We start from the raw sequence: 230,686 nt of genomic DNA on the forward strand, positions 1-230,686 counted from the left end.
GAAAAACCATAATATCATGATGCCAGGGTCAAAAGGTCTAAGCCCACATGAGCTTGCTCATAAGTGGGCGTAAGACCTTGGGACCCGCCCCGATATGAGCATAAAAGTGGGATGTATATCCCACGATATGCGAATAGCGGGTAGGATTGTGGAAGTGCGAAGCACGTAACAATCCGTAGGCATCATATTTAGGGCTTTTGACCCCAACATCATATCATAAGGGAGCATAAGGGTATGGGACAGGAAACAGAACAGAAAAACGCGCTGTCTGTAAAAACAGGCCGCGGGGAGAGCTATACCATCTATTTTGAACACGATTTCGGACGTCTGGCAGAGGTCCTGGAGGCGGACTGCGCCATCTCCGGGCGTAAGCTCTGCATCGTCACGGATTCCACCGTTGCAGAGCTGTATCTGGAGGCAGTGCAGACGGCGCTGGAAGGAAAGTGCCTTGCGCTGACTTCCTTTGTTTTTCCGGCAGGAGAGCAGAGCAAGACGCTGGATACGGTGCGCAGCCTGTATGAAAAGCTGATTCTGGAGCATTTTGAGCGCAGAGATATGCTGCTTGCCCTCGGAGGAGGCGTTGTCGGCGATCTGACCGGCTTTGCCGCCGCTACCTATCTGCGCGGCATTGCCTTTGCCCAGGTACCCACCACGCTGCTTGCCCAGGTGGACAGCAGTATCGGCGGAAAAACAGGCGTTGATTTCGACAGCTATAAAAATATGGTTGGCGCTTTTCATCAGCCCTCCCTGGTATATATGAATGCGCAGACGCTCTCCACCCTTTCGGAGCAGCAGTTTGCCTGCGGCATGGGGGAGGTCCTGAAGCACGGACTTATCCGCAGCGATTCCTACTACACCTGGCTGATTGAGCATATCAGCGAGATTTCGGAGCGCGACCCGGATACCCTGCTGGAAATGGTAATGGAAAGCTGCCGCATTAAGCGCGCTGTCGTCGAGAAGGACCCGACCGAGAAGGGTGAGCGGGCGCTTCTTAATTTCGGTCACACCATCGGGCACGCCATCGAAAAAGTAAAGTCACCGGAGCTTCTTCACGGGCAGTGCGTGGCGCTCGGCTGTGTTGCCGCCGCCTACATTTCCTTTAAGCGCGGTCTGCTTTCCACCGAGGAATTTTATGAAATCCGCGATATGAACGTCGGCTTTGATTTGATGTTCTCCGTGGAGGATATTAATCCGCAGGAGATTCTCGCCATTACAAAATCCGATAAAAAGATGGATAAGGGCTGCGTAAAGTTTATTCTTCTGAAAAAAATCGGAAAGGCGTTCATCGATACCACCGTTACCGATGAAGAGATTCTGGAGGCGGTTGATTTTATCTTATATAAAGAGACAAACGACTGACATCCCTGTTTTCTCCGGAGGGCGGGGGTGGCCGTTAAGAGTACATTTTTATGTTACATTACATTTAAGGAGGCTTCTGCATGGAAAAACATCCGGCAGGAAAAAAGAAGGCGGTCTTTTCTGCGGCTGTTTTGTCCGCTGCGCTGCTTGCGGCAGACCAGCTCACGAAATATCTTGCCGTCCGTTATCTGAAGGGAGCGGAGGATATCATACTGATTCCCGGCGTTTTTCAGCTTTCCTATCTGGAAAATACCGGCGCCGCCTGGGGCATGTTCGGCGGTATGCAGTGGGTGTTCCTGCTTCTTACCGCTCTGATTATCGCCGGGGTCTGCTATCTCTGGCACAAGGTGCCCTTTGAGAGGAAATATCGTGCTTTCCGGATCTTGAGCGCCATATTTCTTGCCGGTGCCGTCGGAAATGCCATCGACCGGCTGTTTCGCGGCTATGTGGTTGATTTCTTTTATTTCAGCCTCATCAATTTTCCGGTGTTTAATGTGGCGGACTGTTATGTCACGGTTTCTCTTGTGCTCCTGCTGATTATTTACCGAAACGAGGATTTTTCATGGATGAACAAAAAATCTTAACTGAACAGCTCCATGCACAGAAAACATCGGATGCAGAATTCAGCACTCAGAAAATTTTAATCGTGGAACCGGACGCTGTTCCGGAAAGAATTGATAAATATCTTTCCGAAAGATTGTCCGGCTCCCGTTCTTTTCTGCAGAAATTATTGAAGGAGAACCGGGTATCCGCAGGCGGCGTGCCGGTGAAAGCAAGCTACCGCATCTGCGCCGGGGACGTCATCCGCGTGGATATTCCCGCGCAGAGCGAGCCGGATATTCTGGCGGAGGATATCCCGCTGGATATTCTCTATGAGGACGACGACCTGCTGGTCGTCAACAAGCCGAAGGGCATGGTCGTCCATCCGGGCGCCGGGCACTACAGTCATACGCTGGTCAATGCGCTGATGTATCACTGCCGGGACAATCTCTCCGGCATCAACGGCGTTCTGCGCCCCGGCATCGTCCACCGCATCGACCAGAACACCACCGGCTCCCTGCTGGTCTGCAAGAATGATTTTTCACACAATTTCATCGCCGGTCAGCTCAAAGAGCATTCCATCACCCGCAGGTACCGGGCTATCGTGCACGGGAAAATTTCTTCGGACGGTACGGTCAACGCGCCTATCGGGCGTCATCCGGTGGAACGGAAGAAAATGGCGGTCAACGAAAAAAACGGCAAGCCTGCCGTCACTCATTATCGTGTGCTGGAGCAGTTTGAGAAGTTTACTTATATCGAATGTGTCCTGGAAACCGGCAGAACGCACCAGATTCGCGTGCACATGAGCAGTATCCACCATCCCATTCTCGGCGATGATGTGTATGGTCCCGCCAGATGCCCGTTTCCCGGTCTGCAGGGACAGACACTGCATGCGCAGGTGCTCGGCTTTATACACCCGCGCACCGGTGAATATATGGAATTTTCCGCGCCGCTCCCGCAATACTTTGAGGAGTTGCTTGAGAAGCTGCGTCAGATGTAAATCTGCTTTGTGAAGCGAATTTTAAATGGATTTGCAATGTAGATTTTAAATGGATTTGCGAAAGATAGCGTGAACGGCATAAATAATGTAAAATTTCATAAAATATATGTACAATTTTCAAGTTTTGTTGTATAATATACCCAACTACTGATTTTGAAATCAGACAGCGGCGGACGCGCTCCGCTTATGTGTAACAGAAAGGAGAATTATTATGGCATGTAAATCAGTAATCACCATCGGAAGACAATATGGAAGCGGCGGAAGAGAGATAGGGCAGAAGCTCGCTGCGCTTCTCGGTATAAAATGTTACGACAATGAGCTTCTGGACCGCGCGGCAAAGGAAAGCGGCATCTGCCAGGAGCTGTTTGAAAATCACGATGAAAAACCGACAAACAGCTTTTTATATTCTCTTGTAATGGATACCTATTCTATGGGCTACGCCTCGGCGGCGCTTTCGGGAATGCCGATTAACCATAAGGTTTTTCTGGCGCAGTTCAACGCCATCAAAAAAATCGCGGATGAGGGTCCCTGCGTAATGGTCGGACGCTGTGCGGATTATGCGCTTGACGACTACCCGAACCGCATTTCCGTTTTTATTTACAGCACTATGGAAAAGCGTATCCGCAGAATTGCCGGAAAATATAATTTTACCGATGCAAAAGCTAAGGATGTCATCACCAAAACCGACAAGCAGCGCGCAAGCTACTACAATTATTACACAAATAAGCGCTGGGGCGATATTGGAAGCTACGAGCTCTGCATCGACAGCGGAATGCTCGGTATCGACGGCACAGTGGAACTGCTGCATCAGTTTGTTGAAAAACGCGAAGCACTTATGGAAAAGAAATAAACGGATTTCGAAGATTTTCCAGCAGATATTCTGTGAGAATAAAAATCGGATGTTTCGAAAAATAAGCACCAGGGGATATTTTGCAATATGAAATTTGTAATTCAACGGGTAACAGAATGCTCGGTAACAGTTGACGGAAAAGTAATCGGGGCTATCGGAAAGGGTTTTCTGGTACTGATTGGCGCCGGAAGAGAGGACACCCGCGCAAACGCCGACGCGCTGGTCAAAAAAATGATTGGACTGCGCATTTTTGAGGATGCCAACGGAAAAACAAATCTTTCTCTGAAGGATGTGGACGGCAGCCTTTTGCTGGTATCGCAGTTTACGCTCTATGCAAACTGTAAAAAAGGAAACCGCCCCAGCTTTATTGAGGCGGGAGAACCAGAGATGGCTGAAGAGCTTTATAACTATGTCATTGAGGAATGCAGAAAGCAGGTGCCGGTTGTTGAAACCGGTTCCTTCGGCGCCGATATGAAGGTAGCGCTGGTGAATGACGGACCTTTCACCATTATTCTGGAAAATTGAAAATGTAGTAAAAACAGATTTGCGGGCTCCGATAACGAGCCCGCTTTTTTAAATACGATTTTTATTATATTATGTCCTCTGCGGATATATTGACAGAGAATGTTTTTATTAATTGTTTACATAATATTATTATGCAAACTTATGGTTCCCGCAGATGAACAGCAGAAGCAGCACTGCGCCTGCGCTGGTCATCCATCGCTGCATAATGCTTCTTTGTCGTATTTACATCCTTATGTCCGAGAACATCCGCCACCAGATAAATATCATTCGTTTCCTGGTACAGACTGGTTCCGTAGGTACTGCGAAGCTTGTGCGGCGTAATCTTTTTGGTGGTGGTAATCTGCCGGGCATATTTTTTTACGAGATTTTCGACCGCCTGCACGCCGATCCGTTTTCGCTGCGTGGAAAGAAACAGCGCGTTTTCGCTGCCGGCTACCGGCGTGATGCCGCAGCGTTCTTCCAGATAATCCCGCAGAGCTTTTTCGACCTCATCACCAAAATAGACGACCATTTCATTGCCGCCTTTGCGGACCACCTTTATGCCGTTGTTTTTGAAGTCAACGTCGCCGATATCCAGCCCGACGCACTCGGACACACGGATTCCTGTGCCAAGAAGAAGCGTGACAAGCGCGAGGTCCCGCCTTTTTGTTTTCTCCCAGTAAACTTTTTTCTGTCCGGACAGGGAATCGCCCGCATGTTCGATATAATCCAGCAGAGACGCCGTTTCGTCCGTATCCAGACGCACAATCGCCTTATCATGGATTTTAGGCATATCCACAAGCAGCGTCGGATTCGTTTTTATCATTTCCCGCTTAAAATAATAAGCATAAAACCCGCGCAAAGCGACCATTTTGCGTTTCAGGGCACGTTCGCCGTTTGTCTTCAGACCGTCCTCAGACTGATATACCTTTAAATATTCCAGATATTCCTCAATATCGACCGGTTTGATTTTATCCAGAATATCCAGCGTGATGTCCGTCATTTCTTTGCCGCGCAGCGATGGATTTTCCTCCAGCAAAAACTGAAAAAAAACGCGGATATCATATGCATAAGAAATTCTGGTGCGCGTCGATGTGGTCGGCTCAATAGCACGGAAATAATCCCTGGCAAATCCAGGCATGGTTTTTAATATTTCACGCATACGCAAAGTATTATCTACCTTTACCTGTTCGTGGTAAGTCAGTTGATTTTTATCCATATTTAATGATTCCTTTCAAAAATAAGCCTTTTTCGCATATATTCGCATATATCTATTGGAAAAACTGTGGTTTGTCGTATAGATATATGCATACCTATAAAATACCACATCCACTCTTTAGTTGTCAATCTGTTTTATTTTTTTCTGTCAAAACGGATTGACAACTAAAGAAATTATAGAGCATCGATTAAATCCGTATCTACTTTTTCACATCCGAGTAATACGGAATCGTCAGAACCTGTCCGTATTGCAGAGTTGCCCCCAGATGGTTAATTTCTTTTATCTCGCGAATATATTCGTTGATACTCCGGTATTCTTCCGTAATATGTTCCGTAGCGATGTCCCACAGCGTGTCACCGCGCTCCACACGGACCTCTGTATAATATTTATAGGTCTGCGGTCGCTCCGCCAGCGCACTGAAATTATGAAACAGGATGGATACGGAAAGCGAAAGAACCACCATCGCGCAGATGGATGCTATTCTTCTGTTTCTCTGAATCCGGCGTCTCTGAAGTATTCTCTCTTTTCTTGTTCTGCTCATAAGTATCTCCCTCACCTTTCCCCTTAAGTAAATCAGAACCTGTGTTCGATAGTTTGATTATATAATCAGAACAGATGTTTGTCAATATATTTTCGAACAAATTTTCGATATTTAGGATATAGGAAACACTGATAAAGTATGATAGAATGTGTAAAGGGGAAGGATATTGAAAGCGCAGACTACATATTATTTCTTTTCGTCCAGCAGCATTACCCCGTCTGCAGGATTATGGTCAATCGCACCTACAATACGGTGCGGAAGATAAGGTTCCTCCAGATAAGCAATATCCTCCTCAGTCAGTTTTACTGCAAGCCTATTTTTTTGCAAATGTTAATCTGCGTTGCTTGCGGCAACGGGCAGTTCAGCCTACAATAGAGGTAACAATTAAAAGAAAGGAGGCTATCCCCGATGCTCAGCGAAAACATTAAAGCAATCAGAAAATCAAAGGGGCTTTCACAGCAGGAACTTGCCGTCAGACTGAATGTCGTGCGTCAGACAGTTTCCAAGTGGGAGCAGGGACTATCAGTTCCCGATTCTGATGTGTTAATCTCCTTATCGGAAGTGCTTGAGACACCCGTAAGCACACTGCTGGGAGAAACCGTTATGGAAACAGAGGCGGATACTTTAAAAGCCATTTCAGAAAAACTGGAGGTGATAAATCTGCAGCTTGCACAGAGAAAAAGCACAAGAAGAAAAATTATTTACTGGTCACTTATTTCGTTATGTGCCATCCTGGTAATCGTTTTTGCAGTTTTACTGGAATTAGAAAGTCCTTATCTGGGATGGAATTACAGTGACCCCGAAACCGCTGTTCTCGGAGTGTTATTTCACTCGTTTGAATGGCTGTTTATCAGATTCGCACCGATTATCCTTGCCGGTGCAACCGCCGGAATTATCTTAACACGCAAAAGAGAATAATATCATTTTTAATTCAGGATACTACCTGGATTGATGTCTGCAAAGACTGAATCAAAAACGAATAGCAGACCCGGTAGAGCCAGCGGGCGACAGGAAGAACGGACTCTCATCTGTCGCCCACAGCCCCGAAGACATGGAGCGACGACACATTCAAAGCATTCAAAGCTTGCGCATATGGCGGGCGGGGAATGCCCTGTCGGCGCTGCGGGAAACATAAAATGTTGCCGCTCTTTTTTGTTGCTTTTTGTTTCTGTACCACTGCTCATTGCGACTGGCAGCTTACGTATTTTGCAGTTTTATAGATTGCTCATAATATTGAATCTTTTCATCTAAATTTTGTAAGTATCCGTTCCATTTCCGCTGCTGTTCTAAAACATAGCGCCTGTGCAGTCTGAGTATACTTATTCTCTCCGGCATTGTACTATCACCCATATAACGTAATTCCGAATATTGTTGTATATCTTTTAAAAGCATACCCGTTTCCTTCAGACGACGGATAAATTTAATCCATTCAACATCACTGTCAGCATAATCACGCCGACCATTTTTATCACGTATAACTTTTATCAATTTCATTTTTTCGTAATAGCGCAATGTACTTTCCGGCAAATTAGTTTTTTCAGAAATTTCTCCTATTGTCATTTTCATATCACCTCAAAAAAGTATTGACTTAAACTATGGTTTAAGTAGTATGCTCTAGATTATAAAATAAAAAGGAAGGAAAAACAATATGAGTAAAACACGTTTTGAACTGGGAACAGAAAAATTAATGGAGATAGACGGCGCTGGAGGAGAAAATGTTATTAATACTTTGGCAGGCATAGCACCGGACGTGGGAAAATACATAGTCGAATTTGCGTTCGGTGACATTTATTCACGAAAAGAGCTCAGCCTGCAGGAACGGGAAATGATAACAATAGCGTGCCTGTTAACGGCAGGCGGGTGTGAACCGCAGTTAGAAGTGCATATAAATGGCTCTCTTAATGTCGGGACAGTACCCGAAAAAATTATCGAAACCTTTATCCAGTGTATTCCCTATACCGGTTTTCCAAGAGTGCTGAATGCAATTTTTATCGCAAAGAAAGTATTTGCTGAAAGACATATTCATATTATGGATGAAACCAGATAGGGATAAAAATTATATGTATGGCAGGAGAACAGATTTTCTCCTGCCTTTGCCTGTATTCCGGCTGCAGGCAGACTGGTGTGCAGCATTTTGTTCACATCTCCTGCGTATAGACCTTTTTCCAAAAATCAATTAAAGCAATAACTTCTTTCTCGATTTCGTCTGGTACGATACGATTTGAACGATATTTTTTCAGCATATATCCATCTATAGCGTAAAATATTTCAGTATACATTGTTTTTATATCAATGTCTTTCCGAAATTTTGATGTGTCTATTTTCTCAAGCACGGTCATTTCACTTGCTCTGCTGATATCATTATAATTTTCCTGAACAGATTTTTGTATTTCCGGAATCGTTTCATAATATGCTCTCAGCGAAAAAGAATATAAATACGGATACTCACGCATAAGCGAACACTTCGACAATAAACTCCTTTTCAGCATTTCGAAAAAATCATCCGTTTCCAGCGTTTTGTATTCTCTGACGGCTTTCCTTGTTGTCTCAACAGCGTTCGTCCACAGGTACATATATAATTCTTTTTTGTTTCTAAAATAGTGAAAAAGCAGCGCTTTTGAAATACCGCCCTCGTCCGCGATTTCCGACATGGGTGCTTTTTTGTAGCAGTTTTCAGAAAACACTTTATAAGCAGCGTTTATGATGCGCCGCTGTTTTTCTGGTGGAAGTTTGAAAAACCTGTCATTCATACATATATATTCTCCCTATTGACCGTAACGGTTACTGTAAAGCATATTATATATCTGTTGACCGTTTTTGAGAAGAATGACGAAATACAATACATGGGCTCATAAAAGCTTTTTTTCCTTGCATTTTTGCTTATAAATCTCTTTCAAATCATCAATAGCCATTGTAACGTCAAGCGTATGAAAACCGGGCCAGCATTCACTCATTGTTTCGGCATCAGCAATTTTAAATATTTCATGACTATATTCTCCCGTGTAGTAATGCCAGTAGCGATACGTATATCCTGTCCAATACATTATTTCCAAAGAATAAGTTGCACCAGCCTTTTTAAGCCCGCAAACTTCATCATTTAGTTCCTCAAGAATATATTCTTCACCTGCCCATTGTAAGCGGTCATAGACGTCATCAAGAGCAGCAGCAGTTTTGCTGTTCATAAAAGATTCTATAAACGCCGGGCAATCCAGTCCGGTTGTCAGTGCAAGTTCAAATAATCTGCCCTGTATATCGCAGAGTTGACGCTTTTCCAGTGTAAGATTTTCCATTCTATTCACCCGCCTCTAATATTTCATCTCACCCGCCTCTAATATTTCATCAAAAAACCGACCCTCACGACGATATTTCCGACAAATTTCCTCTGCCATTGCAATGCCTTTTGAACGGTTGGCTTCACTTTCCTGTTTTAGTTTATCCCGGTCATTTTGGGTGAGTACCTGCTCATCAAGAATTTTTATTTTTCCACAGGCCTTTTCTGTTAAAGCTACATATTGCTTACCAGGCTTCAACGCCGAAAGGCTGTTGATTAGTGCCATATCCGTAATTTCTCCATTGAAAAAACGGTCCAGAACAACGAACATTCTATCGTTAGCAATATAGCCGATAACCATATCACAGTCTTTGGTTAAATTTGCAAAACGATGATAGATAGCTGAATGTCTTACGGATTCCATTTTGCCTCGATTGTATGCAATTAATAATGCCCAATCCAGCCCCACTTCTACATCAAGAATTTTAAGTTCAGATAAACTGACACTTAACGTGTATATTCTGGCATCAGGATAATTGCAAATTAAAGTAAGCGGCTGGGACCGGTCAGTTCCCATATAAAACCCTTTTCCAAAATCGCAGCGTTTCCGGCTTATAGGGGCAATATTACCACAAATTCCCGATTTGGAACCATGATAAAGAGTTACCGTTTCATCCGTTTTGATAATATGATTTCCTTCAAACTGAGAGAAATCAATTTTGTTAATTTCCTTTATAATCCGGGAGTTTTTCATGGTGACCTCCTTAAATCATGGTATAACATATGAAATACTGAAATTTTTCTTTTATGACACAGTTTTGTTCATATTCTTTGCAGGGACGGGCTTTAGGAAATACCAGTCTGCACAGGCTGCAAAAATGCCTTCTTTGCTTTTTCGATTCCCGGTCCCATGACCGCCATTGTGCGCTCATAAGAAGCCTGCGCTTCCTCGCGGATACCGGTGATGCCTGTCGTGCTCTCGATATTTGCCGCATCATCCAGCGGCAGAATATAGTATTTGGAGCCGCTCTCGTCGGAATAACGGTATACCCAGGTCGGCAGCAAGTCGACATCTGTCAGCGATACCTTTCCGCTGCTGTCCTGGTGCAGGTGCAGGGTAATCATCGCCCCGTCCTCCGTGTGCCCCGTGGGCATCTCATCCATCAGATAGGTGCGCTGATTGCTGAGAGCATTTCCCTCGGAATACGCCACAAACATCTTTTCCCCGCTCTGGGAGGTCAGCACGTCTACCGGCTGCTCGCAGTGCGGATGCCCGCCGATGATCGCATTGACGCCGAGATCACATAATTTCTGTGCAATCTCATCCTGGTACTGCGCTTCTTCAAGCTGATATTCCGTTCCCCAGTGCATATTCGCAATGATAAACTGCGCGCCCTCCGCCTTCATGGCGCGGATATTTTCTTCCATTTCCGCATAAAACGGTTCCAGATTATCGTAATCAAAGGAATTTAAAAGCGGCGCATCAGCCGTCTCCAGAATCATTCCGTTAATGCTTTTGTCGGGACCGCCCGTTACATTCGTCGTCTCATAGACATAATCGGTGAATCCCACCTTAATGCCGTCGATATCGGCTATGTAATAATGCTTTTCCTGTTCATTTTTGCGTATACCGGTATAAGCGATGCCCTTTTCTTCATAGACCTCCATTGTGCGCGTAAAGCCGTAGGACCACGCATCATAGATATGGTTTGTCGCAAGCATCTGCAGATCTACCCCGCTGTCACGGATATTTTCAATAATCACATCCGGCGATTTAAAATTGGGATAGCCGGAGTAGCCAAGCTCTTCCCCGCCGAGTGCTCCCTCAAATTCGCAGGTCATAAAATCCGGCGCGCTGTAATACGGGGTGATAAATCTGTAAACAGAGGAAAAATCATAGTTTCCCTCCGCATCCGGATAGGAATCGATAAACGGGGAATGCAGCAGCATACAGCCGGTGCTTCCGATGGTAATGTCCTTTTCCGCATAGAGCTGCTCCGTTTCCGTCGCAGGCTCCGCAGGGGCTTCTGTCTCCCGCAGCGCCGACAGAGCGTTTCCCGCCATATGCGCAAGCCTTGAGATTCCTGTGCCAAGCAGCAGAATTACCGCCGCCGCGCACACGAAAGCTCCTGCTCCCTTCAGTACCGTCTGCAGCAGCTCTTTTCTGCGGTACCGCTTAAACTCCTCCGCCGATAATGTTTTTCTCAGCTTTTCTCTTTTTCTTTTTGCCTTCTTTGCGCGCAGCCGGTATTCACAGTACAAATCCTCCAGCCAGTAGCCAAGGTCTGCAAATTTATCCGCGATTTTTCCCGCAATCTTTCCTGCCCGCTTTTTCCACGTTTGTTTCATAACTCATTTCATCTTTCCGGGGCGTTCCTGCGTGATGGCACCTGCGTCAGCGCGCATGTCCCTGTGTACTTTTTTTGTTATCCGGCAATTTCCAGCAATTCCCGGATATCGTGTATTTCATAGGTGATGTTCATTCCGGCAGGAGCCTGTTTTCTTTCCGGATTGTACCAGCAGGTGTCCAGACCGGCGTTGATGCCGCCCGTAATATCCGCTGTCAGAGAATCTCCGACCATCAGCGCGCGCTCCTTCTGAAATCCCGGAATCTGCGCAAATACATAGTCAAAATATTCCTTCTGCGGCTTTGGGAAGCCCACCTCCTCGGAAACAAAAATCCCCTTCACCAGCTTATCCAGGCCGCTGATGGCAAACCGGCTGTACTGTGTGGCGGCAACGCCGTTCGTCACAATATATAAATCGTGTGTTTCTTTAAGCTTTCTGCAGACCTCATCGGCGTGCGCTATCAGAAAGCCGCCCTTTCCCAGCTCTTCATGATATGTGCGGCGCACCGCATCCGGGTCCGCCGTAATGTCAAGCGCCCTGAAAAGACGCCGGAAACGCTCAACAAGCAGGGTGTCCTTGTCGAAAACACCCTGCTCAAATTCTTCCCAGCATTTTTTATTAATGCCAGAATAAAGCGCTAAAATTTCTTCGCTGAACGGAAGCTGATGACAACGCAGAGCGTTTTCCAGCCCCTGCGCTTCCGCTCTCTTAAAATCAAGAAGCGTCTCATCCGCATCCAGAAATAATGTCTGATATTTCATATATGCCTCGCAAAACCGCTGACCGTATCCGCCGGGTGCATTTTCCGTTTCCGGAATCCGCCGCCCGCCGGATGCGCGCTCCTGCTTAATGATGGAACAGGCGGATGCCGGTAAACGCCATTACCATTCCGTATTTATTGCAGCATTCAATCACCGCGTCGTCCCGCACGGAGCCGCCCGGCTGCGCAATGTATTTTACGCCGCTCTTGTGCGCGCGCTCAATATTGTCGCTGAACGGGAAGAATGCGTCAGAGCCGAGCGTCACGCCGTCCATCTGGTCGAGCCATGCCCGCTTCTCTTCTCTTGTGAACACCTCCGGCTTCGTCTTAAACACCTTCTGCCATGCGCCGTCTGCCAGCACGTCCATGTATTCCTCGCCGATATAAACATCGATGGCGTTATCGCGGTCCGCGCGGCGGATGCCGTCGATAAATGGAAGATTCATCACCTTCGGGCACTGGCGCAGCAGCCAGTTGTCCGCCTTCTGTCCGGCAAGTCTTGTGCAGTGTACGCGGGACTGCTGTCCTGCTCCGATACCGATCGCCTGTCCGTCCTTTACGAAGCAGACGGAATTGGACTGCGTATATTTCAGCGTAATGAGTGCGATTTTCATATCGCGCGCCGCATCTTCGGGGAGTTCTTTATTTTCTGTGACGATATTGGAGAGCAGCGCGTCGTTGATCGGCAGCTCCTGTCGTCCCTGCTCGAAGGTCACACCGAATACCTGCTTGTGCTCAATCGGCGCCGGCACATAATTTTCGTCAATCTGGATGACATTGTAATTGCCGTTCTTTTTCGTTTTCAGAATCTCCAGCGCCTCCTCCGTATAGCCCGGAGCGATTACGCCGTCGGAGACCTCGCGCTTGATCAGCATGGCGGTGTCTCTGTCACAGGTATCGGAAAGAGCAATAAAATCGCCGAAGGACGACATTCTGTCTGCCCCGCGCGCCCGCGCATAGGCACATGCCAGCGGAGACAGTTCGCCGCAGTCGTCCACCCAGTAAATTTTTGCCAGCGTCTCCGTGAGCGGAAGCCCGATTGCCGCGCCCGCCGGGGAAACATGCTTAAAGGAAGTCGCCGCCGGAAGCCCGGTCGCCTTTTTCAGCTCACGCACAAGCTGCCAGCCGTTCAGCGCATCCAGAAAATTGATATAGCCCGGCTTTCCGCAGAGCACCGTAACAGGAAGTTCTCCCTCCTCCATATAAATGCGGGACGGCTTCTGATTCGGGTTACAACCATATTTTAACTGCAGTTCTTTCATACTCTTACATCCTCGCTTTCTATTATCTGACGGGGCAAAATGCCGCGCTCTGCCTGCGCAGAAAATACCGACAATTATGCCCCTGTAAATTTAGTGGTTTTTATTTACGATTTTTGTCTCATATTTTCCGGTAGCAATGTCAATAAAACGCACGAAAAGAGACACCTTGTTATCTTCATTCAGGCTGCTCCAGAGCATGTCCGTAAATTCCGCTATATCATCGGGAATCGTCACCGGCTTCGGCTCTCCGGAAAAGCTCGGAAGCGGATTGCCGTCGCACTGATAGGTGTGGATAAAATGCCCCTCGCCCGCCTTTGGATTTTCAAAGGCAAAGGTGAATCGCTGGCAGCTTTCCGGGTCTCCCTGGTTGCTTTTCAGAATAGACATCGCATAGTTGTATTTTCCATCCTCTATATGCATGATTCCGGAAATACGCGGTGTGTAATTCGGCGCGTCCGGTTCAAACTCGCGGCTGCGCAGGGACTGCTCAAATGTAAGCTGATGGTCCATCCCCTCATAAATCGTATCGGTCTGGTCGCCGTTTGTCACGATTGTCTTGTTGCCGAGCACGCGGACCGGCGCATAGATGATGAGGCTTGGGTCGGTGAGCTTCGCCGGGTCGAACGCCTGCGTGCGGATGCCCTCTCCGTCCTCCACAAACACCCGGTTGCGGCTGTTTTCACTTCTGCCCATAATGAAATAGGCTGCCACAGCCTTTGTGCCATCCGCGGATTTTCCGATTACAATACCTCTTCCGGGATAAGCGTTGCTTTTCAGTTCCTGTTCCAGTGATAATCTGCTCATAATCTGCTCCTTTCTGATATATAAAAACCGCCTGAGGACCTGCTTCGTCAACAGCGGTCGCCCAGGCGGTCGGCATCAGGATAACGTTGTACTCCCCGCAGGTAATCCTGCTTTTTCCGCCAGTCGTACAACTGCTTTCTTGATTATAACGTATTTTTCCGGAATACTCAACTGATTTTTAAAAATGTTATGATGCCAGGGTCAAAAGGTCTGAGCCCACATGAGCCAGCTCTATAGTGGGTGTAAGACCTTGGGACCCGCCCCGATATGAGCATAAAAGTGGGATGTATATCCCACGATATGCGAATAGCGGATAGGATTGTGGGAGTGCGAAGCACGTAACAATCCGTAGGCATCATATCACGTAGTTATCTCCCATTTCCTGCTGCCACTGTGCCAGATCCTCCAGGGTGTATTTGTCCACGACGCCGCGGATTGCTTCGTCCAGCTCCCGCCAGAGGCGCAGCGTGACGCACTGCTCCTGCCGCGGGCAGAGATTCGGTTCATCCTCCAGACACGCCACCGGGGCAAGGCTGCCTTCCGTCAGCCGTAGAATCATGCCTACTGTATAATCCTTCGGCTGTCTGGCAAGACGGTATCCGCCCTGCGGCCCGCGGATGCTCTTTAAATAGCCTGCTTTTGAAAGAATTGTGACGATCTGTTCCATGTATTTTACAGATATTTCCTGTCTTTTCGCAATGTCCTTTACCCGGACCGGTTCGCTTCCGCCCATCACGGCAATGTCCAGCATGATGCGGAGCGCGTATCTTCCTTTAGTCGAAATCTTCATAGCCATCTCCTTTTCCCACTTAACCAATATAAATATAGTACAATAAGAGCCGGATTTTGTCAAACTGTATCTTTTCCGAACAAAGTTTCTGAACTTTTGTTTGCATTTTGAAAAAAAATATTATATACTATAAAAAACAGCATCAGAATGCTTTGTGTTGAGAACGAAGGACGGAGGTTCCCTTTATGGCATACGGAAAAATTACGAAAAAACAATCAGAAATTCTGGAATACATAAAAAGTGAAATTTTAAACAGAGGCTTCCCGCCGGCAGTGCGGGAGATATGCGAGGCGGTCAACTTAAAATCCACCTCCTCCGTGCACTCCCATCTGGAGACGCTGGAGAAAAACGGCTATATCCGCCGCGACCCGACCAAGCCCCGCGCTATCGAGATTATTGACGATAATTTCAATCTCGTGCGCCGCGAGGTGGTAAACGTGCCGATTGTCGGACGCGTTGCGGCAGGCGAGCCCATCCTCGCCGTGGAAAACATCGAGAGCTATTTCCCGATTCCGGCTGAATTTATGCCGAACGCACAGACCTTTATGCTCACCGTGCAGGGAGAAAGCATGATAAACGCCGGTATTTTTGACGGCGACCAGATTCTTGTGCAGGAGCAGTCCGTCGCAAACAACGGCGATATGGTTGTGGCGCTCGTGGAAGATTCCGCCACCGTAAAAACCTTTTACAAAGAAGACGGTTACTACCGTCTGCAGCCGGAAAATGACAATATGGACCCCATCATTGTGCGCGGAGAGCTTCAGATACTCGGCAAGGTCATCGGTGTATTCCGCTTTCTCTCCTGAGCAGAAGCGTACCCTCACAAAACAGATACCCCGGAATGCTTTTTTTTCAAAAGCCCTCCGGGGATATTTTTTGCGCGACAGTTTAATCTTCCTCGATATGGTCAAGCCCCTGTGCGATAATCGTCCGCACATGGTCGTCGGCAAGGGAATAGAATATCGATTTTCCCTCGCGGCGGCTTTTCACCAGCTTGTTCTGCTTCAGAATCCGGAGCTGATGCGAAATAGCGGACTGCGTCATATTCAGGGCTCTGGCAAGGTCGCACACGCAGACCTCCGCCTCAAATAACACGAACAAAATCCTTATGCGCGTGGAATCGCCGAAAACTTTGTAAAGCTCCGCAAGATTGTAAAGCAGCTCCTCCGGCGGCATTTTCTCATTGACAATCTTCAGCAGCTCCTCATGTACCTCGACTGTCTCGCAGCATTCCATTTCCATATTCTTTTCCGTCATTTTCCATCCCCTTCCCTGTTATCCCTGCACAGACGGCTTAGTTACAGATTCTTCACATACAGCGTGCGGATGGCGTTCAGCACCGCCAGAACCATAACGCCTACGTCTGCGAAAATGGCAATCCACATATTTGCAATACCGAGCGCGCCCAGTACCAGGCAAATCAGCTTTACGCCGATCGCAAAGTAAATATTTTCGTATACAATCCGCAGGCACTTTCTGGAAATGCGGATTGCTTTCGCGATTTTCAGCGGGTCATCGTCCATCAGAACAACATCCGCCGCCTCGATCGCAGCGTCCGAGCCGAGTGCGCCCATCGCAATACCGATGTCCGCTCTTGAGAGCACCGGCGCATCATTGATACCGTCTCCGACAAACGCCAGAGAGGTTTTCGGCTTCTTTTCCTTCAGAAGCTTTTCTACCATAGAAACCTTGTCACCCGGCAGCAGCTCGCTGTATACCTCGCTGATACCAAGCTCCGCAGCCACCTGGTCCGCCACCTTTTTCGAATCGCCCGTCAGCATGACGGTTTTTGACACGCCCGCCTGCTTCAGCGCCTGGATGGCTTCCTTTGCATGAGGCTTGATGATATCCGAGATTACAATGTGTCCGGCGTATTCCCCGTCAATCGCCAGATGGACAATCGTGCCGACGCTATGACAGTCGTGGTAATTGACACCGATACGCTTCATCAGCTTGCTGTTTCCGGCGGCTACCGTTCTGCCGTCCACCTTTGCAATCACGCCGTTTCCGCTGATTTCCTGCACATCGGATACACGGCTCTGGTCAATATGCTTTCCGTAAGCCTTCTGCAGACTTTTGCTGATTGGATGCGTGGAGCGGCATTCTGCCAGCGCCGCGTATTCCAGCAGCGCGCTCTGCTCCATCGTATTATGATGAATGCCAGCCACCTCAAAGACGCCCTGCGTCATCGTTCCGGTCTTGTCAAACACAACGCAGTCTGTCTTGGAGAGCGTCTCCAGATAATTGGAGCCCTTCACAAGAACACCTGCATTGCTCGCGCCGCCGATTCCGGCAAAGAAACTGAGCGGAATACTGATAACCAGCGCGCACGGACAACTGATAACCAGGAAGGTCAGCGCACGCATAATCCACTCTGTCCACTCCGGGGACAGCCCCAGAAAGAGCATCCGCACAAGCGGCGGCAGAATCGCAAGCGCCACAGCGCTGTAGCACACCGCCGGCGTGTAGTAGCGGGCAAATTTCGTGATAAAGTTTTCCGAGCGCGATTTTCTGGAACTGGAATTTTCCACCAGTTCGAGAATCTTCGAGACAGTGGATTCTCCAAATTCCTTTGTCGTGCGAATCTTAATCAGACCGCTCATATTGATGCAGCCGCTGATGATTTCATCGCCCGCGGATGCCTCGCGCGGAAGGCTTTCACCTGTCAGCGCGCTGGTATTGAGCGTCGTGCTTCCCTCCAGGATAACGCCGTCTATCGGCACCTTTTCTCCCGGCTGTACCACAATGACATCGCCGATTGCGACCTCATCCGGGTCCACCTTTTCCAGACTGCCGTCAGCCTGCTCCACATTGGCGTAATCCGGACGGATATCCATCAGCTCGCTGATATTCCGGCGGCTTTTTCCGACAGCGTAGCTCTGGAACAGCTCGCCGATCTGATAAAACAGCATAACGGCAACGCCTTCCACATACTCTCCCAGTATGATTGCGCCGATCGTAGCCACCGCCATCAGGAAGTTTTCATCGAAAACCTGTTTGTTTTTAATGCCCTTCAGCGCCTTCTTCAGAATATCACCGCCGATGATCAGATACGGTATCATATAAAGCGCCAGCCGCAGATAACCCTCCACCGGAAGCAGACTGAGTATTACCATCAAAAGCGCTGAAACAATAATCCGCAGCAATACCTTTTTCTGTTTTTTGGTCAATGAAATCACGCTCCCATTCTCTATCTATATATCCCGTAAAAACTACGGACTTTCTTCCACTTTTATGCTCATGCGGGTACCGCTCTGTACCCTGGCATCAGAAATAAATCTCGCAGTCGTCCTCTACCTTTTTGCAGTTCTTCAGAACCTCCTGCATAACTGTTTTCGGCTCCTGCCCCTCTTCAAATTCCACAATCATCTTCAGAGTCATGAAATTTACGGTGGCATTCTTTACACCCGCCGTGTTCTTTGCAGCCTCCTCCATCTTGTTTGCGCAGTTTGCACAGTCAACCTCAATCTTGTACGTTTTCTTCATGATACGTTCCATCCCTTCGTTCTTATTTTATCATATGAACATTTATTCATATGTTTGATTTGATTATAGCATGGTTCCGGGAAATGTCAACAAAAAAATAACGTTTTACAGAAAAATCTGCAAAACGTTATTCTGGTTTCCATAACATTTTTATGACAACTCATCTGCTGTGATGAATTTGCCGTCTCTCCAGATGCGCTCCAGATCATAGAACAGCCGGTTTTCTGCGTCAAATACATGCACAATAATATCGCCGTAATCCAGCAGTATCCAGTTTGCGCTCTGGTACCCCTCCACCTGGCGGCTGTGATACCCTGCTTTGCCAAGCGTCTCTTCCACGTTATCTACCAGCGCCTGCACCTGGTTTTTGTTCATGCCGCTCGCGATAACAAAATAATCCGCCAGCACAGACACCTCTGTGATGTCGATAATTTTCACGTCCTCCGCTTTTTTATCCTCCAGCGCGGCAACCGCAAGCTTCACCATCGTTTTCGATTTTGTCAGGTCCATGACCTCCCTCCTTTCTTTCTGTTTAATCCAGTACCTGCTTTTTATAATATTCATACGCTCTCATCGTCATGCTGTCAACATTTTTTGGAGAATTTCTCAGATATGCCAGCGTGTCCGACAGAATCTTAAAAAGCGCAAGGTCGATATCCTTAAAAGCCAGCTTACGCACATCGGCGAGGTCGGGCGCCTTGGTGCGCATCGGCTCGATGTAATCCGCGATAAAAATAATCTTGTCGAGCTGGCTCATCGCCGGTTTCCCAGTCGTATGACACTCTATCGCCTCCAGAATTTCCGTATCTTCGATGCCGTATTTCGTCTGCGCGATATACGCGCCCACCTTCGCATGCAGCAGGAACGGGCTTTTCTGCTCCGCCTCCGTCATCGGAATCCCGTTTTTCTGACAGATTTTCACCTTCTTGGCGTCCGGCATACATTTCGCACAGTCGTGCAGCAGTCCGGCGACCTGCGCCTTTTCAATATCCTCTCCGTAGCGCATGGCGAGCGCCGCCGCCGTGTACATCACGCCCTCCGTATGCTCAAAGCGTCCGGCATCGAGATATTTTTTCAGCGTTTTTTTCATCTTTGGAATATTATACATTGCCATCTGCTCCCTGCTGATAGAGTTTCGTATCATGAATATAACGGAGAACCGCGTCCGGCACATAGTAGCGCGCCGATTTTCCCTCTGCGATCCACTCGCGCAGCATCTGCGAAGATATATCGAGGTTGGGCGTGGAAAGCACCCTTATCTTCGCGCCGTAGAGCTTTTCCAGACGCTCTGCTGTCAGCTCCAGCTCCGTTTCGTTTACGTGGTCGCGGGTAGCCACCACCAGCGTGGCAAGCTGTGCAATACGCTCCGGATTCTTCCAGTTCTCAAAACTGAACAGGGAATCCGCTCCCATGATAAAGTAGTATTCGGTATCCGGATGCTCCGCGCAGAGCCGCTCCAGCGTCTCCCGCGTATAGGTATATCCTTCCTCATGCGCCTCGGCAAGCGAAAGTGTGAAATGCGGATTTCCGGCGATCGCCAGACGCACCATTTCAATGCGCTCCAAAAGTGCGGCTCTTCCGCGCCGGTCCGGCTTATGCGGGGGATTTCCTGACGGCATAAACAATACATTCTCAAGCTGAAACTGTTCGTATGCACGCTCTCCGAGAATCAGATGCCCGACATGAACCGGGTCGAACGTGCCTCCCATGATGCCCACTCTTCGCTTCTCCATATAGTCCTCCTGTTACTTCGGCAGTACGATTTTCTTCTTCTCGTCCTTGCCCTCTTTGTATAAAACAATCTTCTTTCCGATCACCTGCACGACCTGGGAGCGTGTCCGCTCCGCCATCATCTGTGCGATTTCCTTCGGGTCATCCGTGCAGTTCTGAAGAACGCTGACCTTAATCAGCTCCCTGGCATCCAGCGCCTCCTGGATCGCCTTTGTATTTTCCGGCGTAAGGCTGCTCTTTCCGATCTGAAAGATCGGCTCCATTGTCATCGCCAGGCTTTTTAAATATGCTCTCTGCTTACTTGTCATAGCTGCTCCTTATTTGTAATAATCAAAGGCAAGACCGTACATCCGGACGGTATCGCCCTCCTCGATGCCCGCTTCCTCCAGCGCGTCCAGAATGCCGGTATCCTTTAAAAACTTCTGGAAAAAGAGAAAGCCCTTCTCGGATTCCAGATTGGTGTAGCCGAGCATTTTTTCGATGCGCGGTCCCTCCACCAGAAAGGTATGCTCCTCTTCTGTCGATTTTTCCACGGTAAACGGCAGATTCTCATCCAGAAACATCTCCTCCGGGAAAAACTCCTGTCCGAAGGTAATCGTCTCCTGCGGAAGCTCATCCAGAAGCGTGCGCACGTAGTAAAGCAGCTCCTTTAATCCCTGTCCGCTGACGGCGGAAATGGGAAATACCTTTATCCCCTGCGGTTCAAATTCATCCCTCAGACGCTTTACCGGGTCTTCTCCTTCTGTGTAAATGGCATCCACCTTGTTGGCGGCAATCACCTGCGGACGTCCGGCGAGCTCCGCATTGTAGGCGCGCAGCTCATGATTGATTTTATAAACGTCGTCTACAGGGTCGCGTCCTTCCGTGGAGGCGGCGTCGACCAGATGAATCATCACACGCGTCCGCTCGATATGGCGCAGAAATTCGTGTCCGAGCCCCGCACCCTCCGAGGCGCCCTCGATCAGTCCCGGAATATCGGCAATCACGAAGCCCTTTCCCTCCAGGTCGACCACGCCGAGATTGGGGGAGAGCGTCGTAAAATGATAGTTTGCTATCTTCGGTCTGGCGTTCGTCACCCGCGACAGCAGCGTCGATTTTCCGACATTCGGAAACCCTATCAGCCCGACATCCGCGATTACCTTCAGCTCCAGCGTGACCTCCAGCTCCCGCGCCGGTTTGCCCGGCTGCGCGTACTTCGGTACCTGCATGGTCGGCGTGGCGAAATTCATATTGCCAAGTCCGCCTTTGCCGCCCTTTAAAATAACCTGGCGCAGATTGTCCCCGGACATATCGGCAATCACCTTTCCGCTTTCCGCTTCTTTGATTACGGTGCCCTCCGGCACCTTCAGTATGATATCCTTTCCGTTTGCTCCGTGCTGGCGCCGCTTGTTGCCGTTCTCTCCCGGCTCCGCGGAAAATTTTCTCCGGTAACGGTAGTCGCCCAGGGTCGTCATGCCCTTATCTACCTCAAAAATCACGTCGCCGCCCTTGCCGCCGTCGCCGCCGTCCGGACCGCCCGCCGCGACGTACAGCTCCCGGCGGAAGCTTACGTGCCCGTCGCCGCCCTTGCCGGAGCATATGATAATTTTTGCTCTGTCTGCAAACATAGTAACCTCACTCTTCTGATAATCCGGACAGATAAACTTGTCTGTTTTCTTCCGGCGTCCATTCATCCCGCATTTTCCGGCATACGGAGCCTTATCCTTATAGAGAAAAAGGGTTCAAACCATGCGATTTGAACCCCGAACATTATTCTACCGGAAGGACAGAAACCTGTTTCTTGTCGCGTCCCTTTCTCTGGAATCTTACGATGCCGTCAGCCGTTGCATACAGTGTATCATCACCGCCGCGTCCTACATTTAAGCCCGGATGAATCTTTGTTCCGCGCTGTCTGTAAAGAATGTTGCCAGCCTTTACAAACTGTCCGTCTGCTCTTTTCGCGCCTAATCTCTTGGACTCGGAATCTCTGCCGTTCTTGGTAGAGCCGACACCCTTTTTATGAGCGAAAATCTGAAGGTTCATATTTAACATGTCCTACACCTCCTTGAATGTAAGTCTGATATACTCATTACCGTATGTTTCCTGAATATCCTGCAAGCCGGAAATCATCGAATCCAGCAGAAGCGCCGTCTGCCCGGAAATGCTGCCGTTTAAGCTGCAGCGAAGAAGTCCTTCGTCTGAGGAAGCGGTGACACTGTCCCCGGTAAAGCGCTCAATCGAATTGACCGCATTTACTGTGAGCGCAGAAACCGCCGCACAGATAATATCGTAGCCTTCCTCTGCATAACCGGCATGTCCCTCGCAGGTGAAGCCTTTATAATTGCCGGATTCTTTATAAACGGTTATCTTAATCATAAAAATTAACCGTTGATCTTTTCAATCTTAACCTGCGTGTACTGCTGTCTGTGACCGTTTTTCTTGTGGTAACCGGTTTTTCTCTTGTACTTGTAAACGATTACTTTTTTTGCCTTGCCGTTCTTGACAACGCTCGCAGTAACGGTTGCACCTGCTACATCAGCGCCTACCTTCAGTCCGTCGTTGCTGACTGCAAGTACCTGGTCAAATGTAACAGTTTCGCCAGCTTCTACACCAAGCTTCTCTACGTTAATGATATCGCCCTCGGCTACTTTGTACTGTTTACCACCTGTTGCAATAATTGCGTACATATGGCACCTCCTATTATCATTACTCGCTAAATACGGTGGTTATCTGCATAACACTTAAACCTCTTTACGCGGCATACGTTAGTATCTTAGCATATGCCCCGGTATTCGTCAAGCAGTTTTATAAATTCTGTTCTATTTTTAATGAAAATCCTTCATATATCCCAACTGGTATCTCTTCATCAAAAGAATATTCTTCCATAGTGTCTCTTTCAAAGTTATATATTGTGACAAATTCTCTTTCCGGATCTGCCACCCAGTATTCTCTGACTCCTGCCGTCCGATATTTAAACAGTTTCTTATAATAATCCATTTGTCTGCTGCTGGGAGAAACAATCTCAATGATCCAATCCGGAGCACCGTTACATCCTTTATCTGTGATCTTATTTTTATCACAGATAACCGATAGATCTGGTTCTACATAATTTTTATCATTTTCATTTAAGAATACAGCAAAAGGCGCAGGAAATACTTCACATTTACCATTTTGACTTTGAATATAGTTTCCAATTTCTCTATCAAAAAAATGTACCAGTCGCTGGTGTTTTGTATTTGGCGGAGCCATATAATAAATTTTTCCATCGATCAACTCTGCACGCTCCCCTTCTGGTAATGCATAAATATCATCTATTGTATAAATTTCTTCTTTTTTTAATGCATCCATCCTTACATCTCCCTGACAGGCACTTATCCAAGTGCGAAGTTAAAGTATAAAACAAGTATACAGGATTTGAAAAAAAGTGTAAATAGAAAGTAGGGATATTCAGCTCTTTTTTACAGGATGTTTTGCGTTGACATATTCTGTAGTCTGTGATATTCTGGGTTCATCAAAAAACGTTTCCGGAAGCGTTCTCTTTGTTTCCGGAGTATCTGAGGAGATTTTTTATGAGCTGGACAAGAAGGGTTATTTGCTTATTTAAAGGGAACATCTGATTCTTTCCGGCTACCAGTCTGCCCTTTTCCGGGCAATGTCCAATATTTGAAATTATAAAAACTTATGAGTAAATCCTGCGTACAGAACAGTCAGGGAGTATTTATGTGTGCCCGGACTGCGGTTATTACGCATGGAATACTATATTTTACACAGAGGGAGATTAAGACAATGAATATAAAGAAACAGACAGGATTATTGTACCTGTATGAGGCAATTATCTGCTTTCGCATGGTGGATGTTGTCTGGGTGATTTTTCTGCTGGGGAGAGGGTATTCTCTGGCGGAGGTCGGCATTGCGGAGGGAATTTTTCATGTGACCAGCATGATTTTTGAGATTCCCAGCGGGATGGCGGCGGATTTATGCGGAAGGAAGCGGACGCTGGTGCTGTCCGGGATAATGGGAATGCTCTCGTGCATCTTTATGATGCTGGACGGTTTTCGCGGATGGATTTATGTGGGAATGATATTTTCGGCGCTGAGCCTGAATCTGGCGTCCGGAACGGAGGAGGCGCTGCTTTACGACAGTCTTCTGGAGGCGGGCTGCGCGCAGCGCTACGGACAGGTCCGCTCGCGCAGCAGCGTAATCGGACGGATTTCCAGTGCACTTTCCTGCATGGCAAGTCCGGTGGCGATAGCGGCGGGGTTCCGTTATACATACCTGGGCTCTGCACTGCTGGATCTTGGAAGTGCGCTTGCCGCGCTTGGCATGAGCGAACCACAGGTGACAGAGGAGCAGAAAAACCGCCGGGCATATACCTTAAAAGAAAACAGAAAGCGGCTGATAAAGCATGTGCAGACAACGCTTATATTTATCAGAGAGCATCCGAAAATAATGGGAAAGCTTTTCGCCAACGGAGCGCTCGGCTGTCCCTGCTTTCTGATAATGATGTATCTGCAGGAGCATCTGGTAAACTGCGGCTGGCCACAGGAATTTATCGGGATTCCGATGCTTTTGATTCCGCTGGCGGGCGCATTGGGAGCGTGGCTGGCATCAAGAAATAAAAAACCGCTTTTTAAAATGGTGATATTGCTCGGACTCTTAAGTGGCGCCGGAATCTGTCTGACCGGCAGCTCTGTGCTCTGGCTGTCTCTGACAGGCGCCTGCATCGTGCGCGTCTGCGAGGGCTTTGCGGAAATTGCGGTCAGTGAGGATGTCAACCGCCAGTTTACGAGCGACCAGCGGGCAACGCTTGTCAGTGTGGACAGTATGATTTATTCCATGCTGATGGTAGTCGCCAGCCCGGTGACCGGATTTCTGGGAAGCAGATACGGCGTGCAGGCAATCTTTGTCGTGATGGGCGTCATCCTTCTGACCGCTGTCTGCGTGCTGGGATGGCTGTACCGCAGAAAAAACAAATGCCACCGCTAAAACAGATGATGCCGCCTTGAAAGATAAAAAAATTTTTGCCGGACCACAGGAATTTGCGGTCCGGCAGGAAAAGACTTCCAGCTACAAAACCGGTTCGATGACCGCCCGGAAGTATTTATCCAGCTCCTCCGGCGTCTGCTTCATCCGTCCTTTTATCCACCAGAGCGCCATTTCCACAAAGCTGCCGGAGATATGATTGACCAGAAAATCCTGCGGGATATCCATATTATGCTTTCTGTTCTGGTTTACAAACTGCGTCTGTATCAGTTCGTTCAGGCTGTCCTTGAAATACCGCAGAAACAGTCCGCTGCTTTCGCCGGAAAGCAGACCGAGGATATTATAATCATTTTCCTGCAGATGCTGCAGTAAATGACAGAATACGGATTCCGGCACATTTCTGTCCGAATACAGACCGTGTGTATGGCTGCAGTCCATTGCGCTGCTGATGATATGTCCGAAAAGCTCCTCGCAAAGGGCCTTCAGCAGGTCGTCCTTCGTCTCAAAATGTGCGTAAAATGTCGTCCGCCCCACGTTAGCGGCGTCAATGATTTCCTGCACAGTAATTTTCCCGTAGCTTTTTTCTGCCAGAAGGGCGCTGAATGCCGAAAAAATAGCCGCCCTTGTCTTCTGCTGTCTTCTGTCCATAAAAATCCTTTCTGCAAAATTCCGTATAAATGTTTCTGTTTGAATTTTTCTGTACAAGCCTTTTTATATCAGGTCTTTCCGTACAGATTTTCCAAAATGTTCCGTATGAAACATCCAAAAAAGATTATCCGTTGTATCCGGCTCTTTTCTTTTCTAAAATAAAAGAGAACAAAATGTTTGTTATCAGATTTATTGTACGGTAACTACAGACTGCTGTCAAGAGACGGACTGCGGAAAGACCTGCAGCACACCAGGCGCACATCCACGCGCGATAAACACACCGGTCCGCAGCAGAGGAAAGGAAGGATATCAAATGATAAAAAAGATAAATGATTTTCTGGCGGGACTGCCTATGACGATTATCGCCGGCATATTTTTGCTGATGGACCTGGTTCCGCATCTGGCAAACCCCTCCGGCGGAGGGAACGCGCATCCGTCCTTTCTGCCGTTTGACCCTGCCTGGGTAACGGTTGTCATCTGCGGTATCCCGCTTTTGTATCTCGCCGTATGGCGGATCATTCACAATCCCGGCATCCGCAAAATATCTTCCGCTCTTCTGATTTGTATCGCCATGTTTGCCGCTATCGCCATCGGGGATCTGTTCGCGGCGGGTGAGGTCGTATTCATCATGGCGGTCGGCGCGCTCCTGGAGGAGGCGACCACCAGACGGGCAAAAAAAGGACTGAAAAATCTGCTTAGTCTCGCTCCGGCAAAGGGACGCAGGCTGAAGGACGGAAAGGAAGAAATGATACCGGCAGAGAAAATACAGCCGGGAGATATCCTGCGCATCCTGCCCGGCGAGACAGTCCCGGCCGACGGAATCATCCTGCGCGGCGAAACGTCGGTCGACCAGTCCGTTATGACGGGGGAATCCCTGCCGGTCGACAAGAGCGCCGGCGAAGAAGTCTTCTGCGGCACCATCAACTGCTTTGGCTCCGTTGATATTTCAGTGACAAAAGCAGGCGAAGACAGCTCTCTGCAGAAGCTGATACGCATGGTGCAGGATGCGGAGAACAAACAGGCGCCCACGCAGCGGCTTGCCGATAAAGCCGCCAGCTATCTGGTGCCTGTCGCCCTGCTTATCGCGGTTCTGTCCTATGTGTTCACCGGAAATATCATTACCGCGGTAACGGTTCTGGTCGTATTCTGTCCCTGCGCCCTTGTGCTGGCGACGCCGACCGCTGTCATGGCGGCAATCGGACAGGCGACCCGGCACGGCGTTATCATCAAATCCGGCGAGGCTCTGGAAAAAATGGGAAAGGTGGATACCATCGCCTTCGATAAGACCGGAACCCTGACGTATGGGCGTCTTAACGTCAGCGATATCCTGTCCTTCGATGAGAAAGTCGGCGAAGCAGAGCTGCTCTTTCTTGCCGCTTCCGCCGAATCCAGAAGCGAGCATCCGCTGGGAAAGGCGATTGTGACCTGTGCCAGAGAGAAAAACGTGCCGCTGACAGAACCGTCCGATTTCCGGATGACTACCGGCAGGGGCATTTTTGCCCGGATTCATGACCGCAGACTGCTTTGCGGCAATGAAAAATTTCTTGCGAAAAACGGCGTTCCAGTGGATGATGGCATACAGCCCGCACTGCAGCGGCTGCGTGCCCAGGGAAAAGCCTCTGTTCTTGTGGCGGAAAATCAGAAATGTATCGGCGTTATCGGGCTTTCCGACGTGCTGCGCCCGGAGGCAGAGGACATGGTTTACTGTCTGTCGGCTATGCACATCCGCAGCGTGCTGCTGACCGGCGACAGTAAACAGGCCGCCGGATATTTTGCAGAACAGACCGGCATTACCAGTGTCTGCCCGGAGCTTCTGCCGGAAGAAAAGGTGCAGAATATTGAAAACTTGCAGAGTACCGGTTATACGGTCTGCATGATCGGGGACGGCGTCAACGATGCGCCGGCGCTGAAAGCGGCGGATGTAAGCGTGGCGATGGGAAGTATGGGAAGTGATATTGCGGTGGAAGCGGCGGATATCGCTCTTATGAGCGATAATCTCGCCAGAATTCCTTATCTGAAACGGCTGTCCGACGTGACTGTCCGGACGATTAAATTCTGCATCACGCTGTCCATGTGCATCAACTTTGCCGCGATTATCCTGTCGCTTATGCAGGTGCTGACGCCGACTACCGGGGCTCTTGTGCACAATGCGGGTTCCTGCCTTGTGGTACTGATTGCCGCATTTTCTCCGCAAGCGGCTTCTGCACGCGTTTCCTCGTAACCTCGGCAAGACCGAGCGGCGTGATATCGACGGCATACGCCTTTACCGGGTCCTTCTGCAGCTCCGCATCCAGTGCGGCGAGCAGACGCTGCTCCTCCTCTTTGCTGTCCATATTGATAAAATCAATCAGAATGATGCCGGAGAGGTTGCGCAGCCGTATCTGGCGCGCCGCCTCGCGCGCCGCCTCCAGATTTATCTTCCGGAAGGTCTCGGAGGCTTTTTTTCCGCGCTCGCATTTCCCGGTGTTCACATCGATTGCCGTCAGCGCCTCCGTTGGCTGGATGACAAGATAAGCGCCGGATTTCAGCCAGACGCGCTCGCGAAGGGCTTCCTCAAACGCCCCTTCCAGAGAATACAGCTTATAAAGCGGCAGCAGGCGGTCCTCATAAAAGGACAGCTTCTCGGCATCCGCCGGAAGGTTTTCCGCAAGATATGCCTGCAGCCGGTCGTAAAGCCCCTGGTCGTCGGTCAGAATCTCCTCACATTCCGTCTGGCGGATATCCTTCAGATGCGCCAGCCAGGCGGCAGGACTGCGGTAAAGGCAGCTTTTGCAGGTACGATACCTCGCCGTCCGGCAGATATCTTCAAAACGCTTTGCCAGCGTTTCTGCCTCCCGGAGGATTTCCTCCTCTTCTGCTTCTGCTGCATTTGTGCGCAGAATCCAGCCAAAATTCCCCTCCGGAAGTCTCCCGGCAATCTGCTGCAGCCGTTCCCGCTCTGCCTTTGCAAGCTTCGCGGAAATGCCCGTCTGCGTTTTTCCGGAGGTCAGCACCAGATATTTTCCCGGAAAGGAAATATTCGCCGTTACCGTCGGCGCTTTCGTTTTCACGCCCTCGCGCGCAATCTGTACCAGCAGCTCATCCCCCGCCACCAGACGCGGGGAATTTGTTTTATTTGTAAAATAAGGCTCCGCCTTTTCAGAAAGCGGCAGATAGCAGGAAATCCCGTCTTCTATCTCCACAAACGCCGCCTGGATATTTTTGACGACATTTTTCACCTTGCCAATATATATGTTGCCGGGAAGCGGCGTCTCTGTCTCCCTGTCAAAGGAGAGCTCCGCTGCCCTGCCGTCCAGGTACAGCGCAGTGGCTATCCCGTCCCATAATCTCGTGATAATCAGCTTATTCTTCAATGTCTTCTCCCAGATTCTCCAGAGGAACAAAGGTATGTTCCTCTTCCCCGGTATCGGCGTACAGCTCGTCGCGGTTCACCAGCAGCGCAAACTCCGGCATCTCCCATCCGATAAATCCGGCAAACGCCTGCAGCACCAGCTCCGGTTTTAAGTTTGCCGCGCTCCCCGCCGCAAGCTGCATACAGATTTTCCCGTCCCGGCATTCGCCGCGGTAAATCATCGGGCGGATATCCTCTTCCTTCTCACGTTTCTTCGTTTTTTTGCAGACGATAATCTGCTCCTGGGCAAGGAACGCCTCCCAGGACGCCTGCCATCCCTGCGGCGGCTCGCAGCCCTCGCGGAAAGCTACTGTAAAATCCGCCGCCGCCACGAGAGACATCGCCTTAGAAGCCTTTCCCTCCTCTATCCGGCGGAAGCTCGTCACGTGAACGCCCTCCACCATCACAGCATTTAAGCGCCGCAGTGCTTCCTGCGAGGAAACGGGCGTTTTAATTTCAATATCCACATACTCGCTGTCGCTGGTCATCCCCACGCCGAGCGGCAATGCAAAGGACATCACCATGTGCGGGCTGAAGCCTTCGGTAAAGGCGATATCGATTTCCGCCCGGCGCAGAACCTTCTGGAAGAAGCGCATCATATCAAGATGCCCGATGAATTTCATCGCGCCGTGTTTGGAAAATTTAATTCTTATCTTCAAAACAGACACCTCCTCCATAACATGCTGCTCCGCATCCGGCACATTTGCTGCGGCAGTTTTCCGTCACCTTTTCCTCGTGCGCGCGCTGCCACTCGCGCTTTAAAAACGCCTTGCTCACGCCGATATTGATGAAATCCCACGGCAGAATCTCTTCCGTATCGCGCTCGCGCACCGTATAAAAGGCCGGATCGACGCCGGTATGCTCATATGCCTGCTCCCAGTATTCCCTGTGAAAGGTCTCCGTCCAGGCGTCGTAGAGCGCGCCGTTTTTGTAGGCGTCCAGGATAACCGCACCCACCCGGCGGTCGCCGCGCGCCAGGAGACCTTCCAGCACCGTAACGTCCGCCTCGTGCCAGTTGTAGCGGATACTTCTGTAATTTTTCTGTTCCTTCATCTCGTGATTGACAGTGCGGGCGCTGCCAAGGAAAGCGTCCCTGGTGTACATCGGCGCCCACTGGAACGGCGTAAACGGCTTTGGCACGAAAAAGGACGTGCTGACCGTAATCTGGCATTTTCCGTTGCGCTTTTCCTTCGGAACCTCGTAGTAGCGCTCGGCAATCTTCTCAGCCAGATGGGCGATTGCCTTGCGGTCCTCCTCCGTCTCGGTCGGCAGTCCGAGCATGAAATACAGCTTGACCTTGTTCCAGCCGCCCTCGAACGCCTGTCCGGCGCCGTTCAGGATGACCTCCTCCGTCAGCCCCTTGTTGATAACGTCGCGCAGACGCTGGGAGCCTGCCTCCGGCGCAAAGGTGAGACTGCTCTTGCGCACGTCCTGCACCTTGCTCATAACGTCGAGCGAAAAGGCGTCGATGCGCAGAGAAGGCAGAGAAATATTGATGCCGCGCTGACGGCACTCGTCGATCAGATAGGTGACAAGCTCCTCCAGCTGGGAATAATCGCTGGAGCTTAAGGAACTTAATGAGATCTCCTCATGACCGGTATTTTTCAGCATCGCCTCCGCTGTTTTTTTGAGCATTTCCACGTCGCGCTCTCTGGTCGGCCGGTAGAGCATTCCCGCCTGGCAGAAACGGCAGCCGCGGATACAGCCGCGCTGGATCTCCAGCACCACGCGGTCCTGCGTCGCCTTGATAAAGGGAACCACCGGCGCCTGCGGATACACCGATTCTGAAAGATCCATGACAATCTGCTTTTCCACCGTCTCCGGCACACCCGGTGTGTTCGGCGCAAACGAAGCAATGGTTCCGTCCTCCTTATAGGTGACATCGTAGAGGGACGGCACGTAAATACCCGGCAGCGAAGCCGCGGCAACCAGAAATTCCCGGCGGCTCTTTCCGGCGGCGCGGTATTCCTTATAAAGATTAATCAGCTCGTCGTACACTGTCTCTCCCTCGCCGATATAGAACATATCAAAAAAGTCCGCCAGCGGCTCCGGATTGTAGGTGCAGGGTCCGCCGCCGATTACAACCGGGCAGTCCTCCCCGCGCTCCGCCGCCAGCAGCGGAATCTGGCTCAGCTCCAGAACCTGCAGGATATTGGTATAACACATCTCATACTGGATGGTAATACCGAGGAAATCAAACTCCTTTACCGAATCCTGCGATTCCAGCGCGAACAGCGGGATATGCTGTTTCCGCATAATTTCATCAAGGTCCGTCCACGGGGAATATACGCGCTCGCACCAGACATCCTCCCGGCGGTTGAACATGTCGTAGAGAATCTGGATGCCAAGGTGTGACATCCCGATCTCGTAGACGTCGGGAAAGCACATACAGAAACGGACATCCACCTTTTCCCTGTCCTTCATCACCGCGTTTACCTCGTTGCCGATATAGCGCGCCGGTTTCTCAATTTTCAGTAATATTTCATCACGCAAAGCTAGTTTCCGCATAAAGCTCCTTTCATTCATTACGTTCTGTTTATGACATGAGACACAGGAACCTGATGTTGTAAAGAGCAGCACAACAGGTTCCTGTATCGCACATCAACTCATCATATTGTAAGCTTTTAGGGGAAGGAATTCAAGCAAATCTTTTTCCGGAATAAAAAATATCCCCCAGAGCGGCTGCTCTGAAGGACAACGTCATTATTTTAATCCCTTACATAACGGAATCAGGCACAGTAAAATCACAATACCCACAAGCCCGATAATAACTCCCGGAATCATGTTGTTCCACACCATGCAGAAGCACATTCCAACACCTAAAGCAAGCGCTCCCACTATGCCGATTACTGCTGTCAGCACCGCTTTTCCTGTGATTTTGATCGGCGCCATATGCTCCATTTTTCTCCAGACAAAAACGGTGATCAGCGCAAAAACCAGCCCGACGCATCCTACAACAATCCCCGGTTTAAAGGCGTTCCATTCTTCAATCAGTGCCATGCACATTCCCAGTGCGAAGAAAATAACGCTGATCGTTCCCAAAATCGTTGCTACAAAACTGCTTTTTTTCATTACTCAAATCCTCCTGTTTGATATTGATTATTTTTTATGTAAGGATTATATGATTGTTTTATTTATACTGTGTTTGAGAATTGTTTGAATTATATTAATTGTTAAAAAAAGAGCCGTTCCAAATGAACAGCTCCCGCACAATTTCTTTATAAAAGGGCGTGACCCTTTTCACAGATCTGGTAGATCTCCTCCAGTTTTTCTTCAATCATCGGCTCATATTTCTCTTTTTTCTTTTCCACCAGCCGCCGGTACAGAAAATAGGGAAGAATCCATCCGATAAATGCCGGTATGGCAAGAAGGACACACAGCCAGATAATCGGCGGTGTATGGACGACCGCAAAGGTGGAACCCGCCATGAACGCCGTACCGATGATTCCTGTTACCAGCGCCCATACTGTAGGCATCCGGGTTTTCGCCTCTTCCATCACTTCGATTTCATGAGTACAGGCTTCAAAATTTCTCTGCAGCCTCGTCAGTTCCATCTTATTTACAATCTTACGGTTCCGCTTCATGCGGAGCGTGACGTTGTGAGAGACGGGGCGGATGTTTTCCGAAGGCTGCACTGTTTCCTCCATCTCCCATCCAAAGTTCTCATAGCAGTCTGCATACATGGATGCCTGCTCTCTGGGAACCGTAACCTCTTTATATTCATAACCGATATATTCTTTCTTTTCCCGCATTATCTTTCCTCCGTTTCCATTCTGCTGTCCGCAGGAATCAGCGGAAGGGTTACCGTAAATACCGACCCTTTCCCCGCGGTGCTTTCCACAGTAATGCTTCCGTCCGACAACTGCAGGATTCGTTTTACCAGTGCAAGCCCCAGACCATTCCCCTGTGTGGAATGGGAAGCATCTCCCTGATAAAACTTGTCAAACACATGCTTTACCGTCTCTTCATCCATGCCGCATCCGGTATCTGCCACGGAAACCGTGACATTCTCCCCATCAGAAACCTGTGAAAGCGTGATTGTTCCTCCAGATGGCGTAAACTTTACCGCATTCGATAAAAGATTCGTCCATACCAGTTCCAGCAGCCCTTCGTCCGCCATGATCGTTACCCGTTCTTCCAGCTCCGCCTCAAATTCAATGTTTTTTTCCTCCCATTGATTCTCAAACTGCAGCGCACAGTCACTGAGCTGCCTGCACAGATCATAGCTTTGGGATACCGGCTGGATGACCTGCTTTTCCAGCTTATTCAGCTTCAGCATATTCGTGATCAGATTTCCAAGCCGCTCAGAAGAGCGCAGAATGTTCCGGGTACATTCCCTCCGGGTTTCTTTTGGCAGCTCTTCTTTTTCCAGAAGCTGTGCATTGGTGTAGATCACAGAGAGCGGCGTCTTGAATTCATGGGACACATCGGAAAAAAAGTCTGTTTTCATCGTCTCCATGCTTCCCAATTCTTCTACCATCTTATTGAAATCCATAATCATGACGTCCAGGTAATCCCATTTGTCCGGCGTGTTCATGGTCGGTACGTAGACGGAAAAATCTCCGTTGGCCACAAGACTGGTAGCTTTCGCCAGTGTCTGCATCGGGACTTCGTAAGCCTTTTCCATCCGGTAACGGGTATAGCGTGTCACGCCGCCTGCCACCAGCGCCCAGTAAACTAATGGTATGAGTATCTGCAGCCACCAGCTGAAATTTTCTTCCTCTCCCAGAACAACCAGCCCCATATGCACCCCGGACATCAGAAGCAGTATCACAAAAAGCACTGCAAAAAGAGATACCGGGAAACGGGACTGACGGACTTTTTCCACGCTTTTTCTTCTATCCCCTGTCCCTGTCATTTCAGCACCGCCTTATATCCCAGTCCACGGACTGTTTTAATCTCAAACCCGTTGCAGCCGGAGAATTTGTCCCGGAGCTTTGTAATATACACGTCCACCGCCCGCAGGCTGGTATCGCTGTCCACGCCCCAGAACTCATCCATAAGCTGCGCCCTTGAAAATGTTTTGTTTGGGTAAGAAAGCAGTTTATAAAGAATGTTAAATTCCCTGGTCGTCACGGGAATTTCTTCCCCGCCCGCAGCTGCCGTCATCGCGTCTCCGTCCAGCTCCAGATTTCCCACCTCCAGCTTCCGCCTTGTTTCAATATTCGCCCTGCGAAGAAGCGCCCGTACACGCAGGAGAAGCTCATCCAGCTCCAATGGCTTTACCATGTAATCATCGATTCCAATCTGGAACCCTTTCTGTTTGGAAGGCAGGTCGTCCTTCGCAGACATAAACAGGATCGGAATATGGCGGTTTACCCTCCGGACCGTCTCCGCAAATTCAAACCCGTCAATTTCCGGCATCATAATATCAGAAATAATCAGGTCATACAGATTATTATACATTTCGTCATAAGCTTCTCTTGCCCGCAGACATCCTTTTACCTGAAAACCGCTGTCGCTTAAGTATGTACATACCGTCTGGTTTAATTTTACGTCATCTTCCACTACAAGAATCTTTACCACGTTCTCTTACCTCCCGTTTTTTATTCCAGTTTTTATATCGCCTATCTGTACCGTTGTCCGGATGAGCATCCCAGCCTGTGGCACAGAAAGGTCTGCAAATACCTATATCAAAAGCAAAAAGGATGGAACTGCAATCAGCAGGGTAGGGATTGGCGGCAAAAAACACAGTTTTTTGATGGATCTAAAAATCTTCTGTAAATCCATTTTACACCTCACATAAAAGAAAATCTACCGATTCTTTGCCGCTACTATACCCTGCCTTTGTTCATGTTTTGTTTGAGAAATGTTTCAGAATTATTAATTTTTAGATTTTAGCGGCATCCAGAAATTGATGCGACTGCGGGAACAACCGCAACTGCTTTTTTATAAGCCGCTCCCCCTTTCTTTAGCCTCTGTAATCCATCTGTAAGCACTTCTTTCGGGCAGGCGACATTCAACCTCAAAAAGTTTGCTCCGCTTTTCCCGTATTGCCTACCTTCCGATACATAAAGCCCTGTGGTGTCCCGCAGATACCTTGCAAACTCTGTGGCATCTCCGGAAAGTTCCCTGCAATCCAGCCACATAAGGTATGTTGCTTCTGACGCGACCGGCTTTATTTCCCCGATTTGTTCTTCTAGGAAGGCTTTCGCATACTGTTTATTTTCTTCCAGATATTCTCTCAGCGCATCCAGCCACGGGGCGCCTTTTGTAAATGCCGCCACCGCCGCCTGCACCGCAAACGCATTTGGCTCTGCCACCTCGTCTGTATTGACTGCACGGTACATTTTATTTCGCAATCCCTCATTTGGGACAAAAACTGCCGCCGTCTGAAGCCCTGCCAGGTTAAATGCTTTTGTGGGCGCGATACAGGTAATACTGATTTCCCGGCAGTCCTCTGAAGCTGATGCAAACGGAACATATTCCTTTCCCGGCGCAGTCAGGTCACAGTGGATTTCATCAGAAAGAACGATTACATGATGCTTCCTGCACAGTCCGCCGATTCTTGCAAGGGTTTCTCTGCTCCAGATTTTTCCCACCGGATTATGCGGATTGCAGAGAATCATCATGGTGGTCTGCGGGTCTGCCAGATCCTTTTCCAGCCTTTCAAAATCAATCTCATATGCCCCGTCTTTATACCTCAGAGGGCTTTCCAGTACGGTTCTTCCATTATTGACAATCGAATTGAAAAAGATATTGTAAACCGGCGTCTGCACAAGAATCTTTTCGCCCGGCGTTGTCAGCTTTCTCACTGCGCTTGAAATAGCAGGCACCACGCCGGTCACAAACATCAGCCACTCTTTCCTGATTTGAAAATGATGGCGCTTACTCCACCAGTCCTGGTATGCCTGATACCACTCATCCGGTATGACAGAATATCCGAAAACGCCATGCTCTGCCCGCTCTGTAATCGCTTTTCTGATTTCCGGGGCAGTCTGAAAATCCATGTCCGCCACCCACATGGGAAGCTCTCCATCCTTCACATCCCATTTCATGGAATTGCTGTTTTTTCTGTCGATTATTTCATCAAAGTCATACTTCATTTCTGAACATCTCCTTATATGATTCCATTCTATCCATTACAAATCGTATCACAAACGATTCTTGTTTTACTTACATCTACCTTATCCTTCTCCAGCGTCAGCTCGCCAATGTAATCTGCCCGAATCGTTCCTGCTGCGGGATTTAAAACACTTTCGATTCCGCCCACGATCTCCGCGTCTACCGTGGAATACTCGAAGGCAAGCGTAGTATTTAACAGGCGGCAGTTTTTCATCACCAGATTGTCGATGTAACACATCCCCTGCAGGCTTTCAATGGTACAGTTGATGAGCGTCAGATTCTTTGCGTTCCATCCCAGGTATTCACCGCAGATATAAGAATCATACACGGTCACATTTTCGCTGTTCCAAAAGGCGTCTTTGGACAACAGCCTTGCATTGTGGATTTCCACATTTTCTGCACCGTCAAAAGAATAGTTACCTGTCAGACGGAAATTCCGGATTACCATGTTCCGGCTGTTCATGGCAAAATAATCGCCCTTAGCCATCACATCCTCCATTTCCACTCCATCGCAGTTCCAGAGCGTCTCCGACGCATTCGGCAGATCTACATGGGAAAGCTTCACACGGCGGCACCGGCGGAAATTCTTCGGCGCCTCGATCAGAGAATTTCCCACAGTAATATCCTCCGTATACCAGACGCCTGCTCTCCCCATTTCCAGCCAGGAACAATCTTTTACATAAATGTTCTTCGCATACCACAAAGGATATTTCCACTGGAACATACTCCCATAAAGCTCAATATCCCGGCTCTCCTTAAGCGGAGATTCTCCATCCGCAAAAATAGTATCGTATATTTTAAGATTCTGTCCGCCGAATAAGGCTCTTTCTCCTGTCAGTCTCTGCTGCCGGATCTCTTTGTTTTTTTCTGCATTCATCGTCTTACCGTCTCCTCTTCGTTTCTATGTTTGCAACTGTCTTTCCTATGATCTGATTATAAATCATGTCTCTTCATATATCCAATACTTATGTAAAATACCGGTTAATGCTTACTAAGCATAATTCATAGTTCTGCAATCCTCAGCATAATTAAAAAACGTCCATCGGACGTTTTCGTCGTATGCATGGCAAAAAAAAAGAGAATGAAAAAAGAAAGTAACTGCCTCTTGCGTCCCGCCGCCGGATAAGTTATAGTTAATTTATCAGAACAGCACGCTGTTTTTCCCATACATTATCCAGGAAAGGATGTGATACAATGTCATTACCTCAGACTCAAATTTATACAGAAGCTGATTATTACAACCTGCCGGAAAATGTCCGGGCAGAACTCATTGACGGGAACCTGATATATAACCAGGCCGCCCCTTCCAGAATCCACCAGACGATACTTATGGAGCTTGCCGGAACTATCCGGGATTATCTTAAATTAAAAGGTGGACCCTGCCGGGTATATCCCGCCCCGTTCGCTGTCCGGCTGAGAGAGGACAGGCAAACCATAGTGGAGCCGGATATAAGTGTTATTTGCGACCGCAGCAAACTTACAGACCGCGGATGCACCGGCGCGCCCGACTGGATTATTGAAATCGTTTCTCCCAGTAATTCAAGTCATGATTATGTTCTAAAACTGAATCTTTATGCAAATGCCGGTGTCCGTGAATATTGGATCGTTGATCCTGTCAGGGAAAGTATATTTGTATACTATCTGGAGCAGGCACATTTCAAAGCGGAAGCTCACACCTTCCAGGAACAAATCAGGGTTAATATCTACGATGATTTTTATATTGACTTTGCCAGTCTGGATTTATAACATAACATTCTGCTTTTCAAACACCTGCATTTCCTGTGTGTCGGAAATGCAGGTGTTTTTGTGCGCCCGACGGCGCAAAAAAACAGGCAGAGACAGGTAGTTCCCATCTCTGCCGATTATAGTTATTCTGACAAAGCCCGGCGTTTCTCCGTTTCAGGAGAAGCCTGCGGCTCCTTTGCTCTACCAGGTTAATTCCAGATACAGATCCTTGTACTGCTTCGCGGAATTATCCCAGGAGAAGTTTTTGTCCATATCTCTCTGAACCATCTCATCCCAGCACCAGCGGTTTGTGAAGTACAGTGTCTTCGCGCGGTTGATCGCATCCAGCAGCAGACCGGCGTCGTAGTTATCGAAGGTAAAGCCGTTTCCGGTATTTGTGTACATATTGTACGGCTCTACGGTATCCTTCAGACCGCCCGTCTCGCGCACGATCGGCACTGTGCCATAATGCATGGCGATAAGCTGTGTCAGACCGCACGGCTCAAACTGGGACGGTACCAGGAATGCGTCCGCGCCCGCGTAAATCCTGTGCGCTCTCGTCTCATCGTACATGATATTCGAGCAGACATTTCCCTTATACGCATTTTCGTAGTAGCGGAAGGAATCCTCGTACATGGCGTCGCCGGTTCCCAGAACAACGATCTGCGTGTGCTCATCCATGATCTGCGGGATGATCGCATTGATCAGGTCAAGTCCCTTCTGGTTCGTCAGTCTGGAAATCAGACCGATGACGAATTTATGGTCATCCTGCACCAGACCCAGCTCTTCCTGCAGCCTGCGCTTGTTCTCTTTTTTCTTCTCCAGCACGTTTGTGATGTCATAATTTACATACAGTCTGTCGTCGGTCGCTGTATTCCAGATATCGTAGTCGATACCGTTGACAATGCCTCTCAGCTTTCCGGAATGATATCTTAAATGTGCATCCAGGTTTTCCCCGTAGTACGGCGTCTGGATCTCCCAGGCATAGGTGTTGCTTACGGTCGTGATGATGTTGGAGTAGGTCAGACCGCCTTTCATCATGTTTGCATCCTGGTAGCCCTCCTTGAGCGCATCCTTATTGAACACATAATCCGGCAGACCGGACCAGTAGCGGATCGTCGGGATGTTGTAAACGCCCTGGAAGCGCAGATTGTGAATGGTGAGGATGGTCTTTGCGGAAGCCAGCTTCGAGGTCTCAAACAGTGTTCTTAAATATACCGGTACCAGAGCTGCCTGCCAGTCGTGACAGTGGATGATGTTCGGTATCCAGTCCATGTAATTGAGCGCCGCCAGCGCCGCCTTTGCAAAGAAGCAGTATTTCGGGATGTCGTCAACCAGGTTCGTGTACGGATTTCCGCTGCTGAAAAATTCCTCGTTATCGATGAAATCATATACCACGCCGTCCCAGACATATTCCATGATGCCCACATAGAACGACCTGCCGTCTGCGCACAGATCCATTTCAAAGGAGCCGCGATAAACCATCTTCTCCTGATACTTCCACGGGATACATTTGTAGCGCGGAAGGATTACCTTGACATCGCAGTTCTGCTTTACAAGTGCCTTGGGCAGTGCGTACATTACGTCGCCCAGACCGCCCGTCTTTACAAACGGATAGCACTCCGAGCCGATGAACGCAATACTTCTGCGCGGCGTGGTGTATACCTCGTAGGTCGGCTCCTCAGCCTTTACCTCTTCTGCAACCGGTTCTTCTGCTTTTACTTCCTCTGCAGCAGGCGCTTCTGTTTTTGCCTCTTCCACAACCGGTGTCTCTGCTTTTACTTCTTCCACAGCAGGTGCTTCTGTTTTTGCCTCTTCCATAGCAGGTGCTTCTGTTTTTGCTTCTTCAACCACAGGCGTTTCTGCCTTTGCTTCTTCTGCAACAGGCGCTGCAGCCGGTTTCTCAGCCTTCGTTTCTTCCGCAGCAGGTGCTTTTGCCTTTACCTCTTCCGCAGCAGGCGCTGCCTTCGACTTTCTTGTTCTGGTGGTTTTTGTCGCCTTAGCCTTCGGCTTTTCTTCCTTTACCGGCTCCTCTTTTGCTGCTTCGCTCTTCGCAGCCTCCGTCTTACCTGTCTTTTTCTCCGGCTCCGCCGCTTTTTCTTCTTTTACTGCCTTTGCTGTTTTCGTTGCTTTTGTCGTTCTTGTTGTTTTTGCTTTCGGCTTCTCTGCTTTTGCCGGTTCTGCCTTTGGCTCTTCTGCTTTTGCCGGTTCCACTTTTGCTTCTTCGGTTTTCGCCGGTTCCGCTTTTGCTTCTTCTGCTTTCACCGATTCCGCTTTTGGCTCTTCTGCTTTCGCCGGTTCTGCCTTTACTGCCTCTGCTTTTGCCGGCTTTGCCTTTGGCTCTTCGGCTTTCACCGGTTCTGTCTTTACTTCCTCCGCCTTTACCGGCGCTGCTTTTTCTGTTTTCGCTGTCTTTGCAGCTCTTGTTGTTTTCGCTTTCGGTTTTTCTTCCTTAGCCGGCTCCGCCTTCGGTTCTTCTGCCTTTACTTCTTTTGCCTTTACTTCTTTTACTTCTTCTGCCGCTTTCACCGGCTCCTCTTTTGCTTTCTTCACCGGTTCAGCTTTTGCCGCTTCCGCCGCGATACTCTCTGCCGGAGCTTCCTTGCTGTTCACCGTTTCTGCTTTCTTTCTTGCCATATAGCACCTCCAAAATAATCTATCTATTCTTAATTTCAGTATTCAATATTACAAGTCATAAATAATTGTATCATAAATACTATGCAAAGGCAAATAGCAGAATCAAAAAAAAGAATTTTTAAAAAAGTATTTTCCCTCATTTCATGTGCAGGTTATCCAGCTAACTTCTGTTTTGTATCTTCGTAGTATAGTCCTCAGCAACATCTTCCTCTACATCGTCCTCAGTAGACATGAGCGGCGCTGGGCTGTGCGTCTGGGCAAGATGTGCCAGATTTCTGATTCGCCGCTGCACTGACTGGACGATTATCTGAATCCGGTAATCATCCATATAATCCCTTGCACCCTCTGCTGACAAAACTTCCGTAATCAGCTCACCTATATCGGAAAGCCGGCCAAAGTCGATCCAGTCAAAAGAGGTTACCAGCCGGATCTGCTCCGCATGATGCTTTTTGAAAGGCTTGCAGATCACCTCTTGTTCCAATTTTATCTGGGCCGGGATTTTATCATAGCCCAGGGATGATCCGCTGTCATAAATGGGAGCCATCCCGATCCATTCCAGGGTTTCTGCATTCCGAAGGACGCCAAAGTTGTTCAGATGGCGATCCTCATTGGCAATAATATAATCCAGCACAAGCATCCGGTCAAGGAAAGGGACTACATCAGGGATGCCGAGGTTCTTGCAGCAGTCTACGAAATGCTGATATACGGAGGTGTTGTTGCTGCGCTTTCTGCTCTGGATAATGCGCCAGGCCGGGATAAGTTCCGTGTTCTCATCCACGAAATCCTCGCATACTGAATAAGGAGCGCCCTTATTCCAGGTTACCGTATAAGGTACATGGGGGATACCAAGCCGCTCCATAATTCCCGATGCGATCACCTCGTTAAAGGGCTGCTGGCGGAATGGGTTGGAGCCGCCTTTGATGAGGCAGCGTTTCCCGTTTATGATCTTCCATCTTTTTTTCAGGTTGCCATCCGAGGTATTGTCCGGAGAGCTTAAGTTCAGACCGTCCGCCTTTTTTCCCTCGCCAAACAGGATATCTCCGATATCCTCGGAGAAATCATGATAAAAAAAGTTAATATCATCCCATGTGAGCTTCGCATCCGCCGGGCAGATCCAATACTGATCGGACAAACTGAGTCCATAACAATGGACAAGCAGCATCTTCGTGCTGGTAATCTCCAGTGTTTCCAGAGCTTCCCGCACACCGGACCGGCTGGCTGGAATGGAACGATCCGTCCACCAGGCATTCATGGCCACCCGGTCTGCCATTTCCTTACGTACCGGGATTCCTACAGGCAGATGCTCCGGCGCGTAAACGGTTCCAATCTTTTGTATAAATCCCGTAGCGTCATCCAGTTCGACTTCCGCTACGGCAAGGCGTTTATGCATCAGTGTGCATTTCAACCATGTCACCTCATTTCGTATTTCCGTTTTTCTCCCTCTGGCGGGAGCGGAAAGCTCCGTTCTCCGACCATTGATGCTTCACGGTACATTATGCCCCCAATTAGCCCCTTTCGTCAATGGGCGTTTCTATCAAAAAAAGAAAGCGAAACACCACTGAAAGTGCTCCGCCTTCTTCTTTTTTTGCGTTTATTTTGTCGCCGATGTGAAACCGGCAATGCCGTTATAAACGCCTGTGATGATATTTACGCAGGTCTCCATTCCGAGCGCCCCGCTGTCCAGCGCGATATGATAGTGGGAGGCATTTCCCCACTCCATGTCGGTATAGTGCTGGTAATATGCCTTTCTGCGCTCATCTTTATCCTTCAGACGCTTTTCGGGCGTCTCCTCGCGCTCCCCGTATACCTCCACGATACGCTTTGCACGGAACGCCATATCCGCGTGAATAAAAACAGGCAGCAGGCTCGCCCTGCTCCTTAATGTACTCCGCGTCAAACCCCGTCTCCAACGCAATCCGTTCGATAATCTCTGAGTCGTAGCAGGGAATGCCCAGCTTCTGCGCCGTCTCCTTTCCAATGGTGCGTCCGCCGCTGCCAAATTCACGGCTGATGGTAATAATTTTGCTGCTCATGTTGTACCCTCCTTTATATGATAAATTGCCCGGCAAATAAGCCTCCATCTGTTTTTTGCGCCTGCTTATCCGTTCGCTTCCTTCAGCTTTCCGGCCTGCTGCGTATCGCTGCTCAGCTCCCGCCAGGTCTGACGGATTACCACAAGAGCCACGAGGAAGGTCAGAATATCAGCCGCCGGGAAGGAATACAAAAGTCCGTCCAGCCCGAAGAATATTGGCAGAATAACCGGCAGCGCCACGCCGAGAATAATCTCTCTCGTCAGTGAGATCAGCGTGGACTGCACCGCTTTTCCAAGCGCCTGCAGGTAGATAAAGGTACCCTTGTTCAGCGTTGCCAGCGGCATCATGCACAGGTAAATACGGAAGCTCTTCACGGCGAAATCCGTATAGTAAGCGCTCTCATTCGCCGCACCGAAGATGCCGATAAGCTGCTTCGGAAACAGCTCCACGATCAGCAGCGCAATCACACCGAGAATAACCTCGCCCGCCAGCAGATAAACGAATAATTGCTTCGCGCGGTCCTTCCGCTTCGCGCCGATATTGTAGCCGACCACCGGAATGCAGCCCGCCGCCATGCCGACCGCGACGGAAATGGCAATCTGGAAAAATTTCATGACAATGCCCAGCACCGCCAGAGGAATCTGCGCATATTCCGCCTGCGAAAAGACAGGGTCCAGCGCTCCGTATTTCGTACACATATTCTGGACTGCCGCCATAGACACCACCAGCGATGCCTGAGAGAGAAAGCTGGTGATGCCGAGCACCAGGAATTTCCGTATCAAAGTGCCGTTCAGAGTAAAGCTGCTCTTCTCCAGCTTTACCGCTTTCATATGAAACAGATACCAGACGGAAAGCGCCGCCGTCAGTATCTGACCGGCAACAGTTGCGATAGCTGCGCCCTTCATACCCATGCGCAGCGGGAAAATCAGAACCGGGTCCAGGATGATATTGGTAATCGCGCCCGATACGGTGGCAACCATTGCAAATTTCGGGCTTCCGTCAGAACGGATAATCGGATTTAACGCCTGCCCGAACATGTAAAACGGCACGCCGAGGGAAATCCAGAAGAAATATTCTCTTGCGTTCACATAAGTCTGCTCGTTTACTTTTCCGCCGAAAAATGTCAGAATCGGCTCCATCGCAATCAGATAAACCGCTGTCAGCAGAATGCTGGCGGCAATGCAGAGAATGATGGCGTTGCCGATACTCTGGTGAGCATCTTTTTTTCTGTCTGCGCCAAGACTGATGCTGACGAAGGCGCAGCAGCCGTCGCCAATCATCACCGCTATGGCAAGCGCTACCACTGTCAGCGGAAATACAACCGTGTTCGCCGCATTTCCATAAGAGCCAAGATAATCGGCATTTGCAATAAAAATCTGGTCCACGATGTTATACAGCGCGGCAACCAGCAGGGAAATGATGCAGGGAATGGAATACTTCCGCATCAGCTTCCCGATTTTTTCTGTTTCAAGAAAAGTGTTTGATTTTTGTTCCATGATGTCCTCCTTACTACTGATGTCGCATCTTACAGAAAGGGTCCGTAAGATAAAAAATGTGCGGCATTGAGCTGGATTTACGCCTGCCCAGGCCACACACTGCAAAAAAATAACGGGCAGAATAACTGGATTTACGCAGTTACGCTACTCGTTATTATTATTTTAGCTTTTTTGTTCCGGTTTGTCAAACGAAAATTTTCACCGGTGGGACAGCTCTTCCGCAATGTCCTCCCAGCTCACCCCGCGCTCCGCCATCAGTACCATCATATGATACAGAAAGTCGCTGATCTCGTACTTGATTTCCTCCGGGTTCGGATTCTTTGCGGCGATGATGATCTCCGTCGCCTCTTCCCCCAGCTTTTTCAGAATCTTGTCGATGCCCTTGTCAAACAGATAATTGGTGTAGGAGCCCTCCTTCGGGTTCTGCTTCCGGTCCTGTATCACATTCATGACATCCTCCAGCACCGTCTCCGTGCTGCGGTACGACGACTGCTGCGCAACCACATCCCGGTAGAAGCAGCTTTTGTTTCCCGTATGGCACGCCGCGCCCACCTGCTGTACCTTCGCGAGCAGCGTGTCATTATCGCAGTCCAGTGAAATCTGTCTTACAAACTGATAGTGCCCGGAGGTCTCCCCCTTCAGCCAGAGCTGCTGGCGGCTTCTGCTGAAATACGTCATCCGCCCGGTCATCAGCGTCTGATGAAACGCCTCCTCATTCATATAGGCAAGCATCAGCACCTGCTTTGTCTGGTAATCCTGGACGATCACCGGCACCAGTCCGTCCGCATTCGGCTTCAGGTCGCTCCAGGAAAACGCACTCTCCAGCGACTGCACGCAGACGCCCATCTCCATCATGCTTTTGCGCAGGGATGGAAAATCCATTTCCGGTGTAACACGCGTTGATACGCCCACCACCTTATCCAGCTTCAGCAGCGCGCAGATGCGCTCCGGCTGCAGCTCGGAAAACACCGGGATAGCGCGCAGGGAAATATTGTTCACCGCCTCGTAAATGTGACGGTTGTCGCCGAACAGCAGCGCGACGGACGCAAATTTTTCCAGATGCTCATTGCTTTTGGTAAGCGCCGAAAAATCATTGATGCAGACGCCGATTTTCTCTTTTCCGAAGCGTTTGGACACCTCCTCCAGCATGTCGGCGTTGCCCTGCTTCGACATATTCAGAAACGCGCAGGAGCAGCCCGCATAAAGCATCTTTTTCACATCCTCCACGCGGTTCATATGACCGCCGCCGATCAGCGGAATCTCCACCGCCCGGCTGATTCTGCGGATAACATCCAGATTCGCCTCATGCTCCGCATCGCTGTCCGATAAATCAAAAATAATCAGACCGTCTGCTCCGTTTTTTTCATAAAATTCCGCGATCTGCACGGCGTCCCCGTCAGAAAACAGATGACTGTTTTTCAGCCCGGTGACCGCCTTCTCATTTTTCAGAAAAATATGTGTATATAATTTCTTGTTCTTCATATTCCTTCCCCCGTGTACTTTCTACAAGGTTCCTTTTGTTGATAACACGCCGGCAATCCGGTCGTCCGTCGTGGTCGCCATGTCGAGCGCCTTCGCAAACGCCTTAAAGGCGCATTCCGCGATGTGGTGATTGTTTATCCCGGAAAACTGCTTAAAATGCAGATTCATCCCGGCGGAATAGGAAACCGCGTAAAAGAATTCCCGCACCATTTCCGTATCCATATCGCCGATTTTTTCCGCGGTAAAGGTGAGGTCCGATTCCAGATACGGCCTGCCGGAAAGGTCCACCGCGCAGAGCACCAGCGCGTCATCCATCGGCAGAATGGCGTGACCGAACCTGCGGATGCCCTCCTTGTCGCCGACTGCTTTTTTTATCGCTTCGCCGAGCACGATACCGGTATCCTCAATGGTATGGTGGGAATCCACCTCCACATCGCCGCGGATTTTCGCGTTCAGATCAAACAGACCGTGCCGGGCAAAGCCGTCCAGCATGTGGTCAAAAAAAGGAATCCCGGATTCCACGCTGCACGCTCCGCTCCCGTCAATATTTAACGTCAGTCTGATACTTGTCTCCTTTGTTTCCCTCTGCACTGCTGCTATTCTGTCCGGCATAGGCTCATCCTCCCGTATTTCCTGTTTCTATAGGGACATTATAATCACAAACAATCCCCTTGTCAAACGCTATCCGCGTTATGGTCCGCTCAGTTGGCAGTCCCAGCTGTTGTTCACTACGTTCCCGGTAACCTCCAGCCTCAGACAACTTACCGCCTGGGACTGAAACGCACTTCCATTACAGACAAATCCTCCTCGATTTTTAAAAATACCTTAATTTTTCAAAGCAATCTATACAATTTGACCTCCCTGTGCTATACTGCAAGAGAAAGAGAACGTATTCGAAAGGAGAATATTATGAAGAAAAAATTACTCGCAACTGTATTGGCATTCAGCGTATGCAGCGTACCATTCGGCGCATATGCGGAAGATGCGTCTGCGGACGTAACCGCAGAATCTCTGATGGAGGCGGAGCAGGAAGCAGTTGCAAACGTGTCCTCCATGTCACTTGGCATGAGCATGAATATGGACGCCGCAATGGAGATTTCTTCGGACGGCGCCGCAGCCTCCTCTCTCGGCATCGCGATGACCGGTGATTTTGATGTGAAAACCATCCTCGACCCGATGCAGATGGAAATGACCGGCACCTACAATGTTTCCGTTATGGGACAGACCATTGCTATGGACATGGATATGTACATGCTCGTCTCCGAGGACGGAAGCACGGTGGACACCTACGCAAAAGCAGTCGTGGGCGGCGACGACAGCGGCTGGGAGCATCAGCAGACCTCTCTTACGGAGATTCTGGATACCTTTGGCGTGAGCAGCCTCGATGACCTGAAGACGCTGGATATGCAGGATGTCCTGCCGGACGGCGTGGAGCTTGACTGGGATGTAACGGAAAACAGCGACAGCTATACCCTGTCCACTGCTCTTATGTTCAGCCAGTTTATGCCGCTGGTTGAGGCTTCTCTGGAAAGCGCCGGAGAGAGCATGGACAGCATCGTGGAAGCTCTGATGGACAGCCTGGGAATGAATCTTTCCTACACTCTCGACAAGGAATCCAGCCTGCCGGTTACCATGCACATGGACTTCAACAACTCTGACCTGTCCATCTTTGACGGACTGATTACCTCCATAATGGCGGAGAGCATGACCACGGACGGCGAAACCGATTCCTCCGACATGCAGTGCAGACTGATTCTGAACGATTTATCCATTGATGCCGCATACACCTATGATGATGTAACGGAAATCACTGTTCCGGCGGACGCGCTTGCCACCGAAATCACGGACCCGTCAGAAGAGCTGCAGGATGTACTGGACGAGGCAATAGAGGACTCCAGCGAAGCAGCGTCTGAGGATGCGGCGGAGGATACCGCTGAGGCAGAATCAGAAACAGAAGCCTAAGCCGGAATCACATGATACGTTCCTGCTGCTGCAGAATACCGGTAACAGGAAAGATTCACAGAATTGTTACAAATAGCGGCTGCCGCACAATCGCGGCAGCCCTTTTTTGTCCGTTATGTCTGATTTCTGTTTTTGCGCCCTGTCCTGCCGTCTGTCCCGGTTATTCCTCCTCAAAGCGCACATGGATGGAATTGGCGTGCGCCGTGAGCTGCTCCGCTTTTGCAAAGGTCTCAATATCCTCATGAATCTCTTCCAGCGCCTCCCGCGAATAGTAGACAATGCTGGATTTTTTGATGAAATCATCCACACTCAGCGGAGAGAAAAATCTTGCCGTTCCATTGGTCGGCAGCACATGATTCGGACCGGCAAAATAATCGCCCAGCGGCTCGCTGCTGTATGGTCCGATAAAGATTGCCCCGGCATTGCGGATCTTCGTCATCACCTCAAAGGGATTTTCCGTCATAATTTCCAGATGCTCGGAAGCAATCTCGTTTGCCGCCGCGATCGCCGCTTCCAGATCGTCCGCCACCAGAATGTAGCCGAAATTATCGAGCGATTTCTGAATAATCTCCTTCCGGGAGAGCTTTGCGACAAACTGCTCCACCTCCTGGGAGACCTTTTCGGCCAGCGCGCGGCTGGTCGTAATCAGAATGGCGGACGCCATTTCGTCATGCTCTGCCTGCGAGAGCAGATCTGCCGCCACATAGCGCGGATTGGCGCTCTCATCGGCAAGCACAAGAATCTCGCTCGGTCCCGCGATAGAATCAATGTTTACAAAGCCGTATACCGCTTTTTTGGCGAGCGCCACATAGATGTTGCCCGGTCCCACGATCTTGTCCACCTTCGGGATGGACGCCGTTCCGAAAGCGAGCGCCGCAATCGCCTGGGCGCCGCCCACCTTGTATACCGCGTCCGCACCGGCTTCCTTCGCAGCGACCAGTGTTGTCGGATTGACCTTCCCTTCTGCATTACAGGGCGTCGTCATAATGATTTCCCCGACACCCGCCACCTTTGCCGGAACAATATTCATCAGCACGGAGGACGGATACGCCGCCTTTCCGCCCGGTACATACACGCCGACGCGCGCCAGCGCAGAAATCTTCTGTCCGAGCATGGTGCCATCCGGTCTGCTGTCAAACCAGCTATAGCGCTTCTGCTTTTCGTGATAAGCGCGGATATTTACCAGTGCTTTGCGGATGACCGCCAGGAGCTGGCCGTCCACCTCCCGGTACGCCTGCGCAATCTCCTCCTCCGTCACCCGGATGTTTTCCGCCGTGACTTCTGCGCCGTCAAACTGTTTTGTATAGGCAAAAACCGCCTCATCCCCGCGCGTGCGGACATTTTCCACGATCGCGGCAACGCGCCCCTCGTATTCCCCGTAATTCTGCGGGCTGCGCTTTAATAAATTATCCAGAAGATTCTGCCTGCTCTCTTCTGTCAAAGTAACGATTCTCATCTGATTCACCTCTTCTGCAAAATTTTCCTGCGCTCACGGACTCTTCCGGCGTGCTCATACCATTTACGCAACGCTTCTTCCGTTCACGCAGCTTCTCCCTGCTCCCTACAGCGCATCCTTCAGCGCGTTCAGTATCTTTGTGATACGCGCGCTCTCCATCTGCATACTGACACGGTTCACCACCACGCGGGCGGAAAGCGGGCAGACCTCCTCCAGGACCTCCAGACCGTTTTCACGCAGGGTGGAGCCGGTCTCCACGATATCCACAATCACCTCGGAGAGACCGACAAGCGGCGCCAGCTCGATGGAGCCGTTCAGTTTGATAATCTCGACGGTCTGATGCTTTTTATTATAGAAATATTCCTTCGCAATGTGCGGATATTTCGTTGCCACCCGTATCTGTTCCTGGTGCAGAAGAAGCTCCTTCGCCCCCTCCGGTCCGCAGACGCACATCCGGCATTTTCCAAAGCCCAGATCCAGCACCTCGTAAAGCTTGCGCCCCTCCTCGTCGATGGTATCCTTTCCGACCACTCCGATATCGGCGGCGCCGTACTCCACATAGGTGGGAACATCCGGTCCCTTCGCCAGGAAAAATTTTAATTTGTATTCTTCATTTGTAAAAATCAGTTTTCTGGTATCCGGGTCCTTCATTTCCTCGCAGGTAATCCCGCATTTTTCCAGAAGCTCCAGTGTCTGTCTGGCAAGCCGCCCCTTCGTGAGGGCAAATGTAAGATATCTCATACGCGTTCCTCCAGCTTCAGCACAACGGCTTTTCCCTCTGCGCGGAGCGCCTGTGCTCTTTTGATCGCCGCTTCCTGCTCCGCCTTTGTGTAACGGATTTCCACCGGCGGCTCCTCCATCTCCGGCGCGATATTCTGCCGTTCCAGCGCGGCAAGCAGCTCATCCGCCACGACTACGAACCCGATGGACGGCGCGTTTTTGCCGAAATGGGCAAGCAGGTTATCATAGCGGCCGCCCTTCACCACCGCATCCCCGGTTCCAAAGGTGTAGCCTCTGAAAAAGATACCGGTATAATAATTGTAGCGGCTGAGCATGCTCAGGTCAAAGCTGATATACCGTGTCACACCGTAAAACTCCAGAATCTGATAAATTTCCTTCAGACGGGCGATGGCGTGTCTGGCGCTTTCATTGCAGGAGAGCGCATATGCTTTTTCCAGAATCTCCACGGAGCCGTACAGCGACGGAAGCGAAAGCAGCGCTTCCTTCTGCCGCTCTCCCATTTCCATGCCGGCCAGCAGGCTCTCCACCCCGAACAGATTCCGGTTTGAGATAAAGTCCTTCAGCTCGCACTCCGTCTCCTCCGGAATATCCACATCCTTCAGAATGCTCTTAAAATATTCTACCTGCCCGATGCTGATCTGAAATTCCTCCAGACCGGCTTTTTTCAGACAGTCCACCACCATCGCAATGATTTCCGCATCCGCCTGCGCGTTGTCCGCGCCAATCATCTCCGCGCCGATGTGCGTATTTTCCTTCAGACGCCCCTGGTAGCTGGAATGATTGATAAAGGTTTTTCCCTCATAGCAGAGACGGAGCACCTCCTGCCCGTCGTTAAAATACTTCGATACCGCCCGCGCAATGGACGGCGTGATATCCGGGCGCAGCACAAGCGTATTGCCCTCCCTGTCGAAGAACTTGTACAGCTCGCGCGAAGGAATTGTACCGACATCACTTCCGAAGACATCAAAAAATTCAAAGGTCGGCGTCTCGATATCCCGGCAGCCGTAGGATTTCAGCACATCGTGCAAATCCTTCTGCAGCCGCAGCTTTCGCTCGCATTCTCCGTTGTATATATCGCGGACGCCCTCCGGCGTATGTAATAATCTCTGATTCATCATTCTCTCCATATCCTTTTCCAGAGCGCCTCTGCCTTTCTTTTCCGGGCTGTGCTCTCCCCCGGCTGCAGGGTGCCCCGTTTTGCATATTTCCTGCCCGGCACTTTAGCGTGGTACCGTGCTAATCTGTGAAATCACCTGTTTATTATACTACAGAAAGACGGATTGTCAATCCCTTTTCCATATCATTTCCATCATTACCGCCACGGGTGTTATCTTTTCAGCAGGTCCTTCTGCAGCCCCTCCAGGTAGGGAATCAGCACGCCGTGACCGCGGTGCAGCAAGTATTCCCGGTCCAGCTCCTCGTAGCGGAAGCTCTTGCGCCCGCCCGCTTCCATCCGCTCCCAGAACCGTCTGATATCCGCAAAGGGCAGATAAAAGACCTCGTCCCGGCTGGTGAAATATACAATCAGAAAGGATACGCCGCCCTGCTTTTCAAATTCCTCCATAAAGTGCATCTGATGGGGATGGATGTTCTGCAGCGCAAAGGTATCCGACGTGCACTCCTTCGCGTCAAAGCAGACGGCGACGCCCTGCACGCAGCCGATATAGTCTACCGTACTTTTCTGGTCAAAGTACGCCAGGGTGATATGACGGTTTTCCTTATCAATTTTGAGCGGGGTAATCGGAGTCGGTATCTTCTGAATCAGCGCGAGCCCCTTTTCCTGATACGTTTCGTTCGACCGGTTAATCAAATCCTCCAGGAGGGAGCCGCGCAGCCCCCGCGAGTTCCAGGTTGCCATTGTATTTCTCCTCCCATCGTTATCGGAATTCTGTCTGCCGCCAGGCGTCTGTATCCGCGGTATCGCAGCCGGCGTCCGCCAGTATTTTCCGGAAATTTTCCGGCAGAGGCGCAATAAATTCCTGCCCGGAAAGCCGCGAAAGCGTGCCCGTCAGCGGCGGCATTTTCATCTGGAAAGCATGCAGAAGCTGCCCCTTTAAATGATATGTTTTCTCATAATATACATTTTTCCTGCGGTCACCGTACTTCCCGTCCCCGATAATGGGATGACCGATGCCGGACAGATGCGCGCGAATCTGATGCGCCCGCCCGGTAATCAGCCAGATTTTCAGAAGCGTCACTTTTCCATCCGTCCAGAGCGGCACATACTGTGTGGAAATCGGCTTTGCTTCCTTATCTCCCATATCGGTCGCACAGATTTTCACCTTATTTGCCGCCTCATCCTTCACAAGAAATCCCTCCAGGCGCGCTCCCTTTGTAAGAGAACCGGACACAAGACAGAGATAATACTTGTGCAGACTGCGGTCCTTCAGCGCCTCCGCCATCGCCTGCAGACCGGCAAGGCTTTTGCCCGCAAGTAAAAGACCGCTCGTATTGCGGTCCAGACGGTTGCAGATGGACGGGTGGAAGGTCCTTAGCTCCTGCGCCGAAATCTGTCCCGTCTCCAGCAGATAAGATAGAAAATATTCGTTCGCAGACACATCCTCCGGGCGGCTCTTCTGCGAGAGCATTCCTGCCGGCTTGTTTAAGACCAGAATATCGCCATCTTCATAGATAATCTGCTCCTTTGTCAGCGCTCCGGTATGTCTGATGGGCGGCGCCTCTTCCCCGGCGGAGAACTTTTCATACGTCTCATCCGACAGGAAAATGCGGATGCAGTCCTCCTTTGCCGTGATTTCATTTCCGGAAGCCTTTTTCCCGTTCAGTGTGATATTTTTCTTGCGCAGCATCTTATACAGAAAACTCTTCGGCGCCTGGCAAAGATAGCGGGCAAGCAGCTTGTCCAGACGCTGTCCGGCTTCGTTTTCCCGCACGATAATTTCCTTCATAATTCCTCCATGCTCACAGGCAGATGCAGAGAAAAACATGCTTCACAAGCTCATCCCTGGTCGCGTCCGGATAGCGCTCATCCGGCTTGAACGGAGTGGACGCTTCCAGCTCCTCCCGGTTTGCGTACAGCTCATCCACGCGGCGCAGAAACGCCTTCTGCTCCGTGAAAATTTTTACGTTGGAGCGATAACCGTTTCCCTGCAGAATCTTTTTGATATGCTGCTGGACAAATTCCTTATCCACCTTTGCGTCCTCGCTGTAGCAGACGACGTTCTGCCCGCAGATCACCACGCACGGCAGCGGATAATTTTTCTTCTCCGAGCTGACTGTTGTCTCGTAGAGCGCCGTCAGATCTCTGACATGCTCAGAAAACAGCTCATAAAGCTCCGGCTTCATCGGCTTCTGCATACACATCACAATCATGCTGACCGCGCACTTGCTCGCCGGCAGACAGCCCATGATCGCCACGAACGTGAACAGATTTTTCCGGGTGCCTGTCTGGAGATAGCCGGTGACAAAAATCAGAATCGGTATGGCGAACAGCCCAATCGTCATCAGAATCCGTTTTTTCTTCTCGTAATTGATGTAACCGTAGGTTCCCTTTGCTTTTTTCTTCATCATTTATTTCGCCTTCTTATGTACATTTCGGATAGTTTTCTTCTTTGTGCGTCCGCCGGACGCCTTTCCTGTGCCGGAGGCTTTCTTTGCCGGGCCGCCGGCGTCCTTTCCCGGTCGCGGACGAATCAGGCATTTCTTATCAAAGCCGATAAGGTCTGTCCGCCCGGCGCGGATAAGCGCCTCCTTCACGAGCTCATAGTTTTTGGGATTGCGGTACTGGATCAGCGCGCGCTGCATCGCTTTTTCGTGCGGATTTACCGGCACATAGACCTTTTCCATCGTGCGCGGGTCGACGCCGGTATAATACATGCAGGTGGAGATGGTGGAGGGCGTCGGGTAAAAATCCTGCACCTGCTCCGGCATATAGCCAAGGTCGCGCAGATATTCGGCAAGCTCCACCGCCTCCTTCATGGTGGAGCCGGGATGCGAGGACATCAGATACGGCACCAGAAACTGATTCTTGCCGCACTGCTCGTTCAGCGTCTGATATTTTTTTACAAACCGGCGGTAGACCTCGTTTTCCGGCTTGCCCATTTTTTCAAGCACCGCGTCTGCCACATGCTCCGGTGCAACTTTCAGCTGCCCGCTCACGTGATATTCCACCAGCTCCCGGAAAAACGTGTCGTCCTTATCCGCCAGCAGATAATCAAAGCGGATGCCGGATCGGATAAACACCTTTTTCACATTTGGCAGCGCGCGCAGCTTTCTGAGAAGCGCCAGGTAATCGCTGTGGTCGGCAATCAGATTTTTGCAGGGCTTCGGGAACAGGCACTGTTTTTTGGGGCAGGCTCCCTTTGTGAGCTGCTTCTTACATGCCGGCTGGCGGAAATTGGCGGTCGGTCCGCCCACGTCGTGGATGTATCCCTTAAAATCCTTATCGTATATAAATTTTTCCGCTTCCGCGAGCAGCGATTCATGGCTGCGCGTCTGGATAATTCTTCCCTGATGGAAGGTCAGCGCACAGAAGCTGCAGCCTCCGAAGCAGCCGCGGTTGCTGATAAGGGAATACTTCACTTCCTCGATTGCCGGCACCCCGCCGTCCTTTTCATAGGACGGATGATACGTTCTCTGATACGGCAGCGCATACACCCGGTCCATTTCCGCCTGCGTAAGCGGCTTCTGCGGCGGATTCTGCACCACATAAACGCCATTCGGGTATGGCTCGATAAGACGCTTTGCGGAGAACGGGTCCGTGTTGCAGTACTGCGTGTAAAAGCTTCTCGCATAATTGAGCCTGTCCGCCTTCAGCTCGTCGTAGGAATACAGCAGCTCGCTGTCATACACGCCGGAAATATCCTTCGTTTTATAGACGGTCCCGTCAATGAACGTGATATCCCGCACTGCGATCCCGGCGGCAAGCGCGTCGGCAATCTCCACGATACACCGCTCTCCCATCCCATAGGACAACAAATCCGCCCCGGAATCCAGCAGGATGGAGCGTTTCAGGGAATCCGACCAGTAATCGTAGTGCGCCAGTCTGCGCAGGCTTGCCTCGATGCCGCCGATGATAATGGGCGTGTTCCGGAAGGTACGGCGGATCAGATTGCTGTAGACGACGGTCGCGTGGTCCGGACGCTTTCCCATCACACCGCCCGGCGTAAAAGCATCCGTCTGTCTGCGTTTTTTAGACACGCTGTAGTGATTGACCATTGAATCCATATTCCCGGAGGAAACGAGAAAGCCCAGCCGCGGCTCTCCCAGAATGGCAATGCTTTTGTCATCCTTCCAGTCCGGCTGCGCGATAATTCCCACACGGTAGCCGTTTGCCTCCAGCACGCGGCTGATGATCGCATGGGCAAAGGAGGGATGGTCCACATAGGCGTCCCCGGTCACAAGTACAAAATCAAGCTGCTGTATCCCCGCCGCCTCCATATCCGCCCTTGAGACCGGCAAAAATCCGTTATTCATGTGCCTCCCCTTTCCGTATATCCGAAGCTGCCAGGCTGTGCAGCGCTTCTGTTTCTTCCTGCGTGAGCAGACGGCTTCCGCCCGCCTGCAGATTTTCATCAAGCGTCAGGCTTCCCATGCGCAGGCGCTTCAGATAAAGCACCGGCTTTCCGATTGCCGCAAACATCCGCTTCACCTGGTGATACTTGCCCTCATGGATGGTCACGCGCACCTCCGATTCCTGTCCGGCAGCGAGTATTTCCAGTTCAGCGGGCATCGTCGGGCGTTTTTCCCCGATATCGATTCCCTCCTGAAACCGACGGATATCCTCCGCCGTCACCTCTCCCTGCACGCGCGCATAATACGTCTTGTCCACATGCCATCCGGGTGCCAGCAGCCGGTGCGCAAGTTCACCGTCGTTTGTGATGAGCAGAAGCCCTTCCGTATCCAGATCAAGCCGCCCGACCGGAAACAGATCCTTTTTCCGTGCCGAAGAAATATAATCCATCACTGTCGGATAGCGCGCATCCCGCACCGCTGTCACACAGCCTGCCGGCTTATACAGCATATGATATTCGTATCTTGTATAAACCACCGGCGCTCCGTCCAGACAGATAACGTCCTTATCAGCATCCACCTTACTGTCTGCACTCTTACAGACAGCGCCGTTTACCGTCACCCGCCCTTTGCGGATGGCATTTTTTACTTCGCTGCGCGTACCGGCGCCGGTTGCCGCCAGCAGCTTATCCAGTCTGATTGTTTCCATCTGTCACATCTCCATCCGTCCGGCGCTAATTCATCCGCCAGCCGGCATAGTATTTGTTTTTCAGCGTGCCGCCGCTGTGCTTTGCCCAGCCGAGCGGAAATCCGTCCGTGCACACCAGTATCCAGCCGCTGTCCGCCTCTGCGGCTTCCTCCGCTGTCAGCGAAACCGTCTCACCCTTCAGATAACGCACAGTGCGCGTATCCTCCGCCGCAAAAGAAATGCTGTTTTTCACTTCCCGCTGTTTCAGATACATGGCGAGCGCCTGCGACGGCTCAAAACCGTGCTGACGGCATTCTCCCAGAAACAGTCCGGTGCGCAGATAGCGGAGCCTCCGGTCGACGTCCGCCTGCGGCGGCAGCGCATATAACCGCTCCTTTATAGAAAGGAACCGCCAGCCGGCAAACTCCTTTTTCAGATAACGCCCGGAAAATTCCTGCCACTGCGCGGGCGCCTTTAAACCGGGCGTCCCGCCGGAAGTTTTTTCTTTGGAAAATACCGCCGTATTCCCGGCGCCTTTTCTCTCATGGATTGCCCTCATACTGTTAAAAGCTTCTTCCCTGTCCGCGTTGTCCGGGGTATTGCCTGACAGCTTCTCAAGCACCGCGGCGAAATGTCCCTCGCCCTTCACACGGTGCGGATAGAGGCGCACGCAGCCCGCCAGCATTTCCGGGATGTCCTCTCCTCCGGGAACCTCTGTTTTTACCAGACGCAATTCGGGATGGTCCGCCAGCAGCGCCAGGACCGTCTCTTCATTTTCCTGCTCCGAAAAGGTGCAGGTGGAATACACCATCCTGCCGCCCGGCCGCAGCATCGCCGCCGCAGCCTCCACAATTTCCCGCTGCAGCGGCGCATAATATGCCGGTCCGTGCGCTTCGTAAGCTTTTTTCATGGAGGGCTCCCTGCGCAGCATCCCTTCCCCGGAGCAGGGGGCATCCACCAGAATCCTGTCAAAATACGCCGGATAAATCTTCTGCAGTTTTTGTGGCGCCTCACTGCACACAAGCACATTTCCGACGCCATGCTGCTCCAGATTTTTTAAAAGCGCCTTCGCGCGGGACGCGCTGATGTCATTGGCAACCAGCACGCCCTCTCCCGCCAGACGGCTTCCGAGCTCCGTCGCTTTTCCGCCGGGCGCCGCACATAAATCCAGTATCCGCTCTCCCGGCTCTGCTTCCAGCAGTGCCGCCGGAAGCATGGCGCTCGGCTCCTGCACATAGTACAGCCCCGCATAGTAATAGGGATGCCTGGTCACCTGCGCATCTTTCGTTACTAAGAAACGTCCATTGGACGTTTCCGTCGTATGCATAGCATCTAAAAAACGTCCATCGGACGTTTCTGTCGTATGCATGGAAACATAAAAGCCGTTCCTGGTCCAGGGAACCGGCATAACCGGAAACGGGCAGATTTCCAGAAAGTGCTCTGTGGAAATCTTTCCGGTATTCACCCGGATTCCCTGCACAGGCGTCTGTGAAAGGCTCTCCAGATATTCCGGATACGCTTCTTTCAGCAGGCGTTTCATATTTTCCCGGAAATTTTCCGGCAGCTCTGTTTTTCTGTTCTGTTCCCTCTGTATTTCCATGTCTCTGTCGTTTTCCCTCTGCTGTTTTTCCTTTTCTGCCATCCTTCTGCTGTTCTGTCTCCTGCATTTTTTGTTTTCCGGCTGCGTACCCGGCATTCTTCAGGGCGTTTCTTTGCCGGAGAAATTCAGCTCCTGCGCCCGGTACCCCTCGGAAATCAGATCAAGCTGCCGGTGAAAACGCTCCAGCTTTTCCAGGTCGTTTTCCCCGTACACCTCGTAGAATTCCTCCTGGATTTTGGAGATTTCCCGCTTGTTGGCATACTTGTAGAGATTCTGTATGTTGTTTAAAATCTCCGCCACCAGATTTGTCTGATGCTGCATGGAATTCTGGGCGTCCATGATCTCGTCGCGCACCGAGGACATTTCACTGTCCAGCACAACAATAGCGTCCGCCGATTTCAGCAGCTTCTCACGCAGATGGTCCGGGATATTCTGCTTATATTTGTACTGCAGGGAGTGCTCGATGGTGGACCAGAAATTCATCCCCATCGTGCGTATCTGTATCTCCGCCTGTATCGTTTTCGGGCCGCTCATCAGCTCCACCCCGTAATTTACAATGACGTGATAGCTGCGGTAGCCGCTCGTTTTCGCGTGGGTGACATAATCCTTTTCATGCTTTACCGTCATGTCCCTGCGGCTGCGAATCATGTTTACCACCTTCGGGATATCCTCCACAAACTGGCAGATAATGCGGATACCGGCGATGTCCTCCATCCGCTCCTCGATCTCCGCCATTTCAATCTGCTTCTTCTGCATCTTATCCAGAATGCTGGAAATCGTCTTTACCCGTCCCGTAACCTGTTCGATCGGGCAATACAGCCCGCGCGATTTATACTCATAACGTAAATGTTCAAATTTTGTGGTCAGTTCCCTTACCGCTAAATCGTATGGATCTAACAAATCTCTCCAAATCTGTATTTCCATGCTGCTTTCCTGCCTTTTATATGTTATAAAAATTCGTTTTCCGGCAGTTCTAATCCCCGCCGTATATAAATAAAGTATAACACATCCCTTCCCCCCGTTCAACTTATTCAGTCTCACAGAGAGGTTATTCATGAAAAATTTATATTTCAGTATTCTGGCTGCCCTGGCATTTTTCTTTGTACTTCTTTTCCCGCAGGAGAGCTTTTCCGCCGCCAGCTCCGGACTGCTGCTCTGGTACGAAACCCTTGTTCCCACGCTGCTTCCGGTCATGATTCTCTCGCATCTGCTCCTCTCATCGGGACTTGCCCTCCGTCTCTCGCGGCGCATCTGCCGTCCGCTGACAGCGCTCCTGTCCATCTCGCCCGGCGGCGTCTACGCCCTCCTTGCCGGATTTCTCTGCGGATGCCCGATGGGAGCAAAGGTTCTCTCCGAGCTCAGAAAAAACGGGCAGATTTCGCAGGCGGAAGCCTCCTACCTTGCCGCATTCGTCAATAATGTCAGTCCCGCTTTTCTGACAAATTTTCTGGTGATAAATCATCTGCAGTCCACCAGTCTGGTTATGCCGACGCTTGTCATCCTGCTTGGCGCGCCGCTGCTGTACGGGCTCTTTTCCAACCACCGCTACCGCGTGCGCGCCAGACAGACACAAAAGGCAATGTATGCGGAAGCAGCGCATACGGAACCGACGTGCACCAGGCAGGCACAGAAAGAAACACATACGGAAGCAGCGCACACGGAAACGACGCGCGCCAGACAGATGCAAAAGGCAGCATATGCAGAAGCAGCGCATACCGGGGCGGCGCCAAAAAGAACCTGTGACGTTGTGCACTCCCCGGCTGACAGCGGCGAAAAAAACAAGGCACCCGCCACGGCAATTACGTTTGTCATGGTCGATGCCTCAATTACAGACAGTATCTGCAGTATCACAAAGCTTGGCGGCTACATTCTCCTGTTTGCCGTTTTTACCGCAATGATTGACGCACTGCCGCTGCATTCTCCCTTTCTTACAGCGGTTCTCGCCGGCATTACGGAAATCAGCGGCGGCATCCACCGGCTTTCGCAGCTTGCGCTGCCCTTTCCCGTAAAATACCTCCTGCTGATTGCGGCGTCCGCCTTCGGTGGTCTGTGCTGCATGGCACAGTCCGCGCAGATGCTCGCCTGTATCAGTCTGCCTCTGCGAAGCTATCTCGCCGCCAGAGCATCCATCACCGTCATCGCGGTCCTGATGGCGCTCTGTTATATCCTCTGAGGAGAGAGATCACTGCTCCTCCTCGTATTCCTCGTCCTCTTCATCCAGCGCCGCAGCCGCATAATTGGATGCAGCACCCGCCTGCGGGGACAGCTCCTGGCGGTTTTTGGTCACAATGTCATAGCAGGACTGCAGAGAGCTCATAAAGGTATTATACTTCGCGCCCACCGTCTCTGTCGCATGGCTCATGATCTGCTCCAGATTCGCCAGCATATCATCCGTATAGCTGATGGCGCTCATGCGGATATTGTTCGCGTCCTGCGTGGCATTGTCCAGAATTTCCTGCGCCTGCTGACGCGTCTGCTCCAGAAGCGTGTTCGCCTGCTTCATTGCCTCCTGCATAACCTCGTTATCCTGCACCATCTGTGCCTGCTTCTCCTGCGCTTCCGCCATGATCGCGTCCGCCTTCGTCTGCGCGTCGGCAAGGATAGCGTCCTTGTTGCTGATGATCTTCTGATAACGCTTAATCTCGTCCGGTGTCTTCATGCGGAGCTCGCGGAGCAGTTCCTCCAGCTCCTCCTTATTTACCACGATTTTTGTAGAAGACAGCGGCTGAAATTTACAACTGTCCACATACTCTTCGATTTCTTCGATAATCTGTTCAATTCTGCTGCTCATGATTTTTTTCTCCTTATTAATTTATTTATTTTCTGGATGCATCTTCTCAAGGATTGCCCTCACAACCCCGGAAGGAACAAACTTACTGATATCTCCTCCATAATATGCAACCTCCTTAACGGTAGAAGAGCTTAAATAAGCATATTCCAGACTGGTCGTCAGAAAAATGGTGTCAATATCCGGCGCCATAATGCGGTTTGTCTGCGCCATCTGAAGTTCATAATCGAAATCTGTAATAGCGCGCAGCCCTCTGACAAGAAACTGCGCGTCGCATTTCTTTACAAAATCAATGGAAAGTCCGGTGAACGCCTCCACGCGGACATTACTCATATCTTTTGTTACTTCAAGTAGTATCTTAACACGTTCCAGCGAAGAAAACAACGGCTTTTTATTATTATTCTGTAAAACACCGACGATCAGCTCGTCCACGAGCGCCGCCGAGCGACGGATAATATCCAGATGCCCGAAGGTAACCGGGTCAAAGCTGCCAGGGTAAACGGCTCTTTTCATGATGTACTCCCCTCAGTTTTTTTCATAAAAATATGCGCATTTGTCTTGTATTTCTTGTATTTTAACAGGGAATAGCCAAGCCCGTCCAGATAGTCGAACGCCGTGTCCAGCGCCGCCTCTGTAATAATCAGCGTCTGCGCATCCGCCAGGGAAGAGTCTGCCAGCATTTCCAGCACTTCCCGCTCCAGACCCTGCCGGTACGGCGGGTCCATAAAGATAATATCGAAGGGTTTTTCCCCTTCCATTTTCCGAAGCGCGCTGCAGACATCCGTCTGCATCAGCACCGCGCGGTCCTTAAGACGGGTAAAAGACAGGTTCTGCTGGATGCACTGCGCCGCTCTCCGGTTATGCTCCACAAAAACGGCACTTTCTGCCCCGCGGCTTAATGCTTCGATGCCGATGGCTCCGCTTCCGGAAAACAAATCCAGAAAACGGCATCCCGGTATCTGCGCATTCAGCATATTAAACAGTGTTTCCTTAATGCGGTCCGTCGTCGGCCGGGTATCCATTCCCTCCACCGTCTTCAGCGCAAGCCGTCTTGCCGTCCCCGCAATCACTCTCATATCTCATCTCTCCCGTCCACGGAATCATTCATGCCCACACATCATGAAGTCCGCAAAAGCTACTCGTGCTCGCTCATCACATAGCCCGCAAGATTGTAGGCGTGGTCACTGATGCGCTCCAGGTTGCTTAAAATATCCAGAAACGCAACGCCATTGGTCGGATTGCAAAGCTGCTTTGACAGACGCTCGATATGCTTGTCGCGCAGCTCTTCCTCCATGTCGTCCACCTTTTCCTCGTATTTTCCAACCAGAGCCGCATCCTCGATGCTGATTTTTCTTCTGGCATTGATGGCGCACGAAAAAGCATCCTTGACCAGTCCCATAATCTCCGCCATCTCACCGAGCGCCTCCTGTGAAAAGCTGACGCGCTCGCCGCCCTCCTTCACATCGATGATCTCCACGATATTCTCCACATGGTCTCCCACGCGCTCAATATCGCTGACGGAGTAAAACAGATTCTTGACAATATCATGCTGCTCCACCGTGAGCGACAGATTATCAATTTCCACCAGATACTCTGTAATCAGCTCCTCCATCGCATTGATGGTCTTTTCGGTCTCATAGATTTTCTTTACAAGCTCCCCGTCAAAGCTCATGACCACCTTACAGGCATTGCAGAGATTTTCTGACGTAATCTCGCCCATGTGCACCACTTCCTTGACGGCATTTTCCACGGCGAAATCCGGGGATTTTAAGATACGCCGGTCCAGATGACGCAGCGTAACGGTTTTCTCGTCGTCGGCAGCAACATCCGCTCCCGCGTCCTCTTTCACCACCATACCGGAAAGTGCGACCAGCTTCTCCGCAAACGGGAAGAGCATGATGGTACAGGCAACCTTAAATCCGGTGTGGAAGATGGAAATTCCGACACTGTCGATGCTCCGGTGCGCAAGCTCCGGAAAAAACAGAAAGAAAACATAGCACAGCGTGCCGAATACCACCGCTCCGATGATGTTGTAAATCAGATGTATCGCCGCTACCCTCTTCGCGTTTCTGCTTGTGCCGAAGCTGGAGAGAATGGCAGTCAGACAGGAGCCGATATTCGAGCCGAGGCTGATGTATATCGCCGCGCCCGTTGTGACAGCCCCGCTTGTCGCCGCAAGCGTCTGGAGCACACCCACCGAAGCGGACGAGCTCTGCATGATTGCCGTGATGATGGTTCCGATTGCGATGCCGAGCAGCGGATTGTTTCCGAACATGATAAAGGCATCCGCGATAATCGGCAGATCCATATATTTCTTCGCCGAACCGCCCATAAAATCAAGACCGATAAAGAGCAGACCGAGACCGATGAGGATTTCCCCGTAGATCTGCTTCTTCGGCTTTTTGGCAAACATAATCAGAAACGCTCCGATGCCGACCATCAGAGGCGCATAAAGGGAAGGCGAGAGCGCCTTAAAGCTGTCCCCTACCTGTCCGAGCGATACAATCCACGCCGTAATGCAGGTACCGATATTGGCGCCCATAACGATGCCGACTGCCTGACTTAAATTCATGATCCCGGCATTGACAAAGCCGATCACCATGACTGTGGTAGCTCCGCTGCTCTGGATGATCGCCGTCAGCGCCGCGCCGACCAGCACGGCAACCAGACGGTTGTTGGTCAGAATTCCCAGCAGCTCCTGCATCTTGCTGCCGGCAGACTTCTGGATACCGGACGACATTCCGTGCATCCCGTACAGAAACATACCCAGTCCGCCGACAAAGGTAAACAAATTTGAAATGTCATCAATCGACATATGTAGCCTCCCTCGTACTCCGAAATGGAATCATTTGTGCTTTACGGGCATCCTGTCAGATGATGCTCCGCCATTCCAGGTCGCCGTGGTCCAGTCCGAGAATCAGGGACTCAGCCGTCGCAATGTTCGTCGCAATCGGGATATTGTATTTATCGCAGCATCTGGTAATCCGCTCGATATCCGCCTGACGCGGGTCCTGTATAATCGGATTATAGAAGAAAATTACCATATCCATGCTGTTGCGCTCAATCATTTCCGTAAACTGCTTGTCTCCGCCGACGCTGCCCGGCAGGAATTTGTGGACCTTCAGCTTGGTCACTTCCTCGATTCTCCGCCCGGTGATGCCTGTCGCATACAGCTCATGCTTGCTCAGAATCCGTTTATATGCCAGGCAGAAGTTTTCCATCAGACTTTTTTTACTGTTGTGTGCGATTACCCCAATATTCATTTTTCGCTTCCTTTCAAAAAACCCCAAAATATCAAATTGATTATAACATATTTATAAGAAATAGCAAATATATTTTTTTACAGAGAAAAGCCCGGATTTTCTCCGGGCTCCTCTCCTTTTTATCTGCGCTTCTTTTTAGAGCATGGTTGTGCCGTTCTGCGCGGACATCTGTTTTTCCTGTGCTTCAATCATTTTCTTAACCATATATCCGCCTACGGAACCGTTCTGTCTGGATGTCAGATTGCCGTTGTATCCGTCTGTTAACGGTACGCCGAGCTCGCTCGCAACTTCAAATTTGAAACGGTCCAGTGCTCCCTTCGCCTCCGGTACTGCTGCTGTGTTAGAAGATTTACTTGACATAAAATTTACGCCTCCTTTGCATTTTATCTGCAATCTTTTCGTTTGTTTTTTTGTGTGTTTTTCGATTGCAGTGATAGTATATGAAATTCTCCGGAATATAAACTGGCAGTTAATGTAAAAAAAGCGTTTCTCATATGTCACAGCAGACAGAGGGCGCAGAACCGTTTTCGCGTACGAAAAAACGTCCACCGGACGCTTTTGTCGTATGCATGGCAACAAAAAAAATCCCGCAGAAGCGGGATCTTCTGCCGCACAGAGGCGGCGTTTCTCTGACGTCTTTACAGCTCCACGCTGCCGGTAACGTCTCCGTTGATTACAAAATAAGCTTTGCCCTCTTCCGGTTTCAGATAAATGGTAACGGAAGCCATATCGCCAACCTTTTTTTTCAGCTCTTTGGTCCAGTATTCCTTTACCTTCTTCATAACATCGGCGTAATCCGTTTCTCTTCCGGCAAACTGCAGAATAACCGTCTCTTTCAGCGCCGCCTTTTTCGCCGGAGCCTTCTTTGCAGCCGGTTTTTCCTCAGCCGCATTCACGGTCTTTTCCTCTGCCTCCACCTTTGCCGCGGCCGGTTTTACTGTTTTCTTTTCCGTCTTTGCGGCAGTCGTTTTTGCTGTCTTTGCTGTCTTTTCCTCTGCCGCTGCGGCAGCTTCCTTTACAGCCGTTCTTCTTGCAGCCATTTTCATATCCTCCTGATAATCCGCTTATTTAAAGCATTTTTCGTCATATTTTTGATGTCACGATGACTATACACCCAGCCCGGCAAAATAGCAATGCTTTTTTTCATGTTTCAAAAAGTTTGTGGAAATTTTAAATTTTTCTGTTTTACAGATTTAATTTTTTCAGCTCATTTGACAGATAATTTTCCAGCTTATTGTGCAACTCTGCGTTTTCGGGTGCCTGCAGAGCCGAATCATGCTTCAAAATCACGTCTGCCGCTTCGCAGGCATTCTGCAGGATTTTAGCGTCTGCAAAGACGTCCGCGAGCTTAAATTCCATCAGACCGCTCTGACGCACGCCCAGGATATCGCCCGGACCGCGCAGCTTTAAGTCCTCCGACGCGATGAAAAATCCGTCGTTGGAGTGATTTAAAATCTCCAGGCGCTTTCTTGTTTTTTCATTATCCGTGGAGGAAATCATGATGCAGTACGACTGCGCCTTTCCTCTTCCCACTCTGCCGCGGAGCTGGTGGAGCTGCGCCAGCCCGAAGCGCTCGGCGTTCTCAATCATCATGACCGTCGCGTTCGGTACATTGACGCCCACCTCCACGACCGTCGTCGATACCAGCACCTGGATATCCCCGCACAGAAAACGCTCCATCACCTCATTTTTTTCCTTCGGCTTCATTTTTCCGTGCAGATATTCTATCCGGATATCCTCCGGCATTACCTCCCTCAGCCGTTCTGTATAGGAAATAACGTCCTCCGCCTCAATCTGTTCATTTTCCTCCACCATCGGACAGATGATATATGCCTGGTGTCCGAGACGGATTTCCTTTTCAATAAAATGATATGCTTTTTTCCGGTAAGTGGTATTCACCACGCAGTTTTTTATCGGCAGACGGCTTTTCGGCAGCTCATCGATAACGGAAATTTCCAGATCACCGTACAGAATGACGGCAAGCGTGCGCGGAATCGGCGTGGCGCTCATAACGAGCGTGTGCGGCTCTGCACCCTTTTCTCCCAGAAGCTCCCTCTGACGCACGCCGAAGCGGTGCTGCTCGTCCGTAATGACAAGCCCCATGCGCTTATACTGCACCTTTTCCTGAATCAGCGCATGGGTGCCGATAATCATATCCGCCTCGCCGGAGGCTATTTTTTCACAGGCGACCCGCTTTTCCCTGGCGGTCATGGAGCCGGTGAGCAGAACGGGACAGAAACGCAGATGCTGCGCTTCTATCAGCTCCGTCATGGAATCAAAATGCTGGCGTGCGAGCACCTCCGTCGGCACCATCAGCGCGCTCTGCAGTCCGTTTTCCGCCGCCAGAATCATTGCCAGAAATGCCAGGATCGTCTTTCCGGAGCCGACGTCCCCCTGAATCAGACGCGCCGCAACCTTCTCGCCCGTCATATCGCGCTGGATATCCTCCCAGACGCGCTGCTGCGCCCCGGTGAGCTCATATCCCAGATTGCGGATAACCGTATCCGTCAGCGGCGTCCGCCGGATGGTATACGGATTTTTCGCCTGTTCGTGCTGCTCCTTGAACTGGCGCAGCGCCAGTATAAACAGAAAAAACTCATCAAACACCAGCCGCCGTCTGGCAATCTTCATATGCTGTTCATCCTGCGGAAAATGGATTTCCTCAATGGCGTTTCTGTAATCCGCAAGCTGATAGCGCCTGCGGATATCCTCCGGCAGATAATCCCCGGAAAGCTCCATGCCGTCCAGCGCCTGCCGGACTGTTTTTGAGACAAGCTGATTTGTTAGTCCCTTTGTCAGCACATAGACAGGCTGCAGCTCTGCAAGAAGCTTCTGATACTGCTCCGGCGTATAAATGGCGGGCTGTTCCAGGAAAAGATTTGCTCCCTTCTGCACGATTCTGCCGCAGAATACATGATAGCCGCCCGGCTTTATGGTGTTGCGCAGATATGGCATGTTATACCAGCGCACGCCGATAGCGCCCGCCTTATCGCACAGAACGGCGGACACAATCTGCATCCGCTTTACGTACTGTACGGTAAGCGTGCGCTCCGGCGCCGCATAAATGGCAATCTCCCTGCCCTCCTTTACCTGCGAGGTATCCGTAATTTCCGGAAAGCGCCGGTAGGTGCGGGGATAATAAGAAAGCAGGTCGCCAAGATTGCGGATACCTGCCTTCTCAAATACAAGTTTTGTCTTTTCGCCAATGCCCTTCAATTCATCAAGGGGCGTTTTCTGATTCATAAAACGAAAATCCTTCCTTATCTGTTAAAGCTACTCTACAGAAACCACGTAGTAGTAAATCGGCTGTCCGCCGGAATATACCTCGACCTCACAGTCCGGATACTTTTCCTTCAGCTCTTTGCCGACCGCCTGCGCGTCCTCCTCCGTAACATCCGAGCCGTAGTAAACGCTGATAAGCTCGGAATCCTCGTCCATCATCAGGCTGACCGTCTCCTCTGTGACAGCCGCGATGTCATTGCCGACCGCAAGGATGGAGTGGTCGCCGATACCCATAATGTCGCCCTCGTGGATCGTCTTGTCGTCAATATGCGTATCGCGCACAGCATAAGTAATCTGTCCTGTTTTGATCATGGACAGCCCCTCTGTCATCGCCTCTTTGTTTTCCTCCGCAGATTTGTCCGGCGCAAAATTAATGATTGCGGAGATACCCTGCGGCACGGTCCTCGTCGGAATCACGACGATCTGCTTGTCCTTTGTGAGCGCCTGCGCCTGGTTTGCCGCCAGAATGATATTTTTATTGTTCGGCAGGATATAAATGGTGTCCGCGTTTACCTGGTCGATAGCGTTCAGCATATCCTCCGTGCTCGGATTCATCGTCTGACCGCCCTCAATCAGATAGTCCACGCCGAGACCTTTGAAAATCTCACCGATTCCCTCACCGATCGACACGGAGATAAAGCCGTTTTCCTTGTGCGGCATCGCCGGTTTCTCCGGTTTTTCCGCCTTAGCCTCCTCCTGCGCGTGTTTCGAAGCATCCTTGATCAGCTTTTCCTGATGCTCCTCACGCATATTGTCTATCTTCATCCGGGACAGCTCGCCGTAGGTGAGCGCCTTTGTGATGGCAACGCCCGGTTCGTTCGTGTGCACATGTACTTTTACGATATCCTCATCCGCCACCACGACGATGGAATCACCGATGCTCTCAAGGAAAGCCTTGAAGGCAAGCTCTTCCGCCTCATCCATCGGCTTGCGGGTCCGGATGATAAATTCGGTACAGTAACCGAATTTGATTTCCGCCTGGGCTTCCACGGAAACCTCCGCACCGGCGCCGGAGGTCTTCTCCTGCCCCTCGATAACATAGTTTACCTCTTTGCCCAGATATGCGTCGAAGGCGCCTTTGAGCACCTGGATCAGACCCTGTCCGCCGGAATCCACCACACCTGCTTCCTTCAGCACCGGAAGCAGCTCCGGGGTCTGTGCCAGCACTTCCTCCGCGTGAGCGAGCGCGCCGCCAAGCACCTCTTCCATTTCGGCACCCTCAGACGCCAGCTCGGACGCTTTTTCCGCAAAGCCCTTTGCAACGGTGAGAATAGTTCCCTCCTTCGGCTTCATAACAGCCTTGTACGCCGTCGCAACTGCTTTCTGGAATGCCTCCACGATCAGCTCTGTCGTAATCTCCTTCTCATATTTAATTACCTTTGTAAAGCCTCTTAAAAGTTGGGAAAGAATAACGCCGGAATTTCCGCGCGCCCCGCGCAGAGACCCCGATGAAATTGCCTTTGCCAGCGTTTCTAAATTTAATTCCTCCAGGGAAGCGACTTCCTTCGCTGCCGACATAATCGTCAGCGTCATATTTGTTCCGGTATCTCCATCCGGAACCGGAAAAACGTTTAATTCGTTGATCCACTCCTTATTTGCTTCCAGGTTGCTGGCACCAGCCAAAAACATTTTTGCGCACAGTTGTGCGTCGATTGTATTTCTACCCACTTCCGAGTTCCTCCTTAATCAATCACTCTTACGCCTTCTACGGCAATATTTATTTTATCGATCTCCATACCGGTAAATTCCTCCACCTGGTACTTTACATTGCTTATCAGATTTTCCGCCACTGCAGAAATGCTGACACCGTAAGAGACGATGACATGAAAATCCAGAGAAATCCGGTTGTCCTCACCAACGGTGACATTAATACCGTGTTTTAAGCTGTCACGCTTCAAAAGTCTTACAAGACCATCCTTCATGCTTACCGCCGCCATGCCGACGATTCCGAAGCATTCCACGGCAACGCTGCCCGCATAGGTTGCAATAACATCTTTATCAATGGAGATGGTCCCCAGTGCATTATCCATACGACCTTTCATATTCATACCTCCAAATTTCATATGACTGATGCCAGGACAGACGAAAATCCGGCTGCATCGGGAAACAGATTTATTTGCTCCCGGCATCATGTATCTACAGTATAACAAGTTTTCCGCAAAAAGGAAACATCTTTTTTCAAATTCTACTTGCAAATTCAAATGGATTCTGTTAAAATACCATTGTTGTCAGTCTGTACATAACAGTATAGGCGAGTAAGGTATAAGGAGGTGCTGTCATGGCCAGATGTGCAATTTGTGATAAGGGCGCTCATTTCGGAAACAACGTGAGCCACTCTCATAGAAGATCCAACAGGATGTGGAAATCCAACATCAAGTCAGTAAAAGTTAAAGTAAACGGAGCCGCTAAGAAGATGTACGTTTGTACTTCCTGCTTAAGGTCCGGTAAAGTAGAAAGAGCATAATGTAAGGTATTTACAGACACCGCCTGGATGGGCGGTGTTTTTTTTGCCGTGCAGACGACAAAAACGTCCACCGGACGTTTTTCGTCAGCACATAAACAGGTTATAGCCTGCCAGGAGAAAAGAAAAAATCAGAAGAACCGTGATAAAGGAATTGGATATAAACAGGGAAATCAGCATCCCCGCCGCTATCCAGAACAAGGTATAGCCCGCAATCCGTTTCATATATGTTCTCCCGACTTTTTCTATTATTCTATGCAGTTTTCCGTAAAATGTTCCTGGCAGGCAGCGGTATGCTGCCTACAGAATTTACCACCCGGATAATAGCCCGTCCGGATGCAGAATGGCTTAGTTGTCTGTATCGCTGCCATCCTCAGAGCCGTCTGCTTTATCCGCACCGGAGGCTGCGCTGCCCGTGCTGCTTCCCGTACCGGATGCCGTGCTGCTTCCCGCGCCCGACGCAAATCCGTTTCCGGAGGTAAAGCGGTTCACAAAATCCGGCACCATATCGAGCACCTTTGTCAGACCGTCCTGGTTGCGCACATTTACCAGACGCGAGGTGCCGTTCTGGATGACAAGCACCGCGCTCGGCATCATCTTGCAGCCCATGCCGCCACCGCCGTTATTTTTCTGCTTGGTGCTGCTCTCCTGTCCTTCAAATGCAGCCGCCGCCACGCCGAAGGATACATCCACCAGCGGCAGAATGATGGTATCGCCCACCGTGATCGCATCGCCAACTACTGTTTTGGAATGAATAAAGCCGTCCATTCCCTTGAACAGTGATTCTACCTTTGACTGAAAATTGTTTTCTGATGCCATTTTTGTTCCTCCTTTATTTTCACTCTGAATTTCCTGTTATGAGTTTCTCTCTGTAACGGTTTTTCCGGTATGCCGCCCTTTTTCCGCAGCATCCGGCAGGTATTTGCAGCCGCACTGTTCACCCGGCGCCTTTTTATGACCGGCTGCCCAGCAGCCTTCTTATACGTTTGATGGTAATCCGGACGTGCTTATCCAGCAGAAGCGCCAGCACTGTTTTTACCATATGGCATGCGCGGATATGTCCTTTCAGAAAAATTCTGCCCTCCAGTACCGGCTTCGTAAAGTCCGCTTCCACGATGATACGGTTTCCCGCCGCCACCTGAAGAATGCTTAAGATACCGAGAAGCTGTCCTGTATCGGCCGGGTCGTCCAGTCCGAACAATACGTTTCCCTCTATCTTTTTCGGGAAATAGTGCCGGAGAAGATAACGGATTTCTTTTTTTACATGCTGCAGAGCTTCCTGTGTATGGACATCGTACCATAGTTTCTTATAATATTCCAGTCTCGATTTCAGTTTCTCGATGCTCTGCCTGATATTCCGTATTTTTTCCAGAAACAGACGGAAGCTATTCTTTATTTTTTCAAAAAATTCCCGCAGTCTGCCAAAAATACCTGCGCGCGGCTGCTCCTCCTGCGGTTCATCCACCGGTCCTTCTTCCGGTTCGTCTCCCGGTGATGAAGGTTCGTTTCCAGGCTCTTCCTCCGATTTATCCACCGGTTTATCTTGCGATTCATCCACTGGTTTATCCTCCGGAGGGATAGACGTTCCAGATGATGAAGATTCCTCTTCCGGAGGTGCGGTTTTACCATCCGGTGATGTAGCTTCCTCTTCCGGCGATGCGGTTTTACCATCCGGTGATGCGGCTTCATCATCCGGCGGCACACAGGGTTCCGTTTTCTCTGTGTCCTCCTCTGGCAAAGCTTTTTTCCCTCCGGCATCTTTTTTCCTGCTCCGGGTCTTTTTTTTCTTCTCCCCGATAACCGTGTATCCGCATATTTTCACACAAATCTGCGGCTTTCCCTCCCGGTACTCTATGCTGACGGAAAGAAGATGCAGCAGCCAGGTAATCCGCGCGGAGGCTGACAGCTTTTCTGTTTTTTCCGCCGACGCCTGGTAGCGGATGGGTACAAACAGAAGCAGCAGTGCCGCCGCCAGCAGAAGAAGCAGCAGAATGCCCAGCAGAATAAACGGTATTTTCAGTATCGTCAAAAATATATGTAGCATTTTTCCACCTGCCGCCTACTTTCTGAACCGAAACAATTTTCGCTTCTTTAACTTTTCCATCGGATATTCATAAACCATATCTTCTCCGTCCGGCACACGCTCCCGCAGGAACCTGCGGACATCAAAATCACCATTTTTACGGTAAGCATCGAGCGCAATGCCGGTGGCAAGCTCCACCGCCTCGTGCCAGCCTCTGGCGGCGCCGACAATCAGCGGACAGTGCCCGTGCAGAACCGGCTGGAGCAGAGCATCCGCCAGAAAAATATCAAAGAGATCCTTCTCATTGGCCGCCAGGGTAATGAGGTATACATCTGGCATCCCGACGCCGGTCTCCGTATTTTTGATAAGCTGCTCCCTGCTCTTTTTTAATTTCTCACCGATATATAGCTTCTGATACCATTTCATAATTATATCCTTGCCACTTTTTTACAGTTTAATCGATTGCAGAGAAAGGGATTGTCGCATAACTCTGCAGCAACCCCTTACCCACTTAATAATGTTTCTTTGTTCCCCACAAATTTGCTTTTTTCAGCGATAGATACTCGTCGTATGCGCGCTCCAGCATCGTCCGCTCATTGGCAAATTTTAACAGATGGTATGCCTCATGGTATTTGTAATACCCTGAGTCCACAAAGTGTTCTTCGCGCTGTGGTTTGCTATAATAACTTTCCGAACGCATCAGGTACCAGTGTACATCCTTTTCCACCACATCCTCCGGCACATTGAAAGAATACTGGCTTTTCCCGATATACTTTACAATGTTCGCCTTCACGCCGGTTTCCTCCAGAACCTCGCGCAGCGCAGTGTCCCGGTACTCTTCACCGACCTCTACTGTCCCCTTCGGCAATACCCAGCCCTCATATTTGTTCTTATAGCTCTTGAACAAAAGCAATATCTTGCCCCGAAATATTACCACACCGCCACAGCTCGTTGCCTCAATCATTGCAATTCCTCCTGTTGTGCGTTGTGTTCCTTTGCTGGTCTTAGTATACCGCTTTTTTCAAAAATCCGCAACTCTTTCTTATGAATCCTTACCACTGATTATTATAGTAGGCGTCAAACACCGCTTTCGCAATCGGAACTGCCGCCGCGCTTCCGGTGCCGCCGTCCTCCGCAATCACGCTCACCACAATGTCCGGATCTTCGACATTGGAGAAGCCGACAAACCAGGAATGTGTGGAATATTCCGCTTCCTGGCCGGTGTTTCCGTTTACCTCATACTCTGCGGAACCGGTCTTTCCCGCTACCGTGTAGCTGTCGTTCCACAAATAAGAGCCGGTACCGCCCTCCACAACACTCTGCATATAGCTCTTTAAAATATCCGCCTCCTGCGCGGAAATGATCCGCTTATATTCGATCGGCTTTGTTTCGTTTACTTCCACGCCTTCCGTATTTTCCACGCGCTGTACAAAATACGGATACATCATAACGCCGTCATTAGCGATCGTGCTGACGATCAGTGCCATATGGAACGGGGAAACCAGCGTATCTCCCTGCCCGATGGAGGTCGTCATGATATCGCCGTAGGACGAATTGCTGTTCAGCACAAACTGGCTGCTGCTGTACGGCATCAGAGTCGGCAAATCGCCGTTAAACAAAAACTTTTCACAGAGGTCGCCAAATTTATCCAGGTCAAGCTGCAGTCCGATGTTGGCAAACGAAGTATTGCAGGAATGCTGGAAGGACTGCTGCAGATTCTCATAGCCGTGTACCTCTCCGTCATAGCACTGGATGGTCACATCGTTCTGCGTGATATATCCGTCGCACTGGAAGGTGTAATTCTCATAATCATTCCCCGCCTCATGCTCCTGGATATACTCAAGCGCCGTCAGAATCTTAAAGGTAGAACCCGGCGGATAGAGTCCCTGCGTCGCGCGGTTTAAGAGCGGACTGTGCGCATCCTCCGCGATTAAGTATTCCCACTGCTCCTCCATCGCATTCGGGTCAAAATCCGGATGCGATACCATCGCCAGCACCGCGCCGGTATCCGGCTCCATCACAACGACCGCGCCGCGGTATGCGCCCAGCGCCGTCGACGCCGCCTGCTGCAGGCGCGTATCCAGCGTGAGGATCAGACTGTCTCCCCGCACTTTTTCGTTGTTCACGCCCTTGCCCACCTGGTCGACAATCGAGGTATTTGACGTCAGCAGATCACTGTTGTACATCGCCTCAATGCCGGACTTTCCGTTCGTGGTATAGCCCACTACATGGGCAAACGTACTGCCGTAGGGGTAGATGCGCGTCTCATTTCCGTCGGCGTCCACATCCGTTCCGGCAAGCACCTCGCCGTCCGCCGAATATATTGAACCGCGCACGACGTACTGCTTCTGTTCCTCCGCCTTGGTGTTGTTCGGATTCGCCTTCAGCTCATCAGAAAGCGAGATCTGAAAATATGCCATATAACCGACAAGCGCCAGAAACATGGCGGAAAACATATACGCCACCCGCCCGTACACCCGGTTCCGCTGTTTCTTTGAAACCGGCTTCTCCGGCGGCGGCAGCTCTTTATCCTCCGGAAGCGGCGGTATCTGATACGGGTCCCCGTTCTGTCCGTTCCGGTACCCGTCCTCTCCCTGCCGCTGCGTCAGAAATTCGGGGACCTCCACCTCATGCTCCGAAAAATCTCCGGGATTCCAGTTCCCTTTCCCTGTCTCTTTCAATTTGCTCCTCCTCGTCTTCACGCAGAATATAAAGTCCCTGTATAATCGAAAACATCAGAACGGTACTCAGCATGGAGCTTCCGCCGTAGCTGACAAGCGGCAGCGTCACACCGGTCATCGGGATAAACTTCATCGCTCCGCCAATCGTCAGAAATACCTGCACTGCATACATGGTGCCAAGACCAAGCGCCACCAGCCGGTAAAAGCGGTTGGAAAGCCGCATGGCAATGTTTACAAACATGATATAGCAGCTCATGCAGATAAGAATCAGACAGATGGCAAAAATACCGCCCAGCTCCTCCGCAATCGCCGCAAACATGAAATCCTGCTCCACGATCGGGATATTATCCGGGCTGCCCTGCATCAGACCGGTACCAAACCAGCCGCCCGCCGCGATGGAAAAAAGCGACTGCGCCACCTGATAGCCCTGATTTGCATAGTCTGCAAACGGATCCTGCCATATCTGCACACGCACGCGCACATGGGAGAACAGATGATACGCTCCCACCGCCGCCACAGAGCCGGCGCCAAGCCCGGCGAACAGATACAGACAGTTCCGCGTCGCCACATACAGCATAATCAGATACGTGATGAAAAAAATCAGCGCGCTTCCAAGGTCAGTCGAATAAACCAGAATCAGCACATGCAGCGCCGCCACCACCGTGGCTATCACAATATCACGGAACCGCTTTGCCTTGCCGAGCATACCGGCAATGGCAAACACGAAAATAATCTTTACAAATTCCGACGGCTGTACACTGATGCCTCCAAAAGAAAAGCCAAGCTTCGAACCGTAGGTTTCATTCGCCGCCACCGCCACAATTCCGAGCATTCCGATACCGGCCGCCGCATACAGCCAGGTCCATTTCGTCAGGATCCGCACCTTGCGGATGATGACCGGAACGACCAGCCCCACCGCGGTGGACGCCGCCACGATCTGAAACTGCTTCAGAGCCTGCTCGTAGGAGAGCCGTGTGAGCATGATAAAACCGACCGTGATCAGCATACACATATGGTTCACGACCAGCTTTGACGCCCGCGGATACAGATTGCGGAAAAAGACCAGCGTCGCCGCAAGATAGATAAACTGCGCGCCGTAAAAGAAGAGCAGCTCCGTCTCCTCCGTCTGCAGATACATCACCATAAACGCGATGAAATGTATGATAAACATCATCAGATTCTGCTGCAGAAATAAAAATTCCTTATCCTCCTCATCCTTTTTTCCAAAGACAAGGAAACTCTGCATCGTATAAATCGTCATCAATATCAGAATAGCATATCTTGAAAACTGAATAATTAAATTTACCACGTTTTTACCTATTCCACTCCGCGCTCGAAGTGTCCCCTTGTAAACTCTTTGTGTGCTCTGTCCGCCGTCTCTCTTTGGAAGAATACTCCGGCATAGGTTCCGGCGATCTGCCGCGCCTCCCTGGGCTCTTCCGTCGTAAACTGCAGGCGGATGCTCTGCGGATGCAGCCTGCGGATATCCTCCGCATTTCCCGCCAGCTGAAGCGGCGCGCTGTTATAGATGATATTATAGCAGAACGGGCAGACATTTCTGACTGCAAACAGCTTCTGCTTCCGGTCCTTCAGATAAAGCAGCGACGGCTTTTTTGTACAGCCGGTGCTGTTCTTTCTCTGACATTGTGCGGAAACCATCAGCGGCTGATAGCCGTACACGATCAGCTCGCTCTCCCCGCAGCCCCGCACGTTCAGCTCCCTGCGGTTTAATTCCACCGGAGCCGTATCAAAAAGGAGCTGCGCCTCCTTCCAGAAAAGATGTGCTTCCCGGTTGAAGGTGTATAGATTCCAGTCCGCCGCCAGAGACTTCGGATACGCCTTTTCTTTTAAAAAGGCATATTCCTCCTGGCTGCGGATGAGCAGACCGTCGTATGCCGCCAGCGTATCGAGCGCTTCCCTTCCCTGATAATAGGAAAGCGCCTGCGCCCGGAAAATCCACGGCATAATATAAAAGCAGCGTTTTCCAGCCTCGTGACAGAGAGCAATCTGCCTGCGGGAAGAGGAAAGAAAATCCTCCCTGTTCTCAAAAGCACTGCAGTCCAGATAAATCGTCTGAAGCTCCGGCACATTGCAGAGCGCTTTCACAAGCGCCAGATTTTCCACGGAAGCGGACATGCGCATCGTCCCGCCGATTCTCTCCCATGAAGACTGTTCTTCCACCTCTGCGCCATATGTTATCCCGGCAGTCTGCGCCGTCTCCGGAATATCAGACTGCTTCACGCTGCCCTGGCGCTCTGACCGGGTTACGGATATCTCTGCGCCGCCCCGGCTCTTTTCGCCAGGCTTCCGGTATCTCCCGTCCGGGCGCCGGTACGCTGCCAGAATGTCCTCTTTTAATGCTGCGATAGCATCCCGGCGCAGTTCATTGAGCGCCTGCACCGGCAGAAACACATCCTCCTCCGCCTCAATTTCCAGATGTTCAAAAACAAATCCGCTGCCGCCTGTCTTTCGCATCTGTTTTTCAATTCCGTCCGCCGTAAGCGGGCGGTTCTGCGCTTTCTGCGGCTGCATTCCCTCTGCCGTAACAGTATGTCCATCATAAGACAAGCTTAGTATAGCAGGTTTTTTCTTTGAAAGTATTAATTTCCCATTAAATTTTTCCGGAAATTCCCTGTCAAGGTATTCCCGTTTCAGTTCCTGCAGCAGTTTTTCGTTATCCGTACAGTAATTGGACTGTCCGGGCGACATCATGCCGGGACCGTTCTGCCGGCGGTAATAACCGTCTGAGAAGCCGCCGCGGCTGTACAGATTCTGCAGCTCCTGCAGGTCCTCCCTGCGCACCTGGAATTTTTTCTGTGGATTTTCCAGATAACGGTCCAGATAACGACGGTAAATCCGCACCACGCCCGCCGCGTATTCCGGGCTTTTCATCCGTCCCTCGATTTTCATGGAATAAACGCCGCTTTCGATAAGCTGCGGGAGCAGTTCCAGCGTGCAGATATCCTTGGGACTGAGCAGATACTGCTTCTGCGTTTTGTTCAGCCGCTTTCCGTTTTCGTATAAATCGTAGGGAAGCCTGCACGGCTGCGCGCATCTTCCGCGGTTGCCGCTTCTTCCCCCGATCATGCTGCTCAGGAGGCACTGTCCCGAATAGCAGAAGCAGAGCGCTCCATGAATAAAGCTCTCGATTTCGATATCCACGCTCTCATGGATGCTGCGTATTTCCGCAAGCGACAGCTCGCGCGCCGTCACGACCCGCGTTGCGCCAAGACCTTTCAGAAATTCAGCTCCATAGGGACCTGTGATTCCCATCTGGGTGCTGGCGTGGATGTCCAGTTCCGGAAACATGTCCCGGATATAGCGGAGCACTCCAAAATCCTGCACGATTACAGCATCCATTCCCTCCCGGTAATACGGATTCAGATAAGCATATAATTCCTCCAGCTCCTCATCCTTCAGAAGCGTGTTCACCGTCAGATACAGCCTGCGTTTTTTGGTGTGCGCATAATCAATGGCGCGCTTCAGCAAATCCTCGTCCGGATTATCGGCATAGGCGCGTGCACCAAAACGGCTGCCGCCGATATAGACTGCATCCGCGCCCGCCGCGATCGCCGCCGTCATGCTTTCATAGGAACCGGCCGGAGCCAGCAGTTCTGCTTTCATAAAATCCTCCTGTGAAAAGAGAATCCCGCCTGCGGGATTCTCATAATCCGTTACTGTTTCTTCAATTCGTCCAGCTTTCTCTGCATGTCCATCAGATTATGCTTGAGGTCAAAGATTTCCTTGTCTCTGGCGGCGATATGGTCCTCCAGAATCTCCACCTGTTTTTTTGCTTTGAAGTAGTCATCCGCAATATTAAGCTGCATTAAAATATTTTTGCGGTCGTCGGACTGCCTGCGGTAGCTGTCCAGCTTCTTAAATTCCGCCAGCTTGCTGTTGATATAATAGGAAACCCTCTGTATATATTCTTCGCTCTCATAGCCGCTGATCATAAGAATTTTTCCGTCTATCACAACCTGTATCTGGTTCTTTTTTGACATGCCGTTTCCTCCCGATGATATCTTTCCAATATCCGTTCTTTTGTTTTTCCCACAACCTGGTTACAGTATACCCGACTTTTCCTGTAATTGCAAGTTAAGATGATGATAAGCTTTCTCCGTCGCCACGCGCCCCCGCGGCGTCCGGTTGATAAAGCCGTTTTTCAGCAGATACGGCTCGTAGACATCCTCGATGGTGCCGGCATCCTCCCCGATCGTCGCCGCCAGCGTATCCAGACCGACCGGCCCGCCGGAAAATTTTTCAATCAGCGTAAGCAGCAGATTTCTGTCCGTCACGTCCAGTCCGTAGCGGTCGACCTCCAGCAGATCCAGCGCGAAGCATGCAATATCCTTTGTGATATTTCCATCGTATTTTACCTGCGCGAAATCGCGCACGCGCTTCAGCAGACGGTTGGCAAGCCGCGGCGTGCCGCGTGAGCGCTTTGCCAGCTCCTCTGCTCCCCCGGCGTCGATTTCCACGCCAAGTGCCTTCGCGGAATGGCAGATAATGGTGGAAAGCTCTTCTACCGTATAATATTCCAGATGATGGATAACGCCGAACCGGTCGCGCAGCGGAGCCGTCAAAAGACCAGCGCGCGTGGTCGCCCCCACCAGCGTAAAACGCGGAAGCTCCAGACGGATGGAACGCGCCGTCGCTCCCTTTCCAATCATAATATCAATGGCATAATCCTCCATCGCCGGGTAGAGCACCTCCTCCACCTGGCGGTTGAGACGGTGGATCTCATCCACAAAAAGGACGTCGCCCTCCTGGAGGTTATTCAGAATCGCCGCCATCTCGCCCGGCTTTTCAATCGCAGGACCGGAGGTCACTTTCATATTTACACCCATTTCATTGGCTATAATTCCCGCAAGCGTCGTTTTGCCAAGTCCCGGCGGTCCGTAAAACAGGACGTGGTCCAGGGAATCGCCGCGCTGCTTTGCCGCCTCGATATAAATTTTCAGATTTTGCTTTGCTTTTTCCTGCCCGATGTATTCGTCGAGGGTTTTCGGACGGAGACTTGGCTCTATCCTGGCATCCTCCTCCATCACCTCGGTCTCGATGATTCGTTTTTTCATGCTGCTCTCCTGTTATACTTTCCGTTTCCCGCCATGTTCTGTGCAGGAAATCCTGCCGCCATCCAAAGACCGGCAGCTATCATTTTTAGAAAGAGATATGCTTCAGCGCTGCTCTCAGGATATCCTCGGTACTCATATCCTCCGTGGCGTGCACCGCCTTTACTGCTTTCAGCGCGTCGCTTCCGGCATATCCGAGCGCCACCAGCGCCTGCACCGCCTCGCTCTGTGTTTCGTTCGGGGCGGCGGCAGCCGCCGCGGTATTTTCCGCCAGCTTCTGCTCAAAGGTATCCTGCAGACTGAATTTGTCCTTCAGCTCCAGAATCAGCTTCTGCGCGGTCTTTTTTCCGATGCCCGGCGCCGCGGAAATTGCCTTGATATCGTCCGCAAGCACGGCAAACCGCAGCTCGTTTGCGGAAATGGCTGTCAGAACGCCCTGCGCCGCTTTCGGACCGATTCCGTTTACCTTCAGCAGCATCCGGAAAATCTCCAGGTCGTCCTTCGAGAGAAAACCGTAAAGCTGGATGGCATCCTCCCGCACATCCATGTACGTATACAGAAGCACCTCCATGCCTCCGCGCACAAGCTGTCCGGCATCTCTTCCCGTGATATATACGTTAAAGCCTATTCCATTATTTTCAATGACGGCGACATTTTCCGCCGCCTCCACCAGTGTTCCCTTTATAAATGCAATCATTCTTTTTCCCGGCAGGCTGCGTCTCTGCAGTCAATCCGTCCTGCAACAGTGACGTCTCCCGCCTGCTCTCCTTCTTTCCATTCCACCAGATATCCGCAGCCGTTTTTTACCTGATAGTCAAAATATCCGCGCCGCACAGACGCCATAGCTGACAGCACGCTCATAATCGTCCCGCCGTGTACCACGCAGGCAATCTCCCGGCAGCCGTTTTTCTCTGCCTCCGCCAGCATCCCGCGAAACGCGCGCACGCACCGCTCCTGAAATTCTTCCCGGCTCTCCCCGCCCGGAAACGGCAATGTTCCGCCGCTGTCGATCCACGCCTGGTAGGCGGCGTCCCCGGAAAGCTCCCGGTAGTTTTTATTTTCAAAGCTGCCGAAATCACATTCCCGGAAATCCGGGACAATGCTCTGCACAATTCCCGGAAAGAGCAGCTCCGCCGTCTGCCGGCAGCGCAGCAGGGGGCTGACGTAAAGCGCTTCCGGCGCCGCGGCGTCCCCGTCCTTCTTCTGCCCGACAGATACTGCGGCGTCCCCGTCTTTCTTCTGCCCGGCAGATACTGCGGCATCTCCGCCATTTCTTCTGTCCGCAGCTTCCCCGGCACTGTGCTCCTGCAAAACGTAACAGCCGCGGGCGAGCTCCGCCCTGCCCTCTTCGCAGAGCGGTTCATCCGTTTTTCCGATATAGCGTCCTTTTAAATTTCCCGCCGTCTTTCCGTGACGAATCATATAAATTTTCATTTTCCGCCGCCCTCGTTCTCTTTTTCCAGTTTCTGCAGATGGTTCTCCTATACTTTTATACGTTTCCCTTTATGACGACAGGAATGCCTGCCGCCACGCGCACCACCGTATCAGAATCCGCCGCGATACGGCAGCAGATGCGCCCTGTCAGTTCCCGCCATGCCCGCTCCTGCGCATCGACGGGCACCACGCCGTACCCGATTTCATTGGAAACAATGCAGATCTGCGGATTTTTCTCTGCCAGCTCCTGCGGCAGCCGGTTCAGACGGCTGTATGCCGGCGCGTCCGGCTCTGCATCCACCTCCGGGTTTTCCGGCTGCCTGGGCTCTGCATTCACCCCGGACGCGTCCATCTGCTCCGGCTCCTGCATAAACCGCCGGATAAATTCGTGGAAATCCGCGATTGCCCGGCAGGTAAATATCTCGTCGTATGCACAGGTCCTCCCGTCTGTAAAATCAGACGCGCAAAGACCGAAGAGCCTGCCTGCCGCTTCTTTTTTTCCCTGATAGCTTCCGCCAATTATCAGTTTCATCCCGCTTCTCCTATCCTGCCAGTTTTCCGGCAACCACCACCGCGACCGCCATCGCCAGCTCACAGACCTGCAGGAAAAATCCCGCAAGGTCCCCGGTCGTCCCGCCGAATTTCCGGTAGGACATCCACCGGTAGTAGCCAAACGACGCCAGAGCCGCCGCGATACCGGCGATGCCGCGCAGCCCGCCGGTTGTGTACATCAGCAGCAGGCACACGGCAATATAACAGCCCATCGTAATTCCGACCGTCCGCCTCTGCGCGGAATCGGAGAAGGCATGTACCAGCCCGCTGTTTTTCGCTTTTTTAAATGTAACGACCGCCAAGGCGCTCAGCGCACGCGACAGCACAAAGCCGATTGCCAGCACCTGCATGTCCGCCATTGTCGCTTCGCTGTAGACCCCGAATTGCAGAACAAAATAACATATTCCCATAAGGATTGCAAATGCGCCGGAATGGGAATCCTTTAAAATCTCCAGCTTTTCCTCCACCGGCTTATAGGAATTTATCGCATCCGAGGTGTCCAGAAAACCGTCCACATGAATGCCGCCCGTCACAAGCACCGGAATCAGTATCAGCACCGCCGTCCGGAAATTCCCTTCTCCCGTGAGATAGCCGCCATACTTAAGCCACAGCAGCATCAGCGCACCGATTACCGCGCCGATCAGCGGGAAAAAGCAGAACATATAACGCATCCGCTCTTTTGTCCACTCCATGCGCGGCATCGGGATGCGCGAATACATTGAAAATGCAATCACAAACGCCCCAATCAGATTCATTTTTCTCCATCCCCGCTTTGCTTTAAAATAACCGGAATGCCGTATACGACCTCCGCCACGCAGTCCGCCATCCGCGCCATCGCGCAGTTGATACTTCCCAGACATTCCAGATACTGCGTCGTCCACTCATCAAACACCGCGCCGTCTGAAAACACCTCATTCGTCACCACGATCAGATTGGCGCACTGCCCTTTTAATTTCTCAACTCCTGTCATAATCTTTGCGGCAGTCTCCTGCGGCGTGTGCTTCTTTCCGTCAAAAAACTCGTTCGCCGTCAGATTTGACATGCATTCCAGAAGCGCCGTACTTCCCGGTTCCAGAAAAAGCCTCTCCAGGTCCGCCGGACATTCCAGCGTCTGAAAATGCTTGCCGGCGCGCATCCTGCGATGCCTTTCAATGCGCCTGCGGCTTTCCTCATCCGCGCACTGCATCGTTGCAATGTAATAGCGCTTCTGCTCTCCCAGCTTCAGGACCTGCTGCTCCGCCCAGGCGGACTTGCCGCTGCCGCTGCCGCCGGTCACTACCATAAACATCTTTTCATCCCCCATTTATGCGTCTGTCATCCGCGGCATCCATAAGCATCCCTTTCGTCGCCGCATCCGCACATTCCCCGCGATACAGCAAAGCTTTGCGGCGCTCTTTGGCGGTATGCTATGTAAGCGGCTGATACGCCTCCACAGAAATATCATCGAAGGTACTCATTTTCTGATACACCTCGCACGCCATGTCCAGCAGCGGGAACAGCGTAACTGCTCCGGTGCCCTCTCCAAGACACATATTGCAGTGAAGCGCCGCCTCCAGGGAGAGCGTCTCCAGCACAAGCCGCGTCGCCGGCTCCTTCGATATGTGGGAGGCAAGCATAAAGTCACGGCACTCTTTGCAGATCTGCACCGCTGTCAGCGCCGCAACCGCAGAAATAAATCCGTCAATCACAATCGGCACGCGATATTTTGCCCCGCCGAGAAATACTCCGGCAAGTCCGGCAATATCCAGCCCGCCGACCGCCGCCAGCACATCCACTGCATCCCGGCATTTCGGCAGATGCAGCTCCAGCGCCTTTTTTATCACCTGTATTTTCTTTTCCAGACCGGCGCTGGAGAGCCCTGCTCCGCGCCCTGTCATTTTTTCCGGCTCCTGGTGCAGATAGGCGCACGCCAGCGCGCTGCTGGTCGTTGTATTTCCGATTCCCATCTCTCCGGTGGCAAGAATCCGGTAGCCCTTCGCCGCCAGCTCGCCCACCATATCGCAACCGGTCTTCAGCGCCTGAAGCGCCTGCTTGCGTGTCATTGCCCATTCTCTGGCAATATTTTTTGTGCCGTAGGCAACCTTCCGGTTCAGCGCGCAGGTATCCGACGCCACCCCGATATCGACCGGGAAAATATCCGCGCCCGCTTTTTTGCAGAGTACCGCCGCCGTCGCCTGCCCGGTAAGGAAGTTGTCCGTCACAATGGCAGTGACCTCCTGCCCTGTCTGGGTGACGCCCTCCTCCACCACGCCGTTATCGGCACACATCACAATCAGTCCCTTTTTCTCCAGCGAAATGTTTGCGCTGCCGCTGATTCCGGCAATCTGCACCAGATAATCCTCCAGCATACCAAGGCTGTGCAGAGGCTTCGCGATGCTGTCCCATTTCTTCCGGCAAAGCTCCATCGCCCCTTCATCTAGCCGCTCTGCCCTGTATTCTTCTAACCATTCTCTCATCGTTATACGCCTGTTTTCCTTTCTCACAAAATCAAACATCTTATTCATTATAAAAAATCAGGCAAATCGTGTCAACAAAAGAATCTCGCTTTGCGGGATTTAACGCCAGACGCAGAAGAATGGAAAGCCTGGCGCCTTCCACTCTTCCATAAAAAAGTAATCCTATAATTTTGATACCGCCAGCGAATATTCCGCGGAATATCGCATCTTATATGCCGGGAACTGCTTGATACGGTAGCTGTAAAGCTTTTTGAGGAACGTCTTGTCCGACATTTCGTCGGTGACTTTGATTGCCTTAACGGCGTTCACCGCCGAAGTCTGTCCGTGCTGGATGGAGTAGCTGTATACCGCTCCCTTCACCACATCGGAGCGCGTGGCAATGTTGATGCCCGCTCCCGCCAGCGTTGTCTCTACCGGGTCATAATAATTCACCTTCGCAAACTGGTCCTGCAGCTCCGCAAACAGCGCCGGATTTCTGGCATAGATAGTATTCCATGCCTTGTAGAAGTTTTTGTTGCTTTTCAGCTTTGTTCCGCTGGACAGCCCGGCGTAGGTCTTAAACTCCGCGCAGAGCTGCGCATTCTGCGAATACGCATATTTTACAAACGGAAGCAGGGCGTAGCGATAATCAAACTGGTAGGCGCCGCAGGCGCTGCCGTTATCCCCGCCGGTCTGGTTGTACGCCAGGGACCCCGATTCAAACGTAAGGAAAAACAGCATGTCGCTGGACGGCGTGGCGGTGGTATCCGGTACCAGCGTACACTCCCCGTTCGCACCCGCTATGTATTTCCGTCCCTTCCAGGTAACAGTCTTACTTGTCACCATGACGCCGGTGGACGGCTTAAAGCAGTAAAGCTTTCCGTCGATGGAATAGATGCCGCTCACGCGCTCGCCGGTGCTCTCGGACAGATAATATTTCTTTCCCTTCACTGTCAGCCAGCCGGTTTTCATGTACTTATCAAAATAATACCATTTGCCGTCCACTTTCTGCCAGCCGGTCTGCAGCACACCGTTGCTGTCAAAGCAGTAGGATTTGCCGCTGCCCAGCTTGTAGATGCCATTTGCAAGGGCAAGACCGTTCTTGCTTTTCTGGAAATAATACTTTTTGCCGTTAATGGTCTTCCAGCCATACTGGCATACGCCGTTCGAAGCAAAATAATGATAGCCGTCCGGCATTTTCCGCAGCCCGGTCAGCCGGTAGCCGTTTTTATTTACATAATACTTTCCAATCAAAGGAACTGTAATCCACTTCGATTTCAGCATGACACCGGCGGAAGTATAGTAATAGTACCTGCTTCCGATTTTCTGGAAGCCCTCCTTAAAGTTTTTCACCAGGCGTCCGTCGTCCCGCACGAAAACGCGCTTCACTACGCCGTTTTCCCTCTTTTTCACCCAGGTGTTGCGGTCCATATAGCCGTTTGTGTTCAGATGACGGTCCCCCACCCAGCGGTTTTTCACCAGAGTCTTTCCGTTTTTATAACACTGCATGTCCCCGTTTTTGCCAACCTTCACCCACTTATAGGTAGCCGCCTCTGCGCCAAGCGGAACCCCCGCCAGCAGCAAAAAAGCAAACAGCATTACAATAACATACAATCCTCTCTTTTTCATACAATTCTCCCTTCTCAGCTAAACCAGTGGTCTCCTATTTTCAGCTTTCCATAATAAATATTAAAATAATAATAGCCCTTCAGCTTCGAGCCCTCCGTGAGCACCTCTTTTGCAGCCTTCACGCATTCCTTCTGGATGCTTTTTTTGCTGTAATAAAGCTTCGTGAGCGACCCGTTCATGGCGGGCGTAAACTGCCCGCTCTGGTAAATCACACTTTTTAAGGTGTTCGGAAATTTTTTGCTCTCCAGGCGGTTGATCACAACGCTTGCCACCGCGACCTTTCCTCGGTAGGACTGGTTCCCCGCTTCCAGATAGGTGATGGCGGCAAGCAGGCGGATATCCGCCTCGGACGGAGGGTCCTTGGGATTTTTATTTCCTTTTATAATCGTTCCGGTTTCGTCCACGTAGCATTTGTTGCTGCCGCTGCCAATCCACTGGCAGGTCGCCAGCACGCCGTCCGCGTCGTAAAAATGCTTCTCATACCACCGGTTTACCACTTTGCCGGATGATCTGATACAGCAATAGGTCTTTCCGCTGACCGTAAATACGCCGTACTTCGCTTTTCCGCTGCTTCCATAATAATAATTTTTCACCCAGCGGTTTTTCACCATTTCGCCTCTGGAATTATAATAATAGTCTCCCACACGTTTGCTGGTGACGCGCCCGCTGCTCTTTGTGCAGTAATACGTCTTTCCGGAGACGGTAAATTTTCCGGTCTTCAGCTTTCCGTTTGCCCCAAAGTAAAAATAATGCTTTTTTATTTTTACCCAGCGGTTCTTTACCATCACGCCGTCTTTATTATAATAATAGCTTCCGACCTGCCTGCTGCACACCTTCCCGGTGGAACGCTTTACATAGTAATATTTGCCGTCCACCTGGAAACGCCCGGTCTTCAGGTACCCTTTTTTATCAAAGTAGTACCATTTCCCGCCGATTTTCTTCCAGCTGTTTTTTACATAGGTCTTCTTTTTTGTATCGTAATAGCGTGTCTTTTCCCCGGATTGTTTCCACCCCGCACTGCACACCGCGGAAAAGGACAATACGCAAAGAAGAACCGTCAGCACAAAAAACACTGTCCGTTTCTTTTTCATAACTGACTTTAAGAATCCTCTCCCATATATTTTGTTACAAAAATATTAAATATATGTTCTTACTATAACATTCCCCCTCTGTTTTGTCAACTTTCTGCAATACTTTCTCTATATTGCACAAAAACAGGGCAGAATTGCGCACAAAAAAAGCGGACTGACCGCCTTTTTTGTGTACAAACTGTCCCTCTGTTTCAGATAATGATGCAGATAAACCCGCCGCTGTTTTCATTGACGATTCTCTGCATCACCTGCTGCAGCTTCTGCCTGCCCTCCTCCGTAATCTGCGAGAGCTTCCCGCGGATGCCGTCCTCTGTCATCTGCTCGATGGATTTTCCGAAAATATTGGTATCCCAGATACCGTCCCCGTTCTGCGCTGATTCCCTGATATAGGCGATCAGATCCTGTGCCTGCTGCTCGCTTCCGACGATCGGGGAAATCTCCGTCTCTATCTCCGCCCGTATCAGATGGATGGACGGACTGACTGCCTTCAGCTTTACGCCGAATTTGTTTCCCTGGCGGATAACGACCGGCTCCTCCATGCGGATCTCGTTCTGCCGCGGCGTAATCACCCCGTATCCGGTATTCCGCACGGACGCCAGCGCCTCCCGTGCCTGTTCATACTCCGTTTTCAGCGCAGACAGCTCTTTTACCATAGAAATAAGCTGGTACTCTCCTGCAATCTCCACGCCAGCGAGCTCACTCAGCATCCGGTAATACCAGACGTCGTCCACATCCACGCGGATGCGCGCGCTTCCGTCCTCCCCGCCGCCGCTCTCCAGCCCCGCTTTTTCCACAAATTCCAGCGCCCGGATTTTCGCCAGTCCATCTGTTCCCAGCGTCTCACTGTCGGGCTCCTCCTGCATCAGCTCCTTTGTAATATTTACAAGCCCTTCCTTCACCGGATGCTCCGGCGGAAGCATTTCCACCCATTTGGGTATGTACAATTCCAATCGACCAAGCTTCAAAAAAATACCCCCTTACCTGTACTGTTCCAGTATATGTAAGGGAGTATCAGACTATGACAAATCAGTTTTCCACAAACAGCGGTGTTGAGTAATAGCGGTCGCCGGAGTCCGGAAGCAGAGCTACAATGGTCTTTCCTTTGTTTTCCGGGCGCTTTGCGAGCTGCAGCGCCGCATAAAGTGCCGCTCCGGAGGAGATTCCGGTCAGAACACCCTCGGTCTTACCAAGCTCCTTTGCCGCCGCAAAGGCATCGTCGTTTTCCACCTTGATAATCTCGTCATAAATGGAGGTATTCAGCACATCCGGCACAAACCCGGCGCCGATTCCCTGAATCTTGTGCGGTCCGCCCTTGCCCTCGGAAAGTACCGGTGAGGCGGCCGGTTCTACAGCCACTATCTTTACCTGCGGCTTTTTGCTCTTTAAATATTCCCCGACGCCGGTGATGGTGCCGCCGGTGCCGACGCCCGCCACGAAAATGTCCACCGCGCCGTCCGTATCATTCCAGATTTCCGGACCCGTGGTTTCCCGGTGAATCCGCGGATTTGCCGGATTCTCAAACTGTCCCGGAATAAAGCTGTTCTCTATTTCCGCCGCCAGCTCCTTCGCCTTCTCAATGGCGCCCTTCATGCCTCTGGAACCTTCGGTAAGCACGATTTCCGCCCCGTAAGCTTTCAGGATATTTCTGCGCTCCACGCTCATCGTCTCCGGCATGGTGAGGATAATGCGGTAGCCCTTTACCGCCGCGATTGCCGCCAGTCCGATTCCGGTATTTCCCGATGTCGGCTCTATGATAACCGCGCCCGGTTTCAGCTTTCCCTCCGCCTCCGCGCTCTCAATCATCGACTTTGCCACGCGGTCTTTCACACTGCCTGCCGGATTAAAATATTCCAGCTTTACCAGAACGCGCGCCGCAAGCTGATGCTTCTTCTCCAGATTTACCGCCTCCACCAGCGGTGTGCCGCCGATAAGTCCAAGTGTTCCCTGATAAACGTTTCCCATAATTTTTTCCTCTCTTTCTTTTCCTATATTTCCTACTTGATTACTATGTTATTAATGACAGTTTACCACATTTTCTCTGTTTGTCAATAGTTTTTTTAAAAAAAGAAAGCCGCAGCGTTAAAGCTGCGGCAGTATCATGGTTGCTATATTGAAAAATACCAGAATCGAGCAGGTGTCCACCAGCGTGGAGATAATCGGCGCCGAGACGATCGCCGGGTCGATATTGATTTTCTGGGCAAGCAGCGGCAGGACACAGCCGATAAGCTTGGAAATTATAATCGTCACAATCAGCGAACAGCCCACGACAACGGCAATGAGCGGATCCTGATACATAATCAGAATGCGGATACCATTGGCAATCGCCAGAATAACGCCGACCACGATCGATACGCGGAATTCCTTGAACATTGCCCGGAATATATCCTTAAAATGAATCTCATCCAGCGCAATCCCGCGGATAATCAGCGCGGAGCTCTGGGAGCCGCAGTTTCCGCCGGTGCCCATCAGCATCGGGATAAAGGAAACCAGAAGCGGCACCGCCTCGAACGCTTTTTCATAGTTGGTGATCAGAATTCCCGTCACCGTGGAGGACAGCATCAGAAACAGCAGCCACGGCACACGGTTTTTTGCGTGCTGGAAAACAGACGTATCGAAGTAGGATTCCTCGGACGGATTGACAGCCGCCATCTTGCTGATATCCTCCGTCACCTCGTCAACCATGACGTCGATTGCGTCATCGACAGTAACGATGCCGACCATCAGATTATCCGCGTCGACCACCGGCAGCGCCAGCAGGTCATATTTGCGGAAAAGCTGCACGACCTCCTCCTGGTCGGTGTGCGTGGAAACGGATTTGATCTCCGTTTCCATAATCTCTTCCATCGTAATATCGTCATCCATCGTGAGCAGGTCCTTTGCCGTCACGATGCCGACCAGCCTGCGGTGCTCCAGAATGTAGCAGGTATAAATCGTCTCTTTATGAATGCCGACGCGCTTGATATGCATCAGCGCCTGCGCGACCGTCGTGTGCTTGCGCAGGTCGACGTATTCCGTCGTCATAATGCTGCCGGCGCTGTCGTCCGGATAATTCAGCAGCACATTGATTTTATTTCTCTTTTCCGGGTCCACCGCCTCCAGAATGCGGGTGACCAGATTGGCGGGAAGGTCCTCCAGAAGGTCTACGGTATCATCCATAAACAGCTCATCCAGAATAACCTTCAGCTCCCGCTCTGTAAACATTTCTACCAGGTCGGACTGCTGGTTTCCGTCCATGTTTGCGAACACATCCGCCGCCTTATCCTTCGGAATCAGACGGAATGCCAGCACCAGCTCCTTATCCTCCAGTTCTGACAGAAGAACCGCAATGTCCACGGCGTTCATGACATTGAGAATGCTTCTCACTGCCTTGAACTCCCGCGCAGACAGCAGTCCTTCGAAAATTTCTCTGTCCATATCCATTCTCCCTTCTCTTTATGAAATTGCATAATCGGTCCTCCAAAGAAGGGTAACTGCCACCTGCGTCCATTGCGCTCACCTGCCTTTCCTTTCCCTGTCCGGCAGGTCTCTCCCCGGTAGTATTGCCGGGAAAGCGCTGCCTTATTCTCTTCTATCGTATACGGTCCGGGAAACCGACCTTCCGCTGTACCTTCCGCAGCGTTTTATTTGCAAAATACGCCGCTTTTTCCGCGTTATTTTTAATAACGCCATCGATATACGCCTTATCCTTTTCCAGGCGCGCCACCTCCGACTGCAGCGGTGCAAGCTGTGCGGCAACCGCCTCGCCGACTGCCATCTTCAGCTCGCCATAGCCCTTTCCGTCAAACTCCCGTTCTACATCAGACGGAAGCTTACCGGTGCAGGCGCAGTAAATATCGATCAGATTTTTTACGCCCGGCTGCTCATCGCGGTAGCGGACGCATCCTTCCGAATCCGTCACCGCGCGTTTGCACTTGCGGATGATGGTATCCGTATCGTCCATGAGATAAATGCTGCCGTTCGGATTTTCATCCGACTTGGACATCTTCTTTTCCGGATTCTGCAGGCTCATGATTTTGGCGCCCGCTTTGCCGATGTACGGCTCCGGTATCGTAAAGGTATCCCCGTATATGCTGTTAAAGCGCTGCGCGATATCGCGCGTAATCTCCAGATGCTGCTTCTGGTCGATGCCCACCGGAACTACGTCCGCCTGGAACAGCAGAATGTCCGCCGCCATCAGCACCGGGTAGGTAAACAGTCCCGCATTGATATTGTCCGCGTGCTTTGCCGCCTTGTCCTTAAACTGCGTCATCCGGTTGAGCTCACCCATATAGGTGTAGCAGTTTAAAATCCAGGCAAGCTCCGCATGTGCGGAGACATGCGACTGATAGTAAATGCAGTTTTTCTCCGGGTCCAGTCCCGCCGCAATATACAGCGTAAGCAGCGCGCGCGCACGCTTTCTCAGCGTCGCCGGGTCCTGCCGCACCGTAATGGAGTGCTCATCCACCACACAGTAAAAGCACTCGTACTCATCGCTCAATTTTACCCAGTTTTTCAGCGCCCCCAGGTAGTTGCCGAGCGTCAGATTGCCCGTCGCCTGCATACCGCTGAATAATACCTTTTTATCCTGAATCATAATTATGCCGCCTTCCTTATCTCTGAATCACGTTCTTACGCCCCGGACCCACAGAACCGTCTTTGCGTCGCAGCAGATGTCTGAGGCTGACGTGAACAATAGTAGTTTATCATCTGAATCCCCGAAAGTCAATCATTGACATTTGCATCTGCATCATGCATACTGAATATCAGTTACAGACAAAAGCTGCTTTTGCAGGCGGTCTTTTGTCTGCATGGCTGACGCAGGATATTATTCAAATTCAAAAAGGAGATTCTCATGGAAAAAATTGCAAGCTTTACGATTGACCATATCAAACTGCAGCCGGGTCTCTATGTGTCGCGGAAAGACACCTTCGGGGATACCGTCATCACCACCTTCGACATCCGCATGACCTCCCCGAACGAGGAGCCCGTCATGAATACGGCGGAGGTCCATACGCTGGAGCATCTTGGCGCCACCTATCTGCGCAGCGACAGCGAATTTGGCCCGAAGGTCGTTTATTTCGGACCGATGGGCTGCCGCACGGGCTGCTATCTTCTGCTCGCCGGGGATTACAGCTCCCGCGATATCCTTCCGCTGATTACCGGCATGTTCACCTTTATCCGCGATTTCCGCGGGGAAATACCGGGAGCAGAGGCAAAGGACTGCGGAAACTACCTCGACCACAATCTTGGTATGGCAAACTATCTGGCGGACCGCTATCTGAAGGTTCTTGAGCATATCACGCCAGACCGGCTGGAATATCCCATCTGAGGACGCAGCCCCGGCAGACCGGCTTTATCTGCCGCACGCCTTCTTAAGGTTATCCGGCGGCTGCCGCACAAAAATGCGTGCCGTCAGATAAGCCTGCGATTCGTTATGGTCTGTCATATCCCTTTATTATGGAGACGGCTGCCGCTCCTTTTTTCCGGAATCTGCGCATCATGCGGCGGATACGCTTCGGTCTGCCGAGGTATACGTTGCGCACATAGGAAAAGCAGGCGTTTTCCCCATATTTGTCCAGAATCCGCAGCAGGTGCTCAAGCTCCTGCTGCGTTTTCGGATGCATCATATAATGACTCTTTCCCTTCAGAAAATACGCCAGCGGGTCGTGCTGCGTATAGCTTCCCCGGTTGTAAACCTTCGACGCGGCAATCCGGTCTGCGAGCATTTCCGCGACATAGCGGCGCGGCATCCGCATTCCCGCCATCGCCTGACCCTTATCCTCCAGACTGTAATCGATCCAGTATTCAAAATGATGCTTATTTCTTCCTTTGTGGTGCAGCCACGCCGCCGAGTAGCCCTTATCCTCGCGCTCCGCATTATTCGGGCTGCGTGTGCCCTGGTAATACTTTGCTCCGACCAGGAACTCCGACGGCATATATTTCGATAAATCGTGTGTCAGTCCCTGCCAGTACAGTCCGATTTTAAAGCAATGCTCCATCACCAGAAGCTTGTGTCCGGTGATTGTGCAAAAGTGTCCGATTGGATTCATCCTTCTTCCTTCCCTTCTTTCCGATTAAAACGACCACCGTTCTCTCCGGAAACTCTTTTATCCGTTCCGGACCGTTCAGCGGCTCCGGCTCCGCCAGAAAAGCATCCTCCCTGGCAGTATCTATGGCGATATGCCACAGGAAACCTTTCGGGAGCTTCGGCAGCGCAAATTCCTGCGGAAGCGGATTGAAGTTGTACGCGATATACAGATACTCTTCATCCCCTGCATAGCTGCCGCACAGCATAACGCCGAGCTGCCTGCTGTTGTACGAAAAATCGCCGTACCAGGCGCGGCTGCTGTGATAAGAGAGGTCCGGATATCCGCAGGATCTGTAATCCGTCATCTGCGGCTCCTCCGGAAGACGCAGAATCTTATGCTCCCTGCGGAAGGCGACCGCCTTCTTTACAAATTCTGTCAGGTCACGGTTCTTCTGGTACGCGCTCCAGTCCACCCACGATACCTGGTTGTCCAGACAGTAGGGATTGTTATTGCCTCCCTGGGAATTACCGAATTCGTCCCCCGCCAGCAGCATGGGCGTGCCCTGGGCGAGCAGCACAAGCAGAAAGGCATTGCGCACCTGCTTTCTGCGCAGCGCGAGAACCGCACGCTTTCTGCATGGACCCTCCGTCCCGCAGTTCCAGCTGAAATTGCAGACAGCGCCGTCGTTATTCTGTTCCCCGTTTTCCTCGTTATGCTTGCTGTCGTAGCTCACCAGGTCCTGCAGAGGAAAGCCGTCGTGGTTTGTAATATAATTGATGATGCCAAAATCTGCGGAATTTCTGCGGCTGCGCCACGCCGCCGCATCCAGGACGCCCTCGTCCCCCTTCAAGAGACGGCGCATGTCCACCAGAAATCCGTCATTGCATTCCGCAAAGCAGCGTTCCGTCTTTCCCGTCTTCCTATCAGAGCCACTATACCAGCCGGCAATATTGCCCGACAGCAGCTTTGTGCCCGCAAGGAGCGCATCCCCCGCCAGGCAGCGGCAGATATCTTCCTTTCCCATAATATGAAATCCATCGATATGATATTCCCGCACCCAGAAGGTAAGGCAGTCCAGCGCCATCCGCACCGGCACCTCCGGCGTGAAATACATATCCAGCAGCACCTCCATGCCGTTTTCGTGGAACATGCGCACGCAGTCCTTCAGCTCCTTTACCGGATCTGCCGCCGCAAAGCTGCGCCTGGGCGCAAAATAATTTCCCGCTCCATAGCCCCAGTAATTTTTTCCGGCTGCCGGCATGTGCATCTGCGGATGCCCCTTTTTCGGGCATGGCTGCGGTGCCGGCTCGTAGACGGGCATCAGCTTCACCTGGTTGACGCCGAGCTCTTTTAAGTACGGTATCTTCTCCTGCAGTCCCTTAAAGGTACCCTTGCTCTGCACCTTTGACCGGGAATGTCTGGTAAAATTGCGCACGTGCAGGTGATACATCACGGCGTCCTCCCAGGCGATGCCGGGCTTTTTGTCCCCCTTCCAGTCGTAGGGCGAAAACGCCATCCCGCACCGGATATCCTCCCAGCTTTCCGGCTCCTCCTTCTGCGGGCAGAGCACCGTCGCGTACGGGTCCCCCGCCGTCTCCCCGTCGATTCTGAACTGATACGTATACTGCTTCCACGGCAGAGCGTTTACCTTCATGGTGCGCAGTCCGCCGATTGCCGCCTCACCGGGAAATGCCTCCTCCTGCATCAGAGCGCCGCTCTTTTTGTCGTACAGCAGAAGCTCCGCCTTCTGTCCCCTTTCTGCGGCAACGGTAAACCGGACCCCATCTTTTTCCTTTACGGCGCCGGGTGTACAGAAAAGTGCCGCACTCCTGTCCACTGTCCATATTTTCTGCCTCTCTTGCAACATTTTCTCATCCTTTCCGTAAGCATTCTTAAAATCAGTATATCATAACTTCCACCCATTTGTATAACATTTTTTGCAACAGTTATGCCATGCAGAAAAATGGAAAAACAGACCGTGCATGGCATAAAGACTGATTTTTATGCGTTATCTACTTGCAATTAGCGTAAGTTTTTGGTAATATCGTATATCATGATGCACGGACAGCGAAGGCGCAGAGCGCGAAGCAGTCCGTAGGGCGTCATACTCACCCCATAAAAGAAAAAGAGAGGTTAAACTTATGAGCGAAAATGATGTAAATTGCGGCGGAAACTGCGCCTCCTGCGGCGAGGACTGCGAACAGGCAACGGTCACCCTTACCCTGGACAATGACGAGGTGCTGGAATGTGCCATTCTGACGATCTATGAAGTGGGCGAAAGACAGTATATCGCGCTGCTTCCGCTGGATGAGAACGGCGAAAACGAGGATGGAGAGGTGTTCTTGTACCGCTACACGGAGGTAGACGGCAATCCGTCCCTGGAAAACATCGAGGATGACGATGAGTACGAGGCTGCAGCGGACGCTTTCGATGAAATGCTGGATGAGCAGGAATTTGACGAGCTTCTGGACGACGAGGAAGAATAGCCGACAGTACCACACACGGGAAAGCCGGCTGCTCCGTACCTCTATTCTACAGTAAAAACGGCGAAGGCTTCAGGCTTTTGCCGTATTTTTCTTTCAGAACGCAGATGGTAAGCTGCTCCGAAGCGCGTGTGATCCCCACGTAAAACATTCTTCGTTCCTCCTCGACATCACTGGCAAGCAATGCCTTTTTGTACGGGATAATCCCCTCATTCACATCAATCAGAAATACAAACGGAAACTCCAGTCCCTTTGCGCTGTGCAGCGTGGTGAGCGTGACACAGTCCTGCTTTTGGGCACCATTTTTTGCCTGTTCCTTCAGCATTTCCGAATATTCCTCCATATAGGCGAACCATGCTTCGCAGGTTTCGTAGCCTTTTGCGCTCTGCGCCAGCCGGTCCAGCACCTCATAAAGATCCTCCGCCTTTATTTTCCGGTACTCTGCGTATTCCTCCAGATATTGCTCATAGCCGATTCCGTGGCGTATGTACTGCACCGCCGCATAGGGCTGCATCCGGGCGAGCGCCGCCAGGTCCTGCTCCAGCTTATCGATGCGCCGGATTACCCAGTATTTATCCTCATAATACATGCGCAGGCGCTCAAAATCCACCTGCTGCGTATCCAGACAGCTCCGCTCGATGTAACGCTTCGGCCTGTTGATAATCTTCAGAACATTGGCGCAGCTGTAATCACCGTGAGCGAGCTTTAAATAAGCAATCACCTGGCGCGAAATCCAGTGCTCAAACAGATTTGGCAGCGTATCGCGCATCTTAAACGGCACATTATACTCCAGAAGCTTCTGCGACAGCACGCCGGCGTCCGTATTGCTGCGGTACAACACCGCAAAATCCTCATAGCGGCGTCCCTGCGCAAGCCCCTGCCGGATGCGCTGGATAATTCCAAGGCTCTCCTGCTCCTGGTTCCGGAAAAGAAGCTTTTCCACCGGAAGCCCGTCCGCCTTTACCTTCTCGATTTTCTTTTCATAGCGCACCGTATTTCTGCTGATTACACGCGCGGCAAGGTCGCAGACATTTCCCGGACAGCGGAAATTGCGGTCCAGCAGAAGCTGCCTTGCCTGCGGATAGTCCTTTGGGAAATTCAGCATAATCTCCGGCTTCGCACCCCGGAAGCGATAGATCGACTGGTCGTCATCCCCCACCACGAAAAGATTGTTCTCCGGCGCCGCCAGCAGCTTTATAATATCGTACTGAAGCCGGTTAATGTCCTGGAATTCATCCACCAGAATATAGCGGAATCTCTTCCGCCAGCCCTCCAGAATATCCGGGCGGGCAGAGAGAAGCTCCCAGGTATATACCATCAGATCATCGTAATCCAGCTTTCCGGCACGCTCCATGCCGCGGCAGTAGCTGCCGTAGATCTTTCGGAACAGCTCCTGTGGCACCCCGGCCGCATAATAATGCTCCAGAGGAATCCGCTCATTTTTTACCCTGCTGATTTCACGCGCCGTATCGTGCAGAAATTCCGCCTCATCCTCTATCCCGATATCCATCGGTGAGATGATTTCCCGCAATATGCGGTACTTTTCCTCTTCCGACGCAATGTTTGCCGCTGTATAATGATATGCGTGTTTCAGGATTTCGAAGAAGAGCGAATGAAATGTCCCAAAGCGAACCTGTGTCTGTCTGCTGTCTGTCAGCGCCAGGAAACGCTTCTGCATTTCCATCGCTGCCGCTTTCGTAAAGGTGACAACCAGGATATGAATGGGTGGTATACCGCACTGCTGCGTCAGATATTTTGTTCGTTCTGTGATAACGGTCGTTTTCCCGGAGCCGGGTCCTGCCAGAACGATTGCAGGACCCTCCCGGTGCATTACTGCTTCTTTTTGCGCTTTTGACAAAGCCATATTATGCCTGCTCCAGTTTTGCGATTGCCGCCTTCATGCGGGAAATCGTCTCGTCGTGTCCAAGAATCTCCATGATTTCGGTCGCGCCCGCCGGCGTCATCTGCTTTCCGGACATTGCCGTGCGGATGGGCCACATCACGTAACCGTTTTTATAGCCTCTCTCCTTTGCAAAATTCACCAGCAGCTCATACAACGCATCGTTACTGTAATCCTCATGTGCCTCCAGAAGCGGCAGCACCTCTTTTAACACGGCAAGGGAGGTCTCCTGTGTCGTTTTCATTTTCTTGTGCGTGTACATGGAAGCATCGTACTCCGGCACTTCTTCAAAAAAGTCAATCAGCGCCGGGATATCCGGGAATATCTCGATTCTGGTCTTTACCATTTCCGCAATCTTATGGAAATCCACGTCCCTGGTAATGGCCTGCTTCATGTACGGAAGCGCCATTTCATAGAATTTATCGGAATCCATCGCCTTTATATACTCACCGTTCATCCATTTCAGCTTGTTGATATCGAATACCGCCGGGGATTTGCTCATATGGTGATAATCGAACGCCTCCACCAGCTCCTCCAGCGAAAAGATTTCGCGGTTGTCCGACGGGCACCAGCCGAGCAGCGCCACGTAATTGACGATTGCCTCCGACAGAAAGCCCTGGTCCAGCAGATCCTCATAGGAGGAGTGACCGCTGCGCTTGCTGAGTTTTTTGTGATTTTCGTCCGTGATCAGCGGGCAGTGCACGTAAACCGGAATTTCCCAGCCGAACGCCTCATAGAGACGGTTGTATTTCGGCGCCGAGGAGAGGTACTCATTTCCGCGCACGACATGGGTGATTCCCATCAGATGGTCGTCCACCACGTTCGCGAAATTGTAGGTCGGGAAGCCGTCGGATTTGATAAGAATCATATCGTCCAGCTCGGCGTTCGGCACCTCAATGGTTCCGTAAATATCGTCCTCAAATTTTGTCGTGCCCTCGTTCGGCACATTCTGACGGATAACGTAGGGAACCCCGGCATCCAGCTTCGCCTGGACCTCCTCTTTTGACAGATGCAGACAGTGCTTGTCATACACCACGATCTCCTTGCCGGCAATCTCCTGCTTTAAGGATTCCAGACGCTCCTTGTCGCAGAAGCAGTAATACGCCTCACCTTTTTCAATCAGTTTTTTCGCATATTCCAGGTAAATGCCCTGCGCCTGGCGCTCGCTCTGCACATACGGTCCGTAGCCCTTATCGATATCCGGACCCTCGTCATGCTTTAAGCCCGCATGCTCCAGCGTGCGGTAAATAATCTCCAGCGCGCCCTCCACAAAACGCTCCTGGTCGGTATCCTCAATGCGCAGCAGAAAATCCCCGCCCTCATGCTTCGCAATCAGGTAGGCGTACAGTGCTGTGCGCAGATTTCCTACATGCATACGTCCCGTCGGGCTTGGTGCAAAACGTGTTCTTACTTTACTCATTTTTTCATATCTCCTCTTTTTTCACAAATTTTTATTTTTTTGAAAATAATGCTTGCAAATTTTAAAAAGATTGTATATAATATCCGTTGTGTGAAGCACTTCACATATAAGCTTCTGTGGCTCAGTTGGTAGAGCAACGCATTCGTAATGCGTAGGTCGCCGGTTCGAGTCCGGCCAGGAGCTTTTTTTATTGCTGTTTTTTCTGAAACATGCGGCTTTTTCATCCGGCCTCATACTATCAGATGTTTTTTCTTAACATCACTTGATGAAGCGGTCTATCGCCTTATTCAGCTCCTCTATCGTTTCCATGTCGCCCGTTTCCACAGCGTCCACCAGACAGTGCGCAATATGATCCTGCAGAATCACCTTTCCGGTGTTATTGATTGCCGCTTTCACCGCCGAGAGCTGGATAAGCACCTCGCTGCAGTCCCGCCCGTCCTCCACCATGCGCTTGATGGATTCCAGATGTCCGATAGCGCGGGAAATCCGGTTCAGCACCGATTTCACATGCTCCGGGTCGTGCGTGTGCGTGTGGCTGTGCGCGTGCCCGCCCTCTGCGCCGTGACTGTGCGTATGCACGCTCTCTGCACCGTGACTGTGTCCGGCGCCGTCGTGGCTGTGCGTGTGTGCCACGCTGTTTCCATGACTGTGCGTATGCACGCTCTCTGCGCCGTGACTGTGTCCGGCGCCGTCGTGGCTGTGTCCGGCGCCGTCGTGGCTGTGCGTGTGCGCCGCATCGTTTCCATGACTGTGCGCGTGCCCGTCAGCCGCTTCGCTGTGAGGGGCGGCTGATTCTGCCGCCCCATGTGTATGCTCAATAACTGTTCCGTCTTCCAGAACGTGCGTATGCTTTCTGGGTTTTTCGCCCTGTCCGCTCATACTTTTTCAGCCTTTCTTTTTTTGTTGTCCCGGTTTCTGCTGCTTCGCAGTCTCTTTCGGCTGCCCTGCGGATTCCTTCTGCTGCTTCGCAGCCGCTTTCGGCTGCCCCGCGGATTCCTTCTGCTGCTTCGCGGCCGCTTTCGGCTGTTTTACCGTTTCTTTCTGCGGCTTTGCAGCCTCCGGTTCCTTCGCCGCCTCCATCTTCTGCATCAGCTCTTCCTTCAGGGATACCTTTTTCGGAACCGCTTTTGTTTTCTTTTCGCCGGCGGATTTCTTTTCCCTTGCCGCTTTATTGGAAGCCGCCTTCGGATCTGCCTTTGCGTAGGAGAAAATACTGATACCCATCGGCGGAATCTTCACGGTAATGGAATTTTCCTGTCCGTCCGCTTCTTCCTTCTTCGACTGCTTTACACGCGGGTTCAGATTGCCCTTCCCGCCGAACTCTGTGCGGTCGCTGTTGAAAATCTCCTTATATTTTCCCGGCCAGGGGACGCCCACCTTATGGTTTTCATAAACAAGCGGTGAGAAATTGCAGACAATCAGCAGCGTCTCATCCTTTTTCGCCGTGTTTCTGGTAAATACCAGCAGATTCTCGTTTGCATTGATCGCATTGATCCAGGTGAATCCCTCCGGCTCGTAATCCAGCTCATAGAGCGCCGGATGCGTCCTGTAGAACTCCAGCAGCGCCTTATAATAATCGCGCATCTGCCGGTTCGGTTCCTGCTCCAGGTCCTCCCAGTCCAGTCCCTTCGTCTCGTTCCACTCTTTATACTGGGCAAATTCCTGTCCCATAAAAAGCAGCTTCTTGCCCGGATGCGCCATCATATAGCCATATGCCGCGCGCAGGTTTGCAAACTTCTGCTCCGTCTCTCCAGGCATCTTGTTAATCAGAGAGCATTTGCCGTGCACGACCTCATCGTGGGACAGCGTCAGAATAAAGTCCTCGCTGTACGCGTAAATCATACTGAAGGTCAGACCGCCGTGATTGCTCGCGCGGTAAATCGGATCCAGCGACATATAGCCGATGAAATCGTTCATCCAGCCCATATTCCATTTATAGTCAAAGCCAAGACCGCCGTCATCCAGCGCGCCCGTGATCTTTGGCCACGCCGTCGATTCCTCTGCAATCAGGATTGCGCCATCCTTACGCTTTTTGAATACGGAATTCAAATGCTTCAGAAACTCCACCGCTTCCAGATTCTCATTGCCGCCGTATATGTTGGCAACCCACTCGCCGTCATTTTTGCCGTAGTCAAGATACAGCATGGAAGCGACTGCGTCCATGCGGATGCCGTCCGCGTGATATTTATCCGCCCAGAACAGCGCATTGGCAATCAGGAAGTTTTTCACCTCCGGTCTGCCGTAATTGTAGATCAGCGTGCCCCAGTGCGGATGACTTCCCTGCCGCGGGTCCAGATGCTCATACAGGCAGGTGCCGTCAAAGGCGGCAAGCCCGAAGGTATCGCGCGGAAAATGCGCCGGTACCCAGTCCAGGATCACGCCGATGCCCGCCTCATGCATATAGTTCATAAAATACATGAAGTCCTCCGGCGTGCCGTAGCGCGCAGTCGGAGCGTAATAGCCCGTCACCTGATAGCCCCAGGAGCCGTCGAAGGGATGCTCCATCACCGGCAGCAGCTCGATGTGCGTATAGCCCATTTCCTTCACATATTCCGCAATCATCGGAGCAAGCTCGCGGTAATTGTAGAAATCCCGGTCCTCCGGTTTTTTCCAGGAGGCAAGGTGCATTTCATAGATTGCCATCGGCTTCTTCTTGGAATCCGTTTTCTTTCTCTGCTTCATCCAGGCGTCGTCCGTCCACTGAAACTGCGTCAGATCCGCAACGATGGACGCGGTATCCGGACGGAGCTGCGCCGCGTTGGCATACGGGTCCGCCTTCAGATACGTAATGTTGCCCTGCGCCTTGATTTCATACTTATACATTTCCCCGACGCTGATCCCCGGCACAAAAATCTCAAAAATGCCGCTGTCCCAGAGCCGCCTCATGGGAAGACGTCTGCCGTCCCAGAGGTTAAAATCCCCCACCAGGCTGACACGCACGGCGTTCGGCGCCCACACGGCAAAGTGAATTCCCTTTATGCCCTGCACCGTCATTGGATGCGCGCCCATCTTTTCATAGATATCGTAGCAGATACCGGCGTTGAATTTCGCCGTCTCCTGCTTTGTCAGCACCGGCTCGAACGCATACGGGTCGATATACTCCAGCGAGGTTCCGTTATCAAAGATTACGTACAGCGTATACTTCGGAATCTTATCCCCCGGAATTAGCACCGCGAAAAAGCCCGCCTCATCCTCCATCGTCATTTCATAGGATTCCTTTTTCCCGGTAATCTGGACCATAATGCGGTCCGCCGTCGGGATAAACGCCTGAATCAGTACGCCGTCGTCCGTCAGATGCGGTCCGAGAATGGCGTGCGGATTGTCCTCCTCCGAATAAATCAGCGCCTCAATCTGCGCCCAGTCCATCAAATCATATAGTTTGTCTTCTCCCATAATTCACCCTCCTGTAAATGTCCGGTCGCATTAACCGGGGACCGGCTGCCCCTCTTTCGCGCGTTCCCCAATGGCATGGATGAAAAGTCCGCTGCGCAGCTTCGGCTCGAACCAGGTGGATTTCGGCGGCATCAAAAGATGCTCATCCGCCACCGCAAACAGCTCCTCCATAGAGGTCGGATACATGGCAAACGCCACCCCTCCATAGGTATACACCCTCCGCTGCAGATCGGAAAGTCCCCGGATCCCGCCGACAAAATGAATCCGCTCATCCGTCGTCGGATCCCCGATGCCGAGCACCGGCTCCAGAATCTCCCTCTGCAGGATGGAAACATCCAGCCCGTCGATCGGATGACTGCTGCGGTATTCCTCCTTCACCTTCAGTTCGTACCATTTTCCGTCCAGATACATGCCCATGCAGCCCTTTTCCTGCGGTCTGCAGGGAAGATTCTTCCGCTCCATCCGGCAGATTCCGCCCTCACAGGTATGCTCCAAAACAGTGTTTTCCCGGATCTCACATTTCTGACCAATCTTCTCCAGAAATGCTTCCGGCGTATCGCCGTTTAAATCAGCGGCAACACGGTTGTAATCCATAATGCGCAGCTCGTCGTCGGCAAAGAGCACCGACAGGAAGGAATCGTATTCCTGACAGCCGTCCGCTGCTTCCCCGCGTTTTTTCGCTTCCTCGCGGCGCATCAGTGAGACCCGGACAGCCGAAGCGGCGCGATGATGTCCATCCGCGATATAAATCCGCGAAATTCCCGCAAACGCTTCCGCGATGGTCTTTATCATCGCCTCATCCGAGATTCTCCAGCCCCGGTGCGAAATGCCATCCTCCGACACGAAGTCGAAAATGGGCTCCTGCTCTTTTGCCCTCCGCAGGCAGTCGCTGACCGTCTCATTTCTGCGGTACGCCAGAAAGATCGGACCGGTCTGCGCTCCGCACACATCGACGTGGCGGATGCGGTCCAGCTCCTTTTCGGCGCGGGTGTTCTCATGCTTCATAATCACGCCGTTTACGTAATCGTCCACGGCGGCGCATGCCACCAGTCCGGTCTGCGCTCTCCCATCCATTACCAGCTCATATATATAATAACATAATTGTCCGTCTTTTACAAAGCTTCCTTCCGAAATCATTTTCCAGAGAAGGTCATGCGCTTTCTGATAAACCTCAGGCGCATACATATCCGTCTCATCGTCAAACTGCGTCTCGGCGCGGTCGATGCGAAGAAAGCTGAGAGGCTCTCTTTCCACCTCCGCCTTTGCCTCCGCACGGCTGTAGACATCGTAAGGCAGCGCCGCAATGCGGGAGGCAAGCTCCCGCTTCGGAAGGATTCCGTAAAATGGTTTAATCTGTGCCATTTTTCCCTCCGCCTATTTTAATACGCGTACCTTCAGCACACCGTCGATCTTCTTCAGCGTCTCAATTACCTGCGGCGTCACCATCGTATCCAGGTCAAAGAGGGAGTAGGCATACTCGCCTTTGCTCTGGTTCGCCATGTTGGCGATGTTTAAATCGGCTTCGCCGAGCACGGACGCAAACTGTCCGATCATATTTTTGATATTGCGATGATTGATGGCGATCCGGCACACCGTGCTGCAGATGCCCATGTCGCACTCCGGATAGTTCACCGAATGATGGATATTGCCGTGCTCCAGATAGTCAATCAGCTCTTTTACCGCCATTTTCGCGCAGTTATCCTCGGATTCCGCCGTGGAAGCCCCGATATGCGGCGTCACAATGCAGCCCTTTGCTCCCGCTGTCGTCGGATTCGGGAAATCGCTGACATAGCGCTTCACCTTGCCAGCGCGCAGCGCATCGACCACCGCTTCCTCATCCACCAGCAAATCGCGCGCATAGTTCAAAAGCACCACGCCGTCCTTCATCTTGTCGATGGCATCCTTGTTAATCATTTTGCGCGTGCTGTCCATCAGCGGCACATGGATGGTAATGTAATCGCATTCGCGATAAATTTCATCCACCTCTTTGATGTGCCGGATATCACGCGACAGATTCCACGCTGCATCCACAGAAATATACGGGTCGTACCCGTAAACCTCCATGCCAAGGCGGGCGGCGGCGTTCGCCACAAGGACGCCGATTGCGCCAAGACCGATGATGCCGAGGCGCTTGCCCATGATTTCATTTCCGGCAAAGCGCTTCTTTTCTTTTTCCGCGTCCTTCGCAATCAAGTCATTCTGACGCTCCGACTGCACCCAGTTGATGCCGCCGACAATGTCTCTTGATGCCAGCAGAAGTCCCGCAAGCACCGCTTCCTTTACGCCGTTTGCATTGGCGCCCGGCGTGTTAAATACTACAATTCCCTGTTCCGCATACTTCTGCAGCGGAATATTGTTGACGCCGGCGCCTGCGCGCGCAACCGCTTCCAGATTTTCCGGAAGCTCCAGGTCGTGCATCGCTGCACTGCGCACGAGAATGGCGTCCGCATCGTTTATATTATCTGTCTGTACATAAAGGCTGGAGAAGCCGTCCAGTCCCACCTGTGAAATCGGGTTCAAGCAATGATAATGAAACATTACAGATTCTCCTCCTCAAATTTCTTCATAAATGCGACAAGCGCCTCCACGCCCTCCAGCGGCATGGCGTTGTAGATGCTGGCGCGCATTCCGCCGACGCTGCGGTGTCCCTTCAGGTTTTCCAGACCGGCTGCCTTTGCCTCTTTCACAAATTTTGCATCCAGCTCTTTATTTCCGGTCACGAACGGCACGTTCATCAGAGAGCGGTCCTTTTTCTCCACGGTTCCGTGGAACAGCCTGCTGTTGTCCAGAAAGTCGTACAGGATCGCCGCCTTTTTCTCGTTGCGCTCCTTCATGGCTTCCAGACCGCCCATCTTCTTCAGCCACTTGAATACCTTGCCGCAGATATAGATGCAGTAGCTGTTCGGCGTATTGTAAAGTGAGTTATTATCGGCATGTGTTTTATAAGTAAGCATCGTCGGTGTGCCCGGAAGAACATCCTCCGTGATTAAATCCTCGCGGATAATCACGATTACCATGCCCGCCGGTCCGATATTTTTCTGGACGCCGCCGTAGATGATGCCATACTTTGTGACATCCACCGGCTCAGAAAGAAAGCAGGAGGAAACGTCCGCCACCAGCGTTTTGCCCTTGGTGTTGGGCAGCTCCTTAAATTTGGTGCCGTAGATGGTATTGTTCTCGCAGATGTAGACATAGTCCGCATCCTCGCTCACCGGTAAATCGGAGCAGTCCGGAATATAAGAAAAGGTTTTATCCTCGGAGGAGGCAATTTTATTCGCCTTCCCGTATTTCTGCGCCTCCTGGTACGCCTTCTTCGCCCACTGTCCGGTGACAATGTAATCCGCCACCTTATTCTTCATCAGATTCATCGGAATCATGGCGAACTGCTGCGAAGCGCCGCCCTGCAGAAACAGAACCTTATAGTTATCGGGAATGTGCATCAGATCGCGCAGATCCTGCTCCGCCTCTTTAATGATTCCGTCAAAAATCTCCCCGCGGTGGCTCATTTCCATCACAGACATTCCGCTGCCGCGATAATCCAGCATCTCGTCGGCAGCCTCCTGCAGCACCTCCTCCGGCAGAACCGCTGGACCTGCAGAAAAATTGTACACTCTTCTCATAATTTCTCCTCCTCACTTCTCTCAAATCAGCTACATATATCCAGAAAAACATAAAATATGTGTAATTCTTACGATACCACGGATTTATGCAATTCCTACGATACCACGGATTTCTCCGTGCTCCGCACTTTCGAAATCCTGAAAACATTCGAAATCCGCCCTGTCGGGCTTCTTTCTCATGTTTTCGCGGCTCTCAAGGACATGCGCCCGCATGTAAACATGCAGCGCCTGTCTTTTCAAGCCTGGTATCTACATGTCGTCCTGGTCGAAGGCTTCCTCTATCGGCGCGCCTGCCGGTACCATCGGGAATACCTTGTCGTCCTGGTCTATCTGGCAGTCGATCAGCACCGGTCTGCCAAGTGCGATGGCTTTTTCCAGAGCCGGTGTCAGCTCTTCCATGCTGCGCACGCAGATGCCAACGGCTCCCAGCGCCTCGGCAACCTTCACAAAGTCCACGCTGTCGTTTAATACGGTCGCGGAGTAGCGCTCGTCGTAGAACAGTGTCTGCCACTGGCGCACCATGCCCAGAACATGGTTATTGATAACCACCTCGATAATCGGGATGTTGTAGCGCGCCGCCGTAGCCAGCTCGTTCATGTTCATGCGGAAGCAGCCGTCTCCTGCAATGTTGATGACCGTCTTTTCCGGGCGTCCCATCTTCGCGCCGATGGCGGCACCAAGACCGTAGCCCATCGTGCCAAGTCCGCCGGAGGTTAAAAGCGTGTGCGGCTTTTTGTATTTATAATACTGTGCCGCCCACATCTGATGCTGTCCGACATCGGTCACGATAATGGCGTCGCCCTCCGTCACCTTATAGATTTCCTCCACAACCGCCGGACCGGTCAGCTTTCCGTGCTCGTATTTAAGCGGATGCTTTTCTTTTATCTCATGGATTTCCTGCAGCCACTCGTCGTGGTTGTGGTCCTCTATCCGCGGGTTCAGACGGCGGAGCACCTCACGCACGTCTCCCTGGATGCTGCAGTCTACCATGATATTTTTGTTGATTTCCGCCGGATCGATATCAATATGCAGAATCTTCGCATTTTTCGCAAAGCGGCTCGCATTGCCGACCACGCGGTCACTGAAGCGGATACCGATGGCAATCAGCAGGTCGCACTTCGTGATGCCAAGGTTGGAGCACTTTGTTCCGTGCATACCTGTCATGCCGGTGTAGCGCTCGTCTCTTCCGTCGAACGCTCCCTTGCCCATCAGCGAATCGCCGACCGGCGCATGGACCTTATCCACAAACTCCTTCAGCTCCTTAGCCGCGTCGGAGATCACGGCGCCGCCGCCCACCAGAACAAACGGACGTTTGCTGTGATTAATCAGCTCTACCGCGCTCTCAAGGTCCGCCTCGCGGATATAATCGGTCTTCCGCTCGATTTTCTCCGGCTCCTGCTTTTCGTACTCTGTCACAGCCGCCGTCACGTCCTTCGGGATATCGATCAGAACAGGACCCGGTCTGCCCTCCGCCGCAATGCGGAACGCGTCGCGGATGGTATCCGCAAGCTTTGCCACATCCTTTACAATATAATTATGCTTCGTGATCGGCATTGTCACACCGGCAATGTCGATTTCCTGGAAGCTGTCTTTTCCGAGCAGCGGAACGCCCACATTCGCCGTAATCGCCACGATCGGAACGGAATCCATGTACGCGGTGGCGATACCAGTTACCAGGTTGGTCGCGCCCGGACCGGAGGTCGCAAGGCAGACGCCCACCTTTCCGGTCGCTCTCGCATAGCCGTCCGCCGCGTGGGACGCCCCCTGCTCGTGCGAGGTCAGAATATGGGTGATTTCCTTCCCGTGCTTATATAATTCGTCATAAATGTTCAGAATCGCACCGCCCGGATAGCCGAAAACGGTATCCACGCCCTGCTCCTTCAGACATTCAATTACAATCTGTGAACCTGTTAATTTCATATAAATCCTCCTCTATCTGTCCATAAATCCGTCTGAAGCGCCCGGATTCCCTGCCTGACGCGCTGCGCTTCCGCGGGTTTTCCGGCGTCCCGTACTTTATTTCAGCTCCAGGATGGCTCCGCGGTTGCCGGATGTTACCATCTTCGCGTAGCGCGCCAGATAACCGGTGGTAATCTTCGGCTCTCTCGGCTGCCATTTTGCCCTGCGCGCCGCCATCTCCTCATCGGAGATCGCAACCTCCAGCTTGTTTTCCGGAATATTGATTTTAATAATATCGCCCTCTTCCACGAACGCAATCGGTCCGCCGACAGCCGCCTCCGGAGATACATGCCCGATGGAAGCGCCTCTGGAAGCGCCGCTGAAGCGTCCGTCCGTAATCAGCGCCACGGAGGAGCCAAGCCCCATGCCCGCGATGGCGGAGGTCGGATTCAGCATTTCGCGCATACCGGGACCGCCCTTCGGACCCTCGTAACGGATGACCACCACATCACCTGCCACGATTTTGCCGCCTTTAATCGCCTCGATAGCGTCCTCCTCGCAGTCAAACACGCGCGCCGGACCCTCGTGCACCATCATTTCCGGCACTACCGCAGAGCGCTTTACCACGCCGGAATCAGGCGCCAGATTGCCCTTCAGCACGGCGATGCCGCCGGTCGGGCTGTACGGATTGTCTATCGGACGGATAACCTCCGGATTGCGGTTTACGCAGCCGCTGATGTTTTCCTTTACCGTCTTTCCGGTAACCGTAATCAGATTGGTATGCAGAAGTCCCTTCTTATCCAGCTCATTCATGACCGCGTACACGCCGCCCGCCTCGTTCAGATCCTCCATGTAGGTGGGACCTGCCGGAGCAAGATGACAGAGGTTCGGCGTTCTCGCGCTGATTTCATTGGCGATATCCACGTTCAGCTCTACGCCCGCCTCGTGTGCGATTGCCGGAAGATGCAGCATACTGTTTGTGGAACATCCAAGAGCCATATCTACGGTCAGCGCATTGTGGAACGCTTCCTCCGTCATGATATCGCGCGGACGGATATTCTTTTCCAGAAGCTCCATCACCTTCATGCCGGCAAGCTTTGCCAGCTTGATGCGCTCAGAATATACCGCCGGGATAGTTCCGTTGCCCGGAAGCCCCATGCCAAGCGCCTCCGTCAGACAGTTCATGCTGTTTGCCGTATACATACCGGAGCAGGAGCCGCAGGTCGGACAGGTCTTGCACTCAAATTCATAGACGTCCTCCTCCGTCATCGTGCCCGCCGCGTAGGAGCCGACCGCCTCAAACATGCTGGAAAGGCTGCGTTTTTGTCCTTTCACATGTCCGGCGAGCATCGGTCCGCCGCTCACAAAAATGGTCGGGATATTCAGGCGCGCCGCCGCCATCAGAAGTCCCGGCACGTTTTTATCACAGTTCGGAATGCAGACAAGCGCGTCAAACTGATGCGCGATCGCCATACACTCCGTGGAATCCGCAATCAGGTCGCGCGTTACCAGAGAATACTTCATGCCGACATGTCCCATCGCAATGCCGTCACAGACAGCGATCGCCGGAAATTCGCGCGGTACACCGCCCGCCAGCGCAACGCCCATCTTTACCGCCTCGGTAATCTTATCGAGGTTCATATGTCCCGGTACGATCTCATTATATGAATTCACGATGCCGACAAGCGGCCGCTTCATTTCCTCCTCCGTCATTCCCAGCGCGTTGAACAGGGAACGGTGGGGCGCCTGCTGCATCCCCTTCTTTACTGCGTCACTTTTCATCACTTTTCCTCCCTCAGATTCGTTCTTTGATCAGCCGTCCCATTTCACGGCAGCCTACCTGCGTGCAGCCCTCCGACATAATATCGCCCGTGCGGTAGCCGTCTTTGAGCACCTGCTTTACCGCCCGCTCAACAGCGTCCGCTGCCTCGTCCAGGTCCAGGGAAAAACGCAGCATCATCGCCGCCGACAGGATCGTGGCAATCGGGTTTGCAATATCCTTTCCGGCAATATCCGGCGCGGAGCCGTGGCTCGGCTCATACAGACCGAATTTTGTTTCATTCAGACTTGCGGAGGACAGCATCCCGATAGAGCCTGTCACCATGCTCGCTTCATCCGACAGAATATCGCCAAACATATTTTCCGTGAGAATCACATCGAACTGCGCCGGATCACGCACAAGCTGCATTGCGCAGTTGTCTACCAGCATATGGGAAAGCTCCACATCCGGATATTCCTTTGCGACCTCCTCTACAACTGCTCTCCAGAGCCGTGAGGAATCCAGCACATTCGCCTTGTCGACGCTGGTCACTTTCTTTCTTCTTTTCCGCGCGATCTCAAATCCGCGTCTTGCGATGCGGCGGATCTCATTCTCATCGTAGGTCAGCGTGTCGATTGCTTTGCGCACGCCGTTCTCCTCCACCGTCCTGCGCTCGCCAAAGTACAGACCGCCGGTCAGCTCGCGCATAATCATCATATCGAAGCCGTCCCCGATAATCTCATCGCGCAGCGGACACGCCGCCTTCAGCTCCTCATATAAGTACGCCGGGCGCAGGTTCGCAAACAGATTCAGGGACTTTCTGATTTTCAGAAGCCCCGCCTCCGGACGCTTAGATGGCTCCAGCTGATACCACGGCGACGTCTTTGCGTCTCCGCCGATAGAGCCCATAAGCACCGCATCGCTTGCCTTCGCCGCTTCAATCGTCTCATCCGTCAGCGGAACCCCGTACACATCAATGGATGCCCCGCCCATCAGCAGCTCTGTATAGTCAAGCTGAAATCCATATTTTTTCCCCGCCGCGTCCAGCACCTCTCTCGCCTGCGCGACAATCTCCGGACCAATGCCGTCGCCCGGAATCACTGCGATTTTATAATTCATAATCCTATTCCTCCGCCCTGCTGTCGTTTCGCAACAGCCCGGCCGCGCCATCCGCAAAAGCGCCGGCGTCAGATGACCGCACTGTTACGTCATTTTTACAAACGGGGGACACAGCAGAATGTGCCATGTCCCCAGCTTATGTCTGATTCTGCTGTCTTACTGTGCGTCCGCCTTTTCTACTTCTGCGATGGCGGATTTGCGCATCGGAATTCTGCAGTTTTTGTTGCTGCCGAATTCTACAATTACATCCTCATCCGTAAGGTCAATTACCACGCCGTAAAAACCGCTTGTCGTCACGACGCTGTCCCCGACAGCCAGCTCCGAAAGCATTGCGTTGATTCTTTTCTGTTCCTTTTTCTGCGGGCGGATTGCCATAAAATACATTGCCGCTCCGATAATCACCACGTAAAATACCAGCATAATAATACTGCTTGTACCGGATGCCGCCGCACTCTCTGTCAATAAAAACATAATTGGTGTTCCTTCCTTTCTCTCTTTCTCCCGTGCCGCGCGCATATTTTTGCACAGCACAGATAATACTCATACCATCATACACAAAATTACGCGGTTCATCAAGTCATTTTTTCAAATCCTGCCAGTTTTTCCGCTTTGTACTCCGAAAAACGCCCTTCATCCAGCGCGTCCCGTATCTCTTCCATCAGGTGATTGTAAAAATACAGGTTGTGCAGCACACACAGACGCATCCCCAGCATTTCCTTCGCCTTCAGCAGATGGCGGATATACGCCCTGCTGTAATGACGGCATGCCGGGCAGCCGCACCCCTCCTCGATCGGGCGCTCATCCAGCTTATATTTTTCATTAAAAAGATTCAGCTTTCCGTGCGCCGTGTACACATGTCCGTGGCGGCCGTTCCTGCTGGGATATACGCAGTCGAAGAAATCCACTCCGCGCTCCACTGCCTCCAGAATATTCGCCGGCGTTCCCACGCCCATCAGATAGGTCGGCTTATTCTGCGGAAGATGCGGCACCACCTCGTCCAGAATATGATACATTTCCTCGTGCGTCTCCCCGACGGCAAGCCCGCCGACAGCGTAACCGTCCAGGTCCATTTCCGAGATTGCATCGGCGTGCGCGATGCGGATATCCTCGTAAACCGCGCCCTGGTTGATGCCGAAGAGAAGCTGCTGCCGGTTGATGGTATCCGGCAGGCTGTTAAGCCTGGCCATTTCCGCCTTGCAGCGCGCAAGCCAGCGCGTCGTGCGGTCCACCGATGCCTGCACATATTCCCTCGTCGCCCGGCTGGAGGGGCACTCGTCAAACGCCATCGCGATCGTAGAGGCGAGGTTTGACTGAATCTGCATACTCTCCTCCGGTCCCATAAAAATTTTCCGCCCGTCAACATGCGACTGGAAATATACGCCCTCCTCCTTAATCTTGCGCAGCCCCGCCAGGGAAAACACCTGGAAGCCGCCGGAATCCGTAAGAATCGGTCTGTCCCAGACCATAAACTTGTGCAGTCCGCCGAGCTGCCGGATTACATCGTCCCCCGGACGCACATGCAGATGATAGGTATTGGAGAGCTCCACCTGGGTGCCGATTTCCTTTAGATCCATCGTGGAAACCGCCCCTTTGACAGCCGCCGCCGTTCCTACATTCATAAACACCGGCGTCTGAATCGTTCCGTGAACGGTCACAAGCTCCGCACGCTTTGCCCGTCCTTCTGTTTTCTTAATCTGATACATTCTTTTCCTCATTTCATTTTGTTTTCGCCCGCTGCATCACAGGATAAATTCGCATCATATTTAGGGCTTTTGACCCCAACATCAATGACGGATTCAGATTACCACATCTGTCCGCAAAAAACAAGAGGGCTGCCCCTTGAACACTTCCGGATACTTTCGAAATGCTTTATAGAATTTTAACAGTATCTGCAACTTGCACTCTCCCGAAATTTGTCGTATACTGTAACACGATGAAATGAAATAAGCCGGTTTCAGATGGTTTTCATGCCTTATCCGGCAATATATATATGTTTAAAAGGAGGTTTACTCTGAAAATTATGACTCAGCAGAATTCAGCCTGCAGGCTTGGAATTGACATTGGTTCTACGACTGTAAAAATTGCAGTGTTGGACGAAAACGACACGCTCCTGTTCGCGGACTACGAGCGTCACTTTGCTAATATACAGGAAACACTTGTCACCCTTTTAAAAAGAGCCGAGGAAAAGCTTGGCGTCCTGAAGGTTTCTCCGGTGATCACCGGTTCCGGCGGACTTTCCCTTGCAAAGCATCTGGAGGTACCGTTTGTACAGGAGGTCATCTCCGTGTCCACAGCGCTCTCACACTACGCGCCCCAGACCGACGTTGCCATCGAGCTTGGCGGCGAGGATGCAAAAATCATTTACTTTGACGGCGGCAGTGTGGAGCAGCGTATGAACGGTATCTGCGCCGGCGGTACCGGCTCCTTCATCGACCAGATGGCGTCCCTGCTCCAGACGGATGCATCGGGACTGAACGAATTTGCAAAAAATTACCGCTCCATCTATCCCATCGCAGCGCGCTGCGGTGTATTTGCAAAATCCGATATCCAGCCGCTCATCAACGATGGCGCGACGAAAGAAGATTTGTCCGCCTCTATTTTCCAGGCGGTCGTCAACCAGACCATCAGCGGTCTTGCCTGCGGAAAACCGATCCGTGGTCATGTGGCGTTTCTCGGCGGTCCGCTGCACTTTTTATCCGAGCTGAAAGCGGCATTTATCCGCACGCTGAAGCTGGACGACGAGCACGCCATCACGCCGGAAAACTCGCATCTGTTTGCGGCAATCGGCTCCGCCATGAACAGCGAAATGGCTGTTCTCACGGACACGGAGGCGCTTATCAAAAAATTATCCGGTAACATCAAGCTGGAATTTGAGGTAGCGCGTCTGGAGCCGCTTTTTGCCTCCCAGGAGGATTACGACGCCTTTAACGAGCGTCAGAACCAGTACAACGTTGTCACGGATGATTTAAGCACCTACGAGGGCTTATGCTTTCTCGGCATCGACGCAGGCTCCACCACCACAAAGGCGGCCCTCGTCGGTGAGGACGGCTCCCTTTTATATTCTTTTTACAGCAACAACAACGGCAGTCCCTTAAAGACCACCATCCAGGCGATACAGGAAATCTATGAGCATCTTCCCGCCAATGCGCGGATTGCCTGGTCCTGCTCCACCGGCTACGGCGAGGCGCTTATCAAGGCGGCTCTGATGCTGGACGAGGGCGAGGTGGAAACGGTATCACACTACTACGCCGCCGCTTTCTTCGACCCGGAGGTGGACTGCATCCTGGATATCGGCGGACAGGATATGAAGTGCATCAAAATCAAAAACCAGACTGTGGACAGCGTGCAGCTCAACGAAGCCTGCTCCAGCGGCTGCGGTTCTTTTATCGAGACCTTTGCAAAGTCCTTAAATTACAGTGTCAGCGATTTTGCGCATGAGGCACTGTTTGCAAAGCATCCGATCGACCTCGGCACCCGCTGTACCGTTTTTATGAATTCCAAGGTAAAGCAGGCGCAGAAGGAGGGCGCTTCCGTCGCGGATATTTCCGCCGGACTTGCTTACTCGGTCATCAAAAATGCTTTATATAAGGTAATCAAGGTTTCCGACGCCTCCGAGCTCGGAAAGCATATTGTCGTGCAGGGCGGTACATTCTACAACGACGCGGTGCTGCGCAGCTTCGAGCGCATCGCAAACTGCGAAGCGATCCGTCCCGATATCGCCGGCATTATGGGCGCTTTCGGCGCCGCGCTGATTGCGCGTGAGCGTTATGATTCCAGCAGGCAGACCACCATGCTGCCGATTGAAAAAATCAACAGCCTGCAGTTTACCACGCACATGGCAAAATGTAAGGGCTGCACCAACCAGTGCCGTCTGACCATCAACCGCTTTACCGGCGGACGCCAGTTCGTCAGCGGAAACCGCTGTGAGCGCGGTCTTGGAAAGGAAAAGAAAAACAGCGATATCCCGAATCTGTTTGAATACAAAAACAAGCTGCTGTTCTCCCGCGAGGTGCTGGAGAGCGACCAGGCTGTGCGCGGAAAGGTCGGTCTGCCGCGCGTGCTGAACATGTACGAGAACTACCCGTTCTGGCACCGTTTCTTTACCGATTTGAAGTACGAGGTCGTACTCTCTCCGGCAAGTACCCGGCAGATCTACGAGCTCGGCATCGAATCGATTCCGAGTGAATCGGAGTGCTACCCGGCAAAGCTGGCGCACGGACATATTGAATGGCTGCTGCATCAGGGCGTACGGTTTATTTTCTACCCCTGCATCCCCTATGAGCGGTGTGAGTTCCCGGATGCCGTCAACCACTACAACTGCCCGATTGTCACCTCCTATGCAGAAAACATCAAAAACAATGTGGAGGCGCTGCGGGACCCGAATATTGATTTCCGCAACCCGTTTATGGCGCTCACCAGCCTGGAAACTGTCACCGGACAGCTCATCAAGGCATTTCCGGAGATTCCGGCGTCAGAGGTGAAGGCGGCTGCCGCAAATGCCTGGAAAGCGCAGGAGGAAACGCGCCAGGCAATGTACAGAAAAGGCGAGGAGACCATCGAGTGGCTGAAGAAAAATCACAAACACGGCATCGTGCTGGCGGGCAGACCGTATCATATTGATAATGAGATTAACCACGGGATTCCGGAGCTGATTACCTCCTACGGCATCGCCGTACTGACTGAGGATTCCGTATCGCATCTGAACCAGCCGGAGCGTCCGCTGCTTGTCAGCGACCAGTGGATGTATCACAGCCGTCTCTACGCGGCGGCAAATTACGTAAAAACGACGGATTTTCTGGACCTTATCCAGTTAAATTCCTTCGGCTGCGGTCTGGACGCGGTTACTACCGACGAGGTGAATGATATTCTGACCGGCTCCGGCAAGATTTATACCTGTCTGAAAATCGACGAGGTAAACAATCTGGGAGCGGCGCGTATCCGTATCCGTTCGCTGATCGCCGCGCTGCGCTCGAAGGAGCAGAAGCATGAGGAGCGCACCATCGTTCCCGCCAATATGCACCGTGTGCTGTTTACCGAGGAAATGCGTAAGGATTACACGATCCTCTGTCCGCAGATGTCGCCGATTCATTTCCGCATACTGGAGCCTGCGCTGAGAAGCTGCGGCTATCATATCGAGCTGCTGAGAAATGACGGAAAGCACGCCGTGGACGTCGGACTGAAATACGTAAATAACGATGCCTGCTACCCCTCTCTGATGGTGGTCGGGCAGATTATGGACGCCGTGCTCTCTGGAAAGTATGATACGTCAAAGACGGCTGTTATTATCACGCAGACCGGCGGCGGCTGCCGCGCCAGCAACTATATCGGCTTTATCCGCCGCGCGCTGGCAAAGGCGGGGCACCCGGAGATTCCGGTAATTTCTCTGAACGTTTCCGGGCTTGAGACAAATCCGGGCTTTAAGATTACGCTTCCGATGGTGATGAAGGGCATGTACGCCGTTGTTTTCGGGGATATTTTTATGCGCTGCCTTTACCGTATGCGCCCCTACGAAGTGATTCCCGGCTCGGCGAATGAAATGCATCTGAAATGGGAGGCAGAGTGTATTAAGTTCCTGACGCAGAAGCATCCGTCCTACCACGGCTTTACAAAGCTCTGCCGCGAGATTATCACAGATTTTGATAATCTGCCCATCCGTGGTATTCCAAAGCCCCGCGTCGGCGTTGTCGGCGAGATTCTGGTGAAGTTTATGCCGGCGGCGAATAATTATCTGGTGGACCTTCTGGAGGCGGAAGGCGCCGAGGCGGTGGTGCCGGATCTGCTTGATTTCCTGTTCTACTGCTTCTATAACTCGAACTTTAAGGCACAGGAGCTTGGCATGAAGAAGAGTACGGCAACGCTTGCCAACGCCGGAATCAAGCTTCTGGAATTTATCCGGAATACCTCCGTGAAGGAATTTCAGAAGAGCCGTCATTTCGATGCCCCAACAAAGATTTCACAGCTTGCGGAATACGCAAAGCCGATCGTATCGCTCGGCAATCAGACCGGCGAGGGCTGGTTCCTCACCGGTGAGATGATGGAGCTGATACATAGCGGCGTAAATAATATCGTCTGCACGCAGCCCTTTGGCTGTCTGCCGAACCATGTGGTCGGCAAGGGTGTTATCAAGGAAATCCGCAGGCAGCACCCGCTGGCGAATATTGTTGCAATCGACTACGATCCGGGCGCCAGCGAGGTAAACCAGCTTAACCGTATTAAGCTGATGCTCAGTACCGCCCAGAAAAATCTGCGCGCACAGCGGCAGGAAGAGGCGGCGGCTGCGAAGGATGCGTAAATAAGCAGTATAATCCATAAAGCGCACAGTTGTAGCATGTGCAGCCATTAGATTAAACGCGCAATCATTAAATGCGCGACCATAAAACGCACAGAATCCGGTCGCCATATTTCCAGTGCAGACACGTTGATTTTTTGGATTTGCTGCGCCGCTTATTGACCGCTGTTTTGTCTCCATAGAAGCTGGTCGACAAAAACAGCGGTCGCTATGCTCGCAAATCCTGCAAAATCTGCCTATTGTCTGCGCCGGAATTATGGCGCCGGATTCTTCTTTTGTATTGCCATGCATACAACAAAAATATCCAGTGGACGTTTTTTAGTTGGCGCCGGATTCATGACGCCGGTTTGTGTCCCGCAGGATGCTGCGGGTTTTCTGATTCCAGGTATCCCGCAGTCTCTGCATGTCTTTTTAGTTTTCGGTGTCCCGCAATCGCTGTACGATGCTCTCCTTCTGTGTCCGCCGGTATGCCGCGAACGGTACTATCACCGCAAGGACCGCCAGCAGGGGCAGCATGATCAGATAGGCAAGGAAGTTCGGGCGGTAGGCGAAGAACATGATCACGTTGTTGAGCGCTGTCATGATTGCCCAGGACAGCACGGTTCCCAGTATGAGACTGATGACGCCGGATATCAGCACGTAATACAGCCCCTCTTCCACCAGCATCCGCTTTAGCTGCCGCTGCGTCATGCCGATGCTGCAGAGTATGGCGAATTCCCGTTTGCGGGCGATGATTCCCGTAACGATGGAGTTTATGAAATTCAGCACCCCGATAATGGCGATTACCGCGCTGAGAGCGATTCCGATAATGCGTATTGCCGTAATCATGCTGTCGAAGCCTTCCATCAGCGACGCCTTTGTCAGATAGCCCATTTCCGGGTTTATGTTTTCGCAGTAGTTTTCGATTTCCTGCACGAAGCTGTCAAGCTGTGTTTCTTCTACTGTGTAGGATACGCCGAAGCACCAGCTATATGGGGATGTCTGTACATCCTGTTTGGGCAGCACTGCACGCACACCGTTGACAGGGCTGGACTGGTCTGTCATACTGGATGGAATCTCCACGATTGCCATCACCTCGTACTCTTTTTCTTCCAGATTTGTAAAACGGTAATCGACAATATTTCCCGCCTCGTCTTTTATCTCTATAGCTTCCGAATCATCCGTTACCGTGAGAACCTTCAGCTTCTCACCCGGACGATAGATGCGCGCGCCCTCTGTATGATCGCCGATAATTTCCGTCAGCAGCACATAGCCGCCCTGCGAAAATTTTTCGATATCCAGCTCTCCGTCCAGCACCTTTAAGTTGGACAGGATATCCGTGTCGTATGCATATATGTCAGCGTTAAGCTGCCGCTGCTCCTTCGCCGTATTAATTACACTTGTCCCCCAGTCGCCTTCCCTTAGAATGCCCTGGTCCTCAAAGCTCTGGTAGCGCTCCAGTCCCGTCTCGTCCAGCGAGATATAGGTTCTGTTGAAAATCTGCCACAGCTCGTTTTTGGAGAGGACGCCCGGCTGTGCGTCCGCCAGCTCTATATATGCCTCATCTACCCCGGAAGACATCACTGTTCCGCCTCCGGTAATATAGGTCGGCGCCAGCAGGACATCACCCAGCAGCCGCTGCTCCAGATAGGCGTCGATGCGGAAGCTTCCGATGCCGGTCAGCACCACGCACAGCAGCACCATGCTGAAGGACAGAGACAAAAGAACAAGCGTTGTTTTCTTTTTGCTGCGTCCGAGATTGGAGAGCGCCATACGGTGAATCCGCGCCCCCGTCTCGGATTTCTTTTCCTTTTTGCGCACACCGCTGCCCTCTGTATAGCGGACCGCCTCCACCGGCGACACGCTGCCGGCTATTTTCCCCGGCTTGCGGCAGCTTATAAAAACAGTGATAAGCGCAAATACGATACCGAACAGCGCGACCTGCGGACTGAATTTCATTTCCACCCCAAGGCTGTCATAGCCGGTCACCCGCAGCATAAAGGGAAATACGATTCGGGACGCCAGATAACCCGCCGCCAGACCGACTGGTATTCCAATGGCCGAGAGCACCAGTGCCTGCCGCCTGATCATTCCCTGTATCTGACGCCCGGTGGTGCCGACTGTCTTCAGCAATCCGTAAAAACGGATATCCTGAAAAACGGAAATGTAAAAAATATTATAAATAATCAGATAGCCCGTAATCAGAATAACCACCAGTGCACCCACGAGAATTACCACTGAGAACGGGTCCGCCGCCTCCGCGCGGTTCTGCATGTACGCCCAGTTCACCCCATACCCTAAGGTGACGTCCGGATCGTAGCCCGCGTCCTCAATGATGGAACGCACCGTCTGCTCAATATCCGCCGCGCTGTCAAAGTACAGACCGACCGCATACAGACCGGCTCCGGCTTCGTTGGGATGCGATTCGCCCCACGCCACAAAATCCTCGTCGGTGAGACTTCCCTTCAGTTCCTTCCAGTATGCTTCTGATATATAGAGCTCGGAGGCGTGACTGATCTGACTGCCCTCATACCAGCCACAGACCCGGAAGGTTTTGCTGATTTTCTCCCCGTGAAAGGTAAATTCCAGCAGGATTTCCACGCCCGTCTCATACGGCAGCTTCAGCTCGTCCAGCACGTAGGTGTCGACGATAATGTCCTCCTCCTTTTCCGGCATCGCACCCTCCGCCAGCGTGATAAAGGAGTTCTCCAGCTCCTCCTCTCCCTGCGCCAGCCGCAGCTCGTACTGGCGTCGTGTCAGATTTTCCGCTTGACTGATAAAGATATTCCAGGTGTACGATCTCACCCGCTCATCCGCTGTCACCTTTTCCATCTGCTCACGGGTGGCGGCTTTCAGACCGGCATGGAATCTGCCGCCCACCTCCCGCATGGTGGATTCCTGGGTGACGTCTATCATGCCGATTCCCATCGCCGCCAGCGTCGTAAAAAGCATACAGGTGAGCGCGATTGCCGCGACTGCAAAGATATTACGCATCTTATTGTTTTTGAGGCTCCGCATGGAAAGACGGCGCACCACCCCGCTGTTGTTATTTTTCATGGCGCGCTCCTCTCTGCATCCGCTCTCTGGGCGCATATGCCTCCGGTGTGCTCTGTCCTCCGGTAATCTTCCCGTCCTCAATGCGGATGACGCGGTCGGCAAGCTGCGCCATCGCATCATTGTGCGTTATCATCACGATTGTCTGGTGAAACTGCTCGCCCGTCAGCTTCAGAAGCCCCAGAACCTCCTGCGATGTTCTGGAATCCAGATTTCCGGTCGGCTCGTCCGCGAGAATAATGGCAGGTTTGCTGGCGAGCGCCCGCGCGATTGCCACTCTCTGCTGCTGTCCGCCGGAGAGCTGGTTCGGCATACTGTTCTTTTTTTCCAGAATGCCGAGCATATTCATAATTTCTTTAATAAACGCGCGGTCCGGCTTTTCTCCGTCCAGCTCGATTGGAAGCACAATATTTTCATAGACGTTTAAAATCGGCACCAGATTATAATTCTGGAAGATAAAGCCGATGTTGCGCCTGCGGAAAATCGTCAGCTCTGATTCGTTCAGCTTGAAAATTTCTTTACCGGAAACGATGACCTCCCCCGACGTTGCGTAATCCAACCCGCCGAGCATATGCAGCAGCGTGCTCTTGCCGGAGCCGCTCGTTCCGACCACCGCCAGAAATTCGCCCTCTTCGACCGTGAGGTTCACTCCATCCAGTGCCTTTACAAGATTCGCCCCGGAACCGTAATACTTTTTCAGATTGACTGTTTTTAAGATGTCCATATGATAGTCCCCTTTCTTATCAGCATTTCGGATGCTTTTATACTAGCATCCCTTTCTGACACTCCGCTGACAAAAAAGAAAAAAGTTCTTACAAAACTGTCAGAACCGTCACACGCAGGGCTGGCTTTGCGCCGCGGCGGGTGTCTGAGGCTGGCGTGAATGATGACTTCATACTTCATTCAGCAGGAACACCCGAAAGCAGCTTCCCGCGCCTTCGCGGGAATCGACCGTGATATACCCCTTTTCTTTATTTAAAATTAACTGCGCAAGATACAGCCCCAGACCGCTGCCGCCGGTGTGACCGGTATTCTCCCCGCGGTAAAAGCGCTGGAAAATTTTATTGTATTCCTCCTTTGCGATTCCCTGTCCCTGGTCGCAGATTTCTATCTGCGTGTAGATTTCCATCGGCTGCACGCGTACGGTAATCGTGCTGCCCTCCGGAGAATATTTTACGGCGTTGTCAAGCAGGTTGCCGAGCGCCTCCGCCGTCCAGCCCGGCTCGTGCCAGAGGCGCCGGTCCTCAAACGGCTCCACCTGCAGGGTAATCGCTTTTTCCTCTGCCTGGGCATAGATTCCGCTGACCGCCCTGCCAATCGTCTCCCGGATGCCGGAAAACTGCGCGGTGAATACAATCATACCCCGTTCAAGCTGCGAGGCTTTCAGCATACTCTCCAGCAGCCACTGCATTTTCTCCGCCTGTGCGTTTGCCTGCTGCGCAAACCGGCGGCGCTGCTCCTCTGAGAGTGTATCGTCCTCCAGAAGCTCGGTATACATCCGCACATTTGCCATCGGCGTTTTTAACTGATGCGAGAGGTCGGAAAGAAGCGCCGCCACCTCGTCACGCTCCCGCTCCGCCGCTTCTTCCTTTCCGGCAGCCTGCTGCAAAATGCGCTCCAGGCTGCTCTCCAGCCTGGATTCCCGCGTCTCTTTCATGGTCTGGAATGCGGCGCTGCCCTTTTCCCGGTAATCGCGCAGCAGCTTCTGCATACGGTTCAGCGTGCGCAGCAGATATCCGCCCATCAGCAGTGCCGCCAGAAGTGCCAGCGCCGCCACAGTAAGCGCCGCAGCTACTGTCATCTGTTCCCTGTTCATTATGTTCTCCTCTGATATGGCGGGACTCTGCAATGCGCAAAAATCCCGGCAGCTTCCTTAATGCACATCTACCTGTTCTGCCGGTCTGTCTTCCCACAGATAGCCCATGCCGTGTACTGTTTTGATATATCTGGGATGCGAGGCATCCTCCTCCACCTTTGTGCGCAGGCGCCGGATGTTTACCATCAGGGTGTTTTCCTCCACAAAGCTGCCGCCGCTATCCCACACGCGCGCCAGGATCTGCTCCTTCAGCAGCACCTGGTTTTTATTTTCCAGAAAGTATTTCAACAGCTTAAATTCTGTAAGGCTTAAGTCCAGCTCTCTGTCTTTGAGGTACGCCTTCATTTCTTTTTCCTGCAGACGGATATCCCCGGAAATGAGCCATCCGGAGGAATCCTGCCCGCCCCGCCTGCGCAGAAGCGCCGCAATGCGCGCCTTTAAAACCGCCAGTGAAAAAGGCTTTGCAATGTAATCGTCCGCACCGCTCTCCAGGCACATCACCTGGTCGATCTCCATATCGCGCGCCGTAATCATCAGCACCGGCACGCCCGCCGTCCCGGCAATCTCCCGGCAGAGCGCAAGCCCGTCGCCGTCCGGCAGATTCCAGTCCAGCAGCACCAGGTCCGGCTGCCGTTCTGCAATCGCCTCCCGCCCTGCGCGGCAGGTGGAAAAGCAGCTTATCTGATAGCCCTCCCGCTCCAGCGCAAACGAAATGCCCTCCGCCAGCGCCTCATCGTCTTCTATGAAAAATATCTGTGTCAAATCTGTCCGCCTCCCAAAGCAATCTGATTATGGTAAGAAGACTTTTATTCTACGTAAAAATCAAATGCATATTAGAGTGCCGATTAAGAGAATTCTTATCTTTTTCAATATAATCCCATGTTTTCTGATATGTCCCCGGAGCAGCTACAGCCGGGTCTGATATAAAATCTATAAATTCATTTGCCTTTCCATCATAGCGTTCAGCAAAATCATCTGATAGTATTTGTTTCTCCTCATCTGTAAATGCCTTTAATTCATTATACAATACATGCTCCAAATTACAGGAATTAAAATAAATCCGATAAGGAATGCCATTTATTTTTCCGGTCTTTCTCAGTTTAAATAAAACGGCACCTTTTCGCCTGTTCCGGTCTATAATTGCACCTACATCAGGAGCTTCAATACATTCTTCATAATACCGTATTTCTTCTATATCTGCTTTTTTTATATCTGTGCTCTGAATATACACACCATCAGTGTCTGCAATATGAATAATCTTTATGAAGTCATCCTGATGATACCGATATTTACTTTTTATATTTTCAATCTGTTCATTTATTTTTGTCAGAATCTTATCTGTGGAGACATAATCCTTCAGAGTAATATCTCCATGCACAACAACAAATTGCACCTCATTGCTGGAAAAATATTCTTTCATAATAGTCCCAAGCGCTGCTTCATCGCTTGGACCTTCCACGATGAACGCAACAACTTTCTTCTCAATCATGCAGTATTGTCCTTCCTGCCTTTCTGAAGGCACGTGCAATTCTCAGACTGTCCGTTTCCTCATAAATTACTTCATCCTGGCCTCCCAGTGTAATTCCCCTGAGATACATATCCCTGAGATTGTTTGACGCTTTTATGTTCTTCATCCTGATATATCTTCTGTCCGGATTTGCTGTGGAAAACATAATACTGTCTTTATCCAGCATCTCCAGCGCACGTAAATTATGAGAAGTAAATATCAGCTGCCCTTTTGCGCTTTTATTGAAAATGTCAAGCAATTCTCCGAGCATATATTCAAAAATGCCCGCATCCAGTTCATCAATCGCCAGACAAACTGAAGCATCGCCAAATGCCTGAATCAAAACATTCAAAATAGAAATAATTTTAATAATTCCTTCTGACTCCATCCGGATTGGAATCGGAGGCATGTTTTCTCTGACAGAAACAAGCTCCACTCGGTATCCGTCTTCGCCGGAATCCATCAACTGTTTTCCGTAATTATAAATGTCTATCCTCATTCCCGGAATAATAGTGAACAAAACCATATTAATCTGCTCAACAATGGTATCCAGGATTTTTTTTCTTTCTTCATTTAGAATAACCGGCTCTGTCAGCGGAACAGCCAAATCTCCTTTCATTCCAATTTCATTCTGTTCAATCCGAAATGCCACCGGCAGCAAAAAATTGGCGGAAATCATCCCGGAATGTGCATTGCGGATGACGAACAAATCCCTTAATGCAAATCGGAACAATGCCCTTATTACCTCTGAATAAGGTTTGAAATTATTTTCGTATATGCGGCAGAAAATTTCTCTGCTGCTTTCTCCGAAAATATAAGAATAATTACCCTTCTCTGCCATCTTTCTTGCTACGATAAGGTCCGTTTTGTTTTCTGTATTGGCTTCCACAACCTCATCCAGTCTCTTTTTCGGAAGAAATATATTTTCTCTGTCTGCGCGCTGAAAATCCATAAATACTGTTTTATTACTTCTGGAATTACCTTTATTTATGGCACAGCTTATAGTTTCCCGGACAATTTCTGCCCGCTTTCCATCTCTCTGCAAAATAACCCTGTAATTTACCTCATAAATGGTCTCTTCTATAAAAATATAAAAATCTGCAGAAATCTCCGCCCGATTATCATTTACATCGATATAATCTGCCGCTTCTTCTTCAACCGTCCTGCCAGTCATAATTTCCTGTAAATAATACAACGTATCAATTATAGCCGTTTTTCCAGAACCATTCTGGCCATATATGCCCAATACTTCAGCATTTTTGTAGGATAACTGTTTCCGACAGGCATTTGGCATCATAATTTGTCCGTTTTTTACATTTTTAATATTCGAAATTTTCAGCGAAGCCAACCTTATGATACTCTCCATAGCTTTCTTCCTCCATAGATTATATTCTAACACACCTGCCTTCTTTATTGCAATTCTTTTTTCTTATTTTATATTTTTTATTCCTTTTTTTGAAAAACATTCAGATTTTTATCGCCCCATTCTTTCATATAATCAAGAACAGATAAAAAGCTCTCTCCCAGGTCTGTCAGACTGTATTCGACATGCGGCGGCACCTCATGGAAGTCGGTGCGGACGATAAAGCCTTCCGCCTCCAGCTCACGGAGCTGTTTCGTCAGCGAGCTTTCCGTAATCTCTCCAATCTGACGACGAAGCTGTCCGAATCTCCTTACATCGCATTTTCCGATATACCAGAGCAGCTCGATTTTATATTTCCCGCCCAGCATTTTCTGCATAGCGGAAATCGTTTTGCACCGCTCTGCCGCCGCCTCTGATTTTCTCATATGCCTCATCCTCCCTTTTTCATCAGTATAACACATTTTTCCGGGTGAGAAAGGTACTGCAAAAAAGTACTGTACTTTTCTTTTTGCTGTACCCTGTTATAATATCCCCAACGGGACAGTCGTGTGCAGGTTTCCCGTTGCCTGCACATAATCCATCTATGTGAGGTGTTTTTATGCATTATACTGGAACGATCTGGCGTCCTCCCTATGAGGCGGATTCGCTTCTTCTGGAGGTGACGGCAGGCTGCACGCACCACAACTGCAAATTCTGTACGCTGTACAGTGATTTACCGTTTAAATTCCGGATGTCTCCCCTGAAGGACATCGAAAGTGATTTGCTGGAAGCACAGATTCTTCGCACAAATCCTCATTCAAAAATGCTGAATATTCTTTCGGGGAAATCCTGTCCAGAACCGATCCGGCGGGTTTTTCTGACGGGCGCCAACCCGTTTGTTCTGAAAACAGATAAGCTGCTGGAAATTGCAGAAATCATACGAAAATATCTGCCCTCCGTCGAATCCATCGGCTGCTTTGCCCGCGTAACGGATTCCGTAAAAAAGACGGACGAAGAGCTTACGCTGCTCAGACAGGCGGGCTATAACAGGCTGACCATCGGGGCAGAAACCGGGGACAACGCGGCGCTGTCCTTTATGCAGAAGGGCTATACAGCCAGAGATATTCTTACGCAGTGCAGAAGGCTGGAGCAGGCTGATATCTCCTACGGTTTCTTCTATCTGACCGGTATTTCCGGAAAAGGGAACGGCGAATCCGGTGCAAAAGCCACCGCAAAAATCTTTAATCAACTGCATCCGTTTCTGGTCGGACCTAACATGCTGACCATTTATCCCGATTCTGTGCTTTATCGGGAAATCCGGAATGGAAACTGGCAGGAGGAGGGAGAGCTGGAAAAATATCGGGAGCTTCACACTCTGGTTGAAAACCTGCATATTGAAACGTATTTCGCTGCAATGGGAGCCTCCAATGCATTCCAGCTCAGAGGCAGACTGCCGGAGGATAAAGAAAAGCTTCTGAAAACGCTTGAACGGATTATTTCTGATGTCAGTGAGCAGGAGCTGCGGCGCTACAGAAAGCATCTGCCGCATCTGTAAAATCAGCTCCCATCGTAAGATGGGGGCTGATTCGTCCCTTTTATTCCGCCATATCCGCAAGTATGACCCGGCAGCGCTTTTTATAGCAGGCAATTCCATATTTTAAGATGTGCTCTGCGCCTTCTTCCCTGAGCGCTTCTTCATACCGGTTCGTTTCTATCTGTTCGAGTGCTTCCCGGCATCCCTCCTCCAGCCTGCCGTTTTGGGCATATTTTACTTCAATTACGATACCCAGCTCTTCCTCGTCCATGTAAAGCAGAATATCGCTGTAGCCGTCTCCCGCTTCCCGGTTTGAGGATACAATCCAGGCATGATAGCTGCCAAGGATTCCAAGTAAAATTCCGTGATATACCGAAGGCACGCCCTCCGGGTGGAAGTTTTCTTTTAGTTGCTTTTTTACAAAGGTATCGCGGATGCTGATTGTCTTTTTTAAGAACTGCGAAAACTGCTTTTCCACTTCTGCCGCATTTCCTTCCTGCAGCGCACGGCAGAAATCGTCCACCGTCTCCCTGTTTTTCCGGATATCCTCTTTAAAAAGCGTCATAATCTGTTCTGTAAAGATTTCACGGATTTCCATATTGGGAATGGCAAGGCTGAAAAGCTTCTTTTCCGGTTTTCCCCTCTGGGTAAGATATCCTGTCGTAAAGAGGACGCTCCACAGATTCTCAATCGAGCTGTACATATCCTGATAGGTCAGCTCTTGATGAATTTCCTTTTTGATTGTCTCTCCGGCAATCAGCCGTTCAATCTCCTGCTTTGTCGGTTCCATATCCACCTGCTGGATGAATCGCTTTACCGCATCATTGCTGCTGGTATTTGACCAGTAATTCTGAGGCTGCGCCTCAGAATCCGCTCTCAGCGAATCACAATAATTGAGCACATCCCAAGGGCAATATACGCCCACATCTCCAAACTGATATCCGTCATACCATTCCTTTACCGCATCATAGCTTCCGGATAATCCGTAGTAGTCTAACAATTCCCTCACTTCTGCATCTGTGAACCCAAAATATTCATCAAACCGAACATCCGCTATGGACAGCACACGCAGATTATTCAGTCCGGTAAAGATACTTTCTTTTGAAATCCGCATACAGCCGGTCAGCACCGCGAACTGCAGATTTTCATTTGTTTTCAGCGTCTGTTCAAACAGATTGCGGATCAGCACTATCATCTGCTCATAATATCCCTGGCTGAACGCTTTTGCCAGCGGAACATCATATTCATCGAGCAGAATTACCACTTTCTGACCGTAATGCTTTCTCAGCAGTCCCGATAATTCACGCAGACTTCCAAAAAGCGTTGCATCGTCCATTTTACGGCTCAAAAGATCTGAGAATTTCTCCTTATCATACTGCGTAAGCCTGTCGCTTTCCAGAAGATACTGCATCCGGCTGGCTTCCTCATTAATCGTCCATACTGCCATAGCCCGCGCAGTTTCATAATTCCCCGCGTTAATTCCTTTTAAAGATACGGAAATCACCGGAAATTTTCCCATATATTCCTCGCAGAGCGCTTTCGCCTCCGAAATTTTCAGTCCGTCAAAAATGGATTTATCCGTATTCAAATCGAAAAAATATTTCAGCATACTCATATTTAAAGATTTGCCAAATCTTCTCGGACGGGTAAACAGATTCACCTTCGCCCAGTTTTCAAGCAGCTCCCGAATCATTTCCGTTTTATCTACGTAGTAAAAGCCTTCCGTCCGGATTTCCTGAAAATCCTCAATCCCGATGGGGAGCTTCTTTTTCCTCATTTCCATGCTATCATCACGCTCCTGTCCCTGTCTCCGGACCGTTTTGCCGGTTTCCCTGATTTTTCACCTGCTTCTTTTTTTCATCTTAGCATGAAACAGCGGACACGGCAAGCAAAGCTTTTGCGTTACAGCAATGCGCCCGCCAAATACTCGTGCAAGCACGGCACTTAGCTCATTACTCGCGAGAATTAAAATTTTTCCGCCTGATTGACCGGAATATATCAACCATTGTCTGCAGTATGTTATAAACTTCTCAAAAAATAAAGTTTATAGAATCAATACTACAAACTTCCCCGCCCGGCAGTGAATGGTTTCACTCACTGCCGGGCGGGGAGCTTTTTTCAGAATCTGTATTCCGGCGCCGTTTATGAATCTGCCGTCATACTCTGCAGCTTTTTATTGTGTTTTGCCCGGTGAATAAATGCCAGTACGCCCCACAGAAGCAGCAGCGCTGCCACGCCGATGTCCAGCCAGAGCAGATATCCATGCCACAGCGGCGGATTATATCCGATTACTTCCGCATTCATGGCGTTTGAATTTACAAAGGAGTACAAAATATTTTTCGTTGCATTTCGCAGTACGATTGCATCACCATTTTCAGAGGTATCGGCATCTGTCCACATACTGGTTTCCAGGGTCGCCAGGTCGAGGTCGCCGCCCGCATAGAACATCTGACGCGGTACCATGTATTGCGGAATCGTATTGAAATCGCAGATAACGGTTCCCCTGAAGCCCCATTCATCGCGCAGGATTTCTGTCAGCAGACGATAGTCACCACCGGTCCAGCGCGCGCCGATGCGGTTAAAGGAGCTCATGATACCGCGGCTTTCTCCATTCTTGACAGCCAGCTCAAACGGCTTCAGATAGATTTCGCGAAGGCTCTGCTCCGTAACCCATGAGAGGTCCCCTCCGATGGAGCGGTGCGTCTCCTGCTCATTTGCCGCAAAATGCTTCAGCATGGGAACGACGCCCTTTGCCTGCAATCCACGAATCTGTGCGGATGCCATCATACCGGAAATATACGGGTCCTCGGAATAATATTCAGAGCAGCGTCCGCCAAACGGGCTGCGGTGAATATTTACGCCCGGCGCATAAATGCTGGAATATGGCTGGGAAGTTGCTTTATCGCCAAGGATACCTTCCTCTCCCATCGCTTCTCCGATTTCCTCAAGCAATGCATCATTCCATGTCGCCGCCATCACCGGCTCGCTCACGTACTGACAGGTACCGTTCACCTGCTCGCTGTTCATAAAGCAGGTAAAGCCCGCCGGGCCGTCGCCGTGTATCGTGGCGGGCAGTCCCACCGTTTCCAGCGCTTTCGTGTGATACGCGCCGTTGTTAATCAGCTCCAGCATCTCCTCTTCACTGCAGGCATCAAGGATTTCTTCCCAACGGTCATCATCATAATCAACGATCGCATGATAATCCGCTGCTGGCGTTTCCGGCAGTAAATCGCGCAGAACGCTGATCACATCCTCTCCGAACCAGGGCGCATCCTCTTCCTCAAAGTCGGTCGGATTATTGGTTTCAATATCTTCGATCTGGGCAAGCAGCTCCGCGCTTCCGGCATGTGTTTCGTCCGTCTGTGCTGTGGGCCAGGTTCCCTCCCAGTCTGCACGGGAAAGCACAGTATCCAGCTGCCAGTCGCTGTCCAGATTATCCTCTATGCCCGTATAGCGGTTGACGACCTCATTGCCTGTCACCGGATCTTCTCCAATCTGAATATCCTCAAGCAATGTCAGTGTAATCGCACTCTCTTCCTCATGCGCGTTGCGGGATACATACAGGGTATATTCTCCCGCCTCCAGCTCATATCCGCAGAATCCGTTCTCGTTTGCATCCCGGTAATCATAGCTGGCTGCGGAATACGGCTCAAAGGAAACCGTCACGGTTTCACTCTCCCCCGGCTGCAGAAGAGATGTTTTCGCATATCCGGCCAGCACCTTATGGGCTTTTTCAATGCCGCCCTCCGTATATGGAGCAGAAACATAAAGCTGGACCACTTCCTTACCCGCCGTATCTCCCGTATTTTTTACCGTTACCGGAACCGTAATCACAGACTCCAGGTCAAATTCGTCTGCAGATGCCTCGCCTACATTCCACTCAAACGTCGTATAGCTTAATCCATAGCCGAAAGGATATGTCACATTTTCTTCGTACCATTCTTCTCCGTCCGTCAGCCCGCGTGTTTCATAATAGCGATAACCGACGTAAATGCCTTCTTCATAATCTACGGAATAATACATACCGGCATCATATTTATCCGTCGTCTGGTCCGTATGCCCGGTTCCAAAATTCTGGAAGGAAGGATTCTGCGTGAAATCAGATGCCCAGGTGTCCACCAGACGTCCGGAGGGGTTCACCTCTCCATTTAAAATCTCTCCCAGCGCCGTAATTCCGTTGGAGCCGGTAAAGCCAATCCATACAGCTGCGTCAACCTTATCCGAAAAAGCAGCATAGGCGCTGTCTTTTAAAAATGTCGCTTCAAAGCTGGAAGGCACGTTAAATACTACGACTACATGCTCAAAGCCTTCCTCACATACAGCAGCTAACAGATCGCGTTCATTCTGATCCAGCTCCAGATAATGACTGTCCGCACTCACCGCTCCCTCTGTCGTTCCCTGATAACGCGGCAGGTCAAAGCCTTCTCCGCCAATACGTGTAATCACCACCAGGGCAGCATCTTTATAAGAATCATAGCTTGCCTTTACCGCATCCGTATACTTGCTCTGGGGCGTTTCCGCCGTTGCAATGCGCTGATTATCGCCGCTGTCCAGATCGCTGGAGTTTGCGGAACGCGCCGGACCGGACGCCCCGTTGTCCTCATAAAATTTTTTAAGCGTCTGGTTAATATCAAATCCTGCATTCTCCAGACTGTCATACAGATTCTGGTTATTGCTGGTATCAAAGCCGCCGGAACCGGACCCGCCATAAGACAGATTCACGCTGTTTTTTCCAAAAACGCTGATTTTTGCTCCTTTTTGCAGCGGTAATGCTTCCGCCTCATTTTTCAGGAGCACAAAGCCCTCCTCTGCCACGCGCAGATTCACCTCCTGCGCATTCTGGAACGCTTCTTCCTTTGAGGAAGCATTTGTTGCCGGATACATGGATATCACATCCGTATTATAAACAGGGCGCACCCCGCCGAACACGGTATCTGCAAGGCCGCTGAAGGAATGATAGGCAAGGTAATTGCCCGCACCAAGGGCGCTGCCGATCAATACCGCCGAAATCCCCCACGCCAGTACCGCTTTCGATTTTTTCATTTTTTTCGTCTTTGCAGACATTTTCTTCACCTCTCATAATCACACGCGGCATATGCCGTGCGGATTCTGCCGCCTCTTGCATATGCCTCCATGCCCTTTTACAATTACTTCTGATAATTTTCCGTCATCGGCAGTCCGTGATTTTCATCCCAGATTACCACTGCAGTCGTTGTGAGCTTAATGCAGTCAACAATCGGTGCATTTGCCTTAAAAGTTGTACCCGAAACAGCATTGTTGTTGTTTGTCACCAGCTGAATCAGATTTTCGCCTTCCTTCAGGCTGACCCCGCTGATTTTGATAAGGTCATCACAGGGCGTAATCGCTGTCGCTGTATCCGCTTCAACTGTCACCTGCGGGAACGTCAGAGCTTCGCCGTTTACAAGTACCTGATAGTCATTGCTGTCATAGCTCATGGTGACATATTCGCCGGCAATGCGGACCGTAAGCTCTGCATCATCCACATCCATATCGGAAGCCACATAAAATTCCAGTGAAATTCCCGACTCATACAGATAACCTACCATACGGTCATTGCTTGCTTCCACACTGTCATTGAAAATGATCATGCTTTCTTCCTGCGCGGAACCGGAATAACTCGGTCCGATTTTTCCGGAAAGATCAGTATCCTCCGCCTCAAACACCCAGGTCTGCGCATCCGTCGCTGTCTTTGTCCACTGCGCTTTGATCGTGGTATCGGCGGTAACCGGAGCGGAGAAATCAAAATCGTTTCCATCTTCGCCAACCCATTTTTCAAAGCTGTAGCCTGTGCGCTCCGGCGTATTGGAGGGCTGTGCCACACACGCCCCGCTTTCCACCGGATAGGTGTACTGGCTCAGCGCTGTTCCATAGTAATCATAATCAAACGTTACATTGACAAGCTCTGCTCCATCCTTCACCCACAGTGCATAAACATTTTCATCCTCCTGCACGCCGGCGCTGAAATCATACAGATGGGTATAATCGTTGTCTGCATACCATCCGGAAAATACATATCCGTCTCTTGCCGGTTCCTCCGGCTCTTTGGCAGTATCTCCCTTTGAAACCTCCTGCACCTGGTCATCGCATCCTTCTGCAATGAAGGTCACATTGCACATGCCGGCAACTACCTCCACCTTAAAGGTCAGCTTTGCTCCTTCATATTTCATCTGCACATTTTTCGTATTTACGCTTTTCATAGCAGGCGCTTTCATGGTAATCGCTTCATCCGTCATGGAAATGTAGCCTTCGCTGCCATCCTCATAAATAATTTTGACGATACCGCCCTCTGCACTGAATTCTTCTCCTACAAGATAGACCGTCTTGTCCGGAAGCTGATAAACTTCAAGCTCCTTCACCTCTTTGGAGGTATCCGGTCCCGGCAGCTCATCCGCCGCCATCGCAAAAGACGACATCATACAAAGCACTGTTACAAGCGCCAGACCAGTCCGGCTAAAAGCCTTCAAAAATTTCTTCATACCTTTTCCTTCTTTCTTGATTTTCAAACAGTTGTGACGTTTGGATTCCAAAGGTCATGTTTTTCATGCAGGCATGACCTTTGGATCCAGTATCACAGTTACTCAGCGATTGTAAGCGTTACCGTTGTCGGAATCTGCACATATGCCGGTGAGCAAACTTTAACATTGTTCGGGAAAGCAGACCCGAACCCGCGAGCCAACGGCAGATTTAAAGTAACGCCAAATTCAACCGTTCCCGCCTGCGCCGGTGTGCCGGAAATCTTCAAACCGGTATTTACGTCATAGCTGTAACCGGAATCCGTCATGACTTTTTCTAAGGTAAGACCGTATTCCGCCAGCTTCGCGATATCTTCGTCTGATACCGTATAGCCGTATTCAAACGCCTTGTAATAATTGCCAGCCGCAATATCCTCCAGTTCAATCATGCGGGTATCTGTGGACTGTGAATTTGTAGCCGGAATGTGTCCAACCGTATCATAGCCTGTTTGTCCATAAGGCTGCGCCGCGTCTACCCAGTACCAGTTTATGATATTAAAATCGCCGCTTACCGCGTCGCCGGTACCCGGAATTGTTACCGGATTTCCAAAAAGCTCGCCCTCTGCGGAAGGAACTCCGTTTCCATCGTTATCTGTGATGCCGTTGACATATGTGCCAAACATCGTCACCAGCGCCTGATACGGATAAGACGGTGCGTCAATCGTAATATCCGCCGCTTCACCCGTTTTCAGTTCTGTGGAAGATACATGAATCGGGTCAATTACCTTCACATCTACATTTGCTTCCATCGTAATATAACCGTCAATGCCGGTGAGCACAACGCCTACCGTGAATTCCGAGATGTCCTGGGAACCGTCCGCTGTGATAACTCCGCCCTCTAACGTAAATCCCGCCGGAAGTTCTGCTCCTTCTGCCAGACTTACCTCTGTAAAATCAACGCCTTCAAAGTTAATTGCCAGAGACTGACCTACGTGAGCGTCAAAAATCATTACCGCATCGTCCAGTGTCGTATAACCATTGCGGATAGCGTTTCCATTGCTGTAATTCCACAGCATTTCCTGTGCGCTCTTACGAACCGCCGCGTAATGTGTCTGGGAAGCAAAGGTTCCTTCGCCGCCGTCTGAAACCAGTACACAGTTATCCTCTGCGCTCCATGTTCCAACCTCAAGATCAACTACCGGAAGGGTCGAACCGGAACCAAGGATCTGGTTATTTCCCTGACGAACCATTAAGTCGATCGGGCAATAGGTTCCCTGCCATGCGTCCGTTTCAAAAATCGCCCGGTTATCCCACTCATCACGAACCAGCGCTTTCACAGCCGGATTGAGCTGGGAATTGATATTTCCAAGACGGTTAAAGGAACCCATAACACCGGTTGCATTTCCTTCCTTCAGAGCTGCTTCAAACGGTCTTGCATAGATCTCACGGATTACCTGCTCCGTTGCCCAGGTGAATACGCCGCCGTTAAGGTCGCGATAGGATTCCTGGTCATTCAGCATCATATGCTTGATTTCACAGGTAACGCCCTTAGAGGTAACGCCCTTTGCCACTGCCGCCGCAAACGCGCCGCCGTGCATACCATCCTGGCTGTAATACTCTACGTTACGTCCGGAAAGCGGGCTTCTGTGAATGTTCATTGCATTGCCCTGCCAGTAGGAGCAGCCCTTGAACAGTGCTTCGTTACCCATCATAACTCCAACGCGCTCCGCCAGCTCTACATTAAAGGAGGCTGCCAGAATCGGCGGGCACGCCCACATGGTTCCGCCTGCAAGCTGCAGCGGTGTTTCGTCAGCGCCTGCTCCTTCTATGCCGGCGAACGGAAGAGAAACTACGCCTCCGCCATTGCGGACCATATCGGTGAGTTCTTCCCAGGTAAACTGATTCATAAAAGCTTCCCATTTCTGAGAGCCTTCGTCATCGCCCTGTACTACCGCTCCGTCTTCCACATCCAGCGTGAAATCTATACCCGTCATATCCTGGATGGTGATTTCCGCTTTATCTTCCTCGCCGCGCGCGGTCGCCTGCGTCCAGGTGGACGGGATGCCGCCCTCGTCTACATACCAGTCTTCATAGCCCTGATCCATGTATGAGCGATACGTGTACTGATTGTCTATCATTTCCAGATAATCGCTGTCGATGGTGCGGTCCTCCACAGAGGAAACCTCCGGCTGAACCATTCCCGTTGCTCTGGAAATAGTATGATCCAGAAGAGAATCGTTTACGGTCGTCCAGTCATCTACAAACAGCGGAGTAATCTCGTTGCCAGTCGTATAATCATTGGTGCAGAGGATGCCCTCGTCAACAGTGTATGTTTTTTCCAGCACTACATCATGAGAATTGCGGCGCGCCGTAATTTCATAGCTGCCAGCCTCCAGCTCGTAGCCTGCAAAATCGTTAGCGTTTGCGTCGTTCCAGTCGAAGGACGCCATATCCTGTGCCACCCACTCTATCGTAACAGTCTGGCTTTCTCCCGGCTGCAGCAGGTCTGTCTTTGCAAAGCCAACCAGATTAGCGGAGGCTTTCTCAATTCCGCCCGGTGTATACGGCGGATTTGCGTAAATCTGAACCACATCCTTGCCAGCCGTATCGCCGGTGTTTGTCACCTTTACCTGCATCGCCATCTTCTGCCATGCATCGGAGATGGTGCTTTCCTCATTTTCAACCAGCTCCCAGTCGAAGGTCGTGTAGCTTAATCCATAGCCGAAAGGATACAGAACATTTTCATACGCTGCATCTTTCTCTTCCTCGGCCGCATCGTCATAGGCAGTCTCATAATATTTATATCCCAGGTAGATGCCCTCACGATATTCTATATTCGCGTAAATGGTAGCGTTTCCGTCTTCCGTATAGAGGTAAGCATCTGTGCCATTCTGTGTCTGCTGTCCGAAGTTTGTCCAGGTCGGGCCTTTTGTGAAATCTTTTTCCCACACCTCTACCGTATGTCCGCTGGGGTTGACGTCTCCGTTTAACAGTTGTCCAATCGCTTCAATCGCATTGTTTCCGGTATTTCCAACCCAGAAAATCGCGTCAACGCCATACTCTGATTCCGCCTTTGGCGCCGCCAGCTCCGGGATCTGTAAAATATTGGAAGAGTTAATCAGCACGATGATCGGCTTGTCCGGATAGTTTTCCTTAACGTGCTTTACCAGTGCTTTCTCATTGTCGTCCAGCATCATCTCATGGTCGGCAGGGTCAGAGTGACCGGCTACGTTGCTTGCCACCTTATCGATACCCTCAGAACCGGTCCGCGAGAACACCAGAATCGCCGCATCTCCGTAACCATTGTAGGTACTTACTGTTGCGTTCGAGTAGTACTCCATCGGGAGCTCATTATCCGTAGTGCCAAGCGCTTCGTGCTTTGTGTAAAGGTCCACCAGTTTTGGGTTTACCTTAAAGCCCGCCTGTTCCATTGCCATCTGCAATGTACTTTCCTCCAGACCGTTCGCTCCGGTAGAACCGGCGGCTGAACCGACCGTGGAGGCTACCAGATTCACAGAATGCATACCGAATAAGGAAACATAGCCGCCCTTTTTCAGTGGCAGTGCATTGTTCTCATTTTTCAGCAGGGTAAAGCCTTCCGCCGCCGCTTCGATTGCCAGCTCGCGCGCCGCAAGCTGCTCATCTTCCAGCGTCGCGTAATCCGTATAATACCTGCCGCCTGTGCCGGCAAAACCGTAGGTATTCCCCTCCGGCACTACTGTCTCCGCCATAACCGCAACCGGATTGGTCATCATAACGGCTGCTGCCAGAACAGAAATCTGTTTTCTCATTTTTTTCATTCTCCCAAAACTCCTTCCTTGTTTTTTATTTCTGCTTAAAAATCAGCTTCATAATCGGATAAAATACCCAGAAGGAAATCGCACAGTTGATGATCATTGTGACGATATCCGCCAGCGTCGTGCCGGTGCCGCTTCCCATCCGTTCTATCAGGAACCGGTACAGCGGCGCTTTATAGACGCCCTGCAGAGCCGCCGCGCCGATGGTAATGATGACATATGCCAGCACGTACCACGCCGCTGCCTTCCAGACATTTCCCGTCGCTTTAAAGGTTACTTTTCTTTGTGTGATAAAATTAATTACCTGGGCAATCGCCATTGTCAGCTCCACCGCCGCAAAGTAGGCGAGACCGCCGCCTCCGCCCTCCGCGATGGAACCGGCTGCATAATCAAAGATGTAATAAGGCGTTCCGTTCACATTCTGCCCTACCTGCAGCACCTGGAAATTCACATCCACCATAGAGGTCATTCCGAATATCCATTTAAAGCACGGCATCAAGATAAGCTGCAGCACCGTAACGCCATTGCAGACAATGAAAAACATCAGAAACTGCGCGATGCCCGGATGCCGGCTGTCAAACGACCGCCAGGCTGTTTTTACGCTCTCCATAGTTCACCCCCTCTTTGCCAATTCATGTTTTACGGGTTCCAACGTCATGTTTTTTCACGCAAGCGTGAAATACATGACTTTTGAACCCTGGGCATCATATTAATTCCAATTCCAGGAAATCCAGCGCACCTTCGCCGCGGAAGCGGAAATACAATGCACTTACGCCGTCCTCCGCCTCTGCGGTATCGGAGAAGCGGTGCCAGTCGTTTGTGCGCACCCGCACAGGAATGCTGCAGAGCAGCTTTTCAAACCCGGCGTCCGCCGACACCTCCATACAGCCCTCCGCGTTTCCCCGCACATGGACGGCTACCTGTTCCAGCCGCCACAGGGAGAAGTATTTGAATCCCGCCACGGCGCCGTCCCGCATGTTTGCGATATACTGACGTGCCGCTTCGTCGCCGTCCTTTTCATCCTGCGTAAAATACGGATGAGCCTTCAGCCTTTTTGCCGGACTGCTCCCGTCGTATCTTCCGCAGCCTTCTGCCGACCAGAGATTGCAGGCGATTCTTGCGCCGTAGATGCCCCTTCCGCGCAGCGGCGCACCGTTTAATCCACAGCTTGTCATTTCCGCCTGTGCAAAACTGCCGTCCGGCAGCCGCTGCAGCCGCTCCGCACACGCCTGCCTTGCATAGGAGCTGCGGTTAGTCTGACGGTGATAGAAAATATAAAATTCCTCCCCGATCCGCAGCATCCCGCCGTGGGTATTTCCCAGATAGTTGCGCGCGTCGCTCTCCGACGTTCTTCCGTCCAGAAAAACATCCCCGTTGCTCACCAGCGTGCCGCCAAAGGTAAAGCCGCCGGTCGGGCGGTCGCTCACCGCATAGCAGAGCTCGTGATTGTGCCTGGAGGAGTAGACGAAATAATATTTCCCGTCGTATTTTCTCATGGAGCTTGCCTCAAAAAACTCGTGATTTTTAAAGGAACCCTCTCCCTCTTTCGGAAAAAGCAGTGTCTCCGGCACCTTAATCGTTACCATATCCTTCTCCAGCTCCAGCACATAGCCGCCCTCAAAGCGCAGGCGTCTGCCGCCCGTCACGATAGATGGGACCGGGGTATAAAATCCCGAATAAAGATAGACTCTTCCGTCATCATCCACAAAGATGCCGGGGTCAAACGGAAACGAATCTCCCTTCCTGCGTCCCCATATCGTGCCGTCCGCGTAACGGACATGTCCGTAATACGTATATGGTCCCTGCGGTTTATCGCTCACCGCCACGCCCATAATCCCCATAAAATCATAAGCGTAGTAAAGATAGTATCTGCCGTCCGCTCCCACTGCCACATCCGGGGCAAAGAGCAGGCGCAGACCAAGCCTGTTTTTCGGGTCCTGGTTTTTCCGGTAGATCACGCCCTCATACCGCCAGTCGCTCAAATCCTTTACGGGAGCCGACCAGCAGACGTAATCATTCATGCAGAACATCGGAGCGCCGAAGCGGTCATGCGAACCGTACACGTAGACCCGGTCGCCGAAAACATACGGCTCTCCGTCCGGTATGTACTCGTATTCCGGAAGATATGGATTTACTGCCTGTTTTTTCACGTTATCCCTCCCTTCTTTTTTGTCTGTGACTGTATCTTATCATATCATTTTTCATTTGAATCACACGTTGCATAATCGGTCGTTTTATTTCCCAAGCGGCAGCATCACCTTCAGAATAAACCAGTTATCCTCCACCGCCGCCATCATGGAGCCGCCGTATTTCTGCGCCAGATAACGGATGCTTTTCAGCCCGAAACCGTGCTCGTCGCGGCTTCCCTTTGTCGTCACCGGAAGCCCGTTGGCGAACCGCAGATTTTCTTCCAGATAATTCTCTATACGGATCAGCACAAACTGGTTCATTTCCGACACAGAAAGATGAATCAAGCGCTTTTCCTCCGGCTCGATAAACAGCTCGCATTCAATCGCGTTGTCCAGCGCATTGCCGAAAATCGTACACAGATCCATGACGGATACGCTCTCCAGCAGCTTTCCGTCCGCCACACAGGTCAGTGTGATGCCGTGCTGCGCGCAGTACATGCCTTTTCCGGTCAGTATCGTGTCCAGCACGCCGTTGCCTGTTTTGTACTGCGTCTCGTAATCGCGGATTTCCTGTTCAAGCTCGTCCAGATAGAGGTCCTTTTTCTCCTGGTTCTTTTCGCTGCGCAGAATGGCAATCTGATGCTTTAGGTCGTGGTATTTCCGGTTAATCATTTCCATGCTCTCGCGGGACTGCTTGTACTGCGCATACTGTGTCCGCAGCACTGTATACACGGATTCCAGCTCAAGCTGTATGTGATGCTCGCTGCACTGACGCTGATACGCCAGAAGAATGGCAAAGCCGCCCACGCCGGTCAGTGTGCGGATATGAAACGCTTCCTTCGCCAGTGATGTGCTGAAGGGCGTATCGGAAAAAATATAGCTCAGATTGCTCAGTGCAAAGGTGATGGCGGCAATCAGCACAGAGGTCAGCATCTCCTGCGTCGTAATTTCCGTCCAGTGATGTCCCCGGCGGCTCTGAAACCAGTACGCCCCGGCAAAAAAGATGCCGTACACCGTCAGCATAAAAAGCGCGGACGCCAGCTCTCCGGCAAAGAGACCGCCGCCCTCCGCCCAGAAATAGTAGAGCTGCCACTCCAGCGCCGCCGCGACCTCCGCCATCACAAAGGTGATAGACATCCAGTAAATGCCCGCTTTTTTGTTCATATCGCAGCAGCTCATAATCATCCAGTACATCACCAGAATTGCCGCCGCCATCCCCGGAAGCCAGAACACCACATTAATCACGCCGAGCGCGTGCTGCAGAAGCAGAAGGATGGCAAGCGCCGCCAGAGCGCAGAGCGTTTCTCTTCTCGTCGGGCGGAAGGTCAGATGATGCTCCCTGCGGTACAGACCGATGCATACCACGCAGGAAAGCCACTCTGCAATCGCCGTATAGGCTTTTGGGATATCCGGAACCATTCCGATTACGCCGTTCATTTCATCGCCTCCCCCATATATGCCACCAGCGCCCTTTTCAGTTCGCTCTTCTTTGCGCGGCTCACGGGAATGGATAAATCGCCGAGCAGCACATTGTCCTTATCAATCCCTGTGACATATCGCAGATTAATGAGATAACATTTGTTGCAGCGGAAAAAGCTGGCGCTGCCAAGCTCCGTCTCCAGCTTCCCAATGCTGGTCGTTGTCGATTCGTACTGCGCATCCTTCGTGTGATAAGTGAGACGGTGTCCCTGGCTCTCCACCCAGCAGAGCTGCGATACCGCGATTTTATGCACCCCCGCTTTGGTATTTACCATGAGATATTTCTCCTCGCGCTTTTTCATCCGCTCCATCGCCCGCTTAATCCGCTGGCTGAATGCAAAATACGAAATCGGCTTTAATACATAGTCCAGCGCATCCACCGCATAGCCGCGGATGGCATACTGCGCCATATTGGTGATAAAAATGATGATGACACGCGAATCCTGTTTCCGTATCTGCTCGGCAGCCGCCATGCCATCCATAAACCGCATTTCGATATCCATCAGAATCAGGTCAAATTGTCCGCGGTAGTTCTCTACGATCTCATCCCCGTCTGAATAGGCGGTCACCTCCAGCGGCTCCCGGTATTCCTCCTCATACTTTTTCAAATACTCCTGCAAACGCTTTGTGTAACCCGCGTCATCCTCCACAATCGCAACCGAAACCATGCCCATATCCTCCTTTATATAATGACCCCCATTGCTTCTTTGGATTCATTATATTGGCTGCCCGTCCCGCCCGCAAGAGCCATAGCTTTATCTGCCGTTTTCACAGCTTAATATGCGTCACAATTCAGCCGTTTACTCCGTTCACAGCAACAAAAAGACCGCTGCGGCGCTGATAATTTCTCACCTGCGCCGCAAGCGGCTCCTGTTTATGTCTTTCTGCCTATGACTTTCCACTCGTATCTTTCTGTTCATGACTTTCTGCTTCTGAGCGGAATCATAATATCTGTCAGAAAGATGTCCTGCTCTGTCTGCATCTGCACATCCCCGCCATATTTTTCCGCAAGATAGCGGATACTCTGCGTACCGTACCCGTGATACTGCCGGTCCTGCTTTGTGGTCTTCGGCATTCCGTTCTCGAAGAGAATCTCCTCCTGGTAATAATTTTCCATGTGGATGAATCCCAGACCGTTTTTCTCTGTGACCGTCATGGAAATTACCCGTTTTTCCGGATTGGAAACCTTCTGCACCGCCTCGATGCTGTTATCCAGAAGGTTTCCGAAGAGTGCATAAATATCCTGCTCTTCCATGAACGCCAGAATTTTTCCGTCCGCAATGCAGGTAAATTCAATCTGGCGGCTCTGGCAGAGCAGATTTTTATTTGCCAGTACCACATCCAGCGTACCGTTTCCTGTGTGGAAGCCGGATTCATAGACGTCGACTGCCTGGCTGATTTCCTGCAGCTCCTCCCGGCTCATCCGTTCTTTCAGCCCCTCCAGATAGTATTTCAAATCGTGGCATTTCCGGTTAATCACTTCCGTGACCGCCTTTTCCCGCTGATATTTTTCCTGCTCCATATCGAGAAGCTGCCGTATCGCCTGCTGCTCCCGCCTGGCGGCGCTCTCGCGGAAGCGGCTCACACACACGGTCAGCGCCAGCACCGATATCATCATGGACATCAGATGCGTGCATATTTTTAACGTCTCATTTCCTGTTGCAGAATAAACGCCCATCATCGTGATGCTGATAACAATATCCGCAAGAATTACAAAGAACGCCAGCACTATCAGCACGCGGTCCTCCCCCTGCATGTCCTCCTCCCGGAAGGTCCGTCCTTTCAGTGCCAGAAAATAACCGGCGAAAAATACCAGGGCAATCGCCGCGTACAAAACGATTTTTTCATATGGTCCGTCCGGAATCCGCAGGAAAGTACACAGCAGCTCATGCCCGCGCTGCGCAATATGTTCGAGGCAGTACGCCACCGTCACGCAGTACAGCGCCGTGATCAGACGACACTGGAACACGAGCAGCGTCCATACGGCGGTGACTGCATAGGCAATCAGATATTTGACCCAGCCTTTCCGGTCTGTCAGGTAAAACGCCATGCTCCAGGCAAATATCATAAGCGCATACAGCAACAGCCATACCCAGAACCGCGACCGCTTTTTCAGATTCTGTCCCGCCATCGTAACGCCGGCGCACATGCTGAGAAAGAAATTTAAGTCATTCTGCAAAAAGAAAACTGCCCACCCTGCAATCATACGCTCACCTCAGTGTTCTTCCCATGTAATATTTATGACAGGCTTCCAGAAATTCCTGCCTGCGCAGTCTGCTGACCGGAAGCTCTTTTCCGTCCACCGTCACGTACTGCCCGGTTATCCGTTCGATGTGCCGGAAATTGACAATGTAGGAGCTGCCCAGACGGAAGAATTCCTTTTCGGGCAGGAGCTTTTCTATCTGTCTGAGCACACCGTAGGTTTCATAATCGCCGTTTTCTGTGTGGTATATAATATGATGCTTATAAATTTCAATGTATTTGATGGAAGATACCGAAAGCCGGATGGAATATTCTTTCAGCTCCAGCATCACCTCATCCTCCCGCACATGTCCGCACTCCCGGATTGCCCGCTTCATCTTGAGCGCAAATGTGGGATAGCGCAGCGGCTTTACTATGTAATCGAGGGCATCCACCTCATAGCCGTTCACCGCATACTGCATCAGATGGGTAATAAAAATGAGCACTACCAGTGGGTCCTTTTCCCGCAGCTTCTTCGCCGCTTCCATCCCGTTTCCATCCGGCAGCTCGATATCCAGAAATACAATATCAAACTGGAAATGATAGCTTTCCAGAAACGGCTCTATCCCCGTAAAGTGCATGTATTGGAGTGTTTCTTTGCTTTCCTCTGAAAAACGTTCCAGAAACTCTGTCAGCCTTTTTGCACTCGCCTCTGAATCCTCCACAATCGCTATATTTAACATATCCTCACACATCCATTATAACTTCTCATAATCTCATTCGGCCACCAGCCATATCCATACAGCAGCCGGATGCCGCCAATCATTTCCGGATGCCTGTTCTTTGGCAGCCGGCTCTATTATATCATACTATCCCTGCATTTCGCCTATAATCTTTTCATTTACATCTTGAAATTTCCACGTCACTTCCATTCTGTCCTCACCAATCATCTTCGCCGTCTCAATAAAGAATGCGATCCCACCTGTTTCTGGAATTTATTAACTGCTTGCGCTTTCATATCTATGTACCCCGTAATTCCAAAAAGACAATGCAAGCAGTGTAAAAATGCACACGATTATCAACCCCAAAATCAATCCTTTTGCCGACAACGCCCCTATTAATGCCTGCGTTGGCAGCGTTGCAATTACCCCATATGGCAGTACACAGTAAAAAATAATCTTATAGATTCCAGAAAAAGCAATCCCAGGTATTTTCAAACACAGATCAGTAGCTGTATTCTCTATTTTCACCAGATTGTTTACGGAGAAAACAAAAAAAGCAAAACACCGTATCAGAAGCTCCAGATCATAGTACAGTATTGTCATCAGAAGAACCAGAAACAAATATCCAATGATATTGGAATACGAAAGACTCATGCTGTTTTCTTTCACCCCATATATAATGATACATGCACTGAACAGCAAAAGTGGCATGGCACCTGGATTTACTTTTTCAAAAGTAATCCGCAGCAGTGGATTTACCGGTTTTGTCAGATATAAGTCCAACTCTCCTGTTTGTATTTTCTCTGGTATGGAAATTACCCCAAAAAAGCAAATTGTCATGTTCAGAGCATCAATCAGGGAAAATGTCCCAATAAAAATAAGTATTTCTCCATGTCCCCATCCACGAATATTATCTACATGCCCGTAGATTGCCTCAAAAGCAAAAAGCTGAACCAGAAAATAACTGGTATTGATAAAAAACGGTCCAAAGAATCCCAAACGAAATGTCATAATATGGGATAATCTTAATTTGATTAATGCTGATAAAAATTTAAAATTATTTTTCATATTCCTGCTCCATCATACTTAATTCGATAATGTTTATAAGTTGCCTGATTGAAAACAATAAAGGCAATGCACCATATGCTTAAAACAAATATGCCTGTGACTGCTTCATCCTCACATTTCCCTATAAACAGCATACTCGGAAGATATGTGACATAATAAAAAGGCAAAAACCTCATACCTGCTGTCATCCATTCCGGCAAAAGAGCAAGCGGAATGACCGCCCCGGTCACAAATGCTGAAAAATTATCTTTTATCATAAGAAAGGTGCTGATTTCCTCAAATTTCAAAGTTAAAATTCCAAGGAAATAATTAAGCTCCGCCATAAACAACAATCCTAAAACAACCATGATGATTCCGCATAACAGTATCTTTAAATTGGCTGTATGCACAAATGGAATCCCTGACAAACAGAACCACAGAAAAGTTACGAAAAAACCAATGCCTGCCGAAAATGCAATCTTCCCGGCTTCCATCGCTACAAAATACCCCTGTGTCTGTACCGGTATCACCATATATTTTGAAAAAGTGCCATTTCTCAGCATTCCGGTCATTTGCTGGCTGATTTCAGCAGATTTATCCAACTGGAATACATAAGAACTTATGATATAGTATGAGATCATAGTCTGAAAGCTTAAGCCCGCTATCTGATTCTTTCCTTCAAACAGAATACTCCATAAAATCCATGCAAACAGGATTTTTGCCACTGCCAGAATCATATCAACAAAGGTATCCGGCCTCCAGATCAACTGTGCTTTCATATATACCCTGACAATTTCTAAATATTTCTTCATGTCCTACACCCCCTTATAGATACGCTCTACTACAGAACCTATTTCTTCTTCCTCAATTCCAATATCCTGGATTGGATAATGTCCTATATAAGATTCCAGAACTTTTTCTGCATTCTGTTTTGGTATTTCAAGTACCAGTTTGTCATTCGTTTTTTCTAATACCCTGCAATCATCCGGCACATCAGGTTCCACACTGTGTTCAAAGTATATCGTCATTCTCTTACATTTTTGATATTTCCCGAATAACAGATCCGTATCGCCGTCATATATTTTTCTGCCGTGATTCATTACTATGGAGCGTTTACACAATACTTTAATATCCTCCATATAATGCGAGGTAAGCAGAATGGTTGTTCCTCTTGATTCATTCACATCTTTTAAGAAATTCCGGATCTGCTTACTTGCTATGGCATCCAGTCCAATGGTCGGCTCGTCCAGAAACAGTATTTTGGGATTATGGAGCAGCGCAACAATCAGTTCCATTTTCATGCGTTCGCCCAGAGATAAGGTCCTTACCTGCACATTCATAAGCTCCTGTACCTGGAACAAATCCACAAAAAAATTCTTATTTCTCCTATACTCATCTTCCGGAATACAGTATATCTCTTTAAATAGCTTAAGCGTATCCTCCGCTGTCAGTTCAAAAAACAACTGGCTCTTTTGCCCCATAACTACAGCATATTGCTGCTTAAATGCCTTCTCCAATTTATTCGGATAAAATCCCAAAACCTGTATCTTACCGCTTGTTGGCGCAATGATTCCGGTCAGCATCTTCACCAAGGTTGTTTTACCAGCTCCGTTCGGTCCAATCAATCCTACAAATTCACCTTCATTCACATCCATATGAATAGCATCTACTGCTATTTTTTCTTCATACTCCCTGTGAAACAGACCTTTAATACTTCCGACCAGACCTTCCTGCTTTTTGTATCGCTTATACTTTTTTGTTAAATTTTCTGTCTCAATAATTTTCATCTTCAAAATCTCCCGTTTAAATAATGTTTCCAGAACAGTAAAAAATGCATAAAAAACGTGGTTTCTGCCTATCATACATAGACTGAAACCACTGCTCCCTATATCCCGAATGATGCAACATAACAGGACCTTCCCATAAAAGGAAATCCGCAATGTCCTAAAACACGCCACATTTCACGGTCAGTCCCAAATAAAAAAAGCATGACTACCACAGTCATACTTTCCCTACGTTCTTATCCATCATAATAAGACAATTATTTTCGGTGTACACAGTATTCTGTAAGGCAGAAACAACCAGCATTCAACAATGCTGAAAAGGGTAACACAAATAAAACACGCTATTCCGTGCTTACCCTCGTATAAAATTTAGTTGTTTTTTGTCTTTACAGAAACAATTAACATCCACTTACCTGCTCTTTCTTGAGATATAATTCTATATTAGCTTATTGCCTTCCCAATGTCAATAAGCTTTTTTTCCAACAGCAAATTATGCTTTTTTCCAACAGCAAATTATGCACATCCTCTAATTTTATCTGGTGATACACTTTCCCATCTATCATCAAATTGGGAGCGGTACGGCACTGTTTTAAGCAATTCTGTGTTTTCAACAAACATTTCCCATTTTTTGAAAGCATGGGTTGCCTTGAAGAGTATTCTTCATCAATCTGCAATTCTCTCTTTACTTCCTGAAGAATTTTCATCCCCTGCTTTCTACCGCAGCGCTCCCCTGTGCAAACTGTTACGGTATGTTGATAATCTGCCTCCTTCAGACTTGGAAACCGCCGAATTAAGCAGGTCAATATTCCTTCCTTTACTCCCAGCGCTTCTGCTGCGTGCTGCTTCATTTCCGGTGAAATAAAGCCATAAAATTCCTGAATTTCTCGAAGCATATTTACTACTTCTTCTAATATTAGTATTCTTTGAGAAGATAAATTGCAGGCACTTCAGCTCAGACTGATTGCTCCCGATGAGATGAATCTGTGCAATAAAGTGCCAGCAAACCGCTCAAACACCCGAAAAATCCGGGGTTCCGATAAGGTCGTACGGAGTCACCTGGTAAACATAGTAATTAAGCCAGTTTGTATACATATTATTGGCGTGGGAACGCCACATCAGAAGCGGCGGATTCGCTGGATCGTCGTCACGATAATAGTTTTTCGGGATTTCGATTGGAAGCCCTTTTCCGAGATCCCGCTTATACTCGCCGTCCAGCGTGACGCGGTCATATTCCGGATGTCCCATCACAAAAATCTGCCGCCCGTCGTGCGTCATGGTGAGAAATACGCCTGCTTCCTCAGATTCCGCAAGCACCATCAGTTCCTTACAGTTGTGAATGTCCTCCGCTGATACCTCCGTATGGCGGGAATGCGGCGCCAGAAAGACGTCGTCAAAACCGCGCACCAGCGGGATTTTGCGGTTGGATACCTTATGCCAGAACAGACCGAACATTTTCTTTTCCAGCATACGTTTTTTCAGCCCGAAATGGTGGTACAGTCCCGCCTGCGCTCCCCAGCAGAGATGGATGGTGCTTGTCACATGCGTTTTTGTCCAGTCCATAATCTCTACCAGCTCTTCCCAGTAGTCTACCTCTTCAAATTCCATTTGTTCTACCGGCGCGCCTGTGATAATCATGCCGTCAAACATTTTTTCCTTTACCTCATCAAAGGTCACATAAAACTGGTTCAGATGACTTGTCGAGGTATTTTTTGACTGGTGTCCCGATACCATCATAAAGGTGATGCTGATCTGCAGAGGCGTGTTGGAAAGCGAGCGCAGAAGCTGCAGCTCCGTCTCTTCCTTCAGCGGCATCAGATTTAAGATGGCAATCTCAATCGGACGGATATCCTGGTGGATAGCCCGGTTCTCGTCCATCACAAAAATGTTTTCTCTCTCTAATATTTCCTTTGCGGGCAGTTCGCCCTGTACTTTTACTGGCATAAAAAATTCCTCCTGTTGTCCATGCTTTTTCTGTGCAGCCGTCGTATTTCCCGTTCGTCCATGCGCTCACATCAAAGGCGCAAAGAGCCTCAGCACTTTTCCTGCGATTCTGAAAATGAGCGGCTGCTTTTGATAAAAGTCATGCGTTACCGTCAGACATTTTTCCAGTGTTGTCTGGAAGTCGTTTTCCAGTTCTGCGACGGCGGTGTTCTGATAAAGCAGGACGCCGCACTCGAAGCTCAGATAAAAGCTGCGGAAATCCATGTTGATGCTTCCCACGACTGCTTTTTCATCGTCGGAGACGATTGCCTTTGTGTGGACGAACCCCGGCTCAAACTCGGATATTTTCACGCCTGCATCCAGCAGCTCATCGTAATAGGTGCGCGCCAGCAGAAAGGCGTATTTTTTATCCGGTATATGCGGCATCATAATTCTTACGTCCACGCCGCGCTTTGCCGCATACGTGAGCGCGACAATCATTTCGTGGTCCGGCACCAGATACGGCGTCATGATGTGCACATATTTTTTTGCCGAATACAGAATGTCCATATAAACGGTTTCGCTCGTCAGCTCGCCGTCCAGCGGATTGTCGTCAAACGGAAGCACATAGCCGCTTTCCGGATACTTTCTTTCTGCCGGCGGCACATCGATGTAGCTCCGGTAGTCCACTTCCTCCTGATTTTTCGGATTTGCTACCTTCCAGGTCCGCAAAAACATCAGTGTAAAGCTCTTTACCGCTTCTCCCTCAATGATGACGGCAGCGTCCTTCCAGTAACCGAACCGCTCCTTGCGGTTGATGTACTCGTCCGCCAGATTAATGCCGCCGGTCATCGCCATTCTTCCGTCCACCACCACGATTTTGCGGTGGTCACGGTTGTTCTGCGTCGTGGAGAGCGCCGGGATAATCGGTGCAAAGACGCGGCATTTTATTCCATATTTCTCCAGTTCCTGCGGATAATCGCGCGGCAGACGGAACAGCTCGTTCATTCCGTCGTAGAGCAGGCGGACCTCAACGCCCTCCTGCGCTTTTGCTTTGAGGATTTCCAGCACAGATTCCCACATATAGCCCGGACCGATAATAAAAAATTCGATAAAGATAAATTTCTTCGCGCCGCGCAGCTCCTGCAGCAGCGGTTCAAAAGCTTCCTCCCCGCTGGAGAAATATTTCGCCGAGGTATTCCGGTGAACGGCGCTTCCGCTGGCATTTCTCAGATAGGTTGCCAGATGCGTCATCTGCTGCGATTCCTCCTGCAGCATCCGTTCGGTTTCCGGATTCTGCTCCACCAGAGACGCCGTTTTCGCCTGCTCCTCCAGAATCAGCTTGTTAAGCTGCCTGCTTCCAATCTGCGCATAAAAATAAAGATAAAACAGCGCGCCGAATACCGGAACCGTCAGAATCGGAACTATCCAGGCTATCTGGAACGCCGGATTTCCGCGCCTGCCGATAATCACAATCACAAGACAGAATCCCAGGAATACCATTGCCCAGTATGTGATAAACACATAGTCCCGTATCAGCTTAAAGCAGATCAGCAGAATGCCGAGCTGTATCAGTATCATCAGAAAAATGATACCGGTTCTGCTGAAAATAACGTGCAGGATTCCCTGTTTGCCCTTCTTCAGCTTTTCTTTCGGTTTTGTCAACAGTTGCTTTTCTTTCTCCTTTTCGTTTTCCATCCTATTTCCCCTGATTTTCCGCAGCCGCCATTTCCAGAAATTCTGCTTCATCAATTACCGGAATACCAAGCTGCTGTGCTTTTGTCAACTTGCTTCCTGCATTTTCTCCTGCCAGTACATAGCTGGTTTTCTTCGATACGGACCCCGCCGCCTTTCCGCCAAGCTTCTGAATGAGGCTGACCGCCTCGCTTCTGCCCATCGTCGGCAGCGTTCCCGTCACCACGAAGGTTTTGCCTGCGAAAACAGTGCCCGCTTCCTCCTGCTCCGCCTCCATGTTGACGCCAGCGTCCCGCAGCTTTTCCAGCAGCCTGCGGTTATCCGGCTCCGCAAAGTAGCTGCGGATTGCCTCCGCGCTGATGCTTCCGATATCGGAGACGCTCTCCAGCTCTTCCTGCGACGCCCCGGCCAGCTTTTCTATGGTTCCGAAGTGGCTCATCAGCGACCGTGCTGTCGCCTTCCCGACGCCCTGGATGCCAAGCCCGGTCAGCAGGCGGTCCGGCTGGTTTGCCTTCGCGTCCTCGATCGCCTTCAGGAGTTTGTCGGTATTTTTCTCCTTGCCGATAATTCCCTGCTCAATCAGCTCTTCCCGGTGTTCCTTTAAGGAAAAGATATCAGCGACATTTTTCAGGTACCCCAGCCGTACCAGTTCTATGATATAATTTGCACCGAATCCCTTGATGTCCATCGCGTCCCGCCCGACAAAATTGATGATGTGCCGTTCGAGCTGCGCCGGACAGTTGCTGCCGGTACATCTGATATCCGCCGTGTCCTTCTCACGCACCGCCGGTGCGCCGCAGACCGGACAGACATCCGGAATGCGGAAGCGCTTTGCTCCCTGCGGGCGTTTTTCTTTCTTTACCGCCCGGATTTTCGGGATAATCTCGCCCGATTTATAAACGACAATCGTATCGCCGATGCAGATATCCAGATCATCAATGAAATCCTGGTTATGCAGCGTTGCGCGGGAGACGCTTGTCCCGCACAGACGCACCGGCTCAAAGACGGCTGTCGGCGTTATCCGCCCGGTTCTTCCAACAGAAAGCTCAATGTCCAGCAGCACGCTTTCCTTTTCCTCCGGCGGATATTTATATGCCACCGCCCAGCGCGGCACCTTGGAGGTCGCCCCGACAATGGCTCTCTGGGCAAGGCTGTTGAGCTTTACCACCGCCCCGTCGATATCGTAGCCGAGCTCGCCGCGCATACTGCCGATCTCTTCTATGGCGTTCCACACCTCGTCCGCCGTGCGGCAGACCTTATAGTGGTCTATCACGCGGATGCCGTTGCTTTTTAAATACTCATAGCCTTCCGTATGCGTGGTAAATTCCCGTCCCTGCGTTTCCTGTATATTAAAAACGAACAGCGACAGCTCCCGCTCCTTTGTGATGCGGCTGTCGAGCTGGCGCAGCGTTCCCGCCGCACAGTTTCTGGGATTGGCGAACAGCTTTTTCCCAAGCAGCTCCTGCTTTTCGTTTACCTTCTCAAATGCCGCATCGGTCATATAGACCTCGCCGCGGATTTCCAGATAGGGAATCGGATGCTTCAGACGCGTTTTCACGTCTTTAATCACCCTGGCGTTTTCCGTAACATCCTCTCCCTGGATAATGCCGTCTCCGCGCGTGATCGCGGTCGTCAGCACGCCGTCCGTATAGCGCAGCGCCATCGAAAGCCCGTCGATTTTTGTCTCGACTACAAATTCCGGATTGCCGAACTGCGCCTGCATATCCTGCACGAAAGCGTCCACTTCCTCACGCGAAAATACATCCGCCAGACTCAGCATCGGCACGCGGTGCTTTACCAGTACCCCCGCCTCGCGCTTTGCCGTCCCTCCGACATGCTGTGTGGGCGATTCCGGCGTGATCAGCTCCGGATGCTCCTTTTCCAGGCTTTTCAGCTCCAGCATCATCTGGTCGTATTCATAATCCGAAATTTCCGGATTGTCCTGGTTGTAATAACGGTCGCTGTGATATTCCAGCGTCTTTCTCAATTCTTCTATTTTTTGCTGTATCGTTTCCACGGTTGTCCTCATTTCCCATATTTTAAAAGTCCTGTCCAGGTGTCACATCCGGACCGGTTTCCCCGCCTCCGCCAGCGCACAGATTTCCCGCAGCTCCTCATCGGTCGCTTCACGGTACTGTCCGGCGGGCAGACCGCCAAGACGGATGTTCATGATGCGCACGCGCCGCAGCTCCTGTACCTGATAGCCTAGCGCCGCGCACATGCGTCTTATCTGCCGGTTCAATCCCTGCGTCAGTACGATGCGGAAGGCTCTGCGCCCGGTTTTCTCCACTCTGCACGGGCGTGTGACCGTATCCAGCTCCCGCAGATACACGCCCTTTGCCATTTTCTTTAAAAATGTATCGTCCACTGTGCGATCCACCTTCACCAGGTATTCCTTTTCATGACGGTTTGCCGCCCGCATGATCTTATCCTGCAGCTCTCCGTCGTTGGTCATAAGAATCAGTCCCTCAGAATCCTTGTCCAGTCTTCCCGCATAAAACACACGGCTCGGATAATCCACCAGCTCCTCCAGCGTGGTGTCGCCCCATGTTTTGTCTGTCGTGCACACAACCCCGCGGGGCTTATTTACGACAAGCAGTATCCGCTCCTGACTGCGCACCGCCTGTTCGCCCTCCACACGGATATCCTGTGACGGCAGTACCTTCTGTCCGGCGACTGCCGCTGCGCCGTCCACCAGTACCTTTCCCTCCGCAATCAGACGGTCCGCCTCGCGGCGGGAACAGATGCCCGCCTGCGCAAGGTATTTATTGATGCGCACCGGCTCCGCCGTGTCTGTAATCTTTCGAAAATCTTCTTTTGTGCGGTCTGAAGCCATGTGCATTCTCCTCTCTGCAATCTCCATTTATATATTTCCCGTTCGTCCATGCGCGATATTCCTGCGCAACGAGCGCCTATTCGGAAACCTTTGGTTTCCTCATTGTTCGTTGCACTCACATATGTCCTCCGTGAAACCCGACTGACTGCGAGCAGTCGTCGTATTTCCCGTTCGTCCATGCGCTCGTTGCTTATTCTACATATTATACCAAATTTCTATTTTTTTGCAACGGTTGCACGAATGTTCGCCATGTAGTATACTTAATATAATTAATCAGGAGGTTTTACGTTATGAAGGAATCTATTTACACTATCCCGCTGATGGATGCGTTTAAGGCGGACGACGAGTGTCCGTTCTGCTTTATTGAACGCAACCTGGAACAGCACGCTATTAATTTTGCTCTTGGAAGCCAGGCTTCCTATATGGAGGACGATGTCCGCGCCCAGACCGATAAGGTGGGCTTCTGCCGCCATCATTATAAAATGATGTTTGACTATGGCAACCGGCTGGGCAGCGCCCTGATTTTAAGCACGCATTTTAAAAAGCTGAATGAGGAGCTTTCCGAGCAGGTTAAGAAGTTTTCTCCCGGAAAGTCTTCGCTTTTCGGACGGATGAAAAAGTCCTCCCCGGATACGGAGGCTCCAAAGACCTCCATCGGCGCCTGGGTGGCGGAAAAGGAGGCGCACTGCTACGTCTGCGACCACATCCATGCCAATTACGGGCGCTACATAGATACCTTTTTTGAGCTGTATGTGAACAGCGAAGAGTTCCGTGCGCTGTTTGAAAACAGCAAAGGCTTCTGCCTGCATCATTTTTCCCATCTGGTGGAGACCGCCGATACCCGTCTGGATGACAAACACAAAAAGACGTTTTACCCGACGCTGTTCTCCCTCATGCAGACAAACATGAAGCGCCTGGAGGAGGAAGTCACCTGGTTTACCGAAAAGTATGATTACCGCAATAAGGATAAAGACTGGGGCAACTCCCGCGACAGCGTACAGCGCTGTATGCAAAAAGACCGGGGCGGGTATCCCGCAGACCCAGTCTTTACGTCAGACAGATAAAATTCTGCTGCACATTTCTCTGATGTACTCCGGCGTCGTTCCGCAGCAGCCGCCCACAATACCGGCTCCCGCCTCCACCAGCCGCTCCATATGTTTTCCGAAGTCCTCCGGCGTCATGCTGTAGAGGGCTTCTCCTTTTTCCGTAATCTTCGGCATTCCCGCGTTCGGCTTTGCGATTACCGGAACACGTGCGATTTTTTTCATTTCTGCGATGACCGCCTCCAGCTGGTCCGGTCCCACAGAGCAGTTGATGCCGACCGCCGACGCTCCTACCTCCTGCAGCGTCTCCAGCGCCTCCAGCGCGCTTCCGCCAAAATAAAGGCTGCCGTCCGCCTCCACTGTCATACTGCACAGAATCGGCAGATCGCATATCTCTTTCGCCGCCTCCACGGCGGCTACCGTCTCGTCGATGCTGATCATCGTTTCCGCCAGCAGCAGGTCCGCGCCCGCGTTTACCAGATGCGTGATCTGCTCCGCATAGCGCTCAAACGCCTCCTCGTAGGTCGCATCCGGCGAGGAGCCGATTGCCACCCCGCCGGTGGACATGTCGCCCGCCACGTAGGCGCGCCCCTCGGTCGCCCGCAAAGATATATCCACCAGCCGCTTATTCATATCCGCCAGCTTGTCTCTCAGCCCGTGCGCCGCCAGATTTCTGCAGTTTGCCCCGAAAGTCGGCGCACACACAATCTGACTGCCCGCCTCCACATACGCGCGCTGCAGCTCAATCAGCGTCTGTTCGTTTTCCAGTATCCACTGCTCCGTGCAGATTCCGCGCGGCATTCCCGCTTTCATAAGGTTGGAACCGGTCGCTCCGTCTAAAATAATAATGTCCTCTGCCAGTTTTCTAAATTCTTTTTTCGTCATGCGCTTTTTACATCCTCAAAAAATACTTTATACCATACAAGAAAAGTGTAGACGGTCCAGATTTTGCGGCTGTTGTCGCGGACGCCGTTTTTGTGGTCGTCCAGCAGGCGCAGAATCTTATCTGTGTAAAAGAATCTGTTCGCCGCCGCTCCGGTAAACGCCTCCCTCACCTTTCCGTATCCGGTGTCCTCCTTCAGCCATACGCGGATAGGCACCGGAAAACCGAGTTTCTTTTTATTCGTGGTAAATTCCGGCAGATATTTCTCTGCCACACGACGGAATGCAAATTTCGTCGTCTTATCCTTCAGCTTCATATTCGTGCGGATGCTTCTGGCAGCCTTAAACACTTCCTTATCCAGAAACGGCACGCGCAGCTCCAGAGAATGCGCCATACTCATCTTGTCCGCCTTCAGCAGAATGTCGCCCGGCAGCCAGTTGGTAAGGTCAATGTACTGCATTTTCGTCGTATCGTCGTACTGCTGCATCTTTTTATACTGCGGCGCCAGGAGCTCCTGCGGCGTCACCGCATTTGTCTTTTCCTTCAGAAGCTCTTTCCGCTCCTGCGCAGAAAAGATGTTTGCGTTTCCGATAAAGCGCTCCTGCACCGTCTTGCTCGCACGGATGATGTAGCTTCTGCCCTTCGTTCCTTCCGGGAGCTTTTCCGCAAGCTTTGCCATCGCCCGTCTCCAGCTTGCCGGAAGCCAGTTTATCCACCGCAGGGAAAGCGGCTCGCGGTAAATCGTATAGCCGCCGAAAAATTCGTCCGCGCCCTCGCCGGAGGTGACGACTTTCACCTGTTTTGCCGCCTCGCGCGCCACAAAATAAAGCGCGATTGCCGCCGGGTCCGCCAGGGGCTCGTCCATATGCCACATGATTTTCGGCATCTCGCCCCAGTATTCCTCCTCCGTGATGGTATGGCTGTAGTTTTCCAGCCCCAGATATTTTGCGCATTCCTCTGCGTAATGCGTCTCGTTGTACTGGTTTTCCTTATCAAAAAATCCGACGGTAAACGTCTTTTTTCCGGAATATTTTGCCGCGATGTAGCTGGAATCCACACCGCTTGAAAGGAACGCCCCGACCTCCACGTCGGCAAGCATATGCTTCTGCACGGAATCATCCAGCACCTCGTCCAGCTTCTTCACCAGCGTCTCCTGGCTGTCCTTTGATACCGGCTCCAGCGTCGGGTCAAAATACTGCGTTATATTCAGCTCGCCGTTTGACCAGGTGAGGTAATGTCCCGGCAGCAGCCGGTATATGCCCTTGAAAAAAGTCTCCGGCAGGCTGGAATACTGGAAGGACAGATACTGCTCCAGCGCTTCCATGTTTACTTCCTTTTTATATCCCGGAAATTCCAGAATGCTCTTGATTTCCGAGCCGAATACCAGATTGTTATTTATAACGGCGTAGTACACCGGCTTGATACCGAAGAAGTCCCGCGCCAGGAACAGACGCTTTTTGCGGTTGTCCCAGATGGCAAAGCCAAACATGCCGCGCAGCTCATGCACCAGCTTTTCCCCGTATTCCTCGTAGCCGTGTATCAGCGTCTCGGAATCGGAGCGGTTGGCGAACACATGTCCCTTCGCCTGGAAACGCTCGCGCAGCTCCGGGCTGTTGTAGATCTCGCCGTTAAAAATCAGCGCTATCTGCCCGTCCTCATTAAACATCGGCTGCGAGCCGCTCTCCAGGTCAATAATGCTCAGGCGCCGGAATCCGAACGCCACATCCTCCGTTGTATATTTTCCTTCTGAATCCGGTCCGCGATGCTTTATCACGTCCATCATCCGCTCTAATATCTCTTCTTTGTTATCCTGTTTTCCTGCAAAACCTGCAATTCCGCACATCTTTTTTTCCTCTTTTTCATGTGAGTCTATCCTTATGTTTCCTTATCTAAACATATACTATAACAAAAATATGAAAAATTGGCAATTCCTTTCGAGAAATTTTAGATATCAGAGTTTTTGGGGGTTACGATTCTGATAAAGCATAAATCCGTATTCCAGGTCAAAATATGTCTGCTCGTCGCTGTCCCCGGCAATCTGCCATCCCTCAAGCTCATCCAGATTGGGGAACCAGGTATCCGCTTCGTATGCGTGATTTATCCGCGTAACATGTGCAAGACTGCAGTACGGGAGAAGCTGCCGGTAGACGCTGTCGCCCCCGATCACATAAATATCCTCACTGTTATATTTTTTCAGCTCGCTCTTCAGCTCCTCCAGACTGTGCACGATAATCGCGTCCTGCACCCTGTAATTTTTATTTCCAGTCAGCACGATATTGGTGCGGTTTTTCAGCGGAAGCCCGTTCGGAAAGCTCTCCAGCGTCTTTCTGCCCATCACCACGACCTTCCCGGTCGTTGTCTGGCGGAAAAATTTCATATCCGCCGGAATGCTCACCAGAAGCTTGTTATCCTTGCCAATCGCCCAGTTTTTATCAACCGCTACAATCAGATTCATCCTTTTTTCCTCCTTAAACCGCTATCGGTATATTTTTAATCTGCTCTCCTGTCTCATAGTCTTCCACATGCAGATCCGCTGTTGTAAATGCATAAAAGTCCGTCACCTCCGGATTCAGCCACACCTTCGGCGCCGGATGCTCCTCCCGCGTCAGCAGCTCCCGGATTACCGGCACATGACGGTCGTAAATATGCGCGTCCGCGATAATGTGCACCAGCTCGCCCGGAATCATGTGATTCACCTGCGCCACCATCATCAGCAGAATGGCATACTGCGCGACATTCCAGCCGTTGGCGGCAAGCATATCCTGGCTGCGCTGATTTAAAACGGCATTTAGCACCAGCCCCTCCTCCGTCTTTGTGACATTATACGTCATACTGTAGCAGCACGGGTCCAGCGCGCCGGAATGCAGGTATTCATACTGATACATATTTGTCATGATCCGCCGGCTGTAGGGATTTTCCCTGAGCTGTCTGAGCACGTAGTCCATCTGGTCCGTCTCTTCTCCTTTATATAGGAACTTCCGCCGGATGACGTCTCCATAACAGGTTCCGATGCTGCCGCTTTCATCCGCCCACTGGTCCCAGATGTGGCTGTTTAAATCATGGATATTATTCGATTTTTTCTGATAGATCCATAAAATTTCATCCATCGCGCTTTTCAGCGCTATCCGCCGCAGCGTGAGCGCCGGAAATTCCCTGCGCAGATCGTAGCGGTTTACGACGCCGAATTTCTTAATCGTATACGCAAATTCCCCGGTATCCTCCCAGCGCGGACGCACCTTCTCTCCTCTGGTGTCCGTGCCGTTTTCCAGGATGTCCCGGCAGGTCTCCTTAAATAATCTGTCAGCATAGCTCATAATATTTCTGTCCTTTCCTGCTCGTATTTTGAAGGCAGCAGAGGGCTTTCCAGCTCCTGCCCGGTATCATAACAACAGCTTCGCAAGCGAGGTATCCTCCGCAAATCCGGCGGCATTATACAGTACCAGCACATCGGTAAATTCATTTTCCTCAATGTAGGTGCTCAGATGCTCGTTGAAATAGCGCATATCCACCATCGAAATTGCGTCAAAGTCCTGCACGGCAAACGGCACAAAGCAGTTTGCATAGGAATCCTTGATAACCAGCAGCTTTCTTCCGGTAGTATTTGCCGTGGTTATCTCTGTGAGCGGCTGGTTGCCGCCGAAGAACACAGCGTATTTATCCCGCACCTGCAGATAGCTTTCCTCGTAGAGCGTATCCCGCGTCTCATCCCCGTGGTTCTGGCGCACAGTATAGGAAACCTCCTTCAGAGGGTACCACGCCTCAATGGTATCCGCCGGCACCGAAATATTGACCTTCGCCGCCACCGTCCCGTAAAATTCCGTCGAAAGCGTTTCCCGCCGGTAGTCCTCCTGCGGCGTATACGGTATGCCTGCCGCCCGGCACCACGCTTCGTAGGCGTACCAGGCGCCCAGCGTCGTCCAGTGATGGTCTGTCCGGTAGTAAATGTATTCCTCCTTATGCGCGCCGAGCACCGGCTGCAGATTCACAAAGCTGCCATCCGGAAGCGCTTCTTCTATTTTCCGAAGGTAAGTATCCTCCTGCGTACTGTCCGCAAACGGCGGCAGCTTGTCCTTCAGGGTATCAACCGCATTCGGCACAATCATCGCCTTCACATGCTCCCCGCCCAGCCGCTCTGCCTGGCTTTCCAGAAACGATGCCAGATAAGTAATATTTCTCTGCGCCGTCTCCGTATCGAAGGTGTTGCTGTGCTTCTCGATCAGATAATCGTCCTTCGCGAAATAAATATCGTTTACCTCCTGCTTGCCGATTGCCCGCTCTGCCAGCGTCTTTGCGCCGATCCACTGGTTGCGGAATACAAACTGGTCGGTCAGATACGTCTCATAGTCCCTGGAAAATTCCCCGCTGAGCACAGCCTCCGGCGTAATCCGCGGCATCTGCGCCAGCTCGCGGTTCTCCTCCTCAGAAAACGCCGTATCGGGCTTTAACAGACTTCCGATGGTAAAGCCGAACACCAGCAGCAGGAAAAAAGAAATCAGAATCCAGTTTTGTCGTTTCGTCATAAAAGTCTCTCCCCAAAAAGCATTCGTAATCCACTTCTTTTGCCATGAAGGTTCCGGAAGGCGGCCGCAGATCAGCCATGCCTGCCATGTGCCGCCTGCTCAGAACCGGAAGTATAAAAACGGATTGTAGCTCGCATCCACCAGGTACGCCACGGAAAGCAGGAATACCCCCGCATAAAATACGCAGTGCAGCGCCGTCGCCGCCCAGGACTGCTCTCCCGCTTTTTTCAGAATGTACGCCGCCGCTTTCTTCGGCAGCTCCGTAGAGCCAAGTATCAGCACCAGCAGCATCACCGCATAATTATACAGCAGGTATATGGTGTTGCTGTCGGCAAAGCCCGCGCCGCCGCCAAACATCGCCCTTACGTAGCCCGTTCCCGCCCCCAGATTATCGAAGGCAAAAATCATCCAGCCAATCACCACGAAAAACAGCGTATAAACATTCTGCAGCGCTCCCGGCAGTTTTTTCAGCGCCTTTCCGAAAACAAATTTTTCCAGAATCAGCAGGATTCCGTAATACACGCCCCAGAGCACAAAATTCCAGCTTGCGCCGTGCCAGATGCCGGTGAGCATCCAGACGACCGCAATATTGCGTATCTGCTTTGCCGCCCCTCTGCGGTTTCCGCCAAGCGGAATATATACATATTCGCGGAACCAGGAGCTGAGGGAAATGTGCCACCGCCGCCAGAATTCCGTAATGCTTCTCGAAATATACGGATAATAGAAATTTTCCAGAAAATGGAAACCGAACATCTTTCCAAGCCCGATTGCCATATCCGAATAACCGGAGAAGTCAAAGTAAATCTGGAAGGTGTATGCAATGGCTCCCAGCCATGCGGTCGCCGCCGGAAGCGTGGAGGCTTCCATCGCGGATATGGTATCCCAGAGCACGCCGATATTATTGGCAAGCAGCACCTTTTTCCCGACGCCCGCCAGAAACCGCGTGATTCCGGCAACAAAATCGTCCGTCGTCTCCCGCCGCTCCTTTAACTGTCTGGCAATCGTCTTATACTGCACGATCGGCCCGGCAATGAGCTGCGGGAACATGGAAACGTAGGTGCCGTAATTCAGCCAGCTCGTCTGCGCCTGCGTCACGCCGCGGTACACATCGATGGTGTACGACATCGTCTGGAAGGTGAAAAAGGAAATACCGATGGGCAGCGGTATGCCCGCCAGCGGAATCTCTGTGCCAAGCACGGCGTTTACGGTTCCAATCAGAAAATCCGTATACTTAAAAAAGCCCAGCACCGTCAGATTATAAACCACCGATGCCAGCATCCAGCGCTTTGCCGCGGACGGATTGCCCGCCTGCCTGCAGCCGTCGATTTTTTTGCCGATGCAATAATCCACCGTGATGGAGCACAGCATTAAAAATACATACCGCGGCTCGCCCCACGCGTAGAAAAACAAGCTGAAAAGAAACAGGATAATGTTCCGGAATCTGACCGGCGCCACATAGTAGAGAATCAGAACCAGCGGCAGAAACCGGAACATAAATAAGATACTGCTGAATACCATTCTTCTGCTCCTATCTGTACATTCATTTTTGTAAATCCATTTTAAATTTTCTTCGAAAAACCTATTTACAATTACCGCATTTATTATATAATAGAGTATGGTAAAAAACAACTTTTTTTATCGCAGGGAATATTAACGGGGATATAACACAGAATGAGGGGAATCAATGGAACAAAAGAAAAAAAGACCCACACGGCAGCAGCGCCGCAGTGGTCTTATTATAAATGTCTTAACGCTAATCGTTCTCGTCCTGGTCGTCTTTGAGGGGAAAAGTCTGATTAGCTTATTTTCGCATGAAAATATCCAGGAAAGAATCCGGCGGGAGGAACAGGAAGTCTTTTCCAGCGCAAATCTTCTGGAAACCGAAGCGCCGGAGACGGACGGAGACGCAAAAACGTCTGAGGCCGGTTCGCAGGCTTCATCCGAAACTGACGTGGAAGCGCAGTCCGAAAGCGAAACGGAGGTCTCCGCCGCCAGTCTCGGTCGTGAGAACGGTATTCCGGACGGCGGCGACGCATATATGGATATTGTGGTGCCGGAGCAGGCAGTCGCAGTGGAGGATTCTTATTTTGAAGATGCCGTATTTATCGGAGACTCCCGCATGGAGGGTTTCCGCAACTTTTCCGGCATCACCAAAGGCAGCTTTGTGACGGCGGTCGGTATGGAGCTGGAGAATTTTTACACGGACGCACAGATTGCGACATCACAGGGAAATATGCTCGTCATGGACGCGCTGAAAAATATTAATTTTTCAAAAATCTACATGATGCTGGGTACCAATGAGCTGGGCGCATATAATATGGACGACGTAAAGGAATCCTACCGCAAAGTGCTGTCGGATATCAAAACACGTTCTTCCTCCTCCGACCCGGTCGTTTATGTATATTCTGTCATCTATGTGGACGAATCTCTGGTGACCACCGGGGATTACGTAAACAATGCGAATGTGGACGCCATCAATCTGAAGATTATGGAGCTGTGCCAGGAGGAGGGCTATCATTACATAAACTTAAATGAGATACTCTCGGACGGCACGCACTCTCTCATTTCCGGCGCTTCCCCGGACGGTATTCATCTGGACCAGGAATACTGCGGCAAGTGGCTGGATTATACAAAAACACATTATATCCCGACGGTATAATTTCCAGAGTTAAATACCCTGATGCAGGCATCGGGGTATTAAGCCCCTCGCGGGAATAAAATATGCAAAGGAAAAGGAGTATTAAATTATGAAAAAAAGAATCATGCTTTGTCTGACCGCGCTGGTACTGGTCTTCGCACTGACCGCCTGCGGACAGAAATCTTCTGAGGTGACGGTGGATATCAACCAGCTTGCCACCAGTCTGCAGGAATCCATCACCAGCGAGATGGCGGAGGTTTCCTCTGATATTTTCGCTTCCACCTATTTCATGGATATGGACAAGATCGACGAGAGCATCGCCTACTTAAATTCCGGGGCGTATGCCGGTGAAATCGCCATTGTAAAATGCAAGAGCAGCGATTACGTGTCCGAGGCAGAACAGCTTTTTCAGACACGCGCAGAAAACCAGGCGGCGCTGTTTTCCGATTATAATGCGGAGGAAGCGGCAAAGCTGGATTCGGCAATCGTTAAATCCGCCGGAAATTACGTAGTCTTCTGTGTGCCGGATGATACGGCAAAGGCTGAGGAAGTATTAAAAGAAGCAGGGTTTTAAGACCCTGCTTCTTTTATATAAAGAAATTTGCAACGGAATCCGGGGACCTGTGCCTGTCTGCAGACGATAGGCACAGGTCCCCGGATTCCTTTAAATTTCCTTATATATAAATTAACCGCAGACCATCAATCTGGCATTAGCTGCACAGCTTACAGATCACATCCGCAAAAATCTTTGCGCTCATCACCAGCACATCCACCAGCATAAATTCATCGTCGCCGTGCATGTGGTTGTCGACGTCGTCGCTCATGCATCCGAACGCGACGCCGCGCTCCAGGTCGTGCACGTAGGTGCCGCCGCCGATGGCGCGCGCCTCCCCTTTTTTGCCACTGTATTTTTCATAGCTTGCCAGCAGCGTCTGCACGAACGCGCTCTCCGCCGGTACGTGATGCGGCGGCGTCATTGGTCCCTCTTCCAGGGACAGCCCTTTTTCCTGCATCTTTGCAGCAATCACCGCCGTCACATTGCTGTCGTTCCCGCAGATTGGCACACGGCTGTCGAAGATTCCTTTAAGGGATGTGCCGTCAAAGTCCAGCACGCCGAGGTTCACTGTGATTTTTCCGGAAATTTCATCCTCCATCTCAACGCCGAGAGCCGTGCCGCAAAGATCGCCGAACGGGAACAACTCTGAAACTGCCTTTAATGCATTGTTCTGCGCGTTATCGACAAGCGGAAGTTCCGCAAGAAGCGCCAGCAGCGCACAGATGGCATTTCTTCCGACCTCCGGGGTGGAGGCATGGCCGGCAAGTCCTTTTGCCGTGATCCGGATACCGCTCTCCTCTTCACTGACGGTAAAGCGCACGCCGCTTTCATCCCCGGCGACAGCCGTCTGCACCGTCTCCAGCGGAACACCCGTCACAAGCGCCCAGGCATTCGCCGGAACGACATTTACCTTGTCGCCGCCATGAAATGCGAGCACTCTGCCGCCCTCTTCTCCATCATGCGCAAACGATGCCGTAAAGGATTTCGCCAGACGTCCCTTTTCGATATTGATGACCGGGAAATCCGCATCCGGCGTAAAGCTCATCGGCGCCTCCTGCTCGATGCCGTAATAATGATCCAGGTCGCTGGAGCCGCACTCCTCGTCGGAGCCGAGAATCAGCCGCACATTCCTGGAAAGCGGCACACCGCACTCACGGATAGCGCGCATTGCGTACAGCGCCGCGATTGCCGGTCCCTTATCGTCCGCCGTGCCGCGCCCGTAAATTTTCCCATCGATGACGACTGGCTCAAACGGCTGTGTGACCGTCCAGTCCTCCGTCACTGGCACCACATCCAGATGCGCAAGAATGTCAAGCTGTTTTTCACGGTCGTTAAAATCGCCCGTTACCACATAGTTATCATAGTTTTTCACGGCAAAGCCGTAGCCCGCCATCATTTTCTGCGCAGCCGCGAGCACCTCCGCCGGACCGTCGCCGTAAGGCTTGCCGGGCTTTTCCTCCCCGCGGACACTGTTGATGCGCACCAGCGTTTTTAAATCCTCCAGCATTTCCTCTTTGTGGCTGTCGATAAATGCCTCAATCTGTTTCTGCATTGCTCATTTTCCTCCAAATTTCATGATGTCAGGGCAAAAAAACATTTGCCCATGTGTTTTCCGGATTGCTCCGGTAAAAATCGCGCGTATTCCGGAAAATCTGCCGTCAGAAACGGAAATCGCGCTCTCCCTGCTCAATCTCCGCCAGATTGCGTCTGGCGATTTCGCGGATTTTCTCCCGCGGTACCTTTTCAATCTCCTCCGCGATCAGCCGCTCGCCGATGCGTCTCGTATCCTCCGACGCATAATCTATCAGATACTCCTTTAAGGTCATCAGCGCATTCGGATGACAGCAGTTCTGAATCTGCCCGCTCTTGCACAGACTCATAAAACGGTCTCCCGTCCTGCCTTCGCGGTAGCATGCCGTGCAGAAGCTCGGAATGTAACCCAGCCGCATCAGCCAGTTTACCACCTCATCCAGAGAGCGGTTGTCGCTGACATCAAACTGTGCCGAGTTTTCCTCCTCCGGCTCCGGCGTATCGTAGCCGCCCACGCTGGTGCGGGAACCGCCGCTGATCTGCGAAACGCCCAGATGCAGCACGCGCTCACGGCACTGCTGGCTCTCACGTGTGGAAATGATCATGCCCGTGTACGGCACAGCGATACGGATACATGCCACCAGCTTTGCAAAGGTATCATCATCAATGCCATTGTCAAAGGAATCCGGGTCGATATCATCCGCACGACGGACACGCGGCACGCTGATCGTGTGCGGTCCAACGCCGTGTACCGCCTCCAGATGCTCGGCATGCATCAGAAGTCCGACAAACTCATAGCGGTACAGCTCCAGCCCGAACAGCACGCCGATACCAACATCGTCGATGCCGCCCTCCATCGCGCGGTCCATCGCCTCGGTGTGATATGCGTAATTATGCTTCGGTCCCGTCGGATGAAGCTTCTCATAGCTCTCCTTATGATAGGTCTCCTGGAACAGGATATATGTTCCGATGCCGGCTTCCTTCAGCTTGCGGTAATTTTCCACCGTCGTCGCCGCGATATTGACGTTTACGCGGCGGATAGCCCCGTTTTTGTGCTTAATGCTGTAAATCGTTTTAATGCTCTCCAGCACGTACTCAATCGGGTTATTTACCGGGTCCTCGCCGGTCTCCAGCGCCAGACGCTTGTGTCCCATATCCTGCAGCGCAATGACCTCCCTGCGGATTTCCTCCTGCGTCAGCTTTTTGCGCGCAATGTGTTTGTTTTTCAGATGATATGGACAGTACACGCAGCCGTTGATGCAGTAATTGGAAAGATACAGCGGCGCAAACATCACGATACGGTTGCCGTAAAAATCCTTTTTAATCTGCTCGGCAAGCGCATAGATCTGCTGATTCTTCTCCTCCAGCTCACAGTCAAGCAGCACCATCGCCTCCCGGTGGGACAGACCTTTTCGCTCCTTCGCCCTGTCGATAATCTGCTGGATCAGCGCTTCATCTGTTTTATGCTTTTCGGCATACTCCAGTGTCTCTAAAATTTCCTCGTGGCTGATAAATTCCTCCGCCACCATTGATTTTGGATTATACATCCCTTTTCCCTCTTTTCTTTACGTGGGCGTTATCCGCCGCGCCGTTTATAAGCCTCTTCATGCTGCCGCGGCACCCGTCTGGTTTCTGTATCTACCTATAAGAATAGCACAAATCCGGAGTGGCTACAATGTAAATTTTGCAGCAGCCTGGTCATAGTAAATTTTGCAAAAAGTCCGGTCATGGACGAATTACCTGCTGCTGTTCACTCCGTTCACAGCGACCAAATATCAGAAACAAATGCGTCGTGATTGACACGCAGGCGCCCCTGTGCTATAACTAACGGAAGAATGTAAACGCAAAGGAGTATACTGCCATGAAGCTGCAGCAATTATACAGTCTGACACGAAAAGCGATTGACGAATATCAGATGATCGAGGAGGGGGACCGCATCGCCGTCGGCATTTCCGGCGGAAAGGACAGTCTGACGCTGCTCTATGCCCTGCAGGGGCTGCGCCGCTTTTATCCAAAGCATTTTGAGCTGGAAGCCGTCACCGTCGACCTCGGTCATCCCGGCTTTGACACGACCGCCATCGAAGCGCTCTGCCATGAGCTGGAGGTGCCATATACTGTCGTAAAAACAGAAATTGCCGCCATTGTTTTTGAGCAGCGCAAAGAGAGCAATCCCTGCTCGCTCTGCGCAAAAATGCGCAAGGGCGCGCTCAACGATGTGGTCAAAGGTCATGGCTGCAACAAGGTCGCCTACGCCCATCATAAGGACGATATCATTGAGACGATGCTGCTCTCCCTGATTTTCGAGGGACGCTTTCACTCTTTTTCACCGCGCACCTATCTGGACCGCATGGATCTGACCGTCATCCGCCCGCTGATGTTTGTATCGGAAGCGGATGTCATCGGATTTCAAAATAAATACCACCTGCCGGTGGCAAAAAGCCGCTGTCCGGCAGATGGCTATACAAAGCGCGAATATGCAAAAAATCTGCTGCGCCAGCTCAACCTGGATTTCCCCGGTGTCAAGGAGCGCATGTTTTCTGCTATCTTAAACGGAAACATTTCCGGCTGGCCCGAAAGAGTCCTGCGCGGTTCTGGCGCATCACAGCCTCTTTGCAAAACCGGCCCCGACGCTACGCCTGTCCCAGCTTCTCCTTCGGAATCGCAAGACGGACACTTGCCGGATTCAGAATAATCCCTTTCACTTCTTTGCCGATTATCTGTTTCAGCTTCGCGCAGTCCACCGTGATTGCGCGGAATTGTTTTTTCACATTGAATTTCTGGAATTCGTTCGGGTCGGTGCAGATGGGGTGGTATGCATTTCCGTTCTGCAGCTTTAAGAGCGGCAGCTTCATATCCTGCGCCTGCACCTTCTCCCCGCTTTCCTCCGGCACCTGCACCGGCATCAGAAGCTTTCCTCTGTGCAGATTTACCAGCATTTCCTCCTCCAGGTCCCGCAGACTGCTGTTGTCGCGGTTTTCCTCCGGCATATTGCGCTCCTGCGCAAAGTAGATGGCGGTAAGCTGCAGCTCCGGATTGAACACCGGCTGCTTTTCCGGTTCAAGCTTTGAATAATCCGGTCTGCGCACAAGCGTTTCCAGCTCGATTGCCAGTCTGTTTACGCTGTTATCCAGCAGAAGCTCGTTCACTCCCATTGCAAAAAGGCTCATATAAAAGGAAAGGAACTGCTTATTTTCCAGCTTCACGACCAGAAGCTCGCGCTTGTTCTGCATCTCCTTCAGCGCGCACTTCTTCGCAAAGGATTCCTCGCTGAAGATCCATACCTGGTCGCTGCAGGTATCCGGGTCGCAGTATACGTACGGCAGGTTTGTCGCTTTGGTAAACAACGTATAAATGGTTTCTATCTTCTGCAGGCGGCGCAGCACCAGATGGTAAAAGAATTCCTCACGCTTTGTAAAAAACAGCGCCGCCTGCTGTACCTTCACATTTTTTTCTTTCATGGATGCCGCTGAATTTTTCAGAATGATAAGCTCCTGCATCGGTACGTTTTCGTAGCTTTCTTCTTTGAAATCGGCAGATACCAGTAGTTTCTTTAATTCTTCCTGTTTCGTGTTTGTCATGTTACGTTCCTCACTTAAATTAATTTTTGAATGTCCGGCAGCACTGCCAGACTTCTCTTTAGAATGCCGTTCATATAGGCAATCGCCGTGCCGTAATTGGTGACAGGCACGCCCGCGTCCAGCGCGGTCTGTATGCGGTAACGCATTTCCCGCTCATTTAGCATACACCCTCCGCAGTGAATAATCAACCGGTATGTCGACAAATCTTCCGGAAATTCTGTGCCGGAGGTGAAGGAAAACTGCAGATTTCTGCCTGTAAATTCCCTGAGCCACCGCGGAAGCTTCACCGTTCCGATATCCTCGCACTGCCGGTGATGCGTGCAGCCCTCCGCAATCAGCACGGCATCGCCCTCCTGCAGGCGGGATATCTGCGCCGCTCCGCGCACGGATGCCTCCAGGGTTCCCTTATAGCGCGCCATCAGTATGGAGAAGGAGGTGAGCGGTATATCCGGCGACGTTTCGGCAGAAACCTTTGCAAATGCCTGGCTGTCGGTAATGACCAGCGCCGTTTTTTTTCCAAGACTGTCAAGCGTTTCCTTCAGCTCCGTTTCCCGTATCACCACCGAGACTGCCCCGCTCTCCAGCAAATCGCGGATCGTCTGCTGCTGCGGCAGAATCAGCCGTCCCTTCGGCGCCGCGCTGTCGATCGGCGTGACAAGCACCACAAAATCGTTTGCCTTCACCAGATCGCCGACCAGTCTTTTTTCTTCCCCCTGCTCTTTTGAGAGGGCAGCAATCTTTTCCTTCAGCTCGTATATATTGCTCTTTTCCCGTGCGCTGATATAAATCTCATGCGCTCCCGCTTCCGGCACCCGCTCCAGAAGGTCTGCTTTATTGTAAGCGATAATATAGGGAATCTCTTTTTTTGCAAAAATTCCCGTCAGCTCCCGCTCCACCTCCGTCATGCCCGCAGTCGCGTCCACCACCAGCACCGCCACATCCGTCTTGTTCAGCACCTGCTTTGTCCTGCGCACGCGCAGCTCTCCAAGGCTTCCCTCGTCATCGTATCCCGGCGTATCGATAATCATGACCGGTCCCACCGGCAGAAGCTCCATTGTTTTATAGACCGGGTCGGTCGTCGTGCCGCGCACCTCCGATACCACTGCGATTTCCTGATTCGTTACCGCGTTCACCACGCTTGATTTTCCCGCGTTGCGGCGTCCGAAAAATCCAATATGTACCCGGTTTGCCGCCGGGGTCTGATTCATTCCCATTCTTTTCTTCCTTTCCATCATCCTGTCTCCCCGGACGCTTCAGCGACATCCGAAGAGCAAAAAAATTTAAAATTTTTCAAATTATCTATTGACAATCCCTGCAAACTGCGCTAGAATATATCCTGTTCGGAACGAACAAAACCAAATATGTGCGTTTAGCTCAGCTGGATAGAGCGTTTGACTACGGATCAAAAGGTCGGGAGTTCGAATCTTCTAACGCACGCTTTTCAAAAAAGAAATCTTGTAAAAGATTTCTTTTTTTGTTGCCATGCATACGACAAAACGTCCAGCGAACATTCATGTTATTCCTGCCCGAACGGTCGCCTCAGAAGATTATAAACGGTAGTCTGCAGGCGGATCATCCCGTTTTTCAAATCTTCCTCCATCTTCGGATTTGTCCTGCCCTTTGCAAACCTGTGCAGCAGCTTTTCCAGATATGCGCAGTCATCGCGAAGCTGCAGCTTCCCGGTCAGATCGACATCCAGACTTTTTTCCTTCATTTCCCTGCGCGTCTCATCCACCAGCGTCTGCGCATTTACAAGCTGTACCTTCAGCTCCGGCGGAAACATATTCATATTCGTAGTTTTCGAACGATTCAGCATCTGTCTCTTTTGCTCCTTTCCCTGCCGTGCCTCCAGCCTTTCTTTCTGCCGGCAAAGTCATCTGTTCTTTATATTACCTCATTTATCTCTGGTTGTAAACCGGAAAAACATCATTTGCGGGTTCATGCTGCTTTCCCGTGACGCATTTTAGCACACGCCGGCTTTTCACGGCGCCGCAGTATAGCGCTGCTCATGCTGTTTTCTCGTCTCATTTATCGCCTCTCCATGTCCTGTCAGCGCGGCAAATGGCGCAAACTGCGCCGCACGGTCCTGCCGCGGCATCCGCGGATGCGTGACCGGCTCCGGATGCGGCAGATAGAGTATATCCTCATATCGCCATTTCTGTTCCTGCGCCGTCTGTCCTACATTCTGCGTTGCTTCCCCGCATTCTTTTTCTGCCTCCCGCGCCGTCTGTCCGCGTTGCTTTCCCGTATTCTGCGCTGTTTCCCCGCATTCTTTTTTTGCCTCCCGTGCCGTATGTCCGCGTTGCTTTCCCGTATTCTGCGCTGTTTCGCCGTACTCCCTTTTTATCTCCCGCGCCGCTTCTCTGCGCTCTTCGTTCATGCCCGGTGTCCTCCAATCTGTCCATTGCGCTCTCTGGCTGTCGCTCCTTCTTTTAGGTTCATCCCTTTTAAAATGGCGTTTTTGCCATATTTGTTTCTGATATCGAGCATCGCCTGCTGTATCTTGCGCTCCTTCTCCCTGGCGGCTTCCTCCTCCCGCTGCTGTTTTTCCAGAGCGGCATAATCGGTGAACAGATCAAGCTGCTCATAATGCGCTTCCCGCTTTACCTGTCCTTCCTCCACCACATGGTTGGCTGTAAGCGTAATTCTGCGGACAAGCAGGTTTTCATCGGTAATTCTGCCGTACAGCTCCATCACCGCCGCCGTGATGCGCTTTGCGGAGGACGTCGGCTCCGGCAGATTGGCGGTGCCGTGCGCATGCTTCGGAACCCTGCGTCCATAGCGGTCCACCGTAATCTCACCCCGGTAGCTTTTTGCCCGCTCCGGGTCGGAAAGATTTTCGATATCATACCCGATTGTCAGCACCATCTGGTCAGTGACAAGCCGTTTTTCCACCAGATCCAGGGCAAGCTGGTCCGCCATCTCCTGCACGATGAGCGCCGCCTTTTCGCAACTGTAGGGACAGTGCAGCACCTGTCCGGCTCCGAGACTGTTTGTCTCCGGCTTATACGCTCTGATGTCCGCGATGGTGCACGGCTCCCATCCCCAGGCATGGTCAATCAGAAGCTCGGCGTTGATTCCGAACAGCTTATACAGAAGCGCCTCGTTGTGATAATCCCCCGGCTTTCCAATGGAGCAGCGCGCAACATCTCCCATCGTAAACATGCCGTTAGCTTCCAGCTTTCTGGCATAGCCTCTGCCCACGCGCCAGAAATCCGTGAGCGGGCGGTGGTCCCACAGAAGCCTCCGGTACGACAGTTCGTCAAGCATTGCAATCCGGGCGCCGTTTTTGTCCGGCGGCAGGTGCTTTGCCACAATATCCATCGCCACCTTGCTAAGATACAGATTCGTCCCGATTCCCGCCGTCGCCGTGATGCCGGTCGTCTCATAGACATCCGCGAGAATCTTCTCCGCAAGCTGGCGTGCAGAAAGCCCGTAGGTTCCCAGATAATCCGTGACATCAAGAAAAATCTCATCAATGGAATAGACATGCTGGTCCTCCGGCGCAATGTACTTCAGATACACATCGTAAATCCGCATACTGTACTGGATGTAATGCTCCATTCTGGGCGGAGCAACGATATAATCCAGCGCCAGCTCCGGATGCGCCTGCAGCTCCGGATCATTCCAGGAGGAACCCGTCAGGCGGTGGTCCGGCGCGTTTCTTCTGCGCGCGGCATTGATTTCTTTTACCTTCTGCACCACCTCGAACAGCCGCGGCCTGCCGGGAATCCCATATGCCTTCAGTGAGGGCGACACGGCAAGGCAGATTGTTTTTTCTGTCCGCGCTCTGTCAGCGACAACCAGGTTGGTCGTCATCGGGTCAAGATTCCGCTCCCGGCACTCCACCGAAGCATAAAAAGACTTTAAATCGATTGCAATATATGTGCGGCTCTTTTCCTGCATCCTGCTTCCAGCCTCCCTCCTGTTCTTATTATAAGAACATTCGTTCGATTTTTCAAGTGGAAATTTTTATTTTACCAAAATTCCGTTTACTTCCACCTCATCCGTCAGCGCAATCACCAGACATTTTCTGCCGTCGATTACGGTCGTCTCCACCAGATCGCTCCTTGCGGGATTGACCTGTACAATCACATCCTTTGTTTTGATTTCAAATTTTCTGGTATTTGCCACATTTTCCGCCACGAAGGAGGTCTGCTCTCCCGCCGCTTCCTCAAAGCGCTCGTCAAACTGCGACATTTTTTCTTCAGCAACGCCGCTCTGCTCAAACAGCCGTTTCACCTCCTGTCTGCCAAGTACAAGCGGCGCCGGCTCCTCCTTCTGCTCCTCAATCATTTCGTTTAAGTTTTCGTGAATTGTCCGCACAGTCTCGTAATCGCAGTCCTCTCCCAGTGTTTCCTCCACCAGCGCCTGGAAGGTTTCCTTCTGGCTTCCCGCCGTCAGCGGAAGCGTGCACCCCAGCACATTATCCACAAAATCGCCGCACGGCATTTCCGGCTTCTGATTGTAGTAAAGCAGGCTGTGAATATCCGCGCTGCGGTCATGAAATGCCGGGAAGAGAAAGCCAATCAGCGGCATTTCCACCAGCCAGTCCTGCGTGCGGCTGGAAAAACAGTTTTCCTTCTCGTTATACGACAGACAGGGCTTCGCCAGATTCACCGGACAGATGCAGCACATGATATGCTCGTAAACCTCGTCGGAGGCATCGAACATCTCCTGATTATCGGAGGCTTTTCCCGGAATGTCGTACACCGCATACATCAATAAAATTAGATAATTCCCTGTGTATTCATAGGTTTCAATAATCTTATCATAAAATTCTTCCAGTACGCCATCGTCCTGCAGCCCCGAATATTTCAGCTTCATGAGCGTCGCCTGCGTGCCGTTTTCCTTTTCTGTCTCCAGCGGAAATTCCATGTTCAGCAGATTTTTGCCGATTGTTCCGGAAATCGCCTTGCGGAAAATATTCAGATATTTAAAAAATTCTTCCTCCGGCAATGATAAAAACGCTTCCCGGAACTGTGTTTTTTTGTTCTTCTCCCCGTCGACATAACAGCCGCAGATACGGCTGATAGGACAGCGCTCCTGTGTGTACTGTTTTTTTATCTCTGCAATTTCTTTCTTATTCATATTCTACCCCTTTTCTTTCCTGTAACCGTTTTTTCATATCAGACGGCGGGTCGGTTCGCTCCTGTGACCTTTTTTCCTGCATCCGCAGCCGCCAGATCGTTCCCGCGATTATTTTCATCAGATGGCGGTCGTTTCGTTTCCGGATACCGGCAGCTCTTCTCCGTCCAGGCAGGCGCGCTTCAGGCGGTCGCCCTCATATTCCAGCTTCAGAGAAAAAAATGGCTTTTCCTCCTCAATCAGACGGAAGAAGATATAATCCCCTTCCCAGAGATTCAGCCGGTGCAGCTCTGTTTTTTTCACCCACTCCAGCTTTCCCTCATCGCAGTCCGTTATTTCTCCCTCATAACCGTTCGCCGTGTACAGAAACATATATTCTGTCTCCCATCCGGCGCAGACAAAGGTCACGATTCCCCGCAGACGGTATCTGGTAAGTGTCAGATTCGTTTCCTCCTTCACTTCCCGCAGCAGACATTCCTCCGGGCTTTCATCCTTTTCAAAGTGTCCGCCGACGCCGATCCATTTGTCCTTATTTACATCGTGTTTTTTCGAAACCCGGTGCAGCATCAGATACGCATTTTCATTTTCTATATAGCAAAGCGTTGTCAGTCCCATATTTCTCTCCTTTTCTGCCGTGTACTCTTCACATTTTTCCACCTGTCTATTATAATGATTTTTATCCTGCCGCGCAATCCCATTCGCGAAGCGAATTTTAAGCGGATTTGCAAATGGAGTGAACAGAAATACCGTCATTAAATTTGCCAGCGGGTGTGCCGGAAATACTTGACAGTGCAATCCCGCGTGGCATATAGTATAAGAGATGTTGTGATGATTCCATTCATCCCGTCATTCAGGAAATTCTTATTATAGAAAGAGAAAGGATGCCGCGTCTGCGGCATGGTAAATAAGATGATTTATGAAAATATTCTGGAAGCGCTCGGTCATACCCCCGTCATCCGTCTCGGCAAAATAAACAGCCCGGAAAACGCGGAAATTCTTGTGAAATTTGAGGGGCTGAACGTGGGCGGCTCTATCAAGACCCGCACCGCCTATAATATGATCTGTGACGCCGAGGAGCGCGGTCTTATAAATAAAGACACGATTATTGTCGAGCCGACAAGCGGCAACCAGGGAATCGGTCTTGCGCTGGTGGGCGCAGTCAAAGGCTATCGCACCATCATCATTATGCCGGATTCCGTCAGCGAAGAGCGCAGAAAGCTGGTGCGCCACTACGGCGCCGAGGTGGTGCTTATTCATGACGCCGGCAATATCGGCGCCTGCATCGAGGAGTGTCTGCAGACGGCGCTCCGTATGGCGGCGGAAAATCCCAGCGTCTACGTTCCCCAGCAGTTTGAAAATCCGGCAAACCCGATGGCGCACCGCAATCATACAGCGCTTGAAATCCTCGAACAGGTTGACGGTCCGATTCACGGCTTCTGCTCCGGCATTGGCACTGGCGGCACCATCACCGGCATCGGCGAAGTGCTGAAAAGCAAAAATCCCGACATGGTCATCTGGGCTGTGGAGCCGGAAAATGCAGCGATTCTGGCTGGCGGCACCATCGGCACCCATCTGCAGATGGGCATCGGAGACGGCGTTATCCCCGATATTTTAAACCGTGAAATTTATGACGATATCTATATTGTCTCGGACGAGGAGGCGCTTAAAACCTCCAGGGATCTCGCGCGCCTGGAGGGAATTATGTGCGGTATCTCCAGCGGAACGAACGTGGCCGCCGCACTGAAGCTTGCCGGAAAACTCGGCAGGGGAAAGACGGTTGTCACCGTCCTTCCGGACACCGCCGAGCGTTACTTCTCCACCCCGCTGTTTGAAAACGAATAAGCTGGATGATTTTTATTTTTCGTTCGGGTAAACAACCCCAATCTGTGCACGGATATTGTCCATCAGTTCCATCATACGTATGGTTTCTGTATGCGGCATTTCCGGGCACTCTTTTTTGCCGTTTTCCAGTGCGCGCATACACGCCTCCACCTCGTATTCATAGCCGGTAATCTGTTCCGGCGTTTTATATTCCGCAATCATCTGATGCTCCAGGTTATAAACGCAGATACCTTCACAGTTATTGATATTGCGCACCATGATATAACCCTTGTCCCCGTAAATTGCTCCCTCACGGTTGCAGCCTGCCCGCATATCGCTGTGAAGCACTGCCATCCTTCCATCCTCATAAATGAGCGTAATGCTGTCCGCCGCATCCAGCCCGCGGTCCGTCAATACTGCGGACGCCTTCACCTCCCGGATACTGTCTCCGAAAACCATCGAGGCAAAGTTCAGCGTGTAGACGCCGATGTCAAGCAGCGCCCCGCCAGCCAGCGCCGGCTCTGTCATGCGTTTCACATGCGTGAGCGGATAGGAAAGTGTGGCATACAGCGAATGCGGGGTACCGATTATCCCGCTCTCCAGCACTTCGTCCAGTGTCCGCCGCATCGGAATGTATCTCGTCCAGATTGCCTCCGTCACCAGAACGCCCTTCGCTTCCGCCATTTTCAGCACTTCCTTTGCCTGCGCAGCGTTCTGCGTAAACGATTTTTCCGTCAGCACATTTTTTCCGTGCGCAATGCAGAGCTTCATGTGCTCATAATGATGCGAATGCGGCGTTGCAACGTAAATCAGATCCACCTCCGGATCGGATACCAGCTCCTCATAGGAGCCGTAAGCATGTGCAAAGCCATACTCCCCGGCAAACGCCTGCGCCCGCTCCAGACTTCTTGACGCCACTGCCCAGGACTGTACCTGCGGCATTTCCCGAATTGTTTTTGCCATTGTACCGGCAATATTTCCGGCACCCAGAATTCCCATTTTCATACTTTTTTCCTCCTGTTATAATATAAAACCCCAAACATCCCTCATCTCTGATTTTGGAATGTCTGGGGTTTCACTCTGTTACTGTTCACTCCGTTCGCAATAACTTCTCTCTTACTTTGCGTAATCTACCGCGCGTGATTCGCGGATTACGCTGACTTTAATCTGTCCCGGATATTCCAGTTCAGCTTCAATCTGTTTTGAAATATCCCTTGCCAGCAATACCATGTCCGCATCACTGACTTTCTCAGGAACAACCATAACTCGAATCTCTCTACCTGCCTGAATAGCAAACGATTTGTCAACGCCTTTGAAGGCATTTGAAATATCCTCTAACTGTTTTAATCTGTTGGTATATGTTTCCAGTGTTTCTCTTCTTGCACCCGGGCGCGCAGCCGAAATTGTGTCTGCCGCCTGCACAATACATGCAATTAAGGTTTCTGGTTCTACATCGCCATGATGGGCTTCCACTGCATTGATGACGGTCTGCGACTCTTTGTATTTTCTACAGAGGTCTGCCCCAATCTGTATATGGGAGCCGTCCACTTCATGGTCGATGGATTTGCCAATGTCATGCAATAAACCGGCACGTTTCGCCATGCGAACGTCCAAACCGATTTCCCCTGCCAATAAGCCTGCCAGATGCGCAACCTCTACAGAATGCTTGAGTGCGTTCTGACCATAGCTGGTGCGGAATTTCATTCTGCCCAGCAGACGTATCAGCTCCGGGTGGATTCCATGTACCCCTACCTCTAAAGCTGCTGCTTCGCCTTCCTCGCGAATCATTGTTTCTACTTCTTTTTGTGCTTTCTCAACCATTTCTTCGATTCTGGCCGGATGAATACGTCCGTCCACAATCAGCTTTTCCAGTGCAATTCTGGCCACTTCTCTTCTGATAGGGTCAAAGCTGGACAGAATTACCGCTTCCGGTGTATCGTCGATAATAAGGTCGACGCCTGTCATCGTTTCGAGTGTACGGATATTTCGTCCTTCACGTCCGATAATCCGTCCCTTCATCTCATCACTTGGGAGCTGCACCACGGAAATTGTAGTTTCTGCAACATGGTCAGCCGCACAACGCTGAATCGCAGTCGCTACATATTCCTTTGCTTTCTTACCTGCTTCTTCTTTTGCTCTGCTCTCCAGCTCTTTGTAAAGTCTGGCGGCATCGCTTTTCACTTCGTCTTCAACAGTTTTTAACAGATAGTCTTTTGCCTGCTCGGAGGTTAAACCTGAGATTCGCTCCAGTTCCTGCATTTTTCTGTCGTGAATCTGCTCAATCTCGACACTTTTTCGCTTTAACTCTTCTTCTCTGGCTGTCAGACCCGTCTCGCGTTTCTCCAGTGCATCAGACTTTTTATCAATGGCTTCTTCCTTTGATAATACGCGCCGTTCATACTTCTGCAGCTCTGCTCTGCGCTCTTTTGTTTCCCGGTCCAGCTCGTTTTTGCGATTCATGGACTCTTCTTTCGCTTCAAGCAGTGCTTCGCGCTTTTTCGTCTCTGCGACTTTCAATGCATCATCTATTATGTCCCTGGCTTTATCTTCCGCGCTGCCTATCGTTTTTTCTACCACATTTTTCCGGTAGGCAAGCGCAGCAAACCAGCTAATAGCTGCTGCAAGCAAGGCGACTGCGACACAGATAACAATCGTTACTGCACTCACAGGAGCACCTCCTTATTTAATTTTCATTGTACAATTACAACACTAACAATTTTATACTGTTTTTATTCTTCTGTCAAGTAATTGTAAACTGAAAAACACACATATGCTGAAAAGTGAAATCAATATACCCGTCTTCAGATAAGGCGTCTGATATACCAGCTCCACCGAATGCTCTCCCGGCTCCAGCTCAAGTCCGGTGTACATCAGATTCACACCCTGCAGCTTCTGCGGGGCGCCGTCCACGTAAGCGCTCCAGCCATCGCTGTACGCCATCGGAAGCACCAGCATTTTGGGTGAATCCAGGGATATGCTTCCCGTAATCCGGTTGTCGGAAAATTCTGTCTCCTGCAGAACATCCGCACGCAGCTTTTCCGTCTGTCCGTCAATATTTTCCACCGGCTGGCATACCACATACAAATCATCCAGTGTATAGGTACCTGCTTTGGAAAACTTCAGGGTAATCTGTGTCTGCGGCTCTATATTATAGCCCAGGTTGCACATAAAATCATCTTTCCCGCTGTAAAAGCTGTGCCGCGGCGTATAAACCGGGATTTTCTTTTCCGTACTGCCCATAGTTACAAGCAGCGAAAAATTATCCGCGCTTCCCTCATAGACCACATGCTCCAGCATAAGATATGTTTCACTGTCTCCGACGCCGGTAAAATCAAGCGTAACTGCAGCGCCATCATGGGATACCGTAAAAGTATTTCCATTCACCTGTACCCCTTCGCCCGCCGTGACGGTAATCTGCGGCTCCTGGTCATTAAAAACAAGCTTTGCTTCCGGCAGGCTGCTCTCTTCTGCAACTGCTCCCTGCAGGAGCGCCTGCTGCTTCTGCGCCGGTGTCAGAGCGGCAAACTGCTCCGGTGAAACAGCAAAGGCATAGGTATAACCAAACGGGAGGATATCCCCGCTTTCATAGACCGCGTACTTTCCGTTTCCGCCCGCCTTTGTATCGTAAGAATAGGGCAGAAAGGCTTCCTTTCCCTCTTTTACCACAAAATATTTCACTGCCGCCAGACGGTCCAGAATCGTCCGCCCGTCCAGATTATCATACATCTGCTCCACCCGGATGCAGACTCCCAGTTCATCAAAAAACCTGTTCACATTCCCGTTTGATACGCTGAAATAAAAATCCGTGCCGTACATCCGGGTCTGCATCGCCGTATTCTCATGTGCGACGATTCCGTAAGAATCATACCGGTAAAAATCCCCGGTATCCCCAAGCTCCTTCACCGGATAGCATTCGCTTGCCGTCGTCAGCATTTTATAGGGTCTTCCCGCCGTGCGGAAGGTACCGATGTAATCTGTCTGCTGCGGAGAATACAGAAACCAGGCGTTCAGCCCCACCCCGCCGATCGTCATCGCATAAAAAAATACGGTCATCCACCGCCGGTTCTTTAAAGAACCGCACAGCGCAATCACGGCACACAAAATCACCAGCATCGCAACTGCGATCCGGCTGTGTGCTGTACCGTGTCCGGGAATCAGCAGAACAACCGCGCCATAGAGGACCGCCAGAAGCAGTACCACTCTTTTCTCCGTTTTATCAAGCCGGAAGAGCTGCGGATATACCCTGACAAGTATATAGGAGAGCAGCATATCGTATCCCCATATCCAGCGGTTTGACACATATGAAAACCCGTTGAGCACATGACCGAAAAACGGAAAAAGCAAAAATACGGTAAGCAGGAAAAAGCCCGCCTTTAAATCCGTGTTTTTCTTCCTCTTCACAAGCAGTACAAAAACCGCCGCCAGCAGAAGGGGAACCAGACCAAGTACCGTATAATACCGGCTTCCCGGCGAGGTATAATCCACGCAGAAGAAATCTCCCGCCAGCCTTCCGTAATAGGAAAGCGGATACAGTGCAGGCACACTGTTGCCCGCCTCCATACGTCCGGTGTTCAGGACGTACATTGCCGAGGGCAGAAATGTGACCGCCGCAATTCCGATTCCAACAGCAAAGTACCCGATAAATTTCAGCAGCCATCCGAGCAGCTCCTTCAGGCGGATTCCTCCAAAAAGCTTTATGTAGCGTACTACCGCATAAAGAAACATCAGCACACAGATCATATAGAAGAAATAAAAGTTGCTGATGGCGGAAACAGCCGTCATCCAGATAAACAGCCACGGCTTTTCCCCGCTAAAAATCTTATCGATACCGATAAGTATCAGCGGAAAGTATACCATCGGATTAACAAACGCCGGATGACGTGAAAAAACAAACAGGGCGAAGCCGGAAAAACAGTAGGTCAGCGCCCCAAGAACAGACGGCACATTCTCATTTTTATGATACCGGCAGTACAGCAGGAAACTGAATCCTGCCAGATACAGCCGCAGCACCACCACAAACGCATACATATATTCCGCTTTCTCCGGCGACGCAAACACCGAGAGAAGCGCCAGCGGGTCCCCGATAGCATAATAATTCAGTGTCGTCAGAATGTCCGCTCCGTAACCGATGCTCATATCCCACATCGGCACAGACAGCGTATGATTCTCCCAGAGATTCTTCAGAATCTCCCTCAGGTATTTCCCATAATATACGAAACTGTTAAAATGCTGGTACACACCGTCACAGTCCCATACCATTGATTTATGATACTTCCAGAAATAAATGAGTATGGTGGACACGGTGACAAAAAACAGAACCGTGTACATCGCATATCCGGAAAGTGCTGTTTTCCCGCGCCGCACAGAAGCTTCCTCCTGGCTGCTCTCCTGCTTCACCGCGTTATCTTCTTCCCGCGGGGCATCCTGCTTCTGTGCTGTCGTTACGCCACCTGTGGCAATTTTGCTCTGCATCCCTGCTTTTCCTCCGAAACTCCGGAAATTTCCGTTTTTGTCCCCGCCGCAGACCGGCAGAGTACCCGGATGATATTGATTATAGCTTCTCTTCAGGTACAAAGTCAACTTCTAAAACAATGCCCCGGAAACGGTAAGCAGCACAGCAGATATGTTTTATTCATCATCCACCCTCAGGGCACGCGCAATGGCGGCGCCCGAAAAGCCTTTTCTTGCAAGGAACGCATACATGCGGCGCCGTTCCCCCTCTTCTGCGTCTTCCGGGCGGTAATGACGCTTTTCCAGCCAGCCCTGTATCAGAACTTCCTCCGGGACACTCTCCGTCTCCTCAAAGGCCGCTTCCACCAGACTGCGCTCCACACCGCGCAGATACAGCTCCTGCTCAATCTGCCGGCGGCTCTTTTTTACCTTCATGCATTCCACATACTGCCTTGCATAACGGGCATCATCCACATAATGATAACCCTTCACGTACTCGACAGCCGCATCAATGACCTCCGGCGGGTACTGCGTCTTTCCCATGCGCAGCTTGTCTCTTAACTGTTTTTCCGTATAATCCCTGCGTTCCAGCAGATGCATACAGCGCAGCTTTGCCCGCTTTTGCAAATCATATCCCATCGCGGCTTACTCTCCGGCTGCGTCTGCAGATTTTCTGCCTGCGGCATCCCCCGGATTTTTCCCGCCGTTGTCGGCAGACCTCTTCTCAGATGCATCCGCCGCCTTTTTTTCCGCAGCATCACCCGCCTTTTTTTCTGCCGCGTCCGCCGGCTTTTCCTCAGACGGCTTTTTATCGACCGGAAGCCCGTAATGCTCGCGCACCTTCGCCTCTACCTCGTCCATAATGGCAGGATTCTCCCGCAGGTAGGCTTTTGCATTTTCTCTGCCCTGTCCGATTTTCGCATCATTGTAGGCATACCACGCGCCGCTCTTATTGATTACACCGATATTAGCCGCCAGGTCAATGATATCACCCTCTCTTGAGATACCCTGTCCGAACATAATATCAAACTCTGCTTCCTTGAAGGGCGGAGCGATTTTGTTTTTCACGACCTTGATTCTGGTGTGGTTGCCGATAACCTCTCCCGCCTGCTTCAGCGCCTCGCCCTTGCGGACATCCAGACGGATGGAGGAATAGAATTTCAATGCCCGTCCGCCGGTGGTCGTCTCCGGATTGCCGAACATCACACCGATTTTTTCACGGAGCTGGTTGATAAAGATTACGATACAGTTCGATTTACTGATGACTGCTGTGAGCTTTCTGAGCGCCTGGGACATCAGCCGCGCCTGCAGACCGACGTGGGAATCTCCCATATCGCCGTCGATCTCCGCCTTGGGGACAAGTGCTGCCACGGAGTCCACAATAATGATGTCCACCGCGCCGGAACGCACCAGCGTCTCGGTGATCTCCATCGCCTGCTCTCCATTGTCCGGCTGGGATATGTAGAGATTGTCGATATCCACGCCGATTCTGGAAGCATATACGGGGTCAAGCGCATGCTCCGCATCGATAAATCCGGCAACGCCGCCCCTCTTCTGCACCTCTGCCACCATATGCAGGGCAACGGTGGTCTTACCGCTGGATTCCGGTCCGTAAATCTCCACGATACGTCCCTTCGGAATGCCTCCGAGCCCCAGTGCGATATCCAGGCTCAGGGAACCCGTGGGAACCGTCTCCACGTTTAAATTTTTTCCGGAATCTCCTAATTTCATAACGGAGCCTTTTCCAAACTGCTTCTCAATCTGGGAAAGAGCTGCGTCCAAAGCTTTCATTTTTTCTTCTTTTATCATTTCTTCTCTCCTTATACGAACTTATGTTCGTTTTTCTTTTCTCATACTATCGTATTTTTGCAGAAATGTCAACTGTTATTTCATACAAATTTCCCCTGTGCAGAGCTTTTTTGCGCCCGCATTTAATATATCACAAATCATGTCATTTTTCAACACTTATAATATATAATTTTCTATTGAAGTTCCGGAAGAATTATGATAAACTACTTCTTACGCTCACGCAGGAAGAATCTTCCTGCAAAATCCGGCAGCACACATCCGCAGCCTGGCGGGCACATGATATGCTCTGCCGGAAATACCGTCAGAAAGGAAATAAGGACCTATGAATTGGAGTAAATATTTTGGAGACCGCAAATTTTACCGTTCCATGCTCACCGTCGCCATCCCGATTATGGTGCAGAACGCCATCACAAATTTCGTGGCTCTGCTCGATAATATCATGGTCGGACAGGTCGGGACGGTACAGATGTCCAGCGTCTCCATCGTCAACCAGCTCATCTTTGTCTACAATCTCTGTCTGTTTGGCGGGACCTCCGGCGCCGGAATCTTTACGGCGCAGTTCGTCGGCAAGGGCGACCAGCAGGGCATCCGCTATACCATGCGCTTTAAGCTCTGGATCGGTGCGCTGATTTCCGTCCTGGCGCTCCTTATTTTCGGTTTCGGCGGCAGCTTTCTGATCGGACTGTATCTGAAGGGACAGGCGGAGGCGGGCGATGCCGTGCGCGCCCTGCAGTACGGCAGAAGTTATCTTTCGGTCATGATGGTCGGGCTGATCCCCTTCTGTCTCACCAACGTATATGCCTCCACCCTGCGCGAAAACGGGGAGACCATGCTGCCGATGAAAGCCGGGATCATCGCAGTGCTGATTAATCTCTGTCTGAATTATATTCTTATTTTCGGGCACTTCGGCGCACCGGAACTTGGCGTCACCGGAGCCGCAATCGCAACCGTCGTCTCCCGCTTTGCGGAATGCCTGATCGTTGTCAGCTGGACGCACCGTCACCGCGAGAAAAACCGCTATATTGTCGGTCTTTACCAGTCCGCGCGTATTCCGGCAAAGCTGACGCGCGATATGATTGCGAAAGGGACTCCGCTGCTTTTAAACGAAACGCTGTGGTCCGGCGCTATGGCGATGCTGCTGCAATGCTATTCTATCCGCGGATTGTCGGTGATTGCCGCCATGAATATTAACAGTACCCTGTCAAATATTTTTAATATCGTATTTATCGCGATGGGAAATACGGTCTCCATCCTCGTCGGGCAGCTTCTCGGAGCCGGAAAAACCGAGGAAGCAAAGACTGCCGCCAGCCGCATGACTGTTTTTTCGGTGCTCTGCAGTCTGGCGACCGGGCTTGTGATGGCTGCTTTTCACGACGTATTTCCGCAGTTTTATAACACCACGCCGGAGGTGCGCACACTCGCCGGAGAGCTGATTCTGGTGACTGCCCTGCTGATGTTTCTGCCCGCCTTTACGAACGCTACTTATTTTACCCTGCGCTCCGGCGGCAAGACGCTGCTCACCTTTTTCTTTGATTGCTTTTATGTATGGGTCGTCAATATTCCGATTGCCTACTGCCTCTGCCATTTTACGGACCTGCCGGTCGTGCTGGTCTATCTGGTGGTGCAGGCATCCGAGCTGCTCAAATGCATTATCGGTTTTGTGCTCGTCAAAAAGGGCATCTGGCTGAACACGATTGTAGATAACTAAAAAACGTTCACTAAACGTTTTTGTCGTATGCATGGCAATTAAAGCGGGCTTTCATGGCAAAGCCCGCCTTTTCCATAATTTCCCTGACCGTTTCTGCGTTACCCTCTCCCCGGATTTCCAGCATCACCCCGGCGGCTTTCGGACGCTCTCCCTTTCCCTGAAGCCACCGCCGCATCATGGAAGCGTCCATATAAACGCCCTCCTCTTTTACAATCGCAAGAAGCTCTGCAGATTCCCCGGCAGATACCTGCCCGGAGGTACCTGTCGCTTCCGCCATCCGTGCGGACGCAGCGGCAGATACCACGTTCTGCTTTGCATCCGCCTGCAGCGTAATCCGCTGCTCTGCGAAGGTCTCCCTCAGAATCTCTGCCTGCCGCTCTGTAATTGCCTTTCCGTTCTCATCAGTAAGCTGTGAGAAAAACGTATCACCGACCACCAGCGGCGGCACGCTTCCCACCGTCTTTTCCCCGGCGGATGCTACAACCGTCAGCGGATATTCTGAAAAATCCACACCGGTAACAGAAGCCTCCGCCCGGTATCTTCCCACCCGGATTTCGCAGCTCTTCTCATACAGCAGCCACCGCTTCTGAAATCCCGGCAGCTCCTCCATCTGTGCGAGAAGCTCCGCCGTAATTTCTCCTTCCGGAAGCTCTGCCATCAGAAGTACCGGCGTCTGTTCCCGCCCCTGCGCTTCCCCAAGCTGCCATGCCAGAAAAACAAGCAACGCCGCGGCGGCAAAGAGCAACCGGCAATAAAGCTTTCCATACCACTTCCAAAATTTCATCCGCTCTGCTCCCTTTTCTGCAGCGCAAGCAAATCCGCAACTCTGTCCCTGCTCCTTTTCAGGCGTACCGCAAGGATAGCAACTGTCAGCAGAAAAAGCAGTGTCAACGATACCAGCACCGCGCCGTACCATCCATTTTTCTGTTCCTCCTCTTTTTCTGCCGTCAGCTCAACCACCTGCGGCTCCTCAATAAAGGTGGTAAATTCCTGTGTCTGTGTATACGTTTCTCCATAAGCGTCCTCATAGGTAAGCGTCAGGGTACCCGCCGTCTGCCCATAGGCGTCCTCCCCCGCCTGCGCGTCATACTGCGCGATAGATTCCATATTTTTATTCCCGACATAGATGCGCATGGATCCCTCGAAAGCAGCGCCCGCCTCCACCGTTCCGGCATCCAGCTCCTCTGTTGCAAAAAGTCCCGGTGCCTCCAGCCGTATGTGCGCCCGGTAGATTGCCGTTTTCCCGGTATTGCGTATCTGCACCGCCGACTCCACCGTTTCCTGGGAATATACCTCGGACGCTATTGAAAATCCGGCAAGCTGCGCCTGTGCGGGCTGGCTGACTTCCAGAAAGACTTCTTCCTCTGCGCTGTAAACCGTCCCCTTCTCGTTTTCATATTCAAATGAAAAGGTTATCGTCTGTCCTCCCGGAGATGCGTCCGCCGCAGCTTCCGCCCAGGCAGACAGCGTGATTGTCTCCTGCGGTGCAACCCTGTCAAAATAAAAGGAGCTTTTGCTTAAGGTTAGTCCGCTGTCCGCCGGTTTTAAAGTCACCTTCAGATTATAAATACTGTCGCTCCGGCTTTTGTTGATAAAAACTGCCTCAAATTCCTTTTTCTGTCCCGCACGGATGCGCTGCCCGGACAGGCTGTACGATTCCAGAAGCATCTTTGGCTGATGATAAATCTTTTCCGTTTCCGCCGTACCGCCCCCGTAATCTCCGCCACCGTAGCCTCCTGCGCCTCCTCCCACATAGCCATCCCCCGCGGACAATGCGGATGGGTCTTCTGATACCGGCTCCGTCGGCGGCTCCTCCGTGTCCGGCTGCTCCGGCTCCGTATCCGGCTGTGTGTCTGGCTGTCCCGGCTGCGTGTCTGGCTGTGTGCCTGGCTGTCCCGGCTGCTCCGGCTCTGTATCCGGCTGTGTGCCAGGCTGCTCCGGCTGCGGCTGCGTGTCTGGCTGTTCCGGCTCTGTGTCCGGCTGTGTGCCCGGCTGTCCCGGCTGCGTGTCTGGCTGCTCCGGCTCTGTGTCCGGCTGTGTGCCCGGCTGTCCTGGCTTCTGTCCGCCGTCATCCGTCCTGTCCGTGATGGTAATATAAAGCCGGCAGCTCTCCCGCACGGCAATCCCCTCCTCCGTATACCCCGAAGCATATACCGTTACCGGATATTGTCCGTTTTTTCTCGCTTTTTTCAGAGTAATATCACATTGGAACAGATATACCTCCGTGCGCTCTTCAAAGAAATATACTTCTTTTTTTATTTCCTTCTGAAAATTCGCGTAGACAAAAGGCGCATTGTCTGTCATGGAAAGACCGGCACTTAAGCGTTCTCCCTTTAAGCTTCCGTTCGCAAGAAACGGAACCACCAGATGCACGGTATCATTTTCCACGACCGGAATGTACCCCTGCGCATAAGAGGTCTGCATATTTTCGTAAACATGCTGCGTATCGATTTCCAGACCGGCGTGCCGGGCATACACCGCGCGGGCATCCGCCGCGGCTTCCACGCCCGCTCTCTGCACCGATTCTGCGTCCGCTACTACATGGCACGCCTCCTCCGCGGCTTCCACGTCCGCTCTCTGCACCGCTTCTGTGTCCGCCGCAAAACACACATCCGCCGTTTCGTACACCGCCTGCGCGCTGCATGGCAGGGCAAGCAGCGCAGCCAGAAGCAGTCCCGCGGCTCTGCCGCTTTGTGTTTTCTTGGTCCACCGCAGCCTTCCTGCGCGGCGTGGCCTTGTATTCTCCCTCATGCTTTTCTGTCCACCTCTCTTAATATCCCCGCGTCCATCTCAAAGACCCGGTCGCAGAGGATACGGATGTCCTCGCTGTTATGGCTTGCGAGCAGAATCGTCTTCCCCTTCTGCTTCTCTTCTAAAATCAGACTGCGGATTTCCTCCACGCCGTGCCGGTCCAGACCGTTAAAGGGTTCATCCAGAATCAGAAACTCCGGCTCCTCCATAATCGCCTGCGCAATGCCGAGCCGCTGCCGCATACCAAGGGAATATTTTGACACCGGCTTTTTCAGACCGGGGTCCAGACCAACGCGCAGCAGAACCTCCGTGATGTCCTCCCGCCCCAGCTTTCCCTTCAGTCCGGCAAGAATTTCCAGATTCCGTCTGCCGCTTAAATTTGCCAGAAATCCCGGTGTTTCGATAATCACGCCGATGCTCTCCGGAAAATCCGCTTCTTTTCCGATATATTTTCCGCCGACCCGGACCAGCCCCTCCGTGACCGGCAGAAAACCGCAGATGCATTTCATCAGCACCGTCTTTCCGGAGCCGTTATTGCCAACGATACCGTACACCATACCCTGCTCCATCGAAAAATCCAGCCTCTTCAGCACTTCCTCCTCCCCGAAGCATTTGCGCACATTTGTCAGTTGTACATATTCCATATCAGATTTCCTCCAGCCTCTTCTCCAGTATAAGTCTGTGCAGCGCCGCCATACACAGCGCCAGCAGAATCAGAAATATCCACAGTGCATATTGCCCGCAGCCCCAGTTATTCTCCGCCAGAATCCACTCCGACGGGTCAATGCAGTAAAGATCCTCCAGATAACGCTGCCGCAGAATTATTCCGGCATAAAATACGATAAACGGCAGCCCGAATGCCAGGTATACAGAGCCTCCCACCGCCCCGGTAAAGGCGGCAAAGCCCGCCAGCGCTGACGCTGTAAGACAGATGCGCGCCAGCGTCCGCAAAAGCTCCTCTACAAGCTCCTGCTGCCACGAAAAAGCCTCCTCCCTGGCAAAAAAGAGCAAAAAAAAGAAAAGCGCCGCCAGCACAGCCGCCACAGACCATACCAGCGCCCCCGAAAGCGCGGTCGTCAGAACACGGTCACGGCAATATTCCTTCTTCGAACGACGGACAATCAGAACCCGCAGAAAATTCCACTGGCGCTCCCTCAGATACTCCTCCGCGCAGGGCAGGACCGATGCCACCGGAAGCAGAAAAAGCGCTGTCTGCGATTTCATCCCCGCCGTCGTCAGCTTCAGAAACGTTCCCGCCGGCAGCGTCTCCTGCGCTCCCGGAAGCTCCGCTCCCGCTGTGACGCCGAAAAATGCCAGCAGAATTGCCAGATAAAACTTTTTTTCATGCAGCATTCTCACCAAATCCATCTTCAGCCTCCCAGAAACGTAAAATTATATCTGCGCAGGGCACGCAGCGCGAGCAGATACATCAGCAGGAGCAGCCCGGCAAAAATCAGCAGCGACTGCCCGATGGACGGCAGATTGTCGTATCCGAAATCATGCATCCCGTACACGGCATTATTCAGAGGACTAATCCAGCCGACAACACTGCGCACGCGGAACATTTCGTAATCCTCCATTCCCAGCAGTCCGCCCAGCACCTCCGGGTCCAGCAGAAAGCCATACAGACTGTAACCGAGCGCCAGCAGCATACCGTACTTTTTCCCCGCCAGCAGGTTGCCGAGCAGAATCAGAAACCCTAGCGTCAGACTGTAGCCGAGCATCAGCGCCCCCGCCTGCAGCATACAGCCAAAGGGACTGACGCTCTCCATCACCTTTACCGTGGAAGGGACATGCAGCTCCTCTCCGATGGATGAATAGCCCAGAATCGCCGCCGTCTCGCTCCAGAGGTTACCGGGAAAGGACCGCTTCATACAGAGCAGCACCGTGGTCAGCAGGATAAACGCCACATATAACGTCGTAACCAGCACAATATAAAGGAACTGCGCCGCAAGCCATTTTTTCTTCGTCATGCGCATCAGATAAAAGGGTGTAAAGGCGGTCAGCTTCGGTAAATCGGAAAACAGAAAAATCAGAAGCAGTGAGACGAGCAGGATTGCCGTCGCATCCCCAAAGGTCCAGATAAACGGCTCCGCTGCCTGCATACTTGTTCCAAAGCGGTCCGCCACCTCCATCACGCGGCCGCTCAGCAGAAAGCAGACGATCACACTGAGCAGGAACGTGATGACGGTGCGGGAATTGCGGAAAAATCCCATGAAATTGTAGCGGGCCGCCGCCCATATCTGCCGCATGTCAGTACCCCAGTGTCCGGTCGATCACCGTTCCGTCCGCCGCATTTATCGTCATGAAGCTGCTTCTCGGATCGTCCTGCACATTTACATACTCCTCCTCCTGATACACCGCATAATCTGTACCTTTGCCGAAGAAATCCCACACCGGTACCAGCAGTCCCGACGCGCTGTCTGCCCCCGGATCGTACACGCGCATATAGCCGAGCGTCACACGGTCGATGTCAAACGTTTTCCCCTTCGAGTACGTCATGTCCGCATTCTGAATCTGCAGCATACTTTCAAAAATATCGGCAATCTCCGCAAACGGCAGCATTTCCACATTTGTTACCTGCTGTTCTCCAATCTCGTACAAATTGTGAATCTCCACATACTGTATTCCATCTTTATTGACTGTAAATTCAACTTTTTCATAGCTCCAGGTCTCCTGCGTACTGTCCATTGATTCCGCTCCGCCGCCCATTTTCTCCTCATCCGTCACCGGAAATCCGTCGATATCACGGGTGTAGCTGACCAGATAGCCAGCATCCGTGCCGATTGTCTGGGCGCCGGCATTGTCCCGACTGTTCTCCGAGCATACGCTGAGCGCCACATTTTTTGCAGAAAAATCGTCAGCCAGACCAAGCTTCTCCATATATCCATCCGCCATTTCCTGCGCTTCCTCCGGCGTAATGCCCGCCATCTCTGTAAGCTTCTCCTTTGTAATTCCTGCACTGTCGTACTGGGATGGTTCGCCCGTCAGAAGAGCCGTCTCCTGTGCGCCGTCAAAGTCCGCCGCATACCAGCTGCGCCAGTTTTCATCCGGACTGCCGCTGCCATAATTGGTAATATCAATAATCATCGGCATACTGGGATAGCGCTTTAACTGATAGCGGTAGAGATTTCCGTCCATCTCCACCATACCGATAAAATTATCTACGGAAAGGTCGTCCCCGTTTTCCTGGACAGCAAAGCCTCCGTCAAGCCCCGGCTTTACCTCCGTGTAATCCCGCGTCTCCGGCGCCTCCGCATAGGTCTGTTCCCAGGCGTCGATATCCTGCTGGAGGTCGTAAGACTCCTCCGGATTTTCCATCCCCGCCGCCTTTGCCTCCGCGATATAGCCGTAGGGGTCCGTATTTCCTTCCGCCTGCCAGGCTTTCAGCTGATTCAGCTTCTCAAGCGCCTCCGCCTTTGTCACACCGTTGTACGTATACCCGTTGTAAACCGGAGAATCCCCGAAAAAGGCTTCCGTCACACGGTCTATCCATTCCTGGGTAAACTCCATCTGTCCGACGCGGTAAACAGAAGCCCCTCCTGCATCCGGAATGGCAACCTCTGCATGACAGTTCAGAGTGAATGTCCCGTCCTTTGTCTGCACCTGCGCTTCATAGGTTTCCGGCGCCTGCAGACGCGCCGACAGAGAAACCGCGCTGCCGCTCCCGCCTCCGGCAGAGGCGCCCGTCTTATCTGCCGCATCTTCCTGTCCGCCCGCCGCATTCTCTATATCTGCTGCGCTCTCCTGTCCGTCTGCCGCGTTTGCCGTCCCCGCTTCCTGCGGCGAAACAGACATCTGTGATTCCGCTTCTTTATAATTGTCCAGGCTCTGTCCGCTTTTTTCCCGGACGATTGCCTGCTCCGGCGTACCGGCGCATCCCGTCATAACAGCGGCGGCGCAGAGCACAGCCGCAAATCCCTTTATTTTTCTCATATCTTTATCCTCCTGCTTTTTTGTGGCCATGCATACGACAAAAACATCCAATGGACATTTTTCAGTCTGCCAGGCTCACAGCGCCTGCAGCATAACAATTCAGCCTGGCTGTCCTGTTACTTTGCATCTGTTGCTACTATAACAGTCCTACTATTGCCATGTCCTCACTGAAATGTAAACAAACTGTAAATCCGGCGACATCTTCTGCATTCAGACAGCTTAAAATATCAGGCGATATGTTCCGCGCTCATGTTATCCAGCTCAGCCCGATAGTGCTCCCCTCCCCCGGCGTGCTCTTTATCACCAGTTTTCCTCCGTGAAGCCTTGCTATCTGGCTGCATAGAGCAAGCCCCAGCCCGGCTCCGCCCTCTTTTCTGGAACGGGATTTGTCAACCATATAAAACGGCTCCGCAATCCGATCAAGCTCCTCCGGCAAAATTCCGCAGCCCTCATCCTTCACAAAAATCCCGTCCTGCGACGCCGTCAGCCGGATGACGGCGCCCTCCCGGCTTGCCTTTGCCGCATTGTCGATGAGATTTGTAAGAAAGCTCAGAAGAAGGTCCCCGTCCCCCTCCATGCCGGTCACCTGTATCTGCATGTCAAGATGAATCCGCTTCTTCTGCAGACTGCAGCGGGTAAGCGTCTCTGCTCTCCGGAAAAGCTCCGGCAGACGGATTACATGCTTTTCAATTTTTTCTTCACCGGACAGCTCCACAATCTGCAGCATTTTCACCGCCAGACGCGACAGGCGTTTGCATTCCTCCTCAATATAGGCAAGCGCGTCCATCCTGCGTGCGCTGGGAAGCTCCACCTTCTGCAGAAGCTCTGCGTATCCCTGGATTGCCGTCATCGGTGTTTTCAGTTCATGCGACAGCGCTCCCAGTAGCTGTCTCTGTTTCTCATTTGCCTCGGAAAGCGCGCGCACATGCTCCTGCACATGCTCTGCCATGCAGTTAAAGCTCGCCGCCACCTCCCCTACCTCATCCCGGCTCCTGCACGCCACACGCTCCTCGTAATTTCCGCCCGCAATCACGTTCGCCGCATCCCGCAGACGATAAAACGGCTCCAGAATTTTCCGCAGAATAAGCATAAGACTTCCGACCAGAATCAGCGCCAGAAAAAATGCCACCCCTGCGCCGCGCAGAAGCAGCGCTCTGCTCTCTGCGTAAACAGCGGAAACATCCCGGAAACGGACAATGCCAAAATCCGTACTGGACGACTTCCAGAAGCAAATCAGCAGATACTTCTCCCCCAGCTTTTCCAGAAACAGCCTGCTCTGCGCCGGCAATGCGCCGCCTGTCGCAGAGGCAAACCGCGCTCCAAACGAAGATTCCTTTCCCTGAACATCAAATTCATATGGCGTCGTATTGGAAAGCTCTTCCCCGCCGCTGTAAAGCACACTGTTTTCCTTGCAGATGCTGCGGAACACCTCCACTGCCCACTGCTTCCGGAGCTTATCATTTTTCAGATAATTCATCTGACCGGACCATTGCTTTTCAAATTCCTTTCCGTCCGCCTCCAGCCTCTCCCATTCCAGGCCGACGGTATTTCCAATAATCTGCCATCGGCTCTCCCCAAGGCTCCAGACAGAAAATAATTGTGACAAAAGCAGCAGCAGACCAGCCGCTGCTGCCGATATTTTTACAGATAGCTTCATGATTTATCCTCCAGGCGGTACCCGATGCGGGGGACTGTTTTGATGACATCCGAAAAATCCAGCTTTTTCCGGATACGCGCAATATGGACGTCAATGGTTCTGGTTTCCCCCTCAAAGTCGACGCCCCACAGGCTGCGCAGCAGCTCCTCCCGGCTGATAGCGATATTTTTATATTTCACCAGAAGCATCAGGCAGTCAAATTCCATCGGCTTAAACGGAATCTCGACACCCGCCTTTTTTACGATCCGCTCCTTTGGAAAAATTTCTACATCCCGCACACGCAGGGATTCTTCCTCCTTCCGGCAGCGTCCCAGAACCTTCTCCACACGCACGAGAAGCTCCAGCATTTCAAAGGGCTTGACAAGATAATCCTCCGCACCGTCCTTTAAGCCACGCACTTTGCTTGGCAAATCACCGCGCGCCGTCAGAAAAATGACCGGAATATTTTTCGCCTTCAGCTCCGGCAAAAGCGCAAAGCCGTCTTTTCCCGGCAGCATGATATCCAGAAGCGCACAGTCATAATGTACCTCTTCCTTCAGGTGTGCACTCACCGCGTCGCCGTCGTAAAAGGGCACCGCCGTATACCCTGCTGTCTCCAGGTTGATGCAAATCAGCTCATTAATGTGCTCCGCATCCTCAATCACCAGAATAGTCGCTTTCATCTATTATTTATTTCAACCCCCGCATCTGTATTCTCCGGCTCATTTTAATACAAAAATGCCGGTTTTACAACCGGCGCAGTGTAACCATATTGTAAAAAGAAACAACGCAATCGCTTACAGAAGCTTTTCCAGAATCTTCCTGTCGTTTTCCGAAACACCGATTGCACGCATACTCTGTCCGGCAGTCATTCCCATTGTTTTCATTAAGTTCCTGATACTGTTCTGCAGAGTATCTATTCTCTCTTTTTCTGCCGCCCTGTCAGCAATCGTCTGAATTGCCTTACACACATTACATTCCTCCTCTTCTTCCTCCATCTCCAGATTTGCGTTGACACAGGCATTTAAAACGTCTACCTCTTTTCTTCCCAGATGCAGGAATCGTTCGTCATGCGTCACCATTTCCGTCAGCTTCTCCGCATCCTCAGAATATTTGATAAAACTGAAAATTTCTTTCAGCGTCGTGTGAAATTTTCCAAATTCTCCATCATTCATGGCTGCCGGAGCTATCAGATTAATCTTATAATCCGGCACCAGAGAAAGAATTTTTACATCCTGCTCTGCAAACATCTCATGAACAGACAGTGGTCCGTCCCACATTTTTGCATCAAAGTAGATTACCAGTGTTACGACCGGCATCAGCCGGTCCCCTTTCATAAAACCGGAAAGATATTCGTCACGGTCTGCTCCTCTGTAGTCTCCCGCCCTTTTATGAGATGCTATTGCCTTCTCTACCTGTGCCGCATACTGCAAAGCGTCATAAACCATGTTTCTGACAGCCATTGCATAATGAACATGGGATTGATTTTCAATCGCAAGTACCAGATAAGCTCTCTTTTTATCCGTCATTGCTGTTACCGATTTTATCACATCCCTGGTTTTCTGTACCGGCTGCCCCGCCCCATTTGCTCCTCCATATGGAACATCTATCGCACGTGTATCAAGTTCCGTAAGACTTTCCGGAGCTATGACCGGCTCCCCATTATATACGAAATAATTAAATGCATCTGCAAATATTTCATTTTGCCGCATATATTTTGCTGTCACCGTATCCTTTACCCCAACAGATTCCCTCCTTTCTTTTTCACCATCTGTATTACAACTTTTTGTATAATATACTTTCTATTTGTATTTAGATGATAACATAAACGTTTTCTAAATTCAAGAGAATCTTCTTTCAGAATTATGAATTATCGGTGAACAGGGTACTGCTCGCTGCCGCACCGCACCCCCTTCACCGCAGAAAAATACCAGGAATTTTGCGAAAAAAACTCCCCGGACAGGATGCCCGGAGAGCCGCTTGAAATATTTCGTGATGCCTCAGCGTTTTTCTACGATGTCGCCTTTCTTTTTGTAGATGCTGCCTGCCGGGATGACGCCGCGCACGCAGGATACCGGATAGACCTGGGAGCCGCGTCCGATAACGGTTCCGGGGTTGAGTACGGAATTGCAGCCTACTTCCACGTTATCGCCGAGCATAGCGCCGAATTTCTTTAATCCGGTGGCAATCTGCTCTTCGCCGTCTTTGACGACCACCAGGGTTTTGTCGGATTTTACATTCGAGGTAATGCTGCCGGCGCCCATATGCGCCTTAAAGCCAAGCACAGAATCTCCGACATAGTTATAATGCGGCACCTGCACTTTATTAAACAGCACTACATTTTTCAGCTCAGTGGAATTGCCGACTACCGCTCCCTCACCGACGATGGCGTTGCCGCGGATAAATGCACAGTGGCGCACCTCAGCCTCTTTGCCGATGATTGCCGGACCGTTGATAAACGCCGTCAGCGCTACCTTTGCGGATTTTGCCACCCAGACATTCTCGCCGCGCTTTTCATATTCCTCCGGGTCGAGGGTCTCCCCCAGCTCCAGAATAAAGCCGCTGATTTTCGGGAGCACCTCCCACGGATAAACCGCCCCGTTGAACAGCTTCTTCGCGATGGTTTCCTCCAAATTAAACAGGTTGCTGATTTTTGCTGTTTCCATTTTTCTTTCCTCCTGATTTCTGTTGACCGGACCCCGTCCTGCCCTTTGCATCATAAAATTTCGCCGCCGCGTCAAACACGCTGCGCAGCTCGTAGTGGATATTTGCATTTAAAACATTCTCTGTCCTGCTGCGGACAAAGTTGTTTAATTTCGTCATGTATTCCTCCGGCGTGATGGTGCCCTCCGCCACATAGGTGAGTCCCTTCTCCCAGCTCGCCGTCAGCTCCGGATTCAGAAGGGAGCGGATGGAGCGGTTCACCACATCGAAAATCATTTCTCCGAGCAGTGTGGGGGTAAGAATCTGCGTTTTCTTATTCAGCGCAATGTACTTATTGGCAATCAGCTTTTTCAGAATCTCCGCTCTGGTCGCGCTGGTACCGATGCCGCTTCCCTTGATCTGCTCGCGCAGCTCCTCGTCCTCGATAAGCTGCCCGGCGTTTTCCATCGCCAGAATCATCGAACCGGAATTGTAGCGCTTGGGCGGGCTCGTCTCGCCCTCTTTTATCTCCAGCTTCTCCACCGGCAGCACCGTGCCCTTTTTCACAGACTGCAGCGCCGAAAGAAGCCCCGTATCTATCTGCTCCTCCTTATTCTGCCGGACGCCCGCCACCTTCAGATAGCCCGGTTCCTCCAGCACCTTAAAGGAAGAAAAGAATTTTTCCCCGCCGATGACCGTCACCAGATTGATTTTGCGGTAAACGGCCGCCGGATAGAAAATACTTAAAAATCTTCTCACTATCAGCTCATACACCTTCGACGACTGCGCCGGCAGCCGCTGCAGGGCGCCCAGCCCCTGCCCGGTGGGGATAATGGCATAGTGGTCGGTAATCTGCTTATCGTTTACATAACGCGTTCTGGCGATGCTCTTATAGCTTCCGGCTTCCAGCACCTCCTGCGCAAAATTTCCGGCTGCCGGGTAAGCGCACAGCCCGCGCAGATTTTTGGAGATTTCCTTTGCCACCGCCGTCGAGAGCACACGGGCATCCGTGCGCGGGTACGTCACAAGCTTCTTCTCGTAAAGCTCCTGCACCGTGCGCAGCGTCTCATCGGGGCTGATTTTAAAAAGCCGGGAGCATTCGTTCTGCAGCTCCGCCAGATTGAACAGAAGCGGCGGATTCTTATTCTCCTTTTTGCGCTCGATACTGTCCGTCACCGCCTCTATGGGCTGCACGGCGCCCAGCGCATCTATCAGCTCCTGCGCATCCTTTTTCTCCTTAAAGCCGTTCTCCTTATAAAGCTTCGGGGAATTTGCGTATTTCGAGCCTTCCACCGCCCGGAATTCGCCTTCAAATCCCCCTCCGCCGTAGGCATACGTACTCACCACACGGTAGAACGGCGTTTTCACAAATTCCCGGATTTCCCGCTCCCGCCGCACCACCATGCCGAGCACACAGGTCATCACACGCCCGACCGAAATCACCGTATAGCGCGTGCCCTGGTAATTCGAGATGGCATTTCCATATTTTAAAGTGAGGAGCCGCGAGAAATTAATCCCCATCAGATAGTCTTCCTTCGCGCGCAGATAGGCGGCGTCCGCCAGATGGTCGTACTCCGAGAGGTCCTTCGCCTCTTTGATGCCGCGCAGGATCTCCTCCTCTGTCTGCGAATCGATCCAGACACGGCGGCGCTTCTTTGTCTCTTTTTTCACGCCCGCCTGCTGTTCCACCAGACGGTAGATATATTCTCCCTCGCGCCCGGAGTCGGTGCAGACGTAAATTGTGTCCACATCCTCGCGGTTTAAGAGACCGCTCACAATCTTAAACTGCTTTTCCACGCCCGGAATTACCTCATACAGAAATTTTTCCGGCAAAAAAGGAAGTGTCGCAAGGCTCCACTTCTTGTATTTTTCATCGTACGCCTCCGGATAGCTCATCGTGACAAGATGGCCGACACACCAGGTAATCACGGCGTTATCGCCCTCCAGATAGCCATCGCGGCGGGACGTATTTATCTTTAAAGCTTTGGCAAATTCCTGTGCCACGCTTGGTTTTTCTGCTATAAATAATGCTTTTGCCATAAATCCTCATCAATTACGCGCACTGCGGCTGCAGAACAGATATCTGCCAAGTCCGAAAAAGACCAGACCTGCCGCCGCCAGCACCAGCGACGCCAGAAAAGCGGATATGCCCGGCGCCTTATACATGCTCTGCTGAAACAGACTGAACACCGTTATATAACGCAGGGCAGAAAGCTGCGGAAGAAAATCCTGCAGCAGATATACCGCGTAAAAAAACAGCGGCAGCCCGGCGCCAAGTCCGTAGTAAAAGGGCAGCGACGGCCGTCTCCCCGCGCAGGAGATAAAAAAGCACCAGCCCGCCAGACAGAGCTGCAGACACAGCGCACCCAGATTCAGCACAATATATGTGTTCCGGTTCCACTCTCCCGTCAGATCGTATACGTGGAGCAGGCTTCCCAGAAATGTGGAAAACACCAGCAGCACAAACACACTCAGCCCCACAAATACCGCTTTCGTCATAATTATCTGCGCCGGGCTTATCCCGGTCGAGAGAAGGAACGTCATCGTCCCATCGGCATCGCGCTTTACCACCATCTCCATCGAGAGCACCATACTCATCAGCATCGGGATCACGACCACCGGCAGCGTGTCCCAGAACATATCCGAAATCTGAATCAGACGCATATTCCGGATAACCGCGGCAATCAGAAGGCTCGCCGTCTGCAGACAGTAAAAAAACAGAAGCGTTTTCCGGTTAATCAAAAAATCCTGTTTCAGAATCGGTATGTTCAGCATGCAGTCCTCCGTATATATGCACAAATGTTTCTTCCAGGCTTAAAGGAACCGGCTCGATGCTCGTCACGTGATAATTCGCCAGCGCGCGCACCAGCGGCAGAAGCTCCCCCTGCACAGAGACCACCAGATTGCGGTCCTTCATGCTCTTAATCTCGAAGGCTTCCTTTGCAAACTGCATCGCCGACCGGCTGCTGCCAAACTGGATGAGATAGCTGCGGTACATGTTTTCCCGCATATTCTCCACATCGCCGAGATAGACGATACTGCCCTTATCCAGAAGCCCCACCCGGTCGCAGGTCAAGTCCGCGATATCGACCGTATCCGACGTGAGAATCACCATTTTCCCCTTTTCCTTCTCCTCCAGAATCAGATCCACCAATACGCTGCGCGTCCGGCTGTCCAGATTCCGGAAAGGATTGTCCAGAAGAATCACCGGCGGATTGTGCATCAGCGCGCAGACGATACCGGTCTTCTGCACATCCGCCGAGGTCATGTCGCCGATTTTCCGGTCAATGTTCAAATCGAGCTTTTTCGCCGTATTAAACAGATTTTCCAGATTGCGCATCCCGCGCATTTCCGCATTGGAGCGCAGGAACTGCCGTCCTGTCAGAACGGCAGGGAGAGAAAACCCGTCCGGCAGATAGCCTGTCATCCGGTGAAGATAGGAAGCCGCCCGCACACAGTCTTTTCCGTTGATCGCGCACCTTCCCTTCGTCGGATACTCAAACCCCATGAGCATACGAAGAGCGGTGGTTTTCCCGGAGCCCTTCGAGCCGACCAGCCCGAAGACCTCCCCTTCTTCCACCTCGAAAGAAAAATCTGCTATTCCTCCTCCATCCTCAAAACGCTTTGTGAGGTTTTTAAATCGTATCATCGACGCTTCCTTTACATCCGTTTGTTATAATTACTTTTTGTAAGCATTTCCCATACCCACCGTTTCGCGCTTTGCGCACCTACAGCGGGGTATTTGATTTGCGATCAATATAGCCCAGCGCCTTCAGGCATTCTGCGCAGAGCACTGCGCCGCCTGCCGCACCGCGGACGGTGTTGTGGGAAAGACCCACGAATTTATAGTCGTATACCGTATCCTCGCGCAGTCTGCCGATAGAAACGCCCATGCCCTTTTCATAGTCAACATCCGCCTTTACCTGCGGACGGTTATCCTCTTCCATGTACTGGATGAACTGCTTCGGTGCGCTCGGCAGATGCAGCTCCTGCGGAAGCCCGGAGAAGTTTACCAGCTTTTCAATGAGCTGCTCTTTGGTCGGTTTCTTCCGGAATTTCACAAATACAGCAGCCGTGTGACCGTTTAATACCGGCACGCGGATGCACTGGCAGGTGATGACCGGCTCCTGCGCCTTTACGATGACGCCGTCCTTCAGCTCACCGAGAATACGCAGCGGCTCCTGCTCGGATTTTTCCTCCTCGCCGCCAATGTACGGAATAATATTTTCCACCATTTCCGGCCAGTCCTTAAAGGTCTTGCCCGCTCCGGAAATTGCCTGGTAGGTGGTCGCAACGACTTCATACGGCTCAAATTCCTTCCATGCGGCCAGCGCCGGTGCATAGCTCTGGATGGAACAGTTGGGTTTTACCGCCACAAAGCCGCGCGTGGTGCCCAGACGCTTTTTCTGGAATTCGATTACCTTAAAGTGCTCCGGGTTGATCTCCGGAATAACCATCGGCACATCCGGCGTCCAGCGGTGCGCGCTGTTATTGGAAACGACCGGCGTCTCGGTTTTCGCGTATTCCTCCTCGATGGCGCGGATTTCATCCTTTGTCATATCCACGGCGGAGAACACAAAATCAACGCCTGCCGCTACTTTCTCTACCTCATTTACATTCATGACAACCAGTTTTTTTACTGCTTCCGGCATCGGCGTCGTCATTTTCCATCTGCCGCCGACTGCCTCCTCGTACGTCTTTCCGGCGCTTCTCGGACTTGCTGCCACCGTCGTCACCTCGAACCACGGATGATTCTCCAGCAGGGAGATAAAGCGCTGTCCCACCATACCGGTTGCTCCCAGAATACCCACTCTCAGTTTTTCGTTCATAATCTTCTCCTCCATCCTTTAATTTTCTTCCAGATACGCCCGCTCTTTCGCAATCGCCTGCAGCATCGCCTTCTGTGAGGGCGCCCCGGCTGTCTGACGCTTCTCCACGCAGGTCTTCAGGCTGATAGCCTCATAAATGTCCTCCTCAAATACCGGACTGATTTCCCGGTATTCCTCCAGAGAAAGCTCATCCAGCGCAATGCCCTTTTCAATGCAGGCAAGCACCAGTCTGCCGACAATGCCGTGGGCGTCCCTAAACGGCACGCCGTGATTTACCAGATAATCCGCGGCATCCGTTGCATTTGTAAAGCCCTGCTTTGCGCTCTCCTCCATGCGGCCTTTGTTTACTTTCATTGTTGAAATCATTCCGGTAAACAGCGCAATACAGCCCTTCACCGTATCGATTGCGTCGAAGGTCAGCTCCTTATCCTCCTGCATATCCTTATTATATGCAAGCGGCAGCCCCTTCATGGTTGTGAGAAGCGCCGTCAGCGCCCCGTACACACGCCCTGTCTTTCCGCGTATCAGCTCCGCAATATCCGGATTTTTCTTCTGCGGCATAATACTGCTTCCGGTGCTGTATGCGTCGTCCAGCTCCACAAAGCGGTATTCATTCGTGTTCCAGATGATGATTTCCTCGCAGAAACGGCTCAGATGCATCATAATCGTGGACATTGCCGCCAGCAGCTCAATCAGATAATCCCTGTCCGACACGGAATCCATGCTGTTCAGAGTCGCCCCGTCAAAGCCAAGCAGCTCCGCCGTATAATCGCGGTCCAGCGGATAGGTGGTGCCTGCAAGCGCGCCGCTGCCCAGCGGACAGAGGTTCATCCTCTTTGCGATATCACTAAGCCGCTGTCTGTCTCTTTTAAACATTTCAAAATAAGCGCCCAGATGATGCGCAAACGTAACCGGCTGCGCCTTCTGCAGATGCGTAAAGCCCGGCATGTATGTCTCCGTATGCTCCTCCATCATCGCGAGCAGCTTCGTAAGCAGCGTCTTTAAAAGCCCGTCTATCTCCGCAATCTCATCGCGTATATAAAGCTTCATATCCAGCGCCACCTGGTCGTTGCGGCTTCTGCCGGTGTGCAGCTTTTTGCCGGCATCGCCGATGCGCTCTATTAAGTTTGCCTCCACAAAGCTGTGGATATCTTCATATTTTTCGGTAATCTGCAGCTTTCCGTTTTCCACATCGGTAAGAATGCCCTGCAGACCTTCCAGGATCTGTTCTTTCTCCTGCTCTGTCAGGATGCCCTGCTTCGCCAGCATCTTTACATGCGCCATACTTCCCTGAATATCCTGCCGGTAAAACTTCTTATCGAATGTTACGGATGCGTTGAACCGGTATACCAGCTCGTCTGTCTCCCTGGTAAATCGGCCGCCCCATAGCTGTGCCATAAAAATTCCCTTCTTTCGTCTCCTGCCGCCATTTCCTTTCCTCTCAGCAAACGATGCGGGCGGCAGTCTTCTTGTTGGTGTCAGGAGCATCTGCCCCTGGTATCATATGAATTGCCTAACAAATGAGCCTCCACAGGCATCAAAAAACATGTTCTGGATGTCCATTTGTCCCCTGGCATCATCACATGAGGAGTGTATCATATTTTCCCTGCACCCGCAAGCATGAAAATACACCCTACCGGCTAAATATGCATCCGCAGTAATTCTGGCGGTACAGTCCATACTGCGCGGACAGCTCTCCGGAGCGCTTAAAGCCATTCTTTTTCTTAAAATCGGAAGGAAGCCAGGAAACCCCATATTCCCGCGCCAGCTTTTCTCCGGTTTCGTTGATGACCGCCGCATTTTTTAAGGGGCTGATGGTAAGCGTGGTGGCAAAATAATCCGCATGCATCAGCGCCGCCCTGCGCGCCGTCTCCCGCAGGCGCAGCTCAAAGCAGACGCGGCAGCGCGCGCCGCCCTCCGGCTCCTTCTCCAGCCCGCGGACAGCCTCGTAAAAATGCGTGTCGTCGAAATCCCCCTCCACAAAGCTCACCGGATATTTCAAGGGCATTTCGCGTATCAGACGCTGCTGCTCCTCCGCCCTTTTCCGGTATTCCTCCTCCGGGGCGATGTTGGGATTATAATAAAACACAGTGATCCGGAAATACTGCGACAGGTATTCCAGCACGTAGCTGCTGCAGGGCGCGCAGCAGCTATGCAGAAACAGGACCGGCGCTTCTCCTGCCAGTCCTGTAATCACGCTGTCCAGTTCCCGTTGGAAATTGCGGTTATTCATAGGACATTCTATTTTGCACAGACGTACTCTGCAACCTTTTTGTCCCATCCCTGGATATGGACAACCAGCCAGTCCACCACGTTCTTCTTCACTGCTTCCACGAACGCCTCGCTCGGTCCTTCCTCTTCCTCCAGCATCTCGCGCAGCTCGTCCACCGCCTTCACAAACGCCGCATGCTGCTCCTTATGCTGCGCAAGCAGCGGATAATTGTGCTCCTCCTGCAGCTTCTCCTCGTCCGCAAAGTGGATAACGGTGTAGTCCATCAGAAAATCCAGTGTCTGCACAGCAACGTTTTTTTCTTTGCCCGGAGTGCACTCCTCCGTCAGTTTATTTACTCTGGCAATCAGCTCCTTGTGCTGGCTGTCAATTAATTCATTTCCTGTTTCCAGTGATTTGTCAAATGTAATACTCATGATGGTATCCTCTCCTTCTCGCTTTTATCATGGGCTACGGTTCACAGCCCTCCACCCACATGCGCAAACCTACATTGGCTGTGATTCGTAGCTTTCATGAACAGTATATCAGAAAAAATATAAAAATACAATTGACAAAATAGAATCTGCGGATTAAAATATGTTCGATTTCTAATCATTAGATTTCAAACAATTTAGCTTCGAACATTTTGTCCAAAGCAGATATGTGAGGTGAGTATCATTTATTGTAGTCAGAAAGAACACATTGGAAAATGGATCAACATGGTTTCCTATCAGATTAAACGCTGCATCGACGGAATCGCCGCAAAATACGGCATTACCGGTATGCAGAGCCGTATTTTAACCAATCTGCTGTATGCGGAGCATACCGGACAGCACGTTTACCACCGGGATATCGAAAAGCTTTTCGGCATCCGCCGCTCCACCGTCACAAGCGTTGTGTCGCATCTGGAGCAGAACGGATATATCGTCCGGAAGCAGGCTCCCGGAGATGCACGTTTAAAAGAGCTTGTACTGAAAGAGAAAGGGCGTACGGTCGCGCAGCAGATGAACTGCGCGATTCAGGAATTTGACGCCTCTCTCGCCGGCTGTCTGTCAGATGAAGAGGAGAAGCAGCTTATCGCCATGCTGAAAACCATCTCACAGATGCTGAACGGCAGCAGCACAACACATCCCTGCCGTCAAATACACGAAAAACAGGAGGATGATATTTTATGCTGAAGAATCTGCTCCGCTGTGTCGGAGAATACAAAAAGCCCTCTGTTCTGGCACCCGTCTGTGTTACGCTTGAGGTAATCCTTGAGGTACTGATTCCATTGCTGATGGCCAGTCTGATTGACGAGGGTATTTCCAGCGGCAATATGAACAGGATTCTCTTTTACGGGCTTATTCTGATAGTCGCTGCTATGGCGTCCCTGGCGTGCGGCGCGCTCTCCGGACATTATGCCGCGGTAGCCAGCGCCGGCTTTGCCAAAAATCTGCGCCAGAAGATGTTTTACAAGGTGCAGGAATTTTCTTTTATAAACATTGACCACTTTTCCACTTCCAGTCTGGTAACCAGGCTGACCACCGACGTGACGAACGTCCAGAACGCCTACCAGATGGTTATCCGCGTCGCGGTGCGTGCGCCGATTATGCTGATTTCCGCCTTTGTGATGGCGTGCAAAATCAATCCGCGCCTTGCGCTTATTTATCTGGCGATCATTCCGATACTCGGATGCGTGCTCGGTCTGATTACCAGAACCGCGCATCCGATTTTTATGCGCGTGTTTAAGACCTACGACAAGCTGAACAACGTGGTCCAAGAAAATGTCCACGGCATCCGCGTTGTGAAATCCTTTGTGCGCGAGGATTTTGAGAAGGAGAAATTCAATGATATCTCCGGAATGATTTTTAAAGATTTTAATAAGGTAGAAAAAATCCTCGCCTTCAACGGTCCTTCCATGCAGGCATGTGTGTACGCGTGTATGCTGCTGATTTCCTGGTTCGGCGCACATATGATCGTGTCCGGCACCATGACGACCGGGGAGCTTACCTCCATGTTTACCTACACCATGCAGATTCTGATGAGCCTGATGATGCTCTCCATGATTTTTGTCATGGTGACCATGTCCAAGGCTTCCGTGGAACGTATCGACGAGGTTCTTGAGGAGCAGCCGGACATCCGCGACGACGCGCAGCCGGTGATGGAGGTAAAAAATGGCGATATCTGCTTCTCCCATGTCTCCTTCAGCTATTCCGGCGACAAAAACCGTCTGAGCCTGAAGGACATCAATCTGGAAATTAAATCCGGTGAGACTGTCGGCATCATCGGCGGTACCGGAAGCGCAAAAAGCTCGCTGGTGCAGCTGATTCCGCGTCTGTACGATATCACGGAGGGTACGCTGACGGTGGGCGGCATCGACGTGCGCCGCTACGACCTGGAGGTTCTGCGCGACGCCGTTTCGATGGTATTGCAGAAGAACGTGCTTTTCTCCGGCAGCATCAAAGACAATCTGCGCTGGGGAAATAAGGATGCGACGGACGAGGAAATGATTCACGCCTGTCGTCTCGCCCAGGCGGACGATTTTATCCGTGCCTTTCCGGACGGCTACGATACGCATATCGAACAGGGCGGCTCCAACGTGTCCGGCGGTCAGAAGCAGCGTATCTGCATCGCCCGCGCGCTTCTGAAGAAGCCGAAAATCCTTATTCTGGACGACAGCACCTCGGCGGTGGATACCCGCACCGACGCGCTGATCCAGCAGGCGTTCGCAGAGGAAATCCCGGATACGACCAAGCTGATCATCGCGCAGCGTATCTCTTCTGTCCAGAACGCCGACAAGATTATTGTCATGGATAACGGACAGATTTCCGCCATCGGCACGCACGATGAACTGCTTGCCTCCAATCATATTTATCAGGAGGTTTACTATTCTCAGGTAAAGGGGGAATCGGACGATGAATAAAGCAAATACACAGAAAACAAATCCCATGATTCCGCTGAAACGTCTGCTCGGCTATATCGGCAGGGATTACAAATTCCAGATGATTCTGGTGCTGGTCTGCATTCTGATAAGCTCCGTCACCGGCGTCATCGCCTCCCTGTTTCTGCAGACGCTGATCGACGACTATATTACGCCGCTGCTGTCATCGGCTTCCCCGGACTATGGTCCGCTGCTGCAGACGCTTCTGAAAATGGCGGCAATCTATCTGGCGGGCGTGCTGGCGACGCTGATTTATTCCAGAACAATGGTCACGATCGCCCAGGGCGTGCAGAAGCGCATCCGCGATGAAATGTTTGCGCATATGCAGACGCTTCCCATCCGGTATTTTGACACTCACGCTTTCGGCGACATCATGAGCCGCTACACAAACGATACGGATACGCTGCGGCAGATGCTCTCCCAGAGCCTTACGCAGATGCTCTCTTCCGCTGTCACGATCGTATCGGTAATCGTCGCCATGCTGACGACCAGCCTGTACCTTTCCCTCGTGGTCGCCGTTTCTGTATTCTTTATGCTGCGCGTCACGTCGAAGATAGCCGGAAACAGCGGACGCTATTTTATCCGGCAGCAGGCTTCGCTCGGCGAAACAAACGGCTATATCGAAGAAATGATCAACGGGCAGAAGGTCGTCAAGGTTTTTAACTACGAGGACCGCTCGAAGGAGGCTTTTGATAAGCTCAATGAGGAGCTCTGCAGCAACGCCACCAACGCGAACCGTTACGCCAATATTCTGATGCCGATAATGGGCAACCTCGGAAATCTGCAGTATGTGATTATCGCCATCGTGGGCGGCGTCCTTGCCTTAAATAATATCGGCGGCATTACCATCGGTATGATTGCCAGCTTCCTGCAGCTTTCCAAATCGTTCACAAACCCGATCGGACAGATTTCGCAGCAGTTTAACTCCATCGTAATGGCGCTTGCCGGCGCCGGACGTATTTTTGATCTGATGGATGAGAAGCCGGAGGAGGACGGCGGCTACGTGACGCTGGTACGCGCGAAATACGAAAACGGCGAGCTGACAGAATGTCCGGAGCGCACCGGCATGTGGGCGTGGAAGCACCGTCACGGCGACGGCACGCTCACTTATAAAAAGATGGAGGGCGACGTCCGCTTCTACGATGTGGATTTCGGCTACAATCCGGATAAAATCGTGCTCCACAATATTTCGCTCTATGCGAAGCCCGGTCAGAAGATTGCCTTTGTCGGCGCCACCGGAGCCGGGAAGACGACCATCACCAATCTGATTAACCGGTTTTACGACCTCGCCGACGGGAAAATCCGTTACGACGACATCAATATCAATAAGATCAAAAAGCCGGACCTGCGCCGCTCTCTCGGCATGGTTTTGCAGGATACGAACCTGTTTTCCGGCACGATTATGGAAAATATCCGCTACGGCAAGCTGGACGCCACGGACGAGGAGGTTTACGCGGCGGCAAAGATCGCCAATGCGCATGACTTTATCGAAATGCTGCCGCAGGGCTACAACACGGTAATCTCCGGCAACGGCTCCGAGCTTTCCCAGGGACAGCGCCAGCTTCTCTCCATCGCCCGCGCCGCTATCTCCGACCCGCCGGTCATGATTCTGGATGAGGCAACCTCCAGCATCGATACCCGCACGGAGTCCATCGTACAGAAGGGTATGGACGCGCTGATGAAGGGGCGCACGGTGTTTGTCATCGCACACCGCCTCTCCACCGTCCGCAACGCCGACGCTATCATGGTGCTCGAACAGGGACGCATCATCGAGCGCGGCACGCACGACGAGCTGATTGCCCAGCACGGAAAATATTATCAATTATATACCGGCGCATTCGAGCTGGAATAAAGCCTGCTTTAGGCGCAAAACAGCCGCTATCTTCCGCTATGTATATGGCGGAAGATAGCGGCTTCTTTATCCTGACTGCTGCTTCTTTATTGCTCCGGTGCCCGCCTTCCCGCCATCGCAGCGTGTTCCCGGCGGATTTCCTCATACAGCTCCAGCGAGCTCCACTGCATGTTATGCGGAGTAAGCACCGCCTTCAATGCCACTGCCGCCTGCTCTTTGCGCATCATCTGCAGGGCGATATCCAGGACCTCCTCCCCCGCCATGTGCAGCACGAGCATCTCCTCCGGAAAGCCGCTTCCCAGATATGGCTGTTTTGCAGCGTCCTCCGCGAAAATCCCCGCCAGAGCGCCGATTGGCGCCAGAAGCTCCTGTTTTTGTACATGACGCAGCTCACAGCCGAGCAGCCGGAAAATACCGGCAAGCTTCCTGCCCTTATCCGTTCCCTCCAGATTGTAACATAATACGATTGATTTCATTTCTCTTCTCCGTTTCTTTTACTGTTCTGTCATCCTTCCGCGCCGCGCTCCACGCTCCGGCTCTCCTCCGGCGCCTGCAGACTGCGTTCCGCGACAATCATCCTGCCGTAGGGATGGTCTGTCTCCTTTATTGCGCGAAAGGCATTTTTCACCCAGAAGTGCTTTGCCTGCGGGTTATCGCGGTTATACGCCAGCCGCACTTTCTCAAAACCCGCCCTGCCCAGGTAATCGCACAGACCGTCGATGATGCGGGTACCGATGCCGCAGCCCGCCTCTGTCCCATCGACCATAAAAAATCCGATAAACGCTGTTTTTTCATCCGGGTATCCGTCTATCAGATCCAGCATGGCAATCAGATGTCCATCCTCAAAAAACCCGGTATAGTATTTATCCTTCTTTTCCTTCCCCTGCGGCAGAGCCTGCATATCCCGCCGGATATCCTCCGGCGCAGCACACTGTTCGCCAATCACCTCATAATAAAGGGGATTTGTCCGGCAGAAATCGCAGACTGCACCGATATCCGCCTCCCTGATTTCACGCACCGTATAAGTTTCCGAAAACTGCTCTGTCTTTAACCGTCTCATATTCCCTCCTGAATGCAGCCGTTCCGGGCAGTACACCCGCTCTTTTCCACAGTTGTATTATAACCTGTTATCCCTCACATTTCCACCCCTTTTCCTGTGAATCACATCCCCGGATTACAGAAAACAGGCAGTTAATACCGGCATAAGCAGCGTCCCTGGCAGCCCGGAATGCTCCAGCACATTACCGCTATGTAAACTGCAGACATATCAGATGCCGCTGCCGCCCCATCTGATATGCCTGCCCTTTAAATCCGCTTCAGATACCATTTCTCCGCCGCATTGATGAGCGCGTAAAGCGCCATCGCGATAATACAGAGTATCACAATACTCATCAGCACCCAGTCCAGCTTGAATACCTGGCTGCCGTAAATAATCAGATAGCCAAGACCGCACCTTGCACCGATAAACTCCCCTATGACAACACCGACCAGGCACAGTCCGATGTTCACCTTCATGATGCTGATGGTCGCCGGAACGGTGCTCGGCAGCACCACCTTTGTCAGCACATGGCGGCGCTTCCCGCCGAGCGTATAGATAAGCTTCATTTTATCCTGGCTGACCTCCCGGAAGCCCGTGTAAAGATTTAAAATCGTGCCGAAAATCGCCACCGACATCCCGGCGACAATGATGGTGGTGCGGTTTGCTCCCAGCCAGACAATCAGAAGAGGCGCCAGCGCCGATTTCGGGAGGCTGTTGAGCACCACCAGATACGGCTCCAGGATCTCCGATAATTTATCACTGCACCAGAGCAGAATCGCACAGAAAAGTCCGACGATAACGACGAGCACAAAGCTTGCCACGGTTTCCATCAGTGTCGCCCCGACATGCTCAAAAATGCTGCCGTCCTGCACCATGCCTGCGAAGGTGCGCGCGATCCTGCCTGGACTGCTGAAAATAAAGCCGTCTATCCAGCCAAAATCTGCCGCCGCCTCCCACAGCCCCAGAAAGGCAATCAGTAGAAATACCCGCATCACCCTTACAAATGTCCGGTGCCTTCCGCGCTTTGCCAGATATTCCTGCTGCCGCACAGAGATATCCGGCAGGCTGCTTGCCGCCATATCCTCCCCGCACGGACAGGTTCTGCACAGACCATCTTTCGTTTCCGTTCCGCACCGGTGCCCCTTACATGGCTTCTGCTCTGTTCTGCACCGGTATCCCTTACATGGCTTCTGCTTCCCGCGCATAGGTGTTCAGCTCCTTCCATATCTGGTTAAAATATTCTTTAAACTGCGGAGCATTGCGCGACGCCATCGGCGTGCGCTCCGGCAAATCAAAGGAAACCGTCAGCTCCTTTACAATGCGCGCCGGACGGCTGGACAGCACCAGCACCTTATCCGCCATACTGACCGCCTCTGCGAGGTCGTGCGTCACCAGAACCGCCGTTTTGTGCTCCTTTTTAATAATACCGTAAATATCGTCCGCAACCGAAAGCCGCGTCTGATAATCGAGAGCGGAAAACGGCTCATCCAGAAGCAGCAGGGACGGACGCAGCACCAGCGTCCTTATCAGCGCCGCCCGCTGCCGCATCCCGCCGGAGAGCTGGCTGGGCTTTACATGCCGGAAATCCCACAGTCCGTACTCCTTCATCAGTTTTTCCGCAAACTGTATATTCTCCGCCGTCATACATCGCTGGATTTCCAGACCGAGCGTCACATTTCCGTAAATATTGCGCCATTCAAAAAGCTGGTCCTTCTGCGGCATATAGCCGATATGAAAATCCATATGCTCCCCGACCGGCTTCCCGTTCAAAAGCACCTCGCCGGATTCCGGCGAAAGCAGATTGCAGATGAGCGAAAGCAGCGTTGATTTCCCGCAGCCGCTCGGTCCGACAATCACCTCAAACGCGCCGTCTTCTACCTGAAACGATATATCCGAAAGGGCGTGCGTCTCGCCCTGCTCCGTGTGATAGGAATAATTGACATTCCTGCACTCTAATAAAGGCTGCATCTCATACCTCCCATATTGCTATATGTTAGTGTATGAAATGCAGCCTTTTTTGTTGCCTTGCGTCCGAAGGGAGCTGCCGGTGGCAGGTCCTGTAGGTTTCGAAGCTCCCGCTTCTGCTATTCTACTTCATTCCCGTTTTTCTTTCCCTGCATAAAGCTGAGGGCGTTCTCCATTGTCGTCTTACTGATTGCCTGCAGCGCCTCTCTTGCAAAGAAGCCCTGGTGGGATGTTACCATGACATTCGGGAAACTTAACAGGCGCGCCACCGTGGAATGCGCCAGAATCGCATCCGACAGGTCCTCATAAACGCTGCCGTTTTCCTCCTCGTACACATCCAGACCAACCGCAAAAAACTTGTTTTCGCGGATGCCTTTAATCAGATCGTCCGTCTTTATCAGACCACCTCTGGAGGTGTTCACCAGGATTACGCCGTCCTTCATCTTTTCAATCGTCTCTATGTTAATCATGTGATGCGTCTCCTCGGTCAGCGGGCAGTGGAGAGAAATCAGATCCGACTGCGCAAGGAGCGTATCCAGATCCACATATTCCGCGAAATCAAGCGAGGGATTTTTGTAAACATCATACGCCAGCACCTTCATGCCGAAGCCGCGGCAGATACGCGCCATCGCCGCGCCGATTTTTCCGGTGCCGACGATACCCGCCGTCTTCTGGTACAGCGTAACACCCATCAGCCCGGACAGGCTGAAATCATTTTCCCGCACGCGCACATACGCCTTGTGCGTATGACGGTTTGCCGTCAGCGCCAGCGCCATTGCATGCTCCGCCACCGCCTCCGGGGAGTAGCCCGGCACGCGCATAACCGTGATGCCCTTCTCCTCCGCCTTCTCAAGGTCCACATTATTGAAGCCCGCGCAGCGCATCAGAATCAGGCGGACGCCGCAGTCCGCCAGCGTCTCAATCGTCGGCGCGCTTAAGTCCATGTTTACAAACGCGCACACCGCGTCATAGCCCTGCGCCAGTCTCGCCGTGTCCGGTATCAGCAGCGTATCCACATAATCGAGCTGGATTTCCTCATATTCCTTTTCCTTCCATGTCTCGTCAAAGAACTGCCTGTCATAACTTTTTGTTCCGAAAAATAAAATCTTCATTACAAGTCCTCCTTTTCTATTTTCCAGTATACCCTGATATCTTCCAGTTTATACCACGCAGCTCCCAGGACATCCGGCGCACCGTTACTGCGGCTGTGCAAATACACGCCGTATCTGCGCCTCGCTCTCCTGCAGATGCCCGTCCAGATCCTCCCTCCGTACATCTTTCAGCACCTCGCAGAAGGTCTCGTACTCGCAGACGGCGCCCTGTCCGTGCGGCACCATATAGGCGCCGGCGTCGCTTCCGACCGCCAGCGGCACGCCCAGCTCCCAGGAACAGACCAGATTTTCGCACTCCATATCATAAATCTGCTCCAGAATCCTGTCATCGTATCTGCCGCAGCCGATAAGATTCCGCGTGGTCACAATCGTCGGCACCCACACGCATCCGCGCTCCGCCATAGCCGCCATGCATTCCCGGTCAATATAATTTCCGTGCTCGATACTGTCCGCCCCGGCATCCACCGCCGCCAGCACAGCATCCGCTCCGTTCGCGTGCACCATAACGGCAAAGCCCTCCTCATGTGCAATGTGAATCATTTCCGCTATCCATCCTTTCTCCAGCGCCGGCTCACTCAGCAGCCCGAAACCGCTATAGTCAACCAGACCGGATACCATTATTTTCACAAAATCCCCCTGCTCCCGGCGCACCTCCTGCACAAGCAGGCGCACATCATCCAGGGTCTGCGCGCTCTTTCCGACAATTTCCCCGTAATGCCCCGCGCGGTGGATGGCGAACACCGGCGTGCGGTATGTGATCCCGTATTCCCCCGCCAGGGCGCGCGCCTGTAAAGAGACGCCGAAATGGTCCCCGCCATCCCGGATATAAGTAATCCCGCACGCGCGGTACGCCTCCAGATGCTCCCGCACGCGCGCGGTATTTACGCCGTTTTTATGGTCATTTACCGCCTGGCGGTAATTGCTTCCGTTCATAAACAAATGAGCGTGACATTCTCCGAACATTTTTTACGCTTCCTTTTTTCTGATTTTTGCCGGCCGATGCCGCGTCCACACAGAGGGCACAAAAAGCATCAGCATCGGGAACAGCTCCAGACGTCCCGCCAGCATATCCAGACAGAGCACCAGCTTCGACAGGTCCGAAAACGAGGAAAAATTCCCCGCCGCCCCGACGACCTCCAGTCCGGGACCGATGTTATTCAGCGTAGCGGCAACCGCCGTAAAATTCGTCACCAGATCCTTCTCGTCCAGCGTAATAATCAGCAGGGAGCCGATAAAAATCAGCACATACACCGCAAGATATACGTTCACGGAGCGCACCACCTCATGCTCTATCGGTCGCCCGTCCATCCGCACCTTGTGGACGCTGCGCGGGTGCAGAAGCATCCGGATTTCCTTGCCGATGCCCTTCACCATGATAATGACACGCGAAACCTTGATACCGCCGCCGGTGCTGCCGGCACAGGCGCCGATAAACATCAGAATCACCAGAATAGTCTTCGAGAGCGGCGGCCACATATTAAAGTCCCGCGTGGAGTATCCGGTCGTCGTAATAATTGAGGCGACCTGGAACGCCGCGTGATGAAACGACTGCAGCAGGTTCGGAAACTCCGGCAGGATATTGAAGGTGATAATAAGCACAGAAACCGCGATAATCGCGAAATACGTCAGCACCTCCTCCGACTTAAACGCCTGCTTCGGTTTTTTTCTGACAACGAGGAACCAGGTATTAAAGTTCACACCGAACAAAATCATAAAAATCGTGATGACCGCCTGCTGGTAGTACGTATACTCTGCGATTCCGCTGTTTTTCACTGCAAAGCCGCCGGTACCCGCGGTGCCCATCGTAAGCGTAACGGCATCAAAAACCGGCATTCCGCCAAGCAGCAGCAGAACAAGCTGGATAATCGTCATGCCCATATAAATACTGTAGAGAAAAATCGCCGTATCGCGCAGCTTCGGCACAAACTTGCTGACGGAAGGTCCGGGGCTCTCCGCCTTCATCAGATTCATAAAGGCGCCGCCTCTGGAGGGGATAATGGCGAGAATAAACACCAGCACGCCCATGCCGCCCACCCAGTGGGTAAAGCTGCGCCAGAAAAGCCCGGCGTGGGACATCGCCTCTACATCCGTCAGAATACTGGAACCGGTCGTGGTAAAACCGGAGATCGTCTCAAACAGCGCATCCACATAATGCGGTATCTCCCCGGAAATCCGGAACGGCAGCGCACCGAGGACACTCAGCAGAATCCAGCTTAAGGAAACCGCGACCAGTCCCTCCTTCGTGTAAAGCCGTTTATCCTTCGGCACCTTCAGAACAAATACCGCCCCTATGACCGTGCAGAGAACGGCGGTTCCAAGATATGCCGCCCCGACCGCATACTCCCGGTAAATAAGGGCAACCAGAAACGGCAGCGCCAGAAACGCTCCCTCGAAACAGCACACATGCCCCAGTATATAGCCTATTATTCTGTAATTCATCCTACTGTCCCGACCTGCTCTTTCCGAGAATATCTCTGATATCCTTCAGCCCTGTCCTTGAGGTAACTACAATGACGCCGTCTCCCACCTTCATGCAGTCATTTCCGCGCGGAAGGATAATCCGGCCGCCGCGCTGTATGCACGCCACAAGAATATCGTTTTTCAGATTCAGGTCAATCAGCGGAATGTTGACCACCGGCGCATTTTCGCGGATGACAAACTCCAGCGCCTCTACCTTGCCGCCGGCAATCCGGTGCATGGTCTCCACGTTGCTTCCGATGGAATTTCCGAGTGCGCGCGTATAGCGGATAATATATTCCGCCGTAATATCCTTCGGGTATATCACGGTATCCAGGTCCAGTCCGTCAACCACCTCATCGAAGGAGATCCTGTTGATCTTCGTAATCGTCTTGATGTTCGACTGCGTCTTTGCGTACAGGGACAGAAAAATGTTTTCCTCATCCATTCCGGTAAGCGCAGCAAACGCATCCGCGCGGTCCAGCCCCTCCTCCAGAAGAAGCGCTTTGTCGGTGCCGTCCCCGTGAATAATCGTCGCGCCGGGAAGCTTCTGACTGAGCATTTCGCAGCAGGCGGCATCCTTTTCAATGATTTTCACATCGATGCCGTTGGCAAGCAGCATATGGGAAAGATAAAAGCTGATTTTCCCTCCGCCCACAATCATGATGTTGTCTACCGGTCTGGAGCCGATGCCGATACGCTTAAAAAATTCCGCCGTTTTTTTCTGGGCGCCCGCAACATACACATTGTCCCGCTCCTGCAGAACAAAGGTGCCGTTCGGGATGATAATTTCTCCGCCGCGCTCGACCACGCAGACCAGAATGTCACTTTTTAATTTGGGTCCAATCTCCTGGATCTCCATACGGCAGAGCGGTGAGTCCGGTTTTATGCGGAATTTCAAGACCTCCACCTTGCCCTTGGCAAACACTTCCACGCTGATTGCCGTCGGAAGGCGCAGCACTCTTGCCGCCTCCCCCGCCGCCGTCAGCTCCGGATTGATGACCATTGCCAGTCCGAGTTCTTTTTTTAAGAATTCTGTCTCCCTGCTGTACTCCGGATTGCGCACGCGGGCAATCGTCAGACAGTCGCCCGCTTTTTTCGCAATCAGGCAGCACATCAGATTCAGCTCGTCCGAGCCGGTGACTGCAATCAGAAGGTCCGCCTTCTTCACGCCCGCCTCCATCAGCGTGTCAAAGCTGATGCCGCTGCCTATGTATCCCATAATATCAAGTTCGTTTACAAGCTGCTCTACACGCTGTCCGTTAATATCCAGGACCGTGACGTCGTTGTCCTCCCTGCTGAGCTGTTCCGCCAGGGTCGAGCCAACCTTCCCGCAGCCTACAATGATTATCTGCATATTTCCTCCGTATGAATGCTTTCTTTGGCGGCAGATGCCGCCGCTGCTTTCATACTTATTTTACGATATACGCATAAAATGTCAATATTTTTCTTTTTCATGAAGCCAGGAGGCTGCGGCGCAGATTACCGTAAGCAGCACGCCTGCCGCGAGAGCCGCCAGTGCCAGTATCGTCAGATGTCCCGCTATCCACTGCGCCAGTTCTGCTATCCATGTTCCATCGCCGCTCGTCTCCATCAGAGCGCTGATGCCGAAAAACACGATAGACGCCGGAACCATACGCACCAGGCTGAGCAATGATCCGTTTTTGATTTTTACAAAATACAGTATCAGAAATTCCAGCGACGTCAAAATCAGCGCAACACCAAAAACGATTCCCGTGAATACCCCGACTCCTTCCATTGCATATATCCCGGAAACCGTCATGCGGATAAGCTCGACGGCTACTCCCATCACCGCGGTCGCCGCCAGCACCAGCACGCCGAACAGATACCGTCCGAATACCCGGTCCGCCACGGAAGCCGGCAGCATATTGACAAATATCTCCGATATATTGTTCGCGGAAAAGAACGGAGTTGACACAACCGCCATTCCGCCGAAAATCATATATAAAATCCCCCAGTACATCGGCTTATCCGTTGCCATAAAGGAAAGAACCAGGCTTAATGCCATGAAAAACGGCAGAAACTTAAAAATACCGTTTGATTTTAAAATATCCAGCTGCACACATTTGAGAATTCTCATGATTTTCCCTCCATATCCTGAATCATATGCACAATAATCTGGTCGATCAGCGGTTTTTCCAGCAGGCAGCCCGGCGGCAGACACGCCGCATCGTCGCTGCGGACGATCGCCTCAAAGCCCACGCCGCTCTCCTTTATGCCCACCAGACATTTGCGCGCGCGTGCATCCAGATCCCCAGGTCCGCCCTTTACCAGCATCCATTCCTCCTGCAGATCCTCCTTGGTTTCGCAGAAAATCTTTTTTCCGCCATTTATAAAGAAAATATAATCCGCGATCTGCTCCAGGTCACTTAAAATATGTGTGGAAAAGAGGACGCTGTGCTCGCCGTCGCTGATGTAGTCCTGCAGGATTTCCAGAATTTCCTGCCGCACCACCGGATCCAGTCCGTTCGTCGCCTCATCCAGAATCAGAACTCTTGTATCGCGCGCAAGCGCTATGGCGAACATCAGCTTCACGCGCATACCGCGCGAAAATTCTTTGATTTTCTTCTTCTCCGGCAGTTTCCACTTTTTCATGTAATCGTTAAATTCCTGCTCCCGGAAGGTGGGATAAAAGTCGCGGCAGATGGAGCGGATATTCTTTACCGTAAAATCCGGCAGAAGCCCGTCGCTGTCGCCCACAAAGCCGATCGCCGCCCTGTACGCAATCGGCTGCTCCTCGTAGCGCAGCCCGTCTATCACGCACGTTCCGCCGTCGGCTCTGATCAAATGGGATATCAGACTTAACGTCGTGGTCTTTCCGGAACCGTTCTGTCCGACATAACCCATAATGTAGCCCTTCGGAATCGAAAAGCTGATATCGGAAAGCGTAAAATCTTTATATTCTTTTTGCAGTCCTTTTACTTCCAATGCATCCATATTCCTGTTTTCCTTTCTGTTCCTGTTTCTGCACAGACGCAGCCGCTTCATTCGCCCCGGCGGATGCCTGCACCATTTCCGCACATTACGGCTGCGATGCTTCATTCATTCCGGTTGTCAGCGCCTGCGATGCTTCGTTCATTCCGGCTGTCAGCGCCTATGCTGCTCTGCCCATTTCGTTGTCAGCGTCTGTGCTGCTCTGCTCATTTCGTTGTCAGCGTCTGTGCTGCTCTGCCCATTTCGTTGTCAGCGTCTGTGCTGCTCTGCCCATTTCGTTGTCAGCGCCTGTGCTGCTTCTGCAGAACCTGCAGCGCCTCCACAAGCTCCTCATCCGTCATATCCAGCTTCTTCGATGCTTCAATCGCTGCGTCCAGATGCTCCTCCATCTGACAGCGGTACTGCTCCCGGATGACCTTGTTATCACGCTTTAGCACAATGCTTCCTTTTCCCTGTACTGAGGCGATATAGCCCCCGCTCTCCAGTTCCCGGTAAGCGCGCGTTGTGGTGATCACACTGATCCCCAGATCTTTTGCAAGCTGGCGGATAGACGGAAGCAGGGTGCCCTCCGCAATCTGTCCATTTGAAATCTGTTCCTTTATCTGCTCCCGTATCTGCGCATATATGGGAAGTTCAGATTGGTTTGAAAGTACAACTTTCATCTATGGCTCCTTTCTAAAGATTATTAAGCTTTGCGACAAACGCATTCTCATCCGTCTGCCCTCTGCTCATATGGTTTCCCCAGGGTATTCTGTTCTTTTATACAGCAAAAGAGTATATACTGTATATATATCATTATATACAGTATATACTCTTTGTCAAGCACTATTTTCAGGGAATTTCCCATACAATACCGGATTTCCTTGCCCCTTCAATCCGCCCCCTGGACACAATGTCTGCCCATCACGCTTCCTTATCACGGCGCTTGCGGACTACCGGAACACCTGCCGTCACTTCCTTATAGCGAAAACAGCTTTCTGCATGGTCATTGATGATTCCGCAAGCCTGCAAATGAGAATACACCGTAACAGAGCCGAGATATTTAAACCCACGCTTTTTCAGATCTTTACTGACCATGTCCGACAGTCCGTTTCTGGCAGGCAGATTTCCTTTCTGGTGTCCCATGTACTGTATGGTTTTTCCCTCTGAAAACTTCCACAGATACTCACTGAACGTACCGAACTCTTCCCGGATTTTCAGGAAACATACCGCATTATGAATAACCGCCTCGATCTTTCTCCTGGACCGTATCATCCCTTCGGTTTCCATAATTCTCCGAATATCCGCCTCCTGATAGGCGGCTACCTTTTCATAATCAAACCCGTCAAAGCATGTTCGGAATATTTCCCGCTTCTGGATCATCATATTCCAGTTCAGCCCGCACTGCATGGCTTCCATCATCAGAAACTCAAACTGCTTCCTGTCATCATGCAGCGGCATCCCCCATTCCTCATCGTGGTATTTTATCATTTTTTCATTGCACAGGCACCACCTGCATCGTTCCATGCTGTCTCTCCCCCTTGTTTCATCTTTTTTCGTATGCCGGCTCTTATCCATACCTTCCCGGACATTTTTGTAAACTGTCCGGCAGTCCTTTTTTCTACCACCCATCATAGCAGAAAAAGGCTGCCGTATCAATCAAAAGCAGCTTTCCATTGATTATTATGATGAAATACGAAAAGATATCGGATTGATAATGGATATTGAATTTTCTTCCGGCTCTGTTATAATCAGACAGGCGGCCTCTTTTAAGGCTGCCCGGCAGAATTCGTTTAACACAAAATGTTTACATAATCAGATTGAAGCAGAAAGGTACATTATGAATAAAAAGCGTTCACTGGATTTAACCTCCGGTCCCATTTTCAGAACACTCGCTGCACTTGCCATGCCAATCATGGCATCCTCGTTTCTCGCCACCGCCTACAATATCACCGACATGGCGTGGACCGGAATGCTCGGTTCGAAAGCCGTCGCCGGTATTGGCGTCGGAGGCATGTTCGTCTGGCTCTCCCAGGGAGTCGTTCTGTTTCCGCGCATGGGCGGGCAGGTAAATATGGCACAGTGCTGCGGCAGCGGACGCCTGCAGGAGGCGCGCGACTACGCGGCTGCTTCTCTGCAGCTTACCATTCTCCTTGGAGTTCTCTACGGCGGTGCCTGCCTGCTCTTTCTGCATCCTCTTCTTTCCTTTTTTCAGATGAATGATGCAGAAACCTATGAAGCAGCACAGATTTACACGACTATCACCTGCGGATTGATTATTTTCAGTTTCTTAACCCAGACGCTCACCGGACTTTACACAGCGCAGGGTGATTCACGGACGCCCTTCAAGGCGAATCTGGTCGGATTGATCTCAAATATGATTCTCGATCCTCTGCTGATTCTGGGCGTTGGTCCCTTTCCCCGGCTGGAAGCCGCCGGCGCCGCCATCGCCACCGTCTCGGCACAGGTGATTGTTCTCACCGTTCTCTTAGTGGAAATTCTGCGCGCCGCACCGGAGGGCAATCTTCTGAAAACTGTGCGCATTTTCAAGCGTGTTTCCGGAAGCTGCTACCGGAATATCAGCCGGATCGGCATTCCCTCTGCCCTGCAGTCTGCCGCCTACTGCATCATTTCCATGATTCTGACGCGCATGGTCTCTGCTTTCGGTCCCGGCGCAATCGCTACTCAGAGAGTCGGCGGGCAGATTGAATCTCTCTCATGGAACACTGCGGACGGGTTTGGCGCTGCCCTGAATGCTTTTGTCGCACAAAATTTTGGTGCAAAGAAAGTACAGCGTATCCGTGAAGGCTACCGCATCTCCATGCGGGCGCTTGTTGTCTGGGGGCTTCTCATCACAGCCGCCTTTCTCCTGCTGCCCCGCTCTATCTCGCGCCTGTTTTTCTACGAACCGGAAGTCATCGAAACTTCAACAAATTATCTGACTATCATCGGATTCAGCGAGGTTTTTATGAGCGTCGAGCTGATGACGGTCGGCGCACTCTCCGGTCTTGGAAAAACCACGCTCTGCAGTGCGATCAGTATCCTTTTCACCGGTGCGCGCATCCCGCTTGCCCTGCTGCTCTCCCTCACCAGCCTTGGTCTCTCCGGTATCTGGTGGGCGCTGACACTCACCTCCGTAGCAAAAGGAATTATCTTTTACTTTACGTTTCAGATTGTCAGCCGGCGCGTCTCAAAAAATCAGACAGCCAACATGGTAAGCGACCGCCGCAAGACCCAGTGACACAATGATATAATAGCCCGCCACGCGCAGCGTCCATTTCAGGGAGCGGGTTTCATGTGCAGTCGCGCTCATTGTCATAAGGCATGGCATATTAAAATAAAATGCAAAGATAAACGCCAGCGCTTCCGGTTTTGTCAGAACCGCAGGACGCTCCCCGAAAGATTTCCATCCGCCGTGTAAGAAAGCGCCCACATAATCACAAAAACAACCATCACAATGCGGATCGCCCGTTTAAATGCCGCCGGCATCTCTCTCCTAATGCCTAACAACAAAAAATCTCCCCGGTTACACAAAATAACCGAGGAGCTTCCAACTTTTCATTTTTTCAACAGATTGGAATATTTACCCTTTTCTGAATCCGGGATTTTAAGTGCCGCCATCGCCTGCTCTGCCGTCATTTTTAATGTTTCCATTAAATTTTGTATAGCCCTTAATGTGCCAATCTCAATTCCTTTTTCCTCTACACCTTTACTCAAATTGCACATACGCCGCACCTCACTTTCCCTTTCACTATTATGTTATCATAAATCCACCTAATAATCTATATACCATTTCAGGTACTTTATTCCGTCTCCTCGCTGCTCTCTGTCTGGTTCTGGTTTTGCGCCAGCGTGATATCCGTAGTTATCATCTTTCCGTTTCGCTCTACAGACACGCTGACGGTCTCACCCGGCTCATATTTTGCAAGGACGTTGGAGAGCTGCTTTACCGTTTTGATTACCGTGTCCTCCACGCTGATAATACGGTCGCCCGCCTCCAGCAGACCGTCGGACGCGCCGCCTTCCTCCACAGACCGCACGTAAAGTCCGGCTTCCACACCGGCAAGCTGCGCCTGCTCACTGCCGATTTCGGATACAGTAATGTTCATAACAGCGTCATTCTCGCTCTCTGTCAGTGTATCTCCGGTATAATATCCGTCGTTAATCAGCCCGGTGGCGATTTCCTGCGCTGTGTTAATCGGGATGGCAAAACCGATGCCCTCCTGGCTGTCGCCGGAACCCTTTGCGTTGACAATGCCAATCAGCTCGCCGCTGCTGTTAAAGAGCCCGCCGCCTGAATTTCCGGGGCTGACCGCCGTGCTTGTCTGGAGCACATCCAGCGAAACAGCATTTCTCACAGAGCCAAATCCGTAGCTCTGACTGCTGCTGTCCAGAGCTACCGTGATGGTACGCTCTGTTGCGCTGATAATACCGTCCGTAATGCTGCCGCCAAGCGTTCCGCCCGGATTTCCGACTGCATATACCGTCTCCGCCAGCTTCACCTGGTCGCTGTCCCCCAGCGTAGCCGCCTGCAGCCCCTGCGCATCAATTTTAATGACGGCAATGTCGCCCGTCTCATAGCTTCCCACGAGCTGCGCCTGATATTCGTTGCCCTCGTAGTCCGTCACCGCGATGGAATCCGCGCCGGAGACAACATGTGCGCAGGTGAGGATATAGCCATCCTCACTGATGATGACGCCGCTTCCCGCGCCGCTGGATACCTGCGCGCCGTACCAGAACTGATTGTACTGAATCTGCTCGGTCGCGATGGAAACGACCGTCGGGCTGATAGCCGCCGCAACGTCCGTCGCGGACATCTCTTCCCCGTCGCTGCTTCCGGTGCCGGAGCTGCCTGTCACCTTCTGGATGACCACCTTCCCGGCGTTCTGGCTGGCTGCCCAGGAGCCCGCATAACCGCATGCCAGCGCAATCAGCGCCGCGGCAGCCAGGATTCCCACCGTCTGCGAATGCTTTCCGTGCCCGTTTGTTTTCCTGTTTTCCGGTTCTTCATACTGCGGAACCTGCTGCGGTTCCCTGTTCTCATAATAATTATTCTCCATTTTCTGTTCTCCCTTCCAGCATTTTCATAAATAATTCTCCGCTTATCGTTTCTTCGCGGTACAGATATTCCGCAAGCTCATGCAGCTTCTGTATATTCTCCTGAAGAATCTCCTTTGCACGCTCCTGCCTGCTCTTTACCAGCGCAATCACCTGCCGGTCTATTTCCTCCGCCAGCGCGTCGGAGCAGTTCAGCGAGGTATCCCCGCCAAGGTATACGTTTTCCACCCGCTCCATTGCCACCATTCCGAAATCCTCCGACATGCCGTATCTGGAAATCATTGCTCTCGCCAGCTTTGTCGCCTGCTCGATGTCGTTGGCGGCGCCGGTGGTAATTTCTTTAAACACCAGCTCCTCTGCCGCCCTGCCGCCTGCAAGCACGGAAATCTTCTCCAGGAGCTCCTGTTTGCCCATCAGATAATGCTCCTTCTCCTCCGTCTGCATGGTGAAGCCCAGCGCGCCGGAGGTACGCGGAATAATCGTAATCTTTGTAACCGGAGCCGACTGACTCTGCTTCGCCGCCACGATGGCGTGACCGATTTCGTGGTACGCGACAATCATTTTTTCCTTCTCGGAAAGAATGCCGTTTTTCTTTTTGTACCCGACCAGAACCGTCTCGATGCTTTCCTCCATGTCCTCCTGCGTCACATACTCCCTTCCCTCGCGGACGGCGCGCAGAGCCGCCTCATTAATCATATTGGCAAGGTCCGCGCCGGAAGCTCCGGAGGCGGCTTTGGCAATCTCCTTTAAATTGACATCAGAGCCCATCCGCACCTTTTTCGCATGGACACGGAGGATTTCCTCCCTGCCGATGTAATCCGGCAGCTCCACCGGAATCCTCCGATCGAATCTTCCGGGACGGAGCAGCGCCGGGTCAAGGCTGTCCGGACGGTTGCAGGCGCCCAGGATTACCACGCCTTTGGAAGCATCAAAACCATCCATTTCCGTTAAGAGCTGATTAAGCGTCTGCTCGCGCTCATCATTTCCGGAATAACCCTGGGCGTCTCTTTTCTTTCCTACGGTATCTATCTCATCGATAAAGACGATACAGGGCGCCCGTTCCCCTGCCTGTTTGAACAGATCGCGCACCTTGGCGGCGCCCATTCCGGCAAACAGCTCGACAAATTCCGAACCGGATATCGAGAAAAACGGCACACGCGCCTCGCCCGCCACCGCCTTTGCCAGCAGGGTTTTTCCGGTACCCGGCGGTCCTACAAGCAGCGCACCCTTCGGCATCTTCGCACCGATTTTCTGGTACTTCTCCGGATTATGCAGATAGTTTACAATCTCCATCAGCGCCTCCTTCGCCTCGTCCTCGCCTGCTACTTCCGCAAACGATACGCCGTCCGTGGACTGCACATACACCTTGGCGTTTGACTTTCCAAAGCTCATAAAGCTGTTTCCGTTTCCCATTTTCTTCAGAAAATAGCGTATCAGAAGGAAATACAGCAGCACCGGCAGCCCCACGCTTAAAACCAGACTTAGAATTGTGCTGAAGACCCCGCCGCTCTCCTGGTTTACCTGCGAGAATACTGCGCCCGATTCATACAGACGGTCCACCAGCTTCGGGTCCGACATCCGCTCGGTGTAGTAATATTTCTCCTGCCTGTTCTGGAAAACGCCGCCGAAAAGGCTTTCCGGAAAGACCATGCCGGAGCTGTCCTCCTTCAGTGTATAGTAAATCCGGGTGCTCTCCACCTGCACGCGGTCAATATTCTCATTTTCCAGCTCCTCCAGGAATGTGTCGTAGGTCACTTCCTCTGCGCCCGTATCCGACATCAGCATTCTGGCGACCACCGTATTCAGCAGAATAAGTACCACCAGCACCACCGTACAGATAATCAGAATTTTTTTCTTTTTTTCCTTATCCATTGGCTTCTTCTCCTTTCCTCCCTCTGTTTTCTGAAATTCTATCAGACATTATCGCTGGAAAATGTGTTCACTCTGTCATGAGGAAATAACTTTTCTGTGAACAAACCTTAACGGAAGATAAACTCTGCTAAACCGGAGGATTTATGCCACAGGAAGCTGCAAAGTAACTGTCTGCGGCGCAGGAAAAAACCGACGGAAGAAAAATCTCCTCCCGCCGGCTTCTTGTCCGCGCTATATCCCCATCGGTTTTCTGTTATTCGTCTGTTTCGTTCTCCGTCTCCCCGGCATCCGCAGTCTCATCATCCGTTTCCCCGACGTCCGCAGCTTCGCTTTCTGCTTCCGATTTTTCTTCAGAATCGTCGTCTGCAGCTTCACTTTCTGTTTCCGTCTCTGCTTCAGAAGCGTCCTCTGCGGTTTTGCTCTCCGCTTCCGTCTCTGCTTCAGAAGCGTCCTCTGCGGTTTCGCTCTCCGCATCCGTCTCCGTCTGCACAATCTTTTCAGCCGTATATTCCAGGAATGGTTCTACCATGCCGGGTGCAATGGTGTGTACCTGGGTGGAGCCGGAGAGCTGCGTGTAATAATTGCCCTCGCTGTCCGTACTGCCGATTTTGATGGTTTTGCTCTTGGCGGAATCATCCTCCTCATAGGTAATCGTCAGCGTGGCGAACGGCTCCTCCAGCCCGTACTGCGCCAGATCTTCGCCCTCGCAGTCATGCTCCAGATAATCCACATAATATACGCCGGAAATCTGCGCCACCAGCTCCGAGGTAATATCTGTATTCGCACTGTCCTTCACACCGTCTCCCTCTGCCATCCAGGTATCCTCCTCTTTATAAATCATGTAGGATGTATCCTCACTGTTAAAGGTAATACCGGTAATGTTATCCTGCGTGATTGGCGGAAGCTCCTCGCTGACGGCGTAATCATACAGACCGTCATAAATTGCTGTCCGCACATCGGAGCTGACCGTATAAACGGTGGTGTCCGAATCTGCCAGCATCAGATAATCGTTGCCGGTGCTCTCATTATTATCACCGATGGTCAGCACCTGCTCCGTGCCATCCTCCATATCCAGCGTGATTACATTCTGCGGGTCCTCCATGCCGTACTCCGCGGTATCCTCCACATCGGTCAGCGTGCGCAGGGCTTTCAGCGGCGTGACCGCCGCAAAAAGCTCCTCCAGGACCTCCTCATCCACGGGAAAGGTTTCATCCCCCGCAAGCTGCCAGGAGCCGCTCTCCTTCTCAAAGGTGTACTGGTCGTCACCGATAAAGAACGATATCGCCGTCAGACTGTCCGTATCCGTCTCCCAGATCACCTCTCCCTCCGCCTGCAGCGCTTCCTCTTCCTCCGCCTGCTCATTATGCTCCTTCAGTGCCATATATCCGCCCACCAGAGCGGCGAGCGCCAGCACTGTGACGCTCATGGTAATTGTTTTTCTTTTCATTCCGTGCTCCTTTCTGCCACAGTGTATGGCTACTGCCGTCTCCGTCTCAGCCAGGTGTACAGACCCGCTATCAGAAATCCGCCCGGAATCACACCGATTACCAGAATGCTCCAGAAGCTTGCGCTTGCCGCCGGGACCGTCAGATACTCTGTGGACATACTCTTCGCCGGAATGGATACCGTCGTCTCATTTCCGCAGAGCCAGCTTATGGTATTGACAAACAGACGGTAATTTCCGCCGGACACCATCTGATTTGCCGACTCATCCAGAAGCGAGGAGGACGTAAAGACTGCAATGCGCGTCTCGGCGGTTTCCGTATCGTCCTCCGCATCCTCATCCTCCGCGCCGCTTTCTGTATCCGTCTCAGAATCCGTATCCGCACTGGATTCTGCGTCCGCATCGTCAGACGCCGTGTCCGTCCCGGATTCTGCATCCGTCCCGGAATCCGCATCTGTATCCGCTTCCTCCTCTTCGATTTCCAGCCCATCCAGCACGGTATCCAGGCTCACATCCTCCGATACTTCCGCCGTCTCCGCCAGAAGCTCCTCTGTCAGTTCTACCGTTTCCGTCGCCAGCGCTCCGATGGAAAACGGTCCGTCGATGTCGCCGTCCTCCTGCGCATAGGTTTTCATGTTCTCCACATCTGTTTTCGAATACGAGTTATCCGAGGTAGTCAGCACGCTGGTGACGGTAAGTCCGTCCCGCGTATTCTCCGAGAGCTGCAGTCCCTGCGCTGCTGCCACCAGCACGTAACTTCCGCCGCCGGTCAGATCCTCCGATACCTCCGTGCTTTCAATCGTCGGCAGCAGATAATACGGCACCTGGACGTAATGACCGTTATCGCTCTCCAGCACCACGCCCTCCGCTTTCTCCATTCCGTAATACTCCAGCACCGATTCCAGATTCGGCATCTCCTCGGTGCTGTAATCCGTCACAATGACCGCACGTCCGCCCGTTCTCAGATAATTCAGAAGCTTCTGCGCCTCCGCATCCGTCAGATCCTGCTGCGGCGACAGAATCATAACCGCGTCAGCGTCCTCCGGAACACGCTCCTCCGATATCAGATTCAGCTCCTCCGTCTGCACATTCTCCTTCTCAATCGAGCTTTGCAGAGACGTGCCCACGGTCGCCTCATTATGCCCTGTCAGCGTATAAATCTTCGGCAGGCTACCCGAAGAGAGCGCCGCGATGGCGCTGGTAATCTGCCCCTCCGCGTCAAATCCGGTAGTCTCGTAGGAATAATAATTATAGTTAAATTCCGACTCGTACATATCCTCATAATTAATAATTCTGCTCTGCCCGCCGCATTCTATGATGACGCTGTTCTCCGTCAGTGATTCGTCGGTGTACTGCGAGGTGAACTTCGGATAGCGCACCGGGTCCTTCTCCACCACCTTAATGTGTCCGGAAGCGCCCTCGTAGCGCTCCAGCAGGCGGGAAACGTTCGTATCGCGGTTCTCATCCTGCACCACATAATAAATTGTGATGTCTTCCGTGAGAGAATCCAGCAGCTCCTCGCTCTGCTCCGTGAGCACAGAGAGCTGCGCGCTCGTCAGATCTATCTGCGTATATTTTGACGGGAGCTCCGAGACAATCAGATTCACGACCACCGCCGCTGCGACGACGATTGCTGTGAGCATCAGACTGTAAGAGCCATGCTTTGTCTGACGTCTCCCTTTTTCCAGTTTGATTGATTTGATTTTCATAAACTGCCCCTCCTAGCTCCAGCGTCTCTTCTGAATCGACTCCACCGTCAGAAACAGAAATACACCGATAATCGATAAATAGTAAACCACTCCCGTTATATCAAAAATGCCGCTGGCAAATTCGGAAAAATGTCCGGAAATATCAAACACGCCGAGGATATCCTGGATAATGCCCTCAAATGCGGTAGAATTTACCATGTACAGCACCACCAGCACCGCCTCGCCCGCAATCAGAAAGATGCCCGCAATCACCCTGTTTTTCGTCCAGTACTGAATCAGAAAAGCGGCTCCCAGCACCAGCGCCGCCAGAAAGAGCAGAGATGCCGACGCCGTTTCCGGGAAGAAACCGGCAATACCGTCCATCAGATAGCAGACAAACAGCGCCAGGAAGGTCAGCACCGCCGCGATGACCTGACTCTCCGTCACGGAGGAAATATACAGACCGATTGCCAGAAAGCTGCAGCCCATCAGCCAGAAGCCAAAGAGCGCCGCATATGTCTCCCCGTATGGAATACTGCCAAACTGCGTCAGAATCAGCGGATAAAGCGCCAGCACCAGCACCACGATCAGGAAAATAAACACCAGCGCCAGATATTTTCCAACCACGATTTCCGTCACGGAAACCGGCGACGTCAGCAGAAGCTGGTCCGTCTTCTGTTTGCGCTCCTCCGCCAGAATACGCATGGTCAGAATCGGCACCGCAATCAGAAACACCACCAGTACCGCATTCAGTGTATAGGCAAATTTCGGATAAGCGCCGTTTAAATGATACGCCGTAAAATAAATACCGCTCACCACCAGCATAAAGGCAATAAACACATAGCCGGTCATCGTGGTCATATAGCCCTTTATTTCCTTTTTTAATATCGCAATCATTCTTTCTTCGCTCCCTTCCCGGCAAACAGCCGCTTCTTCTTCGGCGTCTCCTCTTTCTGCTGAACGCCCGCCGCCGGATTATCCGTCAGCTCCAGGAAGACATCCTCCAGGGAAATGCGCGTCTGCTGCATACGCAGCACCGGCATTTTCTGCTCCGCAAAAAGGTAGAAAAGCTTTCTGCGCAGGTCGGTGCCGCCCGCTGTTTTTACGGTAATATCGCAGGCGTCCTCCTCATCCGACGGCTTTACCTCGCAGGAATGAATCCCCTCAATCCCGCCAAGTGCTCTGCGGATATCCGTTTCCTTCGCCTCCACCGTCAGCTCCAGCGCCTCGGAGCCCTTCATCAGATGCACAAGATTGTCCGGCGTATCGCTCGCCACCAGATTTCCGTGCGAAATAATCATAATATGGTCGCAGATTGCACTGATTTCTGAAAGAATATGGGAGCTTAAAATAACTGTATGTTTTTTTCCAAGACCGCGGATCAACTCGCGTATCTCAATAATCTGCTTCGGGTCCAGTCCCACCATCGGCTCATCCAGAATGATGATCTCCGGATAGCCGAGCAGCGCCTGCGCCAGCCCGGTTCTCTGCCGGTAGCCCTTGGAGAGATTCCGTATCAGGCGTCTTTTCATCGTCGTGATGTCCGTCATTTCCATGACATCGTAAATCATTTCCTCCTGCTCCTTTTTCGGAATCTTCTTCAGTCCCGCCGCAAAGCTTAAATATTCCTCCACCGTCATTTCCGGATAAACCGGCGGAATCTCCGGCAGATATCCAATGCATTTGCGCGCCGCCTCCGGCTCGTCGAGAATATTGTGCCCGTTTATCAGCACCTCGCCTGTGCTGGGCGCGATATAGCCGGTCAGAATATTCATCGTCGTGGATTTGCCCGCGCCGTTCGGTCCGAGAAAGCCGTAAATCTGCCCCTGCTCCACCGTGAAGGACAGATTATCCACCGCCTTCGCAATCCCGTACTGCTTTGTTAAATTCTTCACCTCAATCAAAGCAAAAACCTCCATCCATAAATTTGCGCGCGCCGGTTTCCCGCCGTACCCGCGCATTCCGGTTTCTATCCTAGCCGCTTTTCCTAAACTGAATTTAAACTGGACCGATATGATTTTGAAAATTGTGTGAAACTTCTCAAAAGTTAAACTTCGGTTTAGATTTTCATGTTAGACTGTGAATAATAATTGAAAATGAGGTGATACGATGTTTCAGATACTGGTAGTAGATGACGATAAAAATATCCGCCGTTTTTTGTGCGCCGTGCTCTCCAACGCAGGCTATCGTCCCATCGGGGCTGCCTGCGCGGAGGACGCTCTGAAGATCATGGAAGAAAAAAGAATCGATCTGATTGTGCTGGATGTTATGATGCCCGGCATGGATGGCTACGCATTTACAAAGCTGCTGCGCGACTGCCGAAACGACCTTCCTGTCCTGATGCTCACGGCAAAGCAGCTCCCGGAGGACTTGAAGCAGGGCTTTCTTGCCGGAACGGATGATTATATGACAAAACCGGTCAATGAGGAGGAGCTGCTGCTGCGCATCGGGGCGCTGCTGCGCCGTGCGCGGATTGCCTCCGACCGTCAGCTTACCGTCGGTTCGACAACGCTCAATTTTGATTCTCTCACTGTATCGTGCCGGGGAGAGACGCAGCTTCTGCCGCAGAAAGAGTTCTTTCTATTATATAAGCTTTTATCGTTCCCGAACCATATTTTTACGCGCCTGCAGTTAATGGAAGAAATCTGGGGTCCATGTACGCAGTCCACCGACGCCACCATCAGCGTCCACATCAACCGGCTGCGCAAGCGGTTTGAAAATTCCCCGGATTTTTCCATTATCACCATCCGCGGGCTCGGATACAAAGCACAGCTAAAGGAGGGCACCCCATGAAAAAGAAACCCGGCTTTATGACGAGCATGACGCTGATTACCACCGTCATTGTCTTTCTGCTGCTTACCGTTACCATGTTTCTCAGCAATATCATTACCTTTTTTCTCATCCGCAAAGGATGGCTTCCCTTCCATCCCAGCGAGCCGCCCGTCCCGATGCTGCTGCAGAATGCTTTTATCAGCATCGTGGTCGGCACCGTGCTGACGTTTTTTGTCGTACATCTTCCCCTGCGTCCCATCCAGACGCTCATCCAGGCGATCCATGAGGTGGCGCGGGGCAATTTCCAGACAAAAATATATATCGAGCATCCAAGGGAATTCCGCGAGCTGTCGAAATCCTTTAATCAGATGACGGACGAGCTCTCCGGCATCGAAATGCTGCGCTCTGATTTTATTAATAATTTTTCCCATGAATTTAAGTCCCCGATCGTCTCTATCTCCGGCTTTGCCCGGCTTATGAAAAGCGGCAATCTGACGGAGGAAGAGCAGCAGGAATACCTTGATATTATTATTTCGGAATCCGCGCGCCTCTCCGAGCTGTCCACGAATGTGCTGAATCTTTCCAAGGTGGAAAGCATGACGCTGCTCACTGATTTCACCTGCTACAATCTCAGCGAGCAGATCCGCCAGTGCGTGGTGATGCTGGAGGCAAAATGGACGCAGAAAAATATTACTTTCCAGCTTGATATGGAGGAATTGATTCTGATGGGAAATGAAGCCCTGCTCACTCAGGTGTGGACAAATCTGATTGACAACGCTATTAAATTTTCCCCGGAGGGCAGCACTATCGCTATCGCGCTTACAAAGGACGATACCGCCGCACATGTCTCTATCCGCGATGAGGGTATCGGGATTGAACCGGAAAAGCAGAAATATATTTTTGATAAATTTTACCAGGCGGATACCTCGCACTCTGTTGCTGGAAACGGACTGGGGCTTTCCCTGGTCAGCCGGATTCTGAAGCTCCATCACGGAAGCGTTTCCGTGGACAGCGCCCCCGGCAGAGGCAGTATCTTTGTGGTGTCGCTGCCGCTCTCGCAGCTTTCATAAGGCGGGCGGCGGTTTCTTCACGAACCGGGACGCACCATATCTTCCGGCGGCATATGTTTCACGAACCGTGGAGCGGCATATCTTCCGGCGGCAGACACGTTGATTTTTTGGATTTGCTGCGCCGCTTATTGGCATTCATTTTGCCTCCATGAAAGCTGGTCGGACAAAATGAATGCTGCTATGCTCGCAAATCCTGCAAAATCTGCCTATCGTCTGCTGCCGGAAGATATGCCGCTCCACGGTTCTGTGAATTTTATGCCGGGAATACCCAAGAGGGTAACGCATTATTGCGTATTATCCCGCATTTAAGCCTTTTCGGATAATGGGAATTACCACATCATCAAGTATTATTATGTACTATCATTTCAAAATTTGTTACATTTTCGTTGCAAAAACTCTTTTTTGTTGCACAAGCCCGACTATCGGACTCTTTCCTAAAATACATCGTATTTCTCTGATAGATGTTTCATTGACTCTACCTTTTTCATGTCAGTGACCTCGGCGTATATATCCATTGTAGTTTCAATATTAGCGTGTCTCATAATGGATTGAATCACCTTAATATTAGTCTCCTGCTCACAGAACCTTGTGCAGAACGTATGTCTCAAATGGTGACACGAAAAGTGCGGTAAAATAACCGGCTGCCTTTTCTCTTTTTTCGCCTTCAAGACTTCCTCTGCATTATAGCTCTCTAAAATACGTTTGATGGTTCTATTGACTGTCTGTGGATTGTGTACATTTCCAAAACGATTGCAAAACACAAATCCTGTCATCCCATCAATCTCGGTACTGTTAAACCCATTCTCCTTCTGTACTTCGTATTCCTCTTTAAAAGCATCATACACAGCATCCAGCATAGGTATTGTACGGATGCCTGCTTCGGTTTTCGGTAACGACACTTGAAAAACACTTTTTCTCGTCTTAGCACCTTCCTGTGCATAATATACAACACTATGGTTAATGCTGATAGTTCTGTTTTCAAAGTCTAAATCTTGCCACCTCAAACCAATAATCTCTCCGATTCTGCCACCTGTTCCAAGAAGAACAGTAAAAAGTGGCGTCCAATGACAAAATATCGGATTATTGGCAGTATAATTCATAAATGCTCTCTGCTGCTCCACCGTTAAAGCGTGTCTGACTCCGTGATTCCGCCCCGGTTTCTTTTTAATCTGCGCCATTACCCCGTCACTGGGATTTGTACGGATAATATCATCTCTAACCGCAAGCTGAAATGTTGGATGTAATACCGTATGTATTGTTTCAAGCGTGTTAATTTGCAGTTTTTTCTCATTAATCAAATGATAGTAAAAATACAACACATCGGAATACTTAATTTCTGCTATCTTACGTTTTCCAAATTCATCTCTGACAAAATGATTATACATATACTTGTAATTCGTATAGGTAGTCTTTCTTAAATCTGTCTTTGTGGATATGTATCTGTCAAACACAAAATTCAGATCCGCATTTCCTGCAGCGTACACATCCAAACCGTCCAGTTGATCTTTCAGTAATTGATTTTCTTTTTCCCGCAATGTCCGCAAATCAGTAGCATAAATGTACTTTCTTCTTCCAAAAGGATCGGTATAGGTATACACATACCGCATATCTTCTGTTCTCTGGCTTTCTCCTTTTCTTAAAGCCCTGCCTTTGTTATCTTTTCTCGCTTTCGCCATCTCTACTCCTTTCTAAGTAAAGGAAAGAGATTTTGTACTTTCTTTCAAGCATCACGAATTTTGGTATAAAAGTTCTATACCTTTCAGTAATGCCTGTGTCATGGTCATGTTATGACTGGCAGCATACTTTATGAATTTTTCGTATTCATCATCTGAAAGCCTGATTGTCACTGACTTCAATTTGGGAGAGTCCTTTTTCGGTCTCCCGATTTTTGCCATTCATATGCACCTCCCGTTCATAACTAAGACTATTATACTTTCCGTCCAACGAAAAGTCAAGTGTTTTCGTCTTACAAAAATATACTTTTACAAAATCTCTTCATATATTATCCTTTTACATGAAACGTCTCTAAGTATTCCTCAAAAATATCACAATTTACTAAAACCAATTTATCCAACTTATAAACTGCATTCGCATCCTTTGCCATCTGCTCAAATTTTCTTTGACACATACTATACAATTCTGCCCCCTCTTTAT

General features: G+C 51.3%; 212 protein-coding genes, 2 tRNA genes, 1 pseudogene and 1 riboswitch (1 of these 216 only partly in view). Of the genes and pseudogenes, 32 read left to right on the top strand and 183 right to left on the bottom strand.

From position 1 onward, the window contains the following. The first annotated feature begins 234 nt into the window (after positions 1–234). From aroB to dtd, 5 genes are all read left to right on the top strand, one after another. On the top strand, positions 235–1,359 hold the full coding sequence (aroB, locus tag NQ534_RS19660; protein WP_006861044.1) for a 3-dehydroquinate synthase: 1,125 nt from the start codon (positions 235–237) through the stop codon (positions 1,357–1,359). Positions 1,360–1,439: 80 nt separating this feature from the next. Further along, entirely contained in the window at positions 1,440–1,943 is a 504-nt protein-coding gene (gene lspA, locus NQ534_RS19665) for a signal peptidase II (RefSeq protein ID WP_006861043.1), read from the top strand. Then, on the top strand, positions 1,922–2,899 hold the full coding sequence (locus tag NQ534_RS19670) for an RluA family pseudouridine synthase (protein ID WP_006861042.1): 978 nt from the start codon (positions 1,922–1,924) through the stop codon (positions 2,897–2,899). The genes lspA and NQ534_RS19670 overlap by 22 nt, the downstream gene beginning before the upstream one ends. A gap of 211 nt (positions 2,900–3,110) precedes the next feature. Then, positions 3,111–3,749 (top strand): cytidylate kinase-like family protein, encoded by a 639-nt coding sequence (locus NQ534_RS19675; RefSeq protein WP_006861041.1) that lies wholly within the window; start codon positions 3,111–3,113, stop codon positions 3,747–3,749. 87 nt (positions 3,750–3,836) lie between these two features. Beyond that, complete coding sequence (gene dtd / locus NQ534_RS19680; protein WP_006861040.1) at positions 3,837–4,274, top strand: D-aminoacyl-tRNA deacylase; 438 nt, start codon at positions 3,837–3,839, stop codon at positions 4,272–4,274. 139 nt (positions 4,275–4,413) lie between these two features. Here the strand turns inward: dtd and NQ534_RS19685 are convergent, their stop codons facing one another. From NQ534_RS19685 to NQ534_RS19695, 3 genes are all read right to left on the bottom strand, one after another. After that, positions 4,414–5,472: a tyrosine-type recombinase/integrase gene (locus NQ534_RS19685; RefSeq protein WP_006861039.1), complete on the bottom strand. Its 1,059-nt coding sequence runs from the start codon at positions 5,470–5,472 to the stop codon at positions 4,414–4,416. A gap of 199 nt (positions 5,473–5,671) precedes the next feature. Further along, positions 5,672–6,013 (bottom strand): LysM peptidoglycan-binding domain-containing protein, encoded by a 342-nt coding sequence (locus tag NQ534_RS19690; protein WP_050778286.1) that lies wholly within the window; start codon positions 6,011–6,013, stop codon positions 5,672–5,674. A 186-nt stretch (positions 6,014–6,199) separates the two neighbouring features. Beyond that, positions 6,200–6,340, bottom strand: a complete 141-nt coding sequence (locus NQ534_RS19695) for a hypothetical protein (RefSeq protein WP_242655326.1) — start codon at positions 6,338–6,340, stop codon at positions 6,200–6,202. Between the two features lie 81 nt (positions 6,341–6,421). On the opposite strand from NQ534_RS19695, the gene NQ534_RS19700 reads away from it, so the two are divergent. Further along, positions 6,422–6,931 carry a helix-turn-helix domain-containing protein gene (locus NQ534_RS19700; RefSeq protein ID WP_006861035.1) on the top strand — a complete coding sequence of 170 codons (510 nt, stop codon included), beginning with the start codon at positions 6,422–6,424 and terminating at the stop codon, positions 6,929–6,931. A gap of 279 nt (positions 6,932–7,210) precedes the next feature. On the opposite strand, the gene NQ534_RS19705 is transcribed toward NQ534_RS19700, so the two are convergent. After that, a complete protein-coding gene (locus NQ534_RS19705; protein ID WP_040782537.1) occupies positions 7,211–7,573 on the bottom strand; it encodes a MerR family transcriptional regulator in 363 nt (120 codons plus the stop codon). An 88-nt stretch (positions 7,574–7,661) separates the two neighbouring features. On the opposite strand from NQ534_RS19705, the gene NQ534_RS19710 reads away from it, so the two are divergent. After that, positions 7,662–8,060, top strand: coding sequence for a carboxymuconolactone decarboxylase family protein (locus NQ534_RS19710; RefSeq protein ID WP_006861032.1), 399 nt, complete (start codon positions 7,662–7,664; stop codon positions 8,058–8,060). A 91-nt stretch (positions 8,061–8,151) separates the two neighbouring features. On the opposite strand, the gene NQ534_RS19715 is transcribed toward NQ534_RS19710, so the two are convergent. The 9 genes and pseudogenes from NQ534_RS19715 to NQ534_RS19750 all read right to left on the bottom strand — a co-directional run bounded on the left by NQ534_RS19715 (position 8,152) and on the right by NQ534_RS19750 (position 15,249). Further along, positions 8,152–8,586, bottom strand: coding sequence for a TetR/AcrR family transcriptional regulator (locus NQ534_RS19715; protein ID WP_242655328.1), 435 nt, complete (start codon positions 8,584–8,586; stop codon positions 8,152–8,154). Between the two features lie 60 nt (positions 8,587–8,646). After that, positions 8,647–8,763, bottom strand: a pseudogene (locus tag NQ534_RS21790) (TetR/AcrR family transcriptional regulator); the annotation flags it as partial. 99 nt (positions 8,764–8,862) lie between these two features. Next, entirely contained in the window at positions 8,863–9,303 is a 441-nt protein-coding gene (locus NQ534_RS19720) for a hypothetical protein (RefSeq protein ID WP_006861029.1), read from the bottom strand. Between the two features lie 15 nt (positions 9,304–9,318). Beyond that, positions 9,319–10,038, bottom strand: coding sequence for a DUF3990 domain-containing protein (locus tag NQ534_RS19725; RefSeq protein ID WP_006861028.1), 720 nt, complete (start codon positions 10,036–10,038; stop codon positions 9,319–9,321). Positions 10,039–10,130: 92 nt separating this feature from the next. Further along, complete coding sequence (locus NQ534_RS19730) at positions 10,131–11,633, bottom strand: CapA family protein (protein WP_006861027.1); 1,503 nt, start codon at positions 11,631–11,633, stop codon at positions 10,131–10,133. A 77-nt stretch (positions 11,634–11,710) separates the two neighbouring features. After that, positions 11,711–12,394, bottom strand: a complete 684-nt coding sequence (locus NQ534_RS19735) for a YjjG family noncanonical pyrimidine nucleotidase (protein ID WP_006861026.1) — start codon at positions 12,392–12,394, stop codon at positions 11,711–11,713. A gap of 85 nt (positions 12,395–12,479) precedes the next feature. After that, on the bottom strand, positions 12,480–13,655 hold the full coding sequence (locus NQ534_RS19740) for a phosphoribosylaminoimidazolecarboxamide formyltransferase (protein ID WP_006861025.1): 1,176 nt from the start codon (positions 13,653–13,655) through the stop codon (positions 12,480–12,482). 90 nt (positions 13,656–13,745) lie between these two features. Continuing rightward, positions 13,746–14,459: an IMP cyclohydrolase gene (locus NQ534_RS19745; RefSeq protein ID WP_040782533.1), complete on the bottom strand. Its 714-nt coding sequence runs from the start codon at positions 14,457–14,459 to the stop codon at positions 13,746–13,748. 52 nt (positions 14,460–14,511) lie between these two features. Beyond that, a riboswitch (ZMP/ZTP riboswitch) is annotated at positions 14,512–14,596 on the bottom strand. Between the two features lie 218 nt (positions 14,597–14,814). Next, a complete protein-coding gene (locus NQ534_RS19750; protein ID WP_040782428.1) occupies positions 14,815–15,249 on the bottom strand; it encodes an RrF2 family transcriptional regulator in 435 nt (144 codons plus the stop codon). Positions 15,250–15,434: 185 nt separating this feature from the next. Here NQ534_RS19750 and lexA point away from each other — a divergent pair, with 185 nt between their 5' ends. Then, positions 15,435–16,055, top strand: coding sequence for a transcriptional repressor LexA (gene lexA / locus NQ534_RS19755; RefSeq protein WP_006861022.1), 621 nt, complete (start codon positions 15,435–15,437; stop codon positions 16,053–16,055). 82 nt (positions 16,056–16,137) lie between these two features. On the opposite strand, the gene NQ534_RS19760 is transcribed toward lexA, so the two are convergent. From NQ534_RS19760 to NQ534_RS19815, 12 genes are all read right to left on the bottom strand, one after another. Then, on the bottom strand, positions 16,138–16,506 hold the full coding sequence (locus NQ534_RS19760; protein WP_006861020.1) for an ArsR/SmtB family transcription factor: 369 nt from the start codon (positions 16,504–16,506) through the stop codon (positions 16,138–16,140). 41 nt (positions 16,507–16,547) lie between these two features. Then, entirely contained in the window at positions 16,548–18,419 is a 1,872-nt protein-coding gene (locus NQ534_RS19765; RefSeq protein ID WP_040782426.1) for a heavy metal translocating P-type ATPase, read from the bottom strand. A gap of 97 nt (positions 18,420–18,516) precedes the next feature. Continuing rightward, on the bottom strand, positions 18,517–18,735 hold the full coding sequence (locus NQ534_RS19770) for a cation transporter (RefSeq protein WP_040782423.1): 219 nt from the start codon (positions 18,733–18,735) through the stop codon (positions 18,517–18,519). A gap of 150 nt (positions 18,736–18,885) precedes the next feature. Further along, a complete protein-coding gene (gene rsfS, locus NQ534_RS19775) occupies positions 18,886–19,245 on the bottom strand; it encodes a ribosome silencing factor (RefSeq protein ID WP_330371603.1) in 360 nt (119 codons plus the stop codon). A gap of 22 nt (positions 19,246–19,267) precedes the next feature. Further along, positions 19,268–19,849, bottom strand: a complete 582-nt coding sequence (yqeK, locus tag NQ534_RS19780; protein WP_006861016.1) for a bis(5'-nucleosyl)-tetraphosphatase (symmetrical) YqeK — start codon at positions 19,847–19,849, stop codon at positions 19,268–19,270. After that, on the bottom strand, positions 19,836–20,468 hold the full coding sequence (nadD, locus tag NQ534_RS19785) for a nicotinate-nucleotide adenylyltransferase (RefSeq protein WP_006861015.1): 633 nt from the start codon (positions 20,466–20,468) through the stop codon (positions 19,836–19,838). The genes yqeK and nadD overlap by 14 nt, the downstream gene beginning before the upstream one ends. A gap of 12 nt (positions 20,469–20,480) precedes the next feature. Beyond that, the gene (yhbY, locus tag NQ534_RS19790) at positions 20,481–20,774 is read right to left on the bottom strand and encodes a ribosome assembly RNA-binding protein YhbY (protein ID WP_006861014.1); all 294 of its coding nucleotides are present in this window, start codon (positions 20,772–20,774) and stop codon (positions 20,481–20,483) included. A gap of 9 nt (positions 20,775–20,783) precedes the next feature. After that, entirely contained in the window at positions 20,784–22,073 is a 1,290-nt protein-coding gene (gene obgE / locus NQ534_RS19795; protein ID WP_074679833.1) for a GTPase ObgE, read from the bottom strand. 142 nt (positions 22,074–22,215) lie between these two features. Continuing rightward, positions 22,216–22,497, bottom strand: a complete 282-nt coding sequence (gene rpmA / locus NQ534_RS19800) for a 50S ribosomal protein L27 (protein ID WP_006864336.1) — start codon at positions 22,495–22,497, stop codon at positions 22,216–22,218. Positions 22,498–22,500: 3 nt separating this feature from the next. After that, positions 22,501–22,821, bottom strand: coding sequence for a ribosomal-processing cysteine protease Prp (locus NQ534_RS19805; RefSeq protein ID WP_006864337.1), 321 nt, complete (start codon positions 22,819–22,821; stop codon positions 22,501–22,503). Positions 22,822–22,826: 5 nt separating this feature from the next. Then, the gene (gene rplU, locus NQ534_RS19810) at positions 22,827–23,132 is read right to left on the bottom strand and encodes a 50S ribosomal protein L21 (RefSeq protein ID WP_006864338.1); all 306 of its coding nucleotides are present in this window, start codon (positions 23,130–23,132) and stop codon (positions 22,827–22,829) included. A 118-nt stretch (positions 23,133–23,250) separates the two neighbouring features. Next, positions 23,251–23,793 (bottom strand): Uma2 family endonuclease, encoded by a 543-nt coding sequence (locus NQ534_RS19815; RefSeq protein ID WP_006864339.1) that lies wholly within the window; start codon positions 23,791–23,793, stop codon positions 23,251–23,253. Positions 23,794–24,231: 438 nt separating this feature from the next. On the opposite strand from NQ534_RS19815, the gene NQ534_RS19820 reads away from it, so the two are divergent. After that, on the top strand, positions 24,232–25,431 hold the full coding sequence (locus NQ534_RS19820) for an MFS transporter (protein ID WP_040785367.1): 1,200 nt from the start codon (positions 24,232–24,234) through the stop codon (positions 25,429–25,431). 81 nt (positions 25,432–25,512) lie between these two features. On the opposite strand, the gene NQ534_RS19825 is transcribed toward NQ534_RS19820, so the two are convergent. Continuing rightward, positions 25,513–26,076: a TetR/AcrR family transcriptional regulator gene (locus NQ534_RS19825; protein ID WP_006864342.1), complete on the bottom strand. Its 564-nt coding sequence runs from the start codon at positions 26,074–26,076 to the stop codon at positions 25,513–25,515. Between the two features lie 313 nt (positions 26,077–26,389). Between NQ534_RS19825 and NQ534_RS19830 the strand changes: the two genes are divergently transcribed. Then, on the top strand, positions 26,390–28,297 hold the full coding sequence (locus tag NQ534_RS19830; RefSeq protein WP_006864344.1) for a heavy metal translocating P-type ATPase: 1,908 nt from the start codon (positions 26,390–26,392) through the stop codon (positions 28,295–28,297). On the opposite strand, the gene NQ534_RS19835 is transcribed toward NQ534_RS19830, so the two are convergent. From NQ534_RS19835 to NQ534_RS19875, 9 genes are all read right to left on the bottom strand, one after another. Next, entirely contained in the window at positions 28,203–29,429 is a 1,227-nt protein-coding gene (locus tag NQ534_RS19835; protein WP_006864345.1) for a ribonuclease E/G, read from the bottom strand. The two genes, NQ534_RS19830 and NQ534_RS19835, sit on opposite strands and share 95 nt — an antisense overlap. Continuing rightward, positions 29,419–30,126, bottom strand: a complete 708-nt coding sequence (locus tag NQ534_RS19840) for a TIGR03936 family radical SAM-associated protein (RefSeq protein WP_040785371.1) — start codon at positions 30,124–30,126, stop codon at positions 29,419–29,421. Before NQ534_RS19840 ends, NQ534_RS19835 begins: the two co-directional genes overlap by 11 nt. Beyond that, the gene (locus NQ534_RS19845) at positions 30,110–31,975 is read right to left on the bottom strand and encodes a TIGR03960 family B12-binding radical SAM protein (protein ID WP_040785382.1); all 1,866 of its coding nucleotides are present in this window, start codon (positions 31,973–31,975) and stop codon (positions 30,110–30,112) included. Before NQ534_RS19845 ends, NQ534_RS19840 begins: the two co-directional genes overlap by 17 nt. A 195-nt stretch (positions 31,976–32,170) precedes the next feature. After that, positions 32,171–32,539: a hypothetical protein gene (locus tag NQ534_RS19850; protein ID WP_006864348.1), complete on the bottom strand. Its 369-nt coding sequence runs from the start codon at positions 32,537–32,539 to the stop codon at positions 32,171–32,173. A gap of 146 nt (positions 32,540–32,685) precedes the next feature. Then, entirely contained in the window at positions 32,686–33,219 is a 534-nt protein-coding gene (locus NQ534_RS19855; protein ID WP_006864349.1) for a hypothetical protein, read from the bottom strand. Next, positions 33,219–34,325 (bottom strand): sensor histidine kinase, encoded by a 1,107-nt coding sequence (locus tag NQ534_RS19860; protein ID WP_006864350.1) that lies wholly within the window; start codon positions 34,323–34,325, stop codon positions 33,219–33,221. Before NQ534_RS19860 ends, NQ534_RS19855 begins: the two co-directional genes overlap by 1 nt. After that, complete coding sequence (locus NQ534_RS19865) at positions 34,322–34,993, bottom strand: response regulator transcription factor (RefSeq protein WP_006864351.1); 672 nt, start codon at positions 34,991–34,993, stop codon at positions 34,322–34,324. The genes NQ534_RS19860 and NQ534_RS19865 overlap by 4 nt, the downstream gene beginning before the upstream one ends. A 311-nt stretch (positions 34,994–35,304) precedes the next feature. Further along, on the bottom strand, positions 35,305–36,513 hold the full coding sequence (locus NQ534_RS19870) for a MalY/PatB family protein (RefSeq protein ID WP_006864353.1): 1,209 nt from the start codon (positions 36,511–36,513) through the stop codon (positions 35,305–35,307). 29 nt (positions 36,514–36,542) lie between these two features. Further along, on the bottom strand, positions 36,543–37,409 hold the full coding sequence (locus tag NQ534_RS19875; RefSeq protein WP_006864354.1) for a DUF3737 family protein: 867 nt from the start codon (positions 37,407–37,409) through the stop codon (positions 36,543–36,545). A gap of 317 nt (positions 37,410–37,726) precedes the next feature. Here NQ534_RS19875 and NQ534_RS19880 point away from each other — a divergent pair, with 317 nt between their 5' ends. Next, entirely contained in the window at positions 37,727–38,278 is a 552-nt protein-coding gene (locus NQ534_RS19880) for a Uma2 family endonuclease (RefSeq protein WP_006864356.1), read from the top strand. Between the two features lie 180 nt (positions 38,279–38,458). Here the strand turns inward: NQ534_RS19880 and NQ534_RS21935 are convergent, their stop codons facing one another. The 7 genes from NQ534_RS21935 to hisB all read right to left on the bottom strand — a co-directional run bounded on the left by NQ534_RS21935 (position 38,459) and on the right by hisB (position 46,517). Then, complete coding sequence (locus tag NQ534_RS21935) at positions 38,459–40,894, bottom strand: glycogen synthase (protein WP_006864358.1); 2,436 nt, start codon at positions 40,892–40,894, stop codon at positions 38,459–38,461. 160 nt (positions 40,895–41,054) lie between these two features. Continuing rightward, positions 41,055–42,299, bottom strand: coding sequence for a HipA domain-containing protein (locus tag NQ534_RS19890; protein WP_242655424.1), 1,245 nt, complete (start codon positions 42,297–42,299; stop codon positions 41,055–41,057). Positions 42,300–42,485: 186 nt separating this feature from the next. After that, the gene (locus tag NQ534_RS21465; RefSeq protein WP_322790979.1) at positions 42,486–42,707 is read right to left on the bottom strand and encodes a cytidylate kinase family protein; all 222 of its coding nucleotides are present in this window, start codon (positions 42,705–42,707) and stop codon (positions 42,486–42,488) included. After that, a complete protein-coding gene (locus NQ534_RS21470) occupies positions 42,655–42,927 on the bottom strand; it encodes a cytidylate kinase-like family protein (RefSeq protein WP_006864362.1) in 273 nt (90 codons plus the stop codon). Before NQ534_RS21470 ends, NQ534_RS21465 begins: the two co-directional genes overlap by 53 nt. 65 nt (positions 42,928–42,992) lie before the next feature. After that, positions 42,993–44,423 carry an MATE family efflux transporter gene (locus tag NQ534_RS19900; protein WP_006864363.1) on the bottom strand — a complete coding sequence of 477 codons (1,431 nt, stop codon included), beginning with the start codon at positions 44,421–44,423 and terminating at the stop codon, positions 42,993–42,995. A 198-nt stretch (positions 44,424–44,621) separates the two neighbouring features. Next, positions 44,622–45,905 carry a bifunctional phosphoribosyl-AMP cyclohydrolase/phosphoribosyl-ATP diphosphatase HisIE gene (hisIE, locus tag NQ534_RS19905; protein WP_006864364.1) on the bottom strand — a complete coding sequence of 428 codons (1,284 nt, stop codon included), beginning with the start codon at positions 45,903–45,905 and terminating at the stop codon, positions 44,622–44,624. Positions 45,906–45,926: 21 nt separating this feature from the next. Further along, entirely contained in the window at positions 45,927–46,517 is a 591-nt protein-coding gene (hisB, locus tag NQ534_RS19910; protein ID WP_006864365.1) for an imidazoleglycerol-phosphate dehydratase HisB, read from the bottom strand. A gap of 297 nt (positions 46,518–46,814) precedes the next feature. On the opposite strand from hisB, the gene NQ534_RS19915 reads away from it, so the two are divergent. Further along, positions 46,815–47,867: a DUF6612 family protein gene (locus NQ534_RS19915; RefSeq protein ID WP_006864366.1), complete on the top strand. Its 1,053-nt coding sequence runs from the start codon at positions 46,815–46,817 to the stop codon at positions 47,865–47,867. A 160-nt stretch (positions 47,868–48,027) separates the two neighbouring features. Here NQ534_RS19915 and hisD read toward each other — a convergent pair whose 3' ends face one another. The 10 genes from hisD to NQ534_RS19965 all read right to left on the bottom strand — a co-directional run bounded on the left by hisD (position 48,028) and on the right by NQ534_RS19965 (position 58,745). Continuing rightward, positions 48,028–49,323, bottom strand: coding sequence for a histidinol dehydrogenase (gene hisD, locus NQ534_RS19920; protein ID WP_006864367.1), 1,296 nt, complete (start codon positions 49,321–49,323; stop codon positions 48,028–48,030). A gap of 105 nt (positions 49,324–49,428) precedes the next feature. Beyond that, on the bottom strand, positions 49,429–50,064 hold the full coding sequence (hisG, locus tag NQ534_RS19925) for an ATP phosphoribosyltransferase (protein WP_006864368.1): 636 nt from the start codon (positions 50,062–50,064) through the stop codon (positions 49,429–49,431). Continuing rightward, entirely contained in the window at positions 50,061–51,182 is a 1,122-nt protein-coding gene (hisZ, locus tag NQ534_RS19930; RefSeq protein WP_242655425.1) for an ATP phosphoribosyltransferase regulatory subunit, read from the bottom strand. Before hisZ ends, hisG begins: the two co-directional genes overlap by 4 nt. 209 nt (positions 51,183–51,391) lie before the next feature. Further along, the gene (locus NQ534_RS19935) at positions 51,392–51,922 is read right to left on the bottom strand and encodes a Holliday junction resolvase RecU (RefSeq protein WP_006864370.1); all 531 of its coding nucleotides are present in this window, start codon (positions 51,920–51,922) and stop codon (positions 51,392–51,394) included. A gap of 19 nt (positions 51,923–51,941) precedes the next feature. Then, positions 51,942–52,970, bottom strand: a complete 1,029-nt coding sequence (locus NQ534_RS19940) for an RluA family pseudouridine synthase (protein ID WP_006864371.1) — start codon at positions 52,968–52,970, stop codon at positions 51,942–51,944. 13 nt (positions 52,971–52,983) lie between these two features. Beyond that, a complete protein-coding gene (locus tag NQ534_RS19945) occupies positions 52,984–53,592 on the bottom strand; it encodes a hypothetical protein (RefSeq protein WP_006864372.1) in 609 nt (202 codons plus the stop codon). After that, entirely contained in the window at positions 53,593–55,497 is a 1,905-nt protein-coding gene (locus NQ534_RS19950; RefSeq protein WP_074679810.1) for a YgiQ family radical SAM protein, read from the bottom strand. After that, positions 55,490–56,242: a pseudouridine synthase gene (locus NQ534_RS19955; protein ID WP_006861924.1), complete on the bottom strand. Its 753-nt coding sequence runs from the start codon at positions 56,240–56,242 to the stop codon at positions 55,490–55,492. Before NQ534_RS19955 ends, NQ534_RS19950 begins: the two co-directional genes overlap by 8 nt. 25 nt (positions 56,243–56,267) lie before the next feature. Next, complete coding sequence (locus tag NQ534_RS19960; protein ID WP_074679836.1) at positions 56,268–57,821, bottom strand: RsmB/NOP family class I SAM-dependent RNA methyltransferase; 1,554 nt, start codon at positions 57,819–57,821, stop codon at positions 56,268–56,270. A gap of 99 nt (positions 57,822–57,920) precedes the next feature. Next, the gene (locus NQ534_RS19965; RefSeq protein ID WP_040783108.1) at positions 57,921–58,745 is read right to left on the bottom strand and encodes a GTP pyrophosphokinase; all 825 of its coding nucleotides are present in this window, start codon (positions 58,743–58,745) and stop codon (positions 57,921–57,923) included. Positions 58,746–58,875: 130 nt separating this feature from the next. Here NQ534_RS19965 and NQ534_RS19970 point away from each other — a divergent pair, with 130 nt between their 5' ends. Further along, the gene (locus NQ534_RS19970; RefSeq protein WP_006861922.1) at positions 58,876–59,994 is read left to right on the top strand and encodes a hypothetical protein; all 1,119 of its coding nucleotides are present in this window, start codon (positions 58,876–58,878) and stop codon (positions 59,992–59,994) included. A 9-nt stretch (positions 59,995–60,003) separates the two neighbouring features. Here the strand turns inward: NQ534_RS19970 and NQ534_RS19975 are convergent, their stop codons facing one another. The 10 genes from NQ534_RS19975 to NQ534_RS20020 form a co-directional block, all read right to left on the bottom strand. After that, positions 60,004–60,612, bottom strand: coding sequence for a hypothetical protein (locus tag NQ534_RS19975; protein ID WP_006861920.1), 609 nt, complete (start codon positions 60,610–60,612; stop codon positions 60,004–60,006). A 21-nt stretch (positions 60,613–60,633) separates the two neighbouring features. Beyond that, positions 60,634–61,122, bottom strand: a complete 489-nt coding sequence (coaD, locus tag NQ534_RS19980; protein WP_006861919.1) for a pantetheine-phosphate adenylyltransferase — start codon at positions 61,120–61,122, stop codon at positions 60,634–60,636. Then, positions 61,119–61,685, bottom strand: coding sequence for a 16S rRNA (guanine(966)-N(2))-methyltransferase RsmD (rsmD, locus tag NQ534_RS19985; protein ID WP_006861918.1), 567 nt, complete (start codon positions 61,683–61,685; stop codon positions 61,119–61,121). The genes coaD and rsmD overlap by 4 nt, the downstream gene beginning before the upstream one ends. A gap of 59 nt (positions 61,686–61,744) precedes the next feature. Beyond that, positions 61,745–63,424 (bottom strand): Na/Pi cotransporter family protein, encoded by a 1,680-nt coding sequence (locus tag NQ534_RS19990; protein ID WP_006861917.1) that lies wholly within the window; start codon positions 63,422–63,424, stop codon positions 61,745–61,747. A 55-nt stretch (positions 63,425–63,479) separates the two neighbouring features. Then, positions 63,480–63,872, bottom strand: coding sequence for a methylglyoxal synthase (locus NQ534_RS19995; RefSeq protein ID WP_006861916.1), 393 nt, complete (start codon positions 63,870–63,872; stop codon positions 63,480–63,482). Between the two features lie 135 nt (positions 63,873–64,007). Further along, positions 64,008–64,232, bottom strand: coding sequence for an alpha/beta-type small acid-soluble spore protein (locus NQ534_RS20000; RefSeq protein WP_040783107.1), 225 nt, complete (start codon positions 64,230–64,232; stop codon positions 64,008–64,010). Between the two features lie 278 nt (positions 64,233–64,510). Further along, positions 64,511–64,912, bottom strand: a complete 402-nt coding sequence (locus NQ534_RS20005; RefSeq protein WP_040783104.1) for a DUF6465 family protein — start codon at positions 64,910–64,912, stop codon at positions 64,511–64,513. A gap of 145 nt (positions 64,913–65,057) precedes the next feature. Continuing rightward, the gene (recG, locus tag NQ534_RS20010) at positions 65,058–67,115 is read right to left on the bottom strand and encodes an ATP-dependent DNA helicase RecG (protein ID WP_006861913.1); all 2,058 of its coding nucleotides are present in this window, start codon (positions 67,113–67,115) and stop codon (positions 65,058–65,060) included. 30 nt (positions 67,116–67,145) lie between these two features. Beyond that, the gene (gene fakA, locus NQ534_RS20015) at positions 67,146–68,822 is read right to left on the bottom strand and encodes a fatty acid kinase ATP-binding subunit FakA (RefSeq protein ID WP_040783102.1); all 1,677 of its coding nucleotides are present in this window, start codon (positions 68,820–68,822) and stop codon (positions 67,146–67,148) included. 14 nt (positions 68,823–68,836) lie between these two features. Next, a complete protein-coding gene (locus NQ534_RS20020) occupies positions 68,837–69,196 on the bottom strand; it encodes an Asp23/Gls24 family envelope stress response protein (RefSeq protein WP_040783100.1) in 360 nt (119 codons plus the stop codon). A 236-nt stretch (positions 69,197–69,432) separates the two neighbouring features. Between NQ534_RS20020 and rpmB the strand changes: the two genes are divergently transcribed. Beyond that, the gene (gene rpmB / locus NQ534_RS20025) at positions 69,433–69,618 is read left to right on the top strand and encodes a 50S ribosomal protein L28 (protein ID WP_074679814.1); all 186 of its coding nucleotides are present in this window, start codon (positions 69,433–69,435) and stop codon (positions 69,616–69,618) included. Between the two features lie 84 nt (positions 69,619–69,702). Here rpmB and NQ534_RS20030 read toward each other — a convergent pair whose 3' ends face one another. From NQ534_RS20030 to trpS, 22 genes are all read right to left on the bottom strand, one after another. Continuing rightward, positions 69,703–69,840: a hypothetical protein gene (locus NQ534_RS20030; protein ID WP_006861909.1), complete on the bottom strand. Its 138-nt coding sequence runs from the start codon at positions 69,838–69,840 to the stop codon at positions 69,703–69,705. Positions 69,841–69,963: 123 nt separating this feature from the next. After that, the gene (locus NQ534_RS20035) at positions 69,964–70,434 is read right to left on the bottom strand and encodes a GerW family sporulation protein (RefSeq protein WP_006861908.1); all 471 of its coding nucleotides are present in this window, start codon (positions 70,432–70,434) and stop codon (positions 69,964–69,966) included. A 133-nt stretch (positions 70,435–70,567) separates the two neighbouring features. Beyond that, on the bottom strand, positions 70,568–71,659 hold the full coding sequence (locus NQ534_RS20040; RefSeq protein WP_006861906.1) for a DUF2953 domain-containing protein: 1,092 nt from the start codon (positions 71,657–71,659) through the stop codon (positions 70,568–70,570). Positions 71,660–71,674: 15 nt separating this feature from the next. Beyond that, positions 71,675–72,064, bottom strand: a complete 390-nt coding sequence (locus NQ534_RS20045) for a hypothetical protein (RefSeq protein WP_006861905.1) — start codon at positions 72,062–72,064, stop codon at positions 71,675–71,677. A gap of 85 nt (positions 72,065–72,149) precedes the next feature. Further along, positions 72,150–72,602, bottom strand: coding sequence for an NUDIX hydrolase (locus tag NQ534_RS20050; protein ID WP_006861904.1), 453 nt, complete (start codon positions 72,600–72,602; stop codon positions 72,150–72,152). Between the two features lie 88 nt (positions 72,603–72,690). Continuing rightward, entirely contained in the window at positions 72,691–74,319 is a 1,629-nt protein-coding gene (locus tag NQ534_RS20055; protein ID WP_242655345.1) for a peptidoglycan D,D-transpeptidase FtsI family protein, read from the bottom strand. After that, complete coding sequence (locus NQ534_RS20060) at positions 74,267–75,628, bottom strand: FtsW/RodA/SpoVE family cell cycle protein (RefSeq protein WP_040783098.1); 1,362 nt, start codon at positions 75,626–75,628, stop codon at positions 74,267–74,269. Before NQ534_RS20060 ends, NQ534_RS20055 begins: the two co-directional genes overlap by 53 nt. A gap of 8 nt (positions 75,629–75,636) precedes the next feature. Further along, complete coding sequence (locus NQ534_RS20065) at positions 75,637–77,943, bottom strand: peptidase U32 family protein (protein WP_074679817.1); 2,307 nt, start codon at positions 77,941–77,943, stop codon at positions 75,637–75,639. Between the two features lie 50 nt (positions 77,944–77,993). Beyond that, positions 77,994–78,320, bottom strand: a complete 327-nt coding sequence (locus NQ534_RS20070) for a cell division protein ZapA (RefSeq protein ID WP_006861899.1) — start codon at positions 78,318–78,320, stop codon at positions 77,994–77,996. Between the two features lie 60 nt (positions 78,321–78,380). Next, positions 78,381–79,394, bottom strand: a complete 1,014-nt coding sequence (gene ruvB / locus NQ534_RS20075) for a Holliday junction branch migration DNA helicase RuvB (RefSeq protein WP_006861898.1) — start codon at positions 79,392–79,394, stop codon at positions 78,381–78,383. Between the two features lie 85 nt (positions 79,395–79,479). After that, on the bottom strand, positions 79,480–80,088 hold the full coding sequence (gene ruvA, locus NQ534_RS20080) for a Holliday junction branch migration protein RuvA (RefSeq protein WP_006861897.1): 609 nt from the start codon (positions 80,086–80,088) through the stop codon (positions 79,480–79,482). Then, the gene (locus NQ534_RS20085; RefSeq protein ID WP_006861896.1) at positions 80,085–80,825 is read right to left on the bottom strand and encodes a histidine phosphatase family protein; all 741 of its coding nucleotides are present in this window, start codon (positions 80,823–80,825) and stop codon (positions 80,085–80,087) included. Before NQ534_RS20085 ends, ruvA begins: the two co-directional genes overlap by 4 nt. Positions 80,826–80,880: 55 nt before the next feature. After that, positions 80,881–81,357 (bottom strand): bifunctional adenosylcobinamide kinase/adenosylcobinamide-phosphate guanylyltransferase, encoded by a 477-nt coding sequence (locus tag NQ534_RS20090; RefSeq protein WP_006861895.1) that lies wholly within the window; start codon positions 81,355–81,357, stop codon positions 80,881–80,883. A 10-nt stretch (positions 81,358–81,367) separates the two neighbouring features. Next, positions 81,368–82,132 (bottom strand): adenosylcobinamide-GDP ribazoletransferase, encoded by a 765-nt coding sequence (locus tag NQ534_RS20095; RefSeq protein ID WP_006861894.1) that lies wholly within the window; start codon positions 82,130–82,132, stop codon positions 81,368–81,370. Continuing rightward, positions 82,129–82,665, bottom strand: coding sequence for a bifunctional adenosylcobinamide kinase/adenosylcobinamide-phosphate guanylyltransferase (locus NQ534_RS20100; RefSeq protein ID WP_040783191.1), 537 nt, complete (start codon positions 82,663–82,665; stop codon positions 82,129–82,131). The genes NQ534_RS20095 and NQ534_RS20100 overlap by 4 nt, the downstream gene beginning before the upstream one ends. 118 nt (positions 82,666–82,783) lie before the next feature. Next, positions 82,784–83,833, bottom strand: a complete 1,050-nt coding sequence (gene cobT / locus NQ534_RS20105) for a nicotinate-nucleotide--dimethylbenzimidazole phosphoribosyltransferase (protein WP_040783095.1) — start codon at positions 83,831–83,833, stop codon at positions 82,784–82,786. A gap of 162 nt (positions 83,834–83,995) precedes the next feature. Beyond that, entirely contained in the window at positions 83,996–85,441 is a 1,446-nt protein-coding gene (locus NQ534_RS20110) for an N-acetylmuramoyl-L-alanine amidase family protein (protein ID WP_006861891.1), read from the bottom strand. Positions 85,442–85,455: 14 nt separating this feature from the next. After that, positions 85,456–86,532: a cell wall hydrolase gene (locus NQ534_RS20115; RefSeq protein ID WP_006861890.1), complete on the bottom strand. Its 1,077-nt coding sequence runs from the start codon at positions 86,530–86,532 to the stop codon at positions 85,456–85,458. Between the two features lie 191 nt (positions 86,533–86,723). Then, the gene (locus NQ534_RS20120; protein ID WP_143115690.1) at positions 86,724–87,497 is read right to left on the bottom strand and encodes a stage IV sporulation protein A; all 774 of its coding nucleotides are present in this window, start codon (positions 87,495–87,497) and stop codon (positions 86,724–86,726) included. 61 nt (positions 87,498–87,558) lie between these two features. Continuing rightward, positions 87,559–88,494, bottom strand: coding sequence for a cysteine synthase A (cysK, locus tag NQ534_RS20125; protein WP_006861888.1), 936 nt, complete (start codon positions 88,492–88,494; stop codon positions 87,559–87,561). A 117-nt stretch (positions 88,495–88,611) separates the two neighbouring features. Next, complete coding sequence (gene mgtE / locus NQ534_RS20130) at positions 88,612–89,946, bottom strand: magnesium transporter (RefSeq protein ID WP_040783189.1); 1,335 nt, start codon at positions 89,944–89,946, stop codon at positions 88,612–88,614. Between the two features lie 154 nt (positions 89,947–90,100). Beyond that, complete coding sequence (gene trpS / locus NQ534_RS20135; RefSeq protein WP_006861886.1) at positions 90,101–91,105, bottom strand: tryptophan--tRNA ligase; 1,005 nt, start codon at positions 91,103–91,105, stop codon at positions 90,101–90,103. Positions 91,106–91,363: 258 nt separating this feature from the next. Here trpS and NQ534_RS20140 point away from each other — a divergent pair, with 258 nt between their 5' ends. Next, a complete protein-coding gene (locus tag NQ534_RS20140) occupies positions 91,364–91,840 on the top strand; it encodes an S-ribosylhomocysteine lyase (RefSeq protein ID WP_006861884.1) in 477 nt (158 codons plus the stop codon). A gap of 103 nt (positions 91,841–91,943) precedes the next feature. Here NQ534_RS20140 and NQ534_RS20145 read toward each other — a convergent pair whose 3' ends face one another. Then, positions 91,944–92,561, bottom strand: coding sequence for a DUF5662 family protein (locus NQ534_RS20145; RefSeq protein ID WP_242655343.1), 618 nt, complete (start codon positions 92,559–92,561; stop codon positions 91,944–91,946). Further along, positions 92,494–94,407, bottom strand: a complete 1,914-nt coding sequence (locus NQ534_RS20150; protein ID WP_006861882.1) for an alpha-amylase family glycosyl hydrolase — start codon at positions 94,405–94,407, stop codon at positions 92,494–92,496. The genes NQ534_RS20145 and NQ534_RS20150 overlap by 68 nt, the downstream gene beginning before the upstream one ends. Before the next feature lie 274 nt (positions 94,408–94,681). Between NQ534_RS20150 and NQ534_RS20155 the strand changes: the two genes are divergently transcribed. Continuing rightward, on the top strand, positions 94,682–95,026 hold the full coding sequence (locus tag NQ534_RS20155; protein WP_006861881.1) for a DUF1292 domain-containing protein: 345 nt from the start codon (positions 94,682–94,684) through the stop codon (positions 95,024–95,026). Positions 95,027–95,072: 46 nt separating this feature from the next. Here the strand turns inward: NQ534_RS20155 and NQ534_RS20160 are convergent, their stop codons facing one another. Continuing rightward, positions 95,073–96,887 carry an ATP-dependent helicase gene (locus tag NQ534_RS20160; RefSeq protein ID WP_006861880.1) on the bottom strand — a complete coding sequence of 605 codons (1,815 nt, stop codon included), beginning with the start codon at positions 96,885–96,887 and terminating at the stop codon, positions 95,073–95,075. Position 96,888: 1 nt separating this feature from the next. Further along, positions 96,889–98,343 (bottom strand): glutamate--tRNA ligase, encoded by a 1,455-nt coding sequence (gltX, locus tag NQ534_RS20165; protein ID WP_040783089.1) that lies wholly within the window; start codon positions 98,341–98,343, stop codon positions 96,889–96,891. 110 nt (positions 98,344–98,453) lie between these two features. On the opposite strand from gltX, the gene NQ534_RS20170 reads away from it, so the two are divergent. Next, positions 98,454–98,526, top strand: a tRNA-Thr gene (locus tag NQ534_RS20170). A gap of 75 nt (positions 98,527–98,601) precedes the next feature. Here the strand turns inward: NQ534_RS20170 and NQ534_RS21800 are convergent. The 10 genes from NQ534_RS21800 to tgt form a co-directional block, all read right to left on the bottom strand. Beyond that, a complete protein-coding gene (locus NQ534_RS21800; protein ID WP_040783182.1) occupies positions 98,602–98,922 on the bottom strand; it encodes a metal-sensing transcriptional repressor in 321 nt (106 codons plus the stop codon). Positions 98,923–99,228: 306 nt separating this feature from the next. Continuing rightward, a complete protein-coding gene (glgB, locus tag NQ534_RS20180; RefSeq protein ID WP_006861877.1) occupies positions 99,229–101,736 on the bottom strand; it encodes a 1,4-alpha-glucan branching protein GlgB in 2,508 nt (835 codons plus the stop codon). 30 nt (positions 101,737–101,766) lie between these two features. Next, positions 101,767–103,098, bottom strand: coding sequence for a DUF1015 domain-containing protein (locus NQ534_RS20185; RefSeq protein ID WP_006861876.1), 1,332 nt, complete (start codon positions 103,096–103,098; stop codon positions 101,767–101,769). A 12-nt stretch (positions 103,099–103,110) separates the two neighbouring features. Then, a complete protein-coding gene (locus tag NQ534_RS20190) occupies positions 103,111–104,274 on the bottom strand; it encodes a phosphoglycerate dehydrogenase (RefSeq protein ID WP_006861875.1) in 1,164 nt (387 codons plus the stop codon). Further along, positions 104,274–105,356, bottom strand: coding sequence for a 3-phosphoserine/phosphohydroxythreonine transaminase (serC, locus tag NQ534_RS20195; protein ID WP_006861874.1), 1,083 nt, complete (start codon positions 105,354–105,356; stop codon positions 104,274–104,276). The genes NQ534_RS20190 and serC overlap by 1 nt, the downstream gene beginning before the upstream one ends. 249 nt (positions 105,357–105,605) lie before the next feature. Then, the gene (gene ilvB / locus NQ534_RS20200; protein WP_006861872.1) at positions 105,606–107,276 is read right to left on the bottom strand and encodes a biosynthetic-type acetolactate synthase large subunit; all 1,671 of its coding nucleotides are present in this window, start codon (positions 107,274–107,276) and stop codon (positions 105,606–105,608) included. A 96-nt stretch (positions 107,277–107,372) separates the two neighbouring features. Beyond that, the gene (gene ilvD / locus NQ534_RS20205) at positions 107,373–109,037 is read right to left on the bottom strand and encodes a dihydroxy-acid dehydratase (protein ID WP_006861871.1); all 1,665 of its coding nucleotides are present in this window, start codon (positions 109,035–109,037) and stop codon (positions 107,373–107,375) included. 13 nt (positions 109,038–109,050) lie between these two features. Continuing rightward, positions 109,051–110,133 carry a 3-isopropylmalate dehydrogenase gene (gene leuB / locus NQ534_RS20210; RefSeq protein WP_006861870.1) on the bottom strand — a complete coding sequence of 361 codons (1,083 nt, stop codon included), beginning with the start codon at positions 110,131–110,133 and terminating at the stop codon, positions 109,051–109,053. Positions 110,134–110,289: 156 nt separating this feature from the next. Then, complete coding sequence (gene yajC / locus NQ534_RS20215) at positions 110,290–110,604, bottom strand: preprotein translocase subunit YajC (protein ID WP_040783180.1); 315 nt, start codon at positions 110,602–110,604, stop codon at positions 110,290–110,292. 101 nt (positions 110,605–110,705) lie between these two features. Then, positions 110,706–111,836 carry a tRNA guanosine(34) transglycosylase Tgt gene (gene tgt, locus NQ534_RS20220; protein WP_040783085.1) on the bottom strand — a complete coding sequence of 377 codons (1,131 nt, stop codon included), beginning with the start codon at positions 111,834–111,836 and terminating at the stop codon, positions 110,706–110,708. A gap of 317 nt (positions 111,837–112,153) precedes the next feature. On the opposite strand from tgt, the gene NQ534_RS20225 reads away from it, so the two are divergent. Continuing rightward, positions 112,154–116,425 carry a 2-hydroxyacyl-CoA dehydratase gene (locus NQ534_RS20225; RefSeq protein WP_040783082.1) on the top strand — a complete coding sequence of 1,424 codons (4,272 nt, stop codon included), beginning with the start codon at positions 112,154–112,156 and terminating at the stop codon, positions 116,423–116,425. Positions 116,426–116,833: 408 nt separating this feature from the next. On the opposite strand, the gene NQ534_RS20230 is transcribed toward NQ534_RS20225, so the two are convergent. The 7 genes from NQ534_RS20230 to NQ534_RS20260 form a co-directional block, all read right to left on the bottom strand. Continuing rightward, the gene (locus tag NQ534_RS20230; RefSeq protein WP_006861866.1) at positions 116,834–119,458 is read right to left on the bottom strand and encodes an ABC transporter permease; all 2,625 of its coding nucleotides are present in this window, start codon (positions 119,456–119,458) and stop codon (positions 116,834–116,836) included. Further along, positions 119,448–120,179, bottom strand: coding sequence for an ABC transporter ATP-binding protein (locus NQ534_RS20235; RefSeq protein WP_006861865.1), 732 nt, complete (start codon positions 120,177–120,179; stop codon positions 119,448–119,450). Before NQ534_RS20235 ends, NQ534_RS20230 begins: the two co-directional genes overlap by 11 nt. Before the next feature lie 168 nt (positions 120,180–120,347). Continuing rightward, a complete protein-coding gene (locus NQ534_RS20240; RefSeq protein ID WP_006861863.1) occupies positions 120,348–121,271 on the bottom strand; it encodes a sensor histidine kinase in 924 nt (307 codons plus the stop codon). Positions 121,272–121,328: 57 nt separating this feature from the next. After that, entirely contained in the window at positions 121,329–122,033 is a 705-nt protein-coding gene (locus NQ534_RS20245; RefSeq protein ID WP_006861862.1) for a response regulator transcription factor, read from the bottom strand. Positions 122,034–122,082: 49 nt separating this feature from the next. After that, positions 122,083–122,760, bottom strand: a complete 678-nt coding sequence (locus NQ534_RS20250; RefSeq protein ID WP_006861861.1) for a hypothetical protein — start codon at positions 122,758–122,760, stop codon at positions 122,083–122,085. Beyond that, entirely contained in the window at positions 122,753–124,144 is a 1,392-nt protein-coding gene (locus NQ534_RS20255; protein ID WP_006861860.1) for an AAA family ATPase, read from the bottom strand. Before NQ534_RS20255 ends, NQ534_RS20250 begins: the two co-directional genes overlap by 8 nt. 77 nt (positions 124,145–124,221) lie before the next feature. Further along, entirely contained in the window at positions 124,222–124,566 is a 345-nt protein-coding gene (locus NQ534_RS20260; protein ID WP_040783079.1) for a winged helix-turn-helix transcriptional regulator, read from the bottom strand. A gap of 173 nt (positions 124,567–124,739) precedes the next feature. Between NQ534_RS20260 and NQ534_RS20265 the strand changes: the two genes are divergently transcribed. Beyond that, entirely contained in the window at positions 124,740–125,675 is a 936-nt protein-coding gene (locus NQ534_RS20265; RefSeq protein WP_040783077.1) for a radical SAM protein, read from the top strand. A 40-nt stretch (positions 125,676–125,715) separates the two neighbouring features. Here NQ534_RS20265 and NQ534_RS20270 read toward each other — a convergent pair whose 3' ends face one another. From NQ534_RS20270 to NQ534_RS20355, 18 genes are all read right to left on the bottom strand, one after another. Beyond that, positions 125,716–127,437 (bottom strand): AAA family ATPase, encoded by a 1,722-nt coding sequence (locus tag NQ534_RS20270; RefSeq protein WP_006861856.1) that lies wholly within the window; start codon positions 127,435–127,437, stop codon positions 125,716–125,718. Positions 127,438–127,796: 359 nt separating this feature from the next. After that, a complete protein-coding gene (locus tag NQ534_RS20275) occupies positions 127,797–130,697 on the bottom strand; it encodes a glycoside hydrolase family 3 C-terminal domain-containing protein (RefSeq protein WP_176944171.1) in 2,901 nt (966 codons plus the stop codon). Positions 130,698–130,801: 104 nt separating this feature from the next. Next, a complete protein-coding gene (locus NQ534_RS20280; RefSeq protein WP_040783073.1) occupies positions 130,802–132,151 on the bottom strand; it encodes an InlB B-repeat-containing protein in 1,350 nt (449 codons plus the stop codon). 98 nt (positions 132,152–132,249) lie between these two features. After that, on the bottom strand, positions 132,250–135,918 hold the full coding sequence (locus NQ534_RS20285) for a glycoside hydrolase family 3 C-terminal domain-containing protein (protein ID WP_176944172.1): 3,669 nt from the start codon (positions 135,916–135,918) through the stop codon (positions 132,250–132,252). A gap of 34 nt (positions 135,919–135,952) precedes the next feature. Beyond that, positions 135,953–136,534 (bottom strand): hypothetical protein, encoded by a 582-nt coding sequence (locus tag NQ534_RS20290; protein ID WP_006861851.1) that lies wholly within the window; start codon positions 136,532–136,534, stop codon positions 135,953–135,955. A 94-nt stretch (positions 136,535–136,628) separates the two neighbouring features. Then, on the bottom strand, positions 136,629–138,074 hold the full coding sequence (locus NQ534_RS20295) for a family 43 glycosylhydrolase (RefSeq protein WP_006861850.1): 1,446 nt from the start codon (positions 138,072–138,074) through the stop codon (positions 136,629–136,631). An 84-nt stretch (positions 138,075–138,158) separates the two neighbouring features. Then, positions 138,159–139,490, bottom strand: a complete 1,332-nt coding sequence (locus NQ534_RS20300) for an ATP-binding protein (protein ID WP_006861849.1) — start codon at positions 139,488–139,490, stop codon at positions 138,159–138,161. After that, positions 139,487–140,200 carry a LytR/AlgR family response regulator transcription factor gene (locus NQ534_RS20305; protein WP_040783071.1) on the bottom strand — a complete coding sequence of 238 codons (714 nt, stop codon included), beginning with the start codon at positions 140,198–140,200 and terminating at the stop codon, positions 139,487–139,489. Before NQ534_RS20305 ends, NQ534_RS20300 begins: the two co-directional genes overlap by 4 nt. Before the next feature lie 248 nt (positions 140,201–140,448). Then, the gene (locus tag NQ534_RS20310; protein ID WP_006861847.1) at positions 140,449–141,738 is read right to left on the bottom strand and encodes an ATP-binding protein; all 1,290 of its coding nucleotides are present in this window, start codon (positions 141,736–141,738) and stop codon (positions 140,449–140,451) included. 4 nt (positions 141,739–141,742) lie between these two features. Beyond that, positions 141,743–142,456, bottom strand: a complete 714-nt coding sequence (locus tag NQ534_RS20315; protein ID WP_040783172.1) for a LytR/AlgR family response regulator transcription factor — start codon at positions 142,454–142,456, stop codon at positions 141,743–141,745. Between the two features lie 255 nt (positions 142,457–142,711). Next, entirely contained in the window at positions 142,712–143,503 is a 792-nt protein-coding gene (locus tag NQ534_RS20320; RefSeq protein ID WP_006861845.1) for an ABC transporter permease, read from the bottom strand. After that, a complete protein-coding gene (locus NQ534_RS20325; RefSeq protein ID WP_006861844.1) occupies positions 143,500–144,294 on the bottom strand; it encodes an ABC transporter permease in 795 nt (264 codons plus the stop codon). The genes NQ534_RS20320 and NQ534_RS20325 overlap by 4 nt, the downstream gene beginning before the upstream one ends. A gap of 3 nt (positions 144,295–144,297) precedes the next feature. Then, positions 144,298–145,269, bottom strand: a complete 972-nt coding sequence (locus tag NQ534_RS20330; protein ID WP_040783169.1) for an ABC transporter ATP-binding protein — start codon at positions 145,267–145,269, stop codon at positions 144,298–144,300. Between the two features lie 443 nt (positions 145,270–145,712). Then, on the bottom strand, positions 145,713–146,159 hold the full coding sequence (locus NQ534_RS20335) for an NADH-quinone oxidoreductase subunit NuoE family protein (protein ID WP_006861842.1): 447 nt from the start codon (positions 146,157–146,159) through the stop codon (positions 145,713–145,715). Positions 146,160–146,274: 115 nt separating this feature from the next. Next, positions 146,275–147,207 (bottom strand): homoserine O-acetyltransferase MetA, encoded by a 933-nt coding sequence (metA, locus tag NQ534_RS20340; protein ID WP_006861841.1) that lies wholly within the window; start codon positions 147,205–147,207, stop codon positions 146,275–146,277. 66 nt (positions 147,208–147,273) lie between these two features. After that, positions 147,274–148,884, bottom strand: coding sequence for a cardiolipin synthase (cls, locus tag NQ534_RS20345; protein WP_050778303.1), 1,611 nt, complete (start codon positions 148,882–148,884; stop codon positions 147,274–147,276). Position 148,885: 1 nt separating this feature from the next. Continuing rightward, the gene (ligA, locus tag NQ534_RS20350) at positions 148,886–150,910 is read right to left on the bottom strand and encodes an NAD-dependent DNA ligase LigA (RefSeq protein WP_006861839.1); all 2,025 of its coding nucleotides are present in this window, start codon (positions 150,908–150,910) and stop codon (positions 148,886–148,888) included. 30 nt (positions 150,911–150,940) lie between these two features. Further along, entirely contained in the window at positions 150,941–151,717 is a 777-nt protein-coding gene (locus tag NQ534_RS20355; RefSeq protein WP_040783070.1) for a pseudouridine synthase, read from the bottom strand. A 290-nt stretch (positions 151,718–152,007) separates the two neighbouring features. Between NQ534_RS20355 and NQ534_RS20360 the strand changes: the two genes are divergently transcribed. Then, on the top strand, positions 152,008–152,781 hold the full coding sequence (locus NQ534_RS20360) for a DUF6062 family protein (RefSeq protein ID WP_006861837.1): 774 nt from the start codon (positions 152,008–152,010) through the stop codon (positions 152,779–152,781). On the opposite strand, the gene NQ534_RS20365 is transcribed toward NQ534_RS20360, so the two are convergent. The 6 genes from NQ534_RS20365 to NQ534_RS20390 form a co-directional block, all read right to left on the bottom strand. Next, positions 152,770–153,645 (bottom strand): homocysteine S-methyltransferase family protein, encoded by an 876-nt coding sequence (locus tag NQ534_RS20365; RefSeq protein WP_006861836.1) that lies wholly within the window; start codon positions 153,643–153,645, stop codon positions 152,770–152,772. The genes NQ534_RS20360 and NQ534_RS20365 overlap by 12 nt on opposite strands. Further along, on the bottom strand, positions 153,642–155,486 hold the full coding sequence (gene asnB / locus NQ534_RS20370) for an asparagine synthase (glutamine-hydrolyzing) (RefSeq protein ID WP_006861835.1): 1,845 nt from the start codon (positions 155,484–155,486) through the stop codon (positions 153,642–153,644). Before asnB ends, NQ534_RS20365 begins: the two co-directional genes overlap by 4 nt. A gap of 108 nt (positions 155,487–155,594) precedes the next feature. Then, positions 155,595–156,098, bottom strand: coding sequence for a dihydrofolate reductase (locus NQ534_RS20375; RefSeq protein ID WP_006861834.1), 504 nt, complete (start codon positions 156,096–156,098; stop codon positions 155,595–155,597). 13 nt (positions 156,099–156,111) lie between these two features. Next, positions 156,112–156,957 (bottom strand): thymidylate synthase, encoded by an 846-nt coding sequence (thyA, locus tag NQ534_RS20380; RefSeq protein ID WP_006861833.1) that lies wholly within the window; start codon positions 156,955–156,957, stop codon positions 156,112–156,114. A gap of 66 nt (positions 156,958–157,023) precedes the next feature. After that, complete coding sequence (locus NQ534_RS20385; protein WP_006861832.1) at positions 157,024–158,163, bottom strand: DHHW family protein; 1,140 nt, start codon at positions 158,161–158,163, stop codon at positions 157,024–157,026. Positions 158,164–158,262: 99 nt separating this feature from the next. Beyond that, entirely contained in the window at positions 158,263–159,681 is a 1,419-nt protein-coding gene (locus NQ534_RS20390) for an MBOAT family O-acyltransferase (protein ID WP_006861831.1), read from the bottom strand. A 166-nt stretch (positions 159,682–159,847) separates the two neighbouring features. Here NQ534_RS20390 and NQ534_RS20395 point away from each other — a divergent pair, with 166 nt between their 5' ends. Both NQ534_RS20395 and NQ534_RS20400 read left to right on the top strand, forming a co-directional pair. Continuing rightward, positions 159,848–160,822 (top strand): GDSL-type esterase/lipase family protein, encoded by a 975-nt coding sequence (locus NQ534_RS20395; RefSeq protein ID WP_006861830.1) that lies wholly within the window; start codon positions 159,848–159,850, stop codon positions 160,820–160,822. Positions 160,823–160,910: 88 nt separating this feature from the next. After that, positions 160,911–161,375: a DUF4358 domain-containing protein gene (locus NQ534_RS20400; protein ID WP_006861829.1), complete on the top strand. Its 465-nt coding sequence runs from the start codon at positions 160,911–160,913 to the stop codon at positions 161,373–161,375. Between the two features lie 136 nt (positions 161,376–161,511). On the opposite strand, the gene NQ534_RS20405 is transcribed toward NQ534_RS20400, so the two are convergent. Further along, on the bottom strand, positions 161,512–162,909 hold the full coding sequence (locus NQ534_RS20405; protein WP_006861828.1) for a Sapep family Mn(2+)-dependent dipeptidase: 1,398 nt from the start codon (positions 162,907–162,909) through the stop codon (positions 161,512–161,514). Between the two features lie 106 nt (positions 162,910–163,015). After that, entirely contained in the window at positions 163,016–164,434 is a 1,419-nt protein-coding gene (gene hydG, locus NQ534_RS20410; RefSeq protein ID WP_040783066.1) for a [FeFe] hydrogenase H-cluster radical SAM maturase HydG, read from the bottom strand. 314 nt (positions 164,435–164,748) lie between these two features. Between hydG and NQ534_RS20415 the strand changes: the two genes are divergently transcribed. Continuing rightward, positions 164,749–165,579, top strand: coding sequence for a tRNA 2-thiocytidine biosynthesis TtcA family protein (locus NQ534_RS20415; RefSeq protein WP_040783063.1), 831 nt, complete (start codon positions 164,749–164,751; stop codon positions 165,577–165,579). Here NQ534_RS20415 and NQ534_RS20420 read toward each other — a convergent pair. Both NQ534_RS20420 and hydF read right to left on the bottom strand, forming a co-directional pair. Continuing rightward, positions 165,518–166,465 (bottom strand): SseB family protein, encoded by a 948-nt coding sequence (locus NQ534_RS20420; RefSeq protein WP_006861824.1) that lies wholly within the window; start codon positions 166,463–166,465, stop codon positions 165,518–165,520. The genes NQ534_RS20415 and NQ534_RS20420 overlap by 62 nt on opposite strands. Before the next feature lie 14 nt (positions 166,466–166,479). After that, entirely contained in the window at positions 166,480–167,679 is a 1,200-nt protein-coding gene (gene hydF / locus NQ534_RS20425) for a [FeFe] hydrogenase H-cluster maturation GTPase HydF (protein WP_040783159.1), read from the bottom strand. A gap of 149 nt (positions 167,680–167,828) precedes the next feature. On the opposite strand from hydF, the gene NQ534_RS20430 reads away from it, so the two are divergent. Next, positions 167,829–167,902, top strand: a tRNA-Arg gene (locus NQ534_RS20430). Positions 167,903–167,981: 79 nt separating this feature from the next. On the opposite strand, the gene NQ534_RS20435 is transcribed toward NQ534_RS20430, so the two are convergent. From NQ534_RS20435 to NQ534_RS20455, 5 genes are all read right to left on the bottom strand, one after another. Further along, on the bottom strand, positions 167,982–168,281 hold the full coding sequence (locus tag NQ534_RS20435) for a hypothetical protein (RefSeq protein ID WP_006861822.1): 300 nt from the start codon (positions 168,279–168,281) through the stop codon (positions 167,982–167,984). A 165-nt stretch (positions 168,282–168,446) separates the two neighbouring features. Further along, positions 168,447–168,845, bottom strand: coding sequence for a hypothetical protein (locus tag NQ534_RS20440; protein ID WP_006861820.1), 399 nt, complete (start codon positions 168,843–168,845; stop codon positions 168,447–168,449). Then, entirely contained in the window at positions 168,842–170,371 is a 1,530-nt protein-coding gene (locus tag NQ534_RS20445; protein WP_006861819.1) for a Y-family DNA polymerase, read from the bottom strand. The genes NQ534_RS20440 and NQ534_RS20445 overlap by 4 nt, the downstream gene beginning before the upstream one ends. 66 nt (positions 170,372–170,437) lie before the next feature. Beyond that, positions 170,438–171,556: a DUF4317 domain-containing protein gene (locus tag NQ534_RS20450; protein WP_006861818.1), complete on the bottom strand. Its 1,119-nt coding sequence runs from the start codon at positions 171,554–171,556 to the stop codon at positions 170,438–170,440. 117 nt (positions 171,557–171,673) lie between these two features. Further along, on the bottom strand, positions 171,674–172,168 hold the full coding sequence (locus NQ534_RS20455) for an NUDIX hydrolase (protein ID WP_040783157.1): 495 nt from the start codon (positions 172,166–172,168) through the stop codon (positions 171,674–171,676). Between the two features lie 282 nt (positions 172,169–172,450). Between NQ534_RS20455 and cysK (NQ534_RS20460) the strand changes: the two genes are divergently transcribed. Continuing rightward, entirely contained in the window at positions 172,451–173,395 is a 945-nt protein-coding gene (cysK, locus tag NQ534_RS20460) for a cysteine synthase A (RefSeq protein ID WP_006861815.1), read from the top strand. Positions 173,396–173,407: 12 nt separating this feature from the next. On the opposite strand, the gene NQ534_RS20465 is transcribed toward cysK (NQ534_RS20460), so the two are convergent. From NQ534_RS20465 to recA, 5 genes are all read right to left on the bottom strand, one after another. Beyond that, complete coding sequence (locus NQ534_RS20465) at positions 173,408–174,379, bottom strand: Gfo/Idh/MocA family protein (RefSeq protein WP_006861813.1); 972 nt, start codon at positions 174,377–174,379, stop codon at positions 173,408–173,410. Between the two features lie 111 nt (positions 174,380–174,490). Further along, positions 174,491–175,987 carry a ribonuclease Y gene (gene rny / locus NQ534_RS20470; RefSeq protein ID WP_242655347.1) on the bottom strand — a complete coding sequence of 499 codons (1,497 nt, stop codon included), beginning with the start codon at positions 175,985–175,987 and terminating at the stop codon, positions 174,491–174,493. A 105-nt stretch (positions 175,988–176,092) separates the two neighbouring features. Next, positions 176,093–178,948, bottom strand: coding sequence for a YfhO family protein (locus NQ534_RS20475; protein ID WP_050778302.1), 2,856 nt, complete (start codon positions 178,946–178,948; stop codon positions 176,093–176,095). Between the two features lie 54 nt (positions 178,949–179,002). Continuing rightward, positions 179,003–179,464 carry a regulatory protein RecX gene (locus NQ534_RS20480; RefSeq protein ID WP_006861810.1) on the bottom strand — a complete coding sequence of 154 codons (462 nt, stop codon included), beginning with the start codon at positions 179,462–179,464 and terminating at the stop codon, positions 179,003–179,005. 6 nt (positions 179,465–179,470) lie between these two features. Further along, entirely contained in the window at positions 179,471–180,634 is a 1,164-nt protein-coding gene (gene recA, locus NQ534_RS20485; protein WP_006861809.1) for a recombinase RecA, read from the bottom strand. A 322-nt stretch (positions 180,635–180,956) separates the two neighbouring features. Between recA and NQ534_RS20490 the strand changes: the two genes are divergently transcribed. Beyond that, the gene (locus NQ534_RS20490; protein ID WP_006861807.1) at positions 180,957–182,342 is read left to right on the top strand and encodes an MATE family efflux transporter; all 1,386 of its coding nucleotides are present in this window, start codon (positions 180,957–180,959) and stop codon (positions 182,340–182,342) included. Between the two features lie 10 nt (positions 182,343–182,352). On the opposite strand, the gene NQ534_RS20495 is transcribed toward NQ534_RS20490, so the two are convergent. The 17 genes from NQ534_RS20495 to NQ534_RS20575 form a co-directional block, all read right to left on the bottom strand. Further along, the gene (locus tag NQ534_RS20495) at positions 182,353–183,126 is read right to left on the bottom strand and encodes a hypothetical protein (RefSeq protein WP_006861806.1); all 774 of its coding nucleotides are present in this window, start codon (positions 183,124–183,126) and stop codon (positions 182,353–182,355) included. Then, positions 183,123–185,093, bottom strand: a complete 1,971-nt coding sequence (locus NQ534_RS20500; RefSeq protein WP_006861805.1) for a COG1361 family protein — start codon at positions 185,091–185,093, stop codon at positions 183,123–183,125. Before NQ534_RS20500 ends, NQ534_RS20495 begins: the two co-directional genes overlap by 4 nt. Then, positions 185,090–185,737, bottom strand: a complete 648-nt coding sequence (locus NQ534_RS20505; protein ID WP_006861804.1) for an ABC transporter ATP-binding protein — start codon at positions 185,735–185,737, stop codon at positions 185,090–185,092. Before NQ534_RS20505 ends, NQ534_RS20500 begins: the two co-directional genes overlap by 4 nt. A gap of 1 nt (position 185,738) precedes the next feature. Further along, positions 185,739–186,461: a hypothetical protein gene (locus tag NQ534_RS20510; protein WP_006861803.1), complete on the bottom strand. Its 723-nt coding sequence runs from the start codon at positions 186,459–186,461 to the stop codon at positions 185,739–185,741. Between the two features lie 2 nt (positions 186,462–186,463). Further along, positions 186,464–187,345, bottom strand: a complete 882-nt coding sequence (locus NQ534_RS20515) for a hypothetical protein (protein ID WP_006861802.1) — start codon at positions 187,343–187,345, stop codon at positions 186,464–186,466. A 1-nt stretch (position 187,346) separates the two neighbouring features. Beyond that, on the bottom strand, positions 187,347–189,029 hold the full coding sequence (locus tag NQ534_RS20520; protein ID WP_143115691.1) for a DUF6034 family protein: 1,683 nt from the start codon (positions 189,027–189,029) through the stop codon (positions 187,347–187,349). A gap of 247 nt (positions 189,030–189,276) precedes the next feature. Then, positions 189,277–190,686 carry a sensor histidine kinase gene (locus tag NQ534_RS20525; protein ID WP_006861800.1) on the bottom strand — a complete coding sequence of 470 codons (1,410 nt, stop codon included), beginning with the start codon at positions 190,684–190,686 and terminating at the stop codon, positions 189,277–189,279. Continuing rightward, entirely contained in the window at positions 190,683–191,348 is a 666-nt protein-coding gene (locus NQ534_RS20530; RefSeq protein ID WP_006861799.1) for a response regulator transcription factor, read from the bottom strand. The genes NQ534_RS20525 and NQ534_RS20530 overlap by 4 nt, the downstream gene beginning before the upstream one ends. Before the next feature lie 114 nt (positions 191,349–191,462). Next, positions 191,463–192,377, bottom strand: coding sequence for an Rpn family recombination-promoting nuclease/putative transposase (locus tag NQ534_RS20535; protein ID WP_006861798.1), 915 nt, complete (start codon positions 192,375–192,377; stop codon positions 191,463–191,465). Between the two features lie 288 nt (positions 192,378–192,665). Continuing rightward, positions 192,666–193,331, bottom strand: coding sequence for an LbetaH domain-containing protein (locus NQ534_RS20540; RefSeq protein ID WP_006861797.1), 666 nt, complete (start codon positions 193,329–193,331; stop codon positions 192,666–192,668). Further along, positions 193,300–195,348, bottom strand: a complete 2,049-nt coding sequence (locus tag NQ534_RS20545; RefSeq protein ID WP_006861796.1) for a DNA topoisomerase — start codon at positions 195,346–195,348, stop codon at positions 193,300–193,302. The genes NQ534_RS20540 and NQ534_RS20545 overlap by 32 nt, the downstream gene beginning before the upstream one ends. A gap of 9 nt (positions 195,349–195,357) precedes the next feature. Next, entirely contained in the window at positions 195,358–196,083 is a 726-nt protein-coding gene (locus tag NQ534_RS20550) for an ABC transporter permease (RefSeq protein ID WP_006861795.1), read from the bottom strand. After that, positions 196,043–196,957 (bottom strand): ABC transporter ATP-binding protein, encoded by a 915-nt coding sequence (locus NQ534_RS20555; RefSeq protein WP_006861794.1) that lies wholly within the window; start codon positions 196,955–196,957, stop codon positions 196,043–196,045. The genes NQ534_RS20550 and NQ534_RS20555 overlap by 41 nt, the downstream gene beginning before the upstream one ends. Before the next feature lie 79 nt (positions 196,958–197,036). Further along, positions 197,037–198,137 carry an aspartate-semialdehyde dehydrogenase gene (gene asd, locus NQ534_RS20560; protein WP_040783142.1) on the bottom strand — a complete coding sequence of 367 codons (1,101 nt, stop codon included), beginning with the start codon at positions 198,135–198,137 and terminating at the stop codon, positions 197,037–197,039. A gap of 18 nt (positions 198,138–198,155) precedes the next feature. After that, positions 198,156–199,535: an argininosuccinate lyase gene (gene argH, locus NQ534_RS20565; RefSeq protein ID WP_040783055.1), complete on the bottom strand. Its 1,380-nt coding sequence runs from the start codon at positions 199,533–199,535 to the stop codon at positions 198,156–198,158. A 235-nt stretch (positions 199,536–199,770) separates the two neighbouring features. Continuing rightward, the gene (locus NQ534_RS20570) at positions 199,771–200,370 is read right to left on the bottom strand and encodes an epoxyqueuosine reductase QueH (protein ID WP_006861791.1); all 600 of its coding nucleotides are present in this window, start codon (positions 200,368–200,370) and stop codon (positions 199,771–199,773) included. An 8-nt stretch (positions 200,371–200,378) separates the two neighbouring features. Beyond that, positions 200,379–200,783, bottom strand: coding sequence for a bacteriohemerythrin (locus NQ534_RS20575; RefSeq protein ID WP_006861790.1), 405 nt, complete (start codon positions 200,781–200,783; stop codon positions 200,379–200,381). 231 nt (positions 200,784–201,014) lie between these two features. On the opposite strand from NQ534_RS20575, the gene NQ534_RS20580 reads away from it, so the two are divergent. From NQ534_RS20580 to NQ534_RS20590, 3 genes are read left to right on the top strand one after another with little or no spacing between them, the layout of a single operon-like run. Next, positions 201,015–201,524: a MarR family winged helix-turn-helix transcriptional regulator gene (locus NQ534_RS20580; protein WP_143115692.1), complete on the top strand. Its 510-nt coding sequence runs from the start codon at positions 201,015–201,017 to the stop codon at positions 201,522–201,524. Continuing rightward, positions 201,518–203,251: an ABC transporter ATP-binding protein gene (locus tag NQ534_RS20585; protein ID WP_006861787.1), complete on the top strand. Its 1,734-nt coding sequence runs from the start codon at positions 201,518–201,520 to the stop codon at positions 203,249–203,251. Before NQ534_RS20580 ends, NQ534_RS20585 begins: the two co-directional genes overlap by 7 nt. Further along, positions 203,244–205,121, top strand: a complete 1,878-nt coding sequence (locus NQ534_RS20590) for an ABC transporter ATP-binding protein (protein WP_006861786.1) — start codon at positions 203,244–203,246, stop codon at positions 205,119–205,121. The genes NQ534_RS20585 and NQ534_RS20590 overlap by 8 nt, the downstream gene beginning before the upstream one ends. Before the next feature lie 86 nt (positions 205,122–205,207). Here the strand turns inward: NQ534_RS20590 and NQ534_RS20595 are convergent, their stop codons facing one another. From NQ534_RS20595 to NQ534_RS20650, 12 genes are all read right to left on the bottom strand, one after another. Continuing rightward, positions 205,208–205,597 (bottom strand): DUF3783 domain-containing protein, encoded by a 390-nt coding sequence (locus NQ534_RS20595; protein WP_006861785.1) that lies wholly within the window; start codon positions 205,595–205,597, stop codon positions 205,208–205,210. Positions 205,598–205,626: 29 nt separating this feature from the next. Further along, a complete protein-coding gene (locus NQ534_RS20600; RefSeq protein WP_006861784.1) occupies positions 205,627–206,181 on the bottom strand; it encodes a GNAT family N-acetyltransferase in 555 nt (184 codons plus the stop codon). Positions 206,182–206,426: 245 nt separating this feature from the next. After that, on the bottom strand, positions 206,427–207,239 hold the full coding sequence (locus tag NQ534_RS20605) for an ABC transporter permease (protein ID WP_006861783.1): 813 nt from the start codon (positions 207,237–207,239) through the stop codon (positions 206,427–206,429). A gap of 100 nt (positions 207,240–207,339) precedes the next feature. Next, entirely contained in the window at positions 207,340–208,128 is a 789-nt protein-coding gene (locus NQ534_RS20610; RefSeq protein WP_006861782.1) for an ABC transporter ATP-binding protein, read from the bottom strand. 116 nt (positions 208,129–208,244) lie between these two features. Further along, positions 208,245–209,237: a 2-hydroxyacid dehydrogenase gene (locus tag NQ534_RS20615; RefSeq protein ID WP_006861781.1), complete on the bottom strand. Its 993-nt coding sequence runs from the start codon at positions 209,235–209,237 to the stop codon at positions 208,245–208,247. Between the two features lie 84 nt (positions 209,238–209,321). Then, positions 209,322–210,200 carry an amidohydrolase family protein gene (locus tag NQ534_RS20620; RefSeq protein ID WP_006861780.1) on the bottom strand — a complete coding sequence of 293 codons (879 nt, stop codon included), beginning with the start codon at positions 210,198–210,200 and terminating at the stop codon, positions 209,322–209,324. 3 nt (positions 210,201–210,203) lie between these two features. Beyond that, positions 210,204–211,676: a TrkH family potassium uptake protein gene (locus NQ534_RS20625; RefSeq protein ID WP_006861779.1), complete on the bottom strand. Its 1,473-nt coding sequence runs from the start codon at positions 211,674–211,676 to the stop codon at positions 210,204–210,206. 1 nt (position 211,677) lies between these two features. After that, positions 211,678–213,051, bottom strand: coding sequence for a Trk system potassium transporter TrkA (trkA, locus tag NQ534_RS20630; protein ID WP_074679825.1), 1,374 nt, complete (start codon positions 213,049–213,051; stop codon positions 211,678–211,680). A gap of 81 nt (positions 213,052–213,132) precedes the next feature. After that, positions 213,133–213,795 (bottom strand): ABC-2 transporter permease, encoded by a 663-nt coding sequence (locus NQ534_RS20635; RefSeq protein WP_006861776.1) that lies wholly within the window; start codon positions 213,793–213,795, stop codon positions 213,133–213,135. Then, positions 213,792–214,652, bottom strand: a complete 861-nt coding sequence (locus tag NQ534_RS20640; protein WP_040783132.1) for an ABC transporter ATP-binding protein — start codon at positions 214,650–214,652, stop codon at positions 213,792–213,794. The genes NQ534_RS20635 and NQ534_RS20640 overlap by 4 nt, the downstream gene beginning before the upstream one ends. Positions 214,653–214,930: 278 nt before the next feature. Continuing rightward, the gene (locus tag NQ534_RS20645; RefSeq protein ID WP_006861774.1) at positions 214,931–215,311 is read right to left on the bottom strand and encodes a GntR family transcriptional regulator; all 381 of its coding nucleotides are present in this window, start codon (positions 215,309–215,311) and stop codon (positions 214,931–214,933) included. A 241-nt stretch (positions 215,312–215,552) separates the two neighbouring features. After that, on the bottom strand, positions 215,553–216,155 hold the full coding sequence (locus NQ534_RS20650) for a DNA-3-methyladenine glycosylase I (protein ID WP_040783130.1): 603 nt from the start codon (positions 216,153–216,155) through the stop codon (positions 215,553–215,555). A gap of 313 nt (positions 216,156–216,468) precedes the next feature. Between NQ534_RS20650 and NQ534_RS20655 the strand changes: the two genes are divergently transcribed. Next, positions 216,469–217,869 carry an MATE family efflux transporter gene (locus NQ534_RS20655; RefSeq protein WP_050778307.1) on the top strand — a complete coding sequence of 467 codons (1,401 nt, stop codon included), beginning with the start codon at positions 216,469–216,471 and terminating at the stop codon, positions 217,867–217,869. A 134-nt stretch (positions 217,870–218,003) separates the two neighbouring features. Here the strand turns inward: NQ534_RS20655 and NQ534_RS20660 are convergent, their stop codons facing one another. From NQ534_RS20660 to NQ534_RS20695, 8 genes are all read right to left on the bottom strand, one after another. After that, positions 218,004–218,138: a hypothetical protein gene (locus tag NQ534_RS20660; RefSeq protein WP_260042903.1), complete on the bottom strand. Its 135-nt coding sequence runs from the start codon at positions 218,136–218,138 to the stop codon at positions 218,004–218,006. Positions 218,139–218,186: 48 nt separating this feature from the next. Next, positions 218,187–218,354, bottom strand: coding sequence for a hypothetical protein (locus tag NQ534_RS20665; protein WP_006861770.1), 168 nt, complete (start codon positions 218,352–218,354; stop codon positions 218,187–218,189). A gap of 77 nt (positions 218,355–218,431) precedes the next feature. Then, positions 218,432–219,688, bottom strand: a complete 1,257-nt coding sequence (locus NQ534_RS20670) for a S1C family serine protease (RefSeq protein ID WP_006861769.1) — start codon at positions 219,686–219,688, stop codon at positions 218,432–218,434. Then, positions 219,678–221,558: an ATP-dependent zinc metalloprotease FtsH gene (gene ftsH / locus NQ534_RS20675; protein ID WP_006861768.1), complete on the bottom strand. Its 1,881-nt coding sequence runs from the start codon at positions 221,556–221,558 to the stop codon at positions 219,678–219,680. Before ftsH ends, NQ534_RS20670 begins: the two co-directional genes overlap by 11 nt. 253 nt (positions 221,559–221,811) lie before the next feature. Continuing rightward, positions 221,812–223,005, bottom strand: coding sequence for a DUF4340 domain-containing protein (locus NQ534_RS20680; protein ID WP_006861767.1), 1,194 nt, complete (start codon positions 223,003–223,005; stop codon positions 221,812–221,814). A 29-nt stretch (positions 223,006–223,034) separates the two neighbouring features. Next, positions 223,035–224,711 (bottom strand): GldG family protein, encoded by a 1,677-nt coding sequence (locus NQ534_RS20685; RefSeq protein WP_006861766.1) that lies wholly within the window; start codon positions 224,709–224,711, stop codon positions 223,035–223,037. 12 nt (positions 224,712–224,723) lie between these two features. After that, positions 224,724–225,587: an ABC transporter permease subunit gene (locus tag NQ534_RS20690; protein WP_006861765.1), complete on the bottom strand. Its 864-nt coding sequence runs from the start codon at positions 225,585–225,587 to the stop codon at positions 224,724–224,726. Continuing rightward, the gene (locus tag NQ534_RS20695; protein ID WP_050778306.1) at positions 225,584–226,594 is read right to left on the bottom strand and encodes an ABC transporter ATP-binding protein; all 1,011 of its coding nucleotides are present in this window, start codon (positions 226,592–226,594) and stop codon (positions 225,584–225,586) included. The genes NQ534_RS20690 and NQ534_RS20695 overlap by 4 nt, the downstream gene beginning before the upstream one ends. A gap of 205 nt (positions 226,595–226,799) precedes the next feature. Here NQ534_RS20695 and NQ534_RS20700 point away from each other — a divergent pair, with 205 nt between their 5' ends. Together NQ534_RS20700 and NQ534_RS20705 are read left to right on the top strand one after the other, a co-directional pair. Continuing rightward, positions 226,800–227,483, top strand: a complete 684-nt coding sequence (locus NQ534_RS20700) for a response regulator transcription factor (RefSeq protein ID WP_006861763.1) — start codon at positions 226,800–226,802, stop codon at positions 227,481–227,483. Next, a complete protein-coding gene (locus NQ534_RS20705; RefSeq protein ID WP_006861762.1) occupies positions 227,480–228,532 on the top strand; it encodes a HAMP domain-containing sensor histidine kinase in 1,053 nt (350 codons plus the stop codon). The genes NQ534_RS20700 and NQ534_RS20705 overlap by 4 nt, the downstream gene beginning before the upstream one ends. Before the next feature lie 434 nt (positions 228,533–228,966). Here the strand turns inward: NQ534_RS20705 and NQ534_RS20710 are convergent, their stop codons facing one another. From NQ534_RS20710 to NQ534_RS20720, 3 genes are all read right to left on the bottom strand, one after another. Then, complete coding sequence (locus tag NQ534_RS20710) at positions 228,967–230,208, bottom strand: tyrosine-type recombinase/integrase (RefSeq protein WP_006861759.1); 1,242 nt, start codon at positions 230,206–230,208, stop codon at positions 228,967–228,969. Between the two features lie 51 nt (positions 230,209–230,259). Further along, a complete protein-coding gene (locus NQ534_RS20715) occupies positions 230,260–230,427 on the bottom strand; it encodes a YlcI/YnfO family protein (protein WP_006861758.1) in 168 nt (55 codons plus the stop codon). 107 nt (positions 230,428–230,534) lie between these two features. After that, positions 230,535–230,686 carry the 3' portion of a DUF6462 family protein gene (locus tag NQ534_RS20720; RefSeq protein WP_006861757.1) on the bottom strand. Its footprint extends 37 nt past the window's final position, so only the last 152 of its 189 coding nucleotides appear in the window; its start codon lies beyond the right edge, outside the window; it ends in the stop codon at positions 230,535–230,537.

It is taken from the genome of Marvinbryantia formatexigens DSM 14469, assembly GCF_025148285.1.
GTDB lineage: Bacteria > Bacillota > Clostridia > Lachnospirales > Lachnospiraceae > Marvinbryantia > Marvinbryantia formatexigens.

Bases quoted from the DNA above. Each gene is read 5' to 3' on its own strand.
- argH (WP_040783055.1), bottom strand. From the start codon at position 199,535: ATGGCACAGCTATGGGGCGGCCGATTTACCAGGGAGACAGACGAGCTG.
- rpmA (WP_006864336.1), bottom strand. From the start codon at position 22,497: ATGTTAAATATGAACCTTCAGATTTTCGCTCATAAAAAGGGTGTCGGC.
- NQ534_RS19950 (WP_074679810.1), bottom strand. From the start codon at position 55,497: ATGAATAACGGATTTTTGCCGGTCTCAAGGGCGGATATGGAGGCGGCG.
- recG (WP_006861913.1), bottom strand. From the start codon at position 67,115: ATGAATCAGAAAACGCCCCTTGATGAATTGAAGGGCATTGGCGAAAAG.
- NQ534_RS20335 (WP_006861842.1), bottom strand. From the start codon at position 146,159: ATGCTTCGAGAAATTCAGGAATTTTATGGCTTTATTTCACCGGAAATG.
- NQ534_RS20685 (WP_006861766.1), bottom strand. From the start codon at position 224,711: ATGAAAATCAAATCAATCAAACTGGAAAAAGGGAGACGTCAGACAAAG.
- hydG (WP_040783066.1), bottom strand. From the start codon at position 164,434: ATGTATAATCCAAAATCAATGGTGGCGGAGGAATTTATCAGCCACGAG.
- yajC (WP_040783180.1), bottom strand. From the start codon at position 110,604: ATGTTTTTATTGACAGAGAGTGCGGCGGCATCCGGTACAAGCAGTATT.
- NQ534_RS19970 (WP_006861922.1), top strand. From the start codon at position 58,876: ATGAAAAATTTATATTTCAGTATTCTGGCTGCCCTGGCATTTTTCTTT.
- NQ534_RS20225 (WP_040783082.1), top strand. From the start codon at position 112,154: ATGACTCAGCAGAATTCAGCCTGCAGGCTTGGAATTGACATTGGTTCT.
- hisB (WP_006864365.1), bottom strand. From the start codon at position 46,517: ATGCCGGACAGAATAGCAGCAGTGCAGAGGGAAACAAAGGAGACAAGT.
- NQ534_RS20325 (WP_006861844.1), bottom strand. From the start codon at position 144,294: ATGAAGAAATATTTAGAAATTGTCAGGGTATATATGAAAGCACAGTTG.
- hisD (WP_006864367.1), bottom strand. From the start codon at position 49,323: ATGAGAATCGTTACTTTGACAGAAGAGAGCAGGCAGAATCTTCTGGAT.
- NQ534_RS20405 (WP_006861828.1), bottom strand. From the start codon at position 162,909: ATGCAGAAACAGATTGAGGCATTTATCGACAGCCACAAAGAGGAAATG.
- NQ534_RS20495 (WP_006861806.1), bottom strand. From the start codon at position 183,126: ATGAAATTTTGGAAGTGGTATGGAAAGCTTTATTGCCGGTTGCTCTTT.
- NQ534_RS20020 (WP_040783100.1), bottom strand. From the start codon at position 69,196: ATGAAAGGTCGTATGGATAATGCACTGGGGACCATCTCCATTGATAAA.
- NQ534_RS20270 (WP_006861856.1), bottom strand. From the start codon at position 127,437: ATGGAAATGAGGAAAAAGAAGCTCCCCATCGGGATTGAGGATTTTCAG.
- NQ534_RS20705 (WP_006861762.1), top strand. From the start codon at position 227,480: ATGAAAAAGAAACCCGGCTTTATGACGAGCATGACGCTGATTACCACC.
- NQ534_RS20160 (WP_006861880.1), bottom strand. From the start codon at position 96,887: ATGGCTTTGTCAAAAGCGCAAAAAGAAGCAGTAATGCACCGGGAGGGT.
- asnB (WP_006861835.1), bottom strand. From the start codon at position 155,486: ATGTGCGGAATTGCAGGTTTTGCAGGAAAACAGGATAACAAAGAAGAG.
- NQ534_RS20520 (WP_143115691.1), bottom strand. From the start codon at position 189,029: ATGAGAAAAATAAAGGGATTTGCGGCTGTGCTCTGCGCCGCCGCTGTT.
- NQ534_RS20550 (WP_006861795.1), bottom strand. From the start codon at position 196,083: ATGCTGAACATACCGATTCTGAAACAGGATTTTTTGATTAACCGGAAA.
- NQ534_RS19990 (WP_006861917.1), bottom strand. From the start codon at position 63,424: ATGTCGATTGATGACATTTCAAATTTGTTTACCTTTGTCGGCGGACTG.
- NQ534_RS20040 (WP_006861906.1), bottom strand. From the start codon at position 71,659: ATGCTACATATATTTTTGACGATACTGAAAATACCGTTTATTCTGCTG.
- trpS (WP_006861886.1), bottom strand. From the start codon at position 91,105: ATGATTCAGGATAAAAAGGTATTATTCAGCGGTATGCAGGCGACGGGC.
- NQ534_RS20625 (WP_006861779.1), bottom strand. From the start codon at position 211,676: ATGAATTACAGAATAATAGGCTATATACTGGGGCATGTGTGCTGTTTC.
- hydF (WP_040783159.1), bottom strand. From the start codon at position 167,679: ATGGGAATGAATCAGACCCCGGCGGCAAACCGGGTACATATTGGATTT.
- NQ534_RS19850 (WP_006864348.1), bottom strand. From the start codon at position 32,539: ATGAAAAAAAGCAGTTTTGTAGCAACGATTTTGGGAACGATCAGCGTT.
- ruvA (WP_006861897.1), bottom strand. From the start codon at position 80,088: ATGATTGCATTTATAAAGGGAACACTGGTGGAGGCGGCGGAAAATGTC.
- NQ534_RS20300 (WP_006861849.1), bottom strand. From the start codon at position 139,490: ATGAACGGCGTAATCGGAATGGTTCCGGATATCCCAAAAGCCTATACG.
- NQ534_RS20645 (WP_006861774.1), bottom strand. From the start codon at position 215,311: ATGAAAGTTGTACTTTCAAACCAATCTGAACTTCCCATATATGCGCAG.
- NQ534_RS20640 (WP_040783132.1), bottom strand. From the start codon at position 214,652: ATGGATGCATTGGAAGTAAAAGGACTGCAAAAAGAATATAAAGATTTT.
- ilvB (WP_006861872.1), bottom strand. From the start codon at position 107,276: ATGAAATTAACAGGTTCACAGATTGTAATTGAATGTCTGAAGGAGCAG.
- NQ534_RS19725 (WP_006861028.1), bottom strand. From the start codon at position 10,038: ATGAAAAACTCCCGGATTATAAAGGAAATTAACAAAATTGATTTCTCT.
- NQ534_RS20070 (WP_006861899.1), bottom strand. From the start codon at position 78,320: ATGTCAAAAAAGAACCAGATACAGGTTGTGATAGACGGAAAAATTCTT.
- yhbY (WP_006861014.1), bottom strand. From the start codon at position 20,774: ATGACAAGTAAGCAGAGAGCATATTTAAAAAGCCTGGCGATGACAATG.
- recA (WP_006861809.1), bottom strand. From the start codon at position 180,634: ATGATAAAAGAAGAAAAAATGAAAGCTTTGGACGCAGCTCTTTCCCAG.
- NQ534_RS20100 (WP_040783191.1), bottom strand. From the start codon at position 82,665: ATGTTTATGGTAGTGACCGGCGGCAGCGGCAGCGGCAAGTCCGCCTGG.
- NQ534_RS20375 (WP_006861834.1), bottom strand. From the start codon at position 156,098: ATGAATCTGATTGTAGCGGTTGATAAAAACTGGGCGATTGGCAAGGAT.
- NQ534_RS20255 (WP_006861860.1), bottom strand. From the start codon at position 124,144: ATGGAGAGTATCATAAGGTTGGCTTCGCTGAAAATTTCGAATATTAAA.
- NQ534_RS20490 (WP_006861807.1), top strand. From the start codon at position 180,957: ATGAATTGGAGTAAATATTTTGGAGACCGCAAATTTTACCGTTCCATG.
- NQ534_RS20710 (WP_006861759.1), bottom strand. From the start codon at position 230,208: ATGGCGAAAGCGAGAAAAGATAACAAAGGCAGGGCTTTAAGAAAAGGA.
- NQ534_RS19935 (WP_006864370.1), bottom strand. From the start codon at position 51,922: ATGGCAACCTGGAACTCGCGGGGGCTGCGCGGCTCCCTCCTGGAGGAT.
- NQ534_RS20390 (WP_006861831.1), bottom strand. From the start codon at position 159,681: ATGGTATTCAGCAGTATCTTATTTATGTTCCGGTTTCTGCCGCTGGTT.
- NQ534_RS19900 (WP_006864363.1), bottom strand. From the start codon at position 44,423: ATGGAACAAAAATCAAACACTTTTCTTGAAACAGAAAAAATCGGGAAG.
- NQ534_RS20235 (WP_006861865.1), bottom strand. From the start codon at position 120,179: ATGGACATCTTAAAAACAGTCAATCTGAAAAAGTATTACGGTTCCGGG.
- NQ534_RS19715 (WP_242655328.1), bottom strand. From the start codon at position 8,586: ATGTACCTGTGGACGAACGCTGTTGAGACAACAAGGAAAGCCGTCAGA.
- NQ534_RS20445 (WP_006861819.1), bottom strand. From the start codon at position 170,371: ATGCAGGAAAAGAGCCGCACATATATTGCAATCGATTTAAAGTCTTTT.
- cysK (WP_006861888.1), bottom strand. From the start codon at position 88,494: ATGGGAAACGTTTATCAGGGAACACTTGGACTTATCGGCGGCACACCG.
- ruvB (WP_006861898.1), bottom strand. From the start codon at position 79,394: ATGAAAAAACGAATCATCGAGACCGAGGTGATGGAGGAGGATGCCAGG.
- NQ534_RS20700 (WP_006861763.1), top strand. From the start codon at position 226,800: ATGTTTCAGATACTGGTAGTAGATGACGATAAAAATATCCGCCGTTTT.
- NQ534_RS19975 (WP_006861920.1), bottom strand. From the start codon at position 60,612: ATGAGCAGCAGAATTGAACAGATTATCGAAGAAATCGAAGAGTATGTG.
- NQ534_RS20365 (WP_006861836.1), bottom strand. From the start codon at position 153,645: ATGACGAAAAAAGAATTTAGAAAACTGGCAGAGGACATTATTATTTTA.
- NQ534_RS20305 (WP_040783071.1), bottom strand. From the start codon at position 140,200: ATGGTTTCGGTTGCGATTGTGGAGGATGACGCGGGTTACACAAAGCGT.
- NQ534_RS20145 (WP_242655343.1), bottom strand. From the start codon at position 92,561: ATGAATCCAATCGGACACTTTTGCACAATCACCGGACACAAGCTTCTG.
- NQ534_RS20110 (WP_006861891.1), bottom strand. From the start codon at position 85,441: ATGAAAAAGAGAGGATTGTATGTTATTGTAATGCTGTTTGCTTTTTTG.
- NQ534_RS20680 (WP_006861767.1), bottom strand. From the start codon at position 223,005: ATGAAAAGAAAAACAATTACCATGAGCGTCACAGTGCTGGCGCTCGCC.
- metA (WP_006861841.1), bottom strand. From the start codon at position 147,207: ATGCCAGTAAAAGTACAGGGCGAACTGCCCGCAAAGGAAATATTAGAG.
- NQ534_RS20555 (WP_006861794.1), bottom strand. From the start codon at position 196,957: ATGATACGATTTAAAAACCTCACAAAGCGTTTTGAGGATGGAGGAGGA.
- NQ534_RS19670 (WP_006861042.1), top strand. From the start codon at position 1,922: ATGGATGAACAAAAAATCTTAACTGAACAGCTCCATGCACAGAAAACA.
- NQ534_RS20530 (WP_006861799.1), bottom strand. From the start codon at position 191,348: ATGAAAGCGACTATTCTGGTGATTGAGGATGCGGAGCACATTAATGAG.
- NQ534_RS20665 (WP_006861770.1), bottom strand. From the start codon at position 218,354: ATGTGCAATTTGAGTAAAGGTGTAGAGGAAAAAGGAATTGAGATTGGC.
- NQ534_RS20600 (WP_006861784.1), bottom strand. From the start codon at position 206,181: ATGAGACGGTTAAAGACAGAGCAGTTTTCGGAAACTTATACGGTGCGT.
- NQ534_RS19955 (WP_006861924.1), bottom strand. From the start codon at position 56,242: ATGGAAACAATCAGACTGGATAAGCTGCTGGCGGCAACCGGCGCCGGT.
- NQ534_RS20525 (WP_006861800.1), bottom strand. From the start codon at position 190,686: ATGAAGCTATCTGTAAAAATATCGGCAGCAGCGGCTGGTCTGCTGCTG.
- NQ534_RS20545 (WP_006861796.1), bottom strand. From the start codon at position 195,348: ATGGCAAAAGCATTATTTATAGCAGAAAAACCAAGCGTGGCACAGGAA.
- tgt (WP_040783085.1), bottom strand. From the start codon at position 111,836: ATGTATCAGATTAAGAAAACAGAAGGACGGGCAAAGCGTGCGGAGCTT.
- gltX (WP_040783089.1), bottom strand. From the start codon at position 98,343: ATGAGTAAAGTAAGAACACGTTTTGCACCAAGCCCGACGGGACGTATG.
- NQ534_RS20090 (WP_006861895.1), bottom strand. From the start codon at position 81,357: ATGAAACTGATAATTGGCGGAAGCTATCAGGGAAAAAAAGAAGCGGCA.
- NQ534_RS20085 (WP_006861896.1), bottom strand. From the start codon at position 80,825: ATGAAAATTTATATGATTCGTCACGGAAAGACGGCGGGAAATTTAAAA.
- NQ534_RS19940 (WP_006864371.1), bottom strand. From the start codon at position 52,970: ATGAAGGAAATTATCGTGCGGGAAAACGAAGCCGGACAGCGTCTGGAC.
- rsfS (WP_330371603.1), bottom strand. From the start codon at position 19,245: ATGGACCTGACAAAATCGAAAACGATGGTGAAGCTTGCGGTTGCCGCG.
- NQ534_RS19760 (WP_006861020.1), bottom strand. From the start codon at position 16,506: ATGACGGAAAAGAATATGGAAATGGAATGCTGCGAGACAGTCGAGGTA.
- NQ534_RS20310 (WP_006861847.1), bottom strand. From the start codon at position 141,738: ATGATTGCAGGGTGGGCAGTTTTCTTTTTGCAGAATGACTTAAATTTC.
- NQ534_RS20575 (WP_006861790.1), bottom strand. From the start codon at position 200,783: ATGAGTATTACATTTGACAAATCACTGGAAACAGGAAATGAATTAATT.
- NQ534_RS20435 (WP_006861822.1), bottom strand. From the start codon at position 168,281: ATGCTGAATCGTTCGAAAACTACGAATATGAATATGTTTCCGCCGGAG.
- NQ534_RS20065 (WP_074679817.1), bottom strand. From the start codon at position 77,943: ATGAAAGCAGAACTGCTGGCTCCGGCCGGTTCCTATGAAAGCATGACG.
- NQ534_RS20595 (WP_006861785.1), bottom strand. From the start codon at position 205,597: ATGAAATCAATCGTATTATGTTACAATCTGGAGGGAACGGATAAGGGC.
- NQ534_RS20480 (WP_006861810.1), bottom strand. From the start codon at position 179,464: ATGGGATATGATTTGCAAAAGCGGGCAAAGCTGCGCTGTATGCATCTG.
- NQ534_RS20155 (WP_006861881.1), top strand. From the start codon at position 94,682: ATGAGCGAAAATGATGTAAATTGCGGCGGAAACTGCGCCTCCTGCGGC.
- NQ534_RS19675 (WP_006861041.1), top strand. From the start codon at position 3,111: ATGGCATGTAAATCAGTAATCACCATCGGAAGACAATATGGAAGCGGC.
- NQ534_RS20285 (WP_176944172.1), bottom strand. From the start codon at position 135,918: ATGAGAAAACAGATTTCTGTTCTGGCAGCAGCCGTTATGATGACCAAT.
- NQ534_RS19855 (WP_006864349.1), bottom strand. From the start codon at position 33,219: ATGCGGGAAAAGAAAGAATATATCGGTTATGAATATAAAGAGGTTACG.
- NQ534_RS20035 (WP_006861908.1), bottom strand. From the start codon at position 70,434: ATGGCATCAGAAAACAATTTTCAGTCAAAGGTAGAATCACTGTTCAAG.
- NQ534_RS20515 (WP_006861802.1), bottom strand. From the start codon at position 187,345: ATGCGGCAGATATGGGCGGCGGCCCGCTACAATTTCATGGGATTTTTC.
- NQ534_RS19870 (WP_006864353.1), bottom strand. From the start codon at position 36,513: ATGAAGTATGACTTTGATGAAATAATCGACAGAAAAAACAGCAATTCC.
- NQ534_RS20190 (WP_006861875.1), bottom strand. From the start codon at position 104,274: ATGTTTCATTATCATTGCTTGAACCCGATTTCACAGGTGGGACTGGAC.
- serC (WP_006861874.1), bottom strand. From the start codon at position 105,356: ATGAGAAGAGTGTACAATTTTTCTGCAGGTCCAGCGGTTCTGCCGGAG.
- NQ534_RS20275 (WP_176944171.1), bottom strand. From the start codon at position 130,697: ATGAAAAAATCGAAAGCGGTACTGGCGTGGGGGATTTCGGCGGTATTG.
- NQ534_RS19740 (WP_006861025.1), bottom strand. From the start codon at position 13,655: ATGAAAGAACTGCAGTTAAAATATGGTTGTAACCCGAATCAGAAGCCG.
- NQ534_RS19805 (WP_006864337.1), bottom strand. From the start codon at position 22,821: ATGATTAAGATAACCGTTTATAAAGAATCCGGCAATTATAAAGGCTTC.
- NQ534_RS20140 (WP_006861884.1), top strand. From the start codon at position 91,364: ATGGAAAAAATTGCAAGCTTTACGATTGACCATATCAAACTGCAGCCG.
- dtd (WP_006861040.1), top strand. From the start codon at position 3,837: ATGAAATTTGTAATTCAACGGGTAACAGAATGCTCGGTAACAGTTGAC.
- NQ534_RS20000 (WP_040783107.1), bottom strand. From the start codon at position 64,232: ATGTCAAGTAAATCTTCTAACACAGCAGCAGTACCGGAGGCGAAGGGA.
- NQ534_RS20505 (WP_006861804.1), bottom strand. From the start codon at position 185,737: ATGGAATATGTACAACTGACAAATGTGCGCAAATGCTTCGGGGAGGAG.
- NQ534_RS20260 (WP_040783079.1), bottom strand. From the start codon at position 124,566: ATGAGAAAATCAGAGGCGGCGGCAGAGCGGTGCAAAACGATTTCCGCT.
- NQ534_RS20360 (WP_006861837.1), top strand. From the start codon at position 152,008: ATGAAGGAATCTATTTACACTATCCCGCTGATGGATGCGTTTAAGGCG.
- NQ534_RS19685 (WP_006861039.1), bottom strand. From the start codon at position 5,472: ATGGATAAAAATCAACTGACTTACCACGAACAGGTAAAGGTAGATAAT.
- NQ534_RS20095 (WP_006861894.1), bottom strand. From the start codon at position 82,132: ATGAATCTGATTGGGGCGTTTGTGATTGCATTTTCAATGTATTCGCGC.
- coaD (WP_006861919.1), bottom strand. From the start codon at position 61,122: ATGAAAAGAGCCGTTTACCCTGGCAGCTTTGACCCGGTTACCTTCGGG.
- NQ534_RS20440 (WP_006861820.1), bottom strand. From the start codon at position 168,845: ATGAACGAAGAGCGCAGAGAAGCGGCGCGGGAGATAAAAAGGGAGTAC.
- NQ534_RS20670 (WP_006861769.1), bottom strand. From the start codon at position 219,688: ATGGAGAATAATTATTATGAGAACAGGGAACCGCAGCAGGTTCCGCAG.
- NQ534_RS19750 (WP_040782428.1), bottom strand. From the start codon at position 15,249: ATGAAGATTTCGACTAAAGGAAGATACGCGCTCCGCATCATGCTGGAC.
- NQ534_RS19960 (WP_074679836.1), bottom strand. From the start codon at position 57,821: ATGGAAATACAGAGGGAACAGAACAGAAAAACAGAGCTGCCGGAAAAT.
- glgB (WP_006861877.1), bottom strand. From the start codon at position 101,736: ATGGGAGAAGACAAACTATATGATTTGATGGACTGGGCGCAGATTGAG.
- NQ534_RS19880 (WP_006864356.1), top strand. From the start codon at position 37,727: ATGTCATTACCTCAGACTCAAATTTATACAGAAGCTGATTATTACAAC.
- NQ534_RS20280 (WP_040783073.1), bottom strand. From the start codon at position 132,151: ATGAAGAAATTTTTGAAGGCTTTTAGCCGGACTGGTCTGGCGCTTGTA.
- rplU (WP_006864338.1), bottom strand. From the start codon at position 23,132: ATGTACGCAATTATTGCAACAGGTGGTAAACAGTACAAAGTAGCCGAG.
- NQ534_RS20385 (WP_006861832.1), bottom strand. From the start codon at position 158,163: ATGACGAAACGACAAAACTGGATTCTGATTTCTTTTTTCCTGCTGCTG.
- NQ534_RS20050 (WP_006861904.1), bottom strand. From the start codon at position 72,602: ATGATTGAGGCAACGAGCTGTGGCGGTGTGGTAATATTTCGGGGCAAG.
- NQ534_RS19825 (WP_006864342.1), bottom strand. From the start codon at position 26,076: ATGGACAGAAGACAGCAGAAGACAAGGGCGGCTATTTTTTCGGCATTC.
- NQ534_RS20715 (WP_006861758.1), bottom strand. From the start codon at position 230,427: ATGGCAAAAATCGGGAGACCGAAAAAGGACTCTCCCAAATTGAAGTCA.
- NQ534_RS19690 (WP_050778286.1), bottom strand. From the start codon at position 6,013: ATGAGCAGAACAAGAAAAGAGAGAATACTTCAGAGACGCCGGATTCAG.
- NQ534_RS19845 (WP_040785382.1), bottom strand. From the start codon at position 31,975: ATGCGGAAACTAGCTTTGCGTGATGAAATATTACTGAAAATTGAGAAA.
- NQ534_RS20395 (WP_006861830.1), top strand. From the start codon at position 159,848: ATGGAACAAAAGAAAAAAAGACCCACACGGCAGCAGCGCCGCAGTGGT.
- NQ534_RS20420 (WP_006861824.1), bottom strand. From the start codon at position 166,465: ATGACAAACACGAAACAGGAAGAATTAAAGAAACTACTGGTATCTGCC.
- obgE (WP_074679833.1), bottom strand. From the start codon at position 22,073: ATGTTTGCAGACAGAGCAAAAATTATCATATGCTCCGGCAAGGGCGGC.
- NQ534_RS19705 (WP_040782537.1), bottom strand. From the start codon at position 7,573: ATGACAATAGGAGAAATTTCTGAAAAAACTAATTTGCCGGAAAGTACA.
- ligA (WP_006861839.1), bottom strand. From the start codon at position 150,910: ATGAGGACAACCGTGGAAACGATACAGCAAAAAATAGAAGAATTGAGA.
- asd (WP_040783142.1), bottom strand. From the start codon at position 198,137: ATGAACGAAAAACTGAGAGTGGGTATTCTGGGAGCAACCGGTATGGTG.
- NQ534_RS20450 (WP_006861818.1), bottom strand. From the start codon at position 171,556: ATGAATAAGAAAGAAATTGCAGAGATAAAAAAACAGTACACACAGGAG.
- NQ534_RS19945 (WP_006864372.1), bottom strand. From the start codon at position 53,592: ATGATGAAGAAAAAAGCAAAGGGAACCTACGGTTACATCAATTACGAG.
- NQ534_RS20610 (WP_006861782.1), bottom strand. From the start codon at position 208,128: ATGCAGCCTTTATTAGAGTGCAGGAATGTCAATTATTCCTATCACACG.
- NQ534_RS20415 (WP_040783063.1), top strand. From the start codon at position 164,749: ATGAAGCTGCAGCAATTATACAGTCTGACACGAAAAGCGATTGACGAA.
- ilvD (WP_006861871.1), bottom strand. From the start codon at position 109,037: ATGAAAAGTGACGCAGTAAAGAAGGGGATGCAGCAGGCGCCCCACCGT.
- NQ534_RS20605 (WP_006861783.1), bottom strand. From the start codon at position 207,239: ATGGCGGCAAGCAGCCTGCCGGATATCTCTGTGCGGCAGCAGGAATAT.
- ftsH (WP_006861768.1), bottom strand. From the start codon at position 221,558: ATGGATAAGGAAAAAAAGAAAAAAATTCTGATTATCTGTACGGTGGTG.
- yqeK (WP_006861016.1), bottom strand. From the start codon at position 19,849: ATGGCAATGTATAATATTCCAAAGATGAAAAAAACGCTGAAAAAATAT.
- thyA (WP_006861833.1), bottom strand. From the start codon at position 156,957: ATGAGCTATGCTGACAGATTATTTAAGGAGACCTGCCGGGACATCCTG.
- lspA (WP_006861043.1), top strand. From the start codon at position 1,440: ATGGAAAAACATCCGGCAGGAAAAAAGAAGGCGGTCTTTTCTGCGGCT.
- mgtE (WP_040783189.1), bottom strand. From the start codon at position 89,946: ATGGACAGAGAAATTTTCGAAGGACTGCTGTCTGCGCGGGAGTTCAAG.
- NQ534_RS19815 (WP_006864339.1), bottom strand. From the start codon at position 23,793: ATGGATGCATTAAAAAAAGAAGAAATTTATACAATAGATGATATTTAT.
- NQ534_RS21470 (WP_006864362.1), bottom strand. From the start codon at position 42,927: ATGAGCAGCAAAATTATTACCATCAGCCGTGAATTTGGCAGCGGCGGA.
- lexA (WP_006861022.1), top strand. From the start codon at position 15,435: ATGGCATACGGAAAAATTACGAAAAAACAATCAGAAATTCTGGAATAC.
- NQ534_RS19915 (WP_006864366.1), top strand. From the start codon at position 46,815: ATGAAGAAAAAATTACTCGCAACTGTATTGGCATTCAGCGTATGCAGC.
- NQ534_RS20585 (WP_006861787.1), top strand. From the start codon at position 201,518: ATGCTGAAGAATCTGCTCCGCTGTGTCGGAGAATACAAAAAGCCCTCT.
- rpmB (WP_074679814.1), top strand. From the start codon at position 69,433: ATGGCCAGATGTGCAATTTGTGATAAGGGCGCTCATTTCGGAAACAAC.
- NQ534_RS19965 (WP_040783108.1), bottom strand. From the start codon at position 58,745: ATGGAAATACAGATTTGGAGAGATTTGTTAGATCCATACGATTTAGCG.
- NQ534_RS19860 (WP_006864350.1), bottom strand. From the start codon at position 34,325: ATGACAGGGACAGGGGATAGAAGAAAAAGCGTGGAAAAAGTCCGTCAG.
- NQ534_RS20590 (WP_006861786.1), top strand. From the start codon at position 203,244: ATGAATAAAGCAAATACACAGAAAACAAATCCCATGATTCCGCTGAAA.
- NQ534_RS20635 (WP_006861776.1), bottom strand. From the start codon at position 213,795: ATGAGAATTCTCAAATGTGTGCAGCTGGATATTTTAAAATCAAACGGT.
- NQ534_RS20320 (WP_006861845.1), bottom strand. From the start codon at position 143,503: ATGAAAAATAATTTTAAATTTTTATCAGCATTAATCAAATTAAGATTA.
- cls (WP_050778303.1), bottom strand. From the start codon at position 148,884: ATGGAAAACGAAAAGGAGAAAGAAAAGCAACTGTTGACAAAACCGAAA.
- NQ534_RS20030 (WP_006861909.1), bottom strand. From the start codon at position 69,840: ATGAAACGGATTGCGGGCTATACCTTGTTCTGGATAGCGGCGGGGATG.
- NQ534_RS20535 (WP_006861798.1), bottom strand. From the start codon at position 192,377: ATGCGGCAAAATGAAATATTTGCAGATGCATTTAATTATTTCGTATAT.
- NQ534_RS20465 (WP_006861813.1), bottom strand. From the start codon at position 174,379: ATGAAAATGGGAATTCTGGGTGCCGGAAATATTGCCGGTACAATGGCA.
- NQ534_RS19995 (WP_006861916.1), bottom strand. From the start codon at position 63,872: ATGAATATTGGGGTAATCGCACACAACAGTAAAAAAAGTCTGATGGAA.
- trkA (WP_074679825.1), bottom strand. From the start codon at position 213,051: ATGCAGATAATCATTGTAGGCTGCGGGAAGGTTGGCTCGACCCTGGCG.
- NQ534_RS20045 (WP_006861905.1), bottom strand. From the start codon at position 72,064: ATGAAATGGTATCAGAAGCTATATATCGGTGAGAAATTAAAAAAGAGC.
- NQ534_RS20290 (WP_006861851.1), bottom strand. From the start codon at position 136,534: ATGGAGAGCGTAAAAACAGCCTGGCGGTCGTTTGACAGCCGGCATCCG.
- NQ534_RS20330 (WP_040783169.1), bottom strand. From the start codon at position 145,269: ATGAAAATTATTGAGACAGAAAATTTAACAAAAAAGTATAAGCGATAC.
- rsmD (WP_006861918.1), bottom strand. From the start codon at position 61,685: ATGAGAGTGATTGCGGGGACGGCAAGACGGCTTGCGCTGAAGACGGTG.
- NQ534_RS20185 (WP_006861876.1), bottom strand. From the start codon at position 103,098: ATGGCACAGATTAAACCATTTTACGGAATCCTTCCGAAGCGGGAGCTT.
- NQ534_RS20400 (WP_006861829.1), top strand. From the start codon at position 160,911: ATGAAAAAAAGAATCATGCTTTGTCTGACCGCGCTGGTACTGGTCTTC.
- NQ534_RS20540 (WP_006861797.1), bottom strand. From the start codon at position 193,331: ATGGAAACAGCAAAAATCAGCAACCTGTTTAATTTGGAGGAAACCATC.
- cysK (WP_006861815.1), top strand. From the start codon at position 172,451: ATGGTAAATAAGATGATTTATGAAAATATTCTGGAAGCGCTCGGTCAT.
- NQ534_RS20315 (WP_040783172.1), bottom strand. From the start codon at position 142,456: ATGTTAAATATAGCGATTGTGGAGGATTCAGAGGCGAGTGCAAAAAGG.
- NQ534_RS20005 (WP_040783104.1), bottom strand. From the start codon at position 64,912: ATGGCTGCAAGAAGAACGGCTGTAAAGGAAGCTGCCGCAGCGGCAGAG.
- NQ534_RS21935 (WP_006864358.1), bottom strand. From the start codon at position 40,894: ATGGCAAGAAAGAAAGCAGAAACGGTGAACAGCAAGGAAGCTCCGGCA.
- NQ534_RS19730 (WP_006861027.1), bottom strand. From the start codon at position 11,633: ATGAAACAAACGTGGAAAAAGCGGGCAGGAAAGATTGCGGGAAAAATC.
- nadD (WP_006861015.1), bottom strand. From the start codon at position 20,468: ATGGAGAAGCGAAGAGTGGGCATCATGGGAGGCACGTTCGACCCGGTT.
- leuB (WP_006861870.1), bottom strand. From the start codon at position 110,133: ATGAATTATAAAATCGCAGTGATTCCGGGCGACGGCATTGGTCCGGAG.
- NQ534_RS19770 (WP_040782423.1), bottom strand. From the start codon at position 18,735: ATGAAGAAAACGTACAAGATTGAGGTTGACTGTGCAAACTGCGCAAAC.
- NQ534_RS19700 (WP_006861035.1), top strand. From the start codon at position 6,422: ATGCTCAGCGAAAACATTAAAGCAATCAGAAAATCAAAGGGGCTTTCA.
- NQ534_RS19820 (WP_040785367.1), top strand. From the start codon at position 24,232: ATGAATATAAAGAAACAGACAGGATTATTGTACCTGTATGAGGCAATT.
- NQ534_RS19735 (WP_006861026.1), bottom strand. From the start codon at position 12,394: ATGAAATATCAGACATTATTTCTGGATGCGGATGAGACGCTTCTTGAT.
- cobT (WP_040783095.1), bottom strand. From the start codon at position 83,833: ATGAGAGAATGGTTAGAAGAATACAGGGCAGAGCGGCTAGATGAAGGG.
- NQ534_RS20230 (WP_006861866.1), bottom strand. From the start codon at position 119,458: ATGAAAAATAACAACAGCGGGGTGGTGCGCCGTCTTTCCATGCGGAGC.
- NQ534_RS20355 (WP_040783070.1), bottom strand. From the start codon at position 151,717: ATGGCTTCAGACCGCACAAAAGAAGATTTTCGAAAGATTACAGACACG.
- NQ534_RS20650 (WP_040783130.1), bottom strand. From the start codon at position 216,155: ATGGAACGATGCAGGTGGTGCCTGTGCAATGAAAAAATGATAAAATAC.
- NQ534_RS20620 (WP_006861780.1), bottom strand. From the start codon at position 210,200: ATGTTCGGAGAATGTCACGCTCATTTGTTTATGAACGGAAGCAATTAC.
- hisZ (WP_242655425.1), bottom strand. From the start codon at position 51,182: ATGATGAATCAGAGATTATTACATACGCCGGAGGGCGTCCGCGATATA.
- aroB (WP_006861044.1), top strand. From the start codon at position 235: ATGGGACAGGAAACAGAACAGAAAAACGCGCTGTCTGTAAAAACAGGC.
- NQ534_RS20250 (WP_006861861.1), bottom strand. From the start codon at position 122,760: ATGATTGAGAAGAAAGTTGTTGCGTTCATCGTGGAAGGTCCAAGCGAT.
- NQ534_RS19745 (WP_040782533.1), bottom strand. From the start codon at position 14,459: ATGAGCAGATTATCACTGGAACAGGAACTGAAAAGCAACGCTTATCCC.
- NQ534_RS20655 (WP_050778307.1), top strand. From the start codon at position 216,469: ATGAATAAAAAGCGTTCACTGGATTTAACCTCCGGTCCCATTTTCAGA.
- hisG (WP_006864368.1), bottom strand. From the start codon at position 50,064: ATGAGATATCTTACATTTGCCCTCACGAAGGGGCGGCTTGCCAGACAG.
- NQ534_RS20570 (WP_006861791.1), bottom strand. From the start codon at position 200,370: ATGAATAACCGCAATTTCCAACGGGAACTGGACAGCGTGATTACAGGA.
- NQ534_RS20265 (WP_040783077.1), top strand. From the start codon at position 124,740: ATGCATTATACTGGAACGATCTGGCGTCCTCCCTATGAGGCGGATTCG.
- hisIE (WP_006864364.1), bottom strand. From the start codon at position 45,905: ATGAAGAACAAGAAATTATATACACATATTTTTCTGAAAAATGAGAAG.
- NQ534_RS20690 (WP_006861765.1), bottom strand. From the start codon at position 225,587: ATGATTGCGATATTAAAAAAGGAAATAAAGGGCTATATGACCACGATG.
- NQ534_RS20455 (WP_040783157.1), bottom strand. From the start codon at position 172,168: ATGGGACTGACAACGCTTTGCTATATAGAAAATGAAAATGCGTATCTG.
- NQ534_RS19720 (WP_006861029.1), bottom strand. From the start codon at position 9,303: ATGGAAAATCTTACACTGGAAAAGCGTCAACTCTGCGATATACAGGGC.
- NQ534_RS20150 (WP_006861882.1), bottom strand. From the start codon at position 94,407: ATGTTGCAAGAGAGGCAGAAAATATGGACAGTGGACAGGAGTGCGGCA.
- NQ534_RS20615 (WP_006861781.1), bottom strand. From the start codon at position 209,237: ATGAAGATTTTATTTTTCGGAACAAAAAGTTATGACAGGCAGTTCTTT.
- NQ534_RS20500 (WP_006861805.1), bottom strand. From the start codon at position 185,093: ATGAGGGAGAATACAAGGCCACGCCGCGCAGGAAGGCTGCGGTGGACC.
- NQ534_RS20510 (WP_006861803.1), bottom strand. From the start codon at position 186,461: ATGGATTTGGTGAGAATGCTGCATGAAAAAAAGTTTTATCTGGCAATT.
- NQ534_RS19875 (WP_006864354.1), bottom strand. From the start codon at position 37,409: ATGAATGCAGAAAAAAACAAAGAGATCCGGCAGCAGAGACTGACAGGA.
- NQ534_RS19830 (WP_006864344.1), top strand. From the start codon at position 26,390: ATGATAAAAAAGATAAATGATTTTCTGGCGGGACTGCCTATGACGATT.
- NQ534_RS19710 (WP_006861032.1), top strand. From the start codon at position 7,662: ATGAGTAAAACACGTTTTGAACTGGGAACAGAAAAATTAATGGAGATA.
- NQ534_RS20240 (WP_006861863.1), bottom strand. From the start codon at position 121,271: ATGAACAGGGAACAGATGACAGTAGCTGCGGCGCTTACTGTGGCGGCG.
- NQ534_RS20115 (WP_006861890.1), bottom strand. From the start codon at position 86,532: ATGAAAAAGAAACGGACAGTGTTTTTTGTGCTGACGGTTCTTCTTTGC.